At 59.8% G+C, this 228,219-nt stretch carries 210 protein-coding genes and 3 tRNA genes (2 of these 213 running past the window's edge); 107 read left to right on the top strand and 106 right to left on the bottom strand.

Translation table 11 applies throughout. The annotated features are described in order from the left end of the window. Together INHI_RS0107725 and INHI_RS0107730 are read left to right on the top strand one after the other, a co-directional pair. On the top strand, positions 1 to 251 hold the end of the coding sequence (locus INHI_RS0107725; protein ID WP_027247292.1) for a TRAP transporter permease. 2,359 nt of this gene lie to the left of the window's left edge; the window shows 251 of its 2,610 coding nt (coding positions 2,360–2,610); the start codon falls outside the window, past its left edge; the stop codon is at positions 249 to 251. After that, positions 248 to 679 carry a universal stress protein gene (locus tag INHI_RS0107730; RefSeq protein ID WP_027247293.1) on the top strand — a complete coding sequence of 144 codons (432 nt, stop codon included), beginning with the start codon at positions 248 to 250 and terminating at the stop codon, positions 677 to 679. The genes INHI_RS0107725 and INHI_RS0107730 overlap by 4 nt, the downstream gene beginning before the upstream one ends. Before the next feature lie 93 nt (positions 680 to 772). Here the strand turns inward: INHI_RS0107730 and INHI_RS0107735 are convergent, their stop codons facing one another. From INHI_RS0107735 to INHI_RS0107745, 3 genes are read right to left on the bottom strand one after another with little or no spacing between them, the layout of a single operon-like run. After that, positions 773 to 1,879: a lipocalin-like domain-containing protein gene (locus tag INHI_RS0107735; protein WP_051338960.1), complete on the bottom strand. Its 1,107-nt coding sequence runs from the start codon at positions 1,877 to 1,879 to the stop codon at positions 773 to 775. Continuing rightward, positions 1,869 to 4,328, bottom strand: a complete 2,460-nt coding sequence (locus tag INHI_RS0107740) for an FtsX-like permease family protein (RefSeq protein WP_027247295.1) — start codon at positions 4,326 to 4,328, stop codon at positions 1,869 to 1,871. Before INHI_RS0107740 ends, INHI_RS0107735 begins: the two co-directional genes overlap by 11 nt. Continuing rightward, complete coding sequence (locus tag INHI_RS0107745; protein WP_027247296.1) at positions 4,325 to 5,035, bottom strand: ABC transporter ATP-binding protein; 711 nt, start codon at positions 5,033 to 5,035, stop codon at positions 4,325 to 4,327. The genes INHI_RS0107740 and INHI_RS0107745 overlap by 4 nt, the downstream gene beginning before the upstream one ends. A 187-nt stretch (positions 5,036 to 5,222) precedes the next feature. Here INHI_RS0107745 and INHI_RS0107750 point away from each other — a divergent pair, with 187 nt between their 5' ends. Both INHI_RS0107750 and INHI_RS0107755 read left to right on the top strand, forming a co-directional pair. Continuing rightward, positions 5,223 to 5,603, top strand: coding sequence for a hypothetical protein (locus INHI_RS0107750; protein WP_014874717.1), 381 nt, complete (start codon positions 5,223 to 5,225; stop codon positions 5,601 to 5,603). Between the two features lie 96 nt (positions 5,604 to 5,699). Then, the gene (locus INHI_RS0107755; RefSeq protein WP_027247297.1) at positions 5,700 to 6,149 is read left to right on the top strand and encodes a potassium channel family protein; all 450 of its coding nucleotides are present in this window, start codon (positions 5,700 to 5,702) and stop codon (positions 6,147 to 6,149) included. 17 nt (positions 6,150 to 6,166) lie between these two features. Here INHI_RS0107755 and cls read toward each other — a convergent pair whose 3' ends face one another. Continuing rightward, positions 6,167 to 7,585 carry a cardiolipin synthase gene (gene cls, locus INHI_RS0107760; RefSeq protein ID WP_027247298.1) on the bottom strand — a complete coding sequence of 473 codons (1,419 nt, stop codon included), beginning with the start codon at positions 7,583 to 7,585 and terminating at the stop codon, positions 6,167 to 6,169. 114 nt (positions 7,586 to 7,699) lie between these two features. Here cls and INHI_RS0107765 point away from each other — a divergent pair, with 114 nt between their 5' ends. Next, complete coding sequence (locus INHI_RS0107765; RefSeq protein ID WP_027247299.1) at positions 7,700 to 8,563, top strand: YihY/virulence factor BrkB family protein; 864 nt, start codon at positions 7,700 to 7,702, stop codon at positions 8,561 to 8,563. 148 nt (positions 8,564 to 8,711) lie between these two features. Further along, on the top strand, positions 8,712 to 8,906 hold the full coding sequence (locus tag INHI_RS0107770; protein ID WP_027247300.1) for a hypothetical protein: 195 nt from the start codon (positions 8,712 to 8,714) through the stop codon (positions 8,904 to 8,906). 66 nt (positions 8,907 to 8,972) lie between these two features. Here INHI_RS0107770 and INHI_RS0107775 read toward each other — a convergent pair whose 3' ends face one another. Together INHI_RS0107775 and INHI_RS0107780 are read right to left on the bottom strand one after the other, a co-directional pair. Then, positions 8,973 to 9,728 carry an RlmE family RNA methyltransferase gene (locus INHI_RS0107775; protein WP_014874713.1) on the bottom strand — a complete coding sequence of 252 codons (756 nt, stop codon included), beginning with the start codon at positions 9,726 to 9,728 and terminating at the stop codon, positions 8,973 to 8,975. Between the two features lie 70 nt (positions 9,729 to 9,798). Further along, a complete protein-coding gene (locus INHI_RS0107780) occupies positions 9,799 to 10,911 on the bottom strand; it encodes a Ppx/GppA phosphatase family protein (RefSeq protein WP_014874712.1) in 1,113 nt (370 codons plus the stop codon). A gap of 324 nt (positions 10,912 to 11,235) precedes the next feature. Between INHI_RS0107780 and INHI_RS0107785 the strand changes: the two genes are divergently transcribed. From INHI_RS0107785 to INHI_RS0107795, 3 genes are read left to right on the top strand one after another with little or no spacing between them, the layout of a single operon-like run. Then, the gene (locus INHI_RS0107785; protein WP_014874711.1) at positions 11,236 to 11,532 is read left to right on the top strand and encodes a virulence factor; all 297 of its coding nucleotides are present in this window, start codon (positions 11,236 to 11,238) and stop codon (positions 11,530 to 11,532) included. A gap of 26 nt (positions 11,533 to 11,558) precedes the next feature. Further along, positions 11,559 to 12,491 (top strand): methylenetetrahydrofolate reductase, encoded by a 933-nt coding sequence (locus tag INHI_RS0107790; protein ID WP_027247301.1) that lies wholly within the window; start codon positions 11,559 to 11,561, stop codon positions 12,489 to 12,491. A gap of 3 nt (positions 12,492 to 12,494) precedes the next feature. Beyond that, positions 12,495 to 13,556 carry a methyltetrahydrofolate cobalamin methyltransferase gene (locus INHI_RS0107795; protein ID WP_014874709.1) on the top strand — a complete coding sequence of 354 codons (1,062 nt, stop codon included), beginning with the start codon at positions 12,495 to 12,497 and terminating at the stop codon, positions 13,554 to 13,556. A 330-nt stretch (positions 13,557 to 13,886) separates the two neighbouring features. Here the strand turns inward: INHI_RS0107795 and INHI_RS0107800 are convergent. Continuing rightward, a tRNA-Arg gene (locus INHI_RS0107800) sits at positions 13,887 to 13,963 on the bottom strand. A 240-nt stretch (positions 13,964 to 14,203) separates the two neighbouring features. Next, the gene (mepK, locus tag INHI_RS0107805) at positions 14,204 to 14,773 is read right to left on the bottom strand and encodes a peptidoglycan L,D-endopeptidase MepK (protein WP_027247302.1); all 570 of its coding nucleotides are present in this window, start codon (positions 14,771 to 14,773) and stop codon (positions 14,204 to 14,206) included. 373 nt (positions 14,774 to 15,146) lie between these two features. Here mepK and INHI_RS0107810 point away from each other — a divergent pair, with 373 nt between their 5' ends. Genes INHI_RS0107810 through INHI_RS0107825 form a run of 4 tightly spaced genes read left to right on the top strand, consistent with a single transcriptional unit; the run spans position 15,147 to position 19,433 of the window. Then, a complete protein-coding gene (locus INHI_RS0107810) occupies positions 15,147 to 16,781 on the top strand; it encodes a L,D-transpeptidase family protein (RefSeq protein ID WP_014880026.1) in 1,635 nt (544 codons plus the stop codon). A gap of 38 nt (positions 16,782 to 16,819) precedes the next feature. Next, positions 16,820 to 17,893 (top strand): UDP-3-O-(3-hydroxymyristoyl)glucosamine N-acyltransferase, encoded by a 1,074-nt coding sequence (gene lpxD / locus INHI_RS0107815; protein ID WP_014880025.1) that lies wholly within the window; start codon positions 16,820 to 16,822, stop codon positions 17,891 to 17,893. A gap of 48 nt (positions 17,894 to 17,941) precedes the next feature. Continuing rightward, on the top strand, positions 17,942 to 18,196 hold the full coding sequence (locus INHI_RS0107820; RefSeq protein WP_014874705.1) for an acyl carrier protein: 255 nt from the start codon (positions 17,942 to 17,944) through the stop codon (positions 18,194 to 18,196). Between the two features lie 28 nt (positions 18,197 to 18,224). Then, positions 18,225 to 19,433 carry a beta-ketoacyl-[acyl-carrier-protein] synthase family protein gene (locus tag INHI_RS0107825; RefSeq protein ID WP_014880024.1) on the top strand — a complete coding sequence of 403 codons (1,209 nt, stop codon included), beginning with the start codon at positions 18,225 to 18,227 and terminating at the stop codon, positions 19,431 to 19,433. A 97-nt stretch (positions 19,434 to 19,530) separates the two neighbouring features. On the opposite strand, the gene INHI_RS0107830 is transcribed toward INHI_RS0107825, so the two are convergent. Then, positions 19,531 to 20,172, bottom strand: a complete 642-nt coding sequence (locus INHI_RS0107830) for an invasion associated locus B family protein (RefSeq protein ID WP_014874703.1) — start codon at positions 20,170 to 20,172, stop codon at positions 19,531 to 19,533. Positions 20,173 to 20,717: 545 nt separating this feature from the next. Between INHI_RS0107830 and INHI_RS0107835 the strand changes: the two genes are divergently transcribed. After that, positions 20,718 to 22,262, top strand: coding sequence for a helicase HerA-like domain-containing protein (locus tag INHI_RS0107835; RefSeq protein ID WP_014880023.1), 1,545 nt, complete (start codon positions 20,718 to 20,720; stop codon positions 22,260 to 22,262). 108 nt (positions 22,263 to 22,370) lie between these two features. On the opposite strand, the gene INHI_RS0107840 is transcribed toward INHI_RS0107835, so the two are convergent. The 5 genes from INHI_RS0107840 to INHI_RS0107860 all read right to left on the bottom strand — a co-directional run bounded on the left by INHI_RS0107840 (position 22,371) and on the right by INHI_RS0107860 (position 27,612). Then, complete coding sequence (locus INHI_RS0107840) at positions 22,371 to 23,693, bottom strand: branched-chain amino acid ABC transporter permease (RefSeq protein WP_027247304.1); 1,323 nt, start codon at positions 23,691 to 23,693, stop codon at positions 22,371 to 22,373. Then, positions 23,690 to 24,700 (bottom strand): branched-chain amino acid ABC transporter permease, encoded by a 1,011-nt coding sequence (locus INHI_RS0107845; protein WP_014874700.1) that lies wholly within the window; start codon positions 24,698 to 24,700, stop codon positions 23,690 to 23,692. Before INHI_RS0107845 ends, INHI_RS0107840 begins: the two co-directional genes overlap by 4 nt. Positions 24,701 to 24,703: 3 nt before the next feature. Next, positions 24,704 to 25,534 (bottom strand): ABC transporter ATP-binding protein, encoded by an 831-nt coding sequence (locus tag INHI_RS0107850; RefSeq protein WP_014880020.1) that lies wholly within the window; start codon positions 25,532 to 25,534, stop codon positions 24,704 to 24,706. Then, positions 25,531 to 26,319, bottom strand: a complete 789-nt coding sequence (locus INHI_RS0107855; protein ID WP_027247306.1) for an ABC transporter ATP-binding protein — start codon at positions 26,317 to 26,319, stop codon at positions 25,531 to 25,533. Before INHI_RS0107855 ends, INHI_RS0107850 begins: the two co-directional genes overlap by 4 nt. A gap of 99 nt (positions 26,320 to 26,418) precedes the next feature. Next, entirely contained in the window at positions 26,419 to 27,612 is a 1,194-nt protein-coding gene (locus INHI_RS0107860) for an ABC transporter substrate-binding protein (RefSeq protein ID WP_014880018.1), read from the bottom strand. 481 nt (positions 27,613 to 28,093) lie between these two features. On the opposite strand from INHI_RS0107860, the gene INHI_RS0107865 reads away from it, so the two are divergent. Next, a complete protein-coding gene (locus tag INHI_RS0107865; RefSeq protein WP_027247307.1) occupies positions 28,094 to 29,197 on the top strand; it encodes a PQQ-dependent sugar dehydrogenase in 1,104 nt (367 codons plus the stop codon). A 28-nt stretch (positions 29,198 to 29,225) separates the two neighbouring features. Here INHI_RS0107865 and INHI_RS0107870 read toward each other — a convergent pair whose 3' ends face one another. After that, positions 29,226 to 30,230, bottom strand: a complete 1,005-nt coding sequence (locus INHI_RS0107870) for a GlxA family transcriptional regulator (protein WP_014874695.1) — start codon at positions 30,228 to 30,230, stop codon at positions 29,226 to 29,228. A gap of 180 nt (positions 30,231 to 30,410) precedes the next feature. On the opposite strand from INHI_RS0107870, the gene INHI_RS0107875 reads away from it, so the two are divergent. Then, a complete protein-coding gene (locus tag INHI_RS0107875; RefSeq protein WP_014874694.1) occupies positions 30,411 to 31,781 on the top strand; it encodes a class II 3-deoxy-7-phosphoheptulonate synthase in 1,371 nt (456 codons plus the stop codon). 281 nt (positions 31,782 to 32,062) lie between these two features. Here INHI_RS0107875 and INHI_RS0107880 read toward each other — a convergent pair whose 3' ends face one another. Beyond that, a complete protein-coding gene (locus tag INHI_RS0107880; protein ID WP_027247308.1) occupies positions 32,063 to 32,920 on the bottom strand; it encodes a PAS domain-containing protein in 858 nt (285 codons plus the stop codon). Between the two features lie 245 nt (positions 32,921 to 33,165). Here INHI_RS0107880 and INHI_RS0107885 point away from each other — a divergent pair, with 245 nt between their 5' ends. From INHI_RS0107885 to phoB, 11 genes are all read left to right on the top strand, one after another. Continuing rightward, the gene (locus tag INHI_RS0107885; RefSeq protein ID WP_027247309.1) at positions 33,166 to 34,062 is read left to right on the top strand and encodes a YicC/YloC family endoribonuclease; all 897 of its coding nucleotides are present in this window, start codon (positions 33,166 to 33,168) and stop codon (positions 34,060 to 34,062) included. A 42-nt stretch (positions 34,063 to 34,104) separates the two neighbouring features. After that, positions 34,105 to 34,746, top strand: coding sequence for a guanylate kinase (gene gmk, locus INHI_RS0107890; RefSeq protein ID WP_014880014.1), 642 nt, complete (start codon positions 34,105 to 34,107; stop codon positions 34,744 to 34,746). After that, a complete protein-coding gene (locus INHI_RS0107895) occupies positions 34,743 to 35,264 on the top strand; it encodes a gamma carbonic anhydrase family protein (RefSeq protein ID WP_014880013.1) in 522 nt (173 codons plus the stop codon). The genes gmk and INHI_RS0107895 overlap by 4 nt, the downstream gene beginning before the upstream one ends. 27 nt (positions 35,265 to 35,291) lie before the next feature. Beyond that, complete coding sequence (locus INHI_RS0107900) at positions 35,292 to 36,449, top strand: trans-sulfuration enzyme family protein (protein ID WP_036766980.1); 1,158 nt, start codon at positions 35,292 to 35,294, stop codon at positions 36,447 to 36,449. A 49-nt stretch (positions 36,450 to 36,498) separates the two neighbouring features. Further along, on the top strand, positions 36,499 to 37,539 hold the full coding sequence (locus INHI_RS0107905) for a sensor histidine kinase (RefSeq protein WP_027247311.1): 1,041 nt from the start codon (positions 36,499 to 36,501) through the stop codon (positions 37,537 to 37,539). A gap of 243 nt (positions 37,540 to 37,782) precedes the next feature. Beyond that, positions 37,783 to 38,838: a substrate-binding domain-containing protein gene (locus INHI_RS0107910; protein WP_027247312.1), complete on the top strand. Its 1,056-nt coding sequence runs from the start codon at positions 37,783 to 37,785 to the stop codon at positions 38,836 to 38,838. A 145-nt stretch (positions 38,839 to 38,983) separates the two neighbouring features. Next, positions 38,984 to 40,462, top strand: a complete 1,479-nt coding sequence (gene pstC / locus INHI_RS0107915) for a phosphate ABC transporter permease subunit PstC (RefSeq protein ID WP_014880009.1) — start codon at positions 38,984 to 38,986, stop codon at positions 40,460 to 40,462. Beyond that, a complete protein-coding gene (gene pstA, locus INHI_RS0107920; RefSeq protein ID WP_027247313.1) occupies positions 40,462 to 41,832 on the top strand; it encodes a phosphate ABC transporter permease PstA in 1,371 nt (456 codons plus the stop codon). Before pstC ends, pstA begins: the two co-directional genes overlap by 1 nt. A gap of 12 nt (positions 41,833 to 41,844) precedes the next feature. Then, positions 41,845 to 42,642, top strand: a complete 798-nt coding sequence (pstB, locus tag INHI_RS0107925) for a phosphate ABC transporter ATP-binding protein PstB (RefSeq protein ID WP_014880007.1) — start codon at positions 41,845 to 41,847, stop codon at positions 42,640 to 42,642. A gap of 14 nt (positions 42,643 to 42,656) precedes the next feature. Continuing rightward, a complete protein-coding gene (phoU, locus tag INHI_RS0107930; RefSeq protein WP_014874683.1) occupies positions 42,657 to 43,367 on the top strand; it encodes a phosphate signaling complex protein PhoU in 711 nt (236 codons plus the stop codon). 2 nt (positions 43,368 to 43,369) lie between these two features. Next, positions 43,370 to 44,059 (top strand): phosphate regulon transcriptional regulator PhoB, encoded by a 690-nt coding sequence (phoB, locus tag INHI_RS0107935; RefSeq protein WP_014874682.1) that lies wholly within the window; start codon positions 43,370 to 43,372, stop codon positions 44,057 to 44,059. 62 nt (positions 44,060 to 44,121) lie between these two features. Here the strand turns inward: phoB and INHI_RS0107940 are convergent, their stop codons facing one another. After that, on the bottom strand, positions 44,122 to 45,033 hold the full coding sequence (locus INHI_RS0107940) for a LysR family transcriptional regulator (protein WP_014880006.1): 912 nt from the start codon (positions 45,031 to 45,033) through the stop codon (positions 44,122 to 44,124). Positions 45,034 to 45,135: 102 nt separating this feature from the next. Between INHI_RS0107940 and INHI_RS0107945 the strand changes: the two genes are divergently transcribed. After that, on the top strand, positions 45,136 to 46,356 hold the full coding sequence (locus INHI_RS0107945) for an acyl-CoA dehydrogenase (protein WP_014874680.1): 1,221 nt from the start codon (positions 45,136 to 45,138) through the stop codon (positions 46,354 to 46,356). Between the two features lie 756 nt (positions 46,357 to 47,112). Beyond that, positions 47,113 to 47,886, top strand: coding sequence for an SDR family NAD(P)-dependent oxidoreductase (locus INHI_RS0107950; RefSeq protein WP_027247314.1), 774 nt, complete (start codon positions 47,113 to 47,115; stop codon positions 47,884 to 47,886). A gap of 41 nt (positions 47,887 to 47,927) precedes the next feature. Here INHI_RS0107950 and INHI_RS0107955 read toward each other — a convergent pair whose 3' ends face one another. The 6 genes from INHI_RS0107955 to INHI_RS0107980 all read right to left on the bottom strand — a co-directional run bounded on the left by INHI_RS0107955 (position 47,928) and on the right by INHI_RS0107980 (position 53,925). Continuing rightward, positions 47,928 to 48,794: an acyl-CoA thioesterase gene (locus INHI_RS0107955; protein ID WP_027247315.1), complete on the bottom strand. Its 867-nt coding sequence runs from the start codon at positions 48,792 to 48,794 to the stop codon at positions 47,928 to 47,930. Positions 48,795 to 48,871: 77 nt separating this feature from the next. After that, positions 48,872 to 50,083, bottom strand: coding sequence for a serine hydrolase domain-containing protein (locus INHI_RS0107960; RefSeq protein WP_027247316.1), 1,212 nt, complete (start codon positions 50,081 to 50,083; stop codon positions 48,872 to 48,874). A gap of 30 nt (positions 50,084 to 50,113) precedes the next feature. After that, the gene (locus INHI_RS0107965; RefSeq protein ID WP_027247317.1) at positions 50,114 to 50,866 is read right to left on the bottom strand and encodes an enoyl-CoA hydratase/isomerase family protein; all 753 of its coding nucleotides are present in this window, start codon (positions 50,864 to 50,866) and stop codon (positions 50,114 to 50,116) included. A gap of 141 nt (positions 50,867 to 51,007) precedes the next feature. Then, positions 51,008 to 51,802, bottom strand: a complete 795-nt coding sequence (locus INHI_RS0107970) for an IclR family transcriptional regulator (protein WP_014874675.1) — start codon at positions 51,800 to 51,802, stop codon at positions 51,008 to 51,010. Between the two features lie 24 nt (positions 51,803 to 51,826). After that, complete coding sequence (locus INHI_RS0107975; protein ID WP_027247318.1) at positions 51,827 to 52,903, bottom strand: phosphotransferase family protein; 1,077 nt, start codon at positions 52,901 to 52,903, stop codon at positions 51,827 to 51,829. Then, the gene (locus INHI_RS0107980; protein ID WP_027247319.1) at positions 52,903 to 53,925 is read right to left on the bottom strand and encodes an NAD(P)H-dependent flavin oxidoreductase; all 1,023 of its coding nucleotides are present in this window, start codon (positions 53,923 to 53,925) and stop codon (positions 52,903 to 52,905) included. Before INHI_RS0107980 ends, INHI_RS0107975 begins: the two co-directional genes overlap by 1 nt. 163 nt (positions 53,926 to 54,088) lie before the next feature. On the opposite strand from INHI_RS0107980, the gene INHI_RS0107985 reads away from it, so the two are divergent. The 3 genes from INHI_RS0107985 (at position 54,089) to INHI_RS0107995 (ending at position 56,495) form a co-directional block, all read left to right on the top strand. Continuing rightward, positions 54,089 to 55,090: an NADPH:quinone oxidoreductase family protein gene (locus tag INHI_RS0107985; RefSeq protein WP_027247320.1), complete on the top strand. Its 1,002-nt coding sequence runs from the start codon at positions 54,089 to 54,091 to the stop codon at positions 55,088 to 55,090. A gap of 203 nt (positions 55,091 to 55,293) precedes the next feature. Continuing rightward, the gene (gene aroQ / locus INHI_RS0107990) at positions 55,294 to 55,743 is read left to right on the top strand and encodes a type II 3-dehydroquinate dehydratase (RefSeq protein WP_014879997.1); all 450 of its coding nucleotides are present in this window, start codon (positions 55,294 to 55,296) and stop codon (positions 55,741 to 55,743) included. Continuing rightward, positions 55,740 to 56,495, top strand: a complete 756-nt coding sequence (locus INHI_RS0107995) for a LuxR family transcriptional regulator (protein WP_014874670.1) — start codon at positions 55,740 to 55,742, stop codon at positions 56,493 to 56,495. Before aroQ ends, INHI_RS0107995 begins: the two co-directional genes overlap by 4 nt. Positions 56,496 to 56,949: 454 nt before the next feature. Here the strand turns inward: INHI_RS0107995 and tsf are convergent, their stop codons facing one another. The 5 genes from tsf to INHI_RS0108020 all read right to left on the bottom strand — a co-directional run bounded on the left by tsf (position 56,950) and on the right by INHI_RS0108020 (position 60,776). After that, on the bottom strand, positions 56,950 to 57,825 hold the full coding sequence (tsf, locus tag INHI_RS0108000) for a translation elongation factor Ts (RefSeq protein ID WP_014874669.1): 876 nt from the start codon (positions 57,823 to 57,825) through the stop codon (positions 56,950 to 56,952). Between the two features lie 79 nt (positions 57,826 to 57,904). Continuing rightward, positions 57,905 to 58,678 (bottom strand): 30S ribosomal protein S2, encoded by a 774-nt coding sequence (rpsB, locus tag INHI_RS0108005; RefSeq protein ID WP_014874668.1) that lies wholly within the window; start codon positions 58,676 to 58,678, stop codon positions 57,905 to 57,907. Between the two features lie 185 nt (positions 58,679 to 58,863). After that, positions 58,864 to 59,727 (bottom strand): lyso-ornithine lipid O-acyltransferase, encoded by an 864-nt coding sequence (gene olsA / locus INHI_RS0108010; RefSeq protein ID WP_027247321.1) that lies wholly within the window; start codon positions 59,725 to 59,727, stop codon positions 58,864 to 58,866. After that, positions 59,724 to 60,485 carry an L-ornithine N(alpha)-acyltransferase gene (gene olsB, locus INHI_RS0108015; protein ID WP_027247322.1) on the bottom strand — a complete coding sequence of 254 codons (762 nt, stop codon included), beginning with the start codon at positions 60,483 to 60,485 and terminating at the stop codon, positions 59,724 to 59,726. The genes olsA and olsB overlap by 4 nt, the downstream gene beginning before the upstream one ends. Positions 60,486 to 60,590: 105 nt before the next feature. Continuing rightward, complete coding sequence (locus INHI_RS0108020; protein WP_014879994.1) at positions 60,591 to 60,776, bottom strand: DUF3553 domain-containing protein; 186 nt, start codon at positions 60,774 to 60,776, stop codon at positions 60,591 to 60,593. A gap of 29 nt (positions 60,777 to 60,805) precedes the next feature. Here INHI_RS0108020 and INHI_RS0108025 point away from each other — a divergent pair, with 29 nt between their 5' ends. Beyond that, positions 60,806 to 61,402: a histidine phosphotransferase family protein gene (locus tag INHI_RS0108025; RefSeq protein WP_014879993.1), complete on the top strand. Its 597-nt coding sequence runs from the start codon at positions 60,806 to 60,808 to the stop codon at positions 61,400 to 61,402. 94 nt (positions 61,403 to 61,496) lie between these two features. On the opposite strand, the gene INHI_RS0108030 is transcribed toward INHI_RS0108025, so the two are convergent. The 7 genes from INHI_RS0108030 to INHI_RS0108060 form a co-directional block, all read right to left on the bottom strand. Next, on the bottom strand, positions 61,497 to 62,762 hold the full coding sequence (locus INHI_RS0108030) for a glutamate-5-semialdehyde dehydrogenase (protein WP_027247323.1): 1,266 nt from the start codon (positions 62,760 to 62,762) through the stop codon (positions 61,497 to 61,499). Positions 62,763 to 62,835: 73 nt separating this feature from the next. Then, positions 62,836 to 63,942 carry a glutamate 5-kinase gene (proB, locus tag INHI_RS0108035; RefSeq protein WP_014879991.1) on the bottom strand — a complete coding sequence of 369 codons (1,107 nt, stop codon included), beginning with the start codon at positions 63,940 to 63,942 and terminating at the stop codon, positions 62,836 to 62,838. Further along, positions 63,930 to 64,964: a GTPase ObgE gene (obgE, locus tag INHI_RS0108040; protein ID WP_014874661.1), complete on the bottom strand. Its 1,035-nt coding sequence runs from the start codon at positions 64,962 to 64,964 to the stop codon at positions 63,930 to 63,932. The genes proB and obgE overlap by 13 nt, the downstream gene beginning before the upstream one ends. A gap of 110 nt (positions 64,965 to 65,074) precedes the next feature. Beyond that, positions 65,075 to 65,614 (bottom strand): GNAT family N-acetyltransferase, encoded by a 540-nt coding sequence (locus INHI_RS0108045; protein WP_014874660.1) that lies wholly within the window; start codon positions 65,612 to 65,614, stop codon positions 65,075 to 65,077. A 203-nt stretch (positions 65,615 to 65,817) separates the two neighbouring features. Further along, complete coding sequence (gene rpmA / locus INHI_RS0108050) at positions 65,818 to 66,087, bottom strand: 50S ribosomal protein L27 (RefSeq protein ID WP_014874659.1); 270 nt, start codon at positions 66,085 to 66,087, stop codon at positions 65,818 to 65,820. A gap of 11 nt (positions 66,088 to 66,098) precedes the next feature. After that, the gene (locus INHI_RS0108055; RefSeq protein ID WP_014879989.1) at positions 66,099 to 66,689 is read right to left on the bottom strand and encodes a 50S ribosomal protein L21; all 591 of its coding nucleotides are present in this window, start codon (positions 66,687 to 66,689) and stop codon (positions 66,099 to 66,101) included. Positions 66,690 to 66,941: 252 nt separating this feature from the next. Next, positions 66,942 to 67,793 (bottom strand): DUF2059 domain-containing protein, encoded by an 852-nt coding sequence (locus tag INHI_RS0108060; protein ID WP_027247324.1) that lies wholly within the window; start codon positions 67,791 to 67,793, stop codon positions 66,942 to 66,944. Between the two features lie 119 nt (positions 67,794 to 67,912). On the opposite strand from INHI_RS0108060, the gene INHI_RS0108065 reads away from it, so the two are divergent. Both INHI_RS0108065 and INHI_RS0108070 read left to right on the top strand, forming a co-directional pair. Next, a tRNA-Ser gene (locus INHI_RS0108065) sits at positions 67,913 to 68,002 on the top strand. Between the two features lie 234 nt (positions 68,003 to 68,236). Continuing rightward, positions 68,237 to 69,835, top strand: coding sequence for an O-linked N-acetylglucosamine transferase, SPINDLY family protein (locus INHI_RS0108070; RefSeq protein ID WP_254656863.1), 1,599 nt, complete (start codon positions 68,237 to 68,239; stop codon positions 69,833 to 69,835). A 170-nt stretch (positions 69,836 to 70,005) separates the two neighbouring features. Here the strand turns inward: INHI_RS0108070 and INHI_RS0108075 are convergent, their stop codons facing one another. The 9 genes from INHI_RS0108075 to iscR all read right to left on the bottom strand — a co-directional run bounded on the left by INHI_RS0108075 (position 70,006) and on the right by iscR (position 78,153). Continuing rightward, a complete protein-coding gene (locus INHI_RS0108075) occupies positions 70,006 to 71,226 on the bottom strand; it encodes a cysteine desulfurase (protein ID WP_027247326.1) in 1,221 nt (406 codons plus the stop codon). Then, entirely contained in the window at positions 71,219 to 71,800 is a 582-nt protein-coding gene (locus INHI_RS0108080) for a YIP1 family protein (protein WP_014874654.1), read from the bottom strand. The genes INHI_RS0108075 and INHI_RS0108080 overlap by 8 nt, the downstream gene beginning before the upstream one ends. After that, a complete protein-coding gene (locus INHI_RS0108085) occupies positions 71,797 to 72,282 on the bottom strand; it encodes a hypothetical protein (protein WP_014879984.1) in 486 nt (161 codons plus the stop codon). Before INHI_RS0108085 ends, INHI_RS0108080 begins: the two co-directional genes overlap by 4 nt. Beyond that, the gene (locus INHI_RS0108090; protein ID WP_027247327.1) at positions 72,282 to 73,562 is read right to left on the bottom strand and encodes a SufB/SufD family protein; all 1,281 of its coding nucleotides are present in this window, start codon (positions 73,560 to 73,562) and stop codon (positions 72,282 to 72,284) included. The genes INHI_RS0108085 and INHI_RS0108090 overlap by 1 nt, the downstream gene beginning before the upstream one ends. Then, positions 73,563 to 74,318, bottom strand: coding sequence for a Fe-S cluster assembly ATPase SufC (gene sufC / locus INHI_RS0108095; RefSeq protein WP_014879982.1), 756 nt, complete (start codon positions 74,316 to 74,318; stop codon positions 73,563 to 73,565). 66 nt (positions 74,319 to 74,384) lie between these two features. Then, entirely contained in the window at positions 74,385 to 74,699 is a 315-nt protein-coding gene (locus INHI_RS0108100; protein ID WP_027247328.1) for a heavy metal-binding domain-containing protein, read from the bottom strand. 294 nt (positions 74,700 to 74,993) lie between these two features. Next, positions 74,994 to 76,517, bottom strand: coding sequence for a Fe-S cluster assembly protein SufB (gene sufB, locus INHI_RS0108110; protein WP_014874649.1), 1,524 nt, complete (start codon positions 76,515 to 76,517; stop codon positions 74,994 to 74,996). Positions 76,518 to 76,532: 15 nt separating this feature from the next. Further along, the gene (locus INHI_RS0108115; protein ID WP_027247330.1) at positions 76,533 to 77,576 is read right to left on the bottom strand and encodes a cysteine desulfurase family protein; all 1,044 of its coding nucleotides are present in this window, start codon (positions 77,574 to 77,576) and stop codon (positions 76,533 to 76,535) included. Between the two features lie 118 nt (positions 77,577 to 77,694). Continuing rightward, entirely contained in the window at positions 77,695 to 78,153 is a 459-nt protein-coding gene (gene iscR, locus INHI_RS0108125; protein ID WP_014874647.1) for a Fe-S cluster assembly transcriptional regulator IscR, read from the bottom strand. A 188-nt stretch (positions 78,154 to 78,341) separates the two neighbouring features. Here iscR and INHI_RS0108130 point away from each other — a divergent pair, with 188 nt between their 5' ends. From INHI_RS0108130 to INHI_RS0108155, 6 genes are all read left to right on the top strand, one after another. Beyond that, positions 78,342 to 78,995, top strand: a complete 654-nt coding sequence (locus INHI_RS0108130) for an alpha/beta hydrolase (protein ID WP_014874646.1) — start codon at positions 78,342 to 78,344, stop codon at positions 78,993 to 78,995. Beyond that, positions 78,995 to 79,243 (top strand): hypothetical protein, encoded by a 249-nt coding sequence (locus INHI_RS0108135; protein ID WP_014874645.1) that lies wholly within the window; start codon positions 78,995 to 78,997, stop codon positions 79,241 to 79,243. The genes INHI_RS0108130 and INHI_RS0108135 overlap by 1 nt, the downstream gene beginning before the upstream one ends. Next, positions 79,236 to 80,408 (top strand): HD domain-containing protein, encoded by a 1,173-nt coding sequence (locus tag INHI_RS0108140; RefSeq protein ID WP_027247331.1) that lies wholly within the window; start codon positions 79,236 to 79,238, stop codon positions 80,406 to 80,408. The genes INHI_RS0108135 and INHI_RS0108140 overlap by 8 nt, the downstream gene beginning before the upstream one ends. A 57-nt stretch (positions 80,409 to 80,465) precedes the next feature. Then, positions 80,466 to 80,801 carry a DMT family transporter gene (locus INHI_RS0108145; RefSeq protein WP_014874643.1) on the top strand — a complete coding sequence of 112 codons (336 nt, stop codon included), beginning with the start codon at positions 80,466 to 80,468 and terminating at the stop codon, positions 80,799 to 80,801. A gap of 148 nt (positions 80,802 to 80,949) precedes the next feature. Continuing rightward, a complete protein-coding gene (gene typA / locus INHI_RS0108150; protein WP_014874642.1) occupies positions 80,950 to 82,770 on the top strand; it encodes a translational GTPase TypA in 1,821 nt (606 codons plus the stop codon). A gap of 116 nt (positions 82,771 to 82,886) precedes the next feature. Then, positions 82,887 to 83,468: a VOC family protein gene (locus INHI_RS0108155; protein ID WP_027247332.1), complete on the top strand. Its 582-nt coding sequence runs from the start codon at positions 82,887 to 82,889 to the stop codon at positions 83,466 to 83,468. An 80-nt stretch (positions 83,469 to 83,548) separates the two neighbouring features. Here the strand turns inward: INHI_RS0108155 and INHI_RS0108160 are convergent, their stop codons facing one another. The 3 genes from INHI_RS0108160 to recA form a co-directional block, all read right to left on the bottom strand. Next, complete coding sequence (locus tag INHI_RS0108160; protein WP_014874640.1) at positions 83,549 to 83,836, bottom strand: DUF1330 domain-containing protein; 288 nt, start codon at positions 83,834 to 83,836, stop codon at positions 83,549 to 83,551. A gap of 94 nt (positions 83,837 to 83,930) precedes the next feature. After that, complete coding sequence (alaS, locus tag INHI_RS0108165) at positions 83,931 to 86,582, bottom strand: alanine--tRNA ligase (RefSeq protein ID WP_027247333.1); 2,652 nt, start codon at positions 86,580 to 86,582, stop codon at positions 83,931 to 83,933. A gap of 212 nt (positions 86,583 to 86,794) precedes the next feature. Then, positions 86,795 to 87,862 (bottom strand): recombinase RecA, encoded by a 1,068-nt coding sequence (gene recA / locus INHI_RS0108175; protein WP_014874638.1) that lies wholly within the window; start codon positions 87,860 to 87,862, stop codon positions 86,795 to 86,797. A gap of 204 nt (positions 87,863 to 88,066) precedes the next feature. Here recA and INHI_RS0108180 point away from each other — a divergent pair, with 204 nt between their 5' ends. Continuing rightward, positions 88,067 to 88,660 (top strand): hypothetical protein, encoded by a 594-nt coding sequence (locus INHI_RS0108180; RefSeq protein WP_027247334.1) that lies wholly within the window; start codon positions 88,067 to 88,069, stop codon positions 88,658 to 88,660. 64 nt (positions 88,661 to 88,724) lie between these two features. On the opposite strand, the gene INHI_RS0108185 is transcribed toward INHI_RS0108180, so the two are convergent. The 3 genes from INHI_RS0108185 to guaB all read right to left on the bottom strand — a co-directional run bounded on the left by INHI_RS0108185 (position 88,725) and on the right by guaB (position 93,844). Beyond that, positions 88,725 to 91,040 carry an ATP-binding response regulator gene (locus INHI_RS0108185; protein WP_027247335.1) on the bottom strand — a complete coding sequence of 772 codons (2,316 nt, stop codon included), beginning with the start codon at positions 91,038 to 91,040 and terminating at the stop codon, positions 88,725 to 88,727. 93 nt (positions 91,041 to 91,133) lie between these two features. Continuing rightward, positions 91,134 to 92,345, bottom strand: a complete 1,212-nt coding sequence (locus INHI_RS0108190) for an RsmB/NOP family class I SAM-dependent RNA methyltransferase (RefSeq protein WP_027247336.1) — start codon at positions 92,343 to 92,345, stop codon at positions 91,134 to 91,136. A gap of 50 nt (positions 92,346 to 92,395) precedes the next feature. Then, positions 92,396 to 93,844 (bottom strand): IMP dehydrogenase, encoded by a 1,449-nt coding sequence (gene guaB / locus INHI_RS0108195; RefSeq protein ID WP_014879972.1) that lies wholly within the window; start codon positions 93,842 to 93,844, stop codon positions 92,396 to 92,398. A 264-nt stretch (positions 93,845 to 94,108) separates the two neighbouring features. On the opposite strand from guaB, the gene INHI_RS0108205 reads away from it, so the two are divergent. From INHI_RS0108205 to INHI_RS0108220, 4 genes are all read left to right on the top strand, one after another. Further along, a complete protein-coding gene (locus tag INHI_RS0108205; protein ID WP_027247337.1) occupies positions 94,109 to 95,284 on the top strand; it encodes a CaiB/BaiF CoA transferase family protein in 1,176 nt (391 codons plus the stop codon). A gap of 161 nt (positions 95,285 to 95,445) precedes the next feature. Continuing rightward, positions 95,446 to 97,542, top strand: coding sequence for an ASKHA domain-containing protein (locus INHI_RS0108210; RefSeq protein ID WP_027247338.1), 2,097 nt, complete (start codon positions 95,446 to 95,448; stop codon positions 97,540 to 97,542). Positions 97,543 to 97,617: 75 nt separating this feature from the next. Then, positions 97,618 to 97,691 (top strand) — tRNA-Gly (locus INHI_RS0108215). Positions 97,692 to 97,839: 148 nt separating this feature from the next. Further along, positions 97,840 to 98,316, top strand: coding sequence for an acyl-CoA thioesterase (locus tag INHI_RS0108220; protein WP_027247339.1), 477 nt, complete (start codon positions 97,840 to 97,842; stop codon positions 98,314 to 98,316). A gap of 34 nt (positions 98,317 to 98,350) precedes the next feature. On the opposite strand, the gene pgl is transcribed toward INHI_RS0108220, so the two are convergent. The 3 genes from pgl to INHI_RS0108235 all read right to left on the bottom strand — a co-directional run bounded on the left by pgl (position 98,351) and on the right by INHI_RS0108235 (position 101,026). Continuing rightward, positions 98,351 to 99,022 carry a 6-phosphogluconolactonase gene (gene pgl, locus INHI_RS0108225; protein WP_027247340.1) on the bottom strand — a complete coding sequence of 224 codons (672 nt, stop codon included), beginning with the start codon at positions 99,020 to 99,022 and terminating at the stop codon, positions 98,351 to 98,353. After that, positions 99,019 to 100,506 (bottom strand): glucose-6-phosphate dehydrogenase, encoded by a 1,488-nt coding sequence (gene zwf / locus INHI_RS0108230; protein ID WP_027247341.1) that lies wholly within the window; start codon positions 100,504 to 100,506, stop codon positions 99,019 to 99,021. Before zwf ends, pgl begins: the two co-directional genes overlap by 4 nt. A gap of 250 nt (positions 100,507 to 100,756) precedes the next feature. After that, complete coding sequence (locus tag INHI_RS0108235; RefSeq protein ID WP_027247342.1) at positions 100,757 to 101,026, bottom strand: usg protein; 270 nt, start codon at positions 101,024 to 101,026, stop codon at positions 100,757 to 100,759. A 194-nt stretch (positions 101,027 to 101,220) separates the two neighbouring features. Here INHI_RS0108235 and gyrA point away from each other — a divergent pair, with 194 nt between their 5' ends. After that, positions 101,221 to 103,977 carry a DNA gyrase subunit A gene (gyrA, locus tag INHI_RS0108240; protein ID WP_027247343.1) on the top strand — a complete coding sequence of 919 codons (2,757 nt, stop codon included), beginning with the start codon at positions 101,221 to 101,223 and terminating at the stop codon, positions 103,975 to 103,977. 130 nt (positions 103,978 to 104,107) lie between these two features. Beyond that, positions 104,108 to 104,458, top strand: a complete 351-nt coding sequence (locus tag INHI_RS0108245) for a DUF6614 family protein (RefSeq protein ID WP_014874626.1) — start codon at positions 104,108 to 104,110, stop codon at positions 104,456 to 104,458. A gap of 97 nt (positions 104,459 to 104,555) precedes the next feature. Here the strand turns inward: INHI_RS0108245 and INHI_RS0108250 are convergent, their stop codons facing one another. From INHI_RS0108250 to INHI_RS0108260, 3 genes are all read right to left on the bottom strand, one after another. Next, positions 104,556 to 106,025, bottom strand: coding sequence for a carboxypeptidase M32 (locus INHI_RS0108250; RefSeq protein ID WP_027247344.1), 1,470 nt, complete (start codon positions 106,023 to 106,025; stop codon positions 104,556 to 104,558). A gap of 2 nt (positions 106,026 to 106,027) precedes the next feature. Continuing rightward, entirely contained in the window at positions 106,028 to 107,176 is a 1,149-nt protein-coding gene (gene ctaA, locus INHI_RS0108255) for a heme A synthase (RefSeq protein WP_027247345.1), read from the bottom strand. A gap of 91 nt (positions 107,177 to 107,267) precedes the next feature. Next, on the bottom strand, positions 107,268 to 108,014 hold the full coding sequence (locus INHI_RS0108260; protein ID WP_027247346.1) for an RNA methyltransferase: 747 nt from the start codon (positions 108,012 to 108,014) through the stop codon (positions 107,268 to 107,270). A 207-nt stretch (positions 108,015 to 108,221) separates the two neighbouring features. On the opposite strand from INHI_RS0108260, the gene INHI_RS0108265 reads away from it, so the two are divergent. Further along, on the top strand, positions 108,222 to 108,857 hold the full coding sequence (locus INHI_RS0108265; protein ID WP_014874622.1) for a thiamine phosphate synthase: 636 nt from the start codon (positions 108,222 to 108,224) through the stop codon (positions 108,855 to 108,857). Positions 108,858 to 108,925: 68 nt separating this feature from the next. Here the strand turns inward: INHI_RS0108265 and INHI_RS0108270 are convergent, their stop codons facing one another. Continuing rightward, positions 108,926 to 110,134 (bottom strand): HupE/UreJ family protein, encoded by a 1,209-nt coding sequence (locus INHI_RS0108270; protein WP_027247347.1) that lies wholly within the window; start codon positions 110,132 to 110,134, stop codon positions 108,926 to 108,928. On the opposite strand from INHI_RS0108270, the gene INHI_RS0108275 reads away from it, so the two are divergent. From INHI_RS0108275 to INHI_RS0108290, 4 genes are all read left to right on the top strand, one after another. Then, entirely contained in the window at positions 110,133 to 110,978 is an 846-nt protein-coding gene (locus INHI_RS0108275) for a DUF4198 domain-containing protein (protein ID WP_014879963.1), read from the top strand. The two genes, INHI_RS0108270 and INHI_RS0108275, sit on opposite strands and share 2 nt — an antisense overlap. A gap of 48 nt (positions 110,979 to 111,026) precedes the next feature. Continuing rightward, positions 111,027 to 111,986, top strand: a complete 960-nt coding sequence (locus tag INHI_RS0108280; protein WP_014879962.1) for a PfkB family carbohydrate kinase — start codon at positions 111,027 to 111,029, stop codon at positions 111,984 to 111,986. Continuing rightward, complete coding sequence (locus tag INHI_RS0108285) at positions 111,983 to 112,897, top strand: pseudouridine-5'-phosphate glycosidase (protein ID WP_027247349.1); 915 nt, start codon at positions 111,983 to 111,985, stop codon at positions 112,895 to 112,897. The genes INHI_RS0108280 and INHI_RS0108285 overlap by 4 nt, the downstream gene beginning before the upstream one ends. A gap of 83 nt (positions 112,898 to 112,980) precedes the next feature. Next, complete coding sequence (locus INHI_RS0108290; RefSeq protein WP_014874617.1) at positions 112,981 to 113,673, top strand: DUF502 domain-containing protein; 693 nt, start codon at positions 112,981 to 112,983, stop codon at positions 113,671 to 113,673. 45 nt (positions 113,674 to 113,718) lie between these two features. Here the strand turns inward: INHI_RS0108290 and INHI_RS0108295 are convergent, their stop codons facing one another. Together INHI_RS0108295 and INHI_RS0108300 are read right to left on the bottom strand one after the other, a co-directional pair. Next, positions 113,719 to 114,747 (bottom strand): patatin-like phospholipase family protein, encoded by a 1,029-nt coding sequence (locus INHI_RS0108295; protein ID WP_027247350.1) that lies wholly within the window; start codon positions 114,745 to 114,747, stop codon positions 113,719 to 113,721. Between the two features lie 134 nt (positions 114,748 to 114,881). After that, positions 114,882 to 115,655, bottom strand: a complete 774-nt coding sequence (locus INHI_RS0108300) for a 3-hydroxybutyrate dehydrogenase (RefSeq protein WP_014879959.1) — start codon at positions 115,653 to 115,655, stop codon at positions 114,882 to 114,884. Positions 115,656 to 116,049: 394 nt separating this feature from the next. Here INHI_RS0108300 and INHI_RS0108305 point away from each other — a divergent pair, with 394 nt between their 5' ends. The 5 genes from INHI_RS0108305 (at position 116,050) to INHI_RS0108325 (ending at position 120,337) form a co-directional block, all read left to right on the top strand. Beyond that, positions 116,050 to 117,876, top strand: coding sequence for an extracellular solute-binding protein (locus INHI_RS0108305; protein ID WP_027247351.1), 1,827 nt, complete (start codon positions 116,050 to 116,052; stop codon positions 117,874 to 117,876). 111 nt (positions 117,877 to 117,987) lie between these two features. Continuing rightward, positions 117,988 to 118,821: an arsenate reductase/protein-tyrosine-phosphatase family protein gene (locus INHI_RS0108310; protein WP_014879957.1), complete on the top strand. Its 834-nt coding sequence runs from the start codon at positions 117,988 to 117,990 to the stop codon at positions 118,819 to 118,821. Between the two features lie 20 nt (positions 118,822 to 118,841). Then, on the top strand, positions 118,842 to 119,318 hold the full coding sequence (locus INHI_RS0108315) for an arsenate reductase ArsC (protein ID WP_027247352.1): 477 nt from the start codon (positions 118,842 to 118,844) through the stop codon (positions 119,316 to 119,318). After that, positions 119,315 to 119,971, top strand: a complete 657-nt coding sequence (locus INHI_RS0108320; protein WP_027247353.1) for an aquaporin — start codon at positions 119,315 to 119,317, stop codon at positions 119,969 to 119,971. Before INHI_RS0108315 ends, INHI_RS0108320 begins: the two co-directional genes overlap by 4 nt. 135 nt (positions 119,972 to 120,106) lie before the next feature. Next, positions 120,107 to 120,337, top strand: coding sequence for a hypothetical protein (locus INHI_RS0108325; protein ID WP_014874610.1), 231 nt, complete (start codon positions 120,107 to 120,109; stop codon positions 120,335 to 120,337). Positions 120,338 to 120,489: 152 nt separating this feature from the next. On the opposite strand, the gene INHI_RS0108330 is transcribed toward INHI_RS0108325, so the two are convergent. Further along, complete coding sequence (locus INHI_RS0108330; RefSeq protein ID WP_014874609.1) at positions 120,490 to 121,113, bottom strand: helix-turn-helix domain-containing protein; 624 nt, start codon at positions 121,111 to 121,113, stop codon at positions 120,490 to 120,492. Positions 121,114 to 121,178: 65 nt separating this feature from the next. Between INHI_RS0108330 and INHI_RS0108335 the strand changes: the two genes are divergently transcribed. The 3 genes from INHI_RS0108335 to INHI_RS0108345 all read left to right on the top strand — a co-directional run bounded on the left by INHI_RS0108335 (position 121,179) and on the right by INHI_RS0108345 (position 124,892). Beyond that, the gene (locus tag INHI_RS0108335; protein ID WP_027247354.1) at positions 121,179 to 122,786 is read left to right on the top strand and encodes a class I adenylate-forming enzyme family protein; all 1,608 of its coding nucleotides are present in this window, start codon (positions 121,179 to 121,181) and stop codon (positions 122,784 to 122,786) included. Then, positions 122,783 to 123,454, top strand: a complete 672-nt coding sequence (locus tag INHI_RS0108340; protein WP_027247355.1) for a DsbA family oxidoreductase — start codon at positions 122,783 to 122,785, stop codon at positions 123,452 to 123,454. Before INHI_RS0108335 ends, INHI_RS0108340 begins: the two co-directional genes overlap by 4 nt. A gap of 214 nt (positions 123,455 to 123,668) precedes the next feature. Continuing rightward, positions 123,669 to 124,892, top strand: a complete 1,224-nt coding sequence (locus INHI_RS0108345; protein ID WP_027247356.1) for an MFS transporter — start codon at positions 123,669 to 123,671, stop codon at positions 124,890 to 124,892. A gap of 80 nt (positions 124,893 to 124,972) precedes the next feature. Here the strand turns inward: INHI_RS0108345 and mfd are convergent, their stop codons facing one another. Beyond that, positions 124,973 to 128,440: a transcription-repair coupling factor gene (gene mfd, locus INHI_RS0108350; protein ID WP_027247357.1), complete on the bottom strand. Its 3,468-nt coding sequence runs from the start codon at positions 128,438 to 128,440 to the stop codon at positions 124,973 to 124,975. A gap of 34 nt (positions 128,441 to 128,474) precedes the next feature. Continuing rightward, on the bottom strand, positions 128,475 to 128,999 hold the full coding sequence (locus INHI_RS0108355) for a hypothetical protein (RefSeq protein WP_014879950.1): 525 nt from the start codon (positions 128,997 to 128,999) through the stop codon (positions 128,475 to 128,477). A 201-nt stretch (positions 129,000 to 129,200) separates the two neighbouring features. On the opposite strand from INHI_RS0108355, the gene hemB reads away from it, so the two are divergent. Beyond that, positions 129,201 to 130,199, top strand: a complete 999-nt coding sequence (gene hemB / locus INHI_RS0108360) for a porphobilinogen synthase (RefSeq protein WP_014874603.1) — start codon at positions 129,201 to 129,203, stop codon at positions 130,197 to 130,199. Positions 130,200 to 130,410: 211 nt separating this feature from the next. Beyond that, entirely contained in the window at positions 130,411 to 130,986 is a 576-nt protein-coding gene (locus INHI_RS0108365; RefSeq protein ID WP_014879949.1) for a lipid-binding SYLF domain-containing protein, read from the top strand. Positions 130,987 to 131,088: 102 nt separating this feature from the next. Here INHI_RS0108365 and INHI_RS0108370 read toward each other — a convergent pair whose 3' ends face one another. Further along, positions 131,089 to 131,961, bottom strand: coding sequence for an NAD(P)-dependent oxidoreductase (locus INHI_RS0108370; RefSeq protein WP_027247358.1), 873 nt, complete (start codon positions 131,959 to 131,961; stop codon positions 131,089 to 131,091). A 136-nt stretch (positions 131,962 to 132,097) separates the two neighbouring features. Here INHI_RS0108370 and INHI_RS0108375 point away from each other — a divergent pair, with 136 nt between their 5' ends. After that, positions 132,098 to 134,587 carry a penicillin acylase family protein gene (locus tag INHI_RS0108375; RefSeq protein ID WP_027247359.1) on the top strand — a complete coding sequence of 830 codons (2,490 nt, stop codon included), beginning with the start codon at positions 132,098 to 132,100 and terminating at the stop codon, positions 134,585 to 134,587. Positions 134,588 to 134,685: 98 nt separating this feature from the next. Here INHI_RS0108375 and hflX read toward each other — a convergent pair whose 3' ends face one another. The 4 genes from hflX to trkA form a co-directional block, all read right to left on the bottom strand. Beyond that, positions 134,686 to 135,957 (bottom strand): GTPase HflX, encoded by a 1,272-nt coding sequence (gene hflX, locus INHI_RS0108380; protein WP_014879946.1) that lies wholly within the window; start codon positions 135,955 to 135,957, stop codon positions 134,686 to 134,688. Continuing rightward, positions 135,957 to 136,196 (bottom strand): RNA chaperone Hfq, encoded by a 240-nt coding sequence (hfq, locus tag INHI_RS0108385; RefSeq protein ID WP_008204623.1) that lies wholly within the window; start codon positions 136,194 to 136,196, stop codon positions 135,957 to 135,959. Before hfq ends, hflX begins: the two co-directional genes overlap by 1 nt. Positions 136,197 to 136,324: 128 nt before the next feature. Then, positions 136,325 to 137,872 carry a TrkH family potassium uptake protein gene (locus INHI_RS0108390; RefSeq protein ID WP_014879945.1) on the bottom strand — a complete coding sequence of 516 codons (1,548 nt, stop codon included), beginning with the start codon at positions 137,870 to 137,872 and terminating at the stop codon, positions 136,325 to 136,327. Between the two features lies 1 nt (position 137,873). Further along, positions 137,874 to 139,250, bottom strand: coding sequence for a Trk system potassium transporter TrkA (gene trkA, locus INHI_RS0108395; RefSeq protein WP_014879944.1), 1,377 nt, complete (start codon positions 139,248 to 139,250; stop codon positions 137,874 to 137,876). Positions 139,251 to 139,361: 111 nt separating this feature from the next. Between trkA and INHI_RS0108400 the strand changes: the two genes are divergently transcribed. Continuing rightward, entirely contained in the window at positions 139,362 to 139,841 is a 480-nt protein-coding gene (locus tag INHI_RS0108400; RefSeq protein WP_415837513.1) for a hypothetical protein, read from the top strand. A 69-nt stretch (positions 139,842 to 139,910) separates the two neighbouring features. On the opposite strand, the gene ntrX is transcribed toward INHI_RS0108400, so the two are convergent. From ntrX to dusB, 5 genes are all read right to left on the bottom strand, one after another. Beyond that, positions 139,911 to 141,326, bottom strand: a complete 1,416-nt coding sequence (ntrX, locus tag INHI_RS0108405) for a nitrogen assimilation response regulator NtrX (RefSeq protein ID WP_014874595.1) — start codon at positions 141,324 to 141,326, stop codon at positions 139,911 to 139,913. Then, a complete protein-coding gene (locus INHI_RS0108410; protein WP_027247360.1) occupies positions 141,323 to 143,602 on the bottom strand; it encodes a sensor histidine kinase NtrY-like in 2,280 nt (759 codons plus the stop codon). The genes ntrX and INHI_RS0108410 overlap by 4 nt, the downstream gene beginning before the upstream one ends. 99 nt (positions 143,603 to 143,701) lie before the next feature. Beyond that, positions 143,702 to 145,114, bottom strand: coding sequence for a response regulator (locus INHI_RS0108415; protein ID WP_014879941.1), 1,413 nt, complete (start codon positions 145,112 to 145,114; stop codon positions 143,702 to 143,704). A gap of 6 nt (positions 145,115 to 145,120) precedes the next feature. Further along, positions 145,121 to 146,263 (bottom strand): two-component system sensor histidine kinase NtrB, encoded by a 1,143-nt coding sequence (locus tag INHI_RS0108420; RefSeq protein ID WP_027247361.1) that lies wholly within the window; start codon positions 146,261 to 146,263, stop codon positions 145,121 to 145,123. Continuing rightward, positions 146,260 to 147,273: a tRNA dihydrouridine synthase DusB gene (gene dusB / locus INHI_RS0108425; RefSeq protein ID WP_027247362.1), complete on the bottom strand. Its 1,014-nt coding sequence runs from the start codon at positions 147,271 to 147,273 to the stop codon at positions 146,260 to 146,262. The genes INHI_RS0108420 and dusB overlap by 4 nt, the downstream gene beginning before the upstream one ends. Positions 147,274 to 147,464: 191 nt before the next feature. Here dusB and INHI_RS0108430 point away from each other — a divergent pair, with 191 nt between their 5' ends. The 4 genes from INHI_RS0108430 to INHI_RS0108445 all read left to right on the top strand — a co-directional run bounded on the left by INHI_RS0108430 (position 147,465) and on the right by INHI_RS0108445 (position 151,060). Continuing rightward, on the top strand, positions 147,465 to 148,685 hold the full coding sequence (locus INHI_RS0108430) for a bifunctional 2-C-methyl-D-erythritol 4-phosphate cytidylyltransferase/2-C-methyl-D-erythritol 2,4-cyclodiphosphate synthase (protein WP_014879938.1): 1,221 nt from the start codon (positions 147,465 to 147,467) through the stop codon (positions 148,683 to 148,685). Beyond that, positions 148,682 to 149,188: a phosphatidylglycerophosphatase A family protein gene (locus INHI_RS0108435; RefSeq protein WP_014879937.1), complete on the top strand. Its 507-nt coding sequence runs from the start codon at positions 148,682 to 148,684 to the stop codon at positions 149,186 to 149,188. Before INHI_RS0108430 ends, INHI_RS0108435 begins: the two co-directional genes overlap by 4 nt. A gap of 2 nt (positions 149,189 to 149,190) precedes the next feature. Further along, entirely contained in the window at positions 149,191 to 149,673 is a 483-nt protein-coding gene (locus tag INHI_RS0108440; RefSeq protein ID WP_027247364.1) for a CinA family protein, read from the top strand. Positions 149,674 to 149,878: 205 nt separating this feature from the next. Next, positions 149,879 to 151,060, top strand: a complete 1,182-nt coding sequence (locus INHI_RS0108445; protein ID WP_027247365.1) for an ammonium transporter — start codon at positions 149,879 to 149,881, stop codon at positions 151,058 to 151,060. Positions 151,061 to 151,142: 82 nt separating this feature from the next. Here the strand turns inward: INHI_RS0108445 and INHI_RS0108450 are convergent, their stop codons facing one another. Next, positions 151,143 to 151,589, bottom strand: coding sequence for a type II toxin-antitoxin system RatA family toxin (locus INHI_RS0108450; RefSeq protein ID WP_027247366.1), 447 nt, complete (start codon positions 151,587 to 151,589; stop codon positions 151,143 to 151,145). A 73-nt stretch (positions 151,590 to 151,662) separates the two neighbouring features. Between INHI_RS0108450 and hpt the strand changes: the two genes are divergently transcribed. Both hpt and INHI_RS0108460 read left to right on the top strand, forming a co-directional pair. After that, on the top strand, positions 151,663 to 152,208 hold the full coding sequence (gene hpt, locus INHI_RS0108455; RefSeq protein ID WP_014874585.1) for a hypoxanthine phosphoribosyltransferase: 546 nt from the start codon (positions 151,663 to 151,665) through the stop codon (positions 152,206 to 152,208). Positions 152,209 to 152,424: 216 nt separating this feature from the next. Continuing rightward, the gene (locus tag INHI_RS0108460; RefSeq protein ID WP_027247367.1) at positions 152,425 to 152,751 is read left to right on the top strand and encodes a hypothetical protein; all 327 of its coding nucleotides are present in this window, start codon (positions 152,425 to 152,427) and stop codon (positions 152,749 to 152,751) included. Positions 152,752 to 152,801: 50 nt separating this feature from the next. On the opposite strand, the gene INHI_RS0108465 is transcribed toward INHI_RS0108460, so the two are convergent. Beyond that, complete coding sequence (locus INHI_RS0108465) at positions 152,802 to 153,944, bottom strand: amidohydrolase (protein ID WP_027247368.1); 1,143 nt, start codon at positions 153,942 to 153,944, stop codon at positions 152,802 to 152,804. Continuing rightward, positions 153,941 to 154,894, bottom strand: coding sequence for a lipoyl synthase (gene lipA / locus INHI_RS0108470; protein WP_014874582.1), 954 nt, complete (start codon positions 154,892 to 154,894; stop codon positions 153,941 to 153,943). The genes INHI_RS0108465 and lipA overlap by 4 nt, the downstream gene beginning before the upstream one ends. Positions 154,895 to 155,287: 393 nt before the next feature. On the opposite strand from lipA, the gene INHI_RS0108475 reads away from it, so the two are divergent. Beyond that, positions 155,288 to 155,836, top strand: coding sequence for a peroxiredoxin (locus tag INHI_RS0108475; RefSeq protein ID WP_014874581.1), 549 nt, complete (start codon positions 155,288 to 155,290; stop codon positions 155,834 to 155,836). 115 nt (positions 155,837 to 155,951) lie between these two features. Here the strand turns inward: INHI_RS0108475 and INHI_RS0108480 are convergent, their stop codons facing one another. After that, positions 155,952 to 157,025, bottom strand: coding sequence for a DUF6456 domain-containing protein (locus tag INHI_RS0108480; RefSeq protein WP_014874580.1), 1,074 nt, complete (start codon positions 157,023 to 157,025; stop codon positions 155,952 to 155,954). Positions 157,026 to 157,264: 239 nt separating this feature from the next. Between INHI_RS0108480 and INHI_RS0108485 the strand changes: the two genes are divergently transcribed. Further along, entirely contained in the window at positions 157,265 to 157,561 is a 297-nt protein-coding gene (locus tag INHI_RS0108485; protein ID WP_027247369.1) for a DUF6477 family protein, read from the top strand. Between the two features lie 100 nt (positions 157,562 to 157,661). On the opposite strand, the gene INHI_RS0108490 is transcribed toward INHI_RS0108485, so the two are convergent. Further along, entirely contained in the window at positions 157,662 to 159,215 is a 1,554-nt protein-coding gene (locus INHI_RS0108490; protein WP_014874579.1) for a trimethylamine methyltransferase family protein, read from the bottom strand. 239 nt (positions 159,216 to 159,454) lie between these two features. Between INHI_RS0108490 and guaA the strand changes: the two genes are divergently transcribed. The 9 genes from guaA to INHI_RS0108535 all read left to right on the top strand — a co-directional run bounded on the left by guaA (position 159,455) and on the right by INHI_RS0108535 (position 169,623). Further along, positions 159,455 to 161,023, top strand: a complete 1,569-nt coding sequence (gene guaA / locus INHI_RS0108495) for a glutamine-hydrolyzing GMP synthase (RefSeq protein WP_027247370.1) — start codon at positions 159,455 to 159,457, stop codon at positions 161,021 to 161,023. Between the two features lie 143 nt (positions 161,024 to 161,166). Then, a complete protein-coding gene (locus tag INHI_RS0108500; RefSeq protein WP_027247371.1) occupies positions 161,167 to 162,747 on the top strand; it encodes a sulfotransferase family protein in 1,581 nt (526 codons plus the stop codon). A gap of 108 nt (positions 162,748 to 162,855) precedes the next feature. Continuing rightward, complete coding sequence (locus INHI_RS0108505; RefSeq protein ID WP_027247372.1) at positions 162,856 to 163,758, top strand: DMT family transporter; 903 nt, start codon at positions 162,856 to 162,858, stop codon at positions 163,756 to 163,758. A 107-nt stretch (positions 163,759 to 163,865) separates the two neighbouring features. Then, a complete protein-coding gene (locus INHI_RS0108510; protein WP_027247373.1) occupies positions 163,866 to 165,011 on the top strand; it encodes an OmpP1/FadL family transporter in 1,146 nt (381 codons plus the stop codon). 200 nt (positions 165,012 to 165,211) lie between these two features. Continuing rightward, positions 165,212 to 166,075, top strand: a complete 864-nt coding sequence (locus INHI_RS0108515) for a hypothetical protein (RefSeq protein WP_027247374.1) — start codon at positions 165,212 to 165,214, stop codon at positions 166,073 to 166,075. Between the two features lie 107 nt (positions 166,076 to 166,182). Further along, positions 166,183 to 167,100 (top strand): homoserine O-acetyltransferase MetA, encoded by a 918-nt coding sequence (gene metA, locus INHI_RS0108520; RefSeq protein WP_014874573.1) that lies wholly within the window; start codon positions 166,183 to 166,185, stop codon positions 167,098 to 167,100. After that, positions 167,090 to 168,082: an alpha/beta fold hydrolase gene (locus INHI_RS0108525; RefSeq protein WP_027247375.1), complete on the top strand. Its 993-nt coding sequence runs from the start codon at positions 167,090 to 167,092 to the stop codon at positions 168,080 to 168,082. The genes metA and INHI_RS0108525 overlap by 11 nt, the downstream gene beginning before the upstream one ends. A gap of 61 nt (positions 168,083 to 168,143) precedes the next feature. Further along, positions 168,144 to 169,013, top strand: a complete 870-nt coding sequence (ppk2, locus tag INHI_RS0108530) for a polyphosphate kinase 2 (protein WP_027247376.1) — start codon at positions 168,144 to 168,146, stop codon at positions 169,011 to 169,013. Then, positions 169,006 to 169,623, top strand: coding sequence for a TetR/AcrR family transcriptional regulator (locus INHI_RS0108535; RefSeq protein ID WP_014879920.1), 618 nt, complete (start codon positions 169,006 to 169,008; stop codon positions 169,621 to 169,623). Before ppk2 ends, INHI_RS0108535 begins: the two co-directional genes overlap by 8 nt. A gap of 111 nt (positions 169,624 to 169,734) precedes the next feature. Here INHI_RS0108535 and rpsI read toward each other — a convergent pair whose 3' ends face one another. Further along, positions 169,735 to 170,220 carry a 30S ribosomal protein S9 gene (rpsI, locus tag INHI_RS20460; RefSeq protein ID WP_014874570.1) on the bottom strand — a complete coding sequence of 162 codons (486 nt, stop codon included), beginning with the start codon at positions 170,218 to 170,220 and terminating at the stop codon, positions 169,735 to 169,737. Positions 170,221 to 170,225: 5 nt separating this feature from the next. Then, positions 170,226 to 170,684, bottom strand: coding sequence for a 50S ribosomal protein L13 (gene rplM / locus INHI_RS0108545; protein ID WP_014874569.1), 459 nt, complete (start codon positions 170,682 to 170,684; stop codon positions 170,226 to 170,228). Positions 170,685 to 170,980: 296 nt separating this feature from the next. Here rplM and INHI_RS0108555 point away from each other — a divergent pair, with 296 nt between their 5' ends. Continuing rightward, positions 170,981 to 171,505, top strand: a complete 525-nt coding sequence (locus tag INHI_RS0108555; RefSeq protein ID WP_027247378.1) for a hypothetical protein — start codon at positions 170,981 to 170,983, stop codon at positions 171,503 to 171,505. 396 nt (positions 171,506 to 171,901) lie between these two features. On the opposite strand, the gene INHI_RS21060 is transcribed toward INHI_RS0108555, so the two are convergent. Continuing rightward, on the bottom strand, positions 171,902 to 172,189 hold the full coding sequence (locus INHI_RS21060; protein WP_123585456.1) for a hypothetical protein: 288 nt from the start codon (positions 172,187 to 172,189) through the stop codon (positions 171,902 to 171,904). A gap of 333 nt (positions 172,190 to 172,522) precedes the next feature. Here INHI_RS21060 and INHI_RS0108570 point away from each other — a divergent pair, with 333 nt between their 5' ends. Next, positions 172,523 to 172,939 carry a hypothetical protein gene (locus INHI_RS0108570; protein ID WP_027247380.1) on the top strand — a complete coding sequence of 139 codons (417 nt, stop codon included), beginning with the start codon at positions 172,523 to 172,525 and terminating at the stop codon, positions 172,937 to 172,939. Between the two features lie 1,527 nt (positions 172,940 to 174,466). Here INHI_RS0108570 and INHI_RS0108585 read toward each other — a convergent pair. After that, positions 174,467 to 176,074 (bottom strand): saccharopine dehydrogenase family protein, encoded by a 1,608-nt coding sequence (locus INHI_RS0108585; RefSeq protein ID WP_027247383.1) that lies wholly within the window; start codon positions 176,072 to 176,074, stop codon positions 174,467 to 174,469. Between the two features lie 118 nt (positions 176,075 to 176,192). Then, the gene (locus INHI_RS0108590) at positions 176,193 to 177,608 is read right to left on the bottom strand and encodes an aminotransferase-like domain-containing protein (RefSeq protein WP_014879919.1); all 1,416 of its coding nucleotides are present in this window, start codon (positions 177,606 to 177,608) and stop codon (positions 176,193 to 176,195) included. 91 nt (positions 177,609 to 177,699) lie between these two features. Between INHI_RS0108590 and INHI_RS0108595 the strand changes: the two genes are divergently transcribed. The 4 genes from INHI_RS0108595 (at position 177,700) to asd (ending at position 180,595) form a co-directional block, all read left to right on the top strand. Beyond that, entirely contained in the window at positions 177,700 to 177,933 is a 234-nt protein-coding gene (locus tag INHI_RS0108595; protein ID WP_014874563.1) for a DUF1127 domain-containing protein, read from the top strand. A 212-nt stretch (positions 177,934 to 178,145) separates the two neighbouring features. Next, positions 178,146 to 178,667, top strand: a complete 522-nt coding sequence (speD, locus tag INHI_RS0108600; protein WP_014874562.1) for an adenosylmethionine decarboxylase — start codon at positions 178,146 to 178,148, stop codon at positions 178,665 to 178,667. After that, positions 178,664 to 179,518 (top strand): polyamine aminopropyltransferase, encoded by an 855-nt coding sequence (gene speE / locus INHI_RS0108605; RefSeq protein WP_027247384.1) that lies wholly within the window; start codon positions 178,664 to 178,666, stop codon positions 179,516 to 179,518. The genes speD and speE overlap by 4 nt, the downstream gene beginning before the upstream one ends. 186 nt (positions 179,519 to 179,704) lie before the next feature. Further along, a complete protein-coding gene (gene asd, locus INHI_RS0108610; RefSeq protein ID WP_027247385.1) occupies positions 179,705 to 180,595 on the top strand; it encodes an archaetidylserine decarboxylase in 891 nt (296 codons plus the stop codon). A gap of 3 nt (positions 180,596 to 180,598) precedes the next feature. Here asd and INHI_RS0108615 read toward each other — a convergent pair whose 3' ends face one another. Beyond that, positions 180,599 to 181,021, bottom strand: a complete 423-nt coding sequence (locus INHI_RS0108615; protein WP_014874559.1) for a PaaI family thioesterase — start codon at positions 181,019 to 181,021, stop codon at positions 180,599 to 180,601. Between the two features lie 128 nt (positions 181,022 to 181,149). Here INHI_RS0108615 and INHI_RS0108620 point away from each other — a divergent pair, with 128 nt between their 5' ends. The 4 genes from INHI_RS0108620 (at position 181,150) to gluQRS (ending at position 185,168) form a co-directional block, all read left to right on the top strand. Then, positions 181,150 to 181,938 carry an enoyl-CoA hydratase gene (locus INHI_RS0108620; protein WP_027247386.1) on the top strand — a complete coding sequence of 263 codons (789 nt, stop codon included), beginning with the start codon at positions 181,150 to 181,152 and terminating at the stop codon, positions 181,936 to 181,938. A 366-nt stretch (positions 181,939 to 182,304) separates the two neighbouring features. Then, the gene (gene trmFO / locus INHI_RS0108625) at positions 182,305 to 183,648 is read left to right on the top strand and encodes a methylenetetrahydrofolate--tRNA-(uracil(54)-C(5))-methyltransferase (FADH(2)-oxidizing) TrmFO (protein WP_027247387.1); all 1,344 of its coding nucleotides are present in this window, start codon (positions 182,305 to 182,307) and stop codon (positions 183,646 to 183,648) included. A gap of 33 nt (positions 183,649 to 183,681) precedes the next feature. Then, complete coding sequence (locus tag INHI_RS0108630; protein WP_027247388.1) at positions 183,682 to 184,296, top strand: class I SAM-dependent DNA methyltransferase; 615 nt, start codon at positions 183,682 to 183,684, stop codon at positions 184,294 to 184,296. Continuing rightward, positions 184,293 to 185,168: a tRNA glutamyl-Q(34) synthetase GluQRS gene (gene gluQRS, locus INHI_RS0108635; RefSeq protein WP_027247389.1), complete on the top strand. Its 876-nt coding sequence runs from the start codon at positions 184,293 to 184,295 to the stop codon at positions 185,166 to 185,168. The genes INHI_RS0108630 and gluQRS overlap by 4 nt, the downstream gene beginning before the upstream one ends. A gap of 56 nt (positions 185,169 to 185,224) precedes the next feature. On the opposite strand, the gene hisI is transcribed toward gluQRS, so the two are convergent. Next, positions 185,225 to 185,602 (bottom strand): phosphoribosyl-AMP cyclohydrolase, encoded by a 378-nt coding sequence (gene hisI, locus INHI_RS0108640; RefSeq protein ID WP_014874554.1) that lies wholly within the window; start codon positions 185,600 to 185,602, stop codon positions 185,225 to 185,227. A 59-nt stretch (positions 185,603 to 185,661) separates the two neighbouring features. Between hisI and INHI_RS0108645 the strand changes: the two genes are divergently transcribed. Beyond that, positions 185,662 to 186,114, top strand: coding sequence for an iron-sulfur cluster assembly scaffold protein (locus INHI_RS0108645; protein WP_027247390.1), 453 nt, complete (start codon positions 185,662 to 185,664; stop codon positions 186,112 to 186,114). Between the two features lie 290 nt (positions 186,115 to 186,404). On the opposite strand, the gene INHI_RS21375 is transcribed toward INHI_RS0108645, so the two are convergent. From INHI_RS21375 to sciP, 5 genes are all read right to left on the bottom strand, one after another. Beyond that, positions 186,405 to 186,527, bottom strand: a complete 123-nt coding sequence (locus tag INHI_RS21375; protein ID WP_024097384.1) for a hypothetical protein — start codon at positions 186,525 to 186,527, stop codon at positions 186,405 to 186,407. 190 nt (positions 186,528 to 186,717) lie between these two features. Beyond that, a complete protein-coding gene (gene recG / locus INHI_RS0108655) occupies positions 186,718 to 188,808 on the bottom strand; it encodes an ATP-dependent DNA helicase RecG (protein WP_014879910.1) in 2,091 nt (696 codons plus the stop codon). Then, a complete protein-coding gene (gene ligA / locus INHI_RS0108660; RefSeq protein ID WP_036766992.1) occupies positions 188,805 to 191,063 on the bottom strand; it encodes an NAD-dependent DNA ligase LigA in 2,259 nt (752 codons plus the stop codon). Before ligA ends, recG begins: the two co-directional genes overlap by 4 nt. Positions 191,064 to 191,202: 139 nt before the next feature. Further along, positions 191,203 to 191,922 carry a response regulator transcription factor CtrA gene (gene ctrA / locus INHI_RS0108665; protein ID WP_014874550.1) on the bottom strand — a complete coding sequence of 240 codons (720 nt, stop codon included), beginning with the start codon at positions 191,920 to 191,922 and terminating at the stop codon, positions 191,203 to 191,205. A gap of 125 nt (positions 191,923 to 192,047) precedes the next feature. After that, positions 192,048 to 192,326: a CtrA inhibitor SciP gene (gene sciP, locus INHI_RS0108670; RefSeq protein WP_014879908.1), complete on the bottom strand. Its 279-nt coding sequence runs from the start codon at positions 192,324 to 192,326 to the stop codon at positions 192,048 to 192,050. Between the two features lie 148 nt (positions 192,327 to 192,474). On the opposite strand from sciP, the gene mnmA reads away from it, so the two are divergent. Next, complete coding sequence (gene mnmA / locus INHI_RS0108675) at positions 192,475 to 193,620, top strand: tRNA 2-thiouridine(34) synthase MnmA (RefSeq protein ID WP_014879907.1); 1,146 nt, start codon at positions 192,475 to 192,477, stop codon at positions 193,618 to 193,620. A 271-nt stretch (positions 193,621 to 193,891) separates the two neighbouring features. Here mnmA and lpxB read toward each other — a convergent pair whose 3' ends face one another. From lpxB to pyrH, 13 genes are all read right to left on the bottom strand, one after another. Beyond that, positions 193,892 to 195,073 (bottom strand): lipid-A-disaccharide synthase, encoded by a 1,182-nt coding sequence (gene lpxB / locus INHI_RS0108680; RefSeq protein ID WP_027247392.1) that lies wholly within the window; start codon positions 195,071 to 195,073, stop codon positions 193,892 to 193,894. Next, positions 195,070 to 195,858, bottom strand: coding sequence for an LpxI family protein (locus INHI_RS0108685; RefSeq protein WP_014874546.1), 789 nt, complete (start codon positions 195,856 to 195,858; stop codon positions 195,070 to 195,072). Before INHI_RS0108685 ends, lpxB begins: the two co-directional genes overlap by 4 nt. Positions 195,859 to 195,862: 4 nt before the next feature. Beyond that, positions 195,863 to 196,648 carry an acyl-ACP--UDP-N-acetylglucosamine O-acyltransferase gene (gene lpxA, locus INHI_RS0108690; protein ID WP_014874545.1) on the bottom strand — a complete coding sequence of 262 codons (786 nt, stop codon included), beginning with the start codon at positions 196,646 to 196,648 and terminating at the stop codon, positions 195,863 to 195,865. A gap of 5 nt (positions 196,649 to 196,653) precedes the next feature. After that, entirely contained in the window at positions 196,654 to 197,118 is a 465-nt protein-coding gene (fabZ, locus tag INHI_RS0108695) for a 3-hydroxyacyl-ACP dehydratase FabZ (protein WP_014874544.1), read from the bottom strand. Positions 197,119 to 197,242: 124 nt separating this feature from the next. Continuing rightward, positions 197,243 to 197,893: an OmpH/Skp family outer membrane protein gene (locus INHI_RS0108700; protein ID WP_027247393.1), complete on the bottom strand. Its 651-nt coding sequence runs from the start codon at positions 197,891 to 197,893 to the stop codon at positions 197,243 to 197,245. Positions 197,894 to 197,898: 5 nt separating this feature from the next. Next, on the bottom strand, positions 197,899 to 200,295 hold the full coding sequence (bamA, locus tag INHI_RS0108705) for an outer membrane protein assembly factor BamA (RefSeq protein WP_014874542.1): 2,397 nt from the start codon (positions 200,293 to 200,295) through the stop codon (positions 197,899 to 197,901). A gap of 125 nt (positions 200,296 to 200,420) precedes the next feature. After that, positions 200,421 to 200,546 carry a hypothetical protein gene (locus INHI_RS21380; RefSeq protein WP_024097395.1) on the bottom strand — a complete coding sequence of 42 codons (126 nt, stop codon included), beginning with the start codon at positions 200,544 to 200,546 and terminating at the stop codon, positions 200,421 to 200,423. A gap of 195 nt (positions 200,547 to 200,741) precedes the next feature. Beyond that, the gene (rseP, locus tag INHI_RS0108715) at positions 200,742 to 202,091 is read right to left on the bottom strand and encodes an RIP metalloprotease RseP (protein ID WP_027247394.1); all 1,350 of its coding nucleotides are present in this window, start codon (positions 202,089 to 202,091) and stop codon (positions 200,742 to 200,744) included. Between the two features lie 4 nt (positions 202,092 to 202,095). Next, positions 202,096 to 203,268, bottom strand: coding sequence for a 1-deoxy-D-xylulose-5-phosphate reductoisomerase (dxr, locus tag INHI_RS0108720; RefSeq protein ID WP_027247395.1), 1,173 nt, complete (start codon positions 203,266 to 203,268; stop codon positions 202,096 to 202,098). Next, positions 203,268 to 204,059: a phosphatidate cytidylyltransferase gene (locus INHI_RS0108725; protein WP_027247396.1), complete on the bottom strand. Its 792-nt coding sequence runs from the start codon at positions 204,057 to 204,059 to the stop codon at positions 203,268 to 203,270. Before INHI_RS0108725 ends, dxr begins: the two co-directional genes overlap by 1 nt. Further along, entirely contained in the window at positions 204,056 to 204,814 is a 759-nt protein-coding gene (uppS, locus tag INHI_RS0108730; protein ID WP_014874538.1) for an undecaprenyl pyrophosphate synthase, read from the bottom strand. Before uppS ends, INHI_RS0108725 begins: the two co-directional genes overlap by 4 nt. A 9-nt stretch (positions 204,815 to 204,823) precedes the next feature. Continuing rightward, positions 204,824 to 205,387 carry a ribosome recycling factor gene (gene frr / locus INHI_RS0108735; protein ID WP_014874537.1) on the bottom strand — a complete coding sequence of 188 codons (564 nt, stop codon included), beginning with the start codon at positions 205,385 to 205,387 and terminating at the stop codon, positions 204,824 to 204,826. Positions 205,388 to 205,679: 292 nt separating this feature from the next. Then, positions 205,680 to 206,429, bottom strand: a complete 750-nt coding sequence (gene pyrH / locus INHI_RS0108740; RefSeq protein ID WP_027247397.1) for a UMP kinase — start codon at positions 206,427 to 206,429, stop codon at positions 205,680 to 205,682. A 147-nt stretch (positions 206,430 to 206,576) separates the two neighbouring features. On the opposite strand from pyrH, the gene miaA reads away from it, so the two are divergent. From miaA to INHI_RS0108770, 6 genes are all read left to right on the top strand, one after another. After that, positions 206,577 to 207,449: a tRNA (adenosine(37)-N6)-dimethylallyltransferase MiaA gene (gene miaA / locus INHI_RS0108745; RefSeq protein WP_027247398.1), complete on the top strand. Its 873-nt coding sequence runs from the start codon at positions 206,577 to 206,579 to the stop codon at positions 207,447 to 207,449. A 227-nt stretch (positions 207,450 to 207,676) separates the two neighbouring features. Further along, entirely contained in the window at positions 207,677 to 208,501 is an 825-nt protein-coding gene (locus tag INHI_RS0108750; protein WP_014879898.1) for an AraC family transcriptional regulator, read from the top strand. Positions 208,502 to 208,911: 410 nt separating this feature from the next. Next, positions 208,912 to 210,576, top strand: a complete 1,665-nt coding sequence (locus tag INHI_RS0108755; RefSeq protein ID WP_027247399.1) for an ABC transporter substrate-binding protein — start codon at positions 208,912 to 208,914, stop codon at positions 210,574 to 210,576. Positions 210,577 to 210,737: 161 nt separating this feature from the next. After that, the gene (locus INHI_RS0108760) at positions 210,738 to 211,790 is read left to right on the top strand and encodes an ABC transporter permease (RefSeq protein ID WP_027247400.1); all 1,053 of its coding nucleotides are present in this window, start codon (positions 210,738 to 210,740) and stop codon (positions 211,788 to 211,790) included. A gap of 14 nt (positions 211,791 to 211,804) precedes the next feature. Next, entirely contained in the window at positions 211,805 to 213,247 is a 1,443-nt protein-coding gene (locus tag INHI_RS0108765; RefSeq protein WP_027247401.1) for an ABC transporter permease, read from the top strand. 95 nt (positions 213,248 to 213,342) lie between these two features. Further along, positions 213,343 to 215,430: a dipeptide ABC transporter ATP-binding protein gene (locus INHI_RS0108770; protein WP_027247402.1), complete on the top strand. Its 2,088-nt coding sequence runs from the start codon at positions 213,343 to 213,345 to the stop codon at positions 215,428 to 215,430. Positions 215,431 to 215,476: 46 nt separating this feature from the next. Here INHI_RS0108770 and INHI_RS0108775 read toward each other — a convergent pair whose 3' ends face one another. Next, positions 215,477 to 215,851: a hypothetical protein gene (locus INHI_RS0108775; protein WP_014874529.1), complete on the bottom strand. Its 375-nt coding sequence runs from the start codon at positions 215,849 to 215,851 to the stop codon at positions 215,477 to 215,479. Positions 215,852 to 216,146: 295 nt separating this feature from the next. After that, positions 216,147 to 216,731 carry a lytic transglycosylase domain-containing protein gene (locus INHI_RS0108780; RefSeq protein WP_027247403.1) on the bottom strand — a complete coding sequence of 195 codons (585 nt, stop codon included), beginning with the start codon at positions 216,729 to 216,731 and terminating at the stop codon, positions 216,147 to 216,149. A 344-nt stretch (positions 216,732 to 217,075) separates the two neighbouring features. On the opposite strand from INHI_RS0108780, the gene ssb reads away from it, so the two are divergent. Beyond that, positions 217,076 to 217,612 carry a single-stranded DNA-binding protein gene (gene ssb, locus INHI_RS0108785; protein ID WP_027247404.1) on the top strand — a complete coding sequence of 179 codons (537 nt, stop codon included), beginning with the start codon at positions 217,076 to 217,078 and terminating at the stop codon, positions 217,610 to 217,612. A gap of 271 nt (positions 217,613 to 217,883) precedes the next feature. Continuing rightward, positions 217,884 to 220,091, top strand: a complete 2,208-nt coding sequence (locus tag INHI_RS0108790) for a methyl-accepting chemotaxis protein (RefSeq protein WP_027247405.1) — start codon at positions 217,884 to 217,886, stop codon at positions 220,089 to 220,091. Positions 220,092 to 220,243: 152 nt separating this feature from the next. Here INHI_RS0108790 and aroB read toward each other — a convergent pair whose 3' ends face one another. Together aroB and INHI_RS0108800 are read right to left on the bottom strand one after the other, a co-directional pair. Beyond that, complete coding sequence (aroB, locus tag INHI_RS0108795) at positions 220,244 to 221,356, bottom strand: 3-dehydroquinate synthase (protein WP_027247406.1); 1,113 nt, start codon at positions 221,354 to 221,356, stop codon at positions 220,244 to 220,246. 28 nt (positions 221,357 to 221,384) lie between these two features. Then, positions 221,385 to 221,975, bottom strand: a complete 591-nt coding sequence (locus INHI_RS0108800; RefSeq protein WP_014879889.1) for a shikimate kinase — start codon at positions 221,973 to 221,975, stop codon at positions 221,385 to 221,387. An 80-nt stretch (positions 221,976 to 222,055) separates the two neighbouring features. Between INHI_RS0108800 and INHI_RS21195 the strand changes: the two genes are divergently transcribed. The 5 genes from INHI_RS21195 to INHI_RS0108825 form a co-directional block, all read left to right on the top strand. Continuing rightward, positions 222,056 to 222,205 (top strand): hypothetical protein, encoded by a 150-nt coding sequence (locus INHI_RS21195; RefSeq protein ID WP_014874523.1) that lies wholly within the window; start codon positions 222,056 to 222,058, stop codon positions 222,203 to 222,205. Further along, entirely contained in the window at positions 222,195 to 223,916 is a 1,722-nt protein-coding gene (locus INHI_RS0108810) for a hypothetical protein (RefSeq protein ID WP_027247407.1), read from the top strand. Before INHI_RS21195 ends, INHI_RS0108810 begins: the two co-directional genes overlap by 11 nt. 28 nt (positions 223,917 to 223,944) lie before the next feature. Next, positions 223,945 to 224,958 carry a site-specific tyrosine recombinase XerD gene (locus INHI_RS0108815; RefSeq protein ID WP_027247408.1) on the top strand — a complete coding sequence of 338 codons (1,014 nt, stop codon included), beginning with the start codon at positions 223,945 to 223,947 and terminating at the stop codon, positions 224,956 to 224,958. Positions 224,959 to 225,068: 110 nt separating this feature from the next. Then, positions 225,069 to 226,379: an HlyC/CorC family transporter gene (locus INHI_RS0108820; protein WP_014874520.1), complete on the top strand. Its 1,311-nt coding sequence runs from the start codon at positions 225,069 to 225,071 to the stop codon at positions 226,377 to 226,379. A 185-nt stretch (positions 226,380 to 226,564) separates the two neighbouring features. Next, positions 226,565 to 228,219, top strand: the 5' portion of a protein-coding gene (locus INHI_RS0108825; protein ID WP_027247409.1) for a GcvT family protein. It continues 763 nt past the right edge of the window; the window shows 1,655 of its 2,418 coding nt (coding positions 1–1,655); its start codon is at positions 226,565 to 226,567; its stop codon lies off the right edge, out of view.

The raw sequence follows: 228,219 nt of genomic DNA on the forward strand, positions 1-228,219 counted from the left end.
ATGCCTTTGGCCTGATGCTTCTGCCTGAGGATGGTGTGGTCAAGCTGGACGAGCCGATGTTCGGCACGCCCGCGCAGTCTGGCATGGACAGCTTCGACTTCTACGGTGACGAGCCTGTCCGCCTGCTGAGTGTTCAAGCACCGGCAGACCAGCTGCCCAAGGAATTGATCTTCATCCCGGCGCTGCTGCTACTGGCGATGATCGCCTTCCTGCAGCGCGCACGGGCCAGCAAGGAAGGAGTCCCGGCATGAGCAAATCTGTTCTCTGCGCATTGGAGCTGAGCGACAAAACCATTGACGCCAAGGTGTTGCGCGAAGCGGCACGGCTGGCGGATCTGGATCAGGCACAGCTGGATGTGGTCAATGTCCTGCCCGATTTCGGCGAAAGCTGGGTCTCGGGGTTCTTCGAGGATCATCACCATGACCGCGCCGTCAAGGAAACCGCAGATCACCTGGGTAAACTCTGTGAGGAGATCCTGGGGGCGGAGCGCAACGTCAAGGTCCGCCATGTGGTTGCTACCGGCAAAGCCTATCAGGAAATTCTGAAGGTCGCCGACAAGGCCGGTGCCGATCTGATCGTGATCGGCGCGCATAAGCCGGAGCTGTCGGATTACCTGCTGGGCCCCAATGCGGCACGGGTGATCCGGCATTCGACCTGTTCGGTCTATGTGGTGCGCTGACCAGCCGATCCGAAACCACTGCTAACCCATGTGAAAGGGGCGCCCGTTGATGGCGCCCCTTTTTTACTTCTGTGTGAGATGACCCGTCGCCCGCTAGTCCGCTGGGGCGCCGTAGCCGGTCATCTCAAGATACCCCTTGCCGACGTGACTGCCGCTGAGGCGCACCGGACCCTCCCAATAGGGAAAGGACATCTCCATCCAAGACTGCGGGTTCATCGCTGAGACACGAACGTCCAACCCGCGCGCAGGCAGGCGCAGCTGCCATTCTGTCGGCACCTTGTGCCCGGATACCTCAGTGAACGTGACGGGCGTTGCCTGCAGGCTGCCCGGCTCAAGCGGAGTTGGGGTGCCGTCGGCCGCAATCCATGTACCGGAGGTGAACAGGCTGGCACCGCGCAACTGGAAACCCATCAGTTTTTCACCGCTGTTAAACCGCAGCGAAAACCAGTCCCAGCCACTCTGATCTTCTGACAGCGGCTGGCTGGACCATTCACGATCAAGCCAGCCTTCCCCCGTCACCGCCACAGGTCCGTCCGGCAGGTCCAGCGTCCCGGTTACCCGGTAATGCGGTTGGGAATAATAGTAGCTCGCCTGCCCATCCGCTGATTTCACCGAATAGCCGGCGTCACCCTGCATCACCAGCGGCCCATCTGCGCTAAGCGACAGGTCATAGCGGAAGCTCTCGCCCGTTGCGCGCAAGGTCAGATCTCGCAGGTTTTGGTCGCGGCTGCGCATATGCCAATCGTCGATATAGGCCTCAAACGGCGCAGTGGAAACACCGGCCTGACCGATGCCGCCGCGGGCCAGCCGCTCGGCGGAGTGATGGGCGTCAGGCGTCGTCAACCCTGCGTGGCCCATCCAGATCTGTGGGTTGGTCCAGACCGATCCTGCGTCATCCTGCCTGTCGTCCCCGGGTCGCAGCGCTGAGCGAAACAGCGTCCATTGCACGCCGTAGTCACGCCCGTCGTCCCCGGTCAGGTTGGCCGTCAGATACCACCATTCAATTCGGTAGTCGGGATGGGGGGCGTGATCGCGTGGAAATACCAGCGGGCGACCGGGGACCGGCACGGCAAAGCCCTCCGCCTTGGTTCCCAATCCGGCATAGCCCTGCGCGGCAGCGTGCGGTGCGGGCAGCGCCAGCAATGTCGCCGCCAGGGTGAATTTGCTGACAACTGCCACAAGGGCGCCTTTAACGTTCATTGGCAAAGACCCTCAACAGATCGGCGGGTTTCAGCTTCGACAGCCGGCGGGCGGGCAGGGCGGCGGCGAGCGTTGCCGCAACAAGCGCCATCAGCAGCAATTGCAGCCAGTCCAACGGAAACAGCGACATCGGCAAACGCCAGCCAAAGGCCTCAACGTTGACGACGGCCAGAAGCGCCCAGCCCAGCAGCAACCCCAAAGGCAGCGCCAACAGTGCGGTCAGCCCCGCAAGGATCACGCTGCGCAGGATTTCATACCGGGCCAACTGTTGGCGCGTCAGCCCCATGGCCCAGATCGGCGCCAATTGCGGCAGGCGCTGGCTCCAGAGTGTCAACAGGCTGGTAAGCATGGCAAATCCAGCCACGCCAAAGGTCAGAAGGTTCAACGCCCCTGTCACCACAAAGGTCCGGTCAAAAATCGCCAACGACTGCGCCTTGAGCGCGCTTTGGTCGATAAAGGCGCTGCGCGGCAGACCAAACTCACGTTGCAGCGCTGCGCGGATCTCTGCGACCTCAGCAGGGGGCAACCGCAGACCAAACCGGCGGTTTTCGATCAGTGGACGATGCCGCAGCAGCGTTTCAAGCCCTACGATTGCCTGCGGGTTGGGATTTCCGTAATCGGAATAGACCCCGGAAATCCGCATCCGCCAGTCCGGCGCGATCATCAGCGTATCACCGGGACCCAGATCCGCGCGCCGCGCCAGCTGTTCATTGATCAGCGCGCCACGCCCTTCGGCGAGTTGCGGCCAGACCGCCGGCTCGGCCTGCAACAGCGGCCAGTTGTCGCGATAGGTGGCATCATCCACCACCCCGTAGACCTCCATCGGTGCGCCGATACCGTCTGGTCCCACATAACGCTCGTCACTGTGGCGGATCGGCAGGGTGCGAATTCCCCTGTCGGCAAGCCACGGCAGCACGTCTTTGGCCATCTCCTCCTGCGGCAGCGTCATATACAGCTCAGACGCCAATCGCTGATCCAGCCAGCCCAAAAACGTGAGGCGGAAGCTGGACACCATTGTTCCGACACCAATATTTGTCGCCAGCGCCAGCAGTAACGCCATCAGCGCCAGCGAAAGTCCGGGCAATTGCGCCCGCATATCCGCCCAGAGCCATAGCGTTACCGGCCGGCGCGCCAGCTGCACACCGACCGACGCCAACCGGGACAGGGCCAAGGGCAGCAGTAGCGCGGCCCCCAGCATCAGCCCCGCGAGAAAGGCAAACCCCGCAAGCAGCCCGTCGAACAGCGCGGGCATCGCGGCCGCGCCCAATACAAGAAGGGCGCCGGACAAAGCCGAGAGACGATGCCCGCGCAGGGCCTGCTGACCGCGTGCCGCCGCAGCCGGAGCCGCCAGAATGGGCAGGCGCGACAGGCTGACCCAGCTCTGCGCCCCGGCAAGTGCCATTCCCGCCAGCGCCATTGCCAGGCCGGAAAACACCCAGCCGAGCCGCAGTTGCAGGCTGCCATCCAGCGCTGCGCCATAGAGGCCTGATAGCGTCGCCCCAACGCCGGGGAGTAAGGCCGCAGCAATCAGGTAGCCCAGGAACAAGCCAAGCAGCGCCGCCAGTATTGTAATCACCAGAAGTTCTGCAAAAATAAGCCCAACCAGCGTATTAAGCGGCACACCTAAACTGCGCAGCGTGCGAAACAGGCCGCGTCGCTGCTCAATCCCCAGCGCGATCGTGCCCTGTACGATGAATAGGCCCACCGCAAAGGACAACAGTCCAAAAGCCGTGAGGTTGAGATGAAAACTCCGGGTCAACTGCGCAGTGTCCGCGCCAGTGGATGCCGTTTGCAGGCGCAGATGAGGGGCCAGTTCTGACAGTGGGCGCAGGCCGATCGGTTGTTCATCAAGCACCACCAACCGGCTGATCAGAAATGGTTTTCCCAGAAGACGCGCGACAGTTGAGATATCGCCGATCACAACATCGCGCGGCACCGTAGTGGTGCGTGTTACTGGCGGCAGGTTACGCGACAACAAATCAAGATCACTATCAGGATGCGCAAACAGATGACCCGGGGCCAGAAGCAGGTCGGCAGGGGTCAACGCCTCTTGCGCGCCTTCTTCGGAGGATGTGTCGGTCGCAGCCAGCCGGGCCATCATCGGGTGCGACAGGATATCGATCCCGATCACCTCAATATCCGCAGGCCCCGCTTCAGCTGTATCCTCCGTGAGTGTTCCGATCAAAACCGGTGACAGCTGCCAACCTTCACGTCGAAGCTCAACATATTGTCCCAGCTCGATATATCCATCCTGATTGGTCAGGTATGTCTGCCCGGAAGGGGAGATACGGGCCGCAGCCTCGGCGTAGCTGGCGCGGGCCTCTGCGTTGATGGCCTGCACCGCAGACCAGAGTGCCGTGGCCAAGGCGAGGCCGGTCACCAGCATTGCCAACTGTAGCGGGTGCAGGCGCCAATGAGACAGGATCGCCGAGAATGTTGCCCCGATCACGCCTTACCCTCGCGCAGGTTGCCATCGGACAAGGTGCCGTCACATGAGCGATCGTCCCGCAGGCGCCCCTTGCTAAGATGACGCTGCTGATCGAGCAGTTCAGCAATGGCTTGCGAATGTGTCACCAGCAGCAGGGCCGCACCGGTTTCGCGCACCAGATCTAGCATAAGCTCCATCACCGAAGCACTTGAACCTTCGTCAAGATTTCCCGTCGGTTCATCCGCGAGAAGGAGCTTTGGTCGCATGGCGAGCGCGCGCGCAATAGCAACGCGCTGTTGTTGCCCGCCAGAGAGCTGCTCCGGGTAGCGCTCTTGAAACTCCGCCAACCCAAGTCGCTCAGTCAGTGCCTTTATCCAAACCGGATCAACGCGCCCGGCCAATCGGGCATGAAGACTGATATTCTGCGCAACGGTCAAGGCGGGGACCAAATTGAATTGCTGAAACACCAATGAGACCTGCTGACGCCTGAGGGCAGCACGTCCCGTGTCATCCAGCTCTTCAAGAGAGATGCCATCCACCATGATCCGCCCGCTGTCGGCCTGATCCAAAGCGGCTGCCAGATGCAGAAGTGTGCTTTTTCCAGAACCGCTATCTCCGGTCAGCGCTAGGCTGTGCCCAGGTCCCAGTTGTAGTGATACCCCGTTCAGAACCGGAACATCACCGGAGGGGCCTTGATAGGATTTATATAGGTCCTCAATAATGAGCATCACTTTACAACCCCATGATAGTACAACAGTTTTCTGCGGCTCACGTTGTGTGCAACTCCGCACGGCAGGGATCAAATCCCGGCGCCGAATACTCCAGCACACAGCACAACATTGACGCACGGGGATCTAGCCCCCATTTGGACAGTGCCCATGCAATTCTGCGGGGCCGCTTAAATTAGGTTTTGCCATGTTGCTGCTCTCACCGCCATCCCGCCACCGCCGTGAAATTGTCGCACTGGCTATGCTGGCGTTCTGTCTGGGCGAACCTGCTCTGGCGGACTCTGAAAATACCAGTCGCGATGCGCTGTGCCGCAGCCGGGCGGAGGCCTATGCAGGAGCGCCCCGCAGCGACTCCGCCGACCACCTGAGACTGGGCAATGATCGCGTCGGGATCACGTTCTCCGGCACCGCCCGTATCGGGATCAGCGTGCAGGATGGCAAGGTCCGCAGCGCCGGCTCCCGTCGCGGGTCGGACGCCGAGGATCGTGACGATTATTTCAATACACCAGAGGCGCGCCGCAAACGACTGGTCAAGCAGCATTATCGCGATTGCATGTCCCAGCGCTGATTGAATAGACTGCGCGAAACCGCGATCTTGACCGATCCGGTCACAACAGATCCGGGCGCTGACCGCACGAAACCCGGCGCATGAGGGGCAGGGGGTATGACACTCATCCAACAGCTGCTGATGGGCAGCTTGTACCTTGCTATTTGCCTGGTGGTCGAAGCCGGATTGCTGGTCTTCTGCATCCATATATTGCGCGAACGGCTGGGTATTCTACAGCGCGGGCGACGGATCTTGCAAATCAGCGTTGTACTTGCGGTGGCGATCGGTCTGATCGTCTTTGCCCATACCTTGCAGGTCTGGATCTGGGCCACGGCGCTGATTTTTTCCGGCGCTATAGGTGATTGGAATACTGCGATTTATTTCTCACTCGCCACTTATACGACGTTGGGCTACGGCGATATTGTTCTGGGCGAGGGCATGCGGATCTTCGCGGCCTTTGGTGCGGTAACCGGGCTTTTTGCCTTTGGCATAAGCACGGCCTTTCTGGTCGCCGCCCTGCGTGAGGTCTTCCTTCTGGAAGAAACTGCGCCCGTGAAAGACCGCTGAGACGTCGCGGGCTGAGTTTACAGGACAGGGGCCAACAAACGGGCAACTGGCGCGCCAAAACGAATGCTGAGAGGTTGCGCCTCCAGGTCCGTCGTCAAAAGACGCGCGGAGGCCATGTCCTGCTCCAGCATATCGGCGACCTGATCCGCAGCCTCACTATCAAAACACAGTGCCATACTCTCGAAATTCAACCGAAACGACCGGTTGTCCAGATTCATCGTACCCACTGCCGCAATGCTGTCATCCACCACAAACACCTTCTGGTGAAGAAACCCGGCCTGATATCGGTATATATCGATACCAACATCGCGCAGGTCATCGAAATACGCATAAGCAGCCAGCCACGGGGCGTAGTGATCCGCAGTATCCGGCAGCAGGATGCGCACATCGACGCCGCGCAGGGCGGCATTTTTTAGTGCAGCCATAACATCCTGATCCGAAACGAAATATGGCGAAGATAGCCAGATTCGCGACTGTGCGGCGGCAATTGCAGAGAAATACAGCATGGAGCCGTTGACCGTGCTGTCGCCGGGGCCTGTTTCGATCACCAACGCAGGTTTCCCGCCCTCAGACACCGGCGCGCACTCCCACGTCAAAAGATCAAGGATCGGATCTTCTGTAAGCCAGAACCAGTCTTCGGCGTAGCCGAGCTGCAGTTGCTGGACTGCAGGCCCCCTGAGCCTCACCTGCGTATCGCGCCAGTCGCCAAATTTGGGATCGCGGCCCATGTACTCATCACCGATGTTCATCCCACCGGTAAAGCCGACCCGACCATCGACAATCACTGTCTTGCGATGATTTCGAAAGTTGAGATGAAAGCGATGTTTAGGGCCGGGTCGGGTGCTTGGATCAACCTGATTGACACCCGCTGCATCCAGATCTGCACGGTATTGCTGTGAAAGCCCATGGCTGCCAACCGCATCGGTCATAAACCAAACGGCCACCCCGCGCTCACGCGCCCGTAGCAGCGCAGATTTGAGCCGCTGGCCGATCTGATCGTCGCGCACAATATAGAAATGAACCAGAACATAGTCTTCGGCCGCATCAATGGCGTCGATAATCGCATCGCTGATGTCGGTGCCGTTGATCAGCAGCTCAAAGCTATTGCCCCGACAGACCGGATATCCGGCGAGCCGTTCGAAGGGCGCCTGATTCACCGCAAGCTGATCCCGGTCCTGAGTATAGCGGGTGGAATAGACCCGCAGCGCGTTCAGCACCCGTTCTGCCTCACGCCGTGTCGCGCGGTAGCGGGAGAATTTACGCTGCCCGAAGAAGAGATACAGCGGCAGCGCCAGAAGCGGCGCTGAGAGCAAAAATACCACCCAGCCAATAGCGCCCTGCGGCGTGCGGGCAGTGCGCGCCGCCTTGAGAGACGCAAGCCCCGCAAGCCCCCACATCAACAGCAGCGCAGATGTGCTTATCACGACCTCGACCATCACAGCGCCCCTCTGTGGCTCATCTTGAGCCCGACCCTACATTCGGTAGGCGCCTTTGGCTATATCTCCCTGAAAGGGCTGGTTTTTCGATCCAAGCTATGAGACCGTTTCGCCATGAGTATCCGTCCCTATGTCAAGCCCGGCGCCTATGCGTTGTATCTGGCCGCCAAGCGGTTCAACGACAAGAATGGCTGGGTGCTGAGCAGCCACATCGCCATGTCGCTGATGCTGGCCCTGTTTCCGTTCATCCTATTCACTGTGGCGCTGACCGGTGCGGTGGCGGGAGCGTTTTCCGATGGGATTGATCTGAAAAACCTGGTCGAGCTGGTCTTCGGGTCATGGCCCGACAGCGTCTCGGATCCAATTGTGCGCGAGGTTTATTCCGTCCTTGCAACCTCCTCGACAGGGGTGGTGACTTTGGGCGGTGTGATTGCGATCTACTTTGCCTCAAACGGGGTGGATGCGGTGCGGCTGGCGATGGTTCAGGCCTATCATGAGCGGGACCACAGGCCATTCTGGAAAACCCGAGGCCTGTGCATCGGTCTGGTGATCCTTGGTGGTGCTGGCATCATGGCAGCGGCCGTGTTTGAACTGATCCTGCCGCTGTATGCGCGCCATTTGGCCAGCTTCTTCCCGCAGGTGCCCCTTGCTCGCAACTGGGAAAGTGGCCTGAATGGCATATTGGTCGCCGTAATCCCGTTGATTGCTGTTTGCGCCTTTCACATGCTGCTTCCAGCCAAGCGACACCGGTTCACGCAGGTGCTGCCCGGTGTACTCCTAACGGTGGTTCTGTGGTGGGCTGCGGGGCTGGCCTTTGCCATCTATATCAGCAGCTTCGCATCGTATTCAGCCACTTACGCTGGGCTTGCCGGTGCAATGGCGGCGCTCATCTTTCTCTACCTCAACTCTGCCATTCTGATTCTGGGAGCGGAGCTGAACGGCGTATTGTTGCACCCCACCTCCAAGTCAAAAATCTGACGGGCAAGATATGTGCCATCGCGCGTAATTGTTTCGCAAATTGCAACAATAAGGCAGCTTTGCCACAATTGGGTCACGATCACGGCCCAGTGATCAATGTATCCTCAGATCATACCGGCCACGACAGCTCAGATGGTATGAGGATCAGATGCGTCTCTTGCAAAACAAACTTCCGACCCGCCCATTGGTCCAGCGCTTGCTTGAGCCCCGTGCGGGGCTGAAACCATCCACGCACACGGACATGCCGCGTGTGACCCTACGCTCGGAAGGCACTTCGCTGGAAACGCTTGCCCTGCAGACGATGGCACTCCGCTCGTTTGGTGCTGCGGTGCAGCCGCGCTGAGCTGAAATGTGCCGCAGGGACCCAACAGGGCAGGGCACGATACCCCACCCTGATTACCAATTCGCGTCAGCCTTCCGCCGCGTCTGACGCATCGCCGCGAAAACCGGTGGCGACCACGAATTTCTCGGAGCTGTCGGACCGCGAAGACGGTGGTTTGACATGGTAAACTTTGGTGAATTTCTGCTTCAGTAGTTTCTGCAACTCGCCCTCCGCACCGCCGGCCAGCACCTTCGCAACAAACGTCCCGCCATCTTCCAGCACATCGAAGGCAAAGTAAGCCGCCGTTTCGCAGAGGGAGATGATCCGCAAATGGTCGGTCTGTTTGTGACCCGAGCTGGCCGCAGCCATATCCGACATCACCACATCCGCCTTACCGCCGAGCCATTCCTTGACCTTGTCATCGGCACCGTCGTCCATGAAATCCAGCTGGTGGAATTCGGCACCGGCCAGCGGCTCCACCTCTTGCAGATCGACACCAATAATACGGCCAACCGCCTTACCCGGTTTTTCGCCCAGGGCGTTGATCCGCTTGACCGCGACCTGCGCCCAGCCACCCGGCGCACAACCGAGGTCAACAACCCGCGCACCATTGATGAGAAACCGAAACTTATCATCGACTTCCATGATCTTATAAGCCGCGCGCCCACGGTAGCCCTCGGCCTGCGCACGTTTCACATAAGGGTCGTTCAACTGCCTCTGCAACCAGCGGGTCGAGCTGAGTTTACGCCCCCGGGCGGTCTTGACCTTGACCTTCAGATCGCGCTGCCCGCGCCCGGAGGTGTTTTTGCCTGTGGGCGTTTTTCCCGTCGGTGTCTTTGCCATATCCGCTGTTCCTTGTCGCCCGTGACCACATCTGGTCAGCTATCGGACGCTCATATCCTGTGTGTAGCCGTCAAAACGGCCCGTCTTCCAGTACGCCATCGGCGCTCATCTGTGCATAAAGCAGACCTTCGCGCAGGCCCCGGTCCGCCACGGACAACCGATCTGTCGGCCAACACCGTAACAAGGCCTGCAGAATTGCCGCACCGGACATAATCAGCGCCTGACGGTCCTCGCCAATGCGCGGGTCACTGCGGCGCCCTTGAGGGCCGAGTTCTAGATAAGAGCGGATCACCTTGTCAATCTGATCGCTGGTCATCCGCAGCCCGTCCACCTTCGTACGGTCATAACGTTTCAGTCCCAGATGGGAGGCTGCAACGGTCGTCACCGTGCCGGAGGTTCCGACGATCTGAAATCCCTGCCGGGTCTGCTCATCCTTGTAGGGGGCAAAATCCGCAAGATTTTCCTCAAAAAACCAGCTCATCAGCGCGAACCGCGCGGCATCATCCTCCACATCGTGGAACTGATCGCGCAGCGTAGCCACCCCCAGGGGGACGGATATCCAGTCCACCACCTTCGCCGCGGGGAAGGGGCTCTCTGCCGGGTGGAACCCCGCATGAAGCCGCATGATCGCCGAGGGACGATCGCGCCGGGGGATAGAAGAAATATCGATCCAGACCAATTCCGTAGATCCGCCGCCGATATCCACCACCAGCAATTGATCCGTTTTGGTCGACACCAATGGCGCACAGGAAATCACCGCCAGACGGGCTTCTTCCTCTGGTTGGATAATTTCCAGCGTCAGGCCGGTCTCGCGGCGCACTTGGCGAATGAATTCGCGCGCATTCTTGGCGCGGCGACACGCCTCGGTCGCAACCAGCCGCATCCGTTTGACCCGGTTACGCTTGAGTTTCTGCTGACAGATGCGAAGCGCCTGAATGGTGCGCGCCATGGACGCGCGCGACAAACGCCCGGTCCGCTCCAACCCGGCGCCCAGTTGCACCGACTTTGAGAAGCTGTCCACCACATGGAAGCCGCTGCCCTTGGGTTGGGCAATCAGCATCCGGCAGCTATTTGTTCCCAGATCGAGCGCCGCATAGAGCGCATCAGGGTCTGGGCGGGCCGGTGCAGGGCTCTCTACCGCTCGGGGAAATGCGCCCGCACCTTTGGAACGCCTGGGCGCCATGATTCACGCCCTCCGATAATCGTGTTGATACAAGCATATGTGGGCGCATCGCTGCGTGCAAGATGGGCCGAACGCTACAATGACGATTTGCAGCAGCAGGAATTGACGTTTTTTGAACAGTTTTGAACGCTTTGCCGACCAAATTCATAAAGCTGTTGAATATTATGAGAGAGCTACGCAGTAGCCAGCGCCGGGCCGCGTTGTTATCCAGAAGCGACCCGGAAAAAGGTCGCTCAGAACCAACGTCAGGTCGAAATCCGACGAACGCGCCCGGCGATGCCACACTAGAAACGCATTTACACAGACGCAAAGGAAGCCAAGGCAATGCCCGACGTCACCATCGTATACTGGCGCGACATCCCCGCTCAGATCATCGTCGGCAAAGGCCGTCGCGGGGCAAAACGCCAATTGGAAGAGCGGTTTGAACAAGCCATCGACCGTGCCGCCATGAAGGTGAACGCGAAGGACGCTGATGCCTATCTCGCAGAGTGGCGCAAGGCGGCGCCCTATGCGGTTGAAGGTGAGCCTGCAGACATCGCAGAGGCCGAGGCCAAGCGTCTAGAAGCGGATTATGATCAGGACCGTCTGAAGACACTGATCGCCAACGACGGATGGGCATGAGCCTGACATCTTTATGGGAGGCCACGATGGCTTTGTTGAACTTCAAGAAACGCGATGCCGGTGCAGTCCAGCCCAGCAGCCCCGAGGTCGAGGCCTTTCTGGAAAACTACTCGATCGAGGTGATGCCGCGCACCGCAGCCAAGGTTGAGAACTTCCGCGATCTGCTGCCCGCAGGCACCCGCGTCTACATCGCCCATATCGAAGGCACCCCAATTGAGGAGATGGTGGAGACCGCCAAGCGCATCAATGCCGAAGGATTCCCTGTGATGCCGCATTTCCCCGCGCGTATCATCCAGGATGAGGCAACGTTGGCTGATTGGATCGCACGCTATCAGGGCGAGGCTGACGTCAAACAGGCATTGCTGCTGGCCGGTGGTGTGGCCAAGCCACATGGCGCATTCGACAGCTCCATGCAGCTCTTGGAAACCGGGCTGTTTGACAAGGCTGGTTTCAGCAATCTGCACGTAGCTGGCCATCCGGAGGGCAACAAGGATATCGACCCCGACGGCAGCATGAAGAACGTCTCTGATGCTCTTCTGTGGAAACAGAAATTCTCTGATCGCACGGACGCAAAAATGGCGTTGGCCACACAGTTCGCTTTTGAGGCAAAGCCGATTATCGAATGGGCAGACAGCATCAAGGCTGCTGGCGTTGACCTGCCGATCCATATCGGTATCGCCGGTCCGGCAAAGCTGCAGACGCTGATCAAATTCGCCATCGCCTGTGGTGTTGGCCCCTCCCTGAAGGTGCTGCAAAAGCGCGCGATGGATGTCTCCAAGCTGCTGCTGCCCTATGAGCCGACCGATGTGATTGCCGAGCTGGCCGCCCACAAGGTCGCCAACCCCGATTTCAACATCACCAATGTGCATTTCTTCCCGCTGGGTGGCATCAAGACCAACGCCACCTGGGCCATCAACAACGGCGGCGCAGCAGCGCAGCCGGTCAATTCCCAAGGATAAACAATGACCCGTACTGTCGTAGAATCTAAGACAAAAACCGCAATCCTGGGATTTGATGAGCCGTTCTGCGTGATCGGTGAACGGATCAACCCCACCGGCCGTAAGAAACTGGCCGCCGAACTGGAAGCGGGTGATTTCTCCACGGTTGAGAAAGACGCGCTCGCACAGGTGATGGCGGGGGCCAACATCCTCGATATCAATGCGGGTGTTGTCTACAACTCCAACCCAAACCCGAATGAGACCGAACCGCCGCTGATGACCAAGATCGTCGAGCTGGTGCAGGGCCTCACCGATACGCCGCTTTGCATCGACTCCTCTGTCCCCGGTGCGCTTGAGGCCGGCCTGCAGGCCGCCGAAGGTCGTCCGTTGCTGAACTCCGTCACCGGCGAGGAAGAGCGTCTGGAGCACGTGCTGCCCCTGGTCAAAAAGTACAATGTTCCGGTTGTTGCGATTTCCAACGATGACACCGGCATTTCCGAAGATCCCGATGTGCGCTTCGCCGTCGCCAAGAAGATCGTCGAGCGCGCCGCAGATTTCGGCATTCCTGCGCATGACATCGTGGTTGATCCGCTGGTGATGCCGATTGGCGCGATGGCAACTGCTGGTCAGCAGGTGTTTGCCCTGGTCCGCCGCCTGCGCGAAGAACTGGGCGTCAACACCACCTGTGGTGCCTCCAACGTCTCCTTCGGCCTGCCAAACCGTCACGGCATCAACAACGCCTTCCTGCCGATGGCCATGGGGGCGGGCATGACCTCTGCAATCATGAACCCGGTTGCTCTGCCGATTACTCAGAAGAAGATCGCAGAAAAGAAAGCCGAAGTTGAGGCCGCGGGCATCATCCTCCCCGAAGGTATGGAAGACGAGGCTTTCGTTCAGATGTTCGGTTTGGGCTCCACCAAGCCACGCGCTGGCAAGGAAATGGAGGCCATCCGCGCCGCCAACCTGTTGACCAACAACGACCCACATGGTGGGGAGTGGATCAAGGCCAACAAAGAGCCTGCCAAAGAGGGTGAAGAGGGCCGGGGCCGGGGTGGTCGCGCCGGTGGCCGCCGCCGCCGCGCCTGATCCGGGATCAGCGACACAAATAACAGAGGTCAGGCTTCGGTCTGACCTTTTTTCTTTTCAGCCCCAGCAGGACAGCGCCCAAAGATCCCAGCAGCTACCACATGGTCAGAACTGCAAGATAAGGCAGAGGCAAAACGAGCGACCCACGGGTAAAACCATTCCTTCATGGACGCAGGCCGCTCTCTCCCGCCCCGGATTTGTCGGGATTAACCAATAATAGTGCGCGAGCAGAGCAGCGTCCACTTCTGCCGCTCGGACCGGCAAGCCCTTGCCGTCCAGCTGCACGCGGACATCGCGTCTGCTCAGCGATCAGTTCTGACTTGGGAAAAGTGGCGCACCTGAGAGGATTCGAACCTCTGGCCTCTGCCTTCGGAGGGCAGCGCTCTATCCAGCTGAGCTACAGGTGCCTATATGGGTCATATAGCCGTCACAGGATGGGTCTGCAATGGCAAAAAACACCGGAACCATAATTCAATTCAGGCGTTTGTAGTCTATATGCAGTTGCTTCGGATAGCCCATGACGCGCAGTGAATTCCTTTGCCAAACCCCCTTTCAAGCGGAGCTTTTGCACGCAGCAAAAAACCCATGTCGCGTCGCAACATGGGTTTGCAAAGCCTCGGGACAGGCGGTCAGGAACGGGCGTGGTATCAGCCGTTCCAGCTGCGGACGACGCCACAGTCCATATGGACAAAGTTGGACCGATTATATTTGCCAACACCACCTGCACGGCAGGCCTGCGCAGCCTTGGCCATCTGCGATACCGATCGCGATGACAGGCGAAGATCTGCCGCCTGACCACGCATGTGAAGTGAATTTTTCGCAACCCCACGTGACCGGCTGCGCAACATGGCGTTGGTTTTCGGGCTCCGATAGCCCGACAGCATCATATAGGGTTCGTTCACATCAAGGAGGTTGTGCGATGCAGCCATGATATCAATGGTGCGCAGATCAATGTCCTTGACCTGATCGTTGCGCCAGTCGCGCATGAAGTGGTTCACTTCCTTCACCGCATCCTTGATGTATTTTCCGTCGATCCAATACACCATATCGATCCGCTCACCGGTGCGACCTGAGAACATTCGGATCCGCCGAATGTCGCCCGCGCCGCGCAAGAAGCCAGCTGCATTGGAGAAGGTCGGAGCGGCGACCAAAGTTGTTGCCGCGAACGCACCCAAAAGGGCACGACGGGAGAAACCCGATTTTTCAGTAGTAGCCATTGTCACTGCGCTGTCCCGTACGCCTGATGTCTCTGCCTGTGCCCGATGTTACGGACATAGTGTGGTCCTGTTTCCACGCGAGAATGTATTGCACATACAGAATCGCGCGCCAAGTTTTGAATGTTGCAGCTCGACATGAACTGTGAATTTCGGCAATTTTTTGCGCAAAAGGGAAATAAATGGTTAATTTCCCCTCAATGTGTCGTCGCAGCCACGGGCTGTATGGGCCCTATTGCGGCCCATAAGACGCAGGTGCCTGTTGCCTGTTTGCGCTGATCAGAATGTGAATGGACAGCGAGGGCTGGCGTTTACCAGGATTTCATGTAGGCAACCGCAAACTGTGAAAAGCAATTTATTTGAGGACCGTACCCATATGTCGCCTGTCATTGTGACCCGTGCCATTTCGACTGTTGGCCCGACGCTGAAGGCGGGGCTGTTTGCGCTTGCGCTTGGCGGCTTTGTACTCAGCGCACCCCATGGTGCCGTAGCGCAGGTGACCGCGTTTAAGCAAGCTGTTGCCGAGGCGGCCTCGGCCAGCGATCCGGTTGCACAGTTCTACCGCGAGACGGGGTACACCGCGATCTGGACCGGGAGCGATGATGCCGCCCGCGCCCGTCGCGCTGCATTGTTCCGCGCTCTGGGCGAGGCGCCAATGCACGGGCTTCCGGATCGGACATCGGAAATCAACACACTGATGGACGTCCTGCGCACGGTCCAGACCACGCGTGATCTGGGTCGGGCCGAGGTTGCAATGAGCCGGGCCTTGGTCGGCTATGCCAGTGATTTGCAAACCGGGCTCCTGCAGCCGCGCCAGATTGACGATGGCATTGTCCGTAAGAAGCATCAGCCTGATTTTGCCGCTTATCTGGCGGGTATTCGCGATCAGGCGCCGGTTGCGTATCTGCGTAGCCTCGCCCCGCAAAGCGCCCAATATCAGGCCTTGCTGCGTGAGAAGATGCGACTGGAAGCGCTGCAGCGGGCCGGTGGTTGGGGACCGCAGGTTGCCGCCAAGAAACTGGAGAGCGGAGACAGCGGTCCGGCGGTCATCGCGCTGCGCAATCGTCTTATCGCCATGGGCTATCTGCCGCGCAGTGCGGCGCGCCGCTATGATGGCGCGCTGGAGCGCGCAGTTCAGGCGTTTCAATCGGATCACGGCCTGACAGCTGACGGCGTTGCCGGTGGCGGCACTCTTGCGGAAATCAACAAACCGGTCTCGGCGCGGCTGAAATCAGTGCTGGTCGCAATGGAGCGTGAACGCTGGCTGACGCCTGAGCGCGGCACCCGCCATGTTCTGGTGAACCAGACCGACTTCACTGCCAAGATCATCGACAATGGCGAGGTGACCTTTGTGACCCGCTCGGTCATTGGCAAGGACAATGCCGACCGACGCTCGCCGGAGTTCTCTGATGAGATGGAGCATATGGTCATCAATCCCAGCTGGTATGTCCCACGCTCCATCGTGACCAAGGAATACCTGCCCAAGCTGCGCAACAATCCCAATGCGGTCGGCCATATCGAAATCACCGACAGCCGCGGTCGCAAGGTGAATCGCGCCACCGCTGATTTTTCCAAATATACCGCGCGGACCTTCCCCTTTGCGATGCGCCAGCCGCCCAGCCGCAAGAACGCGCTGGGGCTGGTGAAATTCATGTTCCCGAACAAATACAATATCTACCTGCATGACACGCCGCAGAAGAGCCTGTTCCAACGCGAAGTGCGCGCCTTCTCGCATGGCTGCATCCGCCTCGCGCAACCCTTTGAATTTGCCTATGCTTTGCTGGCTCGCCAGACCGAAAACCCCAAGGACTTCTTTCACCGCATTCTGAACAGCGGCAAAGAGACCAAGGTCGTGTTGGATCAGAAGGTGCCGGTTCATATCATCTATCGCACCGCCTTTGTGACACCTAAGGGGCAGCCGGAGTACCGGCGGGACATCTATGGCCGTGACGCCAAGGTATGGGCCGCACTGGAACGGGCAGGGGTGGTGTTGCCGGGCGTACAAGGGTAATCCTCGGGCCTAAAGGCAACAGACCGGAAGGGCCCGATATGTTTACAGTCCGCGAAATCGCCACCTCGCTTCAGGCAGAGGCTGAGGGAGATCTGGATCTGACGGTCCTGCGTGCCGCTGAACCTCAGGATGCCGGGCCGGATGATCTGGCGATGGCGATGGCCCCCAAATATGCCGAGAGCCTGGACGAGGGCAGCGCCCGCGTGGGCCTTGTCTGGGAAGGTGCTGACTGGCAGGCCATGGGCCTGCAGGCGGCAATCTTTGCACCGCGCCCGCGCTTGGCCATGGGCGGCATCACCCGGCTGCTGGATCCCGGACAGGGGTTTGGGCCGGGCGTTCACCCCAGTGCTGTTATCGACCCCGAGGCCGAACTGGGCGACGGTGTCTGTGTCGGCCCGCTGGCAGTTATCGCTGCTGGCGCGCGCATTGGCGCAGGCTCGGTGATCGGGCCGCAATGCTACATCGGTGCGGATGTGACCCTCGGCCGGGACGCCCAACTACGCGAAGGTGTCAGCATTGGCGCGCGCGCGACTATCGGCGACCGGTTTCGTGCCCAACCCGGTGCGCGGGTTGGCGGCGATGGGTTTTCCTATGTCACCCCTGAGGTGTCAGGCGTGGAAACCGCCCGCAAGACCATGGGTGATCAGGGCGAGACCAAAGCGCAAAGCTGGCTGCGCATCCATTCGCTGGGAGCCGTGGACATCGGTAATGATGTCGAGCTTGGCAGCAACTGTACCATCGACAACGGCACCATCCGCAACACGGTGATCGGCAGCGGCAGCAAGCTGGATAATCTTGTGCATGTCGGCCACAACACCCGTGTCGGCAAGGATTGCCTGCTCTGCGGGCAGACCGGGATTTCCGGCTCGGTCGATATCGGCAATAACGTGGTTCTGGGCGGGCAGACCGGCGTTGCCGACAATATCTTCATCGGCGATGGCGTGATCGCAGGGGGGGGCACCAAAATCCTGTCCAATGTACCAGCGGGTCGCGTGGTGATGGGATATCCGGCTGTCAAAATGGAGACACATACCGAGATGTATAAGGGGCAGCGACGCCTTGGCCGTCTGATGCGCGACATTGAAGCGCTGAAGAAGGCGGTTTTCAAATAACGGCGCAGCAACTACATCACGCAGAATACCATTGATCAGGGGTCCCTTATGAGCACACAGGACAAGGTCATCGCCATCATTGCCGAACAGGCTGTGCTGGAGCCATCGGATGTGACACTCGACAGCACGCTGGAGGATCTGGGGATCGACAGCCTCGGCCTCGTCGAGAGCATCTTCGCCATTGAGGAAGAGTTTGATATCACCATTCCTTTCAATGCCAATGAACCGGAAAAAAGCGATTTCGACATCTCCAACGTGGCAGCAATTATTGCGGGCATCGACAAGCTGATTTCAGAAAAATGACAATGCGGATTCGGCTTGGAGACGACAAATGAACCGGGTTGTCATCACCGGGATGGGGACGATCAACGCGCTTGGACACACTGTGTCCGAGACGATGACCTCAATGGCCGAGGGGCGCTGCGGCATTGGCGAACTTGAGTTTCAAGATGTCGATCGTCTGTCCATCCGAATTGGGGGTCAGGTGCGCGGGTTTGAGGCGGAGGGTCGCTTTAACCGCCAGCAGATGAGCCTTTATGACCGGTTTACCCAGTTCACGTTGACAGCCGCCAAAGAGGCGATAGACCAATCCGGTCTGGAGTTTCATGGCGAGCTGTCGCAGAAATCCGGCGTGGTACTTGGCACGGCCGGCGGCGGCGTATCGACTTGGGACGATAACTATCGTTCGGTCTATGAGGCGGGGAAGAACCGTGTCCATCCCTTCGTCGTTCCAAAGTTGATGAACAACGCCGCAGCCAGTCACGTCTCCATGGAACACAATCTGAAGGGGCCAAGTTTCACGGTGTCCACCGCCTGTGCCTCCTCCAATCATGCGATGGCACAGGCGTTTCAGATGGTCCGCTCCGGGATGGCGCCGGTGATGATCACAGGCGGGTCGGAGTCGATGCTGTGCTTTGGCGGGGTGAAGGCCTGGGAGGGGTTGCGGGTAATGTCACGCGATGCCTGCCGTCCCTTCAGCGCCAATCGTAATGGGATGGTGCAGGGCGAAGGCGCCGGCGTGTTTGTCTTCGAAGACTACGAGCACGCCCGCGCCCGCGGTGCCGATATCATTTGCGAGGTCATTGGCTTTGCGATGTCATCGGATGCCGCCGATATCGTGATGCCCAGCAAACAAGGCGCAGCGCGGGCCATTGCTGGCGCCTTGCACGATGCGAAGCTGAACCCGGAGGATGTCGGCTATGTCAACGCCCATGGCACAGGGACTGCCGCCAACGACAAAACCGAATGTGCCGCGGTGGCTGATGTCTTTGGCCCGCACGCTGATAATCTGATGATATCTTCCACCAAGTCCATGCACGGCCACCTGATTGGCGGCACAGGCGCGGTGGAGCTGCTGGCCTGCATCATGGCTCTGCGCGACGGAGTTGTGGCGCCCACCATCGGTTATGAGGAACCCGATCCCGAATGCGCGCTCGATGTGGTGCCGAATGAGGCGCGACAGGCCGATGTGACTGTCGCCCTCAGCAATGCCTTTGCCTTCGGTGGGTTGAACGCGGTGCTGGCCCTGCGAAAGATCTGAGCGCGCAGCCGGACACCCGGAAGTAAAACATAAAAAACCGCCACGATCCGGGCCCAGATCGCGGCGGTTTTCAGTATGGGCGTTTGTGCCTGGTGACTTACTGTTTCACCACATCCACAACGTTATAGCCGGCGGTAAAGCCACTCAGCGACAGCTCCATATTGATCACCTGATCAGGGGCGGGTGCCGGGCGCAGACTCAATGTGGCTTTCTTGCCTTTTTTGAAGGCTGAGATGTCGGTCTCGGTAAGGCCGATCTGCGCCACACAACCCATCGGGTTGCAGAACGAGTAATTATACCGCTTGCCCGGTGCGCCATCAATGGAGATGGTCAGTGCTGCGGGCAGCAGCGTTTCCAGCGGAACAATGACCGTGGCGCCGGCAACTGCCTGGCTGCCTTCCTGATTGATCCGGAACATCGAAAACTCTGCCATCGGGTTCCCGGACGTATCGGTCATGATCTGCAGCAGTGAGCAGGGGTCGCTTTCTTCTTCGGTCTTGACGCAGGCCAGATCCCAGTCGCCGTGAGTTTCTTTGGAATAGCGCTGGCCCAATTGCGGGCCGTCCTGCACGGGCTGGCCTAGATCCAAGACGTCATCGGCCTTCGGGGCCTCCGTCGTGGCCTCTGCGGCGGGCTGGCTCTCTTCGGTCTCGGCCGCCCCAGCGGTGTCCTGCGCCATCACGGGCAGCGGCAGCGCCATCAGCGCGGCCAGGGTCATCGGGGTCAGGGACTTGATCATGATTGCCTCATCTATCCTGTGTTATCGGCCCGATGTAGCATGCCCTAAACCCGGTGTCAGTCCCATAACCATCTCAGGCCCCAGCACTGGCGGGGAATTGATTGGATTGCACGTCAGAGATGGAAGCCGCTGGATTAAAACAAAAAAGGGAGCAAAGAATGCTCCCTTTTTCGTATTTTTTCTCCCCGTCGGACTGGCCGACTTAGTTATTGGGAGGACGTTACGAAAGGGTCGGCCATCGGTCAACATGCAAAGAGAAAAAAATGTCGCAGTTAAGGGATTAATTGACGCCTTCGCATAACGCGCGCGCAATGGGCACGAAACACGCCTGACATACAGGGGGACAGCCACCGGAATGCCCAATAACGCGGCACAAAAAAAGGCCGTGCGCGAAGCACGGCCCAGTCTGACAGGGAGGAAATGTCCGCCGAACCAACCGCATGATGGTCGACGGGCAATTATCACTCTCGCATTCAAAGGTTAATTTTGTATTTTCATTTCACAGAAACCGCAGTGTGCGGGATGACAACAGCCGGGGGCAGATCATGCAGGACAAGTTATTTATCGGGGGCGGTGGTGAAAACTATGCGGATCCGCAGGCGCTCACGCTCAAATACGCCAATCGTCATGGGTTGATCGCAGGCGCAACCGGCACCGGCAAGACCGTTACCCTGCAGATCCTGGCAGAGAGTTTTTCCAATGCGGGCGTTCCGGTGATCTTGTCAGATGTGAAGGGCGATCTTTCCGGGCTCGCGAAATCCGGCAGCGCCACGCACAAGCTGCACGACGCCTTTACCAGCCGGGCCGACAAAATCGGATTTAGCGACTATAGCTACCATGCCTGTCCGGTCACCTTCTGGGATCTCTACGGCCAACAGGGCCATCCGGTACGCACCACTGTCGCCGAGATGGGGCCGCTGCTGCTTGCGCGATTGTTGGAGCTGAGCGAGGCACAGGAGGGCATTCTGAACATCGCGTTCCGTCTCGCGGATGAGGAGGGGCTGGCGCTGCTGGATCTGAAGGATCTACAGGCGCTGCTGGTCTGGGTGGGGGAAAACCGCGCGCAGCTATCGCTGCGCTACGGCAATGTCTCTACCGCCTCAATCGGGGCAATCCAGCGCCGATTGCTGGTGCTGGAAAACCAGGGCGGCGCGCAGCTCTTTGGGGAACCTGCGCTGGACCTTGCCGATCTGATGCGCTGCACGGCGGATGGGCAGGGCATGGTCAATATCCTCGCTGCGGACAAGCTGATGGCTGCACCGGGATTATATGCAACATTCCTGCTCTGGCTGCTCAGCGAGCTGTTCGAAGAACTGCCGGAGGTGGGCGACCCTGACAAACCGAAGTTGGTCTTTTTCTTCGACGAGGCGCATCTGCTGTTTGATGATGCCCCCAAGGCGCTCATAGACAAGGTGGAACAGGTGGCGCGTCTGATCCGTTCCAAAGGGGTCGGGATCTATTTTATCACCCAGAACCCGGCTGACGTGCCGGAAGACATCCTTGGCCAGCTTGGCAACCGCATCCAGCACGCACTGCGAGCGTTCACCGCGCGCGACCGCAGGAACCTGCGCATGGCGGCGGAGACCTATCGAGAGAACCCGCGGTTTTCGACTGAAGAGGCCATCCGCGAGGTTGGCGTTGGCGAGGCGGTCACCTCTATGCTGCAAAAGAAGGGCATCCCCGGTGTTGTAGAACGCACGCTGATCCGCCCACCCAGTTCCCAACTGGGGCCGATCACCGCCGCCGAGCGTGCGGCGTTCTTGCAGACCTCAGATATGGCGGGAAAATACGATCAGACCCAGGACCGACGCTCCGCTTATGAGATTCTGGCGGAACGCGCTGCCAAAGCCGCTGCTGAGGCTGAGGTCGCAGAGGAAGCGGCCGAAATCGCACCGGAACCCATGGCGCGTGAGTATAACGCCGGGCGACGTTATTCCGGGAGCCGGGTCAGCCGTTCGTCATCACGGCGAATGAAACCGCGCGACAGCTTTGCCTCCGCCATGTCCGAAGCGGTGATCAAGGAGCTGAAGGGCACAACCGGACGTCGGCTTGTTCGTGGCATTCTCGGGGGGCTGTTCAAGGGGCGCTAAGCCTCTCGTCCGATAGCCGGACCAAAAGAAAACGCCGCCCGGGATACCCACGGGCGGCGTTTCGATTTTTATGGGCCCGGTTGTCAGACCGGTAGCGCATCTCCGAATTTACCGTTCCGGGATCAGGCCACGGGGGCTGAAGCGCAACACCAGCAGCAGGATCAGACCCATGGTCAGCAAACGCATATGCGACGCACTTTCCAACAGATGAACCTTGAGCGCGTTGGTGTCCGCCATGCCTGCGGTCAGCGTTTCGATCAGCAGAATGCCCATCGGCTCCACCTTGATCCACAGGAACCAGATCAGCAAACCACCCAGCACCGCGCCAAAGTTGTTGCCGGACCCGCCGACAATCACCATCACCCAGATCAGAAAGGTGAAACGCAAGGGGTTATAGGTGCCCGGTGTCAGCTGGCTGTCCAGCGTGGTCATCATCGCCCCGGCTATGCCACAGATCGCAGAGCCAAGGATGAAGATCTGCAGATGGCGGCGGGTCACATCCTTGCCCATCGCCTCGGCCGCCACCTCATTGTCACGGATTGCATGCATCATACGGCCCCAAGGGCTTTTCAATGCCATCTGCGCCATCCACAGCAGCGCCAGCAACACAACGGTGAACAACAGCGAATAGCCCAGCTTCACATAGAGCGTGGAGGCCAGAACCGGATCCAGACCATAGTCCGCTGCCTTGGCGGCAAACGCGGCATCGTTCTGCAGATCAACCTCATAGGGCAGGGGCCGGGGCAGGCCGACGACGTTCTTCACGCCGCGCGACAACCAGTCCTCATTCTTCAGAACCGAGATGATGATCTCGGCAATGCCAAGCGTCGCAATCGCCAGATAATCGGACCGCAGACCCAGCGCCGTTTTGCCGATCAGCCAAGCAACACCTGCCGCCAGCAGACCGCCTGCAGGCCAGGCCAGCAGCACCGGCAGGCCAAGCCCGCCAAGGTTGCCTTCAAGTGCGGGGTTGATTGCCTCGACGCCGGCCACCGCCGGGTCAAAAATCGCCCGGTAAACCACGAAGCCCAGGATCAGCACCGCCAGCAGCACCGCAATACGCAGCTTACCGGCAGGCACCATCCGCATGGTTGCAACGGCCGCAACCAGCGTCATCGCCCCCATGGCCAGAGCCATGATGATCCCGACACCGCCCTGGCTCCACGCGCCCGGTGTTGGCGCGGTGGACACCAGTACGACGGCCAGACCACCCAAGGCGACAAAGCCCATGATGCCGACATTGAACAAACCGGCAAAGCCCCACTGAAGATTGACGCCAATCGCCATGATGGCCGACACCAATCCCATATTCAGGATCACCAGAGCCGAGTTCCAGGACCCGGAGAAGAAGAGGAAATTGGTGCTGCCTTCAAGCAGGATCAGCACGCCAACAAACAGAAACAGCAGGGATGTTTTGACTGTCTCGCTCATACCACTTTTCCTTTGAAAAGGCCCGTGGGCTTGAACAGAAGCACGACCACAAGGATCGCAAAGGACACGGCGAATTTGTAATCCGTGCTCAGAAGCTGGACGAGGCCATCCGGTTTCATCGTTTCAGGCACAACATAGGTCAGCACCTTTTTCCACGCATAGGTGATCGTCACCTCGGAGAATGCGATGATGAAGCCACCCGCAATGGCACCCACCGGGCTGCCCAGACCGCCAACGATGGCGGCGGCAAAGATCGGCAGCAGCAACTGAAAATAGGTGAAGGGTTTGAAAGACTTATCCAAACCATACAGGACACCGGCAATGGTCGCGAGGGTCGCAACGATCAACCACGTGTACATCACCACCCGCTCCGGGTTGATACCCGAGAGCAGCGCCAGATCTTCGTTGTCTGAATAGGCGCGCATGGATTTGCCGGTGCGGGTCTTGTTCAGGAACCAGAACAGCAGTGCCACAACCACAACCGCAGTGATCACGGTGATCCCCTGCGTGGTCTTGATCGCCAGACCTTCGCGCAGGCCGGTCAACGCCTTGAAATCCCGCGCGGAAATGATGAACCTCTCGCCGTCAGCAAACCGCTGGTCACCCGGCCCGATGATAAATCGCACAAGGCCGTTCATCATGAACATCACCCCAAGCGAGACCATGACAAAAATCACCGGCTTGGCCTTTTGCGCGCGGTAGAACCGATAAACGGTACGATCCGTAATCAGCATCAACAGCATACAGCCCGCAATACCGATAGGCAGCGCCAGCAGCGCAGTCGGCAGGGGGCCAAAGCTGATGCCCATCGACTGGAACCACCAGGTCACGAGAATGGTGATCATGGTACCAAAGGCCATGGTGTCGCCATGGGCAAAGTTCGAAAACCGCAGCACCGAATAAATCAGCGTCACGCCAAGCGCACCAAGCGCCAGTTGACTGCCATAAGCGATTGCCGGAACCCCGACAAAATTGGTAAGCGCCACAAGGGCGTTGAGGAAGTCCATCTCTTAGCCCCCCAAGAAGGATTTGCGTACTTCGGGATCTGCGAGCAGTTCCTGACCGGTGCCGGTATAGGCATTGCGCCCCTGTACCAGCACATAGCCTTTGTCCGCGATCTCAAGCGCTTGTTTGGCGTTCTGTTCGACCATCAGGATCGGCAGCCCGGTACGGGCAACCTCGATGATGCGGTCGAACAGCTCATCCATCACGATGGGGGAGACGCCCGCCGTCGGCTCATCCAGCATCAGCACCTTCGGCTTGGTCATCAGCGCGCGGCCCACGGCCACCTGTTGGCGCTGCCCGCCGGACAGCTCACCAGCGGGCTGGTTGCGTTTCTCACGCAGGATCGGAAACAGCTCATAGACCTGCTCCATCGTGTCAGAGAAATCATCGGTGCGGATAAACGCGCCCATTTCCAGGTTCTCTTCCACCGTCATTGAGGTGAAGATATTGCTGGTCTGGGGTACAAATCCCATGCCCTTCACCACGCGGTCCTGCGGAGTAAGCTGGGTGATATCCTCACCGTCCAGGCGCACAGCACCAGAGCGGACATCCAGCATGCCAAAGACAGCTTTCATCGCGGTGGATTTGCCGGCACCGTTGGGACCAACGATCACCGCAATCTCCCCCTTGTCGACGGCAATCGTACAATCATGCAGAATGTCCGGACCCTTGCCGTAGCCGCCGGTCATGGTGTCGCCAATCAGGAACGGTCCGCCATCGACCTTCGTTGTTGGCCCACTTTTGCTATGCGCTGGTTGCATCGTCCCAGCTCCATGCGCGTTGGTGATCGAGGCGTCGCGATTGCCGTGATCATTCTGGTAGGGGTTATCGCTCATGCGCCCGCCTCCAGTTTGTCTTTGTTTTTCAGACCGGTGCCGAGGTAGGCTTCGATCACCTGTTCATTGGCCTTGATCTCGCCCAATGTGCCCTGTGCCAGCTTCTTGCCTTCGGCCATGCAGATGACCGGATCGCAGAGGCGGCCGATGAACTCCATGTCGTGTTCGATCACAACAAAGGTATAGCCGCGCTCCTCGTTGAGGCGCTTGATCGCGTCGGCAATCGTATACAGCAGCGTGCGGTTCACGCCGGCGCCGACCTCATCCAGAAACACGATCTTGGCATCGACCATCATGGTCCGGCCCAGCTCCAGCAGCTTCTTCTGGCCACCAGAAACCTGTCCGGCCTTCAGATCTGCGATATGGCTGATGGTCAGGAATTCCAGCACCTCATCGGCCTTGGCCCGCAGCGCGCGTTCCTCATCAGCGATGCGTTTGCGCCCGAACCAAGTGTTCCACAGGCTTTCGCCCGATTGGCTTCCCGGAACCATCATCAGGTTTTCGCGGCAAGTCATCGACGCAAATTCATGCGCGATCTGGAAGGTGCGCAGCAATCCCTTGTGAAACAACTCATGCGGCGGCAGTCCGGTGATATCCTCACCATCCATGGTTACCCGCCCCGAGGTAGGGGGTAGAACGCCCGCAATTACGTTGAAAAGAGTGGTCTTTCCCGCGCCGTTTGGCCCGATCAAACCGGTTATGGAGCCCTTAGCGATTTCCAGCGATGCGCCATCAACCGCGTGGAACCCGCCGAAGTGCTTGTGCAAGTCCTCGACGACGATCATGTCATTTCATCCCCCACCGTCTTTTTGACGGCTTTTGAATTTGGAACAGCCCGGGCAGAACCCGGGCTGATCATCTTGGTTTGATCCGGTATTAAGGGATCAGCGGAATTTCACGGTGGCGTTGGCACCGTCCTTGACTTCGATCTCACGATAGGAGCCTGCGCTCTCACCGGGGCCGATCAGCTCCACGCCGGTGGCACCTTCATAGTCGATGTCGCCACCGTTCGCGAGGATCTCAAGCGCCTTGCCCAGCTCACCGGGGTTGATTTTCTCACCCGGTGCGTTCGCCACTTCAAGGATCTTGGAGCCATAGTCGGCCGGATCTTTGGAGTTCGCGGCCTGCATGGCCAGCATGAAGAGTGCCGCCGCATCATAGCTTTCCGGCGAATAGGCGGAGGTGCCGTCAAAACCTGCGGCTTTTGCCAGTTCAGCATAGATGGCAGCGCCTTCGCTGTCGGAGCCTGCGATCTGGCCAAAGGAGCCATCAAGGTCCGACCCGATGTTCTTGGGCAGGGAGTCACCGATCATACCGCCGGGCAGACCGAAGGTGTCATACGCGCCGGAGTCCAGCGAGGCCTGAATGATGCCCAGACCGCCCTGGTCCAGATAGCCGGCCACAACCAGAATATCGCCACCGGCGGATGCCAGCGCCGCAACTTCTGCAGAATAGTCGCCTTTGCCATCCTCATGCGCAGTCACGATGGTGACTTCGCCGCCGACTTCCTCAAAGGACGATTTGATCGCGTCGGCCAGACCCTTACCGTAGTCGTTGTTGGTGTAGGTCAGCGCGATGGAGTTGATGCCACGCTCTTTCAGCACTTCTGCCATGACCTGGCCTTCGCGGGCGTCAGACGGCGATGTGCGGAAGAACAGGTCATTGTCTTCCATCGAGGACAGGCCCGGCGAGGTGGCGGAGGGCGAGATCATCACCATGCCGTTCGGAATGGCAACGTTCTGCAGGATCGCGCCGGTCACACCGGAGCAGTCACCGCCGATGATGCCGTTCACGCCGTCAGCGATCAGTTTTTCGCCATTCGCGGTGGACAGACCATTGTCGATGCAGCCGGTGTCCGCGCGCACAGGGGTGACAGTGGCGGAGTCAAGCAGCTTGCCAGATTTGGTGACCTCTTCCATCGCCAGTTCGGCGCCCGCACCCATGGCAGGGGCCAGCGATTCAATCGGGCCGGTAAAGCCGAGAAGCACGCCCAGTTTCACTTCCTTGGCGTGGCCACCTGCAAATGCGGTGCCAGCAGTCAGGGCGGCGGCGGCTGTGGCCATCATCAGTTTTTTCATTTTTGAAACTCCCATTTGTTGGAACTTATTTGTTCAAATCGGACCCTAGGCAAGCACGCCAAAAAAGAAAAGGCCTCTAGCGCCAACACTCGACAGGTTTTTTGGTGTGTTCGGTGACAATAGAATGTTCACAGCCACATACGCAGAAGAGCGGTTGCGCAGCTCCACCAGAGAGATAACCAGCCAACTTTCATTGACGTCACAAGCGCCCACGCCAGCGTCGTTTTCCGCGCTGAGGCCCGCTGAAATTGGGTCAGATGCAAAACCGTGCTAGTCTTTGTTAAGGCGCCCTTTACCAGAGCAACAAGGGCGCATGGCCGATGGTTTGAACGAGAGGCGACTGCAGATGACAAGGCCCGCTATTCGAATAATCCAAATCTGTCATTCATGTATATATCCCGGTCGATCTTCGGCGGCTGCGCTGAAGCGTTCTCCCATCCCACTTGCCGGGCGCAGGTTGTCCGGTCGCAAGGACAGCGTCATGTCGTGGCTTGCCAAGTTCACCTCTGGCGCGGCACTGCTACTGACGCTCGCGACAGGGGCATCAGCGGAGGCGCTGACCAGCAGTCAGGGCGCGCTGCGCATCGAGAAAATGGCGCAGGGGCTGGATATTCCCTGGGGCTTCGACTTTCTCCCCGATGGTTCGGTGCTGATCACAGAGCGGACCGGCAACCTCCTCCTCCTGCGCGACGGCCACCTGACGCGGATCAAGGGAACGCCGAAGGTGGGCGATCAGGGGCAGGGTGGTTTGCTTGACGTAATGGTACCCAGAACCTTCGCCAAAACCCGGCGGATATACCTAACCTATGCAAAACGGGTTGGACGCGGTTCTGCAACTGCCGTCGCCACCGGCCAACTGGCCCGGCGCAACACTCAATTGCAGGGGCTGCGGGATATCTTTGTTGCCGCGCCAGCCGTCAGCAGCGGCCGCCATTTTGGATCGCGACTGGCCGAGGGGCCCGATGGCCATATCTATGTCACGCTTGGGGATCGCGGCGACCGTCAATCAGCGCAGGTTTTGGCATCGCATCAGGGCAGCATTCTACGGCTAACGCCCGAAGGCTCCGCACCACGCAGCAATCCCCTGACCAAACGCCGCGGCGCCCAGCCCGAGATCTGGTCTTATGGGCACCGCAATCCGCAGGGGTTGACCTTTGCCGCCGATGGCAGCCTTTGGTCGGTCGAACACGGCGCCCGTGGCGGAGATGAGGTCAACCGCATCGAAAAGGGAGCCAACTATGGCTGGCCGATCATCTCTTACGGGCGGCATTATTCCGGGCTGACAATTGGCGAAGGCACCGAAAAACCGGGCCTGAAACAGCCCCAGTACTATTGGGATCCCTCGATCGCGCCCTCCAATCTGCTGGTCTACTCAGGCAAGATGTGGCCCGACTGGCGTGGCGACATCTTCGTCGGTTCGCTAAAATTCGACTACATCGCGCGCCTGTCGGGCTCCCCGCTGAAAGAAGTGGAGCAAGTCAAAGGCGAGCAAACCGGCCGTATCCGCGACCTGCGCGAGGCCCCGGATGGCAGTATCTGGTTTGCCTCGGAAACCGATGGCGCAATTTACCGACTGTCACGCTGATAGGCGCCGCCTTAGGTGTATTGGTGGATCACACCGCGGGCGGTGCCGACTTGCTGCCCCGCTCACGGTATGGCGTGGTGTCATAGTGGGCGCGATAGCATTTTGAGAAATGCGACGGCGACGCGAACCCACAGGCAAGTGCCACGTTGATCACGCTCATATCGGTCTGCATCAACAGGTTACGTGCCTTCTGCAACCGCAGCTCCATGTAGTACCGCTTTGGCGAGCGGTTCAGGTAGCGGCGGAACAGCCGCTCAAGCTGTCGGGTCGACATGCCCACGTTCTGCGCCAGGATCGATGGGCTAATCGGCTCTTCGATATTGGCCTCCATCATCTGAATCACCATGGAGAGTTTGGGGTGCCGCACGCCGATCCGCGTGGGAATCGACAGGCGCTGAGTGTCCTGGTCGGTGCGAATCGACGAATAGATCAGCTGGTCGGCGACGGAATTGGCGATATCCTCACCATGATCGCTGGCGATCAGCTTCAGCATCAGGTCAATGGAGGAGGTCCCGCCCGCCGTCGACATCCGGTTGCCATCGATGACAAACACCGACTTGGTAAGCTCAACCTCGTCGAATTCCTCATTGAAACTATCAGCGTTTTCCCAGTGAATCGTCGCCCGTTTGCCATCCAGCAATCCCGCGCGCGCCAGCGAATAGGAGGCGGTGCACAAGCCCCCGATCTTCAGCCCCTTGCGGGCCTCGCGGCGCAGCCAGGACAGAAGCTTTTTCGTGGTGGCGTCCTGCACCGAAATGCCGGAACACAACAGAATTGTGTCATCGCGCTGCAACTCCACCAGATCATCATCAACCTGAAAGGATGTTCCTGCCGAACAACTCACCGTACGACCACCCTCAGCAAGCAATGTCCAGGTGTACACCTCGCGCCCCATCATCCGGTTCGCAATCCGCAGGCATTCCAGCGCAGAGGCAAACGACAGCATGGAAAAACTATCCAGCAAAACAAAGGCATAACGTCGAATTTGGGGGCCAGTGGCCGGGCTTGTCGTGGGCTTGCTTTGCGTCCGCATGGCCAGCGTCCTTATTCAAAATATCTGTTTTTCGCAAAGCCGGTTTTTGCGAAATTCGGGCACCGTGTTCACAGCTTCGCGGTGTCGTCAAGACTTTGCAAATCTAAACTGGTCAGCGCGGGTGCGATTTCGTATAGATGTCCCTCGTTAACCTAAGACCTCTTATGCGGAGACACAGCTATGAGTGAGTGGCAAAAATCGACCTGGCGCCAGAAACCGCGGGTGCAAATGCCAGATTATACCAACGCCGACGCGCTGTCGGCTGTTGAGGCTCAGCTGTCCAAGTATCCGCCATTGGTATTTGCAGGTGAAGCGCGTCGGTTGAAACAGCACCTCGGTGCTGCGGGCCGGGGTGAGGCATTTCTGCTGCAGGGCGGCGACTGCGCCGAGAGCTTTGACCAGTTCAGCGCCGACGCCATCCGCGATACCTTCAAGGTGATGCTGCAGATGGCGATGGTGCTGACCTATGGTGCCAAGGTGCCGGTGATCAAGGTGGGGCGCATGGCGGGCCAGTTCGCCAAGCCTCGCAGCGCGCCAACCGAAACCGTGAATGGCGTGGAACTGCCCAGCTACCGCGGGGATATCATCAACGATCTGGCCTTCACCGAAACATCGCGTGTGCCCGATCCACAGCGTATGCTGCAAGCCTACACCCAGGCGGCGGCAACTGTGAACCTGATCCGGGCGTTTTCGACCGGCGGCTATGCCGATGTGAATCAGGTCCATGCCTGGACCCTGGGTTTCACCGAGGGTGAGAAGGCAGAAAGCTACCGTGAAATGGCGAATCGGATCACCGACACGCTCGACTTCATGAAAGCTGCCGGCATCAACAACGACACCGCCCATACGTTGCAGTCGGTGGAATTCTACACCAGCCACGAAGGTCTGTTGCTGGAATATGAAGAGGCGCTGACCCGTCTGGACTCCACCTCCGGCAAATGGCTGGCTGGCTCCGGCCATATGCTTTGGATCGGCGATCGTACCCGTCAACCCGACGGCGCACATGTCGAATTCTGCCGTGGCGTTCAAAACCCGATTGGTCTGAAATGTGGCCCGACCACCACCGCCGAAGATTTGAAGGTGCTGATGGCCAAGCTGAACCCCGAAAACGAAGAGGGGCGTCTGACCCTGATCGCGCGGTTCGGTGCAGGCAAGGCCGGTGAACACCTGCCGCGCTTGATCAAGGCGGTTCAGGACGAAGGCGCCAAGGTGACCTGGGTCTGCGATCCGATGCACGGCAACACCATCAAATCCTCCTCCGGCTATAAAACCCGGCCGTTTGAAAGCGTGCTGCGTGAGGTCCGTGACTTCTTTGCGATCCACACCGCAGAGGGCACAATCCCGGGCGGTGTGCATTTCGAGATGACCGGTCAGGATGTCACCGAATGTACCGGTGGCGTGCGTGCGGTTACAGACGAGGATCTGAGCGACCGCTATCACACGGCCTGCGATCCGCGCCTGAACGCCAGCCAATCGCTGGAGCTGGCCTTCCTCGTGGCAGAAGAAGTGTCGCAGCTGCGTGCCCGCACCTCTGAGCGCCAGGTTGGCTGATCCTGTTTCTGGCGATATCCAACGACGGGGATCGCCAGTCTAAAACGACCAACCCTCATCCCGGATCGGGGTGAGGGTTTTTTATTTTCAACCACTTACCTGACGTTCCTCATGTCGCTCCAAGCCGTTGGGTGACATCCATGCAAACACGGGAGGACTACAGTTCAGGCCGCAAAAAACGGGAAACGCCCCGGACCTTCTGTCGCGGGGCGCTTGCTTTCTAGCTATGTCCAGTAGCGCGAAAGTAACTCGGAATATTATGGTATTGAGAAGGCCGTAATTCAGTCCTTGCTGACAATCAGACGCAGGTGGCTGCCGCGCTTCTTGGATTTTTCCTCAGCCTGTTCCGCCGCAGGGGCTGCCGGTGTCTCATTCGACATCTGGCGGCTGCGCTCAATCAGGGCACGGGCCTCGGTCATGACAGTAGGTTCGCGCTCAAACCGCGCCTGCGTTTCAGCAAAACCGGGGTTCGGCGTATTGACGTCCTTCGCCGCAGGTACCGGGGCTGCAGGTTTCACCGGTGCGGCCTGATCTGCTGCGCGCGGCTTCGCCTTGAAGGGCGCATCGCCGGTCGGGCTGACCTGACGGATCTGTGTTTCAGTTACCGAGAACCGCTGCGAGGTTCCAGTCGGATTGCCTTCAGAGATGAAGACCCCAAGCGCCCGACTGACATCTCCCAGATCGCTGCGCAAAGGCAGCAGCAACATACGCGCCTCGCGGGCACCGCGCAGGCGGTTGTTTTCGGTCTGCAAGGTCAGCTCGATAATGGCAGGCGTGTCGAACATCGTCTCCAGCGCCGCGCTGACCTGTTTGCGGGCCGCCGGGGTGAAAAACGCAGTGATTGGCATCCCGCGCACTTCCATACCGGCCATTTCGTTAACCCGCTGGCCAGCGAGACGAAAACGAGCGATGCCGGGAGCGATCCGCTCCAGAATGAAGGTCTGAGGAAGGATGTTTTCCAGCCCACGCGGATCGATCTGCGACCGGCTGGGAATATCGTCGCCACGGCGCAGAGCTGTCCAGTAAGCCTCCGCCTGTCGCATGGGCGACAGCGATCCCGCTGCGCGGAAGCGATCCATTGCCACAACCTTGGTTTGACCTTCGGTCTGATTGTTATCTTTGCGGCCGCCAAAAAACATCGCTGTCATCCTCGCTGGATCCGGCTGGGTCATGCGCCAAGCTAAAGTTGGTTGCCTAACGATTAATGCCGAATTGGTTATCCTGAAGTTAACATGCCACAATCTTATTCAATTTTGGACTATTTCTTTAATCAATGGTTAACACTTTAGGATAGGTCCCCGCGCTTATGGACTTGTCCGCTGGCCGTTTGTAAACCTGTGGCGAGGCGAAACAGCGCCTTGGGCGCCCGGGGAGGCAGCAGACAATGACCATCTATTCAATGACCGGCTTCGCCGCAGGGCAGGGCAGCACCGGGGCGCATAGCTGGTCGTGCGAATTACGCTCCGTGAATGCCAAGGGGCTAGACCTGCGCTTGCGCATCCCTGACTGGCTGGACGGGCTCGAAACCAGCCTGCGCGGGCAATTAAGCAAGGCTTTGTCGCGCGGCAATGTCTCCATGACACTGAGGATCAGCCGCAGCGAGGAGGCCGCTGCCGCCCTTCAGATCAACCAACCAGCACTGGCAACGCTGCTGACAGCCGTTGCCGAGGTAGAACGACAGGCCGCCGCCGCAGGGGTCACATTGGCACAGACCTCTGTCGCAGATCTTCTGGCACAACGGGGCGTACTGGAGCAGGCCAGCGGCAGCGATGATCCTGCCCCCATCGTGGCCGCCCTCAGCACTGATTTTGCCACAATCCTGTCCGACTTTGTTAACATGCGCGCCACTGAAGGGGCCGCGTTGAAAACTGTTCTGATGGACCAACTGGATCAGATCAGCACGCTGCGCAACGAGGCTGCACAACGCGCCGACGCCCGCAAGGCCGAGGTTGCCGCAACCCTGCGCAGCAATCTGGCGCGGGTGCTTGAGAACAGCGACGGCGTGGACGAAACGCGGCTGGCACAGGAACTGGCCCTGCTGGCGGTCAAAGCGGATGTCACCGAGGAGCTGGATCGGCTGACCGCCCATGTCGCGGCTGCGCGTGAACTGCTGACCAAGGGCGGCGCCGTCGGGCGCAAGCTGGATTTCCTGATGCAGGAATTCAACCGCGAGGCCAATACGCTCTGCTCCAAGGCGCAAAACAGCGACCTGACTGCGGTCGGGCTTGAGCTGAAAGCGGTCATCGACCAAATGCGCGAGCAAGTCCAGAACATCGAATAACGAACCAGAATAATAACGCATTAAGACAAAGGAGAGCACGCCATGGCAGATCGGCGCGGCCTGTTGATTATCCTTTCTTCGCCCTCAGGGGCTGGGAAATCCACATTGGCGAAACGGCTGCGGTCCTGGGATCCCAGCATTGAATTTTCCGTCTCGGCCACCACGCGCAATCCGCGTCCCGGTGAAACCGACGGGCAGGACTATCACTTCATCACCACTGATGCCTTCAAGACCGCCGTGAGCGAAGGCAACATGCTGGAGCACGCTCATGTGTTTGGCAATTTCTATGGCTCACCCAAGGGGCCGGTGAAGGCGGCGATTGATGGCGGGCGTGACGTGCTGTTTGATATCGACTGGCAGGGTGCGCAGCAGATCCGCAACTCAGACCTGGGGCAGCACACGCTGTCGATCTTCCTGCTGCCGCCCTCGATCGGAGAGTTGCGCCGCCGACTGGAGAGCCGCGCGCAGGATGATGCCGCGACCATCACCCGCAGGATGGAGAAAAGCTGGGACGAAATCAGCCACTGGGGCAGCTATGATCACGTGCTGATCAACGATGATCTGGATGCCACCGAGCTACAGCTGAAGACCATTATCACCGCCACCCGTCTGCGCCGCATCCAGCAGCCGCATCTGGTCGACCATGTGCGCGGCCTGCAAAGCGAATTTGAGGATCTGTCATGACCATCTATGCCTTGGGCGACAAAACACCCGAACTCCACGCCGACACATGGGTCGCGCCGGATGCTAATCTGATCGGCCTTGTGGTGTTGGAGGAGAGGGCCTCGGTCTGGTTCGGCAGCACCATCCGCGCAGATCACGAGGAGATCCGTATCGGACGCGGTTCTAACGTGCAGGAAAACTGCGTCATGCATATTGACGCAGGCTACCCCCTGACCATTGGCGAGAACTGCACAATCGGCCACAAGGTGATGCTGCATGGCTGCACCATCGGCGACAATTCCCTGATTGGGATGGGGGCAACCGTCCTCAACGGGGCCAAGATCGGCAAGAACTGCCTGATCGGTGCGGGCGCCCTGATCACAGAGAATAAAGAAATCCCCGATAATTCTCTGGTCATGGGCGCACCCGGCAAAATTGTCCGCGATGTGGATGAAGCCCTGGTGCAATCCCTGCGCCAAAGCGCCGAGCACTACCAGGAAAACATGCGTCGTTTTCGCGACGAACTGACAGAGGTCTGACACGTGAGAAATTCCAAAGGGTCGCTGATGCGGCCAGATCCCTTGCCCTTCAGCGCGAGCCATCCGGTTGTGACGCCACTCAGCCCGTCGGTTGTCTATGCCAGCGAAACGCCGGATGCGCTTGACGACCAATACGAAGGGCGAGTGCACGGCTATACCTACTCCCGCGAAGGCCATCCCAACGCCGATGTCGTCGCCAAGCGGCTCGATGCGATGGAAGGGATGCCCGGTGGGGTCGTGACCGGGTCCGGTATGGCGGCGGTTTCTGCCGTTCTGCTGGGCCTGCTGAAAACAGGCGATCATGTGATTGGTGGCAATCAGCTCTATGGGCGGTCGATGCGCCTGATGGCCGAGGATCTGCCGCGTCTGGGCATCGAAACCACTTTGGCCAATCCCGGTGATGTGGCCGCAGTGAAGGCGGCGATCCGCCCCGAAACCACGATGATCCTGGTCGAGGCGGTGTCAAACCCGACGCTTGCCGTCGCCGATATCGACGGGTTGGCCCAGCTCTGCAAGGACCGCGATATCCTTTTGGTGGTCGACAATACCTTCACCACGCCACGGGGCTTTCAACCTTTTGATCATGGCGCCGATATCGTCATCCATTCGATCACCAAGCTGCTGGCGGGGCATTCCGATGTGATGCTCGGCTATGTCGTGGCCAAGGATCCTGAGATCAACACCCGTCTCAGCGTCTATGTGGTCACCACCGGCATGACGCCCAGCCCGTTTGACTGCTGGCTTGCGGAGCGTGGCATGTTGTCATTTGAGCTGCGGTTTGAACGCGCGCAGGCCACGGCGGTGACGCTCGCCGACCATCTGGCAGGGCTGCCCGGGGTCAAGCGGGTGATTTACCCGACCCGCAAGGATCATCCCGATCACGAGCGCGCCATGGCGCTGTTGGACGGGAAAGGCTGCAATATGGTCAGCTTTGAGCTTGAGGGCGGGCGCGCTGCGGCCAATGCCTTTACCCGTGGGGCCGATGGGCTGAACTTTGCCCCGACCCTTGGCGATGTGGGCACGACGCTGTCGCATCCGGCCTCATCCTCACACCGCGCCCTCAGCACAGAGGATCGCGCCAAACTGGGGCTGAGCGAAGGGTTCTTCCGCGTCTCGGTCGGGCTTGAGGATCCGGAAACACTCTGCGCTGTCTTCACCGAAGCGGTCGCGGCTGCCACGTCATAGTTACAATCGGTTTGTAACACGACCGGCACAGCAACAAAGCGAGGGGCAGATGACACAGGATTTAATCGACGGTTTCATGGAAGCCATCCCCTTGCCAGCGGTGCTGGTCGATCAAAGCGAAAGGTTCATCGCCGCAAATGCGGCGGCGACCACACTGCTGGGTGCCAATCTGGTCGGACGTCATTTTGCCACCATCCTGCGCCAGCCCAATGTGGCCACGGCGATCGAAAGCTGTCTTTATGAACGCAGCGCCAAAACCGCCCGTCACCTGTCCAACGACGGCGCACAGGACACCACGTTCGAGGTCGCCTTGCGCTATATTCCCGGCATTGGTGCGGTAAATGGCGGAGCGGCGCTGATCAGTCTCACGGATATCACTGACCGCGAGCAGGCCAGCCAGATGAGACGTGATTTCGTCGCCAATGTCAGCCATGAACTGCGCACGCCGCTGACCGCGCTGATGGGGTTCATTGAAACGCTCCGTGGCCCCGCGCGTGACGATGCCCCGGCACGCGACAGGTTTCTCACAATCATGCAGGGCGAGGCAAATCGGATGAACCGCCTGGTCGGGGATCTCTTGTCGCTGAATCGGGTCGAGAGCGAAGAGCGTGTGCGGCCGCGCGAGCAACTCGACTTGGGCGCGCATCTGGCCTCAACGCTGAAATCACTGGAACCGGTGGCGGAGGCTGCAGATGTGCAGCTTATTCTGGAAATCCCAGAGGAGCCGACGCTGGTCACCGGGGATCCGGATCAGCTGCAGCAGGTGTTCACAAACCTTGTTGAGAACGCCATCAAATATGGCGGCGATCAGGTGACCCTGCGCCTCAGAACACGCGACCGCGACCCCGCCGTCCGTGCCGCCGCCGTCCGGGTTGAGGTGATCGACAATGGCACCGGGATCGACCCGGTGCATTTGCCCCGGCTCACGGAACGGTTCTACCGCGTCGACACGCACAGATCGCGTGAGCAGGGCGGCACCGGGCTGGGGCTGGCGATCGTCAAACATATCATCAACCGCCATCGCGGCCGGATGCGGGTGGAAAGCTCCGCTGCGACGGGCACGGTGTTCACCGTGATCCTTCCGCGCTGACACGACGGTGAGGCGTTGGCGCGCTGTATGTGACAATAAACTGCGCGCCCACCGCGAAGTTCGTCGCGAAAAGTTAAGAAAACCCACCGTTGCCCGGCCGATTTGTCACAAAAAACGGGGCAGCAACCGGGTTTGTCATACAGCTGTTACATAGCCGTCACAAAAGGCACATGCGCCGCCCTTAGGTGAGGGCGCAAGATCATCACGGGATGATCCTGAAAATTGACACCCAAGGAGACACAGATGTCCTTTGTGAAACTCACCGCTTCCGCCCTGGCCATTTCGGCTGTTTCTGCCACTGCTGCGGCAGCGCGCGATCAGGTTCAGGTTGCCGGTTCTTCGACTGTTCTGCCCTATGCCTCCATCGTGGCCGAAGCCTTTGGCGAGAACTTCGACTTCCCGACACCGGTCGTTGAATCCGGTGGGTCCTCTGCCGGTCTGAAGCGGTTCTGCGAAGGTGTGGGCGAAAACACCATCGACGTGGCCAACGCATCGCGCCGCATCAAGGACAAGGAAATCAAGGCCTGCGCAGAAAACGGCGTGACCGACATCATCGAAGTTCAGATCGGTTATGACGGCATCGTGTTTGCCAATGACATCAAGGGCAACGCCTTTGAATACACGCCGACCGACTGGTTCCTGGCCCTGTCCGACGAGATCCTGGTTGATGGCAAAATGGTCGCCAACCCCAACAAAACCTGGGCCGATGTGAACAGCGCCTTCCCGGCGCAAGACATTCAGGCCTTCATCCCCGGCACCAAGCACGGCACCCGCGAAGTGTTCGAAGACAAGGTGATCCTGGCAGGCTGCGAAGCCACCGGCGCCTTCGAGCATCTGCTGGCTCACGCCGAAGGTGACAGCGACAAAGCCAAGAAGAAAGCCGCAGAGAAAGCCTGTATTTCCCTACGCACAGACGGCAAGTCGGTCGACATCGACGGCGACTACACCGAAACCCTGGCCCGCATCGAGAGCAACAAGGACGGCATCGGCGTCTTTGGTCTGGCGTTCTATGAGAACAACACAGACAAGCTGCAGGTTGCCACCATGTCCGGCATTGTACCCACCACCGAGAGCATTGCCGAAGGTGAATATCCGGTATCGCGCCCGCTGTTCTTCTACGTGAAGAAAGCCCACATCGGCGTGATCCCCGGCCTGAAAGAATACGCTGAATTCTTCGTCGCAGACGAAGTGGCCGGCCCCGATGGCCCGCTGGCAGAGTATGGTCTGGTTGCCGATCCTGAGCTGACCAAGACTCAGGCTGTGGTCTCCGAAGAAGAGGTCATCGGCGGCAACTCCTGATCGCCCGGCCAGAATGACACTGCGGGCCGGGGCATTTGAAATTGCCCCGGCCCAATTCATGACCACCACAAGACACCCCTTTGCAATCCGGCGTGGTCGGCTCTTGCAGAACCGGATTTTCCGTCTCACTCAAACGGAGTAGCTGATGCCGACAGTTTGGCTCGTGATTGCCCTTCTTGCCCTTTCCGGGCTGGGCTTTGTGCTGGGGCGCAACCGCGCGCTTGCCTCGGCAGGAGGGAACGCCAAGGCGTTGCACTCGTTGCCCGCTTACTACGGTCACAACGTGGCCTTCAGCGCGCTGGTGCCTGCACTGGCGGTGCTGGCCATATGGTCGCTGGCCCAGCCCATGGTCATTGAGAACCGTGTATCCGCCATGATCCCTGCGGAACTGGTGCCGGAGAATTCCACGCTTGGCCTCGTGATGAGTGACGTGCGCCGTCTTGCCGAAGGGCTGGACCTGGCGGTAGAGCAGGGCGTTCTTTCCTCGACCGAAGCCCGCAACCTCGACAGTGGTGAAACCGATATTCGCGCCCGTCTCGGGGATATCGGTGTTGCCCTCGGCTCTGAAGTGCGCCCAGAGGTGCTAAACGCAGCCCAGAGCTATCGGAGCCTTTCCAACAAGGGTCAGATCATCATGTCGGTGATTGTTGGCCTCTTGGCTATGGTCGGCTTTGCCTGGGCCTATGGCCGCACGCACAAGGATTTCCGCGCCCGTAATGTGGTGGAACAGGGGATCATGGCGCTGCTCATTCTTGCTGCCAGTCTCGCGATCCTGACCACCGTCGGCATCGTCTTCTCAATGCTGTTCGAGAGCATCAACTTCTTTGGGCTGCATGCCTGGAGTGACTTCTTCTTTGGCACCACATGGGCGCCGAACTTCCGCGGGGACAGTGACCTGTCGATCCTGCCGTTGCTGTGGGGAACGCTGTATATCTCCGCTATTGCGCTGCTGGTCGCGGTGCCTGTCGGGCTATTTGCTGCGATCTATCTCTCTGAATATGCCAGCGGCACAACCCGCGCCTTTGCCAAGCCACTGCTGGAGATCCTCGCCGGGATCCCGACCATCGTCTACGGCCTCTTTGCATTGCTGACCGTTGGCCCGCTTCTTGTGAAATTCTTCGGCCAGGGCGAAGACGGCATTTTGGGGGTCGAGTGGATGAGCGGGGCGACCTCGGTGCTGACTGCTGGTCTGGTGATGGGCATCATGCTGATCCCCTTTGTGTCTTCGCTGTCCGATGACATCATCAACGCCGTGCCTCAGGCCATGCGCGATGGCTCGCTTGGATTGGGTGCGACCAAATCCGAAACCATCCGTCAGGTGGTCATTCCGGCCGCGCTGCCGGGTATCGTCGGCGCTGTCCTGCTTGCGGCATCGCGCGCCATCGGTGAGACGATGATCGTGGTTATGGGGGCAGGGGCGATTGCGAAATTCTCGCTCAACCCGCTGGAATCAATGACCACGATCACCACACGTATTGTCAGCCAGTTGACCGGCGATACGGATTTCGCCAGCCCCGAAACGCTCGTTGCCTTTGCCCTTGGTCTGACCCTCTTTGTCCTGACCCTCGGCCTCAATGTCCTGGCGCTTTATATCGTGCGCAAATACCGGGAGCAGTACGACTAATGACCGATATCAGCCAAAACACCCCCGGACCGAACACCGCCGGATCCGACGCCCGGCACGCAGGCTCCCTGCTGCAACAATCGGATCGCACCCGCAAACGCAACGCCGCCGAGCGCCGGTTCCGTGGCTACGGTATTGCCGCCATCACGGTCGGCCTGCTGATGCTGGCCGTGCTGGTCTTCACCATTGTAAGCCGCGGCACAGGCGCGTTTCAGCAGACCTTCATCACGCTGGATGTGGAACTGCTGGAGAGCAAACTGGATAAATCCGGCACCCGCGATCTGGACGCGATCAAGAAGGTGACCACCTTCGGGTATGCGCCGCTGATCAAAAACGCGGTGCAGGCGAAAGTTGCAGAGCTGGGGATCGACACCGATCTGAAGGCCAAGGCCATGGCAGGTATCCTGTCGAAAAACGCCGCCGCCCAGCTGCGAGCCTATGTGGTGGAAAACCCCGATCAGATCGGTCAGACGGTGACATTCCGGTTTCTCGCCTCCAGCCGTGTTGATGGCTACCTGAAGGGCCGTGTCAGCCGTGACAGCATTGTCAACGACAAGAGCATCTCGCCCGCGCAACTCGATCTGGTGGATGCACTGGTGGCAGCGGAGGTCGCGGCGAAGACTTTCAACCTGGATTTCATCACCGGCGCCGATGCCTCTGATGCGCGTCCAGAAGCGGCCGGCATGGGCGTCTCCATGATGGGCTCGCTGTTCATGATGCTGGTGGTTCTGGCGCTGGCACTGCCTATTGGGGTTGCCGCCTCGATCTATCTTGAGGAATTCGCCCCCAAGAACTGGATCACCGATGTGATTGAGGTGAATATCTCCAACCTCGCTGCCGTGCCATCAATCGTGTTTGGTATTCTGGGCCTTGCAGTATTCATCAACTACATGCACCTGCCGATGTCAGCGCCGCTGGTGGGTGGTCTGGTGTTGACCTTGATGACTCTGCCGACAGTGATCATCTCGACCCGCGCCTCGCTGAAATCCGTGCCGCCCTCTATCCGGGATGCCGCACTGGGGGTCGGGGCCTCGCGCATGCAGGCGGTGTTTCACCATGTCCTGCCGCTGGCCGCACCGGGTATCCTGACCGGCACCATCATTGGTCTGGCGCAGGCCTTGGGTGAGACCGCACCGCTGCTGCTGATCGGCATGGTCGGCTTCATCGCCTCCAATGCGCCGGAAACGATTGCCGACGGCCTGTTGGCGCCGAACTCGGCCATGCCAGCACAGATCTATGAATGGGCCAAACGCGCAGATCCGGCATTTTACGAACGCGCCTGGGGCGGTATCATCATCCTGTTGATCTTCCTCGTCACCATGAACACAGTGGCCGTAATCCTGCGCCGCCGCTTTGAACGCCGCTGGTAAGAGGGGGCAATTATGAACCAGATGACTGCATTGGACAAAGACGTGCAAACTCAGAAAACCAAGATCGCCGCCAAGAATGTGAATGTCTATTACGGCGAGTCCCACGCGATCAAGGACGTGAACGTCGAGATCGAAGACAACACCGTCACCGCTTTCATCGGCCCATCGGGCTGCGGCAAGTCGACCTTTCTGCGCTGTCTCAACCGGATGAATGACACGATTGATATCTGCCGGGTAACTGGCGATATCTCCATTGATGGCGAAGATATCTACGACAACCGCGTGGATCCCGTGCAGCTGCGCGCTAAGGTGGGCATGGTGTTTCAGAAACCGAACCCGTTCCCCAAGTCGATCTATGACAACGTCGCCTATGGCCCGCGCATCCACGGCCTGGCCGCCAATAAGGCGGAGCTGGACGAGATCGTTGAGAAATCCCTGCGCCGTGGCGCCATCTGGGATGAGGTGAAGGACCGTCTTGATGCGCCGGGTACCGGTCTCTCCGGCGGCCAGCAACAGCGCCTGTGTATCGCCCGCGCCGTCGCGACCGAACCCGAAGTGCTCTTGATGGATGAGCCATGTTCGGCGCTGGACCCGATTGCAACCGCCCAGATCGAAGAGCTGATTGACGAGCTGCGCAACAGCTATTCGGTGGTGATCGTCACCCACTCCATGCAGCAGGCCGCACGGGTGAGCCAGAAAACCGCATTTTTCCATCTTGGCAATCTGGTGGAATTTGGTGCGACCGGGCAGATCTTCACCAATCCCGAAGATCCCCGCACCGAAAGCTATATCACCGGCCGTATCGGCTGATCGAGGACTGACCCATGGTAGAACAACATATTGCATCCGCGTTTGACCGCGACCTCGAAGCTATTCAGGCTCAGATCATGAAAATGGGGGGCCTTGTCGAGGCTGCCATTATGGACGCGGCCCGCGCGCTGGAAACCCGGGATGAGGAACTGGCCCAACAGGTGCGTCAGGGCGACAAGGCCATCGACGGTCTCGAAGAACTGATCAACGAAGAAGCCGCCCGCGTTATCGCCATCCGTGCGCCCGCCGCCGTTGACCTGCGGCTGGTTCTGTCGGTGATGAAAATCTCCGGCAACCTTGAACGCATCGGCGATTATGCCAAGAACATCGCCAAACGGACGGCTGTTCTCGCGCAGGGGCCAAATGTCTCCGAAAGTGCTGCCGCCATGCGCCGTATGGCGCGCGAAGTCGAACTGATGCTGAAGGATGCGTTGGATTCCTACATTCAGCGCGATGTGGAACTGGCGCAGGACGTGATCGCCCGCGACCGCGACGTCGACCAGATGTACAATGCGCTGTTCCGCGAGTTCCTGACCTTCATGATGGAGGATCCGCGCAACATCACACCCTGCATGCACCTTCATTTCATTGCCAAGAACGTCGAACGCATGGGCGATCATGTCACGTCGATTGCCGAACAGGTGGTCTATCTGGTGACCGGCGACAAGCCCGAGGATGACCGGCAGAAAGCCGACACCACATCGTCTGTACCGCAGGAGGTCTGACCATGGCTGCCGACCAACCCACCGTTCTGGTGGTCGAGGATGAATTGGCCCAACGCGAAGTTTTGGCCTATAATCTGGAGGCGGACGGCTTTCGCGTGCTGCGTGCAGAACATGGCGAAGAGGCGTTACTGATCGTCGAAGAGGACATGCCCGATATCATCGTCCTGGACTGGATGATGCCGAATCTGAGCGGGATTGAGGTTTGCCGCCGCCTGAAAACCCGCACGGAAACCCGCAACATTCCAATCATCATGCTGTCGGCCCGCTCGGAAGAGGTCGACAAGGTGCGCGGGTTGGAAACCGGCGCGGATGACTATGTGGTGAAGCCCTATTCGGTGATCGAGCTGATGGCACGGGTACGCACGCAGCTGCGCCGGGTCCGTCCTTCGACCGTTGGCGTGCGGCTGGAATTCGACGACATCATATTGGACGCTGAAACCCATAAGGTCAGCCGCGCAGAAGCGCCACTGAAGCTGGGGCCGACAGAGTTCCGCCTGCTCTCCACCTTTATGGAAAAACCGGGTCGGGTGTGGAGCCGCGAACAGCTTTTGGATCGGGTCTGGGGACGGGACATCTACGTCGACACCCGCACTGTGGATGTTCACATTGGCCGCCTGCGCAAAGCGCTGACCCAACACGGCGGCAGTGACCCCGTGCGCACGGTCCGTGGCGCGGGCTACGCGTTAGGATAAAGCGTTAAGTAACTGAGAGAAAACAAAACCCCGCCAGAACGCGGGGTTTTGTTTTATGATATCTACCTTGGCAGCGGATCTTCGGGCTGCGCTTGCCCAGCCAACCAGTTGCGGAACTTGATCAGGGCAGGGTCTTTGGCCCGGGCCTCAGGCCAGACGAGGAAATAGGCACCCGGGCTTTCGGTCGCAGTTGGGTGCAACGCAATCAATCGCCCCGTCGCCAGATCTTGCTCCACCAGATAATCCGGCATCAAGGCCACACCCAAACCATGTAATGCCGCCTGAGTAATGGTTGCGAATTGATCATACATGGTGCCGGACAAACCGTCCTGCAGCGCAATGTCATGACTCTCAAACCAGTGCTGCCAGGCCTGAGGGCGGGTCTGAATATGCAACAAGGGCAGGGCGGCGATATCAACCGGGGTGCTGATCTGGCGCCCCTCTAGCAAGTCGGGCGCGCAGACCGGCAACATCTGTTCGTGTTTCAGCAGCAACGCCTGGGTCCCGGGCCAGTCAGCGGTTCCAAAATGTATTGCAGCATCAAACCCTTCACTGACGAAGTTGAACGGCTCAAGTCGGGTCGACATATTGATCGTCACATCCGGATGCAATCGCGCAAACTCCGGCAGCCGGGGCATTAACCAACGCATCCCAAAAGCGGGGAGGATCGCCAGATTGAGGCTGCCTGCCAAGGGCGCAGCCTGCACGCGCAGCGTTGATTGGGCAATCTGGTTCAACGCCTGGCGAATATCTGCAGCGTAGGTCTGCGCCTCCGGTGACAGCGTCAGCCGCTTCTGGTCCCGGCGCACCAGGTCCACGCCCAATTGGCGCTCCAGCGCCTGCAATTGACGGCTGACTGCACCTTGTGTCAGCGCCAATTCATCCGCCGCCGCCGAGGCGCTGCCCAAACGGTCCAGCGCTTCCAGCGCCCGCAGCGCAGCAATTGAGGGGAGAAAGCGTCTCGGGGTGGCCATATATGAGCTTTTGTAATGTTTGCTTGTGGTTCTCTCGCTGTCCATCCTCTTACCGCAAGGTTAAGGTCGGCGGCAAGTTGAGGATCAAAAAGGTGACGAAAAATGACCGATAGACCTGCTTTGCGCGCCAAGGATGCCCCGGATCTGGGCCAGTTCAACTGGGATGATCCTCTGCGGCTGGACGATCAATTGAGTGAAGATGAGCGGATGATTGCGGCCTCGGCACGCTCCTATGCTCAGGAAAAACTTCAACCGCGCGTTCTAAATGCTTATGAGAACGAAGAAACCGATCCAGAAATCTTTCGCGAGATGGGCGAGATGGGCCTCCTTGGGACGACCATCCCGGAACAATACGGCGGCCTTGGTGCGGGCTATGTTTCCTATGGGCTGGTGGCGCGCGAAGTAGAGCGCGTCGACAGTGGTTACCGCTCGATGATGTCCGTGCAAAGTTCGCTCGTGATGTATCCCATTTACGCATATGGCAGCGAAGAGCAGCGGCAGAAATACCTACCAAAACTCTCCTCCGGCGAATGGATCGGCTGTTTCGGCCTGACCGAACCGGATGCGGGTTCGGATCCAGCAGGCATGAAAACCCGCGCCGAAAAAACCGATGGCGGCTACCGCCTGACCGGGTCGAAAATGTGGATCTCAAACGCGCCGATCGCGGATGTTTTTGTCGTCTGGGCCAAATCCGAAGCCCATGGCGGCAAGATCCGAGGTTTTGTTCTGGAAAAAGGAATGAAGGGCCTGTCCGCACCGAAAATCGCCAATAAGGCATCGCTGCGCGCCTCTATCACCGGCGAGATTGTCATGGATGGCGTCGAGGTTGGTGACGACGCGTTGCTGCCCCATGTTGAAGGGTTGAAAGGCCCATTCGGCTGTCTGAATCGCGCGCGCTATGGTATCAGCTGGGGCGCAATGGGCGCCGCAGAAGCCTGCTGGCATGCCGCGCGCCAATATGGTCTTGACCGCAAGCAATTCGGGCGCCCTTTGGCCAATACGCAGTTGTTTCAGCTTAAACTGGCCAATATGCAGACCGAAATCACGCTTGGCCTACAGGCCTCCCTGCGGGTGGGGCGTCTGATGGATGAGGCCAATGCTGCGCCGGAGATGATTTCCATCGTCAAACGGAACAACTGCGGCAAGGCACTCGAAATTGCGCGCCATGCCCGTGACATGCACGGCGGTAATGGGATCAGCCTGGAGTTCGGCGTCATCCGCCACATGGTCAACCTGGAAACCGTGAACACCTATGAGGGGACTCATGACGTTCACGCCCTGATCCTTGGACGCGCCCAGACCGGTCTTCAGGCTTTTTTCTAAGCGCACCTGCCCAACAGCTGATCAATAAAACCATTAAAAAGCGCACCGTTGCCGGACAACGGTGCGCTTTTTCGTTAAGATCGTAACTGAGATGTAAATCCCTGTGGTGGTTAACGCTCATGGCGCATGCCGCATTCATGCAAATTAAAGCTGCATTTTTGCAAGGCACACCCATACCTACGACAACGCAGAGGAAAACAGGTGAATCTGGCGAAATTTTCTGCTCCGTCTGGCACCGAATGGTTAAGAGCGTAAATCTGAACCTTTGTGCATTCACTGGCCAACAGAGGACAGCACGCAACGGCAGGGTTAATGCCTACCTGAACCTACGCAGTACGGATAGCAAGAAAACTGCTCTATACGAGGGGTTCTGCAAACGGTGTTACAGCACCGCTGGACAGTCCGCTAAACTGCGATTTTACAAAATCGCGCGGGAAAATCCGATCAAGAGACCAGAATGGCGGGTTAATCGCGCTGCGCAAACGCAATCTACAGCAGCTTGATCCAGTCAGATCATGCGAATACCCCAAAGCACAGATGAAATCCCGCAGGATCACCCGTGTAGATACGCCAAACGCGTCAACCTCAATCAATGAAAGGTAAAAGCGGTACGAGCTCAATTTGCTTAGCATATCTTCGCCTCACCATATAACCTGTAATCAGTATTATGTTGTTTATCTGTGATGTAGCGTCACTGTTGCAGGTCTGGCCTGTACGCGAGACACTTTCGCTGAACATACGTCAGCTGAGGCCCACATGGATCTACGAGGCAAAACAATTGTCATCACCGGCGCAGCAACGGGTATCGGGCGCGCCTTGGCCATGGCGATGGCAAGGTTCGATCCCAAGCATATCGTCTGCGCCGATATGGACGGACCGGGTGCACAACATACTGCGGATGAAATCGGTGGCAGCGCTTATACTGTTGACGTCGGATCGGACTGCGCCATTGCTGATATGATTGATGTGATCGAGCGTGATATCGCGCCGATTGATCTGTTCTGTTCCAATGCCGGGATCCTTCGGATCGGCGGACTCGAGACCTCGCTCACCGATTGGCAGAAAAGCTGGGATATCAACGTGATGGCCCATGTCTCAGCCGCGCGCCATCTGGTGCCGCGGATGATCCAGCGCGGTGGCGGATATTTTCTCAATATCGCGTCAGCGGCAGGATTGTTGAACCAGATTGGCGCAGCGAGCTACGGGGTGAGCAAACACGCCGCTGTCGGGTTCTCCGAATGGCTTGCGATCACCCATGGCGATCAGGGCATCGGCGTCTCCGTGGCCTGTCCGCAGGCAGTGAAAACCGCCATGACCGAAGGTATGGAGCACAGCGCCGCGGCGGTGGATGGCATGATCTCGGCCGAGGATGTTGCCAATAGCTGCATTGAGGCCATTGAAAGCAATCGCTTTCTTGTTCTGCCCCATGCAAAGGTCGAAGGTTATATTCAGGCCAAGGCCGCAGACTATGACCGCTGGATCACTGGCATGCAGAGACTGCGCGATAAATTCGACCTTCCAAAAATCTGACTGAGGTTTTTCAGGATTTTCCACATCAGAACACAGCGATTTCAGGACTTGGAGATCGGACGCATCAGCCCTTCTTGTGCGACACTGGCGACCAGTTGGCCGTCTTGCGTGAAAATAGAGCCCCGGTTGAACCCGCGGCCGCCACCGGCGAAGGGCGAGTCCATCGTGTAAAGATGCCAATTGTCAAATTGCACCGGCGCGTGAAACCACATCGCATGATCAAGGCTGGCGGTCATCGCCTGACCTTTCACGAAACTCAGGCCATGCGGTCGCAACGCTGACCCCAACAGACCATAGTCGGACACATAGGCCATCAATACATGCTGAAGCTGCGGCGTGGCGCCTTTTGCCGCTTTCATTCTGACCCACATATGATTGATATCACTACATTTATCCGGTCTTATCGGATCTCGTGGCTCGACATCGCGGATCTCAAACGGGCGCTCTCGTGTGAATTCGACCCGCAAACGGCCGTCCAATTTCGGGGCAAGCTGGCGCAGGAGAACATCGCGTGACACCAATGCGTCTGGCGCTTTGACTTCGGGAATCTCATGCTGATGCGCCCAGCCGGGCTCATCAATGTGAAACGAGGCCGCCAGATTGAGGATTTGTTTGCCGTTCTGCAAAGCCGTCACGCGCCGGGTTGTGAAGCTGCCGCCGTCGCGCGCAGGATCGACGGCATAGATCACTGGTTTTGACGGATCCCCCGGGCGGATGAAATAGGCATGCAGCGAATGGCACAACCGATCCTCAACCGTGGAATAAGCCGCCATCAAAGCCTGTGCAATCACCTGACCGCCGTAGATCCGCGTCGGTGTTTCCCCACCAGACCCAATCCCGCGATAGAGATTCCGGTCAAGTTCTTCCAGGTCGAGTAAATTGAGCAAAATCTCAGCTGGGTCAGGCATCTATTGGTCCCTGTTGATGTGCGCGCGGGCGGGTAGTCGCGGTGAACCGCCCTGCCCTGATCGGCTGGACAGCAGCATTAGCTGGTTACGGCGCCATGGACCAGCGCCTTCAGCTCCGCCCGCGACGGATAAGAACTGGACGGTGCGAGCTGAGTAAAAAAGACCACACTCAAATCCAGAACCGGATCAACCCAGAAGAAGGTCGAGGCCATTCCCCCCCAGCTGAAATCCCCAACAGATCCTGGGCATCTCGCCCTGGCCGGATCCAGCACAACCGCACCGCCAAGGCCAAACCCCATACCATCCATCGGCTGCTCCGCGAAACTCTGCGGACCCATCGATGCAATGTCACCGGGCAGATGATTTTGGCACATAAAATCAATGATCTGCGGGCTGATCAGGTGATCCTTTCCCAGCGCACCGCGCAGCCGGATCAGCTCAGCAAAGCGCATATAATCGTCGATCGTACTCAGAAGACCGCCGCCGCCCGAGTGCATCTCGGCGGTGTCAAACGGGGTGTCGTCATATGAGTCAATCAGGCGCAAACTGTCGGCACCTTGCTGCGCGTCATTTAGGGCCATGGCGTCGCCACTCAGCGGCGAATAGAGCGATGCCAGTAAATTACCGGTTGTTTCCAAGCTGTGAAATCCGGTTCGCTCCATGCCGAGGGGATCAAATATCGACCGCTTCAGCATGGCGCCGAGGCTCTCCCCGGTCACGACCTCAATCACCCGGCCAATCACATCGATACCAACGGAATACTCCCACCGCTGACCGGGTTCAAAGGCAAGCGGCAGCGCTGCCAGCTCTAGCACCTGCGCCGCAAGGGGGCCCTGGCCGGGTTTGAACATCAAATCCGTCTTTGACATTTCTTCAGGCAGGACACCGGGATTGAATGGATAGCTCAGCCCACTGGTATGGGTCAGCAGCTCATGGAGGGTTGGCGCCCGACAGGATATGGACTGTGTAATGTCAGTTGCACCGTCAAGAAGACAGCGCATACCATTGAATTCAGGAAGAAACTCAGACACAGGCATGTCCAGGTGCAACAGCCCCCGTTCCAGCAACATCATCAGAGCCAGCGAGGTCACCGGCTTCGTCATTGAGTAGATGCGCGCCACGGTATCGCGGGTGAATGGCAGATTCTCGACAATGTTTCGCTGGCCCGCAGCGTGGAAATAGCGCTCTTTACCATTGCGATTGATCAGCAGCGAACTGCCGGCGTATTTGCGTTGGTCCACATAGCGGTGTTGCCATGTCCTGATGTGCTCAAGGCGCGCAGCGTCCATGGGGGCTCCTGTTATCGGTGATCTGGCAGCTTAGCCGATGATCTTGGTCATCGCCGGGACAGTCTCTGCGGTGAACCAGGGCTGATCCTCAGCCTCTGCTTCCATTGCGATCCTGATCTTTGCGATCGTTTCTCCGCGCAGTTGCTGTTTGATCGCGGCATAGGTCTCGGATGGCAGCTCTGCCAGCGCACGCGCTTCTTTCAGCGCATAGCCCAGCAGATCCTCAGCATCATCCGCAATGATGTCCACGATATTAAAGTTCCGCGCAGCGATGGGGCCGATGGTTTGCCCTGTCATCATCAGTCGTCGCTGGATATTCGGGTTCAATGTGGCGCGGGCGATCTCCAGCGGCGCAATCGGGAAATCAACTCCGGCTTGCACTTCTGCAAGACCAAACTTGGATTTCACCTGGGCAACCCGTACATCACTGCAAAGGACAAAGAACAAGCCACCCGCAATTGCCGCGCCATTCACAGCGGCCACAACGGGCTTCGGGCAGGCATATAGCGCAAGGAAGGCCTCATTCAGCCCTCGCACCGCGGCGCGCTGTCCGGCCAGATCGAAGTCCCGCGCCACCTTCAGGTCCAGGCCTGCGGAAAACACCTTGAAAGCGCTGGTCAGAAGCAGCGCCCGAACAGTCGGATCTTCGCGGATCTCATTGATAGTACGCGCGAAATCCATCAGGAACTCCGAAGATAGCGCATTGACCGGCGCACGCGCCAGTTTGATTTCAACAACCCCGTCGCCATGTTCGTGCCGGATCAACCAATCGCTCTCAGTCATCTTTGGGTCTTCCTTTGGACACTGACACTGCTGCCAGCCGTTTCGATTATCATGCGCGGTTTGCTCACCAAGGTCGAGTATTTTGACCTACGTAGAACCACGCATGACACCTAACATTACAGCTTTGGCAAAGCGTTACCGCTACGGTCGCATGCTCAGGGTTTCTGCAGCAGACATCAGCTGATCCGCATAAATCGTCTCAAGCACATTCGGGCTCACATGAAAGGACGGACCACCAACGTTCAGCCCATAGACACGCATTCCGTTCAGCGACACCACTGGAACCGCAATTCCGTTCACATCCGGGCGCCAGTCGCCATAGCCGGTACAAAAACCACGGGCGGCATATTCATCCTGTGCCCGGCCCAGACTGTCCTGGCGTGAGAGCCTGCCGTCCGGATCAAGCGCATCCGCGATCTTCAGGCTTTCAGCCCGTTGATCCGGGGACATACCAGCAAGGATCGCGCGCCCCACGGCCGAGAAAAACAGCGGCAACCGCATCCCCACATGGGCTGCCAGCGACACATCCTCGCGTGAGCGATGCACGGCAATATAGATGACATCCGCATGATGTGCCTCTCCCAGGGCACTGGTAATATATGAATTTTCGCCATTTCGCAGATCCCTGAGGATTTGCGAAGCACGGTCGCTGATATCCATCCCGGCCAGGACACCATAGCCCAGACGCAACACCCCTGCCCCCAGCCGGTAGCTGCCGGATTGCGGATCCTGAATCAGGTAGCCCAGCTGGCACAGCGTATAGGTCAGGCGTGAGACTGTCGGTTTAGGCAATCCCGTCCGTTCAGCCAGATCGGTGTTCGTCAGCTCCAGCTCATTGCGGCGAAACGCGCGCAGAACATCAAGCCCCCGCGCCAGGGCGGTGACAAAATTTCGATCTTTTTCGCCATCCGCTGACGCTGTGTTGTCACTGTCCATGTCACGTTCCGTGTCAGATGCGCTTCAGTCAAAACTTGCAGACAAGGCCGCCAGCCCGGCGCGCGCGAAGTCTGGCACAAATGCGCCAAGGCGCGCTGCATGTTCCGGGTTTGAGGCGTTGCCATCAAGCCCTCTTTTACGTACCCCCTGAAGGATTGCAGCCATCCGGAAGAAGCTGAAAGAGAGGTAATAGCCAAAATCCTCAACCCCCGGCAAATTTCTGCGGTTGCAATAGCTTGCAACGAACTCCTGATCCGATGGCAGGCCAAGTTCCCGCCGGTTGACACCAGCCAACCCACGCCCCTCACGTCCGGGTGGCATCTGCCATTGCATAATGACACCGGCAAGGTCTGCATAAGGGTGGCCGATGGTCGACAGCTCCCAATCCAGAACCGCCCGGCAATTTGTCCCCTCGGTCGCGTAGATCATATTGTCGATGCGGTAATCACCATGCACCAATCCGCGCTGACCATCGTCTGCGGGCATCTGTGCGCCCAATGCCGCGATCAGATCATCCATCTCTGCGATGACCTCCACTTCACTGGCGCGATATTGCTTGCTCCAGCGACCGTGCTGACGCTCGAAATAATTGCCCTCAGGCCCGTAGTCGGCCAGCCCGACGGTGGCGACATCCACATCGTGCAACGCCGCCAGAACGCGGCTCATCTCATCCATTACCGCAGCGCGCTCGCTGGCGGGAGCATCGGGCAAGGTCGGATCTGAGAAGTTTCGCCCAACCACATGTTCCATAACGTAAAATGATGATCCGATCACGGTCTCATCCTCACAGAGATGATACATCTTTGCGACCGGAACCCCGGTTTCCCGTAGCGCCATCTGCACGCGAAACTCGCGCTCCACCGCATGGGCAGATTTCAGCAAAACACCCGGCGGTTTGCGTCGCAGAACATATGCGCCGGCCTCGGTCTGTAGCAGATAGGTTGGGTTAGACTGACCGTTCTGGAATTTCCGGGCCGTGATTTCCGTGTCAAACCCCGCCAGACGCCCCCGCATATACCGCTGAACAGTTCCAAGATCGAGCGCAAGGGAATCCTCCCCAACGCTTTCATCAGGGTTTCCAGGTGATATCTGCGACGCCATCAGTGCCCTCCAGTCGGAGTAAACTCAGCCGCCAGCCGCCGCCCGGCAGCGTCATAATCTCTGGCAATCTCATCCACCAGCGCCCCGGCCGGACGCACATCCCTGATGGCGCCAATACCCTGACCCGAGCCCCAGATCTCTTTCCAAGCCTTTGGCTTGGAAGAGCCACCAGAGAAGTTCATCGCGCTTGCGTCAGCGCTCTCCAGATTGTCGGGATCAAGACCTGCGTTCTGGATAGAGCCGCGCAGGTAGTTCCCAGAAACCCCTGTAAATAATGATGAATAGACAATGTCATCCGCAGCGCTGTCGACAATCATCTGTTTGTAGCCCTGCTGCGCATTCGCCTCTTCTGTGGCGATAAACGGTGATCCTACATAGCCGAAATCGGCCCCCAACGCCCGTGCTGCAAGCAGTGACGGACCATTGGCAATCGCACCGGAGAGCGCAAGGGGGCCCTTAAACCAGCTACGAATTTCGCTGATCAGCGCGAGCGGTGATTGCTGACCGGCATGGCCGCCTGCCCCGGCAGCGACCGCGATCAGACCATCGGCGCCTTTTTCAATAGCTTTGCGGGCAAAACGGTTATTGATCACATCATGCAGCACAACACCGCCGCAGCCATGGGCAGCGTCGTTCACCTCAGGACGCGCCCCAAGCGACGTAATCCAGAGCGGAACCTTCCAACGGTGGCAAATCTCAAGATCACGTTCCAACCGAGTATTGGAGCGATGCACGATCTGGTTCACCGCAAAAGGTGCGGCGGGACGATCCGGGTTGTCCTGGTTGTGGCGATCCAGCTCTTCTGTGATCTGCTGCAGCCAGGCCTCCAGGAGTGGTGGTTCGCCATCCGCCTCACGCGCGTTCAATGCCGGAAAGGATCCAACGATGCCAGCCTTGCATTGCGCGATAACCAGCTCTGGCACCGATATGATAAACAAGGGCGCACCGATCATCGGCAGCCGCAGTCTCTGCAGGGCTGTTGGCATCGGCTGCCCACCCAGTGTGAGGCGAGTTTCCTTCATTTCCAATCCTTTATCCAGCATATCTCACGCCGCTTCCCGGTCGGAAAACAGATCTATCGCAGAGCAGAATTGCATTTCGCAATTTCATTGACAACGTAAGATCCGCACAGAAGACTTGACGTCACAACGCGCCCATTCGGGCATCATGACAGGACACTCAGCTATGCACGCCATGCTCTCAACCGCCCCCGGTGGTCCCGAAACCTTGCATTGGAGCGCGCAAGAGTGCCCCGAACCCGGCCCGCAGGAGGTGGTGGTCAAAATCCATGCCGCCAGCGTCAACTACCCGGATACGCTGATGATTCAGGATCTTTATCAGATCAAACCACCCCGTCCCTTTGCGCCCGGTGGAGAGATCGCGGGAGAGATCATCGCGCTTGGTCGTGAGGTTCAGGACCACAAGATCGGAGATCGTGTGCTGGCGCTGACCGGCTATGGCGGCTTTGCCACTCATATCGTGATCCCGGCTGGCGCTGCGATCCAGATTCCGGATCAGATGCCCTATCTGGATGCCGCCGGGTTCGTCTTCACCTATGGTACGTCCCACCATGCCCTGAAGGAGCGCGCCAATCTGCAATCGGGTGAAACCGTCCTTGTCCTCGGCGCCGCCGGTGGTGTGGGATCTGCCGCGGTCGAGCTGGCCAAAGCCGCTGGCGCACGCGTTATCGCAGCTGTGTCCTCCGCCGAAAAGGCTGCGTTTTGCCAGGAGATCGGTGCTGATGCCACGGTAATCTACGGCCATGCGCCGGACAAGGAAGATCAGATCAGTTTTGGAAAGAATATCAAAGCCCTGGCAGGGAAAGCGGGTGTGGATGTGGTCTATGATGCGGTGGGAGGTCCCTATGCGGAACCAGCCCTGCGCGCCATGGGGTGGCAGGGTCGTTATCTCGTTGTCGGCTTTGCAGCAGGCATCCCGAAAATCCCGATGAACCTGCCCCTGCTGAAAGGCTGCCAAATCGTTGGTGTCTTCTGGGGCGCGGCCGTGCAACGCGACCCAACGCAGCACCTGCGTAATGTGGGGGAGCTGTTCGAGCTCTATGGTAGTGGCAAGATCCGGCCCCGAGTACATGCAACATATCCGATGAGCGAGGCAGCAGCTGCACTGACGGAAATGCAAAACCGCAATGTGCTGGGAAAGATCATCCTGACAAATACGCCTGAGTGACACGGGCAAACCCACGCAACGTTAGCGATAGCTGGCTTGCATATCATTCTGAAAGATATATCAATATGAGCCAATTACAGGAACCTGACCGCCAATCGTGGATGCTGCCGCCCGTCGCTTGAGACCTGCGGCCAGCACATAGCCCTGCGGCCCTCTCCGCAACGCTGACGGCCAGGGCATCTTAAGAGCAAGTGGATATCGATATGCACAACATCCTGGTTTTGAACGGACCCAATCTCAACCTGCTTGGCACCCGTCAACCTGAGGTCTATGGCCGCGAGACACTCGCCATGGTCGAACAGCGTTGTGTTGAACACGGGCACTCCATTGGCCTCTCCGTGAGATGCGAACAATCGAACCATGAGGGGGCCCTGCTTGACGCGCTGCATGGCGCGCGCGGCGTTTACGCCGGTGTGATCCTAAATGCAGGCGCCTATACTCATACCTCAATTGCGCTGATGGACGCGATTTTCTCCATTGAGCTGCCCGTGGTTGAGGTTCACCTCTCAAACATCCATGCGCGTGAAGATTTTCGCCACCGCTCTTATCTATCGCGTGCGGCACTGGGACAGATCTGCGGCTTTGGCGCGCAGGGATATATTATGGCACTGGACGCGCTCCGCGCCCATCTGGACGAAGACAACGCGGGATGAAACTTCGGGCCTATCTCAACTTTCTGTGTGGCGCACGGACGCTTGAGGAGTTGTGGCTGGAGCATGTCGAGCAGATGAAGGCCTATCGGTTTGATCGGCTGATCTACGGCTATACGCGCCACAAAACCAAAACCTCACTGGGCGATCCGGAAGATTTCGTCATCCTTTCAAACCATTGCGCGGAATATGTACAGGGGTTTGTCAATTCCGGTCTCTATTTCGACGCCCCCATGCTGCAATGGGCACTAAACAACGAAGGGGCCGGCAGCTGGCGGATGGTGCAGGAGCAACTGGCGCAGCAAACGCTGACACCGCAGGCGCAGAAAGTTATCGATTTTAACAAGGCCATGGGCGTGCGGGCTGGCTATACGGTAAGTTTCTATTCAGCCTCTCAGCGCTTCAAAGGGGCAATCTCACTCGCGGCTGAGGAAGATCTGAGCCAGGATGACGTTGATGAGATCTGGGCGAAGGACGGGCATGACATCATATTGATGAACAATGTCGCGCATCTGAAAATCCTGACTATGCCCTACGATCCACCGAACCGTGGCCTGACAAAACGTCAGCGTGAGGCATTACAATGGGTTGGCGACGGTAAAACCACCCAGGACATCGCATTGCTGATGGGGCTGACACCCGCAACCGTAGAAAAACACCTGCGTCTCGCACGTGAGGCCCTCGCTGTCGAAACAACAGCCCATGCGGTCCTCAAGGCCGCTCTTCACAACCAGATGTACGTTATGGAAAATTGATAAAATCAAAAAATATACATTCCATAGATTGTTTAACGTATCTTTTGCAAATCCATTAACCTATTTTTCATAATTGGGTATGGAATTCATTACTTCCAGAATGCGCGAATTACATGCACAGTCACAATGTTCCGTGAGTGGGGCTTTGGCCTGGGACGGCGCAGGGCATGACCCTTGGGATTTCAAGGCTCTCTAACCTGTCCGGTCGCTGCGTGTATTGTTCCGCGCCAGCGCCGGGATATTCTGAGGGGCTCTGCAAAACAGCAGCGCCCCTCAACATTTTCAACCTCAGATACGTATCATGATGTTACAAGGCCGCTCCATCGCCCCACGTAGCCCTTCAGATTGATCCGAGACCAACGCAGCGCCTGCGCGTCAGCGCAAAGAAAAAGGCCGATGAAGCGATCGCTTCACCGGCCTTCCCATTGCTCAAACGAGCGCAGCTCGGACAGGATTAGCCCTGTGCGGCCTTGGCAACCTCAGCGGCGAAGTCTTCTTTTTCGACTTCGATGCCTTCGCCCACTTCCAGGCGAACAAAACCAGTGATGGTCGCGCCTGCTTCTTTGGCGGCTTCTTCAACGGTCAGGTCAGGGTTCACAACAAACTGCTGGTTCAGCAGGGTTGCTTCGGCGACGAATTTCTTCATGCGGCCGACGATCATCTTCTCGATCACCTGCTCCGGCTTGCCGGATTCGCGGGCGATGTCCATCTGGACCTGCTTTTCTTTCTCGACAACCGAGGCGTCCAGCTCAGCTTCGCTCAGCGCGGCGGGGTTTACAGCGGCGATGTGCATCGCAACCTGCTTGCCGATCGCCTCGTCACCACCGTTCATGGCAACCAGAACACCAATTTTGCCCATGCCGGCAGTCGCAGCGTTGTGCACGTAGGACACAACGGTGTCGCCTTCGAGCGACGCCATGCGGCGGACATTCATGTTCTCGCCAATGGTGGCGATTTTGTCGGTCAGCGTGTCAGCAACAGTCTTGCCGCCCATGTCAGCCGCCAGCAGCGCGTCAACGTCAGCAACGTTCACAGCGGTCTTGGCGATGCCGGAAACCATTTCCTGGAATTCAGCGTTTTTGCCGACAAAGTCGGTTTCCGAGTTCACTTCGACAGCAACACCTTTGTTGCCCTCGACGACCACAGCGACCAGGCCTTCTGCAGCTGTACGACCGGATTTTTTGGCCGCTTTGGCCAGACCCTTGGTGCGCAGCCAATCAACGGCGGCTTCCATGTCGCCATTGGTTTCGGTCAACGCCTTCTTGGCGTCCATCATGCCTGCGCCGGTGCTGTCGCGCAGTTCCTTAACCATGGATGCGGTAATTGCCATCTTAGGCTCTCCTCAATTCAAAAACGGATTTGGGGCAGGTGATACCCTGCCCCTCATGTCAGTTCCGTGACGGGACGGATCAGGCTTCGGCAGCAGCTTCTTCAGCAACGGCTTCTTCAACCGGTGCATCTTCCAGTGCGCCGAGATCAACGCCTGCCGCACCCAGCTGAGCGGACATGCCGTCCAGAGCTGCGCGAGCAACCAGATCACAGTAGAGCGCAATCGCGCGCGCTGCGTCGTCGTTACCGGGGATGATGTAGTCAACACCATCGGGCGAGCAGTTGGTGTCGACGATGGCCACAACCGGAATACCCAGTTTGTTGGCTTCGGCGATGGCCAGCGCTTCTTTTTTCACGTCGATGACGAACAGCAGGTCAGGAACGCCGCCCATATCACGGATACCACCGAGGGACGCTTCCAGTTTCAGCTGGTCACGCTCCATGCCCAGACGCTCTTTCTTGGTCAGGCCTTCGGCGCCGGACGCCATTTTCTCGTCGATTTCCTTCAGACGGTTGATCGACTGGGAAACTGTTTTCCAGTTGGTCAGCGTGCCGCCGAGCCAGCGGTGGTTCATGAAGTACTGAGCGGATTTCTCAGCAGCATCTGCGATTGGCTGAGCCGCCTGACGCTTGGTGCCGACGAACAGAACGCGGCCGCCTTTTGCGACGGTGTCACGAACAGCATTCAGAGCTGCGTCGAGCATCGGAACTGTCTGGGTCAGGTCCAGAATGTGAATGCCATTGCGCGAGCCGTAGATGAACGGCGACATACGCGGATTCCAGCGCTGGGTTTGGTGACCAAAGTGTACGCCTGCCTCAAGCAGCTGACGCATGGAGAACTCGGGAAGAGCCATGTATCTTTTCCTTTTCCGGTTTCGTGCCTCGGCGGGGGTCTCAGAGCGAATGCTCCAACCGGCGGTCTGCCGGGGATGTCTCCCCCGGTCAGGCCAATCCCCACCTGCGGATTGAATGGCGCGCGTATATGCCAGCGCTTGGGATTGCGCAAGAGCAAAAGTCTGACCGCCACCCCATGCGCCACTTAGGTTATAGCGGTATCCTGCCCGTTTGGGGGCACATCGCCCGACCGAAGCGTGGTATGTCCCGCCCTGACCTCAGCCTCGCAAGCGGCGGCCAGAGCTTTGCGGTCTGGAAAGTCAGACACCTGAAGCGGATCATGATAGTGCAGAACAACCTGGCCCTGGCGCGGTGCCGCAAGGGTTTTCAACAGATGCGGGCCGAATTCCATGTCTCCCCACCAGCCGTAGAAACGTGGCTCTTCGCCATTGGGGGGGAGGAACACGACAGACACGGGCTGGATCGAAATGTGATCGCGCAGTTCGGGATGGAAAAACGCCGCAAAAAGAGTGGTTTTAAACGGCAAGACCCGCAAACCGTCGGTCGATGTACCTTCTGGGAAGAACAACAACTTATGGCCCAGAAGCAGACGTTTCTGAAACACCGCCGTCTGTTTCCGCGCCTCCCTCGCGTCCCGCTTGATAAAAACCGTGCCGGTTGCGCGCGCCAGCCATCCAATACCAGGCCAGCCGGCAACCTCGACCTTGGAGACAAAGTAAATCCGTTTGCGCGCATTCAGGGCAAAGATATCCAGCCACGATGTGTGGTTCGCCACCACCGCGCCGCGGTTGGTCATTAAGGCCCCCTTGGTGCGAAACCTCATACCCAGGACGCGAAACGCATTGCGGCAGACCCACTGCGTGATGAAGGGCGTGACGGGGCGGTTCAAGCCGCAAAGAGGACGTTCGACCAGACGAACCAACAATAGGATTAGCAACCCGCCAAAAACCAATGTCCCCAGCACCAATCCGCGTGCAACAACCCGCAACCACCCCATAGCGGTGATCTCAATCGGAGGCGCGGCGTCTCCGCCTTCCCAGGTACTCATGTGGTGCTCCGCCCTGCGCCATAGATCCGCTTTTGCCGCGCATTCATCCGCGCAGTGTCGAGCACAAGGCAGACATCGGTGGTATTGAACTCATGATCAACAAACGCGCCTTCTCCGACGCAGCCGCCAAGACGCAGATAGGCTTTGATCAGGGCCGGGGTGTCCAGCATCGCCTGACGGCGGTTCAAATCCTCTGCTGCGATCAGGTCCATCGACTGATATTCCCGCGCGACCGGGCGTAGCGCCTCAGGTGCCAGGTGGTTGTGATAGAGCATCGACAGCGCATTCGCTAAGGGAGTGATCTCGGTCCCATGGAAGCTTGCGACACCAAACAGGATCTCAATATCATGCTCCGCCACATAGTCTGCCAATGCGGACCACAGATGGAACATGGCCGTGCCGCCGCGGTAATCAGGATGCAGGCAGGATCGCCCTAGTTCCAACAGCCTACGACCCGAAGCTGTCAACTTCGAGAGATCATATTCCCCCTCAGAATAAAAATGCCCAGCCCGCAGGGCCTGATCGCTACGCAGCAAGCGATACACACCAACGACCCTGTCGCGCTCAAGATCCCAGAGCAGCAGGTGATCGCAGTACGCGTCAAAATGATCCCGCTCCAACCTGACATCGTGATCCACCAAAGCGCCACCACCGCCCAGCTCGATGACAAAGACCTCGTATCGCAGCGCCTGCGCCGCGCGTAAATCCGCCGATGTCTGTGCCAGTTTGACCTGAAACGCAGGAGAACTGCCGCCCATGACCTTGCTCAACAATGGTTTGCCTTGCGTGCAGCTAGCCTATAAGGCACGGCATGTGCAAGTTTCGTTCAAATTGGTGAACAGGCGTTAACCGTTCATCAACGCTTATGACGGATCAAAGACTGGAATAAGGGCCACCTGAGCGCCGTTGAACACCACCTTACCCTGATCGGGGAAATTCACGGTGATCTTGCCGGCAGCATTGGACTGGACCTGCCCGGTGCCCCACTCGGGGTGGTCGGGATGGGTCACGAACATGCCAGGGGCAAGTATAGCGTTAAGGTCGTTCATGCGTGAGGGGCCCACTTCGGAGGAAAGATATGTCAGTAGATAACGCTAATCTCGCGGCTTTGATAGGGTCGCGCATTTGCCACGACCTGATCAGCCCGATCGGCGCGATCAACAACGGGCTGGAACTGCTTGGAATGTCTGGGGATATGTCCGGCCCCGAGCTGGAGCTGATCTCCGACAGTGTGGCCAATGCCAATGCCCGTATCCGGTTCTTCCGGATTGCTTTTGGCGCGGCCAGCGATCAGCAGATTAGCCGTGCCGAAGTGGTGTCCGTCCTCGAAGATATCGGCAAAGGGGGCCGGTTGAAATATCAATGGGCCCCGCAGGAGGCCTCCAGCCGGACAGAGGTGCGGCTCGCCTTCCTCGCGGCGCTGTGCCTGGAAACCGGCCTGCCCTATGGCGGCACGGTCAAGATCCTCTGTGCAGATGGCAAATGGACCGTCATTGGCGAAGGCAGCAAGCTGAATATTGATGATGATCTCTGGGCGCGGGTCAGCGGCGGCACCTCCTCGACAACGGTGACACCCGCGCTGGTTCAATTCGCCATGTTGCCGGAAGCTGCAAAAGATCTGGGCCGCACGGTCCGTGTGGAACAGACCCTGGAACGCGTCACCGTCCATTTTTAGTCTGGCCGCTGCTGATCCGGACTTACCGCTGAATATAATGAAAGCGCTGCAACCACTTGCAGCGCTTTTTTAATGTCAGACCGGTTCTTGATCTTTAGCTGCGCAGAGCGCCATGGCCACGCACCAGATATTTAAAGCTGGTGAGTTGCGCCGCCCCGACAGGGCCGCGTGCATGCATCTTACCCGTCGCAATGCCGATCTCTGCTCCCATGCCAAATTCACCACCATCGGCAAACTGGGTTGAGGCATTGTGCATCAGGATCGCGCTATCCAGCTCAGCAAAAAACTGCGCCACAGCGCTATCGTTCTCGGTGATGATGCAATCGGTATGCTGCGAATGATGGGTACGGATATGGTCAATCGCAGCGTCAATATCATCAACCTGTTTGGCTGCGATGATGGCATCCAGATATTCACAGCCCCAATCTGCGCTTGTGGCGGCGGTCATGCCATCCGGCCCAGGCAAACCAGCCTCAGCCCGGATTTCCACCCCTGCTGTCGCCAGCGCAGTCAGCACGTCGCGGCCGATTGTCTCGGCGATATCGCGGTGGATCAACAAACATTCCGCAGCCCCACAGATACCGGTCCGGCGGGTTTTCGCGTTCAATACGATCTCCAGCGCCTTTTGCGGATCTGCATCTTTGTCGAGGTAGATGTGAACGATCCCTTCCAAATGTGCAAAGACCGGCACCCGCGCCTCGCGCTGGACCAAACCGACCAACCCCTTACCGCCACGCGGAACAATCACATCAACCGTATCGGTCATGGTGAGCAGTTCCTGAACCGCAGCCCGGTCACGTGTCGGCACCAGCTGAATGGCGTCCTCGGGCAGGTCGGCGGCACGCAGGCCCGCAGCCAAACAGCCATGAATGGCCTGACTGGAATAAAAGCTCTCCGATCCGCCCCGAAGGATCACCGCATTGCCCGATTTGAGGCATAGCGCGCCGGCATCCGCTGTCACATTGGGGCGGCTTTCGTAGATCACGCCGATCACCCCAAGTGGGGTGCGCACACGCTGAATGTCCAACCCGGACGGTTGTGACCATTCGGCCAAGACCTCTCCCACGGGATCAGGTTGCGCGGCAACCGCGCGTAACCCGGCGACGATACCGGAAATCCTGTCCTCATCCAGCGCCAGCCGGTCCATCATGGCGGGCGATAGCCCCTTATTGCGACCAAAATCGAGATCCTTGGCATTGGCTGCCAATATCTCTGCCCGAGCGTCCCAAACCGCATCCGCGGCGGCATTCAGAGCATCGGCTTTGCGTTCAGCAGTGGCAGTCGCCAGTTTTGCGGCGGCTTGCTTTGCACGTTTGCCGATGTCACCCATCAGTGCAGCAATGTCTTGTGTCTCATTCATTCGTTGAAACCCTTTGTAGCCCCTTTTGACACATCTGGTGGTCAGGCGGGGTCAGCCCTAACATGGATTGCAGCTACAGCGCCATATCATCACGGTGGATGACAGCCGCGCGGCCTGCATAGCCAAGGATTGCCTCGATCTCGGTCGACTGGCACCCTTTGATGGCAGAAGCCTCTTCAGCCGTATACCGGCTGAGCCCCTGCCCCAGTTTTCTCCCGTCTGGACCCAGGATGGCCAGCGGGTCACCGCGGCCAAAGTCTCCTTCGATATGTCGGATGCCAGCTGGCAAAAGGCTTTTGCCGGAGCCGAGCGCCCGTGCTGCGCCTTCATCCACAGCGACCACACCGCGCGTCTTCATTGCCGCGATCCAGCGCTTGCGCGCAACCTGCGGATCATCCTGCGCGGTGAACCACGTGGAAGGCGCGCCATTTTCAAGCAACTTCAATGGATTATTGGGCGAACCTTCGGTGATGGCCATAGCGCAGCCCGCCGCCGTCGCCATTTTGGCCGCCAGCAATTTGGTGATCATACCACCTTTGGAAAGGCCTGAGACACCGTCCCCCGCCATTGCCTCGATCTCGGGCGTAATCCGGTCAATGATGTCATAGCGCCGGGCCGTCGGATCCAACACAGGGTTGGCGGTGTAGAACCCATCAACATCCGACAGCAGAATAAGCGCATCCGCGCCAACCGTCACCGCCACCTGCGCCGCCAGCCGATCGTTATCACCATAGCGGATTTCATCTGTGGCGATGGTGTCGTTTTCATTGACGATGGGCACAACGCCAAGGCCAATGAGAGTCTCCAATGTGGCGCGGGAATTCAGATAGCGACGTCGATCCGCGCTGTCTTCCAATGTGACCAGCACCTGTGCGGTGGTGATCTCATGCGGGGCGAGCGCCTCCTCATAAGCGCCTGCAAGCCGGATTTGACCGACGGCCGCCGCTGCCTGTGACTGTTCCAACGGCAGCTCCTGTGCCGCCAGCCCCAGCACCCGACGGCCCAACGCGATAGAGCCGGATGAGACAAGGATCACATCCTTGCCCATGGATTTCAACCAGGCGACATCCGCCGCCAAGGCCCGCAACCAATCCGCCCGCAATGCACCGCTTGTCCGGTCCACCAAAAGGGCGGACCCGATTTTAACAACGATACGCTGGGCGTCGGTCAGGGTTGCCACGTGTCCTGCTCCTCTTGGGGCTGCTGACGCAGGCGATCTTCGTCGATCTGGGTCCGCATGGACCGCAACACCTCGTTCAGACCTTCGCGGCTGACACCTGACATCATAAAGACAGGCCCACCCACGGCAGCCTCAAGTGCGGCCTTTGCCTCTGCGCGTTCCTCGTCGTCCAGCGAGTCGATCTTGTTCAGCGCCGTGATACGGGGCTTCTCCGCCAGCTCGCCGCCATAGGCCTCCAGCTCATTGATGATCGTCTGGTAATCCTCGGCAACCGTCTCTGAGGTGCCATCGACCAGATGCAACAGGACCGCACAGCGTTCGACATGGCCCAGGAACCGATCCCCAATACCACGCCCTTCATGGGCACCAGCAATCAGACCGGGAATGTCGGCGACAACAAATTCAACCCCGTCAATACCCACAACGCCGAGATTTGGGTGCAATGTGGTAAACGGATAATCAGCGATCTTGGGTCGCGCATTGGATGTGGCCGACAGAAAAGTCGACTTGCCCGCGTTCGGCAACCCCAAAAGACCGACATCGGCGATCAGCTTCAAGCGAAGCCAGATGGTCCGTTCAATTGCATCCTGACCGGAATTGGCACGTCGTGGCGCTTGGTTTGTTGCACTTTTGAAATGCAGGTTACCAAAGCCGCCGTTACCGCCCTTGGCCAAAAGGAAGCGTTCGCCCACCTCTGTGAGGTCAGCCAGAACCGTTTCCTGATCTTCATCCATAATCTCGGTTCCAACGGGAACGCGCAGAATGATGTCATCGCCATCCTTGCCGGTGCGCTGACGGCCCATGCCGGACTGACCATTCTTGGCAAAGAAGTGCTGCTGATAGCGGAAATCAATCAGCGTATTCAGCCCCTCGGTCACCTCAACCCAGACGGAACCACCACGACCACCGTCGCCACCGTCGGGACCGCCATATTCCATAAACTTTTCACGGCGAAAGCTGACGCAGCCGTTCCCGCCCGCGCCGGAGCGAATGTAGACTTTGGCCAGATCGAGGAATTTCATGTCAGCTCCTTGCTGATGACCTGCCGCCAAGGGCGGAGGGATAAGAGGGGGCGTACCGACGGTGCCGGGGCTTACTGCCCCGACTTAACGCAAACCGCGCGGCGCGCCAATCACAGTTTTCGGCTGTAGGTCCATGTTGGTACGGTTGCATCGCGCGCCACGGAAAAGGTCTCCGCATCGCCAAGATACTCAAACCCGCAATGGGTCAGCACACGTGCGGAGGCCGGGTTATCCTGAAACGCGCTGGCAAAGAGCGCGTTGCACCCTTGCGGATTGGTTTCGACCAAAGCGCGCAACGCGTCTGAGGCGAGGCCATTGTTCCAAAACACCGGGGCAATCCAATAGCCGACTTCGCTCTGGTCGCGATCAAGCCGTTTGAGGCTGATAATGCCCTTCAGCTCTTCGCCACCGTCTGCGGTGCCATCAATGGCCCAGACATCTTCTTCGCGTTCCTCGTCCAGGGCGCGGGCAACAAAAGCCTCAATCGCGCCGGGTGGCAGCGGATGCGGAATAGCGGTCGTCATACGGGCAACGCGTTCATCGCTGACATAGTGGGCAATCAGCCCCTCGTCAGATTTGCGCAACGGGCGCAGAACAAAACGCCCCGCATCGATCACGGGCTGTTCTGTTCTTTTATGATCCAAACTCATGCCCTTGCTCCTCTCGAAGAATACCAACACTCATCTTGCTGCCGGATTGCTGCCGGACAAAACCGCGGGGCCTTAACAAACTGTTGCGCCCTGCCCTAACGCAAAGCCGTTGAGAACTGGTTAGGTTTTGCCACCGGGACAAAATAAAAAGGGACCGGCGATGTCGCCGATCCCCTGATTGTGTCTCACCTTTCAGGTTCGGCTTATTCAGCGGCCTCCGCCACTGGCAGAACCGAAATAAAGGTGCGGCCCTTGAGGCCCTTGTGGAAGGTTACAGCACCGTCCGTGGTTGCAAAGATGGTGTGATCTTTGCCCAGACCAACGCCTTCGCCCGGCCAAAACTTGGTGCCGCGCTGACGTACGATGATGTTGCCAGAGATGGCTGCTTGGCCACCATAGAGTTTCACGCCAAGGCGGCGACCGGCTGAGTCGCGGCCGTTACGTGAGGAACCACCAGCTTTCTTATGTGCCATTGTCTATCTCCTTAGCCTTTAGCCAATTCTTTGGCCTGCTCAACCCATTCGGGCTTCACTTTGACCGCGTCGATAGCAGCAATGTCAGCATCCGACAAGGCCGCGATCTGGGCAAAGCTGGTCAGACCGGCTTCTTCCAGCTTCTTGGCAGCGGCGGGACCAACACCTGTCAGCTCGGTGAGGTTGTCACCGGAGGCAGCAGGCGCAGCCTTTTTTGCAGCCGGAGCGGCTTTGGCAGCAGGCGCATCGCCCTGACCGCTGGCAGCTTTCACGCCGGACTTGTCAGCGCCGGAGGCCAGGATCTCGGTGATCTTGACCAGAGTCAGCTTCTGACGGTGACCCTTGGTGCGCTTGGAGGAGTGCTTACGACGGCGCTTCACAAAGTGAATGACCTTCTCGCCTTTGATCTGATCGACGACTTCGGCCTGAACCGCAGCACCGTCAACAAAGGGCGCACCCACAACCGGTGCATCACCACCGAGCATCAGGACGTCGTTGAACTGGATTGTTTCGCCAGCATCAGCAGCCAATTTTTCCACGCGCAGCATATCGCCGGCCTGAACTTTGTACTGCTTGCCGCCGGTTTTGAGGACCGCAAACATATGCGTCTTTCCTTTTCTACCCGCGTCCTACGGTCCCTTTCGCATCAGATGCGTCCAGCGTTTCGACCCGAAGGCCACCTCGAACAGCGCGCCCCGTGGGGGCGTATGACAAATAAACCCCGGCACAGAGAATCCGGGCCGGGATGCGGGCTTATGCGGCGAAACGGAGGAGCTGTCAACCCTGGGCGGTCATCGCCAATGCAGCCTGAATAGACGACCGGATGTCTAAAGGTCGCAGCGCAGTTATCTGCCTCAGAGATCCCGCGCCGGTTCCAGCTCTTTCAGCCGGTAGGCCAGCACCTCAAAACGATTGGCAGTAATTTCGAATGTCACTGCATTGAGCAACTCATAAACCCGCTGCATAAGCGGATGCTCCAGCGCCACGATATACTCTTGCAGCTCATCATCGCTGAACGCCTGATAGGTATAAGCATTCGCCGCCATATTTGCAGCCTGCAGTGCCATCTGGGTCGAGGCCTGCTGATCCTTCATAAAGGCGCGCAGCCCGTCCGCGTCCAGCTGCAGATCGATCACACCGGCGGCGCTCGCCGCCATCAGGAACCGAAACTGGATTTCCTGCACCGCCTTCACACCTGTGCCATCGGCATCGATTGCCTGCCCCATGCGCTGGAACAGCTGCGGGCGCTCACTGCCCTCGGCCACCAAGTCAGAGATGATGCGCAGCCCTGCCTGCTGCTTGGTCTCATCATCCTCAACCATATGCGAGGCATTCTCTGCCTGCACCAGACGCGCGCCCAGCGGGCTGGCGTAGAACTCAGCGGCATGGGCCAGCGCGTCCTCTTCCAGCGTTTCCTCCAAAATCCCGAGTGCAATCTCGCGCATTTCCTGACGGTCAAACACATCCTGCGACAGCCGCCCCCAGGCGACACCGAAGTCGCCAGCATCCACCCCCAGCATATCCGGCGCCATTTCGGCCGACAGGGCTATACTGTCCAGCGCCACGTCAAACCCAGTGGTCTCAAGAAAGGCGAGCACCCTGCCCCGCTCTGCGGCCTGAGCGGCGGAGATTGCAAATAACGATGCAAGAACAAGACTGAAGAGCGCTTGCATCACACGGGTTCGGAACGACATGGGCTGTATCATACTCCGAAACCTAAGCGTTTTCCGGCGCGAGACAATGAAAAATCCGTTTTCCTGCTCAATGCGCAAAATCCCCCTTGCGCGCCTGCGAATTCCACTTTAAACGCCCTCTCACCCCCCGCGGAGAGGTGCCGGAGTGGTCGAACGGGGCGGTCTCGAAAACCGTTGTTCCTTCACGGGAACCCAGGGTTCGAATCCCTGTCTCTCCGCCATTATTACCTGAAAAACATGATCACTCCTGATGTGGCCCGACAAGTATTGCGGCGGGCTTATCTACCATTGTCGCCGTAATGTCGGCAGGAATGCCCGTCATTCGGTGCGGCTCCACACCTATCATTAAGTATTTTCGGTAAAAAAAAGGACTGACGCTGATCAGGAGTTGCGATTTGACTATTGCGTTCCCAAACGGATTTAACTGTCCGCTCTATACGCGTGCGGTTCTTCTTATGCGAAACCGTAACTTCGCAGACGCCGAACAGGTGATGCGCAGCTCTCTCGCGTATGAGGGGGAGACTGCGCTCAGCTATCACTATCTGGCTGAAATCGTCGCCTCCCGTCCCGGTCGCATCGGCGAGGCAATCACCCTTCAGGAAACCGCTCTGTCCCTGGCCCCGTCAAATTCGGTTTTTATTGCCGCTCTTGGATCCCGCCTGAAAGATGGCGGGTTTGACAGGCAAGCCCTTGAGACCCTGGAAACCGCTCTATCGATCGATGAGAACAGCCCGATCGCGCTCCCTCTGATCATGAGGCTTCGGCGCAAATTTCTAGCATGGGAGAGTGCGGCGCAAGAACAGCGCTGCCTTGAGAGCGTGAAGCAGGCCGGGCACACCCCGGACCCGCTGGCGTTGCTGACCTATCTTGATGATCCGCAGGTCCAGCTCGACAATGCACGACTACGGGCTCCCAAACCCAAACGGGCCAAACCGACACCCCATGATCCCGGTGCCAAGATCAGAATTGGGTATTTCTCCAGCGATTTCTATGAGCACCCGACGATGCATCTGTTCAGAGGTCCACTGAAGGCGCATGACAGGGAGAAATTCGAATTCTTCGTCTACGATCTGTTGCCAAAAGATCGATCAGAAGAAAGCGCCTTCGTTCGCGAATTCGCAGATCACTACAGGGACGTCTCAGACCTGACGGCTGAGGCGATTGCCAACCTGTCTGTCCGCGACAAGGTTGATATCGCCATCGACCTGAAGGGGGACACGTTCGCCTCAAAACAAGAGATCTTCGCCCATGGTGCAGCCCCGGTCCAAGTCTCGTTTCTTGGGTTTCCAGGTACAACCGGTATGGACATGATAGACTATATGATCGCGGATCATGCCACCATTCCCGAAGGCGCCGAGCGGTATTATAGCGAAACCATCCTCAGACTGCCCAACTGCTATCAGCCCAACAGCAATTGCCGCCACGTCCCCGAGGTCCGCAACACAAGATCTGACTACAACCTGCCGCAGGACAAATTCGTCTTCGCCAATCTGAACAACACCTATAAGGTCGGCCCGCGAGAGTTCGCCACCTGGATGAAAATACTTAAAAGAACTCCGGAGTCGGTGCTGCTCTTTTACATGGGCAAGGATGATCTCTGTGATGTCATCGCTCAAAAGACCGAGGCCCATGGCGTGGATCCGGATCGGATCATCCCCTGCGGTGCGTTACCGCAGGCTGACCACCTTGAGCGGATAGCACAGGTCGACCTGTGCCTGGATTGTTTCAGCTACAATGCCCATACAACCGCGTCCGACGCCCTGTGGGCCGGGGTTCCGATACTGACACTTGCTGGTAAACAGTTCGCAGCCCGCGTAGCCAGCAGCATACTGAGCGCAGCGCATCTGCCAGACCTGTCTGTGAAATCCGAAGAACTCTTCATCGACAAGGCTGTCAGCCTGGCAAAGAACCCAGATGAAATGATGCGGATCAAACACCACCTGAGGGAGCAAAGATTTGCCCTGCCGCTGTTTGACACCGAAGCCTGGACGAGGGATTTCGAGAACGCGCTTCATCAAATCTATCACGAGACCCAGTCCGCAGCTGGACGCTGAATTCGTTGCGCAAACGACAACATTTCAAAACTCGCTGATCGCCGCGCCTGTGGTTGTGGCGCCTATAATATGAAGTCTGTCAGCACCACGAGACGCTGGCGCCGTGCTGACGGATGAGCACTTAGGGTGACCAAGGCAGCGGCTGAAATTGAGGCGTCTGCTGGCCCATGTCAGCCAAACAGCTCATGCGCCAACTCCAGCGCATCGATCAGCACATCGACCTCTTCCTTGGTGTTGTACAACCCGAAAGAGGCCCGACAAGTGGCGGCTACGCCAAGGTGGTCCATCAGCGGCCCCGCACAATGCTGCCCTGCGCGCACGGCCACGCCCTTTTTATCAAGAATAGTGGAAATATCATGCGCATGGGCGGCACCCTCAAGCGTAAAGCTGAAAATCGCTGCCTTGTCAGCAGCTTGCCCCTGAATATTCACCCAATTCAAACCGCTTAGTCGCTCGTTGGCATAGGTCGTGATGGCGGTCTCATGTGCGGCGATATTCTCCATGCCGATGTCCATCATGTATTCTAGCGCCACGCCCAGACCGATCATCTGAACAATTCCGGGCGTTCCAGCCTCAAACTTCATCGGCGCATCATTATAGATCACCTGATCACGGGAGACTTCCTTAATCATATCGCCGCCGCCCATAAAGGGGCGCATCTCTGCCATGCGCTCGGGCCGAATGTAGATCGCGCCAGACGAGGACGGTCCATAGAGTTTGTGCCCGGTGATGGCATAGAAATCACAACCGATATCCTGCACATCCACCGGCATATGCACCGCACCCTGCGAGCCGTCGACCAAGACCGCAACGCCCTGTTCACGCGCTTCACGGCAGATGGTTTTCACATCTACAATGGTTCCCAACACATTGGAACATTGGGTAATTGCGATGAGCTTGGTCTTGGGGCCAATCGCATCCAATACCGTCTGCGGATCAAGGCTACCGTCAGCAGAAGTCTCAACCCACTTCAGCACCACCCCCTGACGCTCACGCAGGAAATGCCAAGGCACGATATTGGCATGATGCTCCATCACGCTCAGGATGATCTCATCCCCGGCTTGCAACTGCGGCATCGCCCAACCATAGGCAATGGTGTTGATGCCTTCGGTGGTGCCGGAGTTCATCACAATCGTGTTTTCATCCCCGGCATTCAGAAAACGGGAGATGGTGCCACGCACACTTTCATATTTCTCGGTCGCCAGGTTAGAAAGATAATGCAACCCTCTGTGAACGTTCGAATATTCCTCTGAATATGCACGGGTAATTGCATCAATCACCACCTGAGGTTTCTGCGCCGACGCGCCATTGTCCAGATAGGTCAGCGGCTTGCCGTTCACCTGGCGGGACAGGATCGGAAAATCGGCGCGAATTTTTTGGACGTCATACATGGTCGGGAAGTCCCAATAGTGCCGGGGCATGGGCCCCCAAGAGCAGAGAGAGAAGGAAGACGATCAAAATCGCCGACATCAAAACCGAGCCGATGGCTCGCCAGACAGATGTAAACTGATGTGCTTCTTTGATGAACAGCAGAAAGATCGCCAGCATGACGAAATTTGCCACCAGCGCAATCAGCGAGGCCGCCAACGGCAGGACCAGATGCAGCAGTATCACCGCAGCCAAAAGCACAATCTGCACCGCGTTCAGCCAGACGTTGACCGCAAGTATGTCAACAAAACGCGCCTGCCCGCCGATCCACCGACCCGTCCAGGTCAGCAGCGCGGTGATGCCAAGATGCAGGGCAAAAACCGCGCCGGCATAGGGCAGCGGGGACATGCTGGGCAGGAGACTGCCGTCGCTAGGCAGCATCGCATCTGCCACTTCAAGCATCAACGTGTTCAGCACCGCTGTCAGCAACAAAGCCAAAACGAGCGCCTGACGGGGCCAGTCAACCGACAAAAGCACCCGCGCCGCCGCAGTCGGCGCACTGAAGGTCAGGCTCGCAAGTGTTTGATAGGGTATCATTTTTTACCCCAATAAGACTGCGCCATACCGCTGATCCAGAACCAGAGAAACAACATAAACCAGAGCCCGCCGACCAGTGTCAGTTCAAATCCTGAACCGATAAAACCGGCTACAAGCCCGTTCAGCAGCATCAGCGGGCTGGCAGCCAGAAAGGCCCAGAACAACGCCAGACGGGCCTGTGCGCTGCCGCCTGAGCCGCCGAACATCCGGGCAAACCCATGGGCCAGGAACGCCAGCACATACAACAACAACGGCGCCATGAACAGCAATGCAAGCAGCGATCCGCCCAGCAGCATGTTCAGCTCTTGCCCGGTTAGATGTGCCTCCCGCGCCCGCACCGGCATCTGCGCGATGAACGCCAGAGCACAGCCAGCCATCAGAATGGCGAGCAGCCGGTCTTCATGCAGCCCCATGGCAAGACGCCGCGCAAAAACTTTGCGCGGCCCCTTATACGTGGCGACAATGTCCTGACTGACGGACATCAGCGGCGCCGGGCCAACCAGCCTTCCAGCCGGTCCACAACATTTGCCGCGATATCAGCGTCTTCGATCTCCTCAACCGCTTCAGCGAGAAACGCGAGTGTCATGAGATCCGTCGCTTCGGCATGCGGTACACCACGAGACCGGAGATAAAACAGCCCTTCTTCGTCGATCGCACCTGAGGTGGAACCATGCGAACAGGCCACGTCATCGGCGTAGATTTCCAGCTCAGGCTTGGCGAGGAACTGGCTGTCCTCGTCCAACAGCAATGACTGGGAAATCTGATATCCATCAGTCTTTTGCGCGCCTTCCTTCACCAGGATCTTGCCTTGGAAGACACCAGTGGCGCCGTTGCGCAATACCTTCTTGAAGACCTGACGGCTCTCGCAGTTCACAGCGTCATGGGTTATGAAAACGGTGTCGTCGTGGTGGAAATCCCCGTCGCCAACACAAGCGCCAGCGATATGGGCCACGGCGTCATCGCCGGTCAGCTCTATCACCGCCTCATTCCGTGTCAGGACGCCGTTCACGGTCAGGGTGAAGGATTTGAACACAGATTCAGTGCCAAGACGCGCAAACAGATGTGTTGCGGCGCGACGCTCATGGTCGCGGCCCTGTGCGCGCACCAGATGCAAGGAGCCACCGTCAGCAACGTCAATTTCCATGCATTTGTTGAACCGTGAGGCGGCAGGCCCGTTTTCCAGAATGGTCGCGGTGGCCCCGCTTTCGACACGGATCACGTGGTGCAGAATCGCATCCGAGTCTTCGGACGCGTGACGATAAATGAGGCTGACCGGTTTCGAAGGTGTCCCGGTGACGCGGATCGCGACACCATCCTGCGCAAACGCGGTATTAAGCGCTGCCAGCGGACGTGCGACAGGTGTCTGGCCGCGTGCTTCAAGAACGCCGTACAAGTCCTTGGCCCAATGAATATCTTTGGCACAGATGTCCGCAATGCGATCAATGCTGATCCCCTCCAGCGCCAGTTCATCTGAGGCATCTGCGTCAAAAACGCCATCCACGAACACGATCTTGATACGATCAAATTCGCTGAACATCGGCGCCTCGCCCGCATCAAAAACGGCGGCCGTCGGTGCCTCAGCCGCAGTCAGCGTGTCGGGGCGGGTGTATTTCCAATATTCATCGCGACGACTGGGCAGACCGAGCGTCTGAACGCGGGACAGCGCAGCTTTGCGCGCCTCTGTCAGACAGCCGCCCTCCGGCATCGTGAGCGCGGCCAGACGCGCCTCTGTTTCGCTTTGTTTTCTGTCAGCAAGCGCCATTTATACACCCTCTGCCAGAATGTCGGCGTAGCCGTTGTTCTCAACTTCCAACGCCAGCTCCGGGCCACCGGTTTTGACGATGCGACCATCGGCCATGATGTGAACGACATCGGGTTTGATGTGATCCAACAGACGCTGATAGTGGGTGATCACAAGGAAGCCACGGCCCTCATCCCGCAGGGCATTCACACCTTCGGAGACCAGCTTCATCGCGTCCACATCCAGACCGGAGTCGGTCTCATCGAGGATGCACATTTTTGGCTCCAGCATCGCCATCTGCAGAATTTCGTTACGCTTTTTCTCACCGCCGGAGAAGCCGACATTGACCGGACGCTTCAGCATATCGGCATCGATCTTCAGCGTCTTCGCCTTGGCGCGGACCTCCTTCAGGAAATCGGAGGCGCTCAGCTCTTCTTCGCCGCGGGCCTTGCGCTGCGCGTTCACTGCGGTGCGCAGGAAGGTCATGTTGCCGACACCGGGGATCTCAACCGGATATTGGAACGCCAGGAAGACGCCTGCGGCGGCGCGCTCTTCCGGCTCCATCTCCAGCAGATCTTCGCCCGCCAGCGAGGCCTCACCGTCGGTCACCTCATAGCCGTCGCGGCCAGACAGCACATAAGACAGCGTGGATTTTCCAGAGCCGTTCGGCCCCATGATCGCATGCACTTTGCCAGCTTCAACGGTGAGGTTGACGCCTTTGAGGATCTGCTTGTCCTCTTCTTCAAGTTTGACGTGCAGGTTTTTGATTTCGAGCATTTTTTCCTCGTTTATATCTCTTCGGGGCGAACCCCGGTTGTTCCTGTGCCCCGAGGGGCGAATTTTTTAGCCGAGCACCACGGCTGTTCCGCTGGCCGAGACCATCAGCATGGATTGGCCGACCACTTCGTAATCCAGATCGACGCCGACAACTGCGTTGGCGCCTTTGGCGCGGGCGCGGTCTTCCAGCTCTGCCAGCGCGGTTTCACGCGCGTCCTGCAGCTTGCTTTCATAAGAGCCGGAGCGGCCGCCAACGATATCGGTGATGGAGGCAAAAACATCGCGCACCACGTTGGCGCCCATGATGGCCTCGCCCACCACGATGCCTTTGTAGTCGGATATCTGGTAGCCTTCGACGTTTGGTGTGGTTGTGATGATCATGTTTTGATCCTTTGCTCCAAGTTTCTCACGGCCTGTTCAAGGGCCGCACGATTGGCATTCCTAAGTCTTGCAAGCGGCCGGTGCCCGAACCACCAGCCAACCAGTAAAGCCGGAAAAAGAGCTATGAACCAATACGCAGGGTTCAAAACCATAATCCCAGCAAGTCCCAACACGCCAAATCCGACTAGCAAAAGAAACGGCATCAGATAAAGCAGAGAGCGCTTCGCCGCCCTAAACTCGGCTCCTCTGTGTTCCTTGAGCATTGCCTGAATATGCTCCGGAGCTTGCAAAATCTTACCCCACCGAGCCTTCCAGCGAGATCGCAACCAGCTGCTGCGCTTCCATGGCGAACTCCATCGGCAGCGCCTGCAGCACGTCTTTGCAGAAGCCGTTGACCACCAGGGCCACCGCCTCCTCCTCGTCCATGCCGCGCTGGCGGCAATAGAACAGCTGATCGTCGTCCACCTTGGAAGTGGTCGCCTCATGCTCCACGCGCGAGGAGTTGTTCTTAACCTCAATGTAGGGAACAGTATGCGCCCCGCATTTATCGCCGATCAGCAAGCTGTCGCACTGGGTGTAGTTGCGGCTGTCCTTGGCTTTTGGGTGCATCGACACCAGGCCGCGATAGGTGTTTTGCGCCTTACCGGCGCTGATGCCCTTGGACACGATGCGGGATTTAGTGTTTTTGCCAAGGTGCACCATCTTGGTGCCGGTATCGGCCTGCTGCATGTTGTTGGCGATGGCGATCGAGTAGAACTCGCCCTGGCTTTCCTCACCGCGCAGGATGCAGGAGGGGTATTTCCATGTCACGGCAGAGCCGGTTTCCACCTGTGTCCACATCACCTTGGACCGGTCACCCCGGCAGTCGGCGCGTTTGGTCACGAAGTTGTAAATGCCGCCTTTGCCGTTCTCATCGCCCGGATACCAGTTCTGGACGGTGGAATATTTCACCTCGGCGTCTTCTTCGATGATGATTTCCACGACGGCCGCGTGCAGCTGCGCGATGTCGCGGGCCGGTGCAGTACAGCCTTCCAAGTAGCTGACATAGCTGCCTTTATCGGCAATGATCAGGGTGCGTTCGAACTGGCCGGTGTTTTCCGCGTTGATGCGGAAATAGGTCGACAGTTCCATCGGGCAGCGCACACCCGGCGGCACATAGACAAAGGAGCCGTCAGAGAATACCGCGGAGTTCAGCGTGGCATAAAAGTTATCGGAGACCGGAACCACGGTGCCGAGGTATTTTTTGACCAGCTCGGGGTGTTCGCGGATCGCTTCGGAGATCGAGCAGAAGATGACGCCTGCCTTTTTCAGCTCGGCCTGGAAGGTTGTGCCAACCGAAACGGAGTCGAACACCGCGTCAACTGCGACCTTGCGACCTTCGGCAGGCATGTTCTCAGCCCCCTCGACACCTGCAAGAATCATTTGTTCTTTCAGGGGGATACCCAGCTTTTCGTAGGTAGCGAGCAGTTTTGGATCGACCTCATCCAGCGATTTCGGCTTCACCTCCATCGATTTCGGACGGGCATAGTAATACTGGTCCTGAAAATCGATTTCAGGATAGTCGACCATCGCCCAGGTCGGCTCTTCCTTCTGCAGCCAGCGGTCATAGGCCTCAAGCCGCCAGTTCAGCATCCACTCCGGTTCTTCGTTCTTTTCTGAGATCAGCCGCACGATATCGGTGGTCAGGCCCTTGGGCGCGTATTCCATCTCGATATCGGTTTCCCAACCATATTTATAGGCGCCGCCCACCTCGCGGACCGCATCGACCGTTTCCTGGTCGACGCCTTCTTTTACCTGAACATCATCCAATGCTGTCATGGTCATCTCCTGCACTCACGCCACCCGGGCGCGATGTTTCTTTTGTTTGGCGCACCAGCTTTCGGCAAAGCGCAGCACATCCGTTTCTGTTGTGTCCGGCCCAAGCGAGACGCGTACGGCGCTCTGGGCGGTTAACTCGTCATATCCCATGGCGGTCAGCACAGCGCTGGCGCGCACTTTGCCGCTGGAGCAGGCACTGCCTGCGCTGATCGCAAAACCCGAAAGGTCCATTTGCATGACCTGGGTCTCACCCTTCCAGCCCGGGGTTGCAAAACAGCTGGTGTTGGGCAGGCGTGATGCCGATGTCCCAACAAAAATAGTATCGGGACTGCCAGCTGCAAGGGCTGCTTCCATTGTGTCGCGCAGCATTGCAACCCGCTCCCATACACCATTGGCCAGCGCCTGTGCCGCGGCCTCGGCAGCGGCCCCGAAGCCGACGATTCCGATAACATTCTCGGTGCCGGAACGACGGCCCATTTCCTGGCCACCACCTTTGATCTGCGCCGCCAGATCGGTGCCCCGTTTCAGAACAACCGCTCCGATCCCCTTGGGGCCGCCCAGTTTATGCGCCGAGATCAGCGCCATGGTTGTGCCCATCCAGTTGAAGGCTATGGGCAGCTTGCCAAAGGCCTGTGTCGCATCAGTCACCGCCAGTCCCTGCGGTAGCGTTTGGATCACGCCGGTTTCGGAATTGGCCAGCTGCAGGGCGGAGGAAACCGGGTCTGTCACATGGACCTCCCCCCCAGACGAAACCTGCAAATCTTCGACAGCCCAAGCCCTTACCGCGTCATGTTCAACCGATGCAGCATGAAGATCACGGCCATTCATCGCCAAGGCGGCCCCCTCGGTAGAGCCCGAGGTAAAGACAATATCTGCACCATCCGCCCCAAAGGCCGAGGCGATCTGCGCCCGCGCCTTCTCTACCAGCGCCTTGGCGGCCCGCCCCTCAGCATGTACCGACGACGGATTTCCGCAAATCTCCATCGCAGAGATCATCGCAGCCTTCGCAGCATCGCAAAGCGGCGTAGTAGCGTTGTGATCAAGATAGACGCGCGACATAGGCAGTGTTGGTCCTTGCTCTTACCCCTCGCCGCCGCTCAAAGCAGGCATGCGATAGTTGATTTCGTCGAAACAGCGCATCAGCGCCAGTATAAATTTTCCAAACGTGCGGGTCAGATCAGTCATCCACAACTGAGAACAGCGTCGGAACCGCCGGACAGGGAACCAGATCATTTTCGATCACGTCCGACAGGCGGGTCTGATGCAGGAAAACATACACATGGGCGCTCAGCCCCTCCCACAGACGGTTGGTCAGCGATTGCGCGCGACTTCCTGATAGCCCGCCAGAGGCACCTGCCCCCTTGTGCATGGCGTCAACGGTTTCATCCACCGCACTCAGCACATCGACCACCCGGATGTCCGAGGGCGGATGCGCCAGCCTGTAACCCCCGCCGGGGCCACGCACCGACACAACAAGGCCGCTTCGACGCAGCTTCACAAACAGTTGCTCGAGGTACGGGAGCGAAATATCCTGACGCTTGGAAATATCACCCAACACCACCAGACTGCCCTCCGGCTGCAAGGCGATATCCGCCAAGGCCACCATCGCATACCGCCCTTTGGTCGAAAGTTTCATATTTTCAAATCCTCAGACCCTGACAACACAGCGAAAAGATTGACCTCGAACGCTGCAATGCGTATCTCAGCGGGACGGCAGCGAAACTTGGCCTCTGCCACCAATTAGAACCGTTCTAAGGTGCCCTACGGAATTCGTCAAGTATTCCCGGCGGCATCCCCGAAAATAAGAGTAGGATTCACCCACACATGCCTGAGGTCATTTTTCCCGGACCCGAAGGCCGCCTGGAAGGCCGCTATCACCCGCAAAAAGAAAAAGACGCGCCCATCGCCATCGTGCTGCATCCGCATCCGCAGTTCGGCGGGACGATGAACAACAAGGTCGTCTACAATCTGCATTATGCGTTCTACAACATGGGCTTTACGGTGCTGCGGTTCAATTTCCGCGGCGTTGGCCGATCGCAGGGCGAATATGATCAAGGCGTGGGCGAATTGTCCGATGCCGCATCGGCGCTGGATTACCTGCAGTCGATGAACAACAACTCCAAGCATTGCTGGGTTGCAGGCTTCTCCTTCGGTGCCTGGATAGGTATGCAGCTGCTGATGCGCCGTCCTGAGATCACCGGCTTCATCTCGGTTGCGCCACCGGCCAATATGTATGATTTCTCGTTTCTGGCGCCCTGCCCGTCTTCCGGTCTGATCATCAACGGGACAGCCGACCGCGTGGCGCCGCCTGCGGATACGGTGAACCTGGTGAACAAACTGCATGAGCAGAAGGGCATCACCGTCACCCATACCGAAGTCGAAGGCGCTGATCATTTCTTCCAGGACCCTCATATGGATCCGATGATCGACAATGTCTCTGATTACGTCAAACGGCGGCTCACCGAAAGCTCCCGCTGATGGGCACGATTGAGACGCTGGCCCAGAAATTGGCCGCTGACACGCTAAAGGTACAGGACGCCACCGGCGAAGAGCGCCTTTATATGGAGGTGAGCCAAGTTCTGGGAGCGGCGTCTCAATCCCTTGAGGAAGCTTTCCTCACCGAAATGCGGGTGCGCCTTGCCGAACGCAAGGCGCGCGCTTTCCTCAACAGCAAAATCAGCGCCGCCAAGGCCAAGATCGCATCCAAGGCCCCAGACCATGAATGACACCTCATCGCGGCTTGAAAGCCAGTTCCGTTTCTTGATGGAGGCGGACAAGCTGCGCCGCGTGGATCGTCAGAACCTGATCCTGGACGGCTCGCGCTGTGAAAATTCCGCCGAACACAGCTGGCATCTGGCGCTTTATGCGCTGGTATTGGCCCCGTTTGCACCTGCTGATGTCTCGATTGAACGGGTGGTACAGATGTTGCTGCTGCATGATCTGGTTGAGATCGATGCAGGCGACCACCCGATTGACGGCGATGTGGACTGGGAGGCTGTTGCCAGCGCCGAAGCCGTCGCGGCGACCCGGTTGTTTTCGCTGTTACCAGCAGATCAATCCGCTTTTCTGCACGGTCTGTGGCGCGAGTTTGAAGCGAGCACGACACCGGATGCACAATGGGCCAAGCGCATTGATCACTGTCAGCCAATCTTTCAGACGCTTTATAATGCGGATGTGCCTGCTGCGCATATCGAGGTGGTCCGCGGCAATCTCTATGGCGGGCGCGCCGCCGCGTTGAAAGACGCGTTCCCCGAGGTCTATAGCCATGCGGTCGCAAAGCTTGAGGGGAGCGACCCACAGGATGTGCTGACCGCGCCCTTGGCTTTCCTTAATGAGGTCGACGCCCTGAAGACGGTTCTGCGCGCCACCACGCTCGGCGATGGTAGCCGCCACGAGAATTCCGCCGAACACAGCTGGCATATCATGCTCTACGCCTGGGTGCTGGCCCAGCACAGCCATGCGCCAGTGGACATGGCCAAAGTCCTGCAGATGCTGATGCTGCATGACATTGTCGAAATTGATGCGGGCGATGTGCCGATCCACGCAACCCTGTCGGAGGCTGATCACGCTGCCATTGCCGCAAGTGAACAGGCCGCAGCAGAACGGATTTTCGCTCTTCTGCCAGAAGATCAGGGCCAGGCGTTCCGCAGCATCTGGGAGGAGTTCGAAGCCGCCGAGAGCGCCGAAGCGGTCTATGCCAAGGCTATCGATCGCGTGCAGCCCGTCTTGCTGAACCTGATGTCCGGCGGCGGCAGCTGGCGGGAGTACAACGTGTCTCTCGCGCAGCTGGAGGCCCGCGTTGGCCAGAAAGTTGCCCGCGGCGCGCCCGCAGTCTGGGACCATGTCCGCGCCACTGTTGCCCCTTGGTTTGCCGAAAACACCAGCGCCTGATCCGGGCGCTGCGTAGGCGGGCTGCGCTCGCAGCTGATCTTCACCGGAGGTCTGATCATGCCACTTCACTATCTTTATCTTGTTCTGGCTGTTGCTGCAGAGACGATCGGCACCACCGCGCTGCAGGCCAGCCAGCAATTCACCCGCCTTGGCCCGTCACTGCTGGTGGTGGTCGGCTATGGGCTGGCCTTTTATCTGATGGCCCTGACGCTGCGCCACATGCCCGTCGGGATCGTCTACGCGATCTGGTCTGGCCTCGGGATCTTCCTCATTGCTATCATTGGCTGGGTCGTCTTTGGCCAACGGCTTGATTTGCCAGCGGTTCTGGGACTGCTATTGATCCTTGCCGGTATTCTGGTGATCCATCTGTTTTCCAACACCGCAGGACATTGATTGCGATCAGTATAGCTTCGCGAATGGCTGACGAAACGCCACACCCCGGGCCGGATCGGCGCCACGCGGGCAAAAAGATGTATTTCCTCTGGTCTTTGGTGGCCTATCACGCTATGCGCGCGTCAACTTCCTTACAAAGGCTGACGTCATGGACCTGCGCAACATTGCGATCATTGCTCACGTGGACCACGGGAAAACCACCCTGGTTGACGAGCTTCTGAAACAATCCGGCGCCTTCCGCGAAAACCAGGCTGTGGCGGAACGCGCCATGGACAGCAACGATCTGGAACGCGAGCGGGGCATCACAATTCTGGCCAAGGCCACTTCGGTGGAGTGGAACGGAACCCGGATCAACATCGTCGATACCCCCGGCCACGCCGATTTCGGCGGCGAGGTCGAGCGGATCCTGTCCATGGTGGACGGTGTTGTCCTGCTGGTGGACGCCGCTGAAGGCCCGATGCCGCAGACCAAATTCGTGACCTCCAAGGCTCTGGCCCTTGGTCTGCGCCCGATCGTGGTCGTGAACAAAGTCGACAAACCCGATGGCGAACCGGACCGCGCGCTGGACCAGTGTTTTGACCTCTTCGCCAACCTCGGCGCGGATGACGACCAGCTGGACTTCCCGACGATGTATGCATCCGGTCGCTCTGGTTGGGCTGATATGGAGCTGGACGGTCCCCGCAAGGATCTTTCGGCCATGTTCCAATTGATCGTTGATCACGTTCCTGCCCCCAAGCAGATCGAGCATAAGAACGAGCCGTTCCGCATGCTGGCAACCACTTTGGGCGCCGACCCCTTCATGGGCCGCATCCTGACCGGCCGTGTTGAATCCGGCACCCTGAAGGCAGGCGACAACCTCAAGGCGCTGAGCCGCGAGGGCGACCTGATCGAGAACTTCCGCTGTACCAAGGTTCTGGCCTTCCGCGGTCTGGGTCAGCAGGCCATCGACGTAGCCGAAGCCGGCGATATCGTCTCCATTGCGGGGATGACCAAGGCCACCGTGGCGGACTCGCTGGTGGATACCTCGGTCAGTGAAGCCCTGCCCGCGCAGCCGATTGATCCGCCCACCATCACCGTAACCTTTGGCATCAATGACAGCCCGCTGGCGGGTCGCGATGGCAAGAAGGTTCAGTCCCGCGTCATTCGGGATCGTCTGATGAAGGAAGCCGAATCCAACGTCGCGATTCAGATCTCCGACACCCCCGGCGGCGAGGCCTTTGAGGTTGCCGGTCGCGGCGAACTCCAGATGGGTGTTCTGATTGAGAACATGCGTCGCGAGGGCTTTGAACTGTCGATCTCCCGTCCGCAGGTTCTGTTCAAAGAAGAAGACGGCGTCCGCATGGAGCCGGTTGAGGAAGCCACCATCGACGTCGATGATGAATATTCCGGCGTTGTCATCGAAAAACTGACCGGTCACCGCAAGGGTGAGCTGGTTGAGATGAAACCCGCAGGCGTTGGCAAGACCCGCATCATCGCACATGTGCCCTCCCGTGGCCTGATCGGCTATCACGGCGAGTTCCTGACCGACACCCGCGGCACTGGCGTTCTGAACCGCGTGTTCCACGGCTGGACCCCGCACAAAGGGTCCATTCCCGGCCGTCGCGCTGGTGTTCTGATCTCCATGGAGAACGGCACCTCGGTCGCCTACGCCCTGTGGAACCTCGAAGAGCGTGGCAAGATGATGATCGGCGCGCAGGAAGACGTCTATACCGGCATGATCATCGGCGAGCACAGCCGCGATAACGATCTGGAAGTCAACCCGCTGAAGGGCAAGAAGCTGACCAACGTCCGCGCCTCCGGCACCGATGATGCCGTGCGTCTGACCACACCGATGAAGCTCTCGCTGGAAGAGGCGATCGCCTATATCGACGATGATGAGTTGGTGGAGGTGACCCCGAACTCCGTGCGTCTGCGCAAGCGTTACCTCGATCCGCATGAGCGCAAGCGGATGGCCCGCGCCAACGCGTAAGCCCCCTTCGACACTGAGACCATCAGAGGCCGCCCAGAATTAAGGGCGGCCTTTTTGCTATCTGTTTACCGCGTGCTACCCTTCGGGAAACAGGGATTTATCCAAGGGAAGACAGCATGCGCAAACTACAGGTTCAGGGCGTTCATCATATCACCTTGACCGGTGCCGACCGGCAGACGTCAATCGATTTCTGGGAGGGCGTGCTGGGCATGCCATTCATTTTCGACCAGCCCAATCTGGATGACCCGGACGAAGGACATCTCTACTTTGATCCCGGCGATGGTCGACTGATCACGGTCTTCACCAATGAGACCCGAACGGCCGACCGTCGCCGCACGCCGATGGATCCCGGCTGTGTCCACCATCTGGCCTTCAACGTCTCAAAGGCGACATTTGCCCAAGCCGTTGAGCGGCTGGACGAACGCGGCATCGGGCATTCGGGACCAAAGGACCGGGGCTTTATGGATTCGATCTACTTCAAGGATCCGATGGGATTGCTGATCGAACTCGCCTGTTACAAATTTGAACCTCCGATGGGGTGTTCCCATGCCGATGTGATGATCACCGCACATCGAATTCGAGTCGCCGCCGGAGACTATAATATTCAGGAGAAACACCTGGCCGACGCGATTGAGCAGCTAGTCGAACGTCGGCAACAGACCCTATCTGAGGACCGCACACCCCGGAACCCCTATTGAAACTGCGACAGGCATTCTGACAAACGAAAAAGAGCGGCCAACGGCCGCTCTCCTCACATCTTCAACAGGCTGATCAGTGGTTACTCGCTGATCTCCACCACCATCAGCTCCCGCTCAGAGGCGTCGCGCGCATGGCTTAGCGCCTCCTGATATTCGGGGCTGTTGTAGCAATCCACGGCGGCATCTACGCTGGGGAACTTTGCCACCACGTTACGAGGGCGTTCCTTGCCTTCCAACTGGACAAACCGGCCACCACGGGCAATGAACTGCCCTCCATGTTTGGCAACGGCCGGTCCCGCCAGCTCGGCGTATTTGCCGTAGGCCTCGGCATCGGTGACGGTAACATGCGCAATCCAGAGTGCTGGCATCGAAGGCGTTCCTTTGTCTGACGATCTTTCCGGCAGGTTACGGGAATTGCCAGAAAGACCAAGTCATTTTTGATCAGACGATCAAACAGTTATGTTAACCGGCCAGCAGGGCCTCTGCCGCCTTGATCGCCTCCTCAGCGCCAGCGAAATCCTTGCCGCCGCCCTGCGCCATATCGGGACGGCCACCGCCGCCCTTGCCGCCGACCGCCGGAACCGCCGCCTTCAGGACATCAACCGCAGACACTTCTGCCGTCAGATCATCCGTGACACCCGCGGCCACCGCCACCTTGCCACCATCATTGGCGATCAGCAGGATCACACCGGAGCCGATTTTCTGCTTATGGGCATCAATCAATCCACGCAGGTCCTTGCCGGAGACACCTTCCAGCGCCTGACCGAGGAAAGTCTTGCCGCCGACCTCCTTGGTCTCTGAGGCGCCACCAGCACCGCCGCCCATCGCGACCTGCTGTTTCAGCTGCGACACCTCGTTTTGCAGCGCCTTGCGTTCATCCATCAGCGCCCTGAGACGGTCCATGACCTCCTCGGGCTGTGCCTTGAGGCTATTCGCCACCTCTGCCATCCGCAGGGCCTCTCGGTCGAGATGGGCAAAGGCCTCGGCACCGGTCAGCGCCTCGATCCGGCGCACACCGGCAGAAGATGCACTGTCACTCAGGATCACAAATGTGCCGATGTCCCCGGTCCGGCGCACATGAGTGCCGCCGCACAGCTCGATCGAATAGGTGTTGCCATCCTGGCCCTTGCCGGTGGCGGCTTCGCCCATGGAGACCACGCGCACTTCGTCGCCGTATTTTTCACCGAACAGTGCCTGCGCGCCTAGGGCGCGGGCATCATCCGGCGTCATGATCCGGGTTTCAACGACGGTGTTCTGGCGAATAAACCGGTTCACATCAACGGCCACCCGGCGCAGTTCTTCCGCGCTCAGCGCCTTGCTATGGCTGAAGTCGAACCGCAGGCGATCATCCGCATTGAGCGAGCCGCGTTGCGCCACATGATCCCCCAGCGCCTCGCGCAGGGCCTCGTGCAGCAGATGCGTGGCGGAATGGTTCGCACGAATGGCGCTACGGCGGAGGTGATCCACCTCCAACTGGGCTGCGGCGCCTTTGGTGATCATGCCGCTCTCGACCTTGCCAAAGTGGATAAAGACGCCAGCGGCTTTCTTGGTGTCCATCACCCGAACCACACCGCCATCGACACGGATCTCGCCGCTGTCGCCGACCTGCCCACCGGACTCCGCATAAAACGGGGTCTGATTCAGGACGACCTGCACATCGGTGCCGACACCGGCTTCGGCAACCTGGGCGCCATCAACCACAAGCGCCATGATCTGGCCTTCAGCCGCCTCGGTCTCATAGCCGAGGAAATCGGTGGTGCCAGCCTGATCAGCAACATCAAACCAGATGGTGCTGTCCGCCGATTCACCCGACCCTGACCATGCTGCGCGCGCCTTGGCCTTCTGCTCCGCCATAGCGCTGTCAAACCCGTCGGTGTCCACGGTCCGGCCCTTTTCGCGCAAGGCGTCCTGGGTCAGATCCAGCGGAAATCCGAAAGTGTCATAAAGCTTGAACGCCGCAGCACCGGGCAACGGAGCGCCCTCATCCAGACCGGACAATTCGTCGTCCAGCAGCTTCAGGCCGCGATCCAGCGTCTGCTTGAACCGGGTCTCTTCCTGATGCAGCGTCTCTTCGATCATCGGCTGTGCGCGGCCCAGCTCAGGATAGGCTGCCCCCATCTGCTGCACCAGCGCTGGCACCAAGCGGTGCATCACCGGATCCTTGGCGCCCAGAAGATGCGCATGACGCATCGCGCGGCGCATAATGCGACGCAATACATAGCCGCGCCCGTCGTTCGACGGCATCACACCATCGGCCATCAGGAAGGATGTCGAGCGCAAGTGGTCTGCAATCACCCGGTGGTGGACGTTCTGGTCACCATATGGATCCACATTGGTCACATCGGCCGAGGCTTCGATCAAGGCCTTGAACAGGTCGGTGTCGTAGTTGTCGTGGCTGCCCTGCAAGAGTGCGCCGATCCGCTCCAGCCCCATGCCGGTATCGATCGACTGCATGTCGAGCGCCTTCATCGTGCCATCTTCGAACTGCTCGTTCTGCATGAAGACGACATTCCAGATCTCGATAAACCGGTCGCCATCTTCATCGGCACTGCCCGGAGGGCCGCCCCAAATGTGATCGCCGTGATCATAGAAAATCTCGGTGCAGGGCCCACAGGGGCCGGTCGGCCCCATCTGCCAGAAATTGTCGGAAGTATCGATGCGAATGATCCGGTCTTCGGGCACGCCGACCTTCTTCCAGATCTCGAACGCCTCGTCATCGGTGTGATAAACCGTGGTCAGAAGGCGGCTCTTGTCGATGCCGAATTCCTTGGTGATCAGCTCCCAGGCAAAGGGGATCGCCTCTTCCTTGAAGTAATCGCCAAAAGAAAAATTCCCCAGCATTTCAAAGAACGTATGGTGACGCGCGGTATAGCCGACATTGTCGAGGTCGTTGTGTTTACCGCCTGCCCGCACACATTTTTGCGAGGTCGTCGCGCGTTTGTAGTCGCGGGTTTCTACCCCGGTAAAGCAGTTCTTGAACTGAACCATGCCCGAGTTGGCGAACATCAGGGTTGGATCATTGCGCGGCACCAACGGGCTGGAGGACACAATCTCATGCCCTTGCTTTGCAAAGTAGTTCAGAAAGGTTGAGCGGATATCATTGAGCGTCGGCATAATCGGATCTCTCGGCTGGCTGTCTCAGCGGTTCGGGAAGATGTATCCGCCCCCAGAGAGCCTGTCCAGCGCTGCGGTGCGGAAAGCCGACATGAAAAAAGGGCGCGGAGAGATCCGCGCCCTGATTTGATCAGATTTTCCCAGCATTATCTGTGCTATGAACAGGTATTATCGCGTCTTGGCACATAACAGGGCCACCTGCGCCCTCATTGTCAGGCTTCCAGGATGTCGTCGTCCGCGCCTTCCGGTCGGTCAAACTCAAGCCCATGAGCCGCGCGGATCTTATCCTCGATATCATAGGCGATATGGGCGTTTTCACGCAGATAGGTTTTGGCGTTTTCACGCCCCTGCCCAATGCGCTCATCCCCGTAGGAGAACCAGGCACCGGATTTCGCCACAACACCTGCGGCAACACCCAGATCCAGCAGTTCGCCCATCTTGGAGATGCCTTCACCATACATGATGTCGAATTCCACCTGTTTGAACGGTGGGGCCACTTTGTTCTTCACGACCTTCACGCGGGTTGCGTTGCCGACGACCTCATCCCGGTCCTTGATCGCGCCGATACGGCGGATATCCAGGCGGACGGAGGAATAGAATTTCAGCGCGTTACCACCAGTTGTGGTTTCGGGCGAGCCGAACATAACGCCAATCTTCATCCGGATCTGGTTGATGAAGATCACCATGCAGTTGGAACGGCTGATGGAGCCGGTCAGTTTGCGCATGGCCTGGCTCATCAGGCGGGCCTGCACGCCGACGCTGCTGTCGCCCATGTCCCCTTCCAGCTCCGACTTGGGTGTCAGCGCCGCAACAGAATCCACGATCACCATGTTCACCGCCCCGGAGCGCACCAGAGTATCGGTGATTTCCAACGCCTGTTCACCGGTATCGGGCTGCGAAATCAGCAGCTCGTCCAGATCGACACCCAGCTTGGCCGCATACTGCGGGTCCAGCGCGTGTTCCGCATCCACAAAGGCGCAAACGCCGCCTTTCTTCTGCTGCTCTGCAATACAATGCAGGGTCAGCGTTGTCTTGCCCGAGCTTTCAGGGCCGTAGATTTCAACGATACGCCCCATCGGCAAGCCACCGATACCCAGTGCGATATCCAGCCCCAGCGACCCGGTCGAGGAGGCCTCGATCTCATTCAGGGGGTTTCCGTCGCCGAGCTTCATAATGGAGCCCTTGCCGAACTGCCGCTCAATCTGCGCCAGGGCGCTATCAAGCGCCTTTTGTTTATCGCCGCTCTTCTTGTTGTCTTTCATGGTCAAAAGATCCGCCATAGTCCCTTGTCCCTTTCTATGTGTCACACCCGCGAGCGGGCGGCAATCACTGCTTTGTTCGCCTCTTGTTCTATATGAGATCAAAAGGAGAACATTGCAATGAAAATCTGACGTGGCCACTCCTGCCCTGATCTGGTGGCCAAGAGGGTTAAGAGAGTGTTATCCAAGGTAGACCCTTCGTCTTAGCCGCGGATTTTTCACGCTATGCTGATCTTTTTCAAGGAACGACTGGCGCTGCTGAGCGTGCCAAAAACTGGTACCACGGCCTATCAGGCGGCGCTGAGCGCACGTGCCGATATGGTATTTGCCAACCCGCCACAGCTGAAACACGCCCCTGTATACCGCTACAACCGCTGGATTCGCCCAATGTTGGCTAAGGTTTGCAACGCAGAAATGGAGCTGGTCGCTGTCATGCGCGAACCGGTCAGTTGGCTGGGCAGCTGGTACCGGTTCCGGCAGCGCGACGATCTGCGCGGCCATGCTAACAGTACGCTGGGGGTCAGTTTTGACGATTTTCTGCGGGATGCCTGCAAGGGGAAGCCGCCGCCCCATGCCGATGTCGGCAGCCAGGCCAAATTTCTGGAAGCCCAGCCCAATGGCTGCGCCGTCAGTCATTTATTCCGCTATGAGGACCCAAACGCGCTTCACGGGTTCCTCAAGGAGCGTCTCCAGACCGAAATCGACCTGCCCCGCCTCAATGTCAGCCCGCAGGCTGATCTGGCTCCCAGCAGTGCTGCGCTGGAGGTTGTCAGACGCAAGCGAGCGGATGAGTTCGCACTCTATGCAGGCCTGAGCTGACGCCAGCACACTCGCTACCGGCCGGACTACGGGCACAACCGTACCAGGGTCCGAACGCCGCCTGTTAATGCAGCTGTTCGTGAACAGTTTCTGTCAGCTGGTTGAGTGAGAAGGGTTTGGGCAGGAAGACCGAATTCGGAACCGATGGCTCGGCCTCGCCAAAGGCCCCCTCGGCGTAGCCAGAGACAAAGACCACGCGGGTATCCGGACGCGTCTTCAGCGCCTCACGCACCCAGCTGGGCCCATCCATACCCGGCATCACCACATCAGTGACGAACACATCGACTGTCAGACCCGGATCTTCCAGGGTGCGCAACGCATCTTCGGCAGATTCCGCCTCAAGCACCGTATAGCCCCGCATCCGCAACGCACGGGACGCAAAGGCCCGTACGGGCGCTTCATCCTCCACCAGGAGAACAACCCCTTCGCCATGCTGAGCGGCAACCGGCTTTGCGGTTGCATCAACGGTGATCGCGGCAGCGGCTTCTGGCTCCACCTGCGTGTTCACCGGGAAGAACAGAGTGAACTGGGTGCCCTGATCCTTGATCGAGTCGACAAAGATATAGCCACCCGTCTGTTTGATGATGCCATAGGCTGTCGAAAGACCAAGCCCGGTCCCCTCACCCGTCCGTTTGGTGGTGTAGAAAGGTTCAAACACTTTTTGCAGCTTATCCGGGGATATACCGACGCCTTCATCGGAAACCTTGACGGTGACCCAGTCGCCAGCAGGTACAACCGCGCGGTTGCGTTCCAGCGGTTGATCCAGCACCACGGCCTCGGTCTCGATACGGATCTCACCGCCCTGCGGCATCGCATCGCGCGCATTCACCACCAGATTCATCAACACCTGTTCCAGCTGACGTTTGTCCGCCCGGATCGACCGCATGACCGGATCATGGCTCAGCGTCAGCGTTACCTTCTCACCGACCAGTCGGTTCAACAGATGGGTAAGGTCAGACAGGGTGTCGCGCACATCCAGCACTTCAGGCTGCAAAGTCTGCTTACGCGAGAATGCCAGCAGCTGGCTTACAAGAGCCGCCGCGCGATTGGCGTTTTCATGGATCTGGATCAGGTCGCCAAAATCCTGATCGCCCTGATCATGGCGCAACAGCAGCAGATCGCAATGCCCCGAAATGGCCGTCAGCAGGTTGTTGAAATCATGCGCCACACCACCAGCCAACTGGCCAATCGCCTGCATCTTCTGGCTCTGGACGAATTGCGCCTCCAGCGTTTTCAGCTCAGTCGCATCGTTCAGCACCGCGATGAGGACGGTTTCCCCTTCCTCAATAACCCGCGTAAGGGTCACCTGCACAAAGACTTCCTTGTCACGACGTGTCAGGCGCAAGAATTCGGATTTATGCGAGGCCTGCCCGTCAGCGGTGTCGCGCAGCCAGTCCGACATCGGACGGCCAAGACCATCCATCAACTGGCCGATATTCCGATTGCCGCAGGAGCTGATGCCAAGCAGATGCATCCCCAGCTTATTCGCCGAGAGCAGTGTTCCTTTGGGGTCCACCTTAACAAACGGTACCGGCAGGCTCTCGAGAGAGGCCTGACCGACCGAGGTTTCGTTGTCAGCCAGTTGCAGGAAATATAGTTCGCTGCGTCCCTGACTGCGGTTCTTCTCGCAGACCAGAACCTCAATCAACCCGCTTTTGGTGCTCATGGTGTTGATCTGTCCGGACAGCACCGGCAAGGATGTGAAAAGACGATCGGTGGACTTCACCCGTTCGCCAATCAGACTGCGGGCCGCCTCGTTCATGAACAGAACCGCCCCGGTCCGACCGACCGTCAGCATCGGAATCGGCACCGCATCGGCGCCACGGCTGGTGGTGGGACGATCCGTGATCTCCTCCACCCGCCACAGAAAGCTACCGCCCTGCATCTGATGGACGGCCAGCCGCACATGGCCGCGGCGCGTCACGATATCTTCGCGCGCGGCCCCGTCAACACGGGCACGGCTTTGCAGGCGGAACAGAACTGCCGAGGGATTGGCGAGGATTGATCGCAACGTGCCCGCAAGCGTTTCGGTATCGGCATCCGCAAAGCGTTTCAGCGCCGCCCCGTTGGAGGCGTGGATCATCCCGTCATCATCGCAGACGAAGGTCGCGGTCGCATCTTTGTCGATGAACCCGGTGAGCAGAGCAGCCGCCATTGACCGGGCTCGCAGCCGGGTACGCGCCTGCACCAGCATCATCAGCGCCACGGCAATCAGCGTCAGGCCAACAGCCACAAGCCCGCGCGTGATCCACTCCGGCGTCTGAAACAGCCAGGGCGCGGTGATGACCATGCCCGACAAAAGCAAAACCGCCGCCAGGCGAGCATGTTCCGGCGTGTAGACGCGCAACTGTGGAACGGGTGAAGCATGGCGACCGTTCATTGCGGCTCCCTCGATGAATTTATGTGCTTATATCGAGACGAATTAGGTTAAAACTGCGTTAATACCGCAGGATCCGAATTGCCTTAAAGTCGATCAATCGTCGCCGAAACGGGACAGAACAGCAACATAGAAACCATCTGTTCCACCGTGGACCTGCCAGCCGTGATCCTGTTGCAACTGCCAATTAGGGTTCCTGGCCAGGAATGCCGCGACCTGATCGCAGTTTTCCGCATTCAGCATCGAGCAGGTCGCATAGGCCAGCGTTCCACCGGTTGCCACCAACTGGCTGGCGTCGTTCAGGATCTGCGCCTGTGTCTGGCACAGGTCATCCAGCCGCGCCTGCGTCAGGCGCCATTTGCCTTCGGGCGCGCGCCGCCAGGAGCCGGAGCCGGAACAGGGTGCGTCGCATAGCACCAGATCAAACGGGGCTTTGGCAGCAACATCATCAGGCGCCAGCACTGTGATCGCAGCCCCAGCCCGGTCTGCGCGTGCAGGAAGGTCTTTCATCCTTTGCGGCGCGATATCATGGGCAAAAACTGCAAGATTTCCTCGCGCTGCGATGGCGAGGCTCTTACCGCCGCCACCAGCACAGAAATCAAGCACCCGCTGACCGTCAGCCAAGGGCAGCGCCTCGATCACCGCCTGACTGGCGGCATCCTGCAATTCGACCAATCCGGTCAGATAGGCCGAACTGTTGCGCAGCTTGCGCGCCCCTTCGGTCACTGACAGCGCCGTATCCGCCGCGGGGTGCGCTTCGGCAAGGATCCCCTCCTCCGACAGCGCGATCAAAGCTGCGTCGCGATCGGTTTTTCGCTGGTTGACGCGCAGATGCACTGGCGCGCGCTGCTGCAACGCCCGCGCTGCCGCCTCTGCGGCATCGCCAAGGCTGGCCGCAAACGCAGGCCAGAGCCAGTCCGGAATATCAAGCGCCTCCGTCGGCTGCATCTGAGGCGCAGTGCTGATCGCGGCCTCCTCGGCGGGTTCAAGCGGCGCAGGCGCGTGGCCTACTCCGTTGAATATCTCAGCCACATCAACGCCTTCTGCCCGCAGAGCCCCCAACATCAGCTGCCGACCCGTTGTGTTGGCATCAGAGATCTCCCCCGCGCCACCACCGCCCCCAAGGGCTGCATAGGAACGCAGGCACCGCAGGGCCGCAAAAACATGGTCACGCACCGCTGCGCGATCTTTGGATCCGGCAAAGCGGCTCCGTCGCGCCCAGGCCGTCAGTGCTTTTTCAGCAGGCTCTCCTGTCAGGATGTGATCGAGGATTTCGATAGCGGCCTGGCGGCGGGCAGCCGGGGTCATACCCCGGCCTCTTGGTGATGCGTCACAGTCATTGGGCAGCGCTCCTGTCTTTAGCCGATACGATAGTTCGGCGATTCACGGGTGATCTGCACATCATGCACGTGGCTTTCCTTCAGGCCCGCGCCGGTGATGCGGACAAATTCGCAGTTCTTGCGCATCTCATCCACCGTCGCACAGCCGGTATACCCCATGGCCGCACGCAGACCGCCCACCAACTGGTGGATCACCGCACCGGCCGAGCCTTTGTAGGCGACCTGACCTTCGATCCCCTCGGGCACCAGCTTGTCGCTGGCGGCATCTTTCTGAAAATAGCGGTCTGCGGAGCCGCGCGCCATTGCGCCCAGCGATCCCATGCCGCGATAGGACTTGAAGGAACGACCCTGATAGAGGATCACCTCGCCCGGACTTTCGTCAGTGCCTGCAATCATCGAGCCAACCATGGCGCAGGACGCCCCTGCCGCGATGGCCTTGGCAAAATCGCCAGAGAACTTGATGCCACCATCGGCAATGACCGGGATGTCACCGGCGGCGCTGGCGCAATCCATAATCGCAGTGAGCTGCGGCACACCAACACCCGCAACCATACGGGTCGTGCAGATGGAGCCCGGGCCGATCCCGACCTTCACCGCATCGGCACCCGCATCAATCAGCGCCTTGGTCGCCGCAGCGGTTGCGACATTGCCCGCCACAACCTGCACACCAGACGACAGCGCCTTGATGCGTTTGACTGCCTCGATCACACCTTCGGAATGACCATGGGCTGTATCGACCACGACAATATCAACACCGGCATCAATCAGCGCCTCGGAGCGGGCAAAGCCGCTGTCTCCAACGGAACTGGCTGCCGCAACCCGCAAGCGCCCCAGATCATCCTTGCAGGCGGTGGGGTTCAAAACCGCCTGTTCGGTGTCCTTCAGGGTGAGCAGGCCAGTCAGCTTGCCATCACCATCAGTCACCAGCAGCTTTTCGATGCGGCGCGACTTCATCATCGACTTGGCTTCTTCCAACTCTGCCGGCTCATGCAACAGTGCCAAATTGTCGGAGGTCATCATCACTGAAACCGGCGTGTTGTCATCGGTGGCGAACCGCATGTCGCGATTGGTCACGATGCCGACCACGCGGCCCTCCTTGTCCACCACCGGGAATCCTGTGACGCGGTAGCGCTCCTGCAAAGCCTTGGCATCGGCAAGGGTCTGATCCGCGGTCAGGGTGATCGGGTTGTAGACAATACCGCTCTCGAAGCGTTTGACCCGGCGCACCTGACGGGCCTGTTCTTCCAGATCCAGGTTCTTGTGAATGACGCCCATACCGCCGGCCTGCGCCATTGCGATAGCCATCCGGGATTCCGTCACCGTGTCCATCGCCGAGCTGAGCAAAGGAATGTTCAGAGAGATGCCGCCTGTGACGCGCGTGCGCGTGTCAGCCGTGTTCGGCAGAACGCTGGACGCTGCCGGAACCAGAAGAACATCATCGAATGTGAGAGCCTCACGAATCTGCATTTGTCATCCCCATGCATAACCCCGTTTGGCGATGACCCTATGGCACAGAAGCCGAAGGGGGAAAAGAGGTGGCGCCGGAAAAACGGGAGAATTGCGATGGTTTCTCAAGCAGGCCATGAGCCGTCGGCTGTTCTGTCTGGAAGTATCTGCCGACCGCCCATCCTGACGCTCTCCCCTGTCAGCGTGCAACTGATCTGTATCAAGGCACCCTGCCAGCCAATCCGCCACCAAGAGCGCGCGAACAGATCATCTAGGAGCCTCATCATGATCCGCCCCCTCAGCGATATTGTTGTTCTCGACCTTACCCATGTGCTGGCTGGCCCCTATGCCTCCATGACGCTGCGCGATCTTGGCGCGCGGGTGATCAAGGTAGAACGACCGGGCCATGGCGATGACACCCGCGCCTTCCCGCCCTTCAAAGATGGCGACAGCGCCTATTTCTCCACTATCAACCACGGCAAGGAGAGCATCGCCCTGGATCTGCGCGCCGAGGAAGATCGCGGAATCTTCGAAAAGCTGTTGACACAGGCCGATGTGATCCTCGAAAATTTTCGCCCCGGCGTGATGGAGCGGCTCGGCTATGGCTGGGAAGCGCTCCATGCCCGTTTCCCAAAACTTGTCTATGGCGCGGTCTCCGGCTTTGGCCATACCGGCCCCGACCGGCTGCGTCCGGCCTATGACATGGTGGTACAGGCCCGTGGCGGGGTGATGTCAATCACCGGCGAGCGCGACCGCGAACCAGTGCGCGTCGGCGCCTCCATCGGCGATATCGCAGCGGGTATGTTCCTGTGTCAGGGCGTATTGGCGGCGCTCTATGCGGTGCGAGGTGGCGCGCCCGGTCAAAAGGTGGATATCGCCATGCTCGACAGCCAGCTGGCGCTGCTGGAGCACGCGGTGGCTATCACCTCGGTGACTGGTGAGGCACCGCGCCCGTCGGGGGCGCGTCACCCGTCGATCACCCCGTTTGAGACGTTCCACGCCAGCGACGGGTTGTTTGTGATCGCGGCTGGCAACGACACGCTGTTTGCGACCCTTTGTACAGCGCTGGACCTGCCGCTGGCCACAGATGCGCGCTTTGCCAGCAATCAGGCGCGCTGCGAAAACGCGCGCCTTCTCAAACGCTTGATTGAGGCAGTGACCCTGGACCAGCCCGCATCCTATTGGATCGACCGGCTGCAGCGCGCCGGTGTGCCGACCGGTCCGATCCAATCTGTGGCCGAGGTGATGCGGGATCCCCAGATCCTGGCCCGCAATATGCTGGTGGATGTCTGCGACCAAGAGGGCACCCCGCGGTTCAAAGCAGCGGGCAATCCGGTCAAACTCTCTGCCCTGCCCGACGAGACAACACGCCCGCCTGCGCCGATGCTCGACGAACACCGAGCCCAGATCCTGAATTGGCTGGGTGAAATCGCTTCAGGTCCACCAGTCAACGACACCTGAGGCCGACTGATTTGGATCGCCAAACCACCGCCCGGAGCTGTCTTTTCCTAAAACCACGCAGAAATGACGCCACGAGACTGCAAAATGACGCGCGCCGCCTTTCCTCGCGCCGAAAACGCCATATGCTCCGCCCAAACCGCGCAAGCAAGATAGGTACAGGCATGGCAAACGATCCCGCCCCCGAGATCTCGACCGAGACCGCAACTGATCCCGCATCGCATCCGCTGGTGGTCTTCACCCCTTCCGGCAAACGTGGCCGGTTTCCGGTCGGCACTCCGGTCCTGACCGCGGCGCGTCAGCTGGGGGTCGATCTGGATTCGGTCTGCGGCGGGCGTGGCATCTGTTCGAAATGTCAGATCACGCCCTCTTATGGTGAGTTCTCCAAACATGGTGTGACAGTCGCTGACGACGCCCTGACCGAATGGAACAAGGTCGAACAGCGCTATAAGGACAAACGCGGCCTGATCGACGGGCGGCGACTGGGGTGTCAGGCGCAGGTCCAAGGCGATGTGGTGATCGACGTGCCGCCGGAAAGCCAGGTCCACCGCCAAGTCGTGCGTAAGCGTGCCGAAGCGCGCGACATCACCATGAACCCCTCCACCCGCCTTTATTATGTCGAGGTGGAAGAACCCGACATGCATAAACCCACAGGCGATATGGAGCGGCTGATCGAGGCGCTGGATGCGCAATGGGATCTGAAAGGTGTCAAAACCGACCTGCATATCCTGAGCGTGCTGCAACCGGCCCTGCGCAAGGGCGGCTGGAAGGTTACCGTGGCCGTGCATCTGGGCGATGAAAACCACCCACCCAAGATTATGCACATCTGGCCCGGTTTCTACGAAGGCTCAATCTATGGTCTGGCGGTTGACCTTGGCTCAACCACCATCGCCGCGCACCTGTGCGATCTGAAAACCGGCGACGTCGTGGCCTCCTCCGGCATCATGAACCCGCAGATCCGCTTTGGCGAAGACCTGATGAGCCGGGTTTCCTATTCGATGATGAACAAAGGCGGCGATCAGGAGATGACCCGCGCGGTACGCGAGGGCATGAATGCGCTGTTCACCCAGATCGCAGCAGAGGCAGAAATTGACAAGGCGCTGATCGTGGACGCAGTCTTTGTCTGCAACCCGGTGATGCACCACCTGTTCCTCGGCATCGATCCGTTTGAACTGGGTCAGGCGCCCTTTGCGCTGGCGACCTCCAATGCGCTGGCACTGCGCGCGGTGGAGCTGGACCTCAATATTCACCCGGCCGCCCGTGTCTACCTCCTACCCTGCATTGCCGGCCATGTGGGTGCCGATGCTGCGGCGGTCGCCCTGTCGGAAGCGCCTGACAAATCCGAGGATCTGGTGCTAGTGGTGGACGTCGGCACCAACGCGGAAATCCTGCTCGGGAACAAGGACAAGGTGCTGGCCTGCTCCTCCCCCACCGGGCCGGCGTTTGAGGGCGCGCAGATCTCCAGCGGTCAGCGCGCTGCTCCCGGTGCAATTGAACGAGTCGAGATCAACCCGGAAACCAAGGAACCGCGCTTCCGGGTGATCGGCTCCGACATTTGGTCGGATGAGGACGGTTTTGCTGCGGCAGTCGCCACCACCGGCATCACTGGTATCTGCGGATCCGGCATCATCGAGGCGATTGCCGAAATGCGCATGGCCGGGTTGCTGGATGCCTCTGGCCTGATCGGTTCGGCAGAACAAACTGGCACGACACGCTGCATTCAGGACGGACGCACCAATGCCTATCTGCTGTGGGACGGCTCTGTCGAGGGTGGCCCGACCATCACCGTGACCAACCCCGACATCCGCGCGATCCAGATGGCCAAAGCGGCGCTTTATTCCGGCGCGCGCCTCCTGATGGACAAATTCGGCATTGATACCGTCGATCGGGTGGTGCTGGCGGGCGCCTTTGGCGCGCATATCTCCGCAAAACACGCGATGGTCCTCGGTATGATCCCTGATTGTCCGCTGGACAAGGTGACCAGTGCGGGCAATGCCGCAGGCACCGGCGCCCGCATTGCGCTGCTCAACACGGAGGCCCGCAGCGAGATTGAGGCCACTGTGCAGCAGATCGAAAAGATCGAAACCGCAGTGGAGCCACGGTTTCAGGAGCATTTCGTCAATGCCTCTGCGATCCCGAACTCCGCAGAACCGTTCCCGATCCTGAACAGCATCGTCACCCTGCCAGAGGCGAACTTCAACACAGGAGGTAGCGACGGCAATGACGATGGCGGACGCCGTCGGCGGCGGCGGCGCGGGTAAGTCGATTTTGCCGGTAGCGGGGGGTGTTGGGCGCTTGACCCTCCCCCGCGAAACCGGTAATCAACCCTTATTGGCGCGGGTATGGTGAAAAGGTATCACGGCAGCTTCCCAAGCTTTAGTTACGAGTTCGATTCTCGTTACCCGCTCCAAAATATCCGACATTAGATTGTTACACCAACCCACTGAATTTGTGGTGCCATCTTCCGTTTTCCGTCACCTTTCGAATGCTTCCTGTGAGACATCTTGTTGCGGAGTGCCGACTTGCACCTTGGCACCAATCTCTCTACCGACTGCTGCATGGACCTGATCTTTCACACCCCGCTCAGCCCTGACGCTCAACGCTATCACGGGCTCCAGAACCCGCAGCCGCTGGCGATGGCGGATAGGGTGCGGTTTTCCGAGCTGGATATCCTCCATCATGTCAACAACAAGGCCTACCTGAGCTGGTTTGAAACCCTGCGCGTGGCCTACTACGACCGGTTTTTCGCACCGCATTTCAAGGGGATGCCAGCGCCTCGCAATGTGCTGCGCAACGCCAATGTACATTATGTGAAGGAAATGTTGCTGGAGGAAGATTATATCACCACGGCCCGCGTTGTGTCCTTCCGGCGCACCTCATATGTGATGGAACAGCAGATCTGGTCTGGCGATTTGCGTGCGACGATGACCGGTATCATGGTTCTGCGCACGCCAGATGGGCAGTCCGGCTACCCGTTGCCAGACAGCCTGCGCGCCGCCCTGAGAGAGCGGGACGGCGCAATTGCAGAGGGTTAGGCGAGGGATTTCAGCCCTCGACGCATTACCTTAACTAAGGCGCCCAATGCACGGTCATTTCTGACAAAACTGCCTGAATCGGTGCCTCCTCCGGGGGCAGAGACTTGGCCGTTTCAAGCGCCTCACGCTTGGCCTCCCCGTAGATCACCAGATGTTTGGCAATCGCAGCGTCCAATACGCGCGCCGACAGGCTGACGCGCGGTTCCGGCTGACTGTCAGGTCGCATCACCGCCAACACTGGCGCGTCTGCCGCCAGTGCCTCACTCAGCCCGCGCACGCCGGGAAACAGGGATGCGGTGTGCATGTCTTCCCCCATGCCTAACAGGACAACAGAAAGCGGCAGATCCGGCTCAATCAGGCTTTCGACCTCGACCAGCACATCCTCTGGCGCCCGCGCAGGCACATGAAACGGCACGAATGTCGCTGATGCCGCCCGGTTGACCAGCAGACGCTCGCGGATCATCCGCGCATTGGAACGCTCGCTGTCGGCGGGCACCCAGCGTTCATCTGTCGCCATCAGCCGTACCCGCGCCCAGTCGATATCAGCAGCGCAGAGATCGTCAAAAATCGGCGCTGGGGTGGTGCCACCTGCGACGGCAAAGGATGCGCTGTCATGGTGCAAAAGATGGGTCTTCAGATCGCCGGCCAGTTGATTGGCTACATTAATCGCCAGCATATCGCGATCTGCATATTCGATAATATTCATGGGTTGATCCCCCGCCATTCCCGTTCGTCGCGCCGCATCAGGAGATCCGCATCTCCCGGTCCGGTGCTACCGCTATCATAGGGTTTTGGCACATCTCCGCGCGATGTCCAGCCCGCAATAATCGGATCCGTCCAGGCCCAGGCCGCCTCCACCTCGTCACCGCGCATGAACAGCGTCTGATTACCCCGGATCACATCGGTGATCAGCCGCTCATAAGCATCGGGTGCGCCGTCGATATCCGCCCCCAGCGCCTGCGCAAAGCTCATATCCAGCGGCACGTCGATCAACCGCATACCGCCGGGTCCGGGCTCCTTGATCGTCACCTTGAGCGTGATGCCCTCGTCTGGCTGCAATCGGATGGTCAGCAGATTGGCATGACGCCCGGCATCTGCACCGAAAATCGAATGCGGCGCGTCCTTGAAGAAGACGTTGATCACGGAGGAGCGCGCCACCAGCCGTTTACCCGTGCGCAGGTAGAACGGTGTGCCCGCCCAACGCCAATTGCTGATATGCGCCTTCAGCGCCACATAGCTTTCGGTGGAGGAGCGCGGATCACCCACGGTTTCGCGGTAGGACTGGTCCTCGTCGCCCCCTTCCCCGTCCTCTGCCAGCGCATATTGACCGCGCACAATATGGTGGGGTTCCACCGGCTCCAGCGCCCGGATCACCTTCAGCTTTTCGTCCCGTACGGCATCGGGATCGAACTTCGCCGGGGGTTCCATTGCGATCAGGCACAGCAGTTGCATCAGGTGGTTCTGCACCATGTCACGCATCGCGCCTGACTTGTCATAATACGACGCACGCCCCTCTACACCAACCGTTTCCGACACTGTTACTTGGATATGATCCACATATTGACTGTTCCATAGCGGTTCAAACAGCATGTTCCCAAAGCGGATGGCCATCAGGTTCTGCACGGTCTCTTTGCCTAGATAATGGTCAATTCTGTAGATCTGGCTTTCATCAAAATGGCTGGCCAGTGTGCGGTTTAGCGCCTTCGCTGACGCCAGATCATGACCAAAGGGTTTTTCGACAACGATCCGGGTCTGATCGTCCGCCAGATCATGCGCCCAGATCTGCTCTGCCAACGGCGCAAACAGCGCAGGCCCGACCGAGAAGTAAAACACGCGGACGCGATCCGCTGTTGGACGACCAAGGGTCTGGGCCAGCGTCTGCCAGCCTTCGGCCTCAGTCGCATCAATTGCCAGATAGTTAATCCGCGCCAGAAAACTGTCGACCTGCCCCCCGGCAGCGTCTTTGCCCGCCGAGATGTCGCCCGCTTGCAACGCTGCGCGCACCAGTGACTGATAGTCCCTGCGGCTCAACTCGGCACGCGCAGCACCAATGATACGTGCGGTATCGGGTAACTGGCCCGCACAGTGGCGACGATACAGCGCGGGCAGAATCTTACGCTGCGCCAGATCGCCGGTGCCGCCAAATATCACCAAGTCAAACGCCTGAACCGGAATAACGCGGGAAACCATGATGTGCCTTCTTTCAGTCTGGATCAAACACGTCCCGGGCAATGCACACCGGACAGAACACGGTCAAAAACGTCAGGCGACCATAGCGATAGGCCCGACTGATGCGGGTCAATCAGATGGCAGTATATGCAGTTGTAGATAGAAGAAAACAGCCAGTGTCACCCTCAGCTATATTCGGTAGAGGTCAACTGGTCAGATCAGGCATAGATACAGCAAGCGGACTGTTGATCCGCTTGCGAGTTCTACAAGATCAATGCATGCGCAGGATGCCCGTTACGTTGCGCCATTCCCCCGGACTGATCATCTTGCGATGGGTAAAGCGGACGGAATGCAGCGGGCCTTCAATCTCGCGCTGCCAATACTCGATAAACTCAAACAATCGCGGATGATCCGGCGCCAGATCATACTCCTGCCAGACGAAAGTGTTCAGAACATGGGTGTAGTCCGGCATATGATAGGTCATCTCTGCCGTGGTCAGACCATAGCCCTTCAGCATCAATTCAGTTTCGCGTGTCTCCATTTCAGGTCTCCCTTACGGATCCCCCCACAGACAGCTTAGCATAGGAAAGGTTAATTCCGAACAAATACAGCCCGTTGGAAGAAAAGCTCCGGCATGGGCGCGCTCCGCAGTCCTGCTTGCTTGCGCCTTATATGCCCTGTCTGTTATGGTGCAGACACAATATATAGACCCAATAATAACAACGGGCAGCCAACGTGAACGATACGCCGGAAACTCCTGAAAACATGGACGAAAACAAACCCGAACGGCCAAAGTATGACGGCCCGACGGTGTCCATCGAATCCGAGATGCGCACTTCGTATCTCGACTATGCGATGTCGGTTATTGTCAGCCGCGCCATTCCTGACCTGCGTGACGGTCTGAAACCGGTTCACCGCCGGATTCTCTACGCCATGCATGAGGTCGGCAATTCGCATGACAAGCCCTATCGCAAATCGGCGCGTCCGGTTGGTGATGTCATGGGTAAGTACCACCCCCATGGTGACTCTGCGATCTATGACGCCTTGGTGCGGATGGCGCAGGATTTTTCCATGTCGCTACCGCTCTTGGATGGTCAGGGCAACTTTGGCTCCATGGATGGCGATAACCCAGCCGCCATGCGCTATACCGAAGTGCGGATGGACAAACCTGCCGCCTCGATCCTGGCCGACATTGAAAAAGATACGGTCGATTTTCAGGACAACTACGATGGCAAGGACCGTGAACCCACGGTGCTGCCGGCGCGGTTCCCCAACATGCTGGTCAATGGCGCTGGCGGTATTGCCGTTGGCATGGCGACAAATATCCCGCCCCACAATCTGGGCGAAGTGATTGATGCCACGCTCGCGTTGATCGAAGACCCGGATCTGACCAGCGAACAGTTGATCGACTATGTACCCGGCCCGGACTTCCCAACCGGCGGCGTGATGTTGGGCCGTTCCGGCGCGCGCAAGGCCTATCTGGAAGGACGCGGCAGCGTCGTCATTCGCGCCAAGACCCGCGTTGAGGAGATCCGCAAGGACCGCTATGCAATCGTGGTCGAAGAAATTCCCTATCAGGTCAACAAGGCCGCGATGATCGAAAAGATCGCCGAACAGGTGCGCGAGAAAAAGATCGAGGGTGTCAGCCACGTACAGGATGAATCCGATCGCAACGGCGTACGGGTTGTTGTCGAGCTGAAGCGCGATGCCACGGCTGAGGTGGTTCTGAACCAGCTCTATCGTTTCTCGCCCATGCAGACGCACTTTGGCTGCAACATGCTGGCCTTGAACGGTGGTCGTCCCGAGCAGCTGACCCTGCGCCGATTCCTGACCTCCTTCCTTGATTTCCGCGAAGACGTGATTGCGCGGCGCACCGCCTATGACCTGCGCAAGGCGCGGGAACGCAGCCATATTCTGTGCGGTTTGGCCGTCGCGGTTTCAAATGTGGACGAGGTGGTCGCAACCATCCGTGCCTCTGCTGATGCAGCCGAAGCCCGACATAAGCTGATGACCCGCCGCTGGCCCGCGGTCGACATCGCACCTTATATCCGTCTGATTGACGATCCGACCCACACCATGAATGACGATGGCACCTATAACCTCTCTGAGGTGCAGGCCCGCGCTATTCTCGAACTGCGGTTGCAGCGTCTGACACAGATTGGTGTCAAAGAAGTCACCGATGAGCTGGAAGAACTGGCAGGCAAGATCAAGGAATACCTTGAGATCCTGTCCTCGCGTGAGCGGATTCTGGGCATCATCTCGGACGAGCTGCGCGAAGTGCGCGATAATTTCGCCGTTCCCCGCCGCACCGAGATCGTAGACTGGTCCGGCGACATGGAAGACGAGGATCTGATCGAGCGCGAAGACATGGTCGTGACGATCACGAGCGGCGGCTATATCAAGCGGACCCCACTGGTCGACTTCCGGGCGCAGAAGCGCGGCGGCAAGGGGCTGTCTGGCATGCAGACCAAGGAAGAGGATGTTGTCACCAATCTCTTTGTGGCCAACACCCACACCCAGCTGCTGTTCTTCACCACTGACGGCATGGTCTACAAACTGAAGACCTGGCGTCTGCCACAGGGTGGCCGCACGTCCAAAGGCAAGGCGATTGTCAATATCCTGCCAATTCCGCCTGGCGTCTCCATCGCCGCGATCATGCCGGTCGATGTGCCGGATGACGAATGGGAAAACCTGCAGGTGGTCTTTGCCACCTCGGGCGGGGATGTACGTCGCAACCGTCTGTCGGATTTCACCAATGTCCGCCGCAACGGCAAGATCGCGATGAAACTGCCCGAGGATGGCTCGGTCAAACTGGTGAACGCCCGCATCTGTTCCGAGGACGATGATGTGATGCTGGTGACCAATTCCGGGCGGGCGATCCGGTTCCGCTCCACCGACGTCCGCGTCTTCAACTCCCGTGAATCGACCGGGGTGCGCGGGATCCGGCTGGTGAGCGAAGGGGATGAGGTCGTCTCGATGTCGGTGATCCGCCACTTCAGCGCAGAGCCCTGGGAGCGCAATGCCTTCATCAAGCGGTTCCGCTCCGAGCTTGGCGGCGAGGTTGCCGAAGACGAAAATGGCGAGGAGTCCGAAGGTTCACTGTCCGAGGAGCGGTATCAGGAAATGCTGGCGGCCAATGATCTCCTGGTGACCATCAATCGCTCTGGAGTGGGCAATCTGACATCGGCCCATGACTACCGTGTCAGCGGGCGTGGCGGTCAGGGTGTTGGTGCCATGAAAGGCGGCGCCATCGTCGCGACCTTCCCGGTCGAGCTTGAAGATCAGATCATGCTGGCCACCTCCAAAGGTCAGTCGATCCGCTGTCCGGTCAACGGGATTTCTTTCCGCTCCCGCAGCGCCGGTGGCGTACGGGTGTTCAACACGGCCAAGGGCGAAGAGGTCGTCTCGGTTGCCTGGATCGCGGAACGCGACGACGAAGATGCAGAAGTCCCTACCTCTGAGGGTACCAGCGAACCTGCCGAGACAACCTGATCTCCTCGCTGCATAGCCCGATGACCATCAATAAAACGCCGCCCCTCGGGGTGGCGTTTTTCGTTAATCGAAACCTAAGCAGTTTCTGCCAGCCTGAGAGCGATACACGCGTCGCCAAGGGAGGCCTGACATGAACCTCTATCACTGCTCGATCGATCTGCACCACGAAGCAAAAGCAATTGCCTTTGCCAATGCCGTGGACCAATGGATGTCCTATCTGCGCGAGCGGGATGTCATTCAAGGCTGGCGACTTCTGCGTCGCAAACTGAACCTGGCCAGTGACAAACATCGCGATTTCCTGCTGGAAATCGAATTCGCCAATATGACCCAGCTGGATCAGGCGTTTCGGGTGCTGGGTGAAATGGATGAAAACGTCGAGCGGCTCTATGCGAATGTAAATGCGCTGATCGCCTCGGCTGATTTTGGCCTCTACCGGCCCTTCCCCGATCCTGAGCGCGCCGAGCGTATGGCGCTGATCTGACCAAGCCTGCGCCGACGAAACACGAGCGCCGCACCGCAACGGAAAATCCCCCGCCAGCGATTGACGGGGGATTTGCTAATTTTTGCAGCGCGTCGACTTACAGTCCGTAAAGCGCGCCGAATTTGTCTTCCAGATAGCTCAACAGCGGCTCCGGGCTGGGCGCCATGCCTGCCGCATGGGTGATGGTCTCAACCGGGCTGCGCAGCCCGCCATGGGTTTGCAGATTATCACGCAGCCAGCTCGTTGCGGCGACCGTATCACCCGCCGCCAGCTGCGCATCCAGATCCGGCACTGCCTGACGCAGCGCGTCATAAAGACAGCCGGCATAGACATTGCCCAGCGAATAGGTTGGGAAATAGCCAAACAGCCCCACCGACCAATGCACGTCCTGCAAACAGCCATTGGACGGTTTGTCGACGTCATAGCCAAAATCAGCGGCAAAACGGTCATTCCAGGCCGCTTCCAGATCCTGCACCTGCAAATCGCCCGACATCAGCGCGCGCTCCAGATCAAACCGCATCATCACATGCAGATTATACTGCAGCTCATCGGCCTCGGTGCGGATGTAGCCGTTGTGAACCGCATTCACAGCCGCATAGAACGCATCGGCATCTGCAATGCCAAAGTCACCAAACTGCGACACCATCTGGTCAAACAGCCACCCGGTAAAGGCACGGCTGCGGCCCAGCTGGTTCTCATAGATCCGGCTCTGGCTTTCGTGCACCCCCATAGAGACACCCCGACCGAGTGGTGTCAGCAGATAGGCCTGATCAATGTTCTGCTCATAGGCAGCATGACCGACCTCGTGAATGGTGGAGTAGAAACAGTTGAACGGATCATCATCGCTGGTCCGCGTGGTCACGCGGACATCCAGACCGCTGCCGGAACAGAAGGGATGCACCGCCTTGTCGACCCGACCATGGCGCATCTGATAGCCAAAAGTCTCGGCCAGCGTGGTGGTCAGCGCCATCTGCTTGTCTGCATCGAAATGACCGCTGACGCCCTTTGGCGCGGGTTTTTCCAAAACCCGGGCGCGCAGATCAACCAAACGCGGGCGCATGGCATCAAACAGCGCAGCGATCTCGGCGGCGGTGGTGCCATGTTCGTAATCGGCGATCATCGCGTCATAGACGTCACCCCCGGCGGCCAACGCCTGCCCCTCTTCGCGTTTTAGCGCGACCACTTCCTCCAGCACCGGTAGGAAGGCTGCAACGTCCTCAGCAGCACGGGCAGCTGCCCATTTCCCCTGCGCCTCGGAGGTGACGCGGGCGATGCGTTTCGCCAGATCACCCGGCACTTTGACAGCACGCTCATGACTGCGACGGATCTCGCGCAGCTGGGCGGTACCCACCTCATCCGGGGCCTCGGCCCGTGCCAGCCAGTCGGCCACCTGCGGGTCAGAGCGACGGGCGTGCAGAACGGCCTCAATCGCCGCCATTTCTTCGCCCCGCTGGGGGGCGGCACCGCGTGGCATCATGGTTTCCTGATCCCAGCCCAAACGGCCGGCAATCTGGCCAAGCGCCTGGGTGTCACGCTCATAGGCCATCAGGTCGTCAAATGCGCTCATTCTCAGTGATCCTTAATCGAAGTTGCAATGGGATAACCCGACAGATACCGCGCCCTGAGGATCAGGACCCAGAGACAGACAGCCATCAGCTGATGCAGGATCGCGATCTGCCAGGGTGCGGCATAGAGCACGGTGACGATACCAAGGACCATTTGCAACAACAGCGCCGCAAAGACCGCGTTAAAGGCAAAGCGCGTGCGTGGATGGGCGCTGCCACGGCCCCGCAGCCAGACCACCACGCCAAAGGCCAGCAAGAGATAGCCGCTGACCCGGTGAATGAACTGCACAAGGCCGGGGTTTTCAAAAAAGTTGGTCCAAAGCGGCTGCAACATAAACGGCTCAGGCGGCAGGATTTGACCCGCCATCAGTGGCCAATCAGTATAGGACCGGCCTGCATCAATGCCTGCCACCAGCGCACCGAGGATGATCTGCAAAAAACTGAAGTGCAGTAACCCGGTGGAGAGACCAAACAGCTTGGCCTCCTTCGCCCGACGGGCCTGCATCAGATCACGCTCTTCGCGTCCCAGCAGGAACATGTACCAGGCGATGAAGCCCAGAATGACAAATGCCAGCCCCAGATGGGTCGCCAAGCGGTAAGACGCAACAGAGGTCATGCCCTCGCCCTGCGTTACACCAGAGGCCACCATCCACCATCCAATAGCCCCCTGAACAGCGCCCAGAAGGCCGGGCAACGCCAATCTTCCGGCCCACCCAACGGGGATCTGCCGTGTAACCGCAAAGCCGAGGAATCCAAGCGCCCAAACCAAGCCAATCACCCGTCCCAATTGGCGATGGCCCCATTCCCACCAATAGATCTCCTTGAAATCCGCCAGCTGCATCCATTGATTTTCAATGCGCCACTGATCGATTTCCTTGTATTTGTCGAACTCTGCCTGCCAATCTGCCTCGCTCAGCGGTGGCATGGCACCGGTCACAGGCCGCCATTCGGTGATCGACAGCCCACTGTCGGTCAGCCGGGTCAGCCCGCCGACAACAATCATCGCCACCACCAGCGCAAAGAGCACTGCCAACCACGCACGAATGGCGCCCCTTGCGCCGCGACGGGTGCGGTCAATACCGCCGGGTGTCGCCTGTGGGCGTTCTTGCGGCTCGTTGCCAGAGACCTCTTCGAAAATGCTGCGCTTGCTCATGCTTGCCTCTTCCAATTTCTCGTCAAGCTAGGCCGCATGTTCGGCCCCGTCCAGTGGGCGACTATGCTGCAAATCCGCCCGAAGTCGCGCCTCAGTCGCGTTTTTCCTTCCAGCGGACCATCTGTCGCATGATCCCATGCAGCATCTGAACGTCTGCGCGGGTGAGCGGCATCCGGCTGAACATATTGCGGAACACGGTTTTCATGCTGGGCGCCTTGTCGGGCGGAAAGAAGAACCCTGCGTCGTCCAGCCGGTCCTCATAATGATTGACCAGCGCGTCTACATCCGCGTGGCTGGCCCAGTCGGATTTGCCAAGGTCAGTCACGACCGGGGCAACCTCTGTCACCTGGCGGCGCCATTCATAGGCCGTCAGAAGTACGCATTGGCCGAGGTTAAGCGAGGCAAATTCAGGATTTACGGGAACAGAGATAATGGCATTGGCCCGGGCGATATCCTCGTTCTCGAGGCCTGCTCGTTCGGGGCCGAACATCACCGCAACCTTCTCACCTGCCGCGATCTTCTCAGCGGCCAGTTTCATGGCTGCTTCCGGGCTATAGACCGGTTTGGTCAACTCGCGTGGGCGCGCCGTGGTGGCGAAAACGAAATCGCAATCCTCAATCGCACCCGCAAGATCCTCAGCGAGCCGCGCCTCATCCAGCAACCGCCCCGCGCCCGAGGCCATGGCAACGGCCTTGGGGTTAGGCCAGCCATCGCGCGGCGCCACGATGCGCATCCGGTCAAGCCCGAAGTTCCACATCGCGCGGGCGGCAGCGCCGACATTCTCACCCATCTGCGGGCGTACGAGGATAAAGGCGGGTTGTGGGGTATCGCTGGGCATCCGTCTCTCCAAAAAACCTGCACTGCTCTAGTCGGCACAGGCGTGATGGGCAAGGCCGCGCGGGGCGACTTCTGCGGGAAACCCGCTATATTCCATATATATCAGCGCTGCATCACACGGAAATAACCCGCTCGGGATGTCGCCAAATCCTTGCGTCCAGTGGCAAATGCGCTAAACACCGACAACCACTGAACAGGAGCCCTCCCCATGGACAGCCCCGCTGACGCCCCCGAAACGCCGCAGATCTATCTGACGACGCCCCCCAGTTTTGAGCTCGGCCGCTTTCCCGACCAATTGGCACGGGTGCTGGATTCGGTGGAAATTGCCTGCGTTCGTCTTGAGCTGGCCAGCCGCGATGAGGACACGCTGAGCCGGGCCGGTGATGCCCTGCGCGCCGTGGCCCATGCCCGCGATGTGGCAATTGTGATCGCGGATCACCAGATCCTTGCGGAACGCCTGGGCCTTGACGGAGTCCACCTCTCGGACGCGGCCCGCCCGGTTCGGGCGGCGCGTAAAGCGCTTGGCACCGATGCGATTGTCGGCAGCTTCTGCGCGGCGTCGCGTCACGATGGTCTGACCGCCGCCGAAGCCGGTGCAGACTATGTCAGTTTTGGCCCCGTTGGGACCTCAGGTCTGGGCGATGGCAATCAGGCTCAGAAAGAGCTCTTTGAGTGGTGGTCCCAGATGATCGAAGTGCCAATCGTGGCAGAGGGCGGCCTCACACCTGAGCTGGTCCGTAATCTGACCCCCTATACGGATTTCTTCGGTATCGGAGATGAGATCTGGCGCGAAGAAGATCCCCTCATGAGCCTGCGCAACCTACTGGCGGCGATGGAGGGCTAAAAGCCCCCCAGCCGAATGTAGCGCAACAGACGCCCATGACAGAACACCTGACCGGCGCTCACTTCCGGTCAGAGGAACAGCCGCTCTACGCACCAGTAGCCACCGATCAGCGCAATGGTGAAACTGGCCGGGATGGCGACCCTGCCCCGATATTTCGGATGCCGCCAGAACCAGAACCCGAGGAGCGCATAGGCCGCCCCGACGACGGTCAGCTGCCCCAGTTCGACGCCCACATTGAACCCCAGCAGTGCCGGCAGGAACTGCGCATCCGGAAGACCGAATTCACCCAGCACCGAGGCAAACCCCAGCCCGTGCAACAACCCGAACCCAAAGATCACCAGCGTTCGCCAGCTGTGCAGTTTACGAGCAAAGATATTCTCGACCGCAACAAACACAATTGACCCGGCAATCAGTGGCTCCACAATGGCAGGATTGATCTGCACCAGCCCCAAAGCGCCAAGCGCAAGGGTGATGGTATGCGCCACCGTGAAGGCGCTGATCTGCCAGATCAGAGGTCGCAGCCGGGTGCTGAAGAAAAACAACCCCAGCACAAACAGGATATGATCCAGCCCCTTTGGCAGGATATGGGTGTACCCAACGGGGATATAGTCAACGAACGCCTCGCTCGGCGTCTGCGCCAGTCCGCCTGAAAGGGGAATGGTCGGGGTGGTTTCACCACCTTGCAGGTAGCCGGTGTAGGGACCTTCAACACCGTTTTGGCGCAGGACCACGCCGCCCGACCCTTTTGGCCAGCCCAGTTTCAGCCCCCGCGCACCTTCCGGGATTACCCCCGAAAGCCGCAGCAAGGTACTGCGTGGCAGGGCAATGTCCCCCGGCTCCGGGATTTCAATCGCGGTCACCTCCATTGCGATATCACCACGCGCTTCCACCTGAAGGCTCTGCAGCCAGTCTTCTGCGAACAGCTGCACCATAGGCGCCAGCTCATCCGGTCCAAGCGCCCGCAGGTCGTCATAGTCCTGCGCCTGAATGGCCGTATCGGTATCAACCATGCCATCCAGATCAATACCTGCCACAAAAGCCTCAGCGTTGATCCGCAGATCCATGGTCAGCTGATCGCCGGAAATCTCAAAATCCGCAATCGTCGGCGTGACTTCATGGGCGAAGCCGCTAGAGTGTGAGACGCTCCAGAAGAGCAGGACCAGCAGCAGACGCCTCAGGTGATGCCTCCAGCGGATCGACCTTCCGCGCGGCACCTGCGCCACCCGCTGCCAATGTCTGTCACCAACCGTCCCAGCCAGAGGTCTCATCTGCGCCATGCGTTTTGCCCGCCCTGTTGCCTTTTTTCTGCTCGCGCTTGCCGCAAACACCGTCGGTCGCGCTGCCCTTGCTCACGAGTTTTGGATTGCGCCAGAAAAATATCAAGTAAAATTAGGCGCCTCGGTTCAGGCGGATCTGCGCAACGGGCAAATATTTAGCGGTGCGCGGTTGCCGTATTTCGATCGAAATATCGCCCGGTTCGAGACCTGGGAGCAGGCGGGGGTCCGCCCCTATGGCGGACGGATGGGCGACATGCCAGCACTTCAGTTGGAGCCCCCGGCGGAGGGGCTGCTGGTTGTGGTTCACGAGACCACGCCGGACCATCTGACCTACGACAGCTGGGAGGATTTCGCCAAATTCGCAGCCCACAAAGACTTCCCCGATATCGAACAGCGCCATAACGCCCGCGACCTGCCCCGTGAAGGGTTTGTGGAGCGTTACACCCGCCACGCAAAATCGCTGGTTGCTATTGGCAGTGGCGCAGGAGCGGACCGCGCCGTTGGCATGCTCACCGAATTTGTCGCATTGGCCAACCCCTACAACGATGATCTCAGCAGCGGTCTGCCAGTCGAACTGCAATTCCGGGGCCACCTACGCGCAGACGCCCAGATCGAAGTTTTTGAGCGGGCCCCGGATGACACTGTGTCCGTTACATTGCTCCGCACTGACGCTGGTGGCCGCGCCGTGGTGCCTGTGAAATCAGGCCATACCTATCTCCTGGATGCGGTGGTCCTGCGCCCCGTGGATCCTGAGGCTGCATCCCAGACTGATAGCGCAACCACAGGCAAGCCCGCGCCGGTCTGGCATACGCACTGGGCTGCTCTGACTTTCGCCATTCCCTAGTTCGGTTGCGGCTTGCGGGGGGCGAAAAAACGCGGCAATACGGGTTTTATGACACAGCCTCCGCATGTTCCCGCCTCACATCAATCTGACGCCACGCCCCTGTCCGGTGGTCCCGCCTCAGCGCAGCCTGATATCCTCTGCATCGGATCGGTGCTCTGGGATATCATTGGCCGCTGCACTGCGGAAATGCAGCGTGGATCGGATATGCCGGGGCGGATCACCCGCCTGCCCGGCGGTGTGGCGATGAACATTGCGATGACCTTGGCCCGTTTTGGCCTGCGCCCGGCCCTCCTGAGCGCCATCGGTCGTGATGCCGAAGGGGATGAACTGGTCCATGCCTGCGCCCATCTTGGCCTGATCACCGACCACCTCTACCGCTCTGAGGATCTGCCCACCGACCGCTACATGGCGGTCGAGGGCGCCAATGGTCTGATAGCCGCCATCGCAGACGCCCATTCTCTTGAGGCCGCAGGTGCGAAAATCCTGCGTCCGCTGATCGATGGCGCTCTTGGCAGCAAGGATGCACCATATAGCGGCCCGGTGGCGCTGGACGGCAATCTGACCTTGTCTCTGCTGGATGACATCACCGCCAACCCGGCCTTTGCGAAGGCGGATCTGCGCGTCGCCCCCGCCTCACCCGGCAAGGCTGAGCGTCTGCGACCGTTCCTGCTGCGCAGCTGTGGCACACTTTATGTGAACCTTGAGGAAGCAGGCCTGCTCTGTCAGGACGAATTCACCGACAGCCCCACCGCCGCCCGCGCCATGCTGGATCGCGGCGCCGCACGGGTATTGGTCACGGATGGGGGCAGCACCGCCACCGAAGCTGACCATAACGGGCTGATCACCCAGGCCCCGCCGCGCGTGACCGTCGCGCGCGTGACTGGCGCTGGCGATACCTTCATGGCTGCACATATCGCAGCCGAGGCCCGCGGCGAAGACCGCGAAACCTCTCTTGCATCGGCACTGAAGGCCGCTGCAACCTATGTTTCAGGAGAACCACCCCTTTGATTAACATGACATTTTCCGCCGAAGTCGCTGCAGCCCGCGCCTCCGGCCAGGCCATCGTCGCGCTTGAAAGCACCATCATCACCCACGGGATGCCCTATCCGCAGAACGTCGAAGTTGCCGCACAGGTTGAGGCCGATATTCGCGCCGCCGGCGCCGTACCCGCCACCATGGCCGTGATCGACGGCGTGCTGCACATCGGGCTTGAAGCGGAGCAACTGCAAGCGCTCGGCCAGGCCAAGGACGTCGCGAAGATTTCGCGCGCGGATATGCCCGCCTGTATCGCAACCGGCGGCACTGGTGCCACCACCGTTGCGGCGACCATGATCGCAGCACGGCTGGCCGGGATCAGCGTTTTTGCCACCGGCGGCATCGGCGGGGTCCATAAAGGCGCAGAAACCAGCTTTGATATTTCCGCCGACCTTATGGAGCTGGCGCAGACCCCGGTCACCGTGGTGGCTGCGGGCGCAAAGGCGATCCTCGACATCCCCAAAACGCTTGAGGTGCTGGAAACCCAGGGTGTGCCTGTGATCGCCTACGGGCAGAACAGCTTCCCCGCGTTCTGGTCGGCAACCTCTGATCTGGCTGCCCCCCTGCGCATGGACAGCGCTGCAGAGATCGCCCGCGCCCATGCCACCCGTCAGGCGATGGACCTGCCCGGCGGCCAGCTGATCGCCAACCCGATCCCCGCAGACGATCAGATCGCAGCTGAGGATCTGGCTCCGGTTCTGGCGCAGGCCCAGTCCGAAGCGGATGCGCAAGGCGTCGTCGGCAAGGCGGTAACCCCCTTCCTGCTGCAACGCATCTTCGAGCTGACCGAAGGCCGTTCGCTGACCGCCAATATTGCGCTTGTGCGCAACAATGCCCGTCTGGCCGCTGAAATCGCCAAGGAATTGGTCAACTTGAAGCAATAAAGGCCCTTTCTGCGCAGCTGCCCATTGCGGTTGCGCAGATCCCTGCCTAGCTTCCTTACGTTCCTCACCGGTGAAACGCACAGATGACCACACCCTTTGACGACGAAACCACGCCCCGCCGCCCTGGCCTTTTTGCCCGACTGCGGTCGTCCTTCTTTACTGGCATCGTGGTCATTGCCCCGGTCGGGCTGACCATCTGGCTATTGTGGACTGTGATGGGCTGGATCGACGGTGTGGTGTTGCCGCTTGTGCCGCATACCGTACGGCCCGAGCAATATATCGGGATCAACCTGCGTGGCGTCGGTTTGATAATCTTCCTGCTGTTCACCATTGTGGTGGGCTGGATCGCCAAGGGCATCATCGGCCGTTCACTCATCGGTTTTGCCGAAAGCCTGGTGGACCGCATGCCGGTGGTGCGCTCGATCTATTCTGGGATCAAACAGATCTCGGAAACCGTGTTTGCCCAGACCGAACGCAGCTTCGACACCGCCTGCCTTATCCAGTATCCGCGCCGTGGCATCTGGGCAATCGGCTTTGTCTCCACCACCGCCAAAGGTGAGGTGGCAGCGCGGGCCGAGACGGGTGGCAACCTCCTGTCGATTTTTGTGCCGACCACACCAAACCCCACATCCGGGTTTCTGCTGTTCTTTCCTGAGGAAGATGTGATCCCGCTGGACATGACTGTGGAAGAGGCTGCCAAACTGGTGATTTCCGCCGGACTGGTCTATCCCAACGCCAAGGATCCCACAAAACCTGCCGAGCTCGTTTCAGACTGAATTCCGGCGCCCAATCAGGGGCACCACCAGGCCGGGGTTCTGCGTTCAGCCAAACATCTCCGCCAGATCCACCGTCGACCGGAGGCCGATGGCGTCGCTGTCCTGCTCCAGAAACCGCTCCGCAGCTGCACGTCCAGCGGCTTTCAGCTTCGCCAGAATCTGTGGGATCGGGATCAGCTTGGTATTGACGGACAACTCCCGCATCAGATCATCATCAGCGATCATATGCACCAACACCCGTTTCATCTCTCCCGCCGCCAGCTGTCCCTCTGCCAGCAACCGCTGAACAAAGGAAATCGCCCGCAGCTCTCGCAACAGAGATGAGTTGAAGCTGATTTCATTCACCCGGTTCTGGATCTGCTGCGGCGTGCGCGGCAGCTCATCGCGTTCCAGCGGGTTGATACTGACAATCACCACGTCCGAGGGCAATTCAGGCCGGTAAAGCGGAAATAGCGCCGGATTGCCGGTATAACCGCCATCCCAATAGGGCTCCAACCGTCCGGTCTTCGGGTCCTCAATCTCAATCGCCTGAAACAGGTTCGGCAGACAGGCAGAGGCCAGGATCGCGTCGGTCGTGACCTCCTCACCGGAAAACACCCGCACCTTGCCACTGCGGACCGATGTGGCGCAGATGAACAACTGTGGCCCCTGAACGGCGCAAACCTCAGCAAAATTGAACCCCTCCACCACGGGTCTGAGCGGATTGCGATAGAACGGCCCATAGCTATAGGGCGACAAGATCTGGCCCATGGCCTCACGCGGGGAAAACGGCGCGATCCAGTCCAATGCGCCCAGCAGCGGTGCGGCATCAAGCCCTGCCAGCCAATGGGCAAACCGCATGTCCCCCACCGCCCCCATCCGCTGCCAGAGATGATCAAGACAGGCCCGCGCCCCTGCACGCCCCCCCTGAACCAGCCCGGATTTCAACGCCGCCCCGTTCAGGGCCCCAGCAGAGGTCCCGGTGATCGCGGCGATCTCCAGATCCTCACACTCCAAGAGCCGGTCGAGAACACCCCAGGTAAACGCCCCATGCGCGCCACCACCCTGCAGGGCCAGATTGATCCGCTTTGTCACACTCTATCTCCTGACCGGCGGCGCAGATCGGGGCCTGCGCATTTCACTTTTCACCTTTCCCAAAATACTCCGGGGGTGAATTGCCCCTGATGGGGCAAGAGGGGGCTGGCCCCCTCTCTACGTTTGCATCCCGACTACAGCGCGGTCCAGCCACCATCGACGCTCAGGGTGGTGCCAGTCATCTGCGCCGCCGCATCGGAACAGAGGAACACTGCCGTGCCGCCCAGCTGTTCAACCGTTGCAAACTCGCGCGAGGGCTGGCGTTCCAGCATCACCTTCTTGATCACCTCTTCCCGGCCCATATTATATTTTTCCATCGTATCGGGGATCTGCGCCTCCACCAGCGGGGTCAGCACATAGCCCGGGCAGATCGCATTGGCGGTGATCGGCTCCTCTGCGGTTTCCAGGGCCAGCGTCTTGGTCAAACCGACAACGCCATGTTTGGCGGCGACATAGGCCGATTTGTAAGGGGACGCCGTCAAACCATGCGCCGAAGCGATATTGATCACCCGGCCCCAGCCTGCGCCGCGCATCATCGGCAGGGCCGCAGCGGCGGTGTGAAAGGCTGACGACAGGTTGATGGCAAGGATTGCGTTCCACTTGTCGACCGGAAACTCATCCACTGGCGCCACATGCTGGATCCCTGCATTATTGATCAGGATGTCGCAGCGACCGGATGTGGTGATCAGGGCGCGACAGGCCTCTGCATCGGACATATCTGCCTGAATATAACGTGCCTCAACGCCGAACTCGGCAGCGATCTCGGCGGCCAGCGCATGGTCCTCGTCACGGTCGGTAAAGGAGTTCAGAACCACATCCGCCCCGGCACGCGCCATCTCCCGCGCAACCCCAAGACCAATACCGGAATTCGACCCGGTAATCACCGCACATTTGCCGCTCAACGTCATCTTGCTCTTCCCTTCCTGTGCAAAACCTGATTGGTGCAACTGTGGCATGCTGCACCTGCAAAGGAAACGGCAATCACCGCGTGAAAGTTGCAAGAAACCGGTCAAAAAAAGAGCCTGCCCGCAGACAGCTGACGCCGATCAGGTGACATCCGGATTGAGGCTCTGCGGGTCAACGCACCGTAGGAATTGGGAACCGCAAGGTCAAAAAAAACGCCCGCACGAAGCGGGCGTTAAGTTATTGAGGCAGGTTTCATACAGGCAAGAAACCTATCGAGCAGTGAGACCTTTATAAGCAATTTCCCCCGCTCATCCAAGCTAAAAGTTTGAATTGACCCGACAGCGCCGTTAGCGTTGGTGTTCATGAAAATAAGGCCAGAGCGGGATTGTTGCAAAAGTGCGTCCAGATTTTTTCTTTAGAGTTCGACCGGCCTTGGCCGGAATCATCCTCAGCGCAAGCGTTAATTTTGCACAAGCAGAATCAGCGCATGGCATAGCTATGTATGGGGACCCGGCCCTACCACCGGATTTTGTGTCTTTACCCTATGCAAACGCCGAGGCGCCCAAGGGTGGCAAGGTGGTCTTCGGCAACACCGGTGGCTTTGATACGCTGAACCCTTTTGCCCCAAAAGGCACGCCGCCCTGGCAGATGCGCTTCTGGGGATATGAGAGCCTGATGGGGCGTTCTGCGGACGAGGCATTCACGCTCTATGGGCTGCTCGCCGAATCGATTGAGGTGCCGGGTGATCGCGCATGGGTTGAATTTACGCTACGTCCGGAGGCCCGATTCTCCGATGGTTCACCAGTCACGGTCGCAGATGTCATCTGGTCCTATGAAACCCTCGGACAGGAGGGGCATATCCGCTATCGGCGGTTCTGGAACCAGATCGACAGCATCGAACAAACGGGCGAGCGCAGCCTGCGCATAACCTTTAATGAGGACAACCGTGAACTGGCGCTCATCGCGGGCCTGCGTCCGATCCTGAAAAAGGGACAGTGGGACGGCAAGGATTTTGCCGCCTCCGGCCTGGATGAAGCCCCAATCGGCTCCGGACCTTATACCGTTGCTGCATTCGAACCCGGCCGATTCATCCGTTTTTCCCGCAATCCCGACTACTGGGGGCGCGATCTGCCCTTGCGACGCGGCACCAATAACTTCGATGAGATCCGGCTGGATTTTTATGGCGACCAAACCGTATTGCTGGAAGCCTTCAAAGCGGGCGAGATTTCTGCGATCCGGGAGTTCAACGCCGCAAAATGGGACAAGGCGTATGATTTTCCGGCGATCGCCATTGGCGACGTCGTCAAGACCGTCATCCCCAATGGCAAACCCTCCGGCATGACGGGCATCGCAATGAACACCCGCCGCGCGCCCTTCGACGACTGGCGCGTGCGCGAAGCGCTGATCCGGGCCTTCAACTTCGAATATATGAACGAGACGCTGACAGGCGGAACCCAGCCGCGCATTTCGTCTTATTTTTCCAATTCCTATCTGGCCCTGCAACCCGGCCCCGCCGAGGGCAAGGTGCGCACGCTCCTGGCCCCATTTGAGGAAAGCCTGCTCCCCGGTGTGCTGGAAGGCTATAGCCTGCCTGTTAGCGATGGCACTGAGCGCAATCGCAAGAACCTGCGCGCGGCGACAAAACTTCTCGCGGAGGCAGGCTGGACCGTTCAGGACGGCGTTATGCGCAATGCCGAGGGTGAGGCGCTGGAGTTGCAGGTCCTGCTGACCCCCGGCAACCTCGGCGAAGGCGAAATGCGCTCCGTTGTGGAAATCTACGCCCGCGCTTTGGAACGTCTTGGCATCTCTCTGTCATCTGACATTGTCGACAGCGCCCAGTTTGTGCAGCGCCAGCAGGCGTTTGACTATGACATGACCTTCTTCCGCCGGGCGATGTCACTGAGTCCCGGTAACGAACAATATCTCTATTGGGGCAGTACTGCGGCGCAACAGAAAGGGTCGCGCAATCTGATCGGGATTGAGGACCCGGCGGTAGATGCCATGATCGACGCGATGCTGGTCTCAACCAGCAAGGAGGATTTCACCGCTGCCGCCCGCGCATTGGATCGCCTGTTGACGGCCGGTCGCTATGTGATCCCGGTCTGGCAATATGCCGAGGGGCGCATCGCTCATGTGAAGGAGCTGAAATTTCCGGACCGGCGACCGGTCAGCGGCGATGGGATCACTTACATGCCCGAGGTCTGGTGGTATCAGGCCGACTGACCTCACCAACCATCCAGATAACCCTGGCCCGCTCCGATATCTCGGGGCGGGCCTTTTCGTGGTGCGAGCTGACGCTTGACCCGAAACCATTAGTTCTGTTATTCGAGAAGTATGGAAATAGAAATCACATCGCAACTTTCTGCATTGGCGCACCCAAATCGGCTGGCACTGTTCCGCCTGCTGATGCGACGCTATCCCGATGCTGTCCCCGCTGGTGAGATCGCCGCCGCCCTGGCGCAGAAGGCCAACACCGTTTCCAGCTACCTCTCGACCCTCAGCGCCGTCGGCTTGATCCGTGCTGAGCGGCAAGGCACCTCGTTGCTCTACCGGGCACAATTGGACGGGTTGCGTAATCTGTTCGACGATCTGCTATCGGACTGCTGTCACAATCGTCCGGATATTTGCCCGCCTACCGTGGCGCAGACCCCCTTGCTGCCCGGCAGCGACCGACCCCTAAATGTTCTGTTTATCTGCACTGGCAACTCCGCCCGCTCCATCATGGCGGAGGCGATCCTGCAGCAGCATAGCGATGGACGGTTTCACGCCTATTCCGCAGGCAGCCGCCCATCCCCCGCGCCGCGTCCTGAGGTTCTGAGCCTGTTGCGCGCAAACGGACATGAGACCGGCGGGCTTCGCTCAAAAGATCTCAGCGAATTCTCTGGAGATGATGCCCCACCAATGGATTTCATCTTCACCGTCTGCGATCACGCCGCAAATGAAGATTGCCCGGCCTGGCCCGGCCAGCCCATGAGTGCCCATTGGGGCCTCCCCGATCCCGTCAAAGCCAAAGGGCGAGAGGCAGAAAGACGTCTGGCATATCAGCAAACCTATGACGCGCTGCGCAACCGCATCCGCAGCTTCGCCGCGCTCCCCTATGAAACACTTGACCGCATATCATTGCAGCACCGGCTGGATGACATCGGCCGTCATACACCCTCTGAATAACCATCAAACGAGTTCATCACATGAATATTCTCGTCCTCTGCACGGGCAACTCTGCACGCTCCATCCTGCTGGAAACTCTCTTGAACAGCCATGGAACAGGCCGGGTCAAAGCCTATTCCGCAGGCTCCAAGCCGGCTGGATCAGTCCACCCACAGTCGCTGGCACTTCTGGCGGAGAAAGGCCACGACACCAGCGCTGCACGGTCGAAGAGCTGGGATGAGTTTGCGTCTGAGGGGGCACCTCAGATGGATCTGGTGATCACCGTCTGTGCCTCCGCTGCGGGCGAGACCTGCCCGATCTGGCCCGGCACCCCGCTGCGCGCCCATTGGGGCGTCGAAGATCCCGCTGCGGCTGCCAGCCCCGATTGGGACGCCGCCTTTCGCATTGCCTATGACCGGCTGGAGCGACGCGCCCACGCATTTCTAAACCTGCCACTGGAGCACATCAACACCGACGACCTGCGCCAAGACCTGATCCGGATCGGAGAGCTGCCATGACCACGCAAAAACTAATCGCCGAAGCGCTCGGCACCGGTTTTCTGCTGATCGGCGTTGTGGGGTCGGGCATCATGGCCGAAACCCTGTCGGGTGGAAACATCGGGTTGGCGCTGCTGGCCAATGCGGTGGCAACGGGCGCGATGCTCTATGTGATCATCACAACGCTGGGGCCGATTTCTGGCGCACATTTCAACCCGGCGGTCACGCTTGCCTTTGCGCTGCGCGGCGATCACAGCTGGGCTGCGGTTCCGCAGTATGTGTCTGCGCAGATCATTGGCGGCATCCTCGGCGTCTGGGCCAGCCATGTGATGTTTGATCTGACCATCCTGCAGACCTCCACCACCATGCACCGGACCGGGGGCGCTCAATGGTTTTCGGAAATCCTTGCGACATTTGGTCTGCTGTTCGTGATTTTTGGCGGGTTACGCTCCCGTCCTGAGGCTGTTCCTGCCCTCGTCGCCTTTTATATCACGGGCGCCTATTGGTTTACCGCCTCCACCAGTTTTGCCAATCCAGCGGTGACGGTTGCGCGCGGGTTCAGTGATACATTTGCGGGCATCTACCCCGGCCATATTCTGATGTTCATCGTCATGCAGTTCATCGGTGTTGGTCTGGCGCATCTGATCCTGCCGCGCCTGTTTCGACCCAGTTGACCGCGAGCCAACCCAGAGCAAATCTCAGGCGAAATCCGAAACCGGGGGGCACCCAGCATGACGCGGACTTTCTTTTTTTGCAAAAAATGCTAGCATCAATACCCACGCGCAATTTTGACCCGGAGGGAGCCCCCCATGCCTGTTCAAACAGCCCGCGCCAGCTGGTTCGACAGGATGCCCCGTCTCAAGCAACGGTTTCCGCATCTGCAGACCCGCTCGGCCCCATCCCTGTTCGACGACAAGGATAAGTTTGTCGCCTATTTGGCCCGTACCCATCACCTGACTCTGACGGAGGCCCGGGAGGAAGTGGATGATTTCCTCTATACCGAGAGCCTGCATCGGGAATTGGAACATCAGCTGAACTGATCCGACCTGTCCGCACAGCGGCCATTCCCTCGTTCGGGGGGCTCTACAGTGGGGACTTCAGAGAGGTGACCCATAGAAAGCAGCCCCGCAGCGGGCAGTGATGTCTCGGCTGATCTTGGGCCATATGGGGCTGTCTCGCAGAGCGACAGCCCCTATGACAGGGACGTCACCCAGAGAATGGTCGCATCTTCATCGCTGAGAGAGATCACGTTATGCCCCATTGCAGCGTCATAATAGGCGCTGTCTCCACGACGCATTTCAATAGGTTCATAGAATTCTGTATAAAGCCGCACGACCCCTGTCAGCACGTATAGGAATTCCTCGCCGTCGTGGCGCACCCAGCCCTCAAATTCATCCATCGACCTGGCCCGAACGCGAGCGCGATAGGGCAACATCTGTTTGCGCGTCAGGCTATCAGCCAGCAGTTCATGCTCATATGTCGTGGTGGCATGGGCAGAGCCCTGACCGGTCTTGGTCACCGTCAGACGGCCATTGACCTGATCCCGTTGCGGCTGGGTAAACAGCTGTGGAACCGAGATCTGAAGCCCCACCGCCAGCTTCTTCAACGCCTCGTAAGTCGGTGACATCTGGCCATTTTCGATCTTCGACAGGGTCGAACGCGCAAGGCCTGCCTGATTGGCGGCATGTTCCAGCGTCCAGTCCCGCGCCTTGCGCAACTCGCGCACCCGAGCCCCCAGATCCAGTGGCTCGGTTTCGGCGGCCTCACCTGATGCGCGGGCAATAGTGATGAGCGATTTGGGATCACGAGAGGTCATGCTTTTTCCTATAGGGCGGGGCGCGCCATCTTGCAACGCGTGGTTTGCCAAGTTAGCCAATCGACATGCAATCTGTGTTTGACAGCGGGCCCTTCGCGCCCTGCCCCGCGCCGTTCAATCTGGCCGACCACGTGCTCTACCAGCGCGCGGCGGCGCTTCCCGCAGCAGCGGATGCGGTGGCGCTGTGCGTGCTGGCGCCGCAGTCTCCATCCAGCGCTGCCACATCAGATCTGCCGCAAGAGCCGTCGCCACAGATCTACACCTACGGGGCCCTGCGCGCTGCGGTGCGTGGACTTGGCGCCGGACTGCTGGCCGAAGGGCTATCTCCCGGCGACCGGGTGCTGCTGCGACTGGGCAATACGCCGATCTTTCCGATTGCCTATCTGGCCGCGATTGCTGTTGGTCTGGTGCCGGTTCCCACCTCCGCACAGCTGACCGAGCCTGAGGTGGCGCGCATCATGGATGACCTGTCACCTGCTGCGATCCTGCGCGATCCGGGGATCGCCTCGGTACCGCACCCCTGCGAAATCGACCGCGACTCACTTGAGGCCATGCAGCGCGCCGCACCACCGGAAAACGAGTTTCACATGCAGCTCGGCGACCCTAATCGACCGGCCTATGTCGTCTATACCTCCGGGACCGGCGGAAATCCGCGCGCGGTTGTGCATGCCCACCGGGCGATCTGGGCGCGCCAAATGATGATCCGTCATTGGTATGATCTGCGCCCCACCGATCGCCTCCTTCATGCCGGTGCATTCAACTGGACCTTCACGTTGGGCACCGGTCTGATGGACCCGTGGAGCCTTGGCGCAACCGCACTGATCCCCGAAGATGGCACCTCGATCACCGCACTGCCTGACCTCTTGCGCCAGCATGATGCCAGCCTCTTTGCCGCTGCGCCCGGCGTTTATCGCAAACTGCTGCAAAAAGACCGGACGCTACAGTTGCCTGCCCTGCGCCACGGTCTCTGCGCTGGTGAGAAACTCTCCAGTCAGGTCGCGCAGGATTGGCGGGCAGCCACCGGCACCGCGCTCTATGAGGCGTTTGGCATGTCGGAATGTTCGACCTTCATCTCGGCGGATCCGGCGCGCCACCGTGATCCTGAGCAGGCAGGCGACACGCTGGGCTGGCCGCAACCGGGACGCCGGATTGCCATTCTTGATCCAACCGGTCGGCCTTCTCCTCGCAACTCCCCCGGCGTCATCGCCATTGATCGCCGCGACCCAGGGTTGATGCTGGGCTATCACAACGCCCCAGACGCCACCGAGGACCACTATCAGGGAGAGTGGTTCCTGACCGGCGATCAAGGCGAAATGACAGACACCGGGCAGATCCGCTATCTTGGGCGCAACGACGACATGATGAACGCAGGCGGCTATCGCGTCTCTCCCCTAGAGGTGGAAGCGGCGTTGACGAGCCATCCCGATCTTGAACAGGTGGCGGTCGCCTCTGTCGAGGTGAAACCCGACACCCATATCATCGTTGCGTTCTATACCAGTGCCAAAGACGTGACCGCTGAGGCGCTTTCGGCTTTTGCCAAGGACCGGCTGGCGCGCTACAAACAGCCGCGCGCTTATCTGCGTCTCGACGCGCTGCCCAGCGGAGCCAATGGCAAACTGCTGCGCCGCGCCCTGCCCGATTGCTACATCCAATACCAAAGGACCCCGTCATGAGCCTTGTGAAGCTTGATATTCTGTCCGATCCGATCTGCCCCTGGTGCTATATCGGCAAGACCCATCTGGACAAGGCGCTGGCCGAGGTTGGCGATCATCCGTTTGTCATTGAATGGCACCCGTTCCAGCTCAACCCCGACATGCCACGCGAAGGCATGGATCGGCGCAGCTATCTTGAGGCGAAATTCGGCGGCAAGGAGGGCGCGGTGAAAGCCTATGCCCCGGTTGTGGAACACGCCAGTGCCGCCGGGCTTGAGATCAATTTCGAGGCGATGGAACGCACGCCGAACACACTGGACGCCCACCGCCTGATCCACTGGGCCGGGATCGAGGGAAAGCAGAGCGCCGTGGTCGATGCACTGTTTGATGCCTATTTCGTACAGGCCAAGGATATTGGCGACGCTGAGATCCTCGCCGATATTGCCGAGGTCGCGGGAATGGACCGCGCAGTCACCCTGCGGCTCTTATCCGGGGACACCGACGCCGAGGAAATCCGCAACCGCGACGCCCATTCGCGCAAGATGGGGGTCACATCGGTGCCAACATTTGTGGTCGCGAACCAGCACGCCGTACCGGGCGCGCAGCAGCCCGAACTGTGGAAACAGGTGATCGCCGACATCCAGAGACAGCTGCAGGAAGGTAACGCCGCGGAGGCCGACAAAGCCTGAACGCGCGCCTCAGTACACCTAGCCCTATATTGAAAATCTGGACCTGCTGCACAGAGTAGTCCAGACCTTTGCGGCGCGGCCAGTTACAACGATGCACATAAAACTGTGCGTCTTGGCTGCTGGTCCAATCCCGAGAGATATGTTAGCGCGGACAGAGCGCCGCCCAGACAGCACCCGATTACCGGGGCTCCTGATGTGTCGCCTGAGGTTTCAAATGACAAAAGATATACAGATCAGCATGTCCAAAGCTGAGTTCATTGCCCTGATTGCGATGATGTTCGCAACTGTTGCATTTTCTATCGACGCCATGCTGCCTGCGCTGCCCGAAATTGGTCATACGCTTAGCTCCGATAACCCCAACCGTGCGCAGCTGGTCATTGCCACCTTTGCGCTTGGCATGGGGATTGGCACGTTTTTTACCGGGCCGCTCTCCGACGCCTTTGGCCGCCGAACCGTCATTTTTGCCGCTGCGGGTCTTTATATTGCGGCTGCGCTGGTAGCCTATGCCAGCTCTTCCATCGAAATGCTGCTCTTGAGCCGTGTGGTGATGGGGCTTGGTGCCGCCGGTCCGCGCGTCGTAGCGCTGGCAGTTGTGCGCGACCTCTATTCTGGTCGTGAAATGGCCCGGATGATGTCCATCGCCATGCTGATCTTCACCCTCGTGCCGGCCATTGCCCCGATGATGGGTGCGGGCATTATTCTGCTGACCAGCTGGCGGGCGATCTTTCTGGCGTTTGCGCTGTTTGCCGTCGTTATCGTTCTCTGGATGGGGCTGCGCTTGCCTGAACCGCTGCCGGTCGAGAACCGCCGGCCGTTTCGTCTGCCGAACCTTCAAGCAGCTCTGATCGAGATGCTGCGGCATCCTACGGTGCGGCTGTCTATGATGGTGCAATGCTTCTGTCTTGCGATGCTGTTTTGCATGATCACACTGGTTCAGCCCATCTACGATGTGGTCTTTGATCGCGCGGACAGTTTCCCGTTCTGGTTTGGCTTCATAGCCGTCATGTCGGGCAGCAGCAGCCTAATCAACGCATCGCTTGTGGTTCGGCTTGGCATGCGGCGCATGGTGACCTGGGCGCTGGCCGGGCAGATCATCTTCTCCGCGCTGATGCTGGGCCTGGAGGTGCTGCCGCTGTCCGGTGATCTTATGTTTGCGCTGTTTGTAGCCTGGCAGACCAGTGTGTTTTTCATGGCCGGCCTCACACTTGGCAACCTCAACGCCATGGCGATGGAGCCGATGGGCCATATCGCAGGCATGGCCGCATCCATCGTGGGCGGTGTGTCCACCGTGTTTGCCGCCGCTGCCGCTGCGACGGTGGGGCTGCTGTTTGATGGCTCCATTGCGCCACTCACTGGTGCGATCCTGCTGATGGTGATCGCAGGCTACGCCATCATGTTGCATATGGCACGGGTGGAAAACCGGGTGGCGGCGGAATAGACGCCACATCATAGCACGATACAAAACAAAGCCCCTCCAGACAGCTGGAGGGGCTTTTTCATATCCGACCTTTGGGTCATTCAGCCGGATTTTGCCTTCGCCTTAGCCTTCTTCTTTTCGGCGACAACCTTCTCAGCCAGATCACGCGCGATGGCAAAGGCGCCTTTGATCTTGTCGCTGTCCTTCTTCCAGTCCCGGCGCACGACAATCTTGTTGTCCTTCACCTTGGCCAGACCGTCCTGCGCCTGAATGAACTCCACCAAGCCCTGAGGCGAGGCGAATTTATCATTGTGGAACTGGATCGTTGCCCCCTTCGGCCCACCGTCCAACTTGGCAATCCCGGCGCGTTTGCACATCGCCTTGATCCGCACAACCAGCATCAGCGTGTTGACATCTTTTGGCAGTGCCCCGAAACGGTCGATCAGCTCCGCGGCAAAACCTTCCAACTCCACCTTGGTGCTCAGATCCGAGAGCCGACGATAGAGGCCGAGACGCACATCAAGATCCGGCACGTAGTTCTCCGGGATCAATACTGGTACGCCAAGGTTGATCTGTGGCGCCCATTGGTCATCGCTGCCGGACAGGCCTTCCAGCTCGCCGGATTTGATCTTGGCAATCGCCTCCTCCAGCATGGACTGATAAAGCTCATAGCCCACGTCACGCATCTGCCCGGACTGTTCTTCGCCCAGGAGATTGCCCGCCCCGCGAATATCCAGATCCTGTGATGCCAGCGAGAAACCAGCCCCCAGCGTATCCAGCGAGCCCAGCACGCGCAGGCGTTTTTCCGCCCCGGGCGTCAGCCGCACACGGGGTTTGGTGGTGAGATAGGCATAGGCACGTGTCTTGGACCGACCCACACGCCCCCGGATCTGATAGAGCTGCGCCAGACCGAACATATCCGCGCGATGGACCACCATTGTGTTCGCCGTGGGAATATCCAGCCCGGACTCCACGATGGTTGTGGCCAGCAGAACGTCGAATTTGCCATCGTAAAAGGCATTCATGCGATCATCCAGATCGCCGGCCGCCAATTGACCATGGGCCACGACATAAGACAGCTCCGGCAGCTGCTCCTGCAAAAAGGCTTCGACATCGGGGAGATCGGTGATGCGTGGCACCACATAGAAACTCTGCCCGCCGCGATAATGCTCCCGCAGCAGGGCCTCACGGATGGTGACCGCATCAAACTCGCTCACATAGGTGCGAATGGCCAGACGATCCACCGGCGGCGTGCCGATGATGGACAGATCGCGCACGCCAGTCAGGCTCAGTTGCAGGGTTCGCGGGATTGGCGTTGCGGTCAACGTCAGCACGTGAATATCGCTGCGCATCTGCTTGAGCCGTTCCTTATGAGCGACCCCAAAATGCTGTTCCTCGTCGATAATCAGCAGGCCGAGGTTTTGAAAGCGCACGGATTTTGCCAGCAAGGCATGGGTCCCGACGACAATATCAATCGTCCCTTTGGCCATACCTTCGCGGGTTTTGGCAGCTTCCTTTGCTGTAACAAAGCGCGACAACTGCCTGACTTCCAAAGGAAACCCGCGAAACCGCTGAGCAAAGGCCGCCGCATGCTGCCGCGCCAGCAACGTCGTGGGTGCAACAATCGCCACCTGTACACCTGACATGGCTGCGATAAAGGCCGCGCGCATCGCAACCTCTGTCTTGCCAAAGCCGACGTCGCCGCAAATCAGCCGGTCCATGGGCGACCCGGACTGCAGATCCTCCATCACCTCGCTGATCGCGCGCAACTGGTCGTCAGTTTCCTGATAGGGGAAGCGCGCTGAGAATTCTTCCCAGGCATGCGGCGGCGGGTCCATCATCGGCGCCTTGCGCAACGCCCGCTCGGCGGCCACCCGGATCAAGCGATCCGCCATCTCCCGGATACGCTCCTTCAGCTTGGCCTTTTTGGCCTGCCAGGCACCGCCGCCCAATCGATCCAGAAGGCCCTCGTCATGGCCGTATTTGGACAGCAGTTCGATGTTCTCAACCGGCAGGTACAGCTTTGAGTGTTCTGCATATTCCAGCAGGATACATTCATGCGCCGCACCTGCGGCTGTAACCACTTCCAGACCCTTGTAGCGGCCAATCCCGTGGTCCACATGCACCACCAGATCGCCAGGGCTGAGGGATTGTGTCTCGGTCAGGAAGTTCTCGGCCTTACGCCGCTTCTTGGGCGCGCGGATCAACCGATCCCCCAGGACATCCTGTTCGGAAATCACCGTCAGATCATCGGTCTCGAACCCGTGTTCCAGCGCCCAGACCGCCAGATGCAGACCGGATTTTCCAATCCGCGTGCCGTCGTTGATCGCGATGACCTCCGCCAGGCCTTCGTCCTCAATCAGACCGGTCAAACGCTCCCGCGCGCCCTCAGAATAGGAGGCGACCACAACCGGCCCTACCTGCATCCGCGCTTTAATGTGATCAGCCAGTGACTTGAAAAGGCTGACACTTTCCAACTGTCGCTCAGGAGAGAAATTGCGGCCGATTCTACCGCCCGCATCTATCACGCCCGGTCCGCTGGCCTGTGGCAGCGGATGGAACTGGATAACCCGGTGATCGCCAATCGCGGCCTCCCAGGCATCATCATCCAGATACAGCAGCCCCGGCGGCACCGGTTTGTAAACCGTGTCCATCCGCCCCTTCTGCGCCATAGCGATCTTCCGGGTCTCATACTGGTCCACGATGCTGTCCCAGCGCGCCAACCGGGCAGGCGTTACCTGATCGTCCAGCGTCACCGTGGCCTGCGGCAGGTAGTCAAACAGGGTCTCCAGCCGCTCATGGAAAAACGGCAACCAGTGTTCGATCCCCTGATATTTACGCCCTGCAGACACCGCCTCGTAAAGCGGATCATCCGTGCCCGCCGCGCCAAACTCAATCCGGTAGTTCTGCCGAAACCGGGTCACGGCGGCCTCATCCAGGATCACCTCGGAAACGGGCGCCAGTTCAACCACGCTCAGCTTCTCGGTGGTCCGCTGCGTCGCCGGATCAAACCGCCGCGCCCCATCCAACACATCGCCAAAAAGATCCAGCCGCACCGGGCCGCTCTGTCCCGGCGGATAGATATCGATAATCCCGCCCCGCACCGCAAAATCCCCGGGCTCCATCACCGTCGGGCTCTTGGTGAATCCCATCCGCGTGAGATACCCGCGCAAGGCCTCCTCGTCGATGCGCCGGTCCACCTCCGCAACAAAGGCCGCATCTTTCAGAACCTGACGTGCCGGGACACGCTGCGTGGCGGCATTCAGCGTGGTCAGCAGCACAAACTGCCCCGGCATCTGATGCACCAGCGCTGCCAGTGTCGCCATCCGCGCGGCGGCGATATCGGCATTTGGTGACACCCGGTCATAGGGCAGGCAATCCCAGCCCGGAAAACTGATCACAGGCATATCCGGCGCAAAGAAAGCAAGTGCCGCCCGCGTCGCCTCCATCCGCTTGTCATCCCGCGCGACATGCACCACCGGCGCATCGCTGCTGGCGGCTTCCTTCAGGATCAGCCGCGCATCAAAGCCCTCTGGTGCGCCGCCTGCGGTGATTGCCCGTTGCGCCATCTCTGTCTCTCTTTCGTCATCTGCCCGCAGGCAATTAGCCGAGGAACCCGATCTGCAGGTTCTGATACATGCCCCAGAGCGCGGTCACAAAGATCGCGACCATGCCGACCAGCTGAATGAACAACCGGGTAATGGTCAATTGGCGGGCCAGGGTTTCCCCCGCCAGTCCCTCGCGATTGATGCGGCGCGCCGAGCTCCAGTTAATTAGGCCAACGATCGCCATAGGAAAGGCCAGAAGAAATACCGCCTGAGCAAATTCTACCCCATAGTAAAACCCCAGCATCCCCAGCATCGCCAGCACAAAGCAGGTCATCCCCAGAACCCAATGGCCTGACACCTCGGTGATATACATCATCCGGTTCACATTGACGCGGGTGATGGCCTCCAGATCCAGTGCGGCCTGCCCGCCTTGCTTGCGGGCGCGGTAGACCATGTCAAACGGCACCCCCATCACCCAATGGCTGGCGGAGGACCAGACCACGGCCAGCGCGATCCAGTACCACAGGTTGGAAAAGGACCGCAGATCAATCAGCTCGGTCAAGGTATGAAACAGATCCACTACGCGGCCCTTCTCTCGTCCAGTCTTTGCGCCCCTATATCCCCCGCGGCGCGCGCCGGCACAAGGGGTGGCCCCATCCGGCCAGAGGATGGGGGGGCATGGCGCGGCGAATCTGTCACTTGTCGCCGCCGCCATTCCATGTCACGCAAAGGGGAAACCGCGACCGGTTCCCGGATCGCATCCCTGATCTGCGAGGACCCGATGAAGCCGACCGTCGCCCCTTTTCCAGCTGCCCGCCCCCGCCGTTTGCGCAGCGCCCCTGCCCTGCGCAATCTGGTGCGCGAGACCACGTTGACCAGCGACGATCTGATCTGGCCAGTGTTTGTGCGGGATGGCGAAGCGATTGAGGAGCCAATCCCCTCCATGCCCGGCGTCACTCGGCGCAGTATCGACAAAGTGGTAGAAGCCGCGATTGAGGCTCAGGCGCTTGGCATCCCGGCGATCTGTCTGTTTCCCTATACCGATCCCGCACTCAAAACCGAGGATTGCGCCGAGGCCTGGAGCCCAGACAATCTGGTCAACCGCGCCATCCGCGCCATCAAATCTGCCGCGCCGGATTTAGCGGTGATGACCGATGTGGCGCTGGATCCCTATAACATCAACGGTCACGACGGCTATGTGGTGGACGGCGAGATCGTCAATGACGAGACCGTCGAGGCGCTGGTCAAAATGACCGTGGCCCAAGCCGATGCAGGTGCGGATATCATCGGTCCCTCCGATATGATGGATGGCCGGATCGGAGCCATGCGACGCGCGCTGGAGGCCGCAGGCCACCGCAATGTCACCATCCTTTCCTACGCCGCCAAATATGCCTCCGCTTACTATGGTCCGTTCCGCGACGCGGTTGGCGCCTCCGGCGCGCTGAAGGGCGACAAGAAAACCTATCAAATGGACCCCGGCAACACCGATGAGGCCCTGCGCATGATCGAACGCGATCTGAGCGAAGGCGCCGATATGGTGATGATCAAACCCGGTCTTGCCTATCTCGACATCTGCCAGCGGGTGAAATCCACTTTCGGCGCGCCGACCTTCGCCTATCAGGTCTCCGGCGAGTATGCGATGATCGAGGCCGCGGCCCAGAATGGCTGGATCGATGGCGAGCGTATCATGATGGAGAGCCTGATGGCCTTCAAACGCGCAGGCTGTGATGGGGTGTTGACCTATTATGCACCAGCAGCCGCACGACTGCTGAATGGCTAGGCAACAAGGGCGGCATCACCGAACCCGTGGCGCGACAGATCACGCGAAATTGCCGGCAGGAAGCCGCTGATTGCGCCTGTCTCAGTGATGACAGGCGGCAGCTTTCCGCGTATACCTTGCCGCAGAGCCAGAAAACTGGCCGCAATTGAACAGTGACAGGCCGAGACGACAGCCCCGCGCGGCCCCGGCCCCAGATAACAGGCAACTCAAGATGAGCAGTTCTAATTCTTCCCGTTTGACCCGGCGTGGCTTTGCGCTTGGCGCCTTGGCTGGCGCTGGTGTCACCGCCGCATGTGGCAATGGTATCGGAAACAGCAACGCCTCCACCATCGACGCCCGCGTCGATGCAACCCTTAGCCAGATGTACAGCCAGTACCCCGGCGCCGTCACTCTCGCAGAGAAATCAACCGGCATGCTGGTAATGCCGCTGGTGACGGAAGCCGGCTTCTTTGTTGGCGGTGCCTTTGGTCGTGGCGCCCTGCGCATTGATGGTGTGACGGTTGACTACTATTCCACGGTGAAGGGCAATGCGGGCCTGCAGATCGGCGCCCAGCAATACGCCCATGTGCTGTTCTTCATGACCCAGGATGCGCTCTCGAACTTCCGCCGTTCCTCCGGCTGGGCCGCAGGCGCCGATCTGGAGTATGTGATCCGCGACGAGGGCGACTCGCTGGCCGCCGACACCAATACGCTGAACAGCCCGGTTCTTGCCGCAGTCTTCGGTCAGGCAGGCCTGCGCTTGGGGGCCACGCTGGAAGGCACCAAATACACCCGGATCATCCCCTGATCCGGCCCGGCTGCGTGCCGTAATATCCGACTTATCTTCTGGCTGAAAATATCCCCGCCGGAGGCATGGCCTTTCCTTCAGGAAAGGCCATTTTCATATCGCTCATTCAAACGCCTTCAGTCGTTTGAACAGGCTTGAGGTATCCCAGCGCCCGCCGCCCAGTTTCTGCACGTCTTTGTAGAACTGATCGACCAGGGCGGTCACCGGCAGGCTGGCCCCGGTCTCCTCCGCCGCATCAAGGCAGATACCCAGATCCTTGCGCATCCAGTCAACCGCGAACCCGTGATCAAAATGGTCATCCAGCATGGTCTCATGCCGGTTGGCCATCTGCCAGCTGCCTGCGGCCCCTTGGCTGATCACCTCGACAACTGCGCGACCATCCAGCCCAGCCTTTTCAGCAAAATGCAGCGCTTCGCTCAACCCTTGCACCAGTCCCGCAATCGCGATTTGGTTGCACATCTTGGTCATCTGACCGGCGCCACTGTCGCCGATCCGGCGACAGATCCGGGCGTAAGACCCAATAACAGGCTCGGCTTTGTCATAGGCCACCTGATCGCCACCACACATAACTGAGAGCACACCGTTCTCTGCCCCGGCCTGACCGCCCGAAATCGGCGCATCAACAAAGGACAGCCCCAGATCCGCAGCCGCCGCGTTCAGCTCGCGGGTCACTTTTGCCGAAACCGTTGTATGATCTACAAAAATCGCGCCCGCGCCCATACCACCAAATGCACCGGTATCGCCGAGGCACACGCTGCGCAAATCATCGTCATTGCCGACGCAGGCCATCACGAACTCCGCACCCGCTGCCGCCTCTCGCGGTGTCGCAGCCGCCGTGCCGCCATGCTCTTTTGCCCAGGCTTCCGCCTTCGCTGCGGTACGGTTGTAGACTGTCACCTCGTGACCGGTGGCCGCCAGATGACCCGCCATCGGATAGCCCATCACTCCCAAACCCAAGAATGCAACCTTCGCCATCTGCTTTCCCCCTGATGCGTCTTGTCCTATGTTGGCGCCACCCTAGCAGCCGCGCCGCCCGGTGCAATCTGCGAGGGCGAGAAACTGCGCCGTAACCGGGCCAATAACGTCAAAAACCTGAGGAAACGCACCACCGATGGGACTTCTCTTTCGCTGGCTCCTGCGCCTTGCCGCCGCTTTGATTCTGCTTCTAGTGATGGGACTGGGCTTGGTCTATTTCCTCGCGGCGCAATCGCTGCCGGATTACAACAAGGAGATCACCTTGCCCGGCCTCTTGGCGCCAGTGGAGATCGTGCGTGACAATGCCAATGTGCCGCATATCTTCGGCAGCTATGGCGCCAGCGACGAGGATGTCTATTTCGGTCTCGGCTATGCCCATGCGCAGGATCGCCTGTGGCAGATGACCACCCTGCGCCGCACCGCCATGGGCCGCCTATCGGAAATCTTCGGCAACCGCACGGTGCAGGTGGATACGCTGATTCGCCGCCTCGATATCTACCGTCTGGCGCAGCAATCCGTCGCCGCCCAGACACCCGAAACGATGACCGCGCTGCGTGCCTATTCCGCCGGTGTTAATGCCCGCCTGCAGGAAATCAACGAGGATGCATTGGGGCGCGGTGCGCCGGAGATGTTCCTCTTTAACGTCCCAATGGCGCCATGGCAGCCCGCCGACAGCATTGCGGTTATGAAGTTGATGGGACTGAAACTTTCCGGACATATGCAGGAAGAAATCCTGCGCGCCCGCACCTCTCTGGCGTTGCCCGATCCCGAACGGTTGAAGGACATTCTGCCGGATGCGCCGGGCAACGGTGTTGCCGCGCTGCCCGAATATGCGGCGCTGTTTCCGGACCTCCCACGACATGCCAGTGCCAGCACAGACATCAGCCAGACCTTGCCCTTTATGCCGATTGCGCCGCGCGGGCTGGCCGGTGCGTCCAATGCCTGGGCCGCCGCCCCCAGCCGGTCTGCGGCGGGTGGCACGCTGCTGGCCAATGATCCCCATCTGGAGCTGACCGCCCCCGGCGTGTGGTATCTGGCGCGTCTGGAACTGGGCACAGGCGGTGTCATCGGCGCTACGATTCCCGGTATCCCCGCAGTCATCTCAGGCCGCTCGGACCTGCTGGGCTGGGGCGTGACCTCCTCTTATATGGATGATCAGGATCTGTTCATTGAACAGTTGAACCCCGACAATGCCGAGGAATACAAGACCGCCGATGGCTTTAAGCGCTTCACCAGCCGCCCCTCTATCATCAATATCAAAGATGAAACCCCGGTTACCCTGACCCTGCGCTGGACCGACAATGGCCCGGTTCTGCCACGGTCGCTGTTTAATCTCGCCGCGATCACCCCGCCCGGCCATGTTGTCAGCCTTGGCTGGACGGGCCTCAGCGGTGAGGATACCTCGATAAGCGCCGCACTTGAGCTGATGCGCGCGAACTCCGTCGCGCAGGCGATTGAGATCAGCGAAGGCTATATCGCTCCGTCGCAGAACCTGACCCTTGCCGACAGGACCACCGTTGCGCTGAAAACCGTTGGGGCCATCCCGCAGCGTGACGCCCGCCATCAAAGCCAGGGCCGGATGCCCAGCCAGGGCTGGCGCCGCGAAAACCAATGGCAGGGCCGCGCGCCTTATGCGGCAAACCCTGAGTTCGTCTCCCCCATTGGTGGCATCCTCGGCAACACCAACAACAAGCTGCTTCAGCGCCCGTTCCCCAACCACGTCTCTTACACCTGGGGCGATACCCAGCGCATCAATCGCTGGAAGAAGCTGATGCAAGATCGTCAGGTCCACACCCGTGACAGCTTCATCGAGGCACAGCTTGACACCGTGTCCTATACCGCCCGCACCATGTTGCCGCTGATTGGCGCCGATCTGTGGTTCACCGGCGAAGCCGCGCCCGAAGGCACCCGTGAGCGTCAGCGCCAGATCGCACTGACGCTGCTATCGGAGTGGAACGGCGAAATGAACGAACATCTGCCAGAGCCGCTGATCTATGCCGCCTGGGTGCGGGCTTTGCAAAAACGTCTGATTACAGACGACCTTGGGCCGCTGGCCGCGGAGTTTACGCAAGTGGACCCGCTGTTCCTCGAGCGGGTGTTCCGCGATGTGGAGGGGGCATCGGTCTGGTGCGATATCCGCCAAAGCGCCCCCACTGAAACCTGTAGTGAGCTGGCTCGTCTGGCGCTGGACGATGCATTGATCTGGATCGAAGAGACCTATGGTAACGCATTGGAATCGCTGCGGTGGGGCGATGCGCATCAGGCAACCCAAAACCATGAGGTACTGGGAGATGTGCCGCTGCTACGGGTCTTTGTGAACATCCGCCAATCCACTAGCGGTGGCGACAATACGTTGCAACGGGGGCGCACCTCCGGTGCGGGAGAGCACCCGTTCCGCAATGTGCATGCCGCAGGCTATCGCGGGGTATACGATTTTGCCGATCCCGATAGCTCGGTCTTCATCATTGCCACCGGTCAATCCGGGCATTTTCTGTCACGCTATTATGACGACATGTCCCAACTCTGGCGGCGCGGCGAATACATCCCAATGTCACTGGATGAGGATCTGGCCCGCGCGGCCTCCGTTGGTGTCACCCGTCTGGTCCCGGCCACTGCCATCGAATAACCGCAGCAGGCGCCACGCGTTAATCGACTGCAGTAAAACAAAAAACCCCGCTCCCAAATCGGGCGCGGGGGGTCTTGATAACTCGTCAGAAACTCAGATCAAAGGGCGGCGAAACGGTTCTTCTGGGTCTCGGTCCACAGAACCGTCAGCTCAAACCCAATCTCTGTTTGCGTTTCGCTTTGCACAACATCCTGTTCAAACAGCCAAGCACGTTGCTTGCCTTGCGCAAATGTCAGGGTGATCTCATCCTCATGACGGATAAGACGCAACTGCGACGTGATATCCGCCAGCAGATCCTCCAGCCCTTCACCACTGATCGCAGAGATGGCGTGAATGCCGTCCTCACGTTCCGCGCGCTGACGGCGGGCCTCGGCCTGTTCGTCGTCCAGAAGATCCAGCTTGTTCCAGACCTCCAGCCGCGCGCGGCTGTCATCAACCCCGAGGGAGGCCAAAATGCTCTCGACATCTGCGGCCTGGTTCTGGGTCTCGTCATGGCTGATGTCGCGCACATGCACGACCACATCTGCGGCCAGCACCTCTTCCAGCGTGGCGCGGAAGGCGGCAACCAGTTCCGTCGGCAGATCCGAGATAAATCCAACGGTATCCGACAGGATGATTTCCGGCCCATCCGGCAGCTGCACCCGGCGCATTGTCGGGTCCAAAGTGGCAAAGAGCATATCCTTCGCCATCACCTCAGCCCCGGTTAACCGGTTGAAAAGTGTCGATTTACCGGCGTTAGTATAGCCGACCAGCGCTACGATCGGATAGGGAATCTTGGCCCGTGCCGCGCGATGCAACGTCCGGGTCTTCACCACTTTGTCCAGCTGACGGCGCAGACGAACGAGTTGCTCGTCAATGGCGCGGCGGTCCGCCTCGATCTGGGTTTCGCCGGGACCACCGACAAAGCCAAGCCCGCCCCGTTGACGTTCCAGGTGGGTCCAGGCCCGCACCAACCGCGTCCGCTGATAGCTCAGCGCCGCCATTTCCACCTGCAACACACCTTCACGGGTGCGCGCGCGATCCGAAAAGATCTCAAGGATCAGCCCGGTCCGGTCAAGAATCTTGACCTTCCAGGCCTTCTCCAGATTGCGTTGCTGCACCGGCGAGACCGGGCCGTCAATCAACACCAGTTCCACCTCTTCATCGTGGAACTGCGCTTTCAACTCGTCGATTTTACCCGATCCAAACAGCATGCCCGCATGCGCCTTTGGAAGGCGCACAACAGCCGATCCGATCACCTCAATGTCGGGCAAAGCCTCCGCCAGGGACACGCCCTCAGCAAGGGCGGACACCGGGTCGCGGCGGTCGCGGTCTGATTTGATATCGGGATGCACCACCCAGGCACGGGTGGGCGTCCTATCATGCTCCATCAAGAGGCGTCTTCACCTTCATACAGGCTGATCGGCTGGGCAGGCATGATTGTCGAAATGGCGTGTTTATAAACCAGTTGCGACTGCCCGTCCCGACGCAGCAGGACACAGAAATTGTCAAACCATGTGATCACACCCTGCAACTTTACGCCGTTGATCAGAAAGATTGTGACCGGAACCTTGGTTTTACGAACGTGGTTCAGGAAGGCATCCTGAAGATTCTGTCTGTCCGAAGCCATTATTATTATCTCGCCTTTGTTCTTGTCGCGCTGCGGACCAGCGCCCTGTTAATGAATACTATGAACGCAGATAGTCGGAGTTTCCACCCGAAAATTACTCATATGACGTTCACGGTAACCATGATTGATCAACTGCGCCAGAGGTTTGGTGTCATCAGCGCAATGATCGCCAGAGTTTCCAGCCGCCCCAGTACCATGGCAAAGCACAGGATCAGCTTTGCTGTGGCCGTCAGATGAATAAGCGCGATGGGTTCGGACCCGGCTATTTCCGTCAGCGGTCCTGTGGTCGAGAGTGTCGCAATGGTCAGAATCAAAGCCTGCTCAAAATCCGACCCCACAGCGGCGAGGCTGATGCTGATCACCGCCAAAGACAAAGCAAACAGCATGAAGAACACCCAGGCCACAAAAGCACCATTGCTTTGCAGCCTCCGGTTGCCCTTGCCCTCATTGCTCACGGAGGACGGATGTACCAGCCGTTCCATCTCCCGCAAACCATTGAGATAGAGCGCATAGACCCGCAGCAATTTCACACCACCAGCGGTGGTTGCCACACCGCCACCAATCACTGCCAGCCCCAGAAGGATCATGCCGGGTGTATTCAACCCGGACCATTGCCGCGCGGTTTCCCAGTCGGCGCTTTCAAACCCGGTGGTCGACAGGAACGACAAAACAGTAAACGTTGCCCCCCACCAGGAGTGCAGACCCTGCATCAGATCGCTGGTGGTCGCGACATCAAAACTGGCAATCCAGTGACGCAGAAACAGCAGCAACGGCACGCCAAAGACGATCAGAAGGCCGATGCGGAACTCAGGATCCCGGTCCAGCCGACTATGACCACTGGTCACCGTATCGGTCGAGAACGTGAGCCGCGACAGGGCAAAGAACATGAACAGGAACATCACCATTTCCCCGGCAATGCCACTGGCGCCATTCTCCACCCCGCCAACCGCGGAAATACCAGAGGTGGCCAGAACCGACATCGCATGGCCGAGCGCCACCAAGGCTGTCTCACCGGTGATGATCAGCAAAATCCACAGCACCAGCGTCAGCCCGGCATAAAGCGGCGCGAGGGTTTTGGTCACCACCACCAGCTTGCGGCGCGGATCCGCGCGCTGCATATGCAGGGGTGTTTCGGTGCCCCGCCCCGGCTCGCCCCGTGCGGTGACCTCAAACCCGCCCAGCGACAGCGGTGCGAGAATGGCCGAGGCCGCAACCCACATCAGCAGCCCCCCCAACCAGCCGACCATGGCGCGCCACAGATGTACGCTGGGCGGCAGCCGGTTCGGGTCGGAAAATACATCCGCACCCGTCGTGGTAATGGCGCTGACCATATCGAAATAAGCATTGAGGTAGCTGGTATTCCCCAACGCGTCCTGCACCGGAACCGCCAGAAACGCAGGCAGCACTGCAAAACTGGCCAGCAGCGAGGTCAACTGCCCCGGCATACTGTAGCGCGGCACGCGATTGCCCATCGATAGCCCGACAAGCACAACCACCATCAACCCCACAACGCCGGAGTAAAAAAAACTGCGCGAGGTCTGATGATCATCCAGGATCAGCGCATGGATGGCCGGCACCCACATCGCCAGCGCCGCCACCAGCAGGATCAGCAGGAACAGTGGCAGGCGGAAGAGACCCCGTGTCCGTTCCTGCGACGGTTTGCGGTGCCGCGACATCCTAGAAGAAGTCAATCGAGACCTGCATCAGGCGCTCGACCTCGGGCACATCCGCAGCCATGGCAAAGAGCGCGATCACATCGCCCTCCTCGATCCGCATACCGCCGGTTGGGCGCATCACCACACCGTTTTTGCTGACGGCGCCAACCAGCACACCTTCGGGAAAATCGATATCGCGGATCATTTGTCCGGCCATCGGAGAGGTCGACATGACCTCGGCCTCAATCACCTCCGCTTCGGCGTCGCCGATCGAATAGACCTGCCGCACCCGGCCATAGCGAATGTGGCGCAGGATCGAACTCACGGTGGTGGCACGTGGGTTGATATAGGCGTCAATACCAAGCGGTGCCATCAGCGGCACCAGTGTCGGATCATTGATCAGCGCAATCGCCAGAGGGCAGCCTTCCGCCTTGGCCCGCACAGCTGCCAGCATATTGACCTTGTCGTCATCAGTCACCGCCAACATGGCGTCAGCGCGGTCGATCCCCGCCTCAATCATCAGGCTGCGGTCCAGACCATCGCCGTTCAGAACAATCGTCCGTTCCAGCGTCTCCGCGGCACGCTCGGCGCATTTGCGGTTCCGCTCAATCATCTTGGCGCGCGTGCGTCCCGTACGGGATTCCAGTGCCTTCGCCACTTCAAGCCCGACGTTCCCCCCGCCGACAATGACCACACGATCCTGACGTTTCTGTTGTTTGCCAAAGACTTCGATTGTGCGGCTCACGTCCTCGACATGGGCAAACACATAGGCACTGTCGCCCACAAAGAGCTGGTCACCCGGCTCAGGTGCAAACAGGCTGCCATCCCGGCGGATACCGACCACAATGGCGCGCAGGGTCGAAAACAGATCGGTCAGCTGGCGCAGCGGCGTGTTGACGACAGGGCAATCCTCATCGATCTGCACCCCAAGAAGCTGCGCACCGCCCTCCATGAACATCTCGGTATCAAAGGCAGCCGGCGCAGACAGGCGTTGCATCGCCGCGGCCGCCACCTCGCGCTCGGGGCTGATCACCACATCAATTGGCAGATGGTCACGCCGGTATAAATCCGAATAGATCGCTTCCAGGTAGCTCTTGGAGCGCAGTCGCGCGATCTTTCGCTGGATGGAAAACACCGAATGCGCCACCTGACAGGTGACCATATTCACCTCATCGGAATGGGTGGCCGCGATGATCATATCCGCGTCCCGCGCCCCGGCCCGGGTCAGCACATCCGGATAGGAGGCAAAGCCCGCAATCCCCTGAACATCCAGCGTATCCGTAGCACGGCGCACCAGATCGGGATTGTTGTCCACCACGGTCACGTCGTTGTGCTCACCCGACAGGTGGCGGGCGATCTGCCAGCCGACCTGACCTGCGCCACAAATAATAACTTTCATGTGCTTGTCCCTCGGGGCGCTGATACGCGCAATCGCCGGTTTTGAATGACAGAAGCCGCTGTAACGGTCAATTCAATTGTCTTGCTGCGAATTCTGCCGCACAATCACAGGATGCCCATCGGAAAACATACGTTTGCCGCGCTCTTGTTGGCCTCAGCGCTGGCGGCCTGCGGGCCGGTTCCGGTCTATTACCGCGCCGGTGCCGATGTCGCCCGACGCGACGCCGATCTGCTCAGCTGTGAGGTCAGCGCCCTGCGGGATGCGCCGGTGGCGACCCAGATCCGACAGCACCCGCCTATCTATCGCCCTGGCGGGGAAATCTGCCGCAATGGGCGCTGCTATCACCGTACCGGCTATTGGGAGGATGGTGGCATCTATACCGTCGACGTCAACGCGGATCTGCGCAAGCGGGTGGAACAGTCCTGCATGGCGTCCAAAGGCTATCAGCCCATCGCGGTAAAACGCTGTCCCCAATCGGTGGCCGATGCGGTCGGCACCCGCCGTGCATCGACACTTCCGGCGCTGACCCAGACATCCTGCGCAATTGCGCGACGCGGGCAATCGCCACAGATCGTCGCAACGGCGCCCTGATCCGTCAGCACATCAGAGATCACCGCCAAAGCCCTGAAATATAAATAATCTGCGTGGATACAGCCTGTCTCAGGCCATATCCTCCTCGGTTTCTTTCTCCACATGAGCGATCCGCGCGCCTGCCTTGTTGGAGGTCACCACCCCCAGCGATTTCAGTTTGCGGTGCAGGGCTGAACGTTCCATCCCAACAAAGGAGGCCGTGCGGCTGATATTGCCGCCGAAGCGGTTGATCTGAGTAAGCAGATATTCCCGCTCAAAGGCCTCACGCGCCTCCCGCAATGGCAGCGTTGCAAGTGCGCCGGACAGCACAACACGGCTCTGATCTTCCACCGCTTCCTCTTCACGCGGCAGATCTTTCGGCTCAATAGGACCGCTGTTTTCACCAAGAATCAGAACACGTTCCACCATGTTCTTCAACTGGCGCACATTGCCCGGCCACAGCATGGTCTGCATCAACGCAACGGCATCTTCGCTCAGCCTACGAAGCGGCAGACCCTGGCTCTGGTTGAACTGCTCGATGAAATGGTCCGCCAACAGCGGGATATCCTCGCGACGGTCCGCCAGTGACGGAACCGGGATCGGCACCACATTCAGGCGATGATAAAGCTCCTGACGGAAGCGATCCGCCTCAATCTCACGCTCAAGGTCCTTATTGGTCGCTGAAATGACCCGCAGGTCCACCCGTACCTTGTCAGAGCCGCCAACCCGCTGGAACTGCTGATCAACCAGCACCCGCAGGATCTTTGACTGGGTGCCAAGCGGCATATCCGCAACCTCATCAAAGAAGACAACGCCGCCATGCGCCTGCTCCAGCAGGCCCGGTTCAACTCCGCGCTCGGCACTTTCGCGGCCGAACAACACCTCTTCCATCCGGTCCGGCTCAATGCTGGCGCAGTTTACCGTCACAAAGGGCGCTGAGGCGCGGTTCGACTGGGTATGGATATAGCGCGCGGCGATTTCCTTGCCGCTGCCCGCAGGCCCGGTCAGCATCACCCGTCCGTTGGATTTGGTGACCTTATCCAGCTGGCTGACCAGGGCACGATAGGCGGCTGAGGCGCCGATCATTTCGCTGGCGCCCGAGTCCTGGCGTTTCAGATCAGTGTTCTCGCGGCGCAGCTTTGATGTCTCCATCGCGCGGCGAATAACGACCAGTAACTGGTCAATATTAAAAGGTTTTTCGATAAAGTCATAGGCGCCTTGCTTGATCGCAGCGACCGCGATCTCGATATTGCCATGACCTGAAATGATCACCACGGGGATCTCCGGATTGTCCCGTTTCACCACTTTCAGAATGTCGATGCCGTCCATCTGGCTATCCTTCAGCCAGATATCCAGTACCATGAGCGCAGGCGGCGCCTCATTCAGCGCGGCCATGCATTCCTCGGAACTGCCAGCCTTGCGCGTCGCGTAGCCTTCATCCTCAAGGATATCAGAAACCAGCTCACGGATGTCGCGTTCATCGTCAACAATCAGAATGTCACTCATGTCAGACCTGCTTTCACTGTACTCTTATGATGGTCTGCCGCCTCATGTGCAGCAGGCAGGCGGATCACAGCCATGGCCCCGTGGTGGGCCTGACCGTCGAAAACCGGCGCGTCTTCCAGCACCAGCGTTCCGCCGTGTTCTTCGATAATTTTCTTGACGATCGGCAGGCCGAGACCTGTGCCTTCGTCGCGGGTGGTCACATAGGGTTCAAACAAACGGGCACGGTCTTCTGGCAGACCGATGCCATTGTCGGCGATGGTGACCTCATAGCCGGATTTCGTCGGACTTACAGCGATGCGGATTTCAGGATCAAGATCCGCAACCGTGCCTTTTTGTTTCAGTGTTTCAACGGCTTCGCCTGCATTCTTGATCAAATTGGTCAATGCCTGACCAATCATCGTCGCGTCCAGATCCGCAAGCATCGGTTCCGTCGGCAGATCCGCGACAATGCGAAGATCAGGCTGACCTGCCTTTTGCAGGGTCACCGCATCGCGCAGCAGCTTCACCAGATCTTCCTCACGCCGCTCGGGTTCCGGCATACGGGCAAATTTGGAGAATTCATCAACAATACGGCGCAAGTCGTTGGTTTGACGGACAATCACATCTGTCATGGATTGCAGGAGATCACTGTTTTCTTCGCCCAGCTTGGGCGCAAATTTGCGTTTGATGCGCTCAGCACTCAGCTGGATGGGTGTCAGCGGGTTCTTGATCTCATGGGCAATCCGGCGCGCAACATCGCCCCAGGCCGCCATCCGCTGCGCGCTGACCAGGTCCGTAACATCGTCAAAGGCCACCACATAGCCCTCAAGCCGGTCTTCCTCGCTCCGTCGAGGGGACATCCGCACCAGAAGGTTCTCCAGCTGCCCCTGGCGGGTCACCTTGATCTCGCCCTGCACCACATCGGCGCCAGTTTCGGTCAGCTCCTGAAACAACGGCCCGAACTCCGGCACGGCCACCGCCAAGGCCAGCGACTGGCGATCACCACTCCACCCCAGCAGCCGCTCCGCAGACCGGTTCACAAAGGTGACGCGCCCCTCAGAATCCAGCCCCACCACGCCGGAGGTCACCGACATCAGCACGGAATCAAACAACCGGCGGCGGCGCTCAATCTGATGGGTGTTTTCCAGCAGCGTGTCGCGTTGTTCCCGCAGCTCAAGTGTCATCTGGTTGAAGTAGCGTCCCAGCTGCGAAATCTCATCATCGCCGTCGTCCTCCGGCACCTGCACATTCAGGTTGCCCGCCCCGACACGCCGCGCCGCAATGGTCAGCCGCCCGACCGGGCGCGACAGCCGTTCGGCAAACCACATGCCCAGCCACATCGCCGCCAGGATTAGGATCACAGCAAAGCCGAGATACAGCAGGACAAAGTCAAACAGCACCCGCCCCCGCTCGCTCTCCAACTGTTGATAAAGATGCGCGGTTTCCTTGGTGTCATCCAAGAGACTCAGCAATTCACCGTCCACATCCCGGCTGACATAGAGAAACCGGTCGACAAACGCATCCAGCCGCACCAGCGCGCGCAGCTCGCTGTTGTCCCAGTCCTGGATCAGGGTGACCCCTTCAAAAGAGGCCTGGCTGATATCCGCCGTGCGCGGCTCCTCAAAGTCGAACTCATACGACCGCTCGCCACGGGCCCGGATGGTTCCGGCGCCGTCCACCACATAGGCTTCCTGTAGGCCGCGCTGGATCTGCAATTGCCCCTGTGTCAGCACCTGACGCAACTGCCCGTCGCTGATGAAGAAATTGCGGTTTCGGCTGTTGTCGATATAGCGTGCCAGCGCCACCGCATCCTCCGAGAGGTCACGTTGCTGCTGATCCTGATAGGCCTCCGCCGCCGCCAGAGAGCTACCCACAACCTGCCGCACCCGGTCAGAGAACCAGCCTTCAAGGCCGACATTGACCGTCAGCCCGGCAAAGAGCGCCACGATCACGGTGGGCGTCAGCGCCAGAAAGGCGAAGGCCCCGATCAGACGCAGGTGCAACCTGGAGCCTGCGGATTTGGCCCGCCGCGCGGCGATCAGACGTCCCACCTGTGTCAGCACCAGCGCCGCGACGGCCAACACATAGATCAGATCGGCAAGCAGGATCAGCCGCAGCGACAGCGACGCCACCCCTTGCGAAAACGGGCCGATGATCAAAAATGTCGAAAGCGCCAGCACCGGGCCCAGAACAACCAGCCCGAGCGCGCCAACATTGCGAGCCCTGCGCGTTCTGCGCCACCGGTCAAGAGCCGCAAATGGCCCATATGCCGAACGGAGATGTGACCTCTGCGCCACGTACTGCCCTCATCCTGATGTGCGACCCTTCTGGTCGACCGCCATATATCGTGATCATCACCAGCTCAAACGCCGATCTGCCACGGTTCTGTGGCGATATTACATCAGTTTGCGGCGGCGTGTCACCTCAATATCAAGATCTGTGATCTTCTTGCGCAGCGTATTGCGGTTAATGCCAAGTAAATCCGCACATTTTGCCTGATTTCCGCCCGTCATTGCGAGCGATATTTCAATCAACGGGGTCTCAACCTCGCGCATCAGACGGGCATATAGACCTGGAGGCGGCAGCATATCGCCGTGCAGATCGAAATAGCGCTGCAAATGTCGCGCCACTGATTCCGACAGTTTCTCACTGCTGAGTGTACTGCCTGTCGCTGCCATCGGCTCACCGCCCGATTGCGCGCCCAGCGCGGCGTTGACTTCGTCGAGGCTGATCTCTTCGCTGCGCGCAGTCAGCGCCAAACGGCGCACCACGTTTTCCAGCTGGCGGACATTGCCCGGCCACGGGAACTGCCGCAGCGGCTCCCGCGCCGCCTCGCTCAGCCGACGGTGCGGCGCGCCCTCGTTCTCGGCCCGAGTGAGGAAATGCGCGCACAGCAGGGAGATATCATCAACGCGGGCACGCAGCGCAGGCACCGGCAGCTCGGTGCCGCTGATCCGGTAGTAGAGGTCCTGTCGCAAACCACCAGCCTCCATCGCTGCAGTGAGATCCTGCTGACTGGTGGCGATGAACCGGGGCTGATGATCCCCCGGTGCATCCATCATCCGCACGACACGGGCCTGGGCTTCCTCCGACAGATCCGCCAGCTCATCCAGCAGAAGCGTCCCTCCACGAACCTCAGCCAGCAACTGCGCCGGACCTTCAAGTGACGCCAGATCCGCCGCCTCCGCCCGGACAAACGGCAGGGTGCGGCGGTCCGACAGATCATGCATCGACCGGGCAATCAGTGATTTTCCTGTGCCGCTTTCACCCGTGATCAACAGGGGTATATCGGTGTTCATCACCCGCGCGATCAGCCGGTAGAGCGTTTGCATCACCTCGGTGCGCCCGACCAGCGGCAGATCCTCATGGCTCTCGCCTGCGGTCTCCGCCCCTCCCGCCGGGCCACCAGCCTGCGTAGCAGCGCGCAGCGCCCCCGGCCCGCTCCGCCTTTCGGTCAGCGCCTTGGCGGTGCGCTTCATCAGCTCCGGCAGATCAAACGGTTTGGGCAGGTAATCATAGGCTTCCGCCTCCGCCGCCTTAATCGCGGTCATAATGGTGTTCTGCGCCGAAATCACAATCACCGGCAACCCCGGCCGGTCGTCCGCGATCTTGGGCAGCATCTCCAGCCCGTTGCCATCCGGCATCATCACATCGGAGATCACGACATCGCCCTTCCCCTCGCCCACCCAGCGCATCAGCGTCGTCAGAGAGGAGGTCGCATGGACCTTGCAGCCAGCGCGCGTCAAGGCCTGGGTCAAAACCGTGCGGATTGTGCGATCGTCATCTGCGACCAGAACAGTGCCGTCCATGATGTGCTACTCCTGCCGTGGGGCGTTTGGGATGGGTACGGGACGCGGTGCGGTGGGCACACGCGACAGTGACAGTCGAAAAACCGTCTGGCCGGGTTCGGAATTGACTGAGATCCAGCCCTGGTGATCGGCAATGATCTTGCTGACCAGTGCCAGCCCCAATCCGGTGCCATTCTCCCGACCAGAGACAAAGGGATCAAAGATATCATCGCGAATTGCCTCAGGCAGTCCGGGGCCATCGTCCGAAATCTCGATTTGCAGCGGCAACAGCTTACCGGATCCATCACTGCGGCGCAGTCGGAAGGAGTGCTCGTAGAACGTACGGATCCGTATGGTGCCGCCCCCCGGATCCGCAGCCTCTGCTGCGTTCTTCAGCAGGTTCAACACCACCTGCAAAAGCTGGTCCCCATCCCCCCAGGCCATGGGCAGTGAGGGATCGTAATCCTCAATGATGGTCATATGAGCGCCGAACCCCAACAGGGCGGAGCGGCGCGCCCGATCCAATACATCGTGGATATTGACCTCCTGAAAGGCCGGGGTTGAGAGGTTTCCGAATTGTTCCACCTGCTCCAGCAGTTTCACGATGCGTCGGCTTTCGCTGACGATCAGATCGGTCAATTCCAGATCATCGCCTGACAGCCCCATCGACAACAGCTGCGCAGCACCGGTGATGCCCGCCAGCGGGTTCTTGATCTCATGGGCCAGCATTTCTGCCATACCGATTGCGGATTGCGCGGCAGATTTGGCGGAATGGTTCTGCGTCAGGCGTCCGGCCAGCTCGCGCGGGGAGAGCAGGATCAGCATCCGCCCCTCAACACCCTGCACCCGTGCTACCTGTACATTGCATTGCAGCGGCGCCCGCCCGGGCGCCCCAACGTCGATGTCATTGACAAACAAAGGCGTACCATTGTCGCGGGCGCGCGCCACCGCCTCGTCGATGGCGGGAGCAATGATCACATGTTGCCAGATCGCCTTGCCCAGCAGTGCCTTGCGCGAGGTATTGAGAAACCCTTCACCGGCAGAATTCACATCTTCGATCCGGGCCTCCGGATCAATCACAAAGGCCGGCACAGGCAGCGAGGCCCAAAGCGCGCTATCGGCACCGTTCCAATTCTGCGTAGCCCCTGATCCAGCCATATCCTGTGTCATGCCGCCTGCCCTGCCGCGAGGTCGGGACCGCGATCCGGCCCAGCGCCACCGATCAGCGCATCAGGCAGCAGCTGCAGCACCGTTCTGGGCGCCTTAGCAGTCAGCACCTCGCGCCGCAGGGGCGCGGGCGTCGCGGCCTCATCCATATACCAGCCCAGATGCTTGCGCGCGACCCGCAGACCCAGATCGGTACCGTAGAACGCAATCATCGCCTCATAGTGAGCACTGACCATCTGAACCAGATCCGACCCGGTCGGCACCTCGGGCGCAGCGCTGCCCCAGATGTCATGGGCCACCTCAGCCAGCAGCCAGGGTTTGCCCTGCACGCCGCGCCCGATCATCACCCCATCGGCGCCGGACTGTGCCAGCGCAGTTCGAGCGGTCGCCGTATCCACGATATCGCCATTGGCCAATAATGGCACGTTCAGCGCGCCCTTGACCGCTGCAATCGCCTTCCAATCGGCAGACCCTTTGTAGAACTGACATCGGGTGCGCCCGTGAATGGTCACCATCTGCACGCCTGCGTCCTGCGCGCGGCGGGCCACATCGGCGGCATTCAGGCTATTGTCGTCCCAGCCAAGCCGCGTTTTCAACGTGACCGGCACCGACACTGCGGCCACCACCGCCTCAATCAGAGACAGCGCATGATCCGGCGTCTTCAGCAGGGCCGAGCCTGAATAGCCATTGGTCACCTTCTTGGCGGGGCAGCCCATATTGATATCAATGACCTTGGCACCGCGGCTCTCCACCTGTCGTGCGGCCTCTGCCATCCAATAGGCATCGCGCCCGGCAATCTGCACTGCCGTATTCTCGACATCCGCACTCAGTTCGGCCCGTTCACGCACGCCGGGTTTGGCCTGTACCATTTCCTGACTGGCGACCATCTCGCTCACCATGAGACCGGCACCAAAGCTGCGCACCAGATCACGAAAGGGGCGATCCGTGATTCCAGCCATCGGCGCCAGAGCGATGGGAGGGGTCAGAGAAGTGGAACCGAGAGTGAAGGACAACTGCCTAATCCTTGTGCATATGAAGCGTTTCTAACCGAAGCAGCCTCTATGCGACAATGAAACCCCAGGCGGAAAGGCTGCATCTTTTGGCATATGCCTAATTTTTAGGCATATTACCCAGGGTGACCTCCTGCCATTGCCTCCCCTTGCATCACCTCCTAAACAATTGCGACCCAACAAAGAGGCGCCCTATGCCGTCTGATCCCTTCCCATCCGTGCCTGCAGCCGCCACCGCAGGCACACCCGAGGTGACCCACGCCCCGAAACACCAAACCGCCGCCCTGATTGTCGCCGCAGGCAAGGGTCTGCGCGCTGGCGGAGGTCTGGCAAAGCAATGGCGCCCGCTGGCGGGACGTCGGGTGATAGACTGGACGCTGGACGCGTTCCTTGGCGCAGGCGTGGACCGGATCGCGCTGGTCCTCTCTGCCGAAGATCACGACCACTGGCAGGAGTTCTCCTCCCGTGATGGAATCTTTCTGACCACCGGCGGATCCACACGGGCGCAATCGGTGGCAAACGGTCTTGATCTCTTGGCTGAACATGGTCTCGACCGGGTACTGATCCATGACGCCGCCCGGCCTTGTGTCTCTGCCCGCGTGATCGGGGAGATGATGGCCGCGCTCGACACCCATTTGGCCGCCGCCCCGGCGCTGGCCGTGACGGATGCGCTCTGGCGCGGGCGGGATGGCTATGTCACCGGCACCGAAGATCGCAGTGGCCTGTTTGCAGCGCAGACCCCGCAAGGCTTTCACCTGCCGCAAATCCGCGCCGCTCATCACCAACTTGCAGCAGAGGGGGGTGACGCCGCCGATGATGTGGAGGTCGCCCGCGCGGCAGGGATTGACGTTGCCATCATTCCGGGCGACCCAGACAATATGAAAATCACCCGTCCGGAAGATTTCGACCGGGCCGCGCGCATATTAGGGGGCGACATGGATGTAAGGCTTGGCAATGGCTATGATGTTCACCGGTTCGGACCGGGGGATGAGGTCGTGCTCTGCGGTGTGCCCGTAGCCCATGATCGCGGCCTTCAGGGGCATTCTGATGCAGACGTCGGGCTGCACGCCATCACCGATGCCCTATACGGCGCGCTGGCGGAAGGCGACATTGGCCGCCACTTCCCGCCCTCGGATCCCCAATGGAAAGGTGCCGCCAGCGATATCTTCCTGCGCCACGCCGCCGATCTGACCCGCTCCAAGGGCTATCAGATCTCCAATGTGGATTGTACGCTGGTCTGTGAATTCCCGAAGATCACCCCCCATGCGCCCGCCATGCGCGCCGCTGTGGCTCAGATCCTCTCTATCGACATCTCCCGTGTCTCGATCAAGGCGACGACCTCCGAACGGCTCGGCTTTACCGGGCGGGGCGAAGGCATCGCCGCCATCGCCACAGCCTGCGTGGTGAAATCATGAAAAAATCGCGTCTTGCTTTCCTGATCGGCACCGTGGGCGGCGTTGGCTATCTGCGACCCGCCCCCGGCACCTGGGGATCACTGGCAGCCCTTCCCATGGCGTTTGTCCTGCACCAGTTGGGCGGGTTTCTTCTGCTGGCGCTTGCGACCGTCATTTGCATGGTCGTCGGTGTCTGGGCTGCGGAGGCAATGACCCGCAACCGCGAAAACATGGATCCCTCCGAATTTGTACTGGATGAGGTCGCAGGCCAGTTCATCGCGCTCTGGGCAATCTCTTATCCTGCATGGGCGCATGACATTGCCATCACCGCACTCTGGCCGGGCTGGATCGCGGCCTTCGTGCTGTTTCGGCTGTTTGACATCTGGAAACCCGGCCCTGTCGGCTGGGCCGACCGCCAAAAGGGCGCAACTGGCGTGATGATGGATGACATCATCGCTGGTATCCTCGCGGCGATCGGCGTGGCCGCCCTTGCTGGCTTCTCACATGGCGTGTTGGGAATGTGATCATGGATGTCGCTGCTCTCATCCACAAGGCCCGTGCGAAGGGGGTCACCATTGCCACCGCCGAGAGCTGCACCGCAGGCATGATCGCAGCCGCCCTCACGGATGTTCCTGGATCCTCTTCAGTGGTTGACCGGGGCTATGTCACCTACTCCAACCGCGCTAAGCAAGACATGCTCGGCGTGCGCGAGAGCACCCTTGCCACTGTCGGCGCCGTCAGCGAGGAGGTTGCTGTCGAGATGGCCGAAGGGGCGCTGACCCGCGCTGACGTCACCCTGAGCATCGCGGTCACCGGCATCGCAGGCCCCGGCGGCTCTGAGCATAAGCCCGAGGGGCGGGTGTGCTTTGCCCTGGCACAGAAAAAGCTGCCAATCCATGTCGAGACAGTTGATTTTGGCCCGCTTGGCCGCGAACAGGTGCGCGCAGCGACATGCGACCACGCGCTGTCGCTGATCTGGCAATCCCTTACGGCAAATCCGCAAGGCTGACGCAAACCACAGCCCATCTGCCGCTATTTCATAGAACGGGCGCGAATTGAGCATCGCGCGCGCAGGACCGCTCAATTTTTCAGCATTTTAACAAAAGCCCGCTTTTCTGGCGCAAATTTGAAACCTGCCGCTTTTTTCAACGCCCCAGTTCCGCTTTGTCAGGCCTCAGATCAAGAAACAGCCTGACACGCGGAAGGAACGGCGGATGAACGCAGCCGATACAGCTTGGATTATTGTGGCCACGGCCCTTGTCCTCTTCATGACATTGCCGGGGCTTGCCCTGTTTTATGGCGGTCTTGTCCGCGCCCGAAATGTGCTCAGCGTGTTTATGCAATGCTACGCCATCGCCTGTTTGATGAGCGTTCTGTGGCTGGCCTTCGGCTATTCCATCGCCTTCGGAAGCGGCACCTCCGGCCTATGGGGCGGTCTGGACAAGATGTTCCTGTCCGGCGTCACCGCAGACAGCCTCTCTGGCACCCTGCCCGAGGTTCTGTTTTTTGCCTTCCAGATGACCTTCGCCATCATCACGCCTGCCCTAATCGTGGGCGCCTATGTCGAGCGCGTGGGCTTTGGCTTTGTGCTGGTGTTTTCCGGCCTCTGGATGCTCCTGTGCTACGCGCCCGTCGTGCATTGGATCTGGGGCGGCGGCATGCTGGCCGATGGCGGCATCTTTGGCGAAGTCGGCGTGCGCGACTTTGCCGGTGGCATCGTGGTGCATGAAACCGCAGGCCTGGCGGCGCTGATCATCGCGGTGTTCCTTGGCCCGCGCAAAAACCGCACCACACCGCCGCATAACCCCGGCTATGTCTTCATCGGCGCTGCCATGCTCTGGGTTGGGTGGTTCGGCTTCAACGGTGGCTCGCAGCTGGCCGCAGACGGTGGCGCGGCGATGGCGCTGACTGTCACCCATATCTCCGCCGCCACCGCCTCGCTGACCTGGGCGCTGTGGGAGAAGATCAAATACGGTAAGGCGTCCATGGTAGGCCTCGTCACCGGCACCATCGCGGGCCTTGCCTCCATCACGCCTGCCTCCGGCTTTGTCGGCCCGGTCGAGGCGCTGGTGATCGGTGCTGTCGCGGGTATCCTCTGTCAGGAAGCCGTGAACGTCGTCAGAAACCTGCTGAAGATCGACGACACGCTTGATGTCTTTGCCGTGCATGGTGTCGGCGGCATCTTCGGCACCATCATGATCGCGATCTTCGGCGCGGGCAGCTGGTTCGCACAGCTTGGCGGTCTGGCTGTGGTTGGGGTCTTCACCGTTGTTGTGACCATTGTTCTGGTCAAAGTCACCGCCGCGATCACACCGCTGCGTGTGGATCTGGAGACCGAGACCAACGGGCTTGATATCACGGTTCACGGTGAACGCGCCTACGACATGACCAGCTGACATCAATCAACCAGCAGCACAAAGATAAACGGGCCTGCATCGCGGGCCCGTTTTTATTCAACAGCTTAGCTGCCGTTGCTGATCATCCATAAAGCTCCGCCGCGCGACGTTCAAAGGCGCGCACGATCCGCTGCATCGCCTCATTGAACACCACGCCGATGATCCCCTGCAGCACGGCATTCTTGAACTCAAAATCAACAAAGAACGACACATCGCAACCACCGTCCACGCGATCAGCGAACGCCCAGTTGGATTTCATGTAGCGGAACGGCCCGTCCAGATATTCCGTGTCGATTTTCTTGTCGTTTGGGAACAATGTCACCCGGCTGCCAAAACGCTCGCGGAACACTTTGAAGGAGATCACCAGATCCGCCTCCATCACCTCAGCCTCCCCCAAGGGCGTGCGGCTGCGGATGCGGGCAGCGGAACACCAGGGCAGAAACTTGGGATAATCCCCGACATCAGCCACCAGATCATACATCTGCTGAGCCGTGTAAGGCATTGGCCGGGTTTCTGAATGGGTAGGCATAAGAGGCGCATTTCCTGCTATGATCGTCCCGCGTCATGTCATATGAACGCGCGGGAAATTCAAGGGGGCACCCATGACACAGCGGCCATATGTCATCGATGTGATGATCTCAGCCAAAGCCATTGCGGCGCGGATCGAAGAGCTTTGCGCCGAGATCCAGACAGAATTTGAAGGCACCGACAAACTGGTGGTGGTGGGGCTGCTCCGTGGCAGCTTTGTCTTCATCGCCGACTTGGTGCGGGAACTGGATCTGCCGATCGAGGTCGATTTTCTTGAGGCGTCCTCTTACGGAGACGCCATGGAAAGCAGCCGAGAAGTCCGTATTCTCAAGGACTTGCGCGGCGCAATTGAAGGCCGTGATGTGCTGGTTGTTGAAGATATCGTCGACACCGGCCATACACTGAACCACGTGACGCATCTGTTGCGCAGCCGCCAGCCAGCCCGGCTGAAATCTATCGCGTTGCTCGACAAACCCTCCCGTCGTGAGGTCGATTTCCGCTCTGATTGGATCGGCTTTGAGATCCCGGATGAATTTGTCGTCGGCTACGGAATCGACTACGCGCAGCGCAACCGCAATCTGCCCTTCATCGGCAAAGTCCGCTTCACAGAAGACGGCTGAACCTGCGCCCGGCTTCTCCCGGTCGCTATTATCCGCCGAGCAATCCGGCGTGGGGCGCAAACAACTGCGCCCTGCACACTGAAGATTCCCCCAAACCGGCACCAGCCCGCCGATGGCCCGCTGTTGCGTCAGCGTCTTTCTGCACAGCCCGTTTGCCAAATACCCCGATCCCCTCCAAGGCTCACCCAAGCGTTGAGACCAAAAAGGAGATCGACAATGAGACTGGCCTATATCGCTGCGGCCTCGCTTGCCCTTACCCCTGTCGCAGGGATCGCCGCGCCCCCGAAATGGGCGCCCGGCCACAAGAACAGCGCAGCGCAGCATGCCCCCGGTCAGATCAAAAAACAGCACAAACCGCGCCACCAAGGCTTTCAACAGCTGCGCGGTGACTGGGACTATATCGACGATCATGCCCGTTGGGGGCTGGCGCCGCCTGCTCCGGGTCACCGCTATATCCGCAAGGATGACCGAATTTACGAAGTGGTGCGGGACACGCTGGCGATTGTGGGCGCCGTTGCTCTGGTGGATGCGCTGATCGATTGATCGCCGTTTTCCGACATCAACATGCCACATAAGAGGCTGTGAAATCTAACTTATCTCAGCAGATCATCAAGGACGGCAGTAAAAATGGACACGCCAACCGGGATCGCGTCATCGGGAAAATCATAGTCAGGATTATGAAGTTGCGGCTGCATTTCGCCTGAGCCGAGCCAGATCATCGCAGCCCGTGCCGTCTTCCCAAACTGACCGAAATCCTCGGACCAACGCTGCGGCAGATCGCGGATTTCAACCGGATGCCCGGCGGCGTCGCAGGCCGCCTGAAGGATGGTCACGGCCTCGGCGTCATTGGTGCAGGCGTCGAATACATCGTCGAAATTGATGTCGCAGCCCACCCCACTGTCCGCGCAGATCCGACCTGTCAGATCTGTGGCCTCAGCGATCAACGCCTCCATTCGCGCATCACTGACTGTGCGCAGCGTGGCCCAGACTTCGCCCTCACCGGGCGCGATACCAAATGTCGCCTCGCCAAGGCGCGCATGGGTGATCGTGACCAGCGCGTAATCCGGCCCCAGATCCTGACCTCCGGCAAGTGCCGCCAGGGCCGGGAGCAGCTGCGCCATGGCACCTGCCGGTGAAATTCCGTCCTGCGGTGCCGCCGCATGGGAGGTCTTGCCCATCAGCCGGATGCGCATCCCGCGGGACGCACAATTGGCCGCCTCAGCACATAAGGCCACAGCCCCGACCGGCAGCCCCGGAAGATTGTGCAGGGCAAAGGCATACTCAGGAGCAATTTGCGGAAACGCAGGGTCGGCGATCACAGCGCGCGCCCCCTGCCCGGTCTCCTCCGCCGGTTGGAACAACAACACAACACGGCCCCGTGCCGGTCGCCTTGCGATCAGATCCTGCGCCAGTGCAGCCACGATGGTCATGTGCCCATCATGACCACAGAGATGGCCGCGCCCCGGGTGTGTCGAGCGATAGGGCTGATCAGAAAGCTCTTCAATCGGCAGCCCGTCCAGCTCACAGCGGATCATCACGGTCGGCCCATCTGCCGCACCGTTATAAACCGCCGCAACGCCATGGCCACCCAGACCGGTCAGCAGCTGGTCGGGATCATGGCCACGCAGAAAGTCGGCGATCAACGCCGCAGTCTTTCCCTCGGCCCCCGATATTTCCGGGATCTGGTGCAACGCATGGCGCAGCTCTGTCAGCTGCGCCAGACGGTCCGGCGTCATGCCAGGCCGAGCTTTTTGTTGCGTGCGGCGCGCAGCTGGGCGAAATCATCGCCCGCGTGGTAAGACGACCGCGTCAGCGGCGTTGCCGAAACCATCAGGAAGCCTTTGCCATAGGCGGCTTTCTCATAGCTTTCAAATTCTTCCGGCGTCACGAACCGGTCGACCGCATGGTGTTTCGGCGTCGGCTGGAGATACTGACCGATGGTCAGGAAGTCGATATCCGCGGCGCGCATATCGTCCATCACCTGCTTTACAGCCTGCGCGTCCTCACCCAGGCCGACCATGATGCCGGATTTGGTAAACATGGACGGATCCAGTTCCTTGACCCGCTGCAGCAGCCGCAGCGAATGGAAATAGCGCGCACCTGCGCGAACTTCCGGGTAGAGACCGGGCACCGTTTCCAGATTGTGGTTGAACACATCCGGGCGCGCTTCGACCACTTTTTCCAGCACCGACGGATCGCATTTCAGAAAATCAGGTGTGAGGATTTCAATCGTGGTTTTGGGCGAGCGATGACGCACCGCGCGGATTGTCTGGGCAAAATGCTCGGCGCCGCCATCTTCGATGTCATCACGATCCACAGAGGTAATAACGACGTGGTTCAGCCCAAGCTTTTGCACCGCATCTGCGACCCGGCCCGGTTCAAACACATCAAGCGCCTCTGGCGGTTTGCCGGTGGCAATGTTGCAGAAGGAACAGGCCCGCGTGCAAACCTCACCCATGATCATCATGGTGGCGTGGCCCTGGCTCCAGCATTCGCCAACATTGGGGCAACCCGCCTCTTCGCAGACGGTGACCAGCTTATGCTCTCGCATGATCTTATGCGTTTCCGCGTAGCCCTTGCCCCCTGGCGCCTTGACCCGGATCCAGCTTGGCTTCTTCGGCTGAGCATTGTCAGGACGATGCGCCTTTTCCGGGTGGCGTTGCTCGGGGATTTTCAGATCTCGCACGTCGATGTTCCCTTGCGGCAGTGGTCTTTTGGTCTTCGTAACATAGTTGCAATCGCTTGGCACGACCAGTTCTCCGCCCTGCCCACATCCTCCCTCCGGGCAACATTACCCCCTAATACACTGTTTATATTAAAAATCTGATGCAGAATGCGGATACTGCAACCCCGCCACCCGGTTTCGGGCAACCGGGTGGCTGCCCGAGGATCCCTGCTGCCGAGTCGCTACGGACACGTCGCATCGCTCTCGTTAAACGACGCGAATTGGCAGCCATCTAGACCGGATTCACATCCCATCAACCGCTGCGGCATTGCGCCCGTGAAAACCCCATTGCAGGTGATTTAGAACTCTTATAAATCACCGCGCGACGACGAATTGATCCTTAAGGAGCCGATGATGAAAGCTGGCGTAAAACTGCCCGACGTGACCTTCCGCACCCGTGTTCGCGACGAATCCGTGGGCGGCCCGAACCCGTTCCGCTGGGAAGACAAAACCACCGCCGACTATTTTGCCGGCAAGCGCGTTGTGCTGTTCTCCCTGCCCGGCGCCTTCACCCCCACCTGTTCGACCTATCAGCTGCCCGGTTTTGAAAAAGGCTTTGCCGATTTTCAGGCCGAAGGCATCGATGCGATCTACTGCATGTCGGTGAACGACAGCTTTGTGATGAACAAATGGGCCGAATCCCAGAACCTGAAAAACGTCGGCGTGATCCCCGATGGCTCCGGTGAATTCACCCGCCGTATCGGCATGTTGGTGGCCAAGGATAACCTGGGCTTTGGCAACCGTTCCTGGCGCTATGCGGCCATCGTCGACAATGGCGTGGTCGAAGCATGGTTCGAAGAGCCGGGCCTCTGCGACAACCATGGCGAAGACCCTTATGGTGTGTCCTCGCCGGAAACCGTTCTGGAGCACCTAAAGACCGCCAAGGCCGAGGTGGCCGCCTGATCCAGAGGGTCTGAGATACCGACCGATCCGCTGGATCCCGGTATCAGGCAAAGCGATGAAAAATCCAACCCGGCGCCCGATGGCGCCGGGTTTTTTTGTGACAAATACAACGGCTTCAGCCGATCAGCTCATCCTGAGCCTGCTGCGCATCATAGTGTAGTTTCAACTGCTGCAGAGCGATACGCAGCACCACCTTGCCGGAGCGGGCCGACCAGCCCAGCTGGCGTTCAGCGGCTTCCAGACCTTCGAGATGGCAACAACAGCGCATCACGATATCACTCAGCCCCTCGCCGAGCGCATTCAGCGCGGCGGCAGCTCGCTTTTTCGCCGCCGATGCGGCCTGTCCCGGCCGTCGGCGGCGGGGCGTAGTGGGACCGCAGTCCCCCTCGCGGAACTGTGCCGAGGTCTGCGCCAGATGCTCCGCCACCTGTGCCAGTTCGAAATCCTCGCGCAGACGCTCTCCCGCGCGCACCAGATCGGTGGTCAGAAACGGGGAGCCATCACGATCTGTCAGCCGCGCCAGCATATGCAGCGGCGTCTCCCCCAGCCCGTAGCGGGCGCGCCGGGGGCGCCGCCGGTTGCGGTTGGTTTTACGCGTCGCCAGGCTGGCGCTTTCCAGCCGCGACCGGGCGCGGTTTTCACGGCTGGCCACAAACTGGCTGAGCGCGCTGCGCCCCTCCGGTGTGATATGATAGCGGCTGAGCCGCCCCGGCGCCGGACAGGCGATCCAGTCGCGCAGCGCCAGTGCTTCTGCAAGGGTGCGATCCACAACGACCTTCTTGTCACCGCTTGCCGCCTCCCGCACGACCACCGCCTTCTCCATCCCGTCGGCCACAGCAAGGACCGCGCCCTGCGGGTTAAGACAGGTCAGAACTTCAACCGCCTCGCTCTCAAAGGCCTCGGCGCAGGCGGGCACGGTCCCCAACGCCAGCGCACGGGCTGACATCGGCCGGGGGCCGGGCATGTCTTCGGCATAGTGACTGGCCGCAAGCGACGCCAGCGCGCCATCAACCAGCGGATCATCGCGACGGGTTTCAACCCGTCGAACCTGTCGCAATACGGTAGACGGGTGGCAGCCCGCCTGTTTCGCAAGATTGCGGATCGAACGGCCCGCTTCAGTATGTTCAAGATATCGGCACGCCTCCTCAGGCACCCATTCCGGCAAGCCGGATACAGCCATAGTTTGCATTTTATCACCCCACATGTGATCATTCGAAACTATCCTCCCACGGGCCGTCTACGTGTTATCCACAGACACCACTCACCGTACTGGCCTGATTTTTCTGAATAGTCTCAGTCAGAACATCATTGGTTTCAAATTTTCATCAATCAATATCGAATAGACCGTTCGCCGAACCGCCCCCTTCGGCAACACCCGCAACAGTTGTGTTAAACAGCGCTATCAACGGAGCTGGAAAGGACATGACGATGCAGGATATCTTTGGTCATCTGGCCGCTTTGCGCCGCCCTCGGCTGTTGGTGCGGACAGCAAGGATCGGCGCCCGCGATTATAGCCGGCGGCGTGATCTGAAACGGGTGCTTGGGTACGGCACCTTGCCAAAGCCCGCAGCAGCCGTGATGCGGCTTCTGGATCTGGAGCGCGATCACAACCGCAGGCGTGAAACGGGAGATGCCGGATATTCGCTAACCCGCCACGTCGATGTGTTGATCGCCCTGATGGGCGAAGCAGAGGGGCTGCGCCGCCCCAATCTGAAAGCTGCCTGACCGGCAGGCGCGATGAAAACGCAAAACGGCGGCCCCAAGGGACCGCCGTCTGCAGCCGGCCTATGCCGACCGGTATCTGTTCAGATAAGAACCGCCGCTGTTACATGAACGCGTCAGGCATGGAGGCTTTCTTCTCGGCGACATAGGCTTCCAGCTTGCCCAGGATCTCAGGATCCAGCGGCGGTGCCTCATAGGCGTTCAGCAATGTCTCCACCCGATTGCTGGCCAGAGCAACCGTATCGCGCGCGCCTTCCTCTTCCCAGGTCTCGAACGGTTTGTAGTCCAAGAGGTCGGATTTCCAGAACGCGGTTTTGAAGTTGGCCTGCGTATGTTCGCAGCCCAGATAGTGGCCACCCGGACCAACTTCGCGGATCGCACCCATGGCCAGTGTGTCGTCGTCAACCGCGACCCCTTTGGCCAGACCATGCAGCGCGCCCAGCTGATCGGCATCCATCACGAATTTCTCAAAATCCGCGACCAGACCGCCCTCAAGCCAGCCACAGGAGTGCAGCTGGAAGTTTACGCCCGACAGCAGACCCATATTGAGCGAATTTGCGGTCTCGTAAGCGGCCTGTGCGTCGGGCAGTTTAGAGCCACAGAACGACCCGGAAGACCGGAACGGCAGCCCCAGACGTCGCGCCAACTGGCCAGCGCCATAGGTGATATGCGACGCCTCTGGCGTGCCAAAGGTGGGCGCACCGGAATTCATATCGATCGAGGTCACCATGGCACCAAAGATCACCGGCGCACCGGGGCGGATCAGCTGACTATAGGCGACACCGGCCAGAACTTCGGCCAGAACCTGAACCAGCGTCCCGGCGACAGACACCGGCGCCATCGCACCACCGACGATAAAGGGCGAGATGATGCAGGCCTGGTTATGTGCGGCATAGACTTCCAGCGCGCCCATCATCACATCGTCAAATGTCATTGGCGAGTTGATGTTGATCAGCGAGGTCATCACGGTGTTGTCGCGCACGAAATCCTTGCCAAACAGGATTTCGCACATTTCGATGGAATCCTGCGCCCGGCTAGGTTCGGTGACCGATCCCATGAAGGGTTTATCGCTCAGCGTCATATGCGCCATCAGCATATCGAGATGACGTTTGTTCACCGGTACATCGGTCGGCTCACAAACGGTGCCACCGGAATGGTGCAGCCATTTGGACATATAGCCCAGCTTCACGAATTTCTGAAAATCATCCAGCGTCGCATAGCGGCGACCGCCTTTGGCATCGCGCACAAACGGCGGGCCGTAGACTGGCGCCAGCACCATGTTCTTGCCACCGACAACCACGGATTTTTCCGGGTTCCGAGCGTGCTGGGTGAATTCGGACGGGGCGGTTTTGCACAGTTCGCGGGCCAGACCGCGGGGAATGCGCACGCGCTCGCCATCGATGGTGGCGCCAGCCGCACGCCAGCGTTCCAGCGCGGCGGGGTTGTTCACGAAGTTGACGCCCACCTCTTCGAGGATGGTTTCGGCGTTGGCTTCGATGGCCTGCAGCGCTTCTTCGCCCAGCACCTCAAAGTTCGGGATATTGCGCTCAATGTATTTTGCGGTGTCGATCTTGACGCCGGTACGTTCTGCGCGACGGGCGGCACCACCGCCTCCACGTGCGCGACGGCGCGGTGCTGCTGGAGCTGCTTCTGTCATGGTTTTTCCTCACCACAGGCATTTCGTTGCGACTGTGATTATATCGCTCAGACAAAAGGCCGCCGCAGGATTACGGCCATTGAAGTTGAAAAGCGACATTCCCGACAGGTTTCTCGCGAAAACGGCCGGGATTTTGGCTCTGCCACCGGTGCAGTGGCAGCACGCGGCAGATAGCGCAAACGCACTCTGCGGCGCGAAAATCCCTTGCGAATTCTGCGCCACTGCCCTATGGCGCGTGCATGACAGAGACATCCCACGACAGCCTTCTCATCATCGACTTTGGCAGCCAGGTGACGCAGCTGATCGCGCGCCGCCTTCGCGAGCTGAATGTCTATTGCGAAATCCATCCCTATCAGAATGTCACTATGGACTTTGTGCGCGAGATGGCGCCCAAGGCGGTGATTTTCTCCGGCGGACCCGACAGCGTGACCCGCGAGGGTAGCCCCCGTGCGCCACAGGAGATCTTTGATCTGGGCGTGCCGATCCTGGGCATCTGCTACGGCCAGCAGGTGATGATGCACCAGCTGGGTGGCAAGGTGCTGTCCGGCCATGGCACCGCCGAATTTGGTCGCGCCTATGTGACACCAACGGTCAGCAGCCTGCCCCTGCTGGATGGCTGGTTTGCCGATGACAGCGACCGCGAACAGGTCTGGATGAGCCACGGCGATCACGTCAGTGAGATTGCACCAGGGTTTGAGGTCTATGGCACCTCCCCCAATGCACCCTTCGCGATCACCGCAGATGTCAGCCGTAATTTCTACGCGGTGCAATTCCACCCTGAGGTACACCACACCCCGAACGGTGCCAAACTCTACGAAAATTTCGTAAAGATCGCCGACTTCACCGGTGACTGGACCATGGGCGCCTACCGCGAGCAGGCAATCCAGGCGATCCGCGATCAGGTCGGCGACAAGCAGGTCATCTGTGGTCTGTCCGGCGGCGTCGACAGCTCTGTTGCGGCGATCCTCATTCATGAGGCAATCGGCGATCAGCTGACTTGTGTGTTTGTGGACCATGGCCTGTTGCGCAAAAATGAGGCCGAAGAGGTCGTCACGATGTTCCGTGACAACTACAATATCCAGCTGATCCACGCGGATGAGCAGGAGTTGTTCCTGGGCGAGCTGGACGGTCAGTCGGACCCGGAAACCAAGCGCAAGATCATCGGCAAGCTGTTCATCGACGTGTTCCAGAAACACGCCAACACGATTGAAGGCGCCGAATTCCTGGCGCAGGGCACCCTGTACCCGGATGTGATTGAATCGGTGTCGTTCTCGGGCGGCCCGTCAGTCACCATCAAGTCGCACCACAATGTCGGTGGCCTGCCGGAAAAGATGGGCCTGAAGCTGGTGGAACCGCTGCGTGAGCTGTTCAAGGACGAAGTCCGCGCCCTGGGCCGCGAACTTGGCCTGCCTGCAAGCTTTATCGGCCGCCACCCCTTCCCCGGACCGGGCCTGGCAATCCGCTGCCCAGGCGAGATCACCCGCGAGAAGCTGGAGATTCTGCGCGAGGCGGATGCGATCTATATCGACCAGATCCGCAAACATGGTCTTTATGATGAAATCTGGCAGGCCTTTGTTGCGATCCTGCCCGTGCGCACGGTCGGCGTAATGGGCGACGGGCGCACCTATGACTATGCCTGTGCCCTGCGCGCGGTGACCTCTGTTGATGGCATGACGGCGGATTACTATCCGTTCAGCCACGACTTCCTCGGTGAAACCGCCACGCGGATCATCAATGAGGTGAAGGGGATCAACCGCTGCACCTATGACATCACCTCGAAGCCTCCGGGCACGATCGAGTGGGAATAAACCAGCACCCAGAACCCCGGCTCATGAGCCGGGGTTTTCTTTATAGAAGGCCCCGATTCAATCTAATTTTCACTGATGTTTTAACGATTTGAAAAACTCTCTCTGCGAGGTTTCGGTGAACCTCTATTGGGAGCATTTCCGGAATGATCATCTGCCATCCGCTCAAGCTAATTTTCATCAAAACGAAGAAGGTTGGCGGAACCTCGTTTGAAATCGCACTGTCCAGCTATTGCGATGACGACAGCATCATCACACCAATCAGCCCAAAGGATGACGAGAGCCGGAGAGAGTTGGGTTATCCCGGGCCTCAGAACCATCAAACCCAGACCTGGCCGGATGGAAATGAGGGCACGCAGGCTTTCTTCAATCATATGACCGCCGGGCAGATCCGCGCCGCTGTTCCACAGGATATCTGGGAGAGTTACACCAAGATCACGATCTGGCGTGACCCCTACGATGCGATTATCTCGCGCTACTACTGGGAGAGGATGGACAAACGCGATATTCCATTTGACCAGTTTGTCGGGCACTTCCGCAGCGTTTTGAGCGAGAACCGCCGCATCGCGCCACTGACTGGCCCGAACAGCCCCGACATCTTTCTGCGTTACGAGCATCTTGAGGAGGATGTCAACGCGCTGGGTATTGACGGCCTCTGGGCGCGGTTCTCCAGCCTGAGCGCCAAGGGCGAACTTCGCCCAAAACACGGCGCCGATCCGGCGACCGTCTTCGCCCAACACCCCGATACCGCTGATCTGATTGAGCAGGAAGCCGCGGATGAAATTGCCCGCTTCGGCTACGCCCGCCCGGTTGCAACGCCAGATCAGGTGACCCCCAACCGCACATCTGCCGCGATGTCTGGTCACCCGCCCTCAGGAAGCGGCGCCGCCCCCGGCCCGCGGCCTGATTTTATCTTCACCCTCTCTGCTGGGCGCACCGGCACGGCCTGGCTCGCACGTTTTCTCGGTGAGAATTTGAATATTCCATCGGTGCATGAGCCTTTTGGCCTGGATGACTATGGCACCCGCCTGCCCAGTATCGGCCATATGCGGCGCTTCAATACCTACGGCATGAACGGACCTATCTGCGATTTTTGGGAGGGCAAGCTTGGCGAGCTTCAAGCTCCCTATGCCGAAAGCAACCACACCTTGGGAAAATGCGGACTCATTGAGTCCCTTGTTGAGCATGGCCTTGCGCCTAGTAGCACCATCGTCGTTCTGCGCCGCGACTTAGCCAAACAGATCGCAAGTTACATCAACCGCAATGATTTCTTCAATATTACAGTCCCTTGGCAATGGTACCTGCATCCGACCTATCCCAACAAGATTGTGGATCCGACCCCTCTGAAGCATCTGGGAGATGTTGGCACCGCGATCTGGTATGCGTTGGAAATGGAGGCGCGATATGCTTACTATAAAGCTCTCTACGGTGATCAGCTCCACTTTGTAGAGACAACCTTGGAAGAGGCCACTACCCCAAATGGAGCGGCAAAATTGCTTCGGGCGCTGGGACACACACGGCACGCAAAACTACCGCCCAAGACGAATGCATCACCGCAAAATAATCATATAACTGATACGCTCATCGCTGAGGTAGAAACGCTGCTGTCACGAATAAATTTCAACGCAGAAGAGGCTGCCAAGGGCTTTATTCAGCGCGGAAACCGGCTCGATGTACCGGTCCCGCCACGCCAGGGTGGGACGATCGGGAAGGTTGCTGCCGAATAGCTGTCCCGGCATATCCGTGTCCCGGGACTGGACCGCGCGGCGAACATGGCTTGACCTAAGTTAAAAACTGCCCCCTTCTGCCCCGGAGAATGGCACGCGGGGGCGGTGATGGAACTGAACGACCGACCAATAGGCACGGCTGCGATTTGGATGATCGGAGCGATTGTCTCCTTCTCTGCCATGGCAATTGCCGGTCGAGAGGCAGGGTTGAGCCTCGACACGTTTGAGATCATGACCTACCGCAGCGCCGTTGGTCTGGTGATTGTGGTCGCGGTTCTGACCGCGACGGGCAGTTGGCGGCAGGTACGGCGGGACCGGCTTGGCCTGCATCTCATCCGCAATGCCGCGCATTTCACCGGGCAGAACCTCTGGTTTTTTGCTGTGACCCTGATCCCGCTGGCACAGGTTTTTGCGCTGGAATTCACCTCCCCGCTCTGGGTGCTGATGCTATCACCACTGCTGCTGGGCGAAGCTCTGACAAAACCCCGCGTGCTGGCGGCGGCTCTTGGTTTTATCGGCATTCTGATTGTCGCGCGCCCCAGTCCGGAGTCCCTGAACCTAGGCGTGATCGCGGCGGCCAGCTCTGCTGTCTTCTTCGCGCTCACGATCATGTTCACCAAGCGACTGACCCGGCATGAGCCGATCAGCTCCATCCTGCTGTGGCTGACCCTGATGCAACTGGGAATGGGTCTGGCGATATCTGGCTGGGACGGGGTGATTGCAATCCCAAATGCCGCAACGGCACTTTGGCTGCTGGTGATTGGCTGCGCAGGGTTGACTGCACATTTTTGCATGACCAAGGCGCTCGCAATTGCTCCGGCCACCGTTGTGGTGCCCATTGATTTCGCCCGCCTGCCGACCATCGCTGTAGCCGGAATGTTGATTTATGGTGAAGCGCTTAACCTCTGGATCCTGTTGGGCGCGGCGGTGATCTTCTGTGCGAACTACATCAATATTCTGGATGCGGCCGGGCGTCTGCGTGCGCATTCAGAACAACGAAGATCAGTCTGACTTTCTTGCCCTTGATTGCCTTTGCGTCAACATTGACCGAAAAATTCCCCCTTGCTAGCGTTTTCCAATGTTAAAACCAGACGCTCAAGTCTGGACAGGGAGGAACAATGAAACGCTATCTTGCAACGTCAGCGGCGCTGGCGCTGGCTTCCGGCTCCGCTATGGCCAGCGGTCTTGATCGGACCGGCCAGCCGATTGGCATCATCTTCGAAGAAGGCAGTTACGCCGAGTTTTCCGTGGCGACCTCATCCGTAGATCTGTCCGGCAATGACCGCGCCACCACCACCGTCGGCACCGCGGGTAACCCTTTTCAATCTGCGACCAGCGATGTCGGCGACCGCTTCAACATGTTTGGTGCCGGTTACAAGCGGGACATCAACGAGCAGCTGTCCTTCGCAGTGATCTTCGATCAGCCGTGGGGCGTCGACGTGAATTACCCGGTTGGAAGCTCGCTCCTTTTGGGCGGCACCACGGCAGTGGCGGATTCTAACGCAATCACTGCACTTGTTCGTTACAAGTTTAACGACAACTTCAGCGTTCATGGCGGCATTCGTTACCAAGAGATTGACGGCGCGATTAACCTGGCGGGCGGCGCCTATTCCTCTATCGGCAGCCAATATAACGTGAAGGTCAACAAGGACGGTGCATTTGGCTGGGTCGCGGGCGTTGCCTATGAAATCCCAGAAATCGCCCTGCGCGCGGCACTGACCTACAGCTCCGAAATCGAGCATGATTTCAACCTGAACGAAACCTTTGCCAATGGCGTCTCAGTAGGAACATCGACCAAGACCAAGACACCGCAGTCGGTCAACTTGGACCTTCAAACGGGCATTGCCGAAGACACGCTGCTGTTTGGCGGCATTCGCTGGGCAGAGCACAGCGTCACCAACTTGGTTGTGCCGGGCCTCAGCGGTCAGGCCGGTCGCACCGTAGACCTGATCGACCTTGATGACTCGGTCACCTACACCCTTGGCGTGGGTCGCAAATTCAACGAGAACTGGTCTGGTTCGCTTGCGGTAATCTATGCAGATGTTGATGGCGACAACCTTGTCTCACCGCTCGCACCCACGCACGGCTATGAGGCAATCCGCCTTGGCGTGCAGTACACTCAGGACAAGATGAAGATCTCTGCCGGTATCCGCTATACCAGACTGGGTGACGCAATTGCCGCGCCCGGTGGTGCTGTGGGCGTCGCGAACTTTCGCGACAACGATGCTGTCAGCTTTGGCCTGAAGGTCGGCTATAGCTTCTGATCCTGGCGTAAAACCTGCGTGCGCTTACAGGCCGCGCTGTAACAAAGACAGGGCCAGAACCAGCTTTGCCCCCGCACCCATGGTGCGGGGGTTTTTCATGTCACGACCTCGCCTCAGCGCGCCATCTGCGGGCGCTGCCGATTGACCCACGCGACATTGCTCAGTAGCAAGGCAAGGAACCAACAGGGACCGGATTTCAAATGCTCTATTCGTCTGCCGAAGAGTGGCGTAAGGTGCCGCATAAGCGGGTTTTGTTCTTTGGCATGTCCGGTCTGGGCAAGACCTATATCAGCAACATCCTGCGCGGTGCGGGCAGCTGGTTTCACTACTCTATTGATTACCGCATCGGTACCCGCTACATGGGCGAATATATCGCCGACAATGCCAAGGCAGAGGCGATGAAGGTGCCGTTTCTGCGCGATCTTCTGTTGTCTGACTCGATCTACATCGGCTCCAATATCAGCTTTGAGAACCTGACACCGGTGGCGTCCTATCTAGGCAAGCCCGGCAATCCGGCCAAGGGCGGGCTGGCAATGCAGGAATATACCCGCCGTCAGGACCAGTTCCGCACCGCTGAGCTGAACGCGCTGCGCGATACTGGCTATTTCATCGACCGCGCTGCGCGGCTCTATGACTATCCGAACTTCATCTGCGACACCGGTGGCAGCATCTGCGAATGGGTCGATGCAAGCGAGCCCAACGACCCTTTGCTGACAGAGCTGTCGCAGCACACGCTGATGGTCTGGATCAAGGGCGACGAAGCCCATACCCAAGAGCTGATCCGCCGGTTCGACCGCGCGCCGAAACCCATGGCCTATGAACCGGCCTTCCTCGCCCGGGTCTGGCAAGAGTATCTAAAGGAAAACACCCTATCAGAGGCCGATGTGGATCCTGATAGTTTCATTCGCTGGACCTATGCGCAGGCGCTCGCCCATCGCCAGCCCCGCTATGCTGCGATGGCCGAAAAATGGGGCGTCACGGTAACAGCAGATCAGATTTCGGGCATCCGCACCGAGGCTGATTTCACAGACGTGATCGCGGGCGCTCTTGAGGCGCGCGGCTAGGCCTTCTACATCACGAGGGCCGGATACAGGCCACCCCCCGGGGATTTGCTCCGGGTCAGAACGAGCCCGACCAGTATGGACGGGACAAACACACCAAAGGACACGATATGCCGATCAAGATCCCTTCAGACCTCCCCGCCTATGACGTTCTCACGAACGAAGGCGTGATGGTCATGTCGCCGGATCAGGCGGCCCGTCAGGACATTCGCCCGCTGCGCATCGGCCTGTTGAACTTGATGCCGAAGAAGATCCAGACCGAGAACCAGTTTGCCCGGCTGATCGGCGCGACGCCCTTGCAGATCGACCTATCGCTGATCCGCATGACGGAGCATCAGACCCGCAATACCGCGGCCGAGCATATGGCCGAATTCTACCGTCCCTTTCAGGAAATCAAGGATCAGCGCTTTGACGGGTTGATCATCACCGGCGCGCCGATTGAACATCTTGAGTTCGAGGACGTCACCTATTGGGATGAGCTGTGCGAGGTCTTTGACTGGACCCAGACCAATGTGCATTCCACCTTTGGCGTCTGCTGGGGCGGCATGGCGATGATCAACTACTTCCACGGGGTGAAGAAACACCTCTTGGATCACAAGGTCTTTGGCTGTTTCCGGCACCAGAACCTCGACCCTGCCTCGCCCTATCTGCGGGGATTTTCGGATGATTGCGTTATTCCGGTGTCGCGCTGGACCGAAATTCGCCAATCCGAGATCGACGCGCGGCCCGGACTGCGCAGCCTTCTGGGCAGTCAGGATGCCGGCCCCTGCCTGATCGAGGATCCGAGTCACCGCGCGCTCTATATCTTCAATCATTTTGAATACGATAGTGATACGCTGAAACAGGAATATGACCGCGACGTGGCCAGCGGGACGCCGATCAACGTGCCGATGAATTACTATCCGGATGATGATCCCAGCCGCAAACCGCAAAACAGATGGCGCAGCCATGCGCATCTTCTTTATGGCAACTGGATCAATGATATCTATCAATCCACCCCCTTCGACATGGCTGAGATTGGGCGTTAAGGGTGTGGTGACCGCCGGGCTGGTTCTGGCGCTTGGCGTTGGTGTGACACTGTGGCGGGCCACTACGCGTGAGGCTGAGGCGGTGTCGGCCTACCCGCCGCAGGGCACATTTGTGACCGTTGAAGGGCAGCAGGTGCACCTGCTGGATCTGGGACAGCCCGCCGCCCTGCCCGCAGGCGCACGCGCGCCGGATCTGGTGCTGATACATGGCGCCAGCGGTCATATCCGTGATATGACCTTTCGCCTCGCGCCAACCCTCAGCGACCGCTACCGGGTGATCATCGTCGATCGACCCGGACTGGGCTACAGTGACCGCACCCGCGGCGCACAAGCCTCGCTGAGCAGGCAAGCCGCCCTGATCCGTGGCGCGGTTGCCGAATTAGGGGCGAAGCGCCCAATCGTACTGGGGCAAAGCTACGGCGGCGGTGTTGCACTGGCCTGGGCGCTGGATGCGCCGGAGAGCCTCTCTGCCCTCGTCACCGTCGGTGCGGTCTCGCATCCCTGGCCAACCCCGCTCAGCACATTTTACAAGATTACCTCCTCACCGCTGGGTCAACGGCTGGCCGTCCCGGTGCTGACCGCCTATGTGCCGGAGACCACCATTCGCGATACGCTGACTGAGGTCTTTGCCCCGCAGCCCGTTCCGGCGGGGTATTTTGAGCATTTCGGCCCGGGTTTAACCCTGCGCCGCTCCGCCCTGCGGGCCAATGCCCGCCAGCGCGCTGACCTTCTGGCGGAAATCAAGATGATGGCGCCCCGCTACAGCGCCCTTCGCCTGCCCATTGAGGCGGTACATGGCAGTGCGGATACCACTGTCGGGCTGGATCTCCACGCGCGCCAGCTGGAACGCGATGTGCCCACGCTCAATCTCACGGTGCTGGAGGGGATCGGCCATATGCCGCATCAGGTCGCCACCGATGCGGTTGCTGCGGCGGTGGACCGGGCGGCAGCGCGGGCGGCAACGGCAGAGAATTTGCGTTAAAACGATTCACATTTCGCTGCAAAGCCCCATATAAGGGACAGAAGACAGAAGGAATTTTCGAATGCCCCTGCCCTTTGACGGTGCCATCAGCGCGTTTTACGAGACCGAAGCCCCGGATGAGATCCGCACCGCCCTCAAAGGCGCGGACAAGGACGATGTGCTGGATCCAGGCTTTCCCTATGACACGCGGATGGGCCGCAAGCACTATGACAAAGAAATGAAGCGCCTGCAGATCGAACTGGTGAAAATGCAGTCCTGGGTGCGCGCAACCGGCGCGCGGATTGCCATCATTTTCGAAGGACGCGATGCGGCTGGCAAGGGCGGCACCATCAAGCGGTTCCGGGAGAACCTGAACCCACGCGGCGCCCGCATCGTGGCCCTGTCCAAACCCAGCGAACGCGAACAGACGCAGTGGTATTTCCAGCGCTATATCACCCATCTGCCGTCGGCGGGTGAAATCGTTTTTTTTGATCGCAGCTGGTACAATCGCGGCGTGGTGGAGCCGGTTTTCGGCTTTTGCACCGACGGCCAGCGCGAACGGTTTTTCGATCAGGTCAACGGGTTTGAGGAGGCGCTGGTGGAGGACGGCATTCAGGTCTTCAAGATCTGGCTCAACGTCGGGCGCGCCGAGCAGCTGCGCCGGTTCCTGTCGCGCGAAACCGACCCGCTGAAACAATGGAAGCTCAGCCCGATCGACGTGAAGGGGCTGAGCCTCTGGCAGGAATACTCCACCGCCATCGCCGACACGCTGACGCGCAGTCATTCTGAACATGCGCCCTGGACTATCGTCCGCTCGGATGACAAGCGGCGCGCACGGCTGGCCGCCATCCGTCGGGTGCTGCACGCTATCGATTATGCCAACAAAGACGCCAAAGCGCTTGGCAATCTGGATGGTGCGATCTGTGGCGGACCGGATCTTTGGGATGCCTAAACGCGGATATCACCACGGCAACCTGCGTCAGGCGCTGGTCGAGGCCGCATTGCACCTGATCGAGGCGAAAGGCCCGACCGGTTTCACCCTATCGGAGGCGGCCAAACAGGCAGGCGTCACCCCGGCTGCGGTGTATCGTCATTTCAAGGGGCGCGAGGATCTGATCGCCGAGGCAGGCAGGCAGGGCTACATCATGTTTGCCGATCTGATGCAGCACGCCTATGACAAATATCAGCCGTCAGCGCTGGCCGCGTTTGAGGCCACAGGCCGGGCCTATCTTGCCTTTGCCCGCAAACATCCAGGCCATTACATCGCCATGTTTGAGAGCGGTATTTCCGTGAACCGCACGCCCGAACTGGCCGAGGCCGCCAATCGCGCCCGCGCCATTCTGGAACGCGCTGCGGCAGACCTAAGCAAGCATATCCCGGTTGAAAAACGCCCCCCTGCCTCGATGTTCTCGGCCCATATTCTGGCGATGAGCCATGGGGTGGTTGAGCTTTACGCGCGGAACTCACCCGGCGCGGCCTCGCCCTTCCCGCCCGAGGATCTGCTGGAAAGCGGCATCGGCATCTACTTGCGTGGGCTGGGCCTGATCGAACCGGATAGCTGACGCTGGCGGCAGGTGACACCTGCGCCGGCTGATGCAGTCCCCAAATGGTTCAGACATAGAAAAAGGCCGCAGATTGCTCTGCGGCCTTTTCCAATCCATGTGATCCAGCGATTAACGCTTGGAGAACTGGAACGAACGACGCGCTTTGCGGCGACCGAATTTCTTACGCTCAACGACACGGCTGTCGCGGGTCAGGAAGCCAGCAGCTTTCAACGCGCCACGCAGGGACGGGTTGTAGAGCTGCAGCGCCTTGGAGATGCCGTGCTTGACCGCACCGGCCTGACCGGAGAGGCCACCGCCCTTGACGGTTGCGTAGACGTCGAATTCGCCTTCGACACCGGCAACCTGGAACGGCTGGCGCAGAATCATCTGCAGCACAGGGCGTGCAAAATATGTGTTCAGCTCTTTACCGTTGACGGAGACCTTGCCGGAACCCGGCTTGATCCAGACGCGGGCAACCGCATCTTTCCGCTTGCCGGTTGCATAGGCACGACCCAGCTCGTCACGAACGGGTTCGCGCGAAATGGTTTCTTCGGCTACGGTTTCTACGCCTGCAACGGCGCCGAGCTCTTCGAGAGTGTTGATCTGATCAGCCATCGGTCTCAGCTCCGGGTGTTTTTCTTGTTCATGGATTTAACATCCAGAACCTCGGGGGACTGGGCTTCATGCGGGTGCTCGGCACTTGCATAGATGCGCAGGTTGGTCATCTGCTGGCGCGACAGGCGGTTGCCGGGCAGCATGCGCTTCACAGCCTGGTAGACCACGCGCTCAGGGTGCGCGCCTTCCAGAATTTGCTGTTTGGTGCGGGATTTGATGCCACCGGGGTGGCCGGTGTGCCAGTAGAAGTGCTCTTCGCGCTTCTTGCCGGTCATTTGGATTTTGTCAGCGTTGATCACGATGACATTGTCGCCCATATCCATGTGAGGAGTGAAGGACGGCTTGTGCTTACCACGCAGGCGCATGGCGACGATCGATGCAAGACGGCCCAGCACCACGCCTTCGGCGTCGATGATGATCCACTTCTTCTCGATGTCTGCCGGAGTAGCAGAGAAGGTTTTCATATCAGGTCAATCCTGTTTGACGTGAAGGGCACACCAAAGCAGTGCGCCCGAATTCGATGGACGGGGTTTACGGCAGGCCCGCGCATAGGTCAACACCTGCAAACCTGATTTAATTGTTTGAAAACAATGTCTTGAAAAATAGGTATGATAATACCCCAAATTTGGATGCCGCCCGATGCGCTGCAGCCCGACCAAAAAACCGCAGCTGTCGACGCGGAACAGGCCGACGTGCCTTTTCAGCCATTGTCTCACACGTTAAAGCTGCATCAGAAAGACAAATTATAGGATCTCATTACATGTTTCGAAAACTTGCTCTGGCTGGCGCCCTGCCGCTGGCCCTTGGTGCCTGTATGCAAAACGCCGAAGTTACCACTCCCCCGGTGACGGTGGCGCTCAAGAATCAAAGCACGACAGCGCCGCGCATTCAGGGCTACAAAGAGCTAACCTTCCGCACGCATGTCGTGCTGGACAAGGAAAAGATGAAGGCGACAGGCGGTCAGCCCAGCAGCGCCAACATGCGCGAGGTTGTTGGCGCCAGGTGCACAATCGAAAGCACCGAATTCAAGGCGACATTCATCACCCCGGCAAAAGTTAACGTGCCGGTGCTCAAACGCCGTCCGACCCCGGCTTATGTACAGTGCAACGCAGGCGAACAGTCCGGCCGGACCACGCTTAAGCCTGAGCTGAATGGCACAGTGGTTGGCGGTGCCTCGGCTGCAGGTCTTCTGGCGGCTGCCATTACTGCAGGTATCGCTGCAGGTCGCGACAACTGGTCGTTTATCGGTAACCACACCTCGGGCGTGTCGATCCTGGTCGAGTAACCGACCCCGTTGATCATGGTGTCATATATTAAAGGGGCTGGAATGTTCAGCCAGCCCTTTGCAATAAATGAGAAAATTAGAATTTCGGTTGGCCAGTTTCTGGCCAATCTACTCCCACAATAATAATAAGAAAAACCGGAACAACTGGGAGAACACCAGTGGGAAAAATCGCGCCAAGGTCAAACCAAACTTTCCACGCGGCAAGGTCAGCGGTTCTGGAGACGAGAAGACATACTTTGCCCTGCGCCCTCGGCGGGATGCATGCACAAATGGCGAATGCACGAACCATGGCAGGTCAGCGGCAGAGCATCCGAAGCTCTACCGTAAATCTGGCTGGACCGCCAAAGGAGCCAGCGCTGGAAGTGCAAAGCCTGCCTGACTTCGTTTTCGGTCGGATCACGCATACGCCGCCAAAAGCCAGGCAGTGCGAACAATGCTGTTCTGTGGATGATCATCAACGGCACACCAATCTCCAAGATCTGTGATTTCACAGGGCTGTCTGCGCGCGATGTCTATACGAAGATTGATTTCATCCATGATCGGGTGATTGATATCACCGCCCGTCGAGAAGGCCTCTTCGAATAGGTGGATTGGACCAAAGTCGGCCGACGGTTCGCCACGGATTCCCAGACGCTCCAACTCAATTGGCCAAACAAGAAGACGCGCGCGCAAATCGCGGTTCATCACCTATGCACCGCGCATGCCAATACTGGCTACATCATGGCTGCCCATGTTGGGCTGGATCCGGTGATGGAGCTTCCTGATATCGAAGCCTAGATGGTGGCCGCCGGTGATTTCGGCCTTCCTCGCGCCTATCGGCAGCGGGCACGAGGCTGGTCAGATACCGAATTCAAGGCCTATCTGGACAGGATTACCCGGAAAATGGCTTCATCCACTGGAAGCACCAGAGGTGGATCTCGGGCTGCAGTTACCTCACAGAGAGACACTCGTGCGGCAAGACATCATGCACTTGGCACACGCCTTCATGCTGAGGAAGTTTCTCGGGAAGGGCGATGAGTGGTCCGTTTCGACAAGAACAAATCAAACGACCAGCGAAACAGCCGCGTCGCAGAAGGCAAGGCGGCACTTGAGTCGGCCTCAGGCATCAAGGCCAGCGCCTGGGCAGCAATGACGGCCGCAGAGGCCGCAGAACAAACTGATCTGGTGGTTGAGGGGCTGCTGGAAACACATCCGGTTGGAATGCCATTTGATTGGCCCTTCCACACCAGATCCGAGCCTGGAAGGGAGATCCGGACTCTCACGGGTCGTCCGAGTATGCCAAATGACCGCAGCGCTCGCCTGATGCGCCTGGCCACGCTACGAAGCGTCGATTACTATTCGCCACGAGGTGAGATCAAGCCTTCGCTTCGCCGCACGACCTGGGCACACGCCAAGCGGCAACGGTCAGACCTGGGAGCGCCATTACCTACATAATCCCGAGACGATGGCAAAAATCGTCGAGATCTACCGCTTCATGCACAACTGGATCGGAAGCAGCTCAACGAAAACAATCCCAGCAATGAAGCTGGGGCTGGCGAAGGGTAAATTCCATCCGAAGGATTTATTCGGAGGGTGAGTCCGTACTCTGCCCAATCTGGTGCTGTTCGTCTTCGGAGAAGAATTCCCGATAATTCGTTTTTTTAATGAGATATTCCTTCATGCTCCCAGATACATGATGACCTTCGATGTCTTCAGAATCAAAAATCGAGTAGAAATTTAAAGTTCCTTCGACTCGAACTTCAATGGCACATGCGGCCTCGCGAAACTCGAGGCTCTCTGCCTTCCAGAGTTTAATCATCTCGCTATCAGGTTTGCCAAGAAAGCAAAAAACATAGAGGGTGTCGGCTAACCGTGTTGGTTCGCTTCGTCTTAACCTTAAGGAGCCTATATTCCTCCGCTTTTCAGCGAAGGATGCTCTTGCGACACCACGACTTTCGCCGTTTTCTCGATGCCCTCGGCAAGTTGAACCCGGCCCGGATCGAGGGCGCCCAGAGGAAGATCCTGAATCTTCGGCGGAAGTCGGAGGCGATCTCGGATAATCGAAGCACGGACAAACCGGCAATACACGCGCCCATTCCGCGGCGACCCACGACGTCAGAAGTAGGGCCGAACACGAACCAAGGTCCAGCGCTACCAATGCTGTGGCTGCCATAAGACCTATTCAGGACGAACCGGGAGCGCCACCGGCCGCATCCATCGCCCCGACCTGTTCATGGAGGCGCTGAGGGATATGCTGGACAGCCCGGCACGGCAATCGGCGCGTAGGCTCGCGAAGCAGCTCGACCTCAACAAATACACGGTCTGGCGCTGGCGAATGCTCGTGTTCTGGATCATCGAGGAGGATGAGACATACCAACGAGAGTCCCGGAAGGGGTCGCGCGAATGGGTCCGGCACCTCGCCGATCTGAAGAATATTCCAATGCCACCACGACCACGGTGGGAGGATTTCACGACGCAAGGGCTGAAGATGATGCGCGGTCTTTCACGGTGGCAGCTCCCCGTTCTCACCGTCGCTGATCGCGGCGGGCCTCGCCTCTTCCGGCGACTGCCGAACCGCAAGAGCGCGACCGTGGAGCGCGCCATGAACCTCATCCGTGCCAGGCGACGCCCTGCTGTGCTCGGATGGAGGCAATGGCTACAAGGATCTTGCGGCTGCGCGCGACCTGGAGCACTTCGTGGTCGGGAGCAGGCCGGGCACGCCTGTCGCGGCAGGCTGCTATCATATCCAGAATGTGAACTCGCTCCACGCTCGCTACGGCAAGTTCATCGAGCCATTCTGTCAGCCGACGACGAAGAACCTCAACGACTACATCTGGTGGCTTGAGGCTCGGATTGGCGGGGGGCAACCGGCTGACGTGATACGGGCTCCTGAAGTCAGAGCCCGGCGGAGCAGGATATTCGGCGTGTCTGTGCCGAACGCACAGGGTCGGCGACGACGCGAGTCGTCGTTGCTGACCTGCGCTATGGACGCCTCGGATCTCCTGGCGCCTCGGCTGCCAGGTATCCCCGGTATCGAACCAGCAGTTGCTTCGTGACCGGCGCCAGTATCTTGACGTCGAAATGGAACTTGCCTTCGGCGACGAACTCACGCGCGATTGACACAGGGAGCAGCCGATGCGGCAGGTGTATCGGCCCCACCCGCCCTGCCGTGACCGGATAGTGAAGCTCGCCGTCCCGAACCTCGAGACCGATCGAGAACATGAACGGGCCGAACTTCTCACGCATCCCTTCGGGACCGACGGACAGGTGGGAGCGGAACGTGCTCGAGCCAAAGCGCCGGAGCCAGGTTTCGCCGCGGGAGGTGACCGTCTTGATCACGTCGACCTCAATGTCCGGCGTCGCGGTAGGGAACCGGAAGATCGCGCAGAGCAAGTGGGGCCAGACGCCCGCGCCTCGCTGGACCTCGCATCGCCCGGCCCACCGCGAGGTGCCGAGCGTCAGGTGGGTCTCCTTCACTGCCTCAGGCAGCGCATCGAAATCCGGCCCCAGCACGCGGGGGAAGATGGGTGAGGTTGGCGCAACGCTGCGCTCGGTGACCACGCGGAGATCCGTCATCGCGGCCTCAGCCTCGGCCAGCGTGATCGCCTCGATCGCGGGGCCGGCCCCCACCGGCAGATCGCTGCGGCGCAGCAAGGCGCGCGCCGCCACGGCTGGAATAAAGGGGCCGTCGCCATCCTCGGCCAGAAGGCTCCAGCTTCGGTGTTCGTGGCGCGTGGTGACAGATACGGACATGCCTCCGCGGCCGCTGCCGAAGGGCGCCAGGAGATCGGCCAGTACCTTGAACACCTGCACGACCGGCCGGTTCACCGGGATTGGCACGACCCGGCGCAGTCCGGCGAAGAGCGCAAGCCCATATCGCATGACGGCCAGCTCCAGCCCCGCGCGGAAGCGAACCGTTTGTGCGCCAAAATGTGCGGGAAACAGGCGCTGGTCCGGCACCTCGATCTGCCACGCCTGCCGGACCAGGCCACCCGGCAGGGTGAATCGTGCCGGCTTCGACCAACCAAAAGCCCGTTCCCACCGGCTGCCACTCCAGACCGGCATGGGGCGCCCCGCCTGGGACAGGATCGACTGCATGACCGACAGGCCTCGAGGTGCGCGGTTCCCCGGGAGGATCGCGGTGTCGATCACCACCGGCACCGCATCGCCAGCAAGGTCATGCACGGCGGCAGAGGACAGGGCCGGAACGGAAGAGAGGCCGGACAGCACGCAAACTCCGGCATCCTGTGCTTCGGCGTCCAGGGCCGAAATGCCTGCGCAGAAGTCCGCATTGTCCGAGAGATCGAGGTAGTGGACGCCGGCCGCGATTGCCGCGTGTGCGAGGCGGTAAGGATCATCTCCATAGGCGTGGAACGGCCCGGCCGCGTCGACGACGACCTCGTATGCCGCCAGCGCGTCGAGGCTGCCAGCTCGATCAAGCCGGATCGCCCGGCAGCCCAGGTCCGCCGCGCAGGACCAGGCCGCTTCCAGGTTCCGACCGGCAACGCAGACCTCGTGCCCGTCGGCCACCAGAAGCCTCGCGAGACGTGCGCCGAAAACACCGTATCCTCCCAGCACCAAAATTTTCAACGGAGCAGCCTCCTTTGGAAGGCAGGGTCCGGGATCGCGCACAGGTCCGCCCGTCCGAATATGGCGTATCTGTTCCGTGCAAGACGCTGGTAGAGCCAGTCCCGAGCCGGGCAACAGTTCAGACGCTGATTTGCTCCGGCGGGTTGTCGAGCAGCGCACGCAGGCGCAGCATCGCCTCCTCAAACCGTTTGGGCGAGACATGGCCGTTCACCGCGATCCGCACCGCGTTGGGCGCGCGACCATCGCGCAGGGCAAATTCATCTGCGGATCGGATCTGTACGCCCTCAGCCTCGGCAGCGCGGGTGAAGGCTGCGGCGCGCCAGCCTGAGGGCAGCTTCAGCCATAGAAACGGCACGCTGCCCGACCAGACCAGATCAAACCCGCCCAGAGTGTTGACTGCGATCCGTATATAGCTGTCCATTTCCCGGCGCACATCGGCGACCAGTTTCCTGGTGCGCGGATCAGACAGCAGGATACGCGTCAGCTCGGCAACCGGCTGCGCAATCCCGAAGTAACTGTATTCCGCCATCCGCCGCAGATCCCGGCCACGCCCCTTGGGGGCCAGTGCGAAACCAACCCGCAGCGAAGGTGTCAGGGTTTTAGAGATTGACGAGACATGCCAGGAGAGATCCGGCGCCAGCGCGCGGTAGCTTGGCGCGCGGGCTTCGCCCATGCGATAACAGTCATCCTCGATGATCTGCACCTCATGGCGACGTAGCACTTCAAGGATCTGCTTGCGACGTTCCAGCGGCGTGTAAAGCCCGGTTGGATTATGCACCTCGGGACTGGTGCAGAGCACCATTGCGCCGGTTTTGCGGATCGCCAGCTCCAGAGAGTCCGGCAGAATGCCATGCTCATCCATCGCAACGCCCACAACCCGCGCGCGCACCAGTTCAGCGGCGCGCCGGAACCCGGCGTATGAGAGATCTTCAACCAGCACCGTCGGTTGCGGTCCCTTCAGAATGGCCTGCATCACCGTCAGAATGCCATTCTGACCGCCGTGGGTCAGCACCACATCGCGCTCATCCAGCGGACCCAACGGATCTTGCGACAGCCAGTCGACCACAGCTTCGCGCAGCGGGCGATAGGCATCCCTCGTCGGGTAATTAAGAAATTGTAGCGGATCCCCTTGAGAGACCTTGACCAGCGCCTCACGGATCGCAGCCACCTGCCCCACATCCACCAGCCGTGGGCTAAACAGGCTGACATGACCCGGATCTTTGACCTCCTTCAGGTGCAGCTGACGCGACCAGACGTCATCCTGAACCTTGGTTTCCGGTTCCGCCACGAAGGTGCCGCGCCCCACCTCTGCCTGCAACAGCCCTGCATCCGTCAGCAGAGAATACGCCCGCGCCACGGTGCCTGGGGTGATTTTCAGCTGGTAAGCAAGCTCCCGCACCGGCGGCAACTTTGTACCAACACAAAGCGTACCATCCTCAACCGCGTTTCGGATTGTATCGGCGACCCTCTGATATTTGGGACCGGATCGGCCAGAAAGGTCGGTTGGCAGCTCATCTGGCCAAATTGTACCCATTACAATCCTTCCTTGGACATGATGCCCCACAAATTGTACCCAAGCATTGTGATATTAACACAGGATTGTATCAATACAATAGGAAAATGCCATGACACAGAACGCAACAACACCCTCGCCGGATATGCTCTATCTCTCCAGCCGCCCCGCCCTGCCGGTGCTGGCGGAGGTTGCAGTCTCCTTTGCGGTTCTGGTCACCAAATGGACAGTGCGCCAGCGCACCCGCCAGGCATTGCGCCAATTGCCTCCGGAACTGCTCAAAGATGTTGGGCTGACCCGTGAAGAGGCACGGCATCAAGGGACTCTTCCGTTCTGGCGCCCATGATCCCCGGGCAACGGAACCACCTTACGGCCGGGGCTTGCCCCGGCCTTTTTTATGGGCTGATCCTGTTCATTTTACAAAAAACCTCTTGATCGAATCCCGCCCCCACCATAGATGCCGCTTCACTTTCGGTACCGATCCCAACCCCGGACTCTTATCCGGGGGGGCGCTAAGGGCCGGCTGGATTGTCATCTACTGGAACGAAGGGGAGTGTCATGACGGACGCCAACCTCTTCCAACTGGGGATCGGTCTGGAGACAGGCGCCCAAGAGGAAGATACCGCCCGCAGTGCAACCACTGCGATCGTAAACTCACTTGTGGATTCGGATCGCGAAGACCATTTCATCCGTCGGGATGGAAAGGTGTTTGCCGGAACCCATCTCATTATCGAGGTCATGAACGGCAGCGGTCTGGATTGCGAAACCCGCATTCAGAACGCGTTCCGCAAATGCGTCGAGGTCTGTGGCGCAACGCTGCTGCACATCCATACCCATAAATTCTCGCCGCAAGGCGTGTCTGGTGTCGCGGTACTGGCCGAAAGCCATATCTCCGTCCACACTTGGCCCGAGATCGGCTATGGCGCCTTTGACGTCTTCATGTGCGGTGATGCCGAACCGTGGAAAGCGGTTGATGTGCTGAAAGAGGCCTTTGATACGCCCACCGTTGAGGTACGCGAACTGCTGCGCGGCGAGGAATTCCTCGCCAAGGGGATCCCATCCAAGGAGGTCGCAGCATGAGCGATCAGATCTGGAACACCGAACGCCTGCACGCGCATTACGCGCAATCCCTGCGCGTCGATGAGATGCTCTATGACAGCAATACCGAGCATCAACGCCTGAAGGTGTTTCAGAACGGCCAGTTCGGCCGCATTCTGACGCTGGATAACGTGGTGCAGACCACCGAAGGCGACAACTTCATCTACCATGAGATGCTGACCCATGTGCCGATTCTGGCCCATGGTGCCGCAAAACGCGTGCTGATCATTGGCGGCGGCGACGGCGGCATGGCCCGTGAGGCACTGCGCCACACCTCGGTCGAGCATGTGACCATGGTGGAAATTGACGCCGGCGTGGTGGATTTCTCCAAAGAATACCTGCCCATGCTGAGCGATGGCGCCTTTGATGATCCGCGCCTCAATCTGGTGATCAACGACGGTGCGCTCTTCATGAAAGAGAACACCGAGACGTTTGATGTGATCATCGTCGATTCCACCGACCCCATCGGCCCCGGCGAAGTGCTGTTCACCGACACCTTCTATGGCCACGCGGCCCGCTCGCTGTCTGAGGATGGCATCATCGTCACGCAAAACGGTGTGCCCTTCATGCAGGGCGATGAGCTGACCGGCACCTTGCGCGCGTTCCAAGCGCTGTTTGCCGATGCCTCCTGCTATCTGGCCACCGTGCCAACCTATGCCGGCGGCCCCATGGCGTTCGGCTGGGGCAGCCATTCGGACAAGGCGCGCAACGTGAGCCTGGCGGATGTCGAGGCGCGTTATACAGCGGCAGGAATCGATACCGGGTATTACAACCCGGAGGTTCACAAGGCCGCCTTTGCCTTGCCGAACTATGTGAAAAAGCTGTTCCCGTAAGGGACAGGCATCAGGGGGCTTCGGCCCCCTTTTTCTTTGCTCTGCTGACAAATGATCACATCGCCCGGACATCAGGCGTTCGGGCCGTGGCGGCCCACCCCTTGCCTTGCGCTCCAAATCCCCCTTGGCCCGAGCCTCGCTTCTTGCTAGGCGCGATGGAAGCGAAACAAAATCTGGCAGGCCCCCATGCAGCGCGACTCGATCCTCGTTGTTGACCGCGACACCGGCGAAACCTTTGAGGAGGTGGTGCTGGGCGAGTCATGGATCCGCTGGGCCTATCAGAACGCCAGCGCCAAGCCTGTGGAAAAACTGCTGTTCCGCTCCGCCCTGATCAGCCGCCTGATGGGCGCTTGGTTCGACTCGCGGTTTTCCAAGGGGAAGATCAAGGCCGTGGTCGAGGACCTTGCCATCGACATGAGCGAGGCAACGGAACCAACGGAAAACTATGCAACTTTCAACAGCTTCTTCGCCCGCCATCTAAAGCCTGTGGCACGCCCCTTTCGTGAGGATCCCCGCGAGATCGTCAGCCCCGCAGATGGCCGCGTGCTGGTGTTTCCAGAGCTGGCGGAGGATGTGTTTGTCCCCGTAAAGGGCCATCCGATGTCCATTCGCACCATGCTGCCCGGCATCGCGGACCGGTTCATCGGTGGCGCATTGGCCATCGTCCGGCTCTGTCCTGCGGATTATCACCGCTATCACTTCCCCGCCTCCGGTCGGATCAGCGCCGCCAAGGATCTGCCCGGCGCGCTCCATTCGGTGAACCCGATTGCACTGGGGGCCGGGCCGGATGTCTTTGGCGAGAACAAGCGCAGCTGGACCCTGATCGACACAGACACCATTGACAGTTACGCCTTTGTCGAGGTGGGGGCCTTTGGCGTTGGCTCCATCATCAACACCCGCACCTCAGGCGCCGTGCAGAAGATGGATGAAAAGGGCTATTTCAAATTCGGCGGCTCCACCGTTGTGGTGGTGTTTGAACCGGGCCGCGTGCAGTTCAGTGACGATCTGGTCACCAATAGCGCCAAGGGCCGCGAAACCCTTGTGAAAGTCGGCCAACCGCTGGCCACCGCGCTCTGACGCCTAGCGCTCTGGCGGGATTGCATAGGTCATGGTAGAGCGCGCCACCGGTCGCGGATCCCCTTCCGAGAACAAGAGCACATCGCCCACCGCCAGCTGACGGCCGAGTTTCAGCAGCTTGCCCTCTGCCACCAGAGGCGTGCCGCCGACCGGCTTGCGCATGAAATCGAAGGAGGCATTGGTCGTCACCGCCAGTGCCTTGCGCCCCAGTCGCGACAGAACCAGCGCGTAGACCGTAACATCCGCCAGCCCGAACATTGACGGGCCAGATATCGTCCCGCCCGGGCGCAGGTGGCGCTCATCCACCAGCAGCCGCATCGTGATGCCGTCCTCGTCCAATCTGTCGATTACAAAATCATTGGCCACCTCTGCAAATACCTCATGCAAATAGGCACCCAATCCTTCGGCATCAAACGCCAATCCCATCGTGCTATCTCTCCCTTATAGTCCCGGTTCCCTGCGAGCGGATGTCGCATGGGGTGGCGGCGCAATACCGGTTCCCCCCTCGGCGCCACATGGTCTAACGTTGGCCTCAATCCGGGGAGGGACACAAGATGACAATTTTGGAACGTCACGACAGCAACGGCATCGCCACACTTCATCTGAACGCGCCAGACCGGCTGAATGCGCTCTCTGACGCCATGCTGGCGGCCTTTCAGGCAGAACTCGACAGTCTGCGCGACGACCGCGAAACCCGCGTCGTCATCCTCGCCGGACGGGGCAAAGCCTTCTGCGCGGGCCATGATCTGCGTGAAATGACGGCAGGGCGTCAGGCCGAGGATGGCGGACAGACCTATTTCGCCGATCTCTTTGCCCGCTGCACCGAGGTGATGCTGGGCCTGCAACAGATCCCTCAGCCGGTAATCGCGCAGGTCCACGGCATTGCCACCGCAGCCGGCTGCCAGTTGGTCGCCTCCTGCGACATGGCTGTCGCTGCCGAGGGCACGCGGTTCGGTGTCAACGGCGTCAATATCGGCCTGTTCTGCTCCACCCCCATGGTGGCGCTCACCCGTAATATCTCGCGCAAACATGCGTTTGAGATGCTAACCACCGGTGAATTCATCAACGCCGCGCGGGCTGAGGAACTGGGCCTGATCAACCGCATCGCCGCAGCTGAGGATCTGGAGCAGACCACAAAGGCTCTCGCCCAAACCGTGGCAGGCAAACTGGACGCCGCCGTCAAGATCGGCAAACGCGCGTTTTATGACCAGCTTCAGCTGCCCACTGCCGATGCCTATGCCCATACCGGCGCGGTCATGGTCGAAAACCTGATGCTGCGCGACACCATCGAAGGCATTGATGCCTTTCTGGAAAAGCGCGACCCCGACTGGAAAAATTGCTGATCCGCTCAAAAAAACCTAAAAGACGTCGAAAATTTTAGTCTTTGTTTACGATTGGCGATTTATTGTTTCCATGTCGGGTCTTTCAAACAAGGCAAGATCATGGCAAAGATTGGGCAGGGCTTGTGAGACACGGTCACAAACCCCGGCACAATTAGGGTCGCTGATGCGGACCGTCCCTCCACCGGGTCTCTCCCCCGGCCAGACAGTTCCCCAGCGACCCCAATACCCCTCCCGGTCAGCCCAATCGAGACTGCCACTGATGGCGATGGGATTGCACAGCCCCAAAACCCCAGTTTTTCGCACCGATCAGCACAAGCAGCACCGCGCAATATTGCGTGACGGCCCCAGCTGCCCTATGTGGCGGGCATGACAAAAACATTGCATATCGTGGGCGGCGGCATGGCCGGCTCAGAGGCCGCATGGCAGGCCGCACATATGGGCGTAGAGGTGGTGCTGCATGAAATGCGCCCCAAGGTGGAAACTTTTGCCCATCAAACCGGCAATCTGGGTGAGATGGTCTGCTCCAACTCCTTCCGCTCGGACGATGATGAACAGAACGCTGTCGGCCTGCTGCATTGGGAGATGCGCGCTGCCAATGGCCTGATCATGTCCACAGCCGAACAACACCGCCTGCCCGCCGGTGGCGCATTGGCGGTGGACCGCGAGCCCTTTGCCGAAACCGTCACCGCGCGGCTGAAAGCGCTGCCAAATGTCACCGTGTCCTATGAGGAAATCACCGAGCTGCCCGCCGATGGTCACTGGATCTTTGCCACCGGCCCGCTGACCTCTGCCAGCCTGGGTCAGGCCATTCAACAGGAGACCGGAGCCGAGGCGCTGGCCTTCTTCGACGCCATCGCCCCGATCATCTACGCCGACAGCATCGACATGTCGAAGGCCTGGATGCAGTCCCGGTATGACAAGGGCGAGACCGAGGAAGAGCGCACCGCCTACCTCAACTGCCCGATGGACAAGGACCAGTATGAGGCCTTCATCGACGCGCTTCTGGCCGCCGACAAGACCGAATTCCACGAGGGCGAGACCGCAGGCTATTTCGATGGCTGTCTGCCGATCGAGGTGATGGCCGAACGCGGCCGCGAAACCCTGCGCCATGGTCCTATGAAACCCGTGGGCCTCACCAATCCGCACCAGCCCGACATTAAGGCGCACGCCGTGGTGCAGTTGCGCCGTGATAATGCGCTGGGGACGCTGTTCAACATCGTCGGCTTCCAGACCAAGATGAAATACGGCGCCCAGACAGAAGTGCTGCGGATGATCCCGGGGCTGGAAAACGCCAGTTTCGCCCGTCTTGGTGGCATTCATCGCAACACTTTCCTGAACTCGCCCACGCTGCTGGACAATCAGATGCGCCTGAAGTCCAGACCCAACATCCGCTTTGCAGGCCAGATCACCGGGGTTGAGGGCTATGTCGAAAGTGCTGCGATGGGTCTGCTTGCGGGCCGGATGGCAGCAGCGGAAATCCTTGGCCGGGATCTGCCCGAGGTGCCACAGGACAGCGCCATGGGCGCCCTGATCCACCACATCACCGGCGGCGCCGAGGCCAAGACCTTCCAGCCCATGAATGTGAATTTCGGCCTGTTCCGCCCGGTCGATGGCCTCAAGGGCGGACGTCGTGGCCGCAAAGACCGTTACAAGGCCTATACCGACCGGGCAAAGGCCGCCTGGCAGGACTGGCTGGCAAACTTTTCCTAGACGCCTTATGCGGGCAGCGCCTAAACTGTCCGTATGAGTGAAAAGTTTCTGGACAAGGCCTATGACCTTGACACACTGGAAGCGACCCAGAAACATTACGATGACTGGGCCGCTTCCTATGACGCCGAGATCGCCGAGAATGGATATGCCACACGGGGACGCATTGCCGAGGCTTTGGCAGGCGCTCATTCTGATGCGACCGAACCGGTTCTGGATTTTGGCTGCGGCACCGGCCTGTCGGGCCTCGCCCTGCGGCGCCAGGGATTTCAGACCATCGACGGGATGGAACCCTCCAGGGAAATGCTGGAACAGGCCCGTGGCAAAGGCGCCTATCGACGACTGACGCAGATCGAGGTCACGGACCCCCAACCAATCGCCAAAGGTGCCTATCGTCTGATCACCGGCTGCGGCGTATTGGGCACCGGTGCCGCCCCACCAGCCGTATTTGACATGATTATGCACGCCCTGCCACGGGGTGGGTTATTTGTGTTTTCCTACAATGACCACGCGTTGGAAGACCCGGCCTACACCGGGAAACTCAACGAATGGCTGGACTGTTCCGCCGCGCGATTGCTATCTCGGGAGCACGGCGATCACCTGCCCGGTATTGACCTTAAGTCCACAGTCTACGTAATTGAGAAGTCTTGATATTCGCCACCCGCTTTGCCCCGTCGCCAACTGGACCACTGCATCTGGGCCACGCCTATTCCGCACTTCTGGCGCATGATATGGCAAAGGCCAACGGTGGCCGTTTTCTGCTGCGGATTGAGGACATCGACACGGCCCGGTCCCGCCCGCACTGGGAACAGCAGATCTATGAGGATCTCACCTGGCTGGGCCTTAACTGGCCGCAGCCGGTGATGCGGCAATCACAGCGGCTGCCCCGCTACCGGGCCACGCTTGATCAGCTGACCGCTATGGGACTCACCTATCCCTGCCGCTGCAATCGCCGTGATATCGAGGCCGCCGCAGGTGCGCCGCAAGAAGGTGTCCCACAATTCGGCCCCGATGGGCGCATCTACCCCGGCACCTGCCGGAACCGCCTGATGGCGGAGGCTGGCGCCGAAGATGTGATCCGCCTCAACATGGAGAGCGCTGTAAACGCTGCTCGGCTGCGGCCCTTCACCGAGACCGGAGAGACATATAACGGCCAATACCCAATGGACCCCCGGCGGCTGATAACAACCGTCGGCGATATCATCCTCGTGCGGCGCGGCATGGGCAGCGCCTATCATCTCTCGGTGGTGGTAGATGACGCCGACCAGCATATCACCCATGTGGTGCGGGGCGCAGATCTGTTTGAGGCCACGCAGATCCACGTGCTGCTGCAAGCGCTGCTTGGCCTGCCAACACCGACCTACCACCATCACAATCTGATCCGCGACGAGCAGGGCAAGCGCCTCGCCAAACGCGACGATGCCCGCGCTATCGCCAAATACCGCGCCGAAGGCGCTACCCCGCAGGATATCCGCGCCCTGGTTGGCCTCATTGAGGCCCGCCCCGCCCCATCTTCTGGCTAAAAATATCCCCGCCGGAGGCACGGCCCCTCCGGGCCGTCTCCAGCTTTCAGCACGCCTTAGACCATCGGCTGCATCAACTCCACCTCTTCGCCATCGCGAATGGCGGTGTAGAAACAACTGCGTCGGTTGGTGTGACAGGCAGGACCGCTCTGTCGCACCACCGCCAGAAGGCAATCGCGGTCGCAATCCACCCGCAGATCCACCAGCGCCTGCACATGGCCGGAGCTTTCCCCCTTGACCCAGAATGCCTGACGGGACCGTGACCAATAGGTGACTCTGCCGCTCTCCAGTGTTTTCATCACCGCATCAGCATTCATCCAGGCCATCATCAGGACCTCACCGCTGTCTTCCTCCTGCGCAATGCAGGGGATCAGACCGGCCTCATTATACTTTAGGCTAAGAGGATCAAAGGACATGGCAAAAACCTTTTGCATCTGGGAACTGGCCCCCTATGTATTGGGAACAGCGCATAAGGGAAAGCCCGAGGTACCCCATGTCCGGCGAGACCGATCTGATAAAACTCTACTCCTCACGGATCCTGGCGCTGGCCGCCGATATTCCCCATCTGGACCGGCTCGACACCCCGGATGTGACGGTGAAAAAACGCTCTCCCCTCTGTGGCTCGACGGTGACGGTGGATCTGCAGATCAAGGAGGGCGCAATCGCCGCCTTTGGTCAGGACGTGAAAGCCTGCGCGCTGGGTCAGGCCTCCGCCGCTGTTGTCGGTGAGGTCATCCTTGGCCGCACCCTGCCTGAGATCGCGCAGGCCCGCCAGCAGCTGAAGGCAATGCTGACCGAGGATGGGCCAGTTCCCGATGCCCCCTTTGACGGGTTTGAGGTCCTGATCCCGGCGCGGGAATTCAAGAACCGCCACGCCTCGATCCTGTTGGCATTGGATGCCACCTACGAGGCGATGCAGACCCATCAGGAACAGACCTGCGCCTGACAAGGCAACACCTGCACCCGCCGCCGATCCGCAGCACGCGCGCCTGCGCTGCGATCTGCCCGCCCGTATCTCACCCCGGTTTCTGTACACTCACCGAAAAAACCGCCGCACACCCAAGGGGTGGCGGCGGCAGTATGCTCTCTTATGCGGGACCCGAACGGGACCTGTTGACCTGAGGCAGGTCGGCCAGACCGGCAGGCAAACCGGGCAGGCTTGGGACAGGCGGCCCCGTCCGGCATAAAGAGTGCGATCAGGAAATCTGAAATCTTACGGCTGGCAGCGTCGCGGCCCTACAGCAGCCCGGGCAGGTGCAATCCCGCCACCAGCATCACAACCAGAGCCGCCGCGCCAATGGCGTCTTGCAGCAGTGTCGATTGGGCATTCTGAACAGTCGTCTTGATTTGGGTCATCATGGTACGTCCTCCTGTCTGTCTTGCTATCGCTCTCTGGCGTCTTGTTGCCTATTTGTTCTCATATTCAGTGGAACCTGTAAAGAACTTTATGAGAACATTTGCGAACACCGGGGACCATGGAACGGAACAGCAATAGAAACGCCGACAGCGGATGCCGCGTTTTCTGTGCCGCCTCTAAGCTGAGTTGAGATTAACCCACGGAAATCAAACGAATTGCCTGGTCCTGCTTCATCAGCCACAGAAGAACCCGCGCCGCCTGCCCCCGAGGGCTGGACAGATCGGGATCAGAGGCCAGCAACGCCCGCGCATCACTTTGCGCCACTGCCATCAGACCTGCCTGACGGTCCAGATCAGCGATACGGAATCGCGGCAGGCCCGATTGCGCGGTGCCGATAACATCACCCGCACCACGCATCTCCAGATCGGTCTCAGCAATGCGAAAACCGTCCTCGGTTTCGCGCAGGATCTCCAGACGTTTCTGCCCCCCCTTGCTAAGCGGCGCCTGATAGAGCAGCAGACAGGTTGAGGCCGCCTCTCCCCGTCCGACACGCCCACGCAGCTGGTGCAGCTGCGCTAGGCCAAAGATCTCTGCCCGTTCAATCACCATGATCGACGCATTGGGCACGTTGACCCCCACCTCAATCACTGTGGTCGCGACCAGAACCTTGGTCTCACCGGCCTGAAACGCCGCCATGGCGGCGTCTTTCTCTGCCGCTGGCATCTGCCCGTGAACCAGTCCGACCACCCCCTCTCCCAGCACCGCGCGCAGCTGCTTGAATCGCTCCTCGGCGGCGGTGAGGTCCATCACCTCGGATTCTTCGACAAGAGGGCAGACCCAATAGCATTGCCGCCCTTCATCGATGGCCCCCCGCAGGTGGCTGACAACCTCCTGCATCCGCTCTGTACTGATGACGGCGGTTTTCACCGGTTTGCGCCCCGGTGGCTTTTCATCCAGCATCGAGACATCCATATCGCCATATTGCGTCAACGCGAGAGACCGTGGGATCGGCGTTGCGGTCATCACCAGAACATCCGCGCCCTTGCCCTTTTCAGCCAGCTCCATCCGCTGGCGCACACCAAACCTGTGCTGCTCATCGACAATCGCCAGACGCAGATCCTGAAACGCCACATCCGCCTGAAACACCGCATGGGTGCCCACCAGAATCTGGATATCCCCCCGCGCCAGCGCCGCGCATTTCGCAGCCCGTTCGCGGCCTTTGTCGCGACCGGTCAAAATCTCCAGCACCACGCCAGCGGTTTCCGCAAGTGGGCGCAGCGCCTCCAGATGCTGACGGGCCAAAATTTCAGTCGGAGCCATCATCACGCCCTGCCCACCCGCTTCAACTGCGACCAGCAAGGCCATGAAAGCAACCAGAGTTTTCCCGGCACCAACATCACCTTGCAGCAAGCGGTTCATACGCGCGTCCCGCGCCATATCAGCGGTGATCTCATCAATGGCGCGGGCCTGCGCGCCGGTCGGACGATACGGTAAGGCCCCCAGCACCCGCGATTGCAAGGTCCCATTGGCGAGGCTGCTGCGCCCGGGCAGTGCGCGATCCCGCAGCCGCGCCAGAGCCAACGTCAACTGATGGGCAAACAGCTCATCATAGGCCAGTCGCGTCCGCCCCGGCGCCTCTGCCGCCAGCGCATCCATCCCATCCGGGGTATGGGCGGCAACCAGGGCCTCTTGCCAGGTCGGCCAGTCCTCCTTGCGAACCTGCGAGGGATCGGCCCATTCCTGAAGCTCCGGCAGCCGGGACAGCGCGCTTTGCGCTGCTTTGAACATCGTCTTTTGCGAGACCCCATGAGTCAGATGATAGACCGGCTCAAACTCCGGAATATCACCGGCCTCCGCCACCGGCACCATATGGTCGGGATGCACCATCTGCGCCATGCCATCAAACAGCTCCAGCTTGCCCGACACCACCCGGCGCGCGCCCTCCGGCAGTTGTGCCTCCAGATAACGGCTGCGCCCGTGGAAGAACACAAGCTGGAACTCTTCCTCAGCATCGCTCACATGAATGCGGTAGGCACCGCCCTTGTTGCGGGCAGGTCGATGGGCACCGATGGTGACCTCCACCGTGGCAACCGTGGGGTAATCAAGCCCGCGAATACTGTCGCGACGACGGCGATCCACAATCGAATAAGGCAGCGAATACAACAGGTCACGCGGTGTCTCTATATCAATCTGCGCGAAATGTTGCGCCGTCTTCGGGCCGATCCCCTGAAGCGTTTCCAACCCGGCGAACAGCGGAAACAGGATCTCTGGTCTGCCGCTCATGCGCCTGCAATCAGCTCCAGCCAGCCGTCCTCATCCAGAATCCGCACCCCTAGATCACGGGCTTTCTGCTCCTTTGAACCGGCACCGGGGCCTGCGACCAGAATATCGGTTTTCTTCGATACCGAGCCGGCCACTTTGGCACCCAGACCTTCGGCGCGGGCCTTGGCCTCTGCTCGGGTCATCTTCTCCAACGTGCCGGTAAACACCACCGTCAGCCCGGTCACCGGACTGTCATTCTGGGGCGCCTCCGGTGGGATAATGTCCAGATGGCCGCGCAAGGCGTCAAAGGCGGCCCGTTCTTCGGTATTGGCAAAGGCATCGGACAGCGACACCCCAAGCGTGGCGCCAATTCCGTCAATCCCCGTCAGGTCGTCCCACGCCGCGCGGGCCTCTGACGGCACATTCAGCGTCGCAACGGCACGGTCGCGCGCCTCCTTGATCCGGGCGCGGCGGTTCTCCTGCGCGGCCGCGACCCGTTCGCGGTCCTCGGCCTCATCCCCGGCCCGTTGCGCAAGCGCCGCCGGACGGGCCGTATCCACCGCCGCAGCCATCGCGTCCCAATCAGCATAATGCAGCGCCAGATCGCGCGCGCCGACCTCGCCCACATGACGAATCCCAAGGCCGAAGATCAGCCGAGCCAGCTCAATCCGGCGCTTTTCCTCAATCGCGGCAAACAGATTCGCAGCCGAGGTCTCGCCCCAGCCGTCGCGGTTTTTCAACTTGGCGAGGGTCTTTGCATCACGCGCCTGAAGGGTGAAGATATCAGCAGGCGTTTTGATCGCCAGCACCGCGTCACCATAGAAGGCTTCGATCTGCTTCGCACCCAGACCGTCAATATCAAAGGCTTTGCGCGAGACGAAATGCTTCAGTTTTTCAACCGCTTGTGCAGGGCAGATCAGACCACCCGTACATCGACGCACCGCATCCCCCTCCTCGCGGACCGCATCACTTCCGCACTCAGGACACGCCGCAGGGAAGGCAAAAGGCACCGCGTCCTCGGGGCGTTTGGGCAGATCCACATCGGCAATCTTGGGGATCACATCCCCTGCACGATAGACCTGCACCCAGTCGCCGATCCGGATATCCTTGCCGTCGCGGATCTCTTCACCCTTGGAATCCAGCCCGGCAATATAGTCCTCATTGTGCAATGTCGCGTTGGAGACAACGACGCCGCCCACGGTGACCGGCTGCAACCGGGCCACCGGGCTGAGTGCGCCGGTACGTCCCACCTGAATGTCGATGCCCTCCAGCCGCGTCCAGGCCAGTTCCGCAGGGAATTTATGCGCGATCGCCCATCGCGGCGTGGTTGAGCGGAAGCCGAGACGCGCCTGCAACGCCAGCGCATCGACCTTGTAGACCACGCCGTCAATATCATAGCCCAGCGTCGTGCGCTGCGCCTCGATCAGGCGGTACTGCGCGATCAGCGCGTCTGTCGTGCTGCAATATTTGGTCAGCGGGTTGGTCTGAAATCCCATCTCCCGTAGCCGCGTGAGCGCCTCAAACTGTGTCTCTGCCAAAGGTTCCGACAGCTCGCCCCAGCTATAGGCAAAAAAGCGCAGCGGCCGCGACCGGGTGATCTCCGCATTCAGCTGGCGCAACGATCCCGCCGCCGCATTGCGCGGATTGGCAAATGTCTTGCCCCCCTGCGCAGCGTGACGATCGTTCAGCGCCGCGAAATCCTCATGGCTCATATAGACTTCGCCCCGCACCTCCAGCACCGCCGGTGCAGCAGCGATCTCTTGCGGGATATCAGCAATTGTGCGGGCGTTTTCAGTGACATTCTCCCCCACCGCGCCATCCCCGCGGGTGGCGGCATGGATCAGCTTGCCATTCTCATAGCGCAGCGACAGCGACAACCCGTCGATTTTCGGCTCTGCCGTATAGGCGAGCGGATCTGATGCGCCGAGGCCCAGGTATTTGCGTAGCCCCTTGTCAAAGTCGCGCACATCCTCATCGTCAAACGCGTTGCCCAGTGACATCATCCGCTGCGCATGGGTGATCTTGCCAAAGCCGGAGGCCACCGGCGCACCGACCGTCTCAAGTGCGGTTGCCCCATCGGCCAGTTCCGGAAAATGCTCGGCAAGCGCGCGATATTCACGTTTTTTGGCATCATAGTCGGCGTCGCTGATCTCCGGATCATCCGCCTGATGATAGGCAAGATCGGCGGCGCGCAATTCGTCCTGTAGCAACAGGAAACGGGCGCGGGCTTCGTCGCTGGTCAAACTCTTAAGATTGTTATTGCCTGACTGTGTCACGGTTCTCGCCTCGCTTTGTCTTAGCTAGGTGATAGGACGGTGACGCCATCGCGTCCAGCCGCAGCACGGCTTGCAGATGTGAAAAATCCCGCCGTGGCGGGATCGTTCGGGTGTCAATTTAGGGTGGTAGAGTGCCGTCTCAGGCCCCTACAGCCATCCGATGGCCACCGGACATCTGATCGTCCTGCGGATCGCGCAGCACATAGCCCCGCCCCCAGACCGTTTCGATGTAGTTGTCACCACCTGTCGCCGTGCTCAGCTTCTTGCGCAGCTTGCAGATGAACACGTCGATGATCTTCAACTCAGGTTCATCCATACCGCCATAGAGATGGTTGAGGAACATTTCCTTTGTCAGGGTGGTTCCCTTCCGCAGGCTCAGCAGCTCAAGCATCTGATATTCCTTGCCGGTCAGATGTACGGCTTTGCCGCCCACCTCAACCGTCTTGGCGTCCAGATTAACGGAGATCTTGCCGGTGTTGATGATTGATTGCGAATGCCCCTTGGAGCGGCGGATGATGGCGTGAATACGGGCCACCAGTTCCTCGCGATGGAAGGGTTTCGTCAGATAGTCATCGGCCCCGAAGCCAAAGCCCTTGATCTTGTTCTCGGTGTCATCGGCACCGGACAGGATCAGGATCGGCGTCTCGATACGAGCCATCCGCAGCTGCCGCAGCACCTCGTGGCCGTTCATATCGGGCAGGTTAAGATCCAGCAGGATCAGATCGTAATCATATAGTTTGGCAAGATCGATCCCCTCTTCGCCGAGATCGGTCGAATAAACGTTGAGGTTCGCATGAGTCAGCATCAACTCAATGCTCTTCGCCGTTGTTGGATCATCCTCAACAAGAAGAATGCGCATATTATTTTCTCCGCCTGTACACTGTTTCCCTCAGGTCGAATTAACCTTGCTGGAAAAAAGTTAATGGCCCGTTACCATGATGGTTAATTTGCGCGATCACCTCAAGTGTGAATGATTTTTTTGCGTCAGGATTTACGATAGTCTTTAAGACGGGTGGCTTTCAGGGCGTCCTCACCAAAGTCGGCAACAGCAGAAACCCAGCTGCGAAACTCCTCCTCGCTCAGGCCATAGCGGCGCAATGCCTCGCTCTGCGGGATCAAGCCGTAGAGTACACCGCGCACAACAGCCGCCTTGCGCGATGCCACCCAACGCCGTGTGGTCTTTGGCGGCAGGTCCGCGCGTGTCATCACCGTGCCATCCGGCAGGGTCACAGCGCGGGGGCCATCGACTTTCTTCAAGAACATCTTCTCTTCCTTCGTGTGGATCATCGAAATTGGTCCGTCCCCACATTTCGCGCAAACGCCTTAAGGAGGGATGAACCTGCCCCTTGAGGATCATTAGGATTTTCCTATATTCTGCGGTGTCTTTCCTACATATCCGAGGAGTCGCCTGATGGCGCAGGATGCACATCCCCAACTGAATTCGCTTGGCTTTGCCAAACCACCTGCCGAAACTCGGGTGGTCGTGGCCATGTCCGGCGGCGTCGACAGCTCTGTTGTTGCTGCACATTTAGCCGATGAGGGCTATGATGTGGTGGGTGTGACCCTGCAGCTCTACGATCACGGTGCGGCACTTGCGAAGAAAGGTGCCTGCTGTGCCGGCATCGATATCCACGATGCCCGCCGAGTCGCCGAGGAGCGCGGCTTCCCGCATTACGTGCTGGATTATGAGAACATTTTTAAGGATGCGGTCATTGATGAGTTCGCCGACAGCTATCTGGCTGGCGCAACCCCGGTGCCCTGTATCCGCTGTAATGAACGGGTGAAGTTCAAGGATCTGCTGGAAACGGCCCGCGATCTGGAGGCCGATTGCATGGCCACCGGCCACTATATCCAGCGCAAGGATGGACCAAACGGGCCAGAGCTGCATTCCGCCGAGGACGCCAATCGCGACCAGAGCTACTTCCTGTTTTCCACCACACCAGAGCAGCTGGATTATCTGCGCTTTCCGCTCGGTCATCTGCCCTCCAAGGACGCCACCCGCGAGATGGCGTCTCAGTACGGTCTGGCCGTCGCGGATAAGCCCGACAGCCAGGACATCTGCTTTGTGCCGAATGGCGATTACGCCAGCGTGATCGAAAAACTGCGCCCCGGTGCGGCAGAGCCGGGCGAGATTGTGCATTCCGATGGCCGGGTGCTGGGCACCCATGATGGCGTCATCCACTATACCATCGGACAGCGCCGTGGCCTTGGCATCGGCGGGCTGAGCGAGCCGCTTTACGTGGTGAAGCTGGATGTGGACACCAAACAGGTGGTGGTCGGCCCCAAGGAGCTGCTGGCCACCCGCACCATCCCGGTGCGGGAAATCAACTGGCTCGGCGATGAGCCGTTCACCAGCCGCGACGAATGGCATCTGAAGGTCAAGGTCCGCTCCACCCGGCCCCCACGTGACGCCATCATCCGCCCGATTTCGGAGACCGAAGCCGAGGTCGAACTGCTGACCCCGGAGGAAGGTATCTCCCCCGGACAGGCCTGCGTGTTCTACGCTGAAGAGGGCAGCCGTATCTTTGGCGGCGGCTGGATCTGGCGCGGCTACTGACACGGCCACTAACACGGTGCGTCTGTCAGGGAAGGCGCAGCCTCCGCGCGGAACGCGCGGCTTGTCCTTGACAGATCCTCCATAAAACCAAAATCGAGATAGCGCCTGAGGGCAGACCTGCCCTTAGGCGCATCTCAGCATAACAAAATCCATCACAACACCACACCCAACGGCAAATGCTCAGCCACCCGCATTGCGGCGCGCGCCGCGCGGGTGCATAGCGCCCGCGCTACGAGAGGCCACCCGCCGGAGGCTCTGCATCCGGCAGGCTTCAGGAGGCGACGGAGGTCTGCGCAGACAGACGATCCAACACGGCGCGTGCCGCGCGCAGACCCGGGTCTTCGCCCCCCTCACCCAGCCGCTCCATCGTGGTGGCCATGGAAGAGGATTGCGCGGATGGCGCCGCCTTGACCTTGATCAACGCCTTGGCGATAGCCTCCGGCGTACACTCAGGACCAAGGCATTCCGGCACCACGCGGGTATCGCTGACCAGATTGACCAGCGTGACGGTGTCAATCAACGCCATGCGCCGCATGATATGCCAGGTGAGCCACTGGAACTTATAGGCGATCACCATTGGGGTGCGCGCCGCCGCCAGCTCCAGCGAGACCGTACCAGAAGCCGCAAGCGCCAGATCCGCCGCCGCAAAAGCCGCGCGTTTATGCGCCTTGGCCACCTCGCCGTCCAGCGTATTGGGGTCGATCACCACCGCGGTATCCGACCATTCCGCGAGATGGCTGCGCACCAGATCGGCAACCGGACCCGCAGCAGGCACCACGATCCGGTATTCGGGATGGCTGTCTTGAAACTGCTTCAGCGCCGCGCCGAATACCGGCGCCAGCCGTGTCACCTCAGAGCGGCGCGATCCCGGCAGCGCCAGAACAGTTGGCGTATCGTCAAGCTGATAGGCCTGGCGAAACGCGGCGATCTCCTCCGCCGTGGCCTGTGGCTCCCCCACAACGGGGTGGCCAACGAAATCACACTCCATGCCAGCCGCCTGCATATAAGGCGGCTCAAACGGCAGCAGTGCCAGCACATGATCGATGACCTTGGCCATCTTCTCCGCCCGCTTGGGGCGCCAGGCCCAGACCGAGGGCGCCACATAATGTACCGTGCGAATACTGCTTTCTTCTTTCACCAATGCGGCGACCCGTAGGGAGAAATCCGGGCTGTCGATGGTGATCATCACATCCGGCTTCATGTCCAGAACCGCCTCTGCGGTTTCGCGAATGCGGCGCTTCAGCTGGCGGTATTTCGGCAGCACCTCTGCCAGCCCCATGACCGACAGTTCCGACATATCGAAGCGCGAGACCAGCCCCTGTTCAGCCATCAGCGCGCCGCCGACCCCCTCAAAGCTAACATCCGGGCACAGCTGCCGCAGACCGGCCATCAACGCACCGCCAAGGCGATCTCCAGACGGCTCGCCTGCGAGGATGAACACCCGTAGGCTCATGCGCTGCGCAGCCAGAGAAACAGGCCCAACCGGTTGCAAGTGGCGACCACGTCCTCCTGGTTCAGGACGATAACGCCGCCGGCTTCCAGCACAATTCCGGCAAGGCCTGCCTTGGCAGCCAGCTCAACCGTCTGTACACCAATGGTGGGCAGATCCGCGCGGCGGTCCTGCCCCGGTTTGGGCGCTTTGAATAGCAGCCCCCCGGTGCCATCGGGGCGGCTTTGCAGCGCGTTCAACATCCAGTCTGTGCCAAAGAGGTTTTCCACCGCAATCGCCTGCCCCCGGCGCACGGCACAGGACTGCCCCACATCGGCGCGGCTCATGGCCTCAACAACCTCAGCGCCGCGCTCTGCATCCGGCTTGTCCAGCTCGCCCGGTTTGACCTCGGTCGGAATGCCCTCGGCCATCAACAGATCCGGTGCCACCTCATGGGCGGCACGTACGTTCATACCGGCCTGTTCAAAAATGCCGATGATTGCGCGCAGTGCACCATCATCACCAGCGGCCAAGGCTCCCTGCAAAACCGGCACCAACGGCAGGGTCTCGGCGTCGATTTCTGCCGGCTCAATCGCCGGACGACGCACAGCCCCGGCCAGGCAAATCTCAGTCACACCTGAGGCTGCCAACCGTGCGATAAAGCTGCCGAGTTGTTCCAGGCGAAAGGTCAGTTCCGCCTCAATATGATCCGGCTCCGAACCACGCATGGCGCAGATCAGCGGCCGATCAGACAGGCGTGCGGCCAGTTCGGCGGGCAATGCGCCCTGCCCTGCAATCAATGCCAGCATGTGATCAGCCTCCCGGCGTCAGGAAAGAGCGGTCGCTCTCACCGGTGATGAATTCGACGATTTCCTGCACGTATTCGCTGTCGCTTTCGGCACCCAAACGGCGCGCGCGCTCCTGAAAGGTGCCTTCGCCCTGCGCCAGCATCTGAAACGCGGCCCGCAGCGCGGTGATATCAGAGCGTTGCACGCCCCGGCGTTTCAACCCGACAAGGTTCAGCCCGTCCAGCTCCCCGCGCGGGGCCTGTACCAACCCATAAGGAATCACATCATTGGTGACCATTGTGACCGCGCCGACGATGGCACCATGACCGATCCGCACCCATTGGTGAATCCCCGAAAGCCCGCCGATAATCACGTCATCTTCCAGCACGCAATGGCCCGCGACCGCAGCAGAGTTCACAACAATCACCCGATCCCCGACCTGCGCGTCATGGGCAATGTGACAACCAGCCATAAACAAACCATCATCACCAATCCGGGTCACGCCGCCGCCACCCTCAGTCCCGGCGTTCACCGTCACATGTTCGCGGATGCGGTTGCGCTTGCCGATCACGGTCTTGCAGCGCTCGCCCTTGAACTTCAGATCCTGCGGGATCTCCCCCAGAACAGCGAAGGAAAACACCACCGTTTCCTCGCCGATCTCGGTATCACCGGTCACCACAACGTGGGATTTCAGCTCCACCCGATCGCCAAGCACGACGTCAGAGCCAATCAGGCAGAACGGGCCGATGACGCAATCCGCGCCAATCTTGGCCCCTTCTTCAATCACCGCGCTGGGATGGATCCGGGTCATCTGGGTCAATCCTTTTGCACGTCGACCATGGCAGAGAATTCAGCCTCTGCCGCCGTTTCACCATCAACAGTCGCCACGCCCTTGAACTTGAAGATCTTGCCACCGGGCTTGCCACGGGTGGTTTCGACCCGCATTTTCAGCACATCACCGGGGATCACCTTGCGGCGGAATTTGCATTTGTCGATGTTCATGAAATAGATCAGCAGCTCGGTATCGATCATATCCATGCCAACGCCCAGCATCACCCCGGCGGTCTGCGCCATCGCCTCAACGATGGTGACGCCCGGCATGATCGGTGTGCCGGGAAAATGCCCCTGGAAATGCGGTTCGTTCATGGTGACGTTCTTGATACCACAGGCCGAGGAATAGCCATCAATCTCGACAACTTTGTCGACCAGCAGAAACGGGTAACGATGCGGCAGAATCCGCTGGATCAGGTGAATGTCGGCGCTTTTCAGCTCGGTTGTCATTGCGGTTTTCCCGTTTTCTGAATGTTAGGTATGTCCTAGCAACTGCCCACAGCTTCGGCAAGCCGGTGGGCTGATCCGGACTGATCTGGTCCGATGCAGACTATGTCAGACTCACGTCTTCAGATCACTCGCTGTCGGCCTCAGCCTGACTGTCGCGGCCATCGCCCAGAACTTCATTAACCCGCGCAATCGCGAGGTCCGTCACGTCTGCAGCATCCGCACTCAGGAACACGCTGGCGTGCTCCAGAATGGCGCCGGCGCCCGCTTCCAACATGATTTGCTGTAGCACCGGCAAGGACGCGGTGAAGAAATCGCGCCGTGCGTCTTCGCCAATCTGGTTGATTCCGCGCAGTTTCTGATCCTGATTGCGGCGGGTTTCCTGCACCTTCTTGTCAAAGGCGTCTGCCAACGCGCGAAAGGCCTCGGGATCCATGCTGCTGCGCCGCTCCGTCAGATCCAGCTCCTCCGCGCGCAGTTCCGCCTCGATCCTGCGGTTCTCCGCCGTCAGCACCGCCCCCTCGGCGTCCAACTCCTGCGTGACCCGTTGGCCAAACGCACTCTCGGCATAGAGCCGCTCGGAATGGATGGTCAACAGCCCGGTTTGTGGCGCCCCCAGCTGTAGTGTTTCCCCAATGGGAAATCCCGCTGCAGGTACCGTCGCCTCCTGCGCTGCACCGGGCTGGATCACCAGCGGCAATACCGCAAGAGAGCACAGAAAAGGCGCCAGCCAACCAGCCAGCGCCCCCCTGTGCCGTGTGTCCACAGCTTGTGTCATTGCGATCAGAACCGCGCCTGCAACGTCAAGTCGAAGCTCTGCTCTTGGTCGAAGTCTTCTTTCTTCAGCGCCTTGGAGAAGTTGAACCGCAGGGGGCCAAAACCGGTCGTCCACAGCAGTGAGAAGCCAACAACATGACGATAGGAGCCACCGCGCCCGACGATATTGCCACCAGCCGCGCCAGTATCAGCGTTGTTCAGCCCCCAAAGGTTGCCAACATCATAGAACAGACCACCGCGCAGACCGATTTCTTCAGGCAGACCCAGCGGGAATTCCGCATCAAAGCGCGCAGCCGCATAGTAGTTCCCGCCGAGGAAGTCGTTGTAATTCCCACCGCTTCCGTTCGGCGACTGATCCCGCGGGCCAATCCCGCCAGGTTCAAAGCCACGCAGAATGCTGGGAGACAGAACAAACCGGTCGATGGACCGGCTGAACCCGTCCCCCTGCCAGCTGAATGCACCAGCCTCGATTGTCGCTCTGAGCGTCACCTCTTCGTTGAAGACGCGCCGCTGAGCAATAAACTTCGCGGTGCTGCGCAGATATTCGGAGTCCCCCCCAAGCCCTGCATAGTCAGCGCCGACCTGGATCAGGTAGCCCGAATTCGGATCCAGACCGTTCAGGCGACTGTCCACCGTATAGGTAAAGCCGATGGTACTGGCGTTGATGGCGCCCTGATTGATCTCGCTTCGGACAAGAGGGCCGGCCAGCGGGAAGCCAGAAGAATCGTCGCCCCGGCTGATCATCTCATCCTCATCCCAAGTATAGCGCACCTGAAGATTGCTGTTCTCAGAGGTCTGGAAGGTCAGTGCAGGTGAGAAGAATGCCCGCTTGGTATCATACAGCGCAAAGCTGGAATCGGTCTCCGCATAGCCCAGATCCAGATCAAACCGCAGATCGCGGCCCAGCAGATAGGGCTCGGTGAAGCCGAGGGTGTATTCTTCGGCATCCTGTGCTGTCGAGATGTTGAACGACAGACGCTGGCCACGGCCCAGGAAATTGTTCTCCGACAGGCCCAGGCTGATGCCGAAACCATCGTTGACCGAGTAAGCCCCGCCAAGGCTCAGCGCGCCTGTTGGTTTCTCTTCGACGTCCACATCGACAACCACCTCACCGGCGCTGCCACCCTCACGGACGTCCACTTCTGCGGTTTCAAAGAACCCAAGCGCTCGGATACGTTCTGCACTTTCACGGATTTCGCGCGGGTTGAACGGGTCACCTTCCACAGTGCGGAACTGCTGGCGGATCACCCGGTCCAGCGTGGTTGTGTTGCCTTCGATATCGATCCGCTCAACAAACACGCGCGGTCCGCGCGTCAGAACGAAATCGACATCCAGGGTCAGATCCCGATCGTTGCGGCTGATGCGTGGCTCCACCCGAAGGAAATCGATGCCCTTGCGGATCGCAAATGTTTCCAGACGCCGGATCGCGTTCTCGATCACGCTTGGCGAATAAGTCACGCCGGGGCGGACCTTCAGCACCTTGCGGAACTCATCGGCGTCGGCTTCCGACATCTCGCTGGTGACAGAAATCTCGCCGAACTCAAATTGCTGACCTTCGGTGATATCCACCACCAGGAAGGCTGCATCGCGTTCTTCGGTCACCTCGGCATTGGTGCTGTTGATGCGCACATCCACATAACCGCGCGACAGGTAGAAATCGCGCAATACCTGCTTGTCGAATTCCAGACGATCCTCGATCAGCGTATCGGCCCGGATGAAGGTCCGCAGCAGACCTGCCTGTTTGGTTTCCAGAACCCGGCGCAGGCGACGGTCGGAATAGACCCGGTTGCCCACGAAAGACACGCGCTCAACCTCGATGGTGTCGCCTTCAGAAATTTCGAACACCAGATCGACACGATTGTCGCTGCGGCGAATAATGCGCGGTGTCACGGTCGAGGCCAGTCGCCCCTGCGCGCCGTAAGCTTCGGCGAGATTGGACGCATCCCGTTCGGCAACGGTTGGATTGAACACCCGGCGCGGCGCCGATTCGATCAGCGCCAGCATCGCGTCATCCTTGATGCGGCGGTTGCCCTCAAAGCTGATTTTGTTGATGGTCGGGAACTCGGTGACCTTGATCACCAGCGTATTGCCCTGCGGCACGATCTCGACACTCTCAAAGACGCCGCTGTCCAGAATACGCTGGTAGGCATCGTTGAGCTGACCGGCACTGACGGATTTCCCCCGTTCAATGCCCGTATAGGCCACAATTGTTGAGGTCTGGATGCGTTGATTGCCCTCGACCTGAACGTTTGTGAAACTGTAGCTCTGCGCCACTGCGATCTCTGGCGTCAGGACAAATCCCAAAGCAATTGCCAGCGCCGCGGCAGATACGTTTCTATACAAAATATGGGCACCCAATTTGCGCCCCCCACAGGATGTACCCGTGTGCTTCCCCCGAACCATCAGTCAAAACCCGATTTTTTTACAGCTTAATCCGTGCGTATCGGGTTTATCCGCGCTTGTCAAAAACAACAAAAAGGCGCGCGGGATGCCCCCACGCGCCAGATCGCTTGCAACGGCTTGAAAACTCAGAGACTGCCGATCCAGGCACCGGCAGCGAGCGCGCCCAAAATCGTCGCCACAGACATGGCGCGATCCCAGTTGAGGCGCATAAATAGACCAAATCCAGTATTGGTAATCTGCAGGGTGCTCATGGCTCCACTCTCCCACTATCAATAATGATCCCACATCCGCCGCAACCGCGCCGCGATTTGCGACGCCGCTGCCCACCGGCGGCTTACCAAAGGATTAACAAGGGAATGTGGCGACAGTTGGGCGCGCGTCCCGTTGCAGGATCCGCGCCCAGACCGTAGCACCGACCGGGTCAGCCCCGGTCGGCGAAAAAGCGCTTAGCAAAAAATGTCGTTGAAGAGCGCAAACATCATCAGGCTAAGGATCGCCGCAATGCCCACGCTCATCAGAATCCGCATCACCGCATCATTGGGCGGCCTGCCGGTGACCGCCTCATAGGCGTAGAACACCAGATGCCCGCCATCCAGCGCCGGGATCGGGAACAGGTTCAGCAGCCCGACAGCCGTGGACAGCACCGCGATAAACCGGATGAAGCTTTCGGCCCCTTGGCTCGCCATCGCGCCGGAGGTCTCAGCAATGCCAATCGGACCGGAAAGGTTGCAGGTGCTGATCGCGCCGGTGATCATATGCCCCAGACCAGAAAGCGACATTTCGACCACGCCCCAGACCTGCGCCGCACCGCCGCCGAGGGCCTCGCCAATACCAACCGTCTCCGTTGCCGGGTCAAAGGCAAGACCACCGGCAATCCCCATGCGCCAGCGAGTTGCAAACCCGCCCTCTGGCTGTGGCTCATCCACGCGCCGTGGTGCCAGCGCCATCTCAAACTCTTCGCCCGCGCGCCAGACATCCAGCAGCAGGACCTTGCCTTCCGCGCTTTCAACGGCGCGTTTCAGCTGATCGAAGGCAAAGATCGGAGCGCCATCAACGGCGGTGATCACGTCCCCCGGCTGCAGATCGATATCCGCAGCGGCACTGCGCGGCGCCACACCGCGCACATGCGGCGGCCAGGGATAGGGGCCTTCAACCTCGACCTCACGTTCATCCCGCAGCACGGTGTAGGTGAGTGGCTGCTGCTCCGGCACCGCATCACGGAAGGCTGTAAAGGCCACGCCGTCCTCCAGTGAAGGCACATCGACCCCTTCGATCTGCAACAGCGCATCGCCTTCGCGCAAACCCGTTTGCAGCCCCGGCAGCGGCACCAGCCGCTCTACGGTCAGCGGATCGCGCATGGTGCCTTGCAGCATGAACACGCCAGCAAAGATCAGCGCCGACATGATGAAATTGAACACCGGCCCCGCCGCAACCGTTGCCGACCGCGCCCAAAGCGGCGCGCCATGCATGGTGCGCCGCAGCGCCACCGGATCGGCGGCGGCATCTGCCATCGCATCCGCATCCTTGCCCGAGGCCGCATCGGCATCCCCAAGGAACTTCACGTAGCCGCCAAATGGCAGCAGCGCCACCTGCCAGCGGGTGCCGCGTTTGTCGACACGGGAGAACAGCACCGGTCCAAACCCCAGCGAGAACACCTCGGCATGGATACCGGACCAGCGCCCGACGATGTAGTGGCCATATTCATGCACCGCCACAATCACCGACAGCGCCACCACAAAGCTGGCAATCACATAGAGATACCCGCCAAGCTGCGGAAGAAAGGAGACGAAATCCAAGGGCTTACCTTACATAGTCTAAAATTGCGTTGTCGGCTTCCATACGGGCGAGATGGTCGGTCCGGCTCACCGTATCAAGGGTCATTGCCTCATCTAGCCCGCGATCTGCGCTGTCAAACTGCGCCAGCACCCGCGCGACCACCGCCGCCATATCCAGAAACCCGATGCGCCCGGCGATGAAATGATCCAGCGCCCGCTCCTTGGCGGCGTTGAACACCGCCCCCATAAGGCCGCCTCGGTCCATCACGTCATAGGCCAGCCGCAATGCGGGATAGCGTGCGGGATCAGGCGCGCGGAATGTCAGCTGCGCCAGCCGTGCCAGATCCAGCCGCTCGACCGGCAGCTCCCGCCGCTCAGGCCAATGCAGCGCATAGCCAATGGCGTGGCGCATATCCGGCGCGCCAAGATGTGCCATCAGCGCCCCATCGCGAAATCCGACCAGCGCATGCACGATAGATTCAGGGTGAACGACAACCTCAATCTGTTCTGGCGCAACGCCAAAGAATTCACGGGTTTCAATAACTTCCAGCGCCTTGTTGAACATGGACGCGCTGTCGATAGTGATCCGCTGCCCCATGTCCCAATTGGGATGAGAGGAGGCCTGCGCCACCGTGGCAGTCTTCAGCTGCTCCTGCGGCCAGTCCCGGAATGCTCCGCCAGAGGCGGTGATCACCACCCGCTCCACAGCGGAAATATCTTCCCCTACCAAGCCCTGAAATACTGCGGAATGTTCGCTATCGACCGGCAGCAGACGCGCATTATGGCGCCGCGCCGTATCCAGAAGCAGCGCCCCGGCACAGACCAGAGATTCCTTATTGGCCAGCGCCAGCGTTGCGCCCTGTTTCAGCGCCTCCAGCCCCGGTGCCAGCCCAGCCGCGCCGACAATGGCAGACATCACCCAATCCGCAGGCCGCGCCGCCGCCTCAGCCAGGGCCGCCTGCCCTGCGGCAGCGGTGACACCTGACCCGGCCAATGCGGCTCTCAATGAAGGCAACTGGTCATCATAGGCAGTGACGGCAACATCCGCCTTCAGCGCAATCGCATCCTGCGCCAGCTGGGAGATATTGGCGCCACCACTCAACGCCACCACGTCATAGTCGTCGGGAGCCCGCCGGATCAGGTCGATCGTGTTCTGACCAATGGATCCGGTGGCCCCGAAAATCGAGATCTTCCGCATTACATCGTCCCGCCGGGCAGACCCCAAAGGCTGAGCACCAGAAGCACCATCGCCGCTGCGCCCAGCATCCCGTCAAACCGGTCGAACAACCCACCGTGGCCGGGGATCAGCGCGCTTGAATCCTTCACGCTCATCTTGCGCTTCAACGCGCTCTCCGCCACATCGCCTGCCTGGCTCGCCATGGAGACCAGAACCGACAGCACCACCACGCCAAGGCCAAGCCCGGCCTGTGCTGCAAAAATCGCGCCGACAATCGCCGCTGCGATCCAGCCGGCAGAGGTGCCGGACCAGGTCTTTTTGGGGCTGACACGGGGCCAGAATTTCGGCCCGCCAAAGGTTTTACCGGCAAAGTAGCCCGCAACATCCGTGGCCACCACAACCGAGATCAGCCAGACCATCCAGTCCAGGCCCAATGTGCTGCGCATCCAGATGAACGCATAGGCGGCAAACACCACCCAGAGCGCAAAGCCAAGGTAAATTCCCCGGCGAATATCCAGCGCAACCGCGCCAAGGATCGCCGGGATCAGCAACAGACCCACGGCCCAGTTGCCCGCCATCAAGGCCGCCGCCAGAACCGCGCCCATCGACAGGACACCAAGCGGCAGCGCCACCCCCTGACGATGCGGCGCCACCATGCGCAGCAACTCCCAGATCATGCCACCACCGGCCGCCGCAATCAGCAGGTCGAAAACCACACCACCGCGCCAGACCGCCCAGCCACCAACAAGGATCATCACCACGGCGGAGATCAGCCGCGGCATCAGATCGGCCCAGCGTCCTGCCCCGCTCATGTTTTCACCGCGCCAAACCGGCGATCCCGCTGCCCGTAGCTGCGGCACAACCGGTCCATCTCATCCGCGGTGAAATCCGGCCAGAGCGTGTCGATGAATTCATATTCGGCATAGGCCGACTGCCACAGCAGGAAGTTGGAGATCCGCGCTTCACCACTGGTGCGGATCACCAGATCGGGGTCCGGCAGCACATGGGTATCGAGATAACGCGGCAGGGTTTCTTCATCCACATCCGCTGGATCCAGCCGCCCGGCCGCCACATCTTCGGCCAGCCGTTTGGTGGCGCGCGCCACCTCATCACGGCTGCCATAGTTCAGCGCGATGGTCAGATGGGTGCCGTCATTGCACGCCGTCTCCTGCTCCAACTGGTCCATCAGGGTCACCAGTTTCTTGTCCAGACGCACCCGGTCACCGATAAAACGGACCCGCACGTTGCGCTGCGACAGCGCCTTCATCTCCTTAGAGATATAACGACGGAACAGGCTCATGAGGCCTGCGACCTCAACCTGCGTACGCTTCCAGTTCTCCGTCGAGAAGGCAAAAATGGTAAGGTATTTCACCCCCAGCGCCGGGCAGCATTCCACCACCTCGCGGACGCGTTTGGCGCCCGCATGGTGGCCGAACAGCCGCGGACGGCCCCGCGCCTGTGCCCAGCGGCCATTGCCATCCATGATAATGGCCACATGTTTGGGACCGCGTTGCGGGGCAGGCTCGCCCTCACTCGGCGCCAAGGCGGTGTCTGTGCTCTGTGACATCTGCAGGTGTCAGACCTGCATGATTTCGGCTTGTTTCGTTTCAAGCGCCGCATCGACAACCTTGATCATCTTGTCGGTCAGCTCCTGAACTTCGCCTTCCCACAGCTTCTGGTCGTCCTCGGACATGCCGTCAGCCTTGGCCTTCTTGATCTGGTCCATACCGTCGCGACGCACATTGCGGATCGACACGCGGGCATGTTCGGCATATTGGCCGGCCACTTTGGTCAGATCCCGGCGGCGTTCCTCGTTCAGCTCGGGGATCGGCAGCATGATGATGGTGCCATTGAGCTGCGGATTGATGCCCAGACCGGACTCGCGGATCGCTTTTTCGACCTTGCCGACCAGACCTTTGTCCCAGACATTGATGGTGACCATACGCGGCTCGGGCACATTGACGGTGCCAACCTGATTGATTGGTGTCATCGACCCATAGGCATCCACCATCACGGGCTCCAGCATCGACGCGGAGGCGCGACCGGTCCGCAGAGACGCAAATTCGGTCTTGAGGTTGGCCATGGCGCCATCCATGCGGCGCTGTAGATCATCGGTATCGAGAATAAAATCGTCAGACATTCTGCTCTCCCCTGACTTGAGGCGGTGTTTGTATTGCTCATAAGACATTGACGGAAGGTTGTATAGCGATCTTGCCGCAGTTTTGAAGCGCCAAGCGGCAGGCTTCTGCGGCCCCCGCGCCTGAGGGCAGGGCTGGAGTGCCGGGCCTGAGTGGGCCACTGCCGCCGCCGACACGCTGCCCCAGGATCAAAAAAACCGCGCGCCGGAACCGGTCCGGGCGCGCGGCCACTTAATGTGTCGCCAGCGGTGTGACGGGAAAGCCCGCCCACATGTGCCAGCAGGGGATCAGCGGTCAGCCATGCACCTTGGTATAAGTGCCCTTCCCGGCCAGAATCCCCCGGAACCCGCCCGGTTCATCCAACGGGAACACCATCAGCGGCAGGTTGTTGTCCCGCGCCAGCGCAATGGCCGAGGCATCCATCACCTTCAGACGCTTGGCCAGCACCTCATCGTAGGTGATATCATCGTAGCGCACCGCGTCATCATGCTGCGCCGGGTCCTTGTCATAAACGCCATCGACGCCGTTCTTGCCCATGAAGATCGCCTCACAGGCCATCTCATTGGCGCGCAGGGTCGCCGCGGTGTCGGTGGTGAAATAGGGATTACCGGTGCCGGCGGCGAAAATGCAGACCCGCTTTTTCTCAAGGTGACGCACCGCGCGGCGGCGGATGTAAGGCTCGGCCACCTCATCCATGCGGATGGCGGAAATCACGCGGGTGAACACACCCAGACCTTCCAGCGCCGACTGCATCGCCAGCGCGTTCATTACCGTGGCCAGCATCCCCATGTAATCCGCCGTAGTCCGCTCCATCCCCTGAGCTGAGCCGGACAGACCGCGGAAGATATTACCGCCACCGATCACCATACAGATTTCGACACCCATATCGCGCACGGATTTCACTTCATGGGCAATGCGCTGGACGGTAGGCGGGTGCAGACCATACCCTTGGTCCCCCATCAGCGCTTCGCCTGAAATTTTCAGCATGACACGTTTATAGGTTGCCGCCGGCGTGGCCTCCGGCTGATCGTTGGTAAGGGGCATGTTGCGCTCCGGAATATGACGGGGTTACTTTGCGCGCAAAATGAAGCAAATCGGCGGCAGGATCAATGCGGCCTGACATGTTTTTCGGCGCCGCCTTGCTGCTCTGCCCTGCGCGCCGGGGAACATCCGAAGAACAGGACGCCCTGCATGACCGACTTGACCGCGCTGCCAGAGATCCCGCCCCACCAGCCGGTGCTGATTGCCGGACCGACCGCCTCCGGCAAATCCGCACTGGCCCTGCGGATCGCCCAAACTCAGGGCGGGGTGATCGTCAATGCCGATGCCAGTCAGGTCTATGACTGCTGGCGGGTGATCACCGCCCGTCCCTCCGCCGAGGAAGAGGCGATGGCGCCGCATCTGCTCTATGGTCATCAGCCCTATGATGCCGACTATTCTGTTGGCCACTGGCTGCGCGAGGTACTGCCGCTTCTCAGCGAAGGCCCACGCCCGATTATTGTCGGTGGCACCGGGCTTTACTTTGCTGCGCTGACGCAGGGGCTTGCCGACATCCCTGCCACACCTGCGGCCGTCCGTCAGCAGGCTGACGCGCTGTCGCTTGAGGACATGCGCGCGGCACTGGATGCAACAACCGCCGCCCGGATCGATCTGCTAAACCGCGCCCGGGTGCAGCGCGCCTATGAGGTGCTGACCGCAACCGGGCGCGGCCTGGCCGACTGGCAGGCGGAGACGCCGCCCCCGCCGCTGCCGCTGGATCACTGCACCGCGATTGTCTTTGACACCGACAAGGACTGGCTCGAAGCGCGCATCCGCCGCCGCTTTGATGCAATGATGGATATGGGGGCAATGGCCGAGATCACCGCCATGCAGGATCGCTATGATCCTGCCCTGCCCTCCTGCCGTGCCATCGGGGTGCCGGAACTGATGGCCCATCACCTTGGCGACCTGACCGAAGAAGAGGCCCGAGAGCGTGCCGCGGTCGCCACCCGACAATTTGCCAAACGCCAGCGCACCTGGTTCCGCGCCCGCATGAAGGGCTGGCACTGCCACCGCCCCGGCTAGGTTCCGCAGGCGGCCAAATTGACAACACGGACGCAGATCACGGCATTGAGCCTGGACAATCCGCCCCGTTGACCGTGCGGTATGCGCGCATTGTTGCTCAAAACCCATGCACCACCTGCAATTCGACTAAATACTTACGCATTTTTCGGCAAAAACTTGCCAGAATCAGTTTTTCATGGCCATTTGCGCGCACGGAAAATAAGAGCAGCACATACCATATCCATCCTATGCCTTTTGACCCCACCCATATCGGCGAGATCACTGTCGCACCGCTGTCGCAGCTGACCCCCGATGGATCCTGGCAGGTCGAACTGGCGCATGATCTCACAGAAAGCCTGCTGATCTGGATCACCCGTGGTCAGGGGCGGGTCTTTCTGAATGGTCAGCAGCGGGGATTTGGTCCAAACAGCGCGATCTTCGTACCTGCCGGCACATTGTGGTCGTTGGAATTGGGCCGTCAGTGTATCGGGCAGGTGATGACAATCCCCGCCTCAACGCCGATGGATTTCCCTGACAGTGCCGACACGCTGCGCATTCCGGATGCGCAGGATCAGGCCGTGATCAACAGCATGTTTCAGGCCATGCAGGCCGAACAGCAGGATCGCCCGGCGCTGTGGTACCGCGCGATGCAGGCCCATGGTACGCTAATCGCAATCCATGTGCGGCGCCTGATGGCGGCACGGAACAGCACCGTCAGCAAACCCACCGCCGCACAGAGACTGGCGCAGGGGTACTGCGGTCGAATTGTTGAATGCTACGCCCAGCACGCCAGCATGGCTGATCACGCAGCAGCGTTGAATGTGACGCCAACCCATCTGACCCGTGTCTGCAAATCCGAGACCGGCAAGACCGCAGGCGCCCTGCTCACCGAGCGTCAGCTCCATGCGGCCCGCAGCCTGCTGATCACGTCAGAGCTGCCGATGCGCGATATTGCAGCAACCCTTGGCTTTGGCAGCGCGGCCTATTTCACGCGGTTCATCACCCAGCACACCGGTGAGACCCCGAGTCGGCTGCGCAAACAGGCCCGTGACAAGCTGAAACGCAGCGCCTGATCCGGTTTTCCTTCCGCAAATAATCTCTTCCGCATCTGCCACATCCCATCACCCGCTGCCACTCAGGTCATCGCCGACCTGCATTTAAGTAATGCCCGCAACCTCCGCCGAGGCAGACAGCGAGTCACCCTGACAAGCGAGTCATGGCACCACGTCAGACTGGGCACTTATGCCCAGTACTAATCCCTTCAGACCGGGCGTTCCGCAGTCAAAATACAAAAACGACACCAGAAATGTCGCAAAATACATACGAAAGGTCGATAACCTACATTGACCTACCCCTCGTTCTGGGGCCGAATGGCCAAACGGGGAAACAATCGTTGAACACAGCACCACAAACGGCATCTGCCAGATCCGACTGGCCCGCCGTCCCAGAAGAAAAGATCTTGCGGTGCAACAGGGAGAGCCACATGACAAAAGACACCATCACCGGGACCGATATCCACCCGGCGGCAAAGATGTATGCGACAGAAACCCTTGCTGGGAAGATGGACCGACGCGAATTCATGGCCCGCGCCACTGCGCTTGGCCTCAGCTCGGTGGCGGCATACGGCCTCCTTGGGCTCGACGCGCCGGTTCAGGCCGCAAGTCACAAACAGGATGGCGGCACCATGCGCATGCAGATGCTGGTGAAGCCACTGAAAGATCCGCGCACCTATGACTGGTCCGAAATGGGCAACCAGAGCCGCGGCACACTGGAGTATCTGGTCGAATACAACAACGATGGCTCCCTCTCTGGCATGTTGCTGGACAGCTGGGAGATCAATGAAGACGCTACCGTTTACACTCTCAACGTCCGCAAGGGCGTGAAATGGAACAATGGCGATGATTTCACCGCCGAGGATGTGGCCCGCAATATCGCCGGCTGGTGTGACAAGGGCATGGAAGGCAACTCCATGGCCGGCCGTTTCGGCTCACTGGTTGACGAAGCCTCCGGGCAGGCCCGTGACGGCGCCATCGAAGTGGTGGACAGCCACACGGTCCGCCTCAGCCTGCCGAACTCCGATATTTCGCTGATCCCCGGCATGGCCGACTATCCCGCCGCCATTGTCCACTCCAGCTTCCAGACCGATGATTTCACGGCCAATGTTGGCACCGGCCCCTACAAGCTGGCGGAGCTTGAGGTCGGCGTGAAGGCCACGCTGGAGCGCAACGAAGATCACACATGGTGGGGCGAAGCCGTCTTTGGCCGTCCGGCACTGGACCGCATCGAATATATCGACTTTGGCACTGACTCCTCCTCATGGCTGGCAGCACTGGAATCCGAAGAGGTGGATCTGCTCTACGAATCCGTGGGGGAATTCATCGACGTGATGGACGGGCTGGGCTTCCAGAAGTCTGAAGTTGTCACCATGGCTACCATCGTTGTTCGCCCCAACCAGCTGGCCACCGTCGACGGCAAACAGCCTTATGCTGACAAACGCGTGCGTCAGGCGATCTCCATGGCTGTCGACAATTCCGTCTGCCTGGAACTGGGGTATGGAGGTCGCGGCCAGCCTGCGGAAAACCATCACGTTGGTCCGATCCATCCCGAATACGCCGAACTGCCCGCCCGCAAGGTCGATGCTGCCGCGGCGAAGGCGCTGATGGAAGAAGCTGGTATGATGGATTTCGAGCATGAAATCATCTCCATTGACGATGACTGGCGCAAGAACACCACCGATGCGGTCGCAGCGCAGCTGCGCGATGCCGGCTTCAAGGTCAAACGCACAGTGCTGCCCGGCTCCACCTTCTGGAACGACTGGGTGAAATACCCGTTCAGCTCCACCAACTGGAACCACCGTCCGCTGGGCGTGCAGATCCACGCGCTGGCCTATCGCTCCGGCGAGGCCTGGAATGAATTCGGCTGGTCCAATGCGGAATTCGACGGGCTGCTGACCGAGGCGCTGGCCATTGCGGATGCTGACAAGCGCCGTGAAGTCATGGCCAAGATGGAAGCGATCATCCAGGATGAGGGGGTGACCATCCAGCCTTACTGGCGCTCGCTCTACCGTCATATGCGTGAAGGCGTCGTTGGCGCAGATATGCACATTTCCTATGAGCATCATCACTACAAATGGGGCTGGTCGGCCTGATCCTGCCAGCTCACATATCTCGCATCTGCCCTGTCACCGGGGCAGATGCTGCCAGCTCAGCCGCCAGCTCACCCGCCGTCCGACCTCAGGTCTAGCGCAGCCTCTGCGCTGCCTCCGATCGCGCATGGCAGACCAACCGGACTTTGCCAACAGGACTTTGCATGGGACTTTTTATTCTGCGCCGAACGGGCGTGATGATCCTGACGGCGCTCTGCCTCACCTTCATCGTGTTCATTCTGACCAACCTCTATCCGAACCTTGAAAAACTGGCCAAGACCGAGGGCAACTTCCGCATGTCGGATGAGGCCGTCGCCAGCTGGTTGGACAAAAACGGCTATCTCCAACCAATGCCGGTAAAATACGGCCAATGGCTGGGGGTACTCCCCGGCTGGCGTACCACCACGGATGAGGGGATCACCGGCCGCTGCATCACGGGCGTTGTCACCGCAGAGGAGGCAGAAGACGCCCCGTCGTTCTGTGGCGTTTTGCAAGGGGACTGGGGCTATTCCACCCGGTTCAAGGATGAAGTCTGGACCATTATTCAGACCCGACTTGGCAATACCGCCTTCCTGATGATGTGGGTGCTGATCCTGATGGTGCCCTCGGCGCTGCTGATCGGTGTTCTGGCCGGTATGCGTGAAGGCTCTGTCACCGACCGGTCGCTCTCCACCGCCTCCATCCTGACTACCGCCACCCCGGAATATGTCTCCGGCGTGATCTTCATTGCGGTGTTCACCTCTTCCACAGTTGGCTTGAAATGGTTCAAGGGCACGGCGACCTCTGCGATGACCGATGCCAATTTTGAGAATTTCTTCCTGCCGGTGCTGACCATCGCCCTTTATGGGATCGGCTATATCGCCCGGATGACCCGCGCCTCCATGACCGAGGTGATGACCGCGCAATATATCCGCACTGCCCGGCTGAAGGGCGTGAGCTTTCCGAAGATTGTCATGCGCCACGCCCTGCGCAACGCATTGATTGCCCCCTTCACCGTGATCATGCTGCAGTTCCCGTGGCTGCTGAATGGTGTGGTGATCGTGGAGACACTGTTCAACTACAAAGGCTTCGGCTGGGCCCTGGTGGAGGCGGCAGGCAACAATGACATCGAACTGCTCCTCGGCATTTCCGTGGTCTCCGTGGTCGTGGTGCTGCTCACTCAGCTGATCTCCGATATCGGCTATGTCTATCTCAACCCCCGCATCCGGATTTCCTGAAGGAGGAACGCACTATGGACCCTCTCAGCTGGACCGGGAGTCTCTCTTTTCTCACCCCTGTGTTGTTACTTGCCTTAGGCGCGCTTGCAGCCTCGGTGATGACCTGGCTCGTGCTCAGCATTGTGACCACAAGCCCTACCATGGCGGTGAACGCCCACCACAGCGCCAGCCTCGCCGCAACGCCGGATGCGCTGGCCGGTATCGCCGTGCGTTACAGTTTTCTCGCGGTGATCGGACTGATCCTCATCTACATTGTGTTTGGCATCATGTTCGGCGCCTCTGGCGGCATCGTCGGCGCCATGGCGCAGTTGCTCTTGCCTGTGTGGAGCGCATTGGTGGTGCTTTTCGCCGTCTCGATCACCTTCAAGCGGCGGCTTGGTCTCTATGGGAAACTGTTTGACAGCCCCATCGGTATGATCGGCTTTGCGCTGGTGATGTTCTGGGTTTTTACCGGCGTCCTTGGCGCAATGGATCTCATTGCACCGCATGACCCGCTGGCCCAGATTTCCGGCCTTAAAAACAAACTGCCAGGCACCCCCCTGCCGGGTGCCGAGGCCGATGCAGGCATTGCGGCCTGGTATCTGCTTGGCGGCGACAACCTGGCGCGTGATGTGTTCAGCCGTCTGATTGATGGCGCCTGGGTGGTGGTGCAGATCGCGCCGCTGGCGACACTCTTTGCCTTTATGGTTGGGATCACGCTGGGGCTGCCTGCGGGATATTATGGCGGTCTGTGGGATACAGTGCTGTCCTTTATGGCCAACCTGATCCTGGCCTTCCCGGTGATCCTGCTGTTCTACCTGCTGGTCACACCGGAGATCATTGAAACCGGGCTGCCGCAATATATCGCCGTGGTGCTCTTTGCCTTCCCGCTGATCTTTATTGCCGTGCTGATCCATTCACGCTTTCGCACACGGCCTCAGCACAATGCAATGTGGCTGGCGCTGGTGTTGATCCCGGGCGCCATACTCTATCTGTCGCTGATCAATGAGAGCGGCTCCAAGATCACCTTCTCGCCCATTGATCTCTTTAACGTGCCGGGCGGTATTCTGGTGGTCTTTGTCTCCGTGGTCTTTGTGAATTCACCCACTGTGTTCCGCATCGTGCGCGGCCTCACCATGGACATCAAAACCCGCGACTATGTCGCCGCCGCCCAGACCCGGGGGGAGCGCCCCTGGTACATCATGCTGTGGGAGATCTTGCCCAACGCCCGTGGTCCGCTGATCGTCGATTTCTGCCTGCGCATCGGCTACACCACCATCCTCCTTGGAACCTTGGGCTTCTTCGGGCTGGGCCTGCCGCCGGAAAGCCCGGACTGGGGCAGCACGATCAACGATGGGCGCAAGCTGTTGTCGATCTATCTGCACCCGCCGCTGCCACCGGCGCTGGCGCTGCTGAGCCTTGTGCTCGGGCTGAACCTGCTGGCGGATGGCCTGCGCGAAGAAAGCCTGCGCGACTGATATGATCCTCTCCGGGGGCGCTGCCCCCGGACCCCGAGATATTTGGAGCCAGAAGATGCCTCTAAGGCGTCAACCAGCCCTCCAGGGAGACCAAGATGAACAAACTCGCAGAGTACGACGGCCCGATCCTGGAAATTGACAAACTGTCGATCTCCTTCTTTACCCGGCTGCGGGAAATTCCTGCGGTGATGGATTTCTCCGTCTCGGTGATGCCCGGTGAGGCGGTGGGGCTGGTCGGAGAGAGCGGCTGCGGCAAATCCACCGTGGCGCTCGGCGTGATGCAGGATCTGGGCAAGAATGGCCGCATTGTTGGCGGCTCGATCAAGTTCAAGGGCCGCGATCTTGCGGAGATGTCTGCGGAAGAGCTGCGCGACGTGCGCGGCAATGAGATCGCGATGATCTATCAGGAGCCGATGGCCTCGCTCAACCCGGCAATGAAGATCGGCAAACAGCTGATGGAAGTGCCGATGATCCATGAGGGCGTCAGCAAGGAAGAGGCCTACAGGCGCGCCCTTGAGGTGGTGACCGATGTGCGCCTGCCCGATCCCGAACGGATGCTCAATTCCTTCCCGCATCAGCTGTCCGGCGGCCAGCAGCAGCGCATCGTGATCGCCATGGCGCTGATGTCAAAACCCGCCCTCCTCATCCTGGATGAGCCGACCACCGCGCTGGATGTGACGGTAGAGGCCGCCGTGGTCGAGCTGGTAAAGGATCTGGGCAAGAAATACGGCACCTCGATGCTGTTCATCTCCCACAACCTCGGTCTGGTGCTGGAAACCTGCGACCGCCTCTGCGTGATGTATTCCGGCGAAGCGGTGGAGCGCGGCTCCATCCATGATGTGTTTGACGAGATGCAACACCCCTATACGCAGGCGCTGTTCCGCTCTATCCCGCTGCCGGGCGCGGATAAGAACGCCCGCCCGCTGGTGGCGATCCCCGGCAACTTCCCGCTCCCGCACGAGCGCCCGCCCGGCTGTAACTTCGGCCCGCGCTGCGATTATTTCGAGGCCGGGCGCTGCGATGCCCAGGACATCCCGATGGTGCCGGTGCAGGGCAATGACCGCCATCACACCCGCTGCCTGCGCCACGATGAAATCGACTGGGCCGCACCCATCACCGTCGGTGAGCAGAAGGAGAAACCCGAGGTTGGCGAGGTGGTGCTGAAGATCGACGAGCTGCGCAAATATTATGAGGTCTCGGCCAATGCGCTGTTTGACAGCGGCGCGCGCAAGGTGGTGAAGGCCAATGAAACCCTGAGTTTTGAGGCCCGGGAGAGCGAGACCCTCGCCATCGTCGGCGAGAGCGGCTGCGGCAAATCCACCTTTGCCAAGGTGCTGATGGGGCTGGAGACCGCAACCGCAGGCGCCATTCAGCTGGATGGCAGGAACATCGAAGCCACCCCCATCGAACAGCGCGACACCCGCACCGTCTCCGACGTGCAGATGGTGTTTCAGAACCCGTTTGATACGCTGAACCCGTCGATGACGGTAGGCCGCCAGATCATGCGGGCGCTGGAGATCTTTGGCATCGGCGACAGCACCGCTGCGCGTAAGGCGCGCATGTTGGAACTGTTGGATCTGGTGAAACTCCCCCGCGCCTTTGCCGACCGCATGCCGCGGCAGCTGTCAGGCGGGCAGAAACAGCGCGTCGGCATTGCCCGCGCCTTTGCCGGTGGCGCCCGCATCGTGGTTGCGGATGAGCCGGTCTCGGCGCTGGATGTGTCGGTGCAGGCCGCGGTCACCGATCTGCTGATGGAAATCCAGCGCAAGGAGAAGACAACGCTCCTGTTCATCTCCCATGACCTCAGCATCGTGCGCTATCTCAGCGACCGGGTGATGGTGATGTACCTCGGCCATGTGGTTGAGCTGGGCACCACAGATCAGGTCTTTGCCCCCCCCTATCACCCCTATACCGAGGCGCTGCTGAGCGCGGTGCCGATTGCCGATACATCGGTTGAGAAGCGCCACATCGTGCTGGAAGGCGATATCCCGTCGGCGATGAACCCGCCGCCCGGATGCCCGTTCCAGACCCGCTGTCGCTGGAAATCCAAGGTCGCAGACGGTCTCTGCGAGAGAGAGGTTCCACCGGTGCGCACTCTGGACGGCGGTCATCAGGTGAAATGCCACCTCAGCGATTCCGATCTGACAGAAATGGAACCGGTCATAAAAATCGCCGCCGAGTGATCGGCGGCGCTGCTTGACCTGTCCTGAACCGGGGCGGTTGGCCGGGTTATCCCAGCAGCAGCATCACGATGATCAGCAGGTTCATCGACGCAAACTGCATCAGGCGCGGCATGTCATGACGGCGCAGAATGGCATAGGCTGCCAGCGCCAGTGACAAGCCCGCTCCAGCAAGAGACGCGCCACCAATCAGCAGGCCGGTCAGGCCGGTATTCGGCCCCCAGGGCGCACCGGGCGTGTAGATCCCCTTGAGACCAACACCGATCAGAATACCCAAAATGGCGCCCGCCAGGGTGAATTCCACCCCACGCACCGCCAGCGGAGGACGGTCGGCCATCACACTGTCAACGATCTGTGGCGACGGCCCGGACTGGGGCTGCCACTGCATCTGGGTAAGACGTTCGTCAAAGCGTTTGAAAGACACCGGGATATTCCTCTTCTGAAGCTTCAGAATAGTTGCCAAGAGATTAAGGCAACTTTCTGGCAGACAGACGGAGTTAACGCGGCATTAAGGAAGATTATCAGCAGATTAACGCCGATCCCCGGCCCAATCGGCAATGCGCTGCCGAAACAACGGCAAAAGATTAGGGGTAATCAGAAAAAACGCCCGCCACATCAGGCCGTTTTCAACTCAGATCGCTTCGCAAGGATCATATTCCACGCGCCACTCCCACCCGACACCGATGGGCGTGTTTCCGCGACCGTCTGGCAGGCAGGTATCAGCTGCCCCAGATCTTCTTCACGTAATTCTGGGTTTCGCGGTAGGGCGGCACGCCGCCATGTTTGCGCACCGCCTCAGGGCCTGCGTTATACGCCGCCAGCGCCAGACGCCAGGAGCCGAACTTGCGGTATTGTCGCGCCAGATAGCGCGCACCACCGTCCAGATTCTGCTTCGGATCGCTGGCATCTACCCCCAGAGCCTTCGCTGTGGCGGGCATCAGCTGCGCCAGCCCCAACGCCCCCTTGTGGGATTTTGCAGTCGGGTTCCAGCCGCTCTCCTGCTGCACCAGTCGCAGGAACAGATCCTCGGGCACGCCATGTTTCTGCGCCGCTGCCCGCGCGACGTTCAGATATTTTCCACGGTATTTGCCACTATACGGGAGGCTGCCGTATTTCGACGGCGTGTGAATGGTCGGCGGCTGCAGGCGGATCGAATTCTTGTACTGCCCAGACGCACGTTCATCCAGCACCCGCGCCTGCGAGGCGAACAGCTTGCGCTGGCTCTTTGTGCTGAACATATCTGCCGTTGCAATCTGACCCGACAGAACCCCGGTCACCGCAACCCCCACCAACAGTTTACGCATTAAAAACGCCTTGCCCCGTCCCCGGTTTCCCTGTCCTTGATTGCGCGAAACTATAGCCGGATTGACTAAAAAGAAAAGCACCTTCGCATATTCCCGTCAGCCAGCGCCCTGCCCCCGCTGCGCGCCTGCGCAAAATCTGTGGATGACCCCAGATATCGGGGCCAGCCGACTTTCATGTGGCGACCTTGGGCGGTACTGTGGCCGCCAACCCGGCGCGACCAGATTCGGACCGGACAGATTTCATACCCCGACGGGGCCGCAGAAACCGCTGAGCTGGAGGGGTAGACCACCCGGCTTCTGCGGATTTTCGCGCCTCCGAACGACCAGACCAAGAGGACAGACCCATGGCAGGCTCAGTCAACAAAGTAATCCTGATCGGCAACCTCGGCCGTGATCCCGAAGTGCGCAGTTTCCAGAACGGCGGCAAGGTCTGCAACCTGCGGATCGCCACCTCCGAGACCTGGAAAGACCGCAACACCGGCGAGCGGCGCGAAAAAACCGAATGGCATTCGGTCGCGATCTTCTCCGAAGGTCTGGTGCGCGTGGCAGAACAATATCTGCGCAAAGGCTCCAAGGTCTATATTGAGGGCCAGTTGCAAACTCGTAAATGGCAGGACCAGAGCGGCCAGGACCGCTATTCAACCGAAGTCGTGCTACAGGGCATCGGCGGGACGCTGACCATGCTCGATGGCCGCAATGAAGGTGGTCAGGGCGGCGGCCAGGGCGGCGGCAGCTACGGTGGTGGCAGCGGCGGCGGCTATGGTGGTGGCGGTGGTGGCTACGACAGCGGTCAGGGTGGCGGCAATCAGGGCGGTGGCTTTGGCGGCGGCAGCCAGGGCGGCGCCTCGCACAACATCGACGATGACGAAATTCCGTTCTAAAGACGAATCACACATCCGCCAGGGCGAAGACCCCTTGGCGAATACACGTATAGTGTGCAGATCCAGACCGGATCTGCACATTTTTTACAATTACTCTGAGTTCTCATAGGGATAGCCCCAGAGATTTCAACAAGGTCACCCGCCTTTAAAATATGGGTCTTTTGAATGCATCTTCTATTTGAATCGCTCACGCGCGCTGCAAATACACATTCTATTAGCATCTCAAACTTAGCGTTTTGTGGAGTAATAACGTTACGCCGGAGCGCCGAGTATGATCACCCGCCTGTTACAGCATATGTCCATCCGGACCAAAATCCTGACTCTTGTCGGAATTCCCCTTCTGATTATCATCGGGATGTCCGGAGCGGTGTTATATACGCTGAACAAACGCGCCAGCTTTGACACCACGCTGACGCAGGACATCATGATCACTGCAGAGGAACTCGTCCACAATCTGCAGCTCGAACGTGGCATGTCCTCGGCGTTTCTGACCGGTGATGCGTCTGCCATCCCGCAGGCCTTGACCGATCAGCGACAAAAAGCACAGGATCTGCGCATCCATATGCTTGAGGTGATGGAAAACGCAGATCTGTCACAACTGCATGAAAACACCCGAATCTTCGTCGAACTGGCCCATGATGAGCTGGAAGCCTTGGATGACATCCGCATTCAGGTAAAAAACCGTAGCATCAGCGCACCCGAAATGATCGATTTCTACACCGATCTGAACATCCATCTGCTGGAAACCGCACTGGCGTTCGAAGTGCTCGTCCCCAATACTGAGCTGGCAGAACGCGCGATGGCCTTCACCTATTTTCAGATGGCCAAGGATGCCTACGGTATTCAACGCACAATCGGCGCCGAAGGGTTTGCAAAGGGTTGGAGCGACAGCCTGCGCACCCGCATGACCATATCATATTTGCAGTCAAAAGAGAGAATGCGCGTGTTCCACGAGCTCTCGGACAGCAAGAGCGTACATCTCTTCGATGAACGCGCCGAGGGTGAGATCTATCAGGCCTTTGCCAAAATTCGCGCGGATGTCTTCGCCAATGTCCCGCCTGAGAACGTAACTTCGGAGCAGTGGCTCAAGATTGCCACCGGCGCGTTCACCGTCGTCAAAGACGTCGAGACCCAGATCCGCGATGAGCTCATAGCCGATTTCCAGGCCTTCGACGCTTTTAACAAAAACGCCTTCTACCAGACGCTGACCGGCCTATCCGTGGTTCTCGTACTGATCAGCCTTGCCGCGTTGCTCATTGCCCGCGACATTGCAGGCGGTGTACGGATGGTGACCACCGGCCTGGAGCAGATCACCTCCGGTGATCTGGATGTCACCATCTCCGGAAAATCCCGCAAGGATGAGATCGGCAATATCGCGCGGCAGGCGGAAACCCTGCGCGGGCACGCCGTGGAAAAACGCGCAGCCGACGATCAGCTTGATCGCGCCATGGAGGAGCAGAAACAGGTCTCCAACGCGATTGCAGAGGCGCTGCGTCAGCTCAGCCACAAGGTGCTGGTCTACCGGCTGGACGATGAATTCCCCGAGGATTTCAAAGGCTTGCGGATGGATTTCAACGATCTGGCTCAATCGCTGCAGGACGCTATGGACACCGTGCGCAGCGCCGCCTTGTCCGTGGGGGATGACAGCCAGACGATTGCCGCCAATATGGATGACCTGTCCCGCCGGACGGAATCGCAGGCCGCCGCGCTGGAACGCTCCACCCATGCGATGAACGAGATCACCACCAGCGTCGGTGAATCCGCCCGCAACGCCAAGGACGCCGAAACCATCGCAGGCACCACTCAGGACAAGGTCAACGATTGCGAAGAGATCGTGCAGAAAACAGTGACCGCGATGGAGGAGATCCGTACCTCCTCGGATGAGATTTCCCAGATCACCAAGGTGATTGAGGATATCGCCTTCCAGACCAACCTCCTGGCCCTCAACGCCGGGGTTGAGGCCGCCCGCGCCGGGGAGGCCGGGCGTGGCTTTGCCGTTGTCGCCAGCGAGGTGCAGCGCCTGGCGCAACGCTGCTCAGATGCGGTGTCGCAGATCGACGAGATCACCGCCCGCAGTTCGTCTCAGGTCAACACCGGCTCCACCCTTGTTGGCTCTGCCGGAACGGCGATGGCCGATGTCAGCACGCAGGTGAGCGCGATTTCCGAGCTGATCGTCTCCATCGCCAGGGGGTTGGATGCGCAGTCCTCACAGTTGAACGAAGTCAATCACGCCGTCGGCGAGATGGAGCAGATGACCCAGACAAACGCTGCCATGACCGAAGAAACCACCGCGTCCGCCACGCAGCTGTTCCAGCAGGCGCGCGAGCTGAACACCATGATCGGTGCCTTCCAGCTGGACGGCCCTGCCACCTCCTCGACACCGGAAGAGCTGGCAAGCGATGCTGAAATGGCCGCACAGATGGCTGGCACCCACGACGACACCTTCGATGATCCGGACGACGAATCCTGGGTGGCGTAACCGCCCCCTTACCTCGACCACGCTAAACGACACAGCCCCCGCGTTCTGCGGGGGCTGTTGTCCATTCAGAGGCTTCAACTGCGCGCCGTAACAAAGGCACGCAAGCAAATCTTCGCCCCGTCGTTCCTCTCGAAATTGCCGAGGAGACGCTGTCAGCTCTGTGCCAATGCGTCCCGCAGCACATCCAGCACCGCCGCCTGCGGCACATCCCCGGTAACGAAGGCCTGACCGATCCCCCGCGCGAGGATAAAGCGCAGCTGACCGTCGACCACTTTCTTGTCCTGACCCATCAGCGCCAGCAGCGCCTCGGCATCCGGCAGTTCGCCCGGGATATCGGCGAGGTCGGTCTTCATGCCCATCGCCTTCAGATGCGCCCGCACCCGGCTCGGATCTTCCTGGCTGCACAGACCCAGCCGCGCCGACAGCTCAAACGCCAGCGCACAGCCGATCGCAACCCCCTCGCCATGCAGCAGCCGGTCGCCATAGCCGGTTGCCGCCTCCAGCGCATGACAGAAGGTATGACCAAGGTTCAGGAGCGCGCGATCCCCCTGCTCGGTCTCATCGCGCACGACGATATCGGCCTTCATCTGCACCGAGCGTGTTACCGCCTCGACCCGTGCGGCCATATCGCCCGCTGCAAGCGCCGGGCCCTGCGCCTCCAGCCATTCAAAGAACTCCGCATCGCCAAGAAGCCCGTATTTCACCACCTCACCGTAGCCAGCCAGAAAATCGCGCGGGGTCAGCGTGCCCAGCAGCGCGGTGTCCGCCAGCACCAGCGAAGGCTGGTGAAAGGCGCCGATCAGGTTCTTGCCCTGCGGCGCATTGATGCCGGTTTTACCACCCACGGAACTGTCCACCTGCGCCAGCAGCGACGTCGGGATCTGCACAAACCGCACCCCGCGCCGCAAAACCGCCGCCGCAAAGCCTGCAAGATCGCCAATCACACCACCGCCAAAGGCGATGACAATGTCGCCGCGCTCCACTTTCTGCTCCAGCAGCCATTCCACCGCGCGGCTGAACTGTGGCCAGGCCTTGGTGCTTTCTCCCGGCGGCAGCGCCAGTGCATCCATCTCGATCCCGGCACTCGCCAGACCTGCGCGCAACCCCTCAAGGTGATGCGCCGCCACGGTTTCATCTGTCAGAACCGCCACCTTCGGACGGCGCAGCATCGGCGCCAGACGCGCCCCCGCATCCGCCAGCAGATCCGGCCCGATCACCACATCATATGCGCGCTCTCCCAGCGCCACATGCACGCTGCGTTCCAGCATTGCCTGCTCCATCACACCCACTCCGTCACACCCACTCAAGCACATCCGGGCGGGCGCGCAGCGCCTCGACAACCCGGTTCACCATTTCGTCAATCGACGCCTGCCCGTCCGACACCACCGTCAGATCCGCCTGCGCGTAATACGGCACCCGGTCATGATAGAGCGCCGACAGCGTCGCATGGGGGTCCTCGGTGCGCAGCAGCGGCCGGGTGTCGCGATGTTTCACCCGGTTCCACAGCACCTCAAGGTCCGCATTCAGCCAGATCGCCACCCCGCGCTCCGAGATGATCTGACGGTTTTCCTCCGCCAGAAATGCGCCGCCGCCGGTGGACAGTACGCCGCGTTCCTCATCCAGCAGCCGCCGGATCACCTGACGCTCCTTCTTTCGAAAGAACGGCTCGCCATCGCGGGCAAAGATTTCGGGGATCGTGCGGTTGGCCGCAGCCTCGATTTCATGGTCACTGTCCAGAAACGGGGCCTGCAGACGGGCCGCCAGGGCACGGCCCACCGCCGTCTTCCCTGCCCCCATCATGCCCACCATCACGATGGTTTTTTTCAGCGCACCGGGCACCCGGCGGTCACCCGCGCCACTGAGTGTTTGCTCTTTTTCGCTCATTCTTCAGTGAATGACGTGATATTGCTAAAAAGGCCATATATAACTTGCACAAAAGCCAAAGAAGCAGTGAGCGGACACCCATGGGGCGATTGATCAAATACTTCCTTTATTTAGTTGTTCTGGCAGCGATCGGTCTGGTGATCTATGCCTATGTGGGACCGTGGTTCGGGGCGGATTTCGACGCCCCCACCGCAGAGGTCCGCAAACCGGTGGTTCTGAATGCCGACTAGACAGCGGCGTGGTGAGTCGGCTCCGGCGGCTCTGCTTGCGCGCAGCCCCTCTGCCGGTGCAACCTTCCGACCAAATCGCCTGCTGAAACAGATGCTGGTGCTGGGCCTTGGTGTCGCGACATCCGGCTTTGCAGCTGCAGCCACCGCCCAGACACCCGCCGGTCCTGCGGCCTCACCTGTGGCGCAATCCGGACCGCCCAGCCCAGCGACCCCCCGCGAAACACCCCGCAGCGGCGCTGCCAAACCCGGCGACCCGCTCGCCGCCATCGACTGGCTGGCCACGCCTGCGCCCGATGCAGGGCTGCCGGGCACCGTCCTTCTGGAACCGCCCGTCGCAGGCTCCGCCCGACGCCCGGAGGTGACCGTCACCCCACTGGCCAGCCTTGTGGCGCCGATTGGTCTGGTCAAACCAGCCTCCACCGGCCTGCCCGTCGATCTCTGGCGCGGCAGCAACGCCGAGGCGCTCGCCACGCTGCTGGCCTCGGTCCCTGTGCGCAAATCCCCTGCGATGCAGTCGCTGATGTTCACCTTGCTGCTGTCAGAGACCCGCCCCCCGGTCGAGGGCGGCGAGCGGCTGTTGCTGGCACGGCTGGACCGGCTGATGGATCTGGGCGCACCAGACCCCGCACAGGCGCTGGCCGAGCAGGCCGGCCCCACCCGCAGCAAGGCGCGTTTCAAGCGCTGGTTTGACGCCACCCTGCTGACCGGCGATGAACAGCAGGCCTGCAGCGCACTGCAGGATCGACCGCATCTGGCGCCGGATTATGCCTCCCGGATCTTCTGTGCCGCCCGGCTTGGTGATTGGCCCACCGCCGCGCTGCTGCTGGAGGCCGCTCATGCGCTGGAACTGGTGGACAGTCGCCAGCTCGACCTCCTCGACCGGTTCCTGAACCCCGATGTGTTTGAGGACGCACCACCGCTGCGCGCACCAAAATCCCCGGATCCCCTGACGTTTCGCCTCTATGAAACCATTGGAGAGCGCCGCCCGACCAGCAACCTGCCGCGCGCCTTTGCAGCAGCGGATCTGCGCGACATTGCCGGCTGGAAGGCCCAACTCGAAGCGGCGGAGCGGCTGACCCGGATCGGTGCGCTGAACCCCAATCACCTGCTCGGGCTCTACACCGAACGCAGCCCCGCGGCCTCCGGCGGCATCTGGGACCGGGTCGCGGCGTTGCAACGTTTTGAAACCGCGCTGGAAACGGGCAGCGCCGAGGCGGTCAGCAAAACCCTGCCCAAGGTCTGGCGTGCCATGCAGACGGCGCAGATCGAAACCGCCTTTGCCGATCTCTTTGCCGATCAATTGGCGCGCATCCCGCTTGACGGTCAGGCCGCCAATCTGGCCTGGCGCATTCGCCTGCTCGCCCCAACTTATGAAACCGCCTCTCACAGCCCGCCCCCCTCGCAGGGACGCAGCGCCTTTGTCGCTGCCGTGGCACAGGGTGTGCCCACACAGGAGCTCGCCCGAAGCGGTGTCGAACAGGCCATCGCCGCCGCCTTTGCTACCGACAGTGCCGCACCGCGCAAACTGCAACGTCTGCTCGACAACGGCCAGCTGGGCGAGTCTATCCTGCGTGCGATGCAGCTCTTTGCGCAGGGCGCGGACGGCAATCTTGGCGATCTGACAGATGCGCTGGCCACCTTCCGTGCTGTCGGGCTGGAAGACACCGCCCGCCGCGCCGCCCTGCAGCTGTTGCTGCTGGACCACCGTTGATGGTTCCCGGCATGAAACGCGCTCACCCATGACCCCACCCGCCGCCCAATCAGCCAATACCCCGCAGGATGATCTGCAGTGGATCGCCACCTTTCTGGATGCGCAGGCTGCCGATCTGGGTGCCGCGCGCAATACGCTGCTCGCCTATGGTCGCGACCTGAAAGATGTGGCCAGTTGGCTTGGACATAAAAACCGCGCCTTTGGCAGTGCGACCCGCGATGATATCGAATCCTATCTGATCGCCTGCGATGCCGAAGGGCTGGCCCGCGCCACCCGCGCCCGCCGTCTCTCCGCAATCAAACAGATCTATCGCTTTGCCTTTGACGAAGGCTGGCGCAGTGACAATCCCGCCATCCAGATCAAAGGACCAGGACGCCAGAAGGCCCTGCCCAAGACGCTGGAGGTGATCGAGGTGGATCGCCTTCTGGATGCGGCGCGACAATCCGGCCGCAACCTTTCGGACCGGCTGCGCAACACCTGCATGATGGAGCTGCTCTATGCCACCGGCATGCGGGTGAGTGAGCTGGTCGGCCTGCCCGTCGCTGCCGCACGGGGCGATCCGCGCATGTTGCTGGTGCTGGGCAAGGGGGGCAAGGAACGGATGGTGCCCCTGTCGCCCCCTGCCCGCGACGCGCTGGCGGCTTGGCTCACCACGCGCGATGCCGCTGAGGAGGCCGCCGTGGCCAAAGGGGCCGCGCCCTCCCGCTTCCTGTTTCCCTCGCGCGGCAAATCCGGCCACCTGACCCGACATCGGTTTTATCTGCTGATCAAGGAGTTCGCCGTCGCCGGCGGCCTCCCGCCCGAGGCCGTGTCCCCCCATACTCTGCGCCACGCCTTTGCCACGCATCTTCTGACCAACGGGGCCGATCTGCGCGCCATTCAGGCGCTGCTGGGCCATGCCGATATTGCCACAACCGAGATTTACACCCATGTGCTGGACGCCCGGCTGAGTGAACTTGTGCTTGAACACCACCCGCTGGCCCGCAGGGACACCGGATCAGCCCAGCCCCTGCAGCAGGACGACGACGGGCCGACAGAATAATTGGCCCCAGATAATCGCCCCAAGGTGCGACAGCTCCGCACCTCCCTCTTGCGACAGCGCGACAGGCACCCCATAACCATGGGGATCTCAACATTTCTTTCGGGACTCTGATGGACAGCACCACGACCTTTGTCGATTCCACCTTCTGGACCACCGCCGGCGCGATTGTCTTCCTGCTGGTGCTCTCCGGTTGCTTCTCCGGCTCTGAAACCGCCCTGACCGCCGCCTCGCGCGGCAAACTGCGCACCCAGGCCGACAAGGGCTCCAACGGCGCCAAACGCGCCCTTGCCATCACCGAAGACAGCGAACGGCTGATCGGCTCGATCCTCTTGGGCAACAACCTGGTGAATATCCTTGCCACCTCGCTCGCGACCGCGCTGTTCACCCGCGCCCTCGGCGAAAGCGGTGTGGCGCTGGCGACGCTGGTCATGACCCTTCTGGTCCTGATCTTTGCCGAGGTACTGCCCAAAACCTACGCCATCTCCAACGCCGAAAAAGCCGCCGCCGCAGTTGCGCCTCCGATTGGCGTATTGGTCACGGTGCTGGCCCCGGTGGTGGGCGCCGTCCGTCTGCTGGTGCGCGGCGTGCTGCGGATCTTCGGTGTGCGGATCGACCCCGACAGCCACATCATGGCCGTGCGCGAGGAGATCGCCGGCGCCCTGCATCTGGGCCACTCCGAAGGCGTGGTTCAGAAAGAAGACCGGGACCGCATCCTCGGCGCGCTTGATCTCTCCGACCGCTTTGTTGAGGAGATCATGCTCCACCGGTCAAATATCGAAATGGTCGATGCCAATCTGGACCCCCAGAGGATCCTCGAACAATGCCTGACCTCGCCCCACACCCGCCTGCCGGTGTTCAAGGATGAACCGGAGAACATCATTGGCGTGCTCCATGCCAAGGATCTCCTGCGCGAAATGTATGCCCAGATCGGCGGCCCCGATGGCGATGCCTCCTTGCTGCGCAACTTCAACATCACCAGCGTGACCAAGCCGCCGTATTTCGTGCCGGAAACCACCACGCTTGATGATCAGATGCGCCAATTCCTGCGCGCCCGCACTCATTTTGCGCTGGTCGTTGATGAATACGGCACCCTGCAGGGATTGATCACACTGGAGGACATCCTTGAGGAAATCGTCGGTGAGATCACCGATGAATTCGACCCGGATGAGGAAACTGTGGTGAAGAAGACCAGCGATGGCAACTACCTCGTTGATGGCGCCACCACCATCCGCGACCTCAACCGCGCCACCGACTGGTCACTGCCCGATGATGAGGCCAACACGATTGCCGGTCTCGTCATCCATGAGGCCCAGACCATCCCCATCGTCGGACAGGTGTTCTCCTTCCATAATTTCCGCTTTGAGGTCACCGCCCGCGAGGGCAACCGCGTGACCGAATTGAAAATCCGCCCACTGCACTAACCCTGCCTCAGCGCCGGACAGATCAAAGGCCGCGGCCCCGCTGGGCGGCGGCCTTGTTGTTTTTGCCTCCCGCAACGCGAATTCACCGCCTGAGCGCCCATTCCCGACCGTGCATGTCGCAATTTCACTGGACTACTGAACACATCTGTCCAGAATGAAGCCAAATTGCCAGTGAGGGATGCAAGATGAAGACGACAACACGGGTAGCAGTGATCGGTGGCGGCGTTGTGGGCTGCTCGGTGCTCTATCACCTGACCAAGCTGGGCTGGTCCGATGTGATGCTCTTGGAACGCTCGGAACTCACCTCCGGCTCCACCTGGCACGCAGCCGGCGGCTTCCATACCCTCAATGGCGATACCAATATGGCCGCCCTTCAGGGCTATACCATCAAGTTATATAAAGAGCTGGAAGCGATCACCGGCATGTCCTGCGGCCTCCACCACGTTGGCGGCGTCACCCTGGCCGAAACTCAGGAACGCTTTGACATGTTGAAGGCAGAGCGCGCCAAACACCAGTTCATGGGGCTGGAAACCGAAATCGTCTCCCCCGAAGAAATCGCCAAAATCGCGCCCGTGACCAATATCGACGGCATTGTTGGCGGCCTCTATGATCCGCTCGACGGCCACCTCGACCCCTCCGGCACCACCCACGCCTACGCCAAGGCCGCGCGCATGGGCGGTGCCACGATTGAGACCCACTGCAAGGTGGTTGAAACCAACCAGCGCCCCGATGGCACCTGGGATGTGGTCACCGACAAGGGCACCATCCACGCCGAACACATCGTCAACGCCGGTGGTCTCTGGGCGCGCGAGGTCGGCGTCATGGCCGGGATCTACTTCCCACTGCACCCGATGGAACATCAGTATATCGTCACCGATGAAGTGCCGGAGATTGCCGGTATCATCGACGCAGGCGGCGAGCATCCGCATGTGATGGACCCCGCCGGTGAAAGCTATCTCAGACAAGAGGGGCGCGGCCTCTGCATCGGCTTTTACGAACAGCCCTGCAAACCCTGGGCCGTCGATGGCACCCCATGGAATTTTGGCCATGAGCTGCTGCCCGATGATTTCGACAAAATCGAGGACAGCATCGCCTTTGCCTACAACCGCTTTCCCGCGCTGGAACGCGCTGGTGTGAAATCAGTAATCCACGGCCCCTTCACCTTTGCCCCGGATGGCAACCCGCTGGTCGGCCCGGTGCCCGGCATGCGCAATTACTGGTCCGCCTGCGCCGTCATGGCCGGCTTCTCCCAGGGCGGCGGCGTCGGGTTGATGCTGGCGCAATGGATGGTGGAGGGCGAATGCGAACGCGACACCTTTGCCATGGACACGGCCCGCTTTGGCGATTGGATCACACCGGGTTACACCCGGCCCAAAGTCATTGAAAACTACCAGAAACGTTTCTCCATCGCCTACCCGAACGAAGAACTGCCCGCCGCCCGCCCGTTCCGCACCACGCCGATGTACGATACTTTCGATGGCATGGGCGCGGTCTGGGGCGCGCAATACGGGCTTGAGGTTCCGAACTACTTCGCCGAAGGGGACGAACCCCGCTATGAGACCCCGTCTTTCCGCCGCTCCAACGCGTTCGAGGCCACCGCGCGCGAGGTCAAAGCCGTGCGCGAAAATGTGGGCATCAACGAGGTGCATAACTTCGGCAAATACCTGATCAAGGGTGAGGGTGCCCGCGCCTGGCTTGATCGCATCATGGCCGGTCGGGTGCCGCAGGCTGGTCGCCTGTCGCTAACCCCAATGCTATCCCCCAAGGGCCGGCTGATCGGCGATTTCACCATTTCCTGCCTGTGCGAGGAAGAGTTCCAGCTCACCGCCTCCTATGGCTC

It is taken from the genome of Phaeobacter inhibens DSM 16374, assembly GCF_000473105.1.
In the GTDB taxonomy this organism is placed as follows: domain Bacteria; phylum Pseudomonadota; class Alphaproteobacteria; order Rhodobacterales; family Rhodobacteraceae; genus Phaeobacter; species Phaeobacter inhibens.

Excerpts from the sequence above, each read along its gene's own strand:
- INHI_RS0107785 (WP_014874711.1), top strand. The coding sequence starts at position 11,236 with ATGCCCGACGTCACCATCGTATACTGGCGCGACATCCCCGCTCAGATC.
- hfq (WP_008204623.1), bottom strand. The coding sequence starts at position 136,196 with ATGGCTTCGGACAGACAGAATCTTCAGGATGCCTTCCTGAACCACGTT.
- INHI_RS0107965 (WP_027247317.1), bottom strand. The coding sequence starts at position 50,866 with ATGACTGAGAGCGATTGGTTGATCCGGCACGAACATGGCGACGGGGTT.
- dxr (WP_027247395.1), bottom strand. The coding sequence starts at position 203,268 with ATGCGGAAGATCTCGATTTTCGGGGCCACCGGATCCATTGGTCAGAAC.
- typA (WP_014874642.1), top strand. The coding sequence starts at position 80,950 with ATGGACCTGCGCAACATTGCGATCATTGCTCACGTGGACCACGGGAAA.
- INHI_RS0107835 (WP_014880023.1), top strand. The coding sequence starts at position 20,718 with ATGCAGGACAAGTTATTTATCGGGGGCGGTGGTGAAAACTATGCGGAT.
- INHI_RS0108750 (WP_014879898.1), top strand. The coding sequence starts at position 207,677 with ATGCCTTTTGACCCCACCCATATCGGCGAGATCACTGTCGCACCGCTG.
- INHI_RS0108630 (WP_027247388.1), top strand. The coding sequence starts at position 183,682 with ATGAGTGAAAAGTTTCTGGACAAGGCCTATGACCTTGACACACTGGAA.
- INHI_RS0108500 (WP_027247371.1), top strand. The coding sequence starts at position 161,167 with ATGATCATCTGCCATCCGCTCAAGCTAATTTTCATCAAAACGAAGAAG.
- INHI_RS0108115 (WP_027247330.1), bottom strand. The coding sequence starts at position 77,576 with ATGTCGCGCGTCTATCTTGATCACAACGCTACTACGCCGCTTTGCGAT.
- INHI_RS0108430 (WP_014879938.1), top strand. The coding sequence starts at position 147,465 with ATGCCGTCTGATCCCTTCCCATCCGTGCCTGCAGCCGCCACCGCAGGC.
- INHI_RS0107945 (WP_014874680.1), top strand. The coding sequence starts at position 45,136 with ATGACCGATAGACCTGCTTTGCGCGCCAAGGATGCCCCGGATCTGGGC.
- INHI_RS0107905 (WP_027247311.1), top strand. The coding sequence starts at position 36,499 with ATGACACAGGATTTAATCGACGGTTTCATGGAAGCCATCCCCTTGCCA.
- pstA (WP_027247313.1), top strand. The coding sequence starts at position 40,462 with ATGACCGATATCAGCCAAAACACCCCCGGACCGAACACCGCCGGATCC.
- INHI_RS0108770 (WP_027247402.1), top strand. The coding sequence starts at position 213,343 with ATGAACAAACTCGCAGAGTACGACGGCCCGATCCTGGAAATTGACAAA.
- INHI_RS0108615 (WP_014874559.1), bottom strand. The coding sequence starts at position 181,021 with ATGGGATTGGCGTTTGATGCCGAAGGATTGGGTGCCTATTTGCATGAG.
- INHI_RS0107795 (WP_014874709.1), top strand. The coding sequence starts at position 12,495 with ATGACCCGTACTGTCGTAGAATCTAAGACAAAAACCGCAATCCTGGGA.
- phoB (WP_014874682.1), top strand. The coding sequence starts at position 43,370 with ATGGCTGCCGACCAACCCACCGTTCTGGTGGTCGAGGATGAATTGGCC.
- INHI_RS0108490 (WP_014874579.1), bottom strand. The coding sequence starts at position 159,215 with ATGACAGAAGCAGCTCCAGCAGCACCGCGCCGTCGCGCACGTGGAGGC.
- INHI_RS21375 (WP_024097384.1), bottom strand. The coding sequence starts at position 186,527 with ATGATGACCCAAATCAAGACGACTGTTCAGAATGCCCAATCGACACTG.
- INHI_RS0107850 (WP_014880020.1), bottom strand. The coding sequence starts at position 25,534 with ATGAGCGATAACCCCTACCAGAATGATCACGGCAATCGCGACGCCTCG.
- INHI_RS0108515 (WP_027247374.1), top strand. The coding sequence starts at position 165,212 with ATGCTCTATTCGTCTGCCGAAGAGTGGCGTAAGGTGCCGCATAAGCGG.
- INHI_RS0108275 (WP_014879963.1), top strand. The coding sequence starts at position 110,133 with ATGCGTTTTGCCCGCCCTGTTGCCTTTTTTCTGCTCGCGCTTGCCGCA.
- INHI_RS0107765 (WP_027247299.1), top strand. The coding sequence starts at position 7,700 with ATGAGTATCCGTCCCTATGTCAAGCCCGGCGCCTATGCGTTGTATCTG.
- INHI_RS0108335 (WP_027247354.1), top strand. The coding sequence starts at position 121,179 with ATGCAATCTGTGTTTGACAGCGGGCCCTTCGCGCCCTGCCCCGCGCCG.
- INHI_RS0107730 (WP_027247293.1), top strand. The coding sequence starts at position 248 with ATGAGCAAATCTGTTCTCTGCGCATTGGAGCTGAGCGACAAAACCATT.
- guaB (WP_014879972.1), bottom strand. The coding sequence starts at position 93,844 with ATGCAGATTCGTGAGGCTCTCACATTCGATGATGTTCTTCTGGTTCCG.
- aroQ (WP_014879997.1), top strand. The coding sequence starts at position 55,294 with ATGCACAACATCCTGGTTTTGAACGGACCCAATCTCAACCTGCTTGGC.
- INHI_RS0108265 (WP_014874622.1), top strand. The coding sequence starts at position 108,222 with ATGGACAGCCCCGCTGACGCCCCCGAAACGCCGCAGATCTATCTGACG.
- INHI_RS0108185 (WP_027247335.1), bottom strand. The coding sequence starts at position 91,040 with ATGAACGGTCGCCATGCTTCACCCGTTCCACAGTTGCGCGTCTACACG.
- asd (WP_027247385.1), top strand. The coding sequence starts at position 179,705 with ATGCAGCGCGACTCGATCCTCGTTGTTGACCGCGACACCGGCGAAACC.
- INHI_RS0107885 (WP_027247309.1), top strand. The coding sequence starts at position 33,166 with ATGACCATCTATTCAATGACCGGCTTCGCCGCAGGGCAGGGCAGCACC.
- trkA (WP_014879944.1), bottom strand. The coding sequence starts at position 139,250 with ATGAAAGTTATTATTTGTGGCGCAGGTCAGGTCGGCTGGCAGATCGCC.
- gmk (WP_014880014.1), top strand. The coding sequence starts at position 34,105 with ATGGCAGATCGGCGCGGCCTGTTGATTATCCTTTCTTCGCCCTCAGGG.
- INHI_RS0107960 (WP_027247316.1), bottom strand. The coding sequence starts at position 50,083 with ATGGACGCTGCGCGCCTTGAGCACATCAGGACATGGCAACACCGCTAT.
- INHI_RS0108510 (WP_027247373.1), top strand. The coding sequence starts at position 163,866 with ATGAAACGCTATCTTGCAACGTCAGCGGCGCTGGCGCTGGCTTCCGGC.
- hemB (WP_014874603.1), top strand. The coding sequence starts at position 129,201 with ATGAAGCCGACCGTCGCCCCTTTTCCAGCTGCCCGCCCCCGCCGTTTG.
- INHI_RS0108800 (WP_014879889.1), bottom strand. The coding sequence starts at position 221,975 with ATGAGCGAAAAAGAGCAAACACTCAGTGGCGCGGGTGACCGCCGGGTG.
- INHI_RS0108250 (WP_027247344.1), bottom strand. The coding sequence starts at position 106,025 with ATGAGCGCATTTGACGACCTGATGGCCTATGAGCGTGACACCCAGGCG.
- lpxD (WP_014880025.1), top strand. The coding sequence starts at position 16,820 with ATGTTTACAGTCCGCGAAATCGCCACCTCGCTTCAGGCAGAGGCTGAG.
- INHI_RS0108140 (WP_027247331.1), top strand. The coding sequence starts at position 79,236 with ATGAATGACACCTCATCGCGGCTTGAAAGCCAGTTCCGTTTCTTGATG.
- rpsI (WP_014874570.1), bottom strand. The coding sequence starts at position 170,220 with ATGGCTGATCAGATCAACACTCTCGAAGAGCTCGGCGCCGTTGCAGGC.
- obgE (WP_014874661.1), bottom strand. The coding sequence starts at position 64,964 with ATGAAATTCCTCGATCTGGCCAAAGTCTACATTCGCTCCGGCGCGGGC.
- sciP (WP_014879908.1), bottom strand. The coding sequence starts at position 192,326 with ATGTTCTTGAAGAAAGTCGATGGCCCCCGCGCTGTGACCCTGCCGGAT.
- INHI_RS0107985 (WP_027247320.1), top strand. The coding sequence starts at position 54,089 with ATGCACGCCATGCTCTCAACCGCCCCCGGTGGTCCCGAAACCTTGCAT.
- hpt (WP_014874585.1), top strand. The coding sequence starts at position 151,663 with ATGACACAGCGGCCATATGTCATCGATGTGATGATCTCAGCCAAAGCC.
- INHI_RS0108435 (WP_014879937.1), top strand. The coding sequence starts at position 148,682 with ATGAAAAAATCGCGTCTTGCTTTCCTGATCGGCACCGTGGGCGGCGTT.
- INHI_RS0107975 (WP_027247318.1), bottom strand. The coding sequence starts at position 52,903 with ATGGCGTCGCAGATATCACCTGGAAACCCTGATGAAAGCGTTGGGGAG.
- INHI_RS0108070 (WP_254656863.1), top strand. The coding sequence starts at position 68,237 with ATGCGAAACCGTAACTTCGCAGACGCCGAACAGGTGATGCGCAGCTCT.
- INHI_RS0107895 (WP_014880013.1), top strand. The coding sequence starts at position 34,743 with ATGACCATCTATGCCTTGGGCGACAAAACACCCGAACTCCACGCCGAC.
- hisI (WP_014874554.1), bottom strand. The coding sequence starts at position 185,602 with ATGCAAAAGGTTTTTGCCATGTCCTTTGATCCTCTTAGCCTAAAGTAT.
- INHI_RS0108045 (WP_014874660.1), bottom strand. The coding sequence starts at position 65,614 with ATGAGTTTGGATCATAAAAGAACAGAACAGCCCGTGATCGATGCGGGG.
- INHI_RS0107735 (WP_051338960.1), bottom strand. The coding sequence starts at position 1,879 with ATGAACGTTAAAGGCGCCCTTGTGGCAGTTGTCAGCAAATTCACCCTG.
- INHI_RS0107875 (WP_014874694.1), top strand. The coding sequence starts at position 30,411 with ATGAGTGAGTGGCAAAAATCGACCTGGCGCCAGAAACCGCGGGTGCAA.
- trmFO (WP_027247387.1), top strand. The coding sequence starts at position 182,305 with ATGACAAAAACATTGCATATCGTGGGCGGCGGCATGGCCGGCTCAGAG.
- INHI_RS0108755 (WP_027247399.1), top strand. The coding sequence starts at position 208,912 with ATGACAAAAGACACCATCACCGGGACCGATATCCACCCGGCGGCAAAG.
- INHI_RS0108340 (WP_027247355.1), top strand. The coding sequence starts at position 122,783 with ATGAGCCTTGTGAAGCTTGATATTCTGTCCGATCCGATCTGCCCCTGG.
- INHI_RS0108330 (WP_014874609.1), bottom strand. The coding sequence starts at position 121,113 with ATGACCTCTCGTGATCCCAAATCGCTCATCACTATTGCCCGCGCATCA.
- sufB (WP_014874649.1), bottom strand. The coding sequence starts at position 76,517 with ATGACAGCATTGGATGATGTTCAGGTAAAAGAAGGCGTCGACCAGGAA.
- INHI_RS0108025 (WP_014879993.1), top strand. The coding sequence starts at position 60,806 with ATGTCAGTAGATAACGCTAATCTCGCGGCTTTGATAGGGTCGCGCATT.
- INHI_RS0108485 (WP_027247369.1), top strand. The coding sequence starts at position 157,265 with ATGCAGGATATCTTTGGTCATCTGGCCGCTTTGCGCCGCCCTCGGCTG.
- fabZ (WP_014874544.1), bottom strand. The coding sequence starts at position 197,118 with ATGACAACCGAGCTGAAAAGCGCCGACATTCACCTGATCCAGCGGATT.
- INHI_RS0107745 (WP_027247296.1), bottom strand. The coding sequence starts at position 5,035 with ATGCTCATTATTGAGGACCTATATAAATCCTATCAAGGCCCCTCCGGT.
- INHI_RS0108365 (WP_014879949.1), top strand. The coding sequence starts at position 130,411 with ATGAGCAGTTCTAATTCTTCCCGTTTGACCCGGCGTGGCTTTGCGCTT.
- ctrA (WP_014874550.1), bottom strand. The coding sequence starts at position 191,922 with ATGCGCATTCTTCTTGTTGAGGATGATCCAACAACGGCGAAGAGCATT.
- INHI_RS0108180 (WP_027247334.1), top strand. The coding sequence starts at position 88,067 with ATGCTGATCTTTTTCAAGGAACGACTGGCGCTGCTGAGCGTGCCAAAA.
- INHI_RS0107910 (WP_027247312.1), top strand. The coding sequence starts at position 37,783 with ATGTCCTTTGTGAAACTCACCGCTTCCGCCCTGGCCATTTCGGCTGTT.
- INHI_RS21195 (WP_014874523.1), top strand. The coding sequence starts at position 222,056 with ATGGGGCGATTGATCAAATACTTCCTTTATTTAGTTGTTCTGGCAGCG.
- recA (WP_014874638.1), bottom strand. The coding sequence starts at position 87,862 with ATGGCGGATCTTTTGACCATGAAAGACAACAAGAAGAGCGGCGATAAA.
- INHI_RS0107840 (WP_027247304.1), bottom strand. The coding sequence starts at position 23,693 with ATGAGCGAGACAGTCAAAACATCCCTGCTGTTTCTGTTTGTTGGCGTG.
- rpsB (WP_014874668.1), bottom strand. The coding sequence starts at position 58,678 with ATGGCTCTTCCCGAGTTCTCCATGCGTCAGCTGCTTGAGGCAGGCGTA.
- INHI_RS0108760 (WP_027247400.1), top strand. The coding sequence starts at position 210,738 with ATGGGACTTTTTATTCTGCGCCGAACGGGCGTGATGATCCTGACGGCG.
- INHI_RS0107940 (WP_014880006.1), bottom strand. The coding sequence starts at position 45,033 with ATGGCCACCCCGAGACGCTTTCTCCCCTCAATTGCTGCGCTGCGGGCG.
- alaS (WP_027247333.1), bottom strand. The coding sequence starts at position 86,582 with ATGCCGACGCTCAATGATATCCGCTCAACCTTTCTGAACTACTTTGCA.
- INHI_RS0108815 (WP_027247408.1), top strand. The coding sequence starts at position 223,945 with ATGACCCCACCCGCCGCCCAATCAGCCAATACCCCGCAGGATGATCTG.
- INHI_RS0108135 (WP_014874645.1), top strand. The coding sequence starts at position 78,995 with ATGGGCACGATTGAGACGCTGGCCCAGAAATTGGCCGCTGACACGCTA.
- INHI_RS21380 (WP_024097395.1), bottom strand. The coding sequence starts at position 200,546 with ATGAGCACCCTGCAGATTACCAATACTGGATTTGGTCTATTTATGCGC.
- uppS (WP_014874538.1), bottom strand. The coding sequence starts at position 204,814 with ATGTCACAGAGCACAGACACCGCCTTGGCGCCGAGTGAGGGCGAGCCT.
- lpxB (WP_027247392.1), bottom strand. The coding sequence starts at position 195,073 with ATGAGCCTACGGGTGTTCATCCTCGCAGGCGAGCCGTCTGGAGATCGC.
- INHI_RS0108055 (WP_014879989.1), bottom strand. The coding sequence starts at position 66,689 with ATGTTTGCGGTCCTCAAAACCGGCGGCAAGCAGTACAAAGTTCAGGCC.
- INHI_RS0107900 (WP_036766980.1), top strand. The coding sequence starts at position 35,292 with ATGCGGCCAGATCCCTTGCCCTTCAGCGCGAGCCATCCGGTTGTGACG.
- INHI_RS0107860 (WP_014880018.1), bottom strand. The coding sequence starts at position 27,612 with ATGAAAAAACTGATGATGGCCACAGCCGCCGCCGCCCTGACTGCTGGC.
- sufC (WP_014879982.1), bottom strand. The coding sequence starts at position 74,318 with ATGCTCGAAATCAAAAACCTGCACGTCAAACTTGAAGAAGAGGACAAG.
- INHI_RS0108020 (WP_014879994.1), bottom strand. The coding sequence starts at position 60,776 with ATGAACGACCTTAACGCTATACTTGCCCCTGGCATGTTCGTGACCCAT.
- frr (WP_014874537.1), bottom strand. The coding sequence starts at position 205,387 with ATGTCTGACGATTTTATTCTCGATACCGATGATCTACAGCGCCGCATG.
- INHI_RS0107780 (WP_014874712.1), bottom strand. The coding sequence starts at position 10,911 with ATGGCGCCCAGGCGTTCCAAAGGTGCGGGCGCATTTCCCCGAGCGGTA.
- INHI_RS0107750 (WP_014874717.1), top strand. The coding sequence starts at position 5,223 with ATGTTGCTGCTCTCACCGCCATCCCGCCACCGCCGTGAAATTGTCGCA.
- INHI_RS0108205 (WP_027247337.1), top strand. The coding sequence starts at position 94,109 with ATGATCCGCCCCCTCAGCGATATTGTTGTTCTCGACCTTACCCATGTG.
- ppk2 (WP_027247376.1), top strand. The coding sequence starts at position 168,144 with ATGCCCCTGCCCTTTGACGGTGCCATCAGCGCGTTTTACGAGACCGAA.
- tsf (WP_014874669.1), bottom strand. The coding sequence starts at position 57,825 with ATGGCAATTACCGCATCCATGGTTAAGGAACTGCGCGACAGCACCGGC.
- INHI_RS0108280 (WP_014879962.1), top strand. The coding sequence starts at position 111,027 with ATGACACAGCCTCCGCATGTTCCCGCCTCACATCAATCTGACGCCACG.
- INHI_RS0107845 (WP_014874700.1), bottom strand. The coding sequence starts at position 24,700 with ATGGACTTCCTCAACGCCCTTGTGGCGCTTACCAATTTTGTCGGGGTT.
- INHI_RS0107830 (WP_014874703.1), bottom strand. The coding sequence starts at position 20,172 with ATGATCAAGTCCCTGACCCCGATGACCCTGGCCGCGCTGATGGCGCTG.
- zwf (WP_027247341.1), bottom strand. The coding sequence starts at position 100,506 with ATGGTTTCCCGCGTTATTCCGGTTCAGGCGTTTGACTTGGTGATATTT.
- INHI_RS0107950 (WP_027247314.1), top strand. The coding sequence starts at position 47,113 with ATGGATCTACGAGGCAAAACAATTGTCATCACCGGCGCAGCAACGGGT.
- INHI_RS0108270 (WP_027247347.1), bottom strand. The coding sequence starts at position 110,134 with ATGGCGCAGATGAGACCTCTGGCTGGGACGGTTGGTGACAGACATTGG.
- INHI_RS0108790 (WP_027247405.1), top strand. The coding sequence starts at position 217,884 with ATGATCACCCGCCTGTTACAGCATATGTCCATCCGGACCAAAATCCTG.
- INHI_RS0108260 (WP_027247346.1), bottom strand. The coding sequence starts at position 108,014 with ATGCCCAGCGATACCCCACAACCCGCCTTTATCCTCGTACGCCCGCAG.
- INHI_RS0108555 (WP_027247378.1), top strand. The coding sequence starts at position 170,981 with ATGTTTCGAAAACTTGCTCTGGCTGGCGCCCTGCCGCTGGCCCTTGGT.
- INHI_RS0107970 (WP_014874675.1), bottom strand. The coding sequence starts at position 51,802 with ATGGACAGTGACAACACAGCGTCAGCGGATGGCGAAAAAGATCGAAAT.
- INHI_RS0108390 (WP_014879945.1), bottom strand. The coding sequence starts at position 137,872 with ATGTCGCGGCACCGCAAACCGTCGCAGGAACGGACACGGGGTCTCTTC.
- INHI_RS0108445 (WP_027247365.1), top strand. The coding sequence starts at position 149,879 with ATGAACGCAGCCGATACAGCTTGGATTATTGTGGCCACGGCCCTTGTC.
- INHI_RS0108315 (WP_027247352.1), top strand. The coding sequence starts at position 118,842 with ATGAATATTCTCGTCCTCTGCACGGGCAACTCTGCACGCTCCATCCTG.
- rplM (WP_014874569.1), bottom strand. The coding sequence starts at position 170,684 with ATGAAAACCTTCTCTGCTACTCCGGCAGACATCGAGAAGAAGTGGATC.
- INHI_RS0107790 (WP_027247301.1), top strand. The coding sequence starts at position 11,559 with ATGGCTTTGTTGAACTTCAAGAAACGCGATGCCGGTGCAGTCCAGCCC.
- cls (WP_027247298.1), bottom strand. The coding sequence starts at position 7,585 with ATGGTCGAGGTCGTGATAAGCACATCTGCGCTGCTGTTGATGTGGGGG.
- INHI_RS0108130 (WP_014874646.1), top strand. The coding sequence starts at position 78,342 with ATGCCTGAGGTCATTTTTCCCGGACCCGAAGGCCGCCTGGAAGGCCGC.
- INHI_RS0108090 (WP_027247327.1), bottom strand. The coding sequence starts at position 73,562 with ATGGCGCTTGCTGACAGAAAACAAAGCGAAACAGAGGCGCGTCTGGCC.
- INHI_RS0108030 (WP_027247323.1), bottom strand. The coding sequence starts at position 62,762 with ATGAATGAGACACAAGACATTGCTGCACTGATGGGTGACATCGGCAAA.
- INHI_RS0108320 (WP_027247353.1), top strand. The coding sequence starts at position 119,315 with ATGACCACGCAAAAACTAATCGCCGAAGCGCTCGGCACCGGTTTTCTG.
- INHI_RS0108700 (WP_027247393.1), bottom strand. The coding sequence starts at position 197,893 with ATGACACAAGCTGTGGACACACGGCACAGGGGGGCGCTGGCTGGTTGG.
- ntrX (WP_014874595.1), bottom strand. The coding sequence starts at position 141,326 with ATGAGTGACATTCTGATTGTTGACGATGAACGCGACATCCGTGAGCTG.
- INHI_RS0108145 (WP_014874643.1), top strand. The coding sequence starts at position 80,466 with ATGCCACTTCACTATCTTTATCTTGTTCTGGCTGTTGCTGCAGAGACG.
- INHI_RS0107855 (WP_027247306.1), bottom strand. The coding sequence starts at position 26,319 with ATGATCGTCGTCGAGGACTTGCACAAGCACTTCGGCGGGTTCCACGCG.
- INHI_RS0108300 (WP_014879959.1), bottom strand. The coding sequence starts at position 115,655 with ATGACGTTGAGCGGCAAATGTGCGGTGATTACCGGGTCGAATTCCGGT.
- pstC (WP_014880009.1), top strand. The coding sequence starts at position 38,984 with ATGCCGACAGTTTGGCTCGTGATTGCCCTTCTTGCCCTTTCCGGGCTG.
- INHI_RS0108325 (WP_014874610.1), top strand. The coding sequence starts at position 120,107 with ATGCCTGTTCAAACAGCCCGCGCCAGCTGGTTCGACAGGATGCCCCGT.
- INHI_RS0107820 (WP_014874705.1), top strand. The coding sequence starts at position 17,942 with ATGAGCACACAGGACAAGGTCATCGCCATCATTGCCGAACAGGCTGTG.
- INHI_RS0107755 (WP_027247297.1), top strand. The coding sequence starts at position 5,700 with ATGACACTCATCCAACAGCTGCTGATGGGCAGCTTGTACCTTGCTATT.
- recG (WP_014879910.1), bottom strand. The coding sequence starts at position 188,808 with ATGAGCGGCAGACCAGAGATCCTGTTTCCGCTGTTCGCCGGGTTGGAA.
- INHI_RS0108345 (WP_027247356.1), top strand. The coding sequence starts at position 123,669 with ATGACAAAAGATATACAGATCAGCATGTCCAAAGCTGAGTTCATTGCC.
- pyrH (WP_027247397.1), bottom strand. The coding sequence starts at position 206,429 with ATGCCCCTTACCAACGATCAGCCGGAGGCCACGCCGGCGGCAACCTAT.
- ssb (WP_027247404.1), top strand. The coding sequence starts at position 217,076 with ATGGCAGGCTCAGTCAACAAAGTAATCCTGATCGGCAACCTCGGCCGT.
- INHI_RS0108415 (WP_014879941.1), bottom strand. The coding sequence starts at position 145,114 with ATGGACGGCACTGTTCTGGTCGCAGATGACGATCGCACAATCCGCACG.
- INHI_RS21060 (WP_123585456.1), bottom strand. The coding sequence starts at position 172,189 with ATGAACCGCGATTTGCGCGCGCGTCTTCTTGTTTGGCCAATTGAGTTG.
- pstB (WP_014880007.1), top strand. The coding sequence starts at position 41,845 with ATGAACCAGATGACTGCATTGGACAAAGACGTGCAAACTCAGAAAACC.
- mnmA (WP_014879907.1), top strand. The coding sequence starts at position 192,475 with ATGGCGCAGGATGCACATCCCCAACTGAATTCGCTTGGCTTTGCCAAA.
- INHI_RS0108620 (WP_027247386.1), top strand. The coding sequence starts at position 181,150 with ATGACAATTTTGGAACGTCACGACAGCAACGGCATCGCCACACTTCAT.
- INHI_RS0108440 (WP_027247364.1), top strand. The coding sequence starts at position 149,191 with ATGGATGTCGCTGCTCTCATCCACAAGGCCCGTGCGAAGGGGGTCACC.
- INHI_RS0107775 (WP_014874713.1), bottom strand. The coding sequence starts at position 9,728 with ATGGCAAAGACACCGACGGGAAAAACGCCCACAGGCAAAAACACCTCC.
- speE (WP_027247384.1), top strand. The coding sequence starts at position 178,664 with ATGAGCGATCAGATCTGGAACACCGAACGCCTGCACGCGCATTACGCG.
- INHI_RS0108725 (WP_027247396.1), bottom strand. The coding sequence starts at position 204,059 with ATGAGCGGGGCAGGACGCTGGGCCGATCTGATGCCGCGGCTGATCTCC.
- INHI_RS0108085 (WP_014879984.1), bottom strand. The coding sequence starts at position 72,282 with ATGTCCGTCAGTCAGGACATTGTCGCCACGTATAAGGGGCCGCGCAAA.
- ctaA (WP_027247345.1), bottom strand. The coding sequence starts at position 107,176 with ATGAGCAAGCGCAGCATTTTCGAAGAGGTCTCTGGCAACGAGCCGCAA.
- INHI_RS0108060 (WP_027247324.1), bottom strand. The coding sequence starts at position 67,793 with ATGATACAGCCCATGTCGTTCCGAACCCGTGTGATGCAAGCGCTCTTC.
- phoU (WP_014874683.1), top strand. The coding sequence starts at position 42,657 with ATGGTAGAACAACATATTGCATCCGCGTTTGACCGCGACCTCGAAGCT.
- INHI_RS0108235 (WP_027247342.1), bottom strand. The coding sequence starts at position 101,026 with ATGGAGACACGCGAAACTGAATTGATGCTGAAGGGCTATGGTCTGACC.
- INHI_RS0108370 (WP_027247358.1), bottom strand. The coding sequence starts at position 131,961 with ATGGCGAAGGTTGCATTCTTGGGTTTGGGAGTGATGGGCTATCCGATG.
- INHI_RS0108075 (WP_027247326.1), bottom strand. The coding sequence starts at position 71,226 with ATGTATGACGTCCAAAAAATTCGCGCCGATTTTCCGATCCTGTCCCGC.
- rpmA (WP_014874659.1), bottom strand. The coding sequence starts at position 66,087 with ATGGCACATAAGAAAGCTGGTGGTTCCTCACGTAACGGCCGCGACTCA.
- mepK (WP_027247302.1), bottom strand. The coding sequence starts at position 14,773 with ATGGCTACTACTGAAAAATCGGGTTTCTCCCGTCGTGCCCTTTTGGGT.
- miaA (WP_027247398.1), top strand. The coding sequence starts at position 206,577 with ATGACCGACTTGACCGCGCTGCCAGAGATCCCGCCCCACCAGCCGGTG.
- INHI_RS0107770 (WP_027247300.1), top strand. The coding sequence starts at position 8,712 with ATGCGTCTCTTGCAAAACAAACTTCCGACCCGCCCATTGGTCCAGCGC.
- INHI_RS0108210 (WP_027247338.1), top strand. The coding sequence starts at position 95,446 with ATGGCAAACGATCCCGCCCCCGAGATCTCGACCGAGACCGCAACTGAT.
- hflX (WP_014879946.1), bottom strand. The coding sequence starts at position 135,957 with ATGGAGCATGATAGGACGCCCACCCGTGCCTGGGTGGTGCATCCCGAT.
- mfd (WP_027247357.1), bottom strand. The coding sequence starts at position 128,440 with ATGGCGCAACGGGCAATCACCGCAGGCGGCGCACCAGAGGGCTTTGAT.
- INHI_RS0107995 (WP_014874670.1), top strand. The coding sequence starts at position 55,740 with ATGAAACTTCGGGCCTATCTCAACTTTCTGTGTGGCGCACGGACGCTT.
- olsB (WP_027247322.1), bottom strand. The coding sequence starts at position 60,485 with ATGGGCGGCAGTTCTCCTGCGTTTCAGGTCAAACTGGCACAGACATCG.
- INHI_RS0108160 (WP_014874640.1), bottom strand. The coding sequence starts at position 83,836 with ATGCCAGCACTCTGGATTGCGCATGTTACCGTCACCGATGCCGAGGCC.
- INHI_RS0107980 (WP_027247319.1), bottom strand. The coding sequence starts at position 53,925 with ATGAAGGAAACTCGCCTCACACTGGGTGGGCAGCCGATGCCAACAGCC.
- INHI_RS0108765 (WP_027247401.1), top strand. The coding sequence starts at position 211,805 with ATGGACCCTCTCAGCTGGACCGGGAGTCTCTCTTTTCTCACCCCTGTG.
- INHI_RS0108780 (WP_027247403.1), bottom strand. The coding sequence starts at position 216,731 with ATGCGTAAACTGTTGGTGGGGGTTGCGGTGACCGGGGTTCTGTCGGGT.
- lpxA (WP_014874545.1), bottom strand. The coding sequence starts at position 196,648 with ATGACCCGGATCCATCCCAGCGCGGTGATTGAAGAAGGGGCCAAGATT.
- INHI_RS0108475 (WP_014874581.1), top strand. The coding sequence starts at position 155,288 with ATGAAAGCTGGCGTAAAACTGCCCGACGTGACCTTCCGCACCCGTGTT.
- INHI_RS0108595 (WP_014874563.1), top strand. The coding sequence starts at position 177,700 with ATGACACAGAACGCAACAACACCCTCGCCGGATATGCTCTATCTCTCC.
- INHI_RS0108375 (WP_027247359.1), top strand. The coding sequence starts at position 132,098 with ATGGGACTTCTCTTTCGCTGGCTCCTGCGCCTTGCCGCCGCTTTGATT.
- INHI_RS0108480 (WP_014874580.1), bottom strand. The coding sequence starts at position 157,025 with ATGCAAACTATGGCTGTATCCGGCTTGCCGGAATGGGTGCCTGAGGAG.
- INHI_RS0108460 (WP_027247367.1), top strand. The coding sequence starts at position 152,425 with ATGAGACTGGCCTATATCGCTGCGGCCTCGCTTGCCCTTACCCCTGTC.
- bamA (WP_014874542.1), bottom strand. The coding sequence starts at position 200,295 with ATGGTTCGGGGGAAGCACACGGGTACATCCTGTGGGGGGCGCAAATTG.
- INHI_RS0108290 (WP_014874617.1), top strand. The coding sequence starts at position 112,981 with ATGACCACACCCTTTGACGACGAAACCACGCCCCGCCGCCCTGGCCTT.
- INHI_RS0108400 (WP_415837513.1), top strand. The coding sequence starts at position 139,362 with ATGCCCATCGGAAAACATACGTTTGCCGCGCTCTTGTTGGCCTCAGCG.
- guaA (WP_027247370.1), top strand. The coding sequence starts at position 159,455 with ATGACAGAGACATCCCACGACAGCCTTCTCATCATCGACTTTGGCAGC.
- INHI_RS0108645 (WP_027247390.1), top strand. The coding sequence starts at position 185,662 with ATGTCCGGCGAGACCGATCTGATAAAACTCTACTCCTCACGGATCCTG.
- metA (WP_014874573.1), top strand. The coding sequence starts at position 166,183 with ATGCCGATCAAGATCCCTTCAGACCTCCCCGCCTATGACGTTCTCACG.
- INHI_RS0108820 (WP_014874520.1), top strand. The coding sequence starts at position 225,069 with ATGGACAGCACCACGACCTTTGTCGATTCCACCTTCTGGACCACCGCC.
- INHI_RS0107955 (WP_027247315.1), bottom strand. The coding sequence starts at position 48,794 with ATGCCTGACCCAGCTGAGATTTTGCTCAATTTACTCGACCTGGAAGAA.
- INHI_RS0108535 (WP_014879920.1), top strand. The coding sequence starts at position 169,006 with ATGCCTAAACGCGGATATCACCACGGCAACCTGCGTCAGGCGCTGGTC.
- iscR (WP_014874647.1), bottom strand. The coding sequence starts at position 78,153 with ATGAAACTTTCGACCAAAGGGCGGTATGCGATGGTGGCCTTGGCGGAT.
- INHI_RS0108310 (WP_014879957.1), top strand. The coding sequence starts at position 117,988 with ATGGAAATAGAAATCACATCGCAACTTTCTGCATTGGCGCACCCAAAT.
- olsA (WP_027247321.1), bottom strand. The coding sequence starts at position 59,727 with ATGAGTACCTGGGAAGGCGGAGACGCCGCGCCTCCGATTGAGATCACC.
- INHI_RS0108810 (WP_027247407.1), top strand. The coding sequence starts at position 222,195 with ATGCCGACTAGACAGCGGCGTGGTGAGTCGGCTCCGGCGGCTCTGCTT.
- INHI_RS0107865 (WP_027247307.1), top strand. The coding sequence starts at position 28,094 with ATGTCGTGGCTTGCCAAGTTCACCTCTGGCGCGGCACTGCTACTGACG.
- INHI_RS0108590 (WP_014879919.1), bottom strand. The coding sequence starts at position 177,608 with ATGGGTACAATTTGGCCAGATGAGCTGCCAACCGACCTTTCTGGCCGA.
- INHI_RS0108465 (WP_027247368.1), bottom strand. The coding sequence starts at position 153,944 with ATGACGCCGGACCGTCTGGCGCAGCTGACAGAGCTGCGCCATGCGTTG.
- INHI_RS0107810 (WP_014880026.1), top strand. The coding sequence starts at position 15,147 with ATGTCGCCTGTCATTGTGACCCGTGCCATTTCGACTGTTGGCCCGACG.
- INHI_RS0107870 (WP_014874695.1), bottom strand. The coding sequence starts at position 30,230 with ATGCGGACGCAAAGCAAGCCCACGACAAGCCCGGCCACTGGCCCCCAA.
- INHI_RS0108245 (WP_014874626.1), top strand. The coding sequence starts at position 104,108 with ATGAACCTCTATCACTGCTCGATCGATCTGCACCACGAAGCAAAAGCA.
- INHI_RS0108685 (WP_014874546.1), bottom strand. The coding sequence starts at position 195,858 with ATGCTGGCATTGATTGCAGGGCAGGGCGCATTGCCCGCCGAACTGGCC.
- INHI_RS0108220 (WP_027247339.1), top strand. The coding sequence starts at position 97,840 with ATGGACCTGATCTTTCACACCCCGCTCAGCCCTGACGCTCAACGCTAT.
- pgl (WP_027247340.1), bottom strand. The coding sequence starts at position 99,022 with ATGAATATTATCGAATATGCAGATCGCGATATGCTGGCGATTAATGTA.
- INHI_RS0107880 (WP_027247308.1), bottom strand. The coding sequence starts at position 32,920 with ATGTTTTTTGGCGGCCGCAAAGATAACAATCAGACCGAAGGTCAAACC.
- INHI_RS0108080 (WP_014874654.1), bottom strand. The coding sequence starts at position 71,800 with ATGATACCCTATCAAACACTTGCGAGCCTGACCTTCAGTGCGCCGACT.
- INHI_RS0108100 (WP_027247328.1), bottom strand. The coding sequence starts at position 74,699 with ATGATCATCACAACCACACCAAACGTCGAAGGCTACCAGATATCCGAC.
- INHI_RS0107825 (WP_014880024.1), top strand. The coding sequence starts at position 18,225 with ATGAACCGGGTTGTCATCACCGGGATGGGGACGATCAACGCGCTTGGA.
- INHI_RS0108505 (WP_027247372.1), top strand. The coding sequence starts at position 162,856 with ATGGAACTGAACGACCGACCAATAGGCACGGCTGCGATTTGGATGATC.
- INHI_RS0108420 (WP_027247361.1), bottom strand. The coding sequence starts at position 146,263 with ATGACACAGGATATGGCTGGATCAGGGGCTACGCAGAATTGGAACGGT.
- INHI_RS0108190 (WP_027247336.1), bottom strand. The coding sequence starts at position 92,345 with ATGACCCCGGCTGCCCGCCGCCAGGCCGCTATCGAAATCCTCGATCAC.
- speD (WP_014874562.1), top strand. The coding sequence starts at position 178,146 with ATGACGGACGCCAACCTCTTCCAACTGGGGATCGGTCTGGAGACAGGC.
- INHI_RS0108155 (WP_027247332.1), top strand. The coding sequence starts at position 82,887 with ATGCGCAAACTACAGGTTCAGGGCGTTCATCATATCACCTTGACCGGT.
- INHI_RS0108450 (WP_027247366.1), bottom strand. The coding sequence starts at position 151,589 with ATGCCTACCCATTCAGAAACCCGGCCAATGCCTTACACGGCTCAGCAG.